Here is a 217,361-nt window from a genome sequence, read left to right on the forward strand (position 1 = left end):
AACAAAACGCTTCCGGGCTGCCTCGCGCCGCCCGCCATGGTGACGCGGGGTGGAGCAGCCCGGTAGCTCGTCAGGCTCATAACCTGAAGGTCGTAGGTTCAAATCCTACCCCCGCAACCACCACCTTGGAATCAAGCACAACACAAGGCCGCCCTTCGGGGCGGCCTTTGTCGTTTAGGGCTTCAGTGCAGTCCCTGAGCCCGATGCCCGAGCGCGTGGCGTGCGGTTTGCAAGCAAGGCCGGTTTGCGATCGTCGTCGGGCATGGTGCCCTTGAGAGTGAAATACAGCGATCAGTACCTCGCTACATCGAGCAGCACGCGAACTGGTGCTCGGCGCTTCTCCATGAGGCACGGGAGCCAGAACGGCATGCGGCTCTTGCGGAGTCGCCGGCGATGCAGGCGACGCTCAGCAACGTGCTTTGCCAATGTCGCCTACCAAGGCGCGACGCGATGAGCATTTCGATCAAGGAGCAGGCGGAACTCGGCTAGATCCATCCGCCTGAGAGTCCTTCTGGGCGACAGGTTCGATCTGGCACGACTAGTAGGCCAGGTCGCATCCGGAACTTTGGAATGCCGGGCGAATATATCCTTGCCGGATCGTGCTTGGCGCGAAGCCGCGAAGCAAAGCCTTCCAGTGCGCGCGAGCTTCCGGCGCATTTTCGAACGCGAGGGGGCGGGCAATCGCCGCTATCAGCCGACAAGCCCGCGCCGATAACGGCAGTCTAGAGAAATCTATCTATGGGATCGCCCTCTGGGCGGGGCGGGGTGGCAGCCTTGTGCCAGGCCCCGAAAACCTTCTCGTCTGAAGAAGGATGGTGCGGTCGAGAAGACTCGAACTTCCACGGGCTTTCGCCCACAACGACCTCAACGTTGCGCGTCTACCAATTCCGCCACGACCGCTAAATCATCGGGCCGCCGTGGCTGCCCGGGTGGGGTAGGAGCGCGCCATTAGCAAAGGGAGTCGGGGGCTGCAAGCGATGAGTCGGCGATATTGCAGACTATTTTTGCACGGCGATGAAACCGCCGATGTCAGCCGGGCTTCCAGCCGATCTCGGCGATCCGCGCGCTCTTGGGAACGTCGGTCACGGCTTCGTTGACCTCGACCGTCTCGCCGGGCGCCAGGACGCGCTTGGGCGGGGCGACTTCGTAGGAATAGACGATCTTCTCGCGCCCGTCGCGCAGCACGATCAGGATCGTCGGGACCGTACGGCGCGTCTGGCCGACATTGGTGACGGTGCCGCTGGCGCTGAAGAACTCGGCGCCGTTGGGCATCGTGCGGCGATCCTGGCGGTTGGCCGGGAAGTTGAGCACGAGGTCGGGCTGGGCCTCGGCGAAGGTTGCGCGCGCGAGCGGCATCCAGTCGGGCAGGCCGTAGCGCGCGACGACTGCGACCGCGCCCGTGGCGACCACGGCGAACAGCGCGGCGGCCATGGTCCACATGCGCAGGCGGTTGCGTCGCGGCTTGAAGGGCGGCTCGAAGTCGAAACTCGAGCGTGCCTCGTCGAAGTAGCGATCGCCGCTGTCGTCGGCGTAGACGCGGGCGCTCTCGTCGGCGATCGGGCCGAGCGGTGGCTCGGGTTCGGAAACGGCTTCGGGCGTCGGCCAGTTCAACCCTTCGTGCGTGTCGTCGCTTGGTTTGTCCGCGACGGGTGTTACCGTGGGCGAATCTACCGCGGCCGGCGGCGGTGCTGTGACGGTCGGGGCCGCTACGGGAACGACGGGCGGCGGAGGAGGAGGCGGTGCAGCGGGCGCCGGTGACGCCGGCGGCGGAGCAGCAGGTTGGGGGGCAGCGGGTTGAGGGGCCGGGGACTGGGCCGTGGCGCTCGCGACGAGCGCTTCGGCCGAAGGACCATCCTGGAACCAGCTGTGTCGGCACTTGGCGCAGCGTACGGTGCGCCCGTCCACACCGATCGCACTGTCCGGAACGACGTAGCGGGTCGAACATGCGGGACAGGCGATAATCATGACGCCATTGTTAAACATGCCGAGGCCCTGTGCGACAAGACTTGCGCGGTGGATGGAACGCCGCATTGGCCTTTTTTCCACATGCATAGGTCTGTATAGCCACGATCAGAGACCAGAGACCCGACCGAAGACCCGATCGAAACCGCACAATGAACCAGGCCGCCGACGGCGAAATCGTCCATTTCGACAATGTCGGCCTGCGTTACGGCACGGACCGGGAAGTGCTGAGCGACGTGTCGTTCACGCTCTATCCGGGCAGCTTCTATTTTCTCACGGGGGCGAGCGGCGCGGGCAAGACTTCGCTGCTCAAGCTGCTTTACCTGGCGCAGCGGCCGTCGCGCGGAATGATCCGCATGTTCGGCGCCGATGCGATCACCCTGCCGCGCGATCGCCTGCCGGCGCTACGGCGGCGGCTCGGCGTCGTCTTCCAGGACTTCCGCCTCGTTCCGCACCTCTCGGCCGTGGACAACGTCTCGCTGCCGCTGCGCGTCGCGGGCATTCCCGAGCGCGACATCGCCAAGCCGGTGGCCGACATGCTCGAATGGGTCGGCCTCGGCGATCGCATGCAGGCGCGTCCCGCAACGCTGTCGGGCGGCGAGCAGCAGCGCGTGGCCATCGCCCGCGCGGTGATCGGCCGGCCCGACCTGCTCGTCGCCGATGAGCCGACGGGCAACGTCGATCCCGACATGGCGATCAAGCTGCTGCGCCTGTTCGAGGCGCTGAACCGTCTGGGCACGACGGTTGTTGTGGCGACGCACGACGTCCATCTGCTCAAGAAGGTGCCCGACTCGCTGATCATGCGGCTCGACAAGGGGCGCTTGTCCGATCCGACCGGGGCGCTACGCTATCCACCGAAGCGCGCCACCGGCGCGGGCGGCGAGGACGAGGCGTGAACGAAAGCGGCGGCGGAGCGCGAGCCCTGGCCTGGCGGCGGCTGTCCGGCGTCGGCGAGCACGAACTCGTCCCGCAGGCGCGCCTGTCGGGGCCGATGCCCTGGGTGATCGCGATCATGGTGGCACTGACCGTCATCGCCGCGGCCGCCGGACTCGCCTTGCGCAACGCGGCTTCGGCCACCACCGCCGAACTCCGCGGCGGGGTCACCGTCCAGATCGTCGAGGCATCGCCCGAGAAGCGCACGAAACAGGCGCAAGCGGTCGTGCGGCGCCTTGGGCGGATGCCCGAGGTGGAGAGCGTGCGGCTCGTCCCGCAGGACGAGCTCGACGGGCTGATCGAGCCCTGGCTCGGCGGCAAGGCGGGCCATGACGACGACGATTACGAGAGTGCGGACGAGGCGGCGATCCCGGTGCCCGCGCTGATCGATGCGCGGATCACCGGTGAGGTCACCGATGCGCGCCTCGCCGCGATCCAGGCGGCACTGCGCGGCGAGGCTCCGGCGGCGCGGGTCGATGCCCAGTCGCGCTGGCTCAAGCCTGTGCTCGATGCGATCGAATCGCTGCAGTGGCTGGCGATCGCGCTGGTTGCACTGCTCGCGCTCGCGCTCGCCGCGGCGGTGCTGCTGGCCGTGCGTTCGGCACTTGGTGCCAACCGCGATACGATCGAGATCGTCCATCTGCTCGGCGCGACCGATCGTCAGGTCGCGCGCGTATTCCAGCGCACCACGGGCATTGATGCCGCGGGTGGGGGCCTGCTTGGCATGGTGTTGGCGTTGGTCGTTTTGCTGTTCCTCGCGCGGCGCTTCGCCTCGCTCGGCGCGGGCATGGTCGATTACGGCGCGCTCGACTGGCTCGACTGGATCACGCTCGGCTTCGTGCCGCTTGTGGCGATCATGCTGGCGATGCTGACCGCGCGCCTCACGGTCCTGCGCACTTTGCGCAAGATGCTCTAAGACGCCGCAATGATCCGCCGAATCCTGTCCTTCGTGGTGCTCGTCTGGCTGCTGGGCTTCGTCTGGTTCGCCGTCGCACTGTCGGGCCCGGTCGAGGGCGGCAAGAGCGACGCCGTGGTCGTGCTCACCGGGGGCGGTGGGCGGATCGATCGCGGGCTCGAGGCGCTGCAGAAGGGCTGGGCCCGGCGCATGCTGGTCTCGGGCGTCGATCGCGAGGTCAAGCCGCGCGAATTCGCGCACGAGTACAAGGTGTCGCCGGCTTTGATGGCTTGCTGCGTGACCCTGGGCTTCCAGTCGGTCGACACGCGTTCGAACGCGAGCGAGACCGCGGACTGGATCGCCTCGCACAAGTTCCGTTCGGTCCGGCTCGTCACGACCGACTGGCACATGCGCCGCGCGGCGATGGAGCTTAGCGCGCAGCTGCCCGGCCATATCGAACTGATCCGCGACGCGGTGCCTTCGCAGCCTACGTTCCGCACGCTGTTTCTCGAATACAACAAGCTGCTCGCGCGGAGCGTGCAGCGCCTGGCGGGGATGTGACGATGGCAGTGACCGATCGGGCGAGCCTGGGCGACGTGCTGCGCAGCCTGGTGTTCTACGTCGTCTTCTATCTCGGCACGGCCGGCTATGTGCTCGGCTCGCTTGCCGCCTTGGCCTTCGGGCGGCGCGCCTTCATTACGGCGGTCGATGGCTGGTCGGGCTTCCATCGGCTTTGCGCGCGGTACCTTCTCGGCATCCGCGTGGTTCTTGAAGGCGAACTGCCGACCGAGGGGGCGCTCATCGCGCTCAAGCACGAAAGCTTCTTCGAGGCGATCGACCTGCCGCATATGCTTCATCGCCCGGCGGTGATCGCCAAGGCGGAACTCCTGCGGATCCCGCTCTGGGGCCTGGCGGGATCGACCTACGGCCTGATCGGGGTCGAACGCGACCAGGGCGCCAAGGCGCTGCGCACGATGCTCACCGCCGCGCGCAAGCTGGTGGCCGAAGGGCGGGTGCTGGCGATCTTCCCCGAAGGTACCCGCGTGCGCCACGGCACCCGGCCCGAACTGCAGTCGGGCTTCGCCGGGCTCTACAAGCTGCTGGCCATGCCGGTTGTACCGGTCGCGGTGAACAGCGGTCCGCTCTATCACCGCCGTTGGAAGCGTCCGGGGACGATCACCTTGCGCGTCGGCGAGACGATCCCGACGGGCTTGCCGCGCGACGAGATCGAAGCGCGCGTGCGCGACGCGATCAACGCGCTGAATCCCTAGCTACGCGTGACCGTCACCGACTGGTGGTTCATTTCGGCAGGGCCGTAGCTCGTGAGGAACGAGACGTCGGCGGCGTCGCGGCCGACGCCGATCTTCGCCATCTCGGTCGCCTGCGCCATGCCGGTCGGGTCGACCAGATACCAGGCGCCGCCGAGGAACACCTCGGGCACGGCATGGAAGTCCTGGGGCTCGACGCCGAGCGCATAGACGCTGGCGAAGCGCGCAGGAATCGCGCTGGCCCGGACGAGCGAGATCAGCAGATGCGCGAAGTCACGGCAGACGCCCTGGCGCATGACGAAGCTTTCGAGCGCGGTGGTCGACGAATTGCTGGTGCCGGGCTGGTAGGTGCAATGGCTCTGCACCCATTCGCACATCGCTGCCACCCGCGAGCCGCCGGTCAGTCCGCCGAACTGGGCGTCGACGAAGTTCTGGAACTGGTCCGACGGACAGTAGCGAGAAGGCAGCATGTATTGCACCGTTTCGCCGGGAAGCTGGTGCGGTGGGACCACGGCCAGGCTGTGCAATTCCCCGCTGAGGCGGTGGATCGCGACCGTGGAGGTGTAGCGAACCCGCAATTCGCCCTGTAGCCGCAGCCAGATCCGATCGCCGATCGTGTCGTGACCGGGCACGCGCGCAAAATGCTCGACCGGGCTGATCTCGATATGGGCGTTCTGGATGGTCTGTTCGGGGATCACCGCAGCCTCGACCTGAAGCAGAACATCGGTTCGTTCCAGGAAATCGTAGGCGAGTTCGGCCTCGATGCTGAGTGTTGCGACGCGTTGTCCCATTCCCGCGCAGAAGAACCGAAACGCGAAAAGGTTGCAATGTTTCAGTTTCGGGACTCAGGACTTGCCGTGATCGCTCCGACCGAAATCGGCGCGCGCGTCGTCCTGGCCCTCGGCGATGATCGAGCGGCGGACGGCGCGGGTGCGGGTGAAATGATCGAACAGCGCCTGGCCGTCACCGACGCGAATGGCCTTTTGCAACCCGGTCAGATCCTCGGTGAAACGCTGGAGCATTTCGAGCACCGCGTCCTTGTTCGACAGGAACACGTCGCGCCACATCGTCGGGTCAGACGCGGCGATGCGGGTGAAGTCGCGGAAGCCGCCGGCCGAATACTTGATGACCTCGCTCTGCGTCACCGCCTCGAGGTCCGAGGCCGTGCCGACGATCGTATAGGCGATCAGGTGCGGCAGGTGGCTGGTCACGGCCAGCACCAGGTCGTGATGCTGCGCGTCCATGATCTCGACATTGGCGCCGAGCGCTTCCCAGAACTCGACGAGGCCGGTCAGCAGCAGCAGATTGCTCGGCTCGGGCGGGGTGACGATGCACCAGCGGTTCTGGAACAGCGTCGCGAAGCCTGCGTCGGGACCAGAGTTCTCGGTGCCGGCGACGGGGTGTGCGGGAATGATCGTGTGGCCGGGCAGGGCTTCGCTGAGCGCCTTGGCCACGGCCTGCTTGCTCGAGCCGACGTCGCTGATCAGCGCGGTCGGTGGGATGGCATCGGCGCAGGCGCGCGCGGCTTCGCCCATCGCGCTCGGCGGCACGCAGAAGATTACCAGCTCGGCCTCACGCACGGCATCGGCGGCGGTTTCGCAGACCTGATCGACGAGACCGCGTTCGGTCGCGCGGGCGCGCGTCTCGGGCAGGTGATCGTAGCCCGTGGTCCGCGCGTCGGGCAGATATTCGCGCACCGCCAGGCCGATCGAGCCGCCCTGGAGGCCGAGGCCGATGATGGCGATGCGCTGGAAGCTCATTTCGCGGCTTCCGCCATCTCGCGCAAGCCGGCGGCGATCGCATCCATCTGCTCGGCCGTGCCGATGGTGATACGCAGGCCATGGGGGAGGCCCTGGCCCGGCAGCCAGCGGGTGATGGTGCCGCGTTCAGCGAGGCCATTGTAGGCGGCCTCGCCGGTCAGCTTGCCGGCGAACAGCAGCAGGACGAAATTCGCCTCGCTTGGCACCGCGCGGATGCCGTGGTTGTTCATGGCTTCGATCGCCGCGACGAAGCGCGCTCGCTCGGCGGCGTTGTGCTCGCGCGAGTGTATGACGAAGTCCTGGTCCTCGACGGCGGCGAGCGCAGTGGCCTGCGCGCTGTTGCTCAGGTTGAACGGCCCGCGGATGCGGTTGAGCACGTCGATCACCGCCGGTGCCGCGGTGCCCCAACCGACGCGTTCGCCGGCCAGGCCATAACCCTTGGAGAAGGTGCGCGTGACCAGCACGTTGTCATGGGCCTCCGCCAGCGCGAGCCCACCGTCGTCGTCTTCGGGTGCGACATACTCGGCATAGGCCTGGTCGATCACCAGTAGTACGTCGCCGGGCAGGCCGGCGTGCAGCCGTGCCAGCTCTTCCCGCGGGGTGAACGAGCCGGTGGGATTATTGGGATTGGCGAGAAATACCACGCGGGTCTTGTCGCTGACCAGCGCGAGCAGCGCATCGACGTCTGTTCCGTAGTCGAGGTCGGGCGCGATCACTGGAGTTGCGCCGCAACGCCGCGCAACGATCTCGTAGAGCGAGAAGCCATAACGGACGTAGAGGATTTCGTCTCCCGGGCCAGCATAGGCGGAGGCCGCCACGCTCAGCAGTTCGCCCGAGCCGGTGCCGCAGATGATCCGCGCGGGATCGACCCCATGGACCTTGCCGATCGCCGCGCGCAGCGCGTTGCTGTCGGGATCGGGGTAGAGCGAGGGCACCACCGCCTGCGCGCGCGCAGCCAAAGCCTTGGGGCTGGTGCCCAGCGGGTTCTCGTTGGCCGAAAGCTTGATCAGCGGACGCCCGTCCTTGCCGGCGCTCTTGCCGGGGACATAGGCGTGGATCTCGGCGATCCAGGGTTTGGGCTGCGGACCGGTCATGCCGCGGGCTTTAGGGCGGCTTTGGCGCAAAGCACAAGCGCCGCGTTTTCGGGACCTTCACAGAGCGGGCAAAATGATGCTTTCTGTCGCCGGGACGCGACAGCTTGGGGGGACGAGCATGCGGACGGATGGACTGTTCTGGCGCGCGTTGAACGCGGCGCGCGCGGCCAATCTCGAAGACGAAGGCCAGGCACCGGCGATCGCGGGATCGGCCGGGCTCACCCGGCGCCGGATGCTCGGCGCCATGGCGGCGAGCGCCGCGCTGCCCATGGTCGGCTGCGCGCCGCTGCCCACCGCGAGTTCGTCGAGCCGCGTGGCGATCGTCGGTGGCGGCCTGGCCGGGCTGATCGCACTGCGCGACCTGCGCAAGGCCGGGGTCGAGGCGACGCTCTACGAGGCGCGCAGCCGGCTCGGCGGCCGTGTTTCGACCTATCACGGCGGCCCGGTGCCCGCCGACGACGGCGGCCAGTTCATCAACGGCGATCATGACGACGTCTTGGCGCTGGCCCGGGAGCACCGGCTCGAACTGATCGACCGCGTGCCCTTGGCGGGCCGGACCCTGCTGGTCGATTCCTACTGCCGGGTGCTCACTGAGGAGCAGCTAGTCGAGGACCTGCGACCGCTGGCCACGGCGATCGCCGCCGATGCCGCCGCGATCGATGCCGACGACGGCGCCCTGGCCGCGCTCGATGCGATCTCGGTCAGCCAGTATCTCGATCGGCATCACAACCTCGTCAAACCCTATGTCCGCGCGCTGATGGAAGCGACGATGCGCACCGAGTTCGGGCAGGATCCGAGCCAAGCCTCGGCGGTCCAGCTGATCTGGAACCTGCCGCAGGTCTCCGGTCGCCAGCTCCGCGTGATCGGATCGAGCGACGAGCGCTTCGTGCTCAAGGGCGGGTCGGGCACTCTGATCGAGGCGCTCGCACCAGACTTGATGGCCCATGTCCATACGGCGCATGTGCTGGAAGCGGTGCGGCCTTCGGGCGCGGGCGCGCGGTTGCGCTTCGCCAACGGCAAGGTGGTCGAGGCAGAACGCGTGATCGTCACCGTCCCTGCGCCGTTGCTCCGCACGATCGATTTCGGCGGGATGCTGCCGCCCCTGTGGCAGAGCTACGCAGCCGAGATCGACAACGGCCGCAACGAGAAGCTCAACGCCGCCTATCACGGCAAGCCCTGGGAGGGCTCGATGGGCCGCGCCGGCGACGTCTGGCCATTAGCCGGCGGCTTTGCCGAGGGCTGGGACGCGACCACCGTGGCGGGCGACACCGGGCTGATGACCTTCTTTATGGGCGGCGCGCAGTGCGCGGCTTCCACCAGGTACGACGCCGCCAGCCTGCGCCGCGATTTCGAGACCGTTGTCGCTTCCGCTGTGCCCGGCTTGACCCAGGCCGCGACCACCTGGCAGCGCCGCACCAACTGGACCAACGACCGCTTTGCGCGCGGGTCCTACGCCTGCTTCCGGCCGGGCCAACTGACCCGCTATGCCGGGCTGTTCTGGCTCGAAGAGGGCGGCAAGGCGGTGCAGAGCCCCGTCGTCGGCCCGCTGATCTTCGCCGGCGAGCACCTGTCCGATGCCTGGCCGGGCTTCATGAACGGCGGCGCGCAGACCGGGCGGCTGGCGGCCCAGGCGGTGCTCGGCAGCTGACGTCATTGACAGCAGCCGGGGCGTCCCCCAAGTCCGCACATCCTATGGCTACCGCCGCCGTCATCGCTGCCAGCGAAGTGCTGGAACTGACCGAACCGCTGCCGCTCGATTGCGGCCAGCAGCTCGAAGGCGTGCGCATCGCCTACGAGGCCTATGGCACGCTGTCGCCGGCCAAGGACAACGTCGTGCTGATCCAGCACGCGACGACCGGCGACCAGCACGTCGCCAGCCCGCATCCCAAGACCGGCAAGCCCGGCTGGTGGGATCGCATGGTCGGGCCGGGCAAGCCGATCGATACCGACCGCTTCTACGTGCTCTGCGCCAATGTCCTGGGCTCGTGCATGGGCTCGACCGGCCCGGGCAGCCTCGCGCCCGACGGGCGGCCCTATGCGATGCGCTTTCCGGTCATCACGATCCGCGACATGGTCCGCGCGCAGGTGGCCCTGCTCGATACGCTGGGGATCGAGCGGCTCTATTGCGTGGTCGGCGGCTCGATGGGCGGCATGCAGTCACTGAGCCTCGCCGCCAACTGGCCGCACCTGCCCGAGCGCGTCATGGTCATCGCCGCGACCGCAACGATGCCCGCGCAGAACATCGCCTTCCAGGAGGTCGGCCGCCAAGCGATCACCGCGGATCCCAACTGGCAGGCGGGCGACTACTACGGCACGGGCAAGGCGCCCGACGCGGGCCTCGCGGTTGCTCGCATGGCCGCGCACATCACCTATCTGTCCGAAGCCAGCCTGACCGAGAAGTTCGGCCGCCGCCTGCAGGACCGCCAGTCGAAGACCTTCGGCTTCGACGCCGATTTCCAGGTGGAAAGCTATCTGCGCCACCAGGGCGCGAGCTTCACCAACCGCTTCGACGCGAACTCGTACCTCTACATCACGCGCGCGATGAGCTATTTCGACCTCGCCGAAGAGCACGGCGGCCTGCTCGCCGACGCCTTCCGCGCGAGCGAGGCGCGCTTCTGCGTGATCAGCTTCGATACCGACTGGCTCTATCCGACCGAACTTTCGCGCAAGCTGGTCCATGCGCTCAACGCCTCGGGCGCGCCGGTCAGTTTCGTCGAGCTGTCGGCACCCTTTGGCCACGACAGCTTCCTGCTCGACGTGCCCGCGCTCGATCGCGTGATCGCCGGGTTCCTCAGCCGATGAGAGCGCTTCCTGCGGGCTATGTCCTGATCGATGCGCCGGACCGGATCGATGCCGTTGCTGCCCATGCCTATCTGACGCGGTCCTATTGGGCCGAAGGCATCCCGCTCGAGACCGTCGAACGTTCGATCGCGGGTTCGCTGTGCGTCGCGATCCAGCACGAGGGGCGCCAGGTCGCCTTCGCGCGCATCGTCAGCGACTATGCGACCTTCGCTTACCTCGCCGACGTCCACGTGATCGAGGACCATCGTGGGCAGGGGCTCTCGCATGTGATGGTCGAGCATTTCCTCGCGCATCCGCGGCTGCAGGGGCTGCGGCGTTGGGCGCTGTTCACGCTCGATGCCCACGGGCTCTACGAACAATACGACTTTTCGCGCTACCCCCATCCCGAGAGGGTGATGACGCGCGACGATCCGGACGTGTACCGATGACAGAACTGCGTACCGACCTTGCGCTGATCGCGCAGAACGTCGCCCAGGGTACGCGCGTGCTCGACGTCGGCTGCGGCGACGGCACTCTGCTACAGGTGCTGCGCGACGAGCGGCAGTGTCAGGTCAACGGCATGGAGATCGATCCGGGCGACGTCGCCGAATGCGTCGGCAAGGGGCTGTCGGTGATCCAGGGCGACGCCGACAAGGACCTGGCCTTCTATCCCGACGGCGCCTTCGACTACGCGATCCTCAGCCAGACTCTGCAGACGACGATGCGGCCCGACCAGGTGATGGAGGAACTGCTGCGCATCGGCCGGCGTGCCTTCGTCTCGTTCCCCAACTTCGCGCACTGGCGCGTGCGGCTGTCGCTGCTGTGGCGCGGGCGCATGCCCGTCACGCGGCTGCTGCCCGTGGCCTGGTACGAGACGCCGAACATCCACCACCTGACCGTCGCGGACTTCCGCGCTTTCGTCGAGGAGCGCGGGATCAAGGTGGAACAGGCCTGGTACCTGTCGGGCGACCGGCTGCGCGGCACCAGCGTCGCCAACTTCCGCGCCGAACACGCGATCTTCCTGTTGTCACGCTCATGAAAAAACCTCCCCGAGCGGGCTCGGGGAGGTTCTGAAACCCGGTAATCGGTCGGCTCAACCGATGTTGAGGCCGTGGTAGACCGCCAGCTTGTTGCCGTCGGGGTCGCGCAGGTAGGCGCCGAACTTGCCGCCGGTCTGCGGCTTGGGCTCGGGCTTGCCTTCGCAGGTGCCGCCGTTGGCCATGCCGGCTTCGTACCAGGCCGAGACCTGCTCGTCGCTGTCCGCGGCAAACAGGATCGTGCCGCCGTTGGCATGGGTCGCCGGCTGACCGTCGCGTGCCGGGCCGACTGCGAAGTTCGGGCCGCCGGGGATCTTGTACATGATGATCGGATATTCGGCGGGCATCGACGAGGGCGGCAGGCCGAGCGCGCCGAAGGTCGCATCGTAGAAGGCGCGCGACTTGTCGAGGTCGTTGGTGCCGAGGCGGAGATTGAGCAGGTTCATGAGTTCGTTTCCTTACTGGCCGAGCGGGTACATCGCGCAGAGCTTGTTGCCGTCGGGATCGCGCAGATAGGCGAGGTGGAGCTTGGCGAAGCCGAGGTCGCGCGGGCCGGGGGCGTCCTCGCAGGTGGTGCCGCCGTTGGCGACACCGGCAGCGTGCCAGGCATCGGCCTGTTCGGCGCTGGCCATCCCGAAGCCTATCGTGCCGCCGTTGGCGAAGGTCGCGGCCTCGCCGTTGATCGGCTTGGTCACCATGAAGTTGGCGCCGTTGTGCATATAGGCGAGGCGCGTGCCCATATCCGCGCCGGGATTGCCGCCGATCGCGCCGAACAGCGCGTCGTAGAAGGTCTTCGATTTCTGGAGGTCGTTGCTGCCGACCACCACGTGCGTGAACATGGTACGTCTCCCGGTTGTTGTCGTGCGGTGCGGTTTCTATCGGCGCGGGGGCCGCGGTCAATCGCTCATTGCCGCCCGTCGCATAGCGCGTTCAGGCGAGGGCAAAGTGGCCTATCCTAGAGCACGCCTTCGTTGATTCGCCCGTTGTATAGTCAGGCCGGGAAGGACCCCGCCATGCCGCGCCGCATCTTGCTTTCGACCGTTTCGCTCGCCGCCCTGGCGCTCGCCCCTTTGCCTGCCTTCGCGCGCGACGATGCCTCCCGAGACGTTACTGGCGACGTGGCCAAGCAGCTTTCCGATCCCGGCAACCAGGTCGCCGCGACCGTGGCACTGACCGCGCTCAGCGAGGCGCTGCTCGATGTCAGGATCGAGCCGCTGCGCCGTGCGCTCGGTGCGATGGGCAGCGACATGGCCGATGACCTGCCGCCCGATGCGCGCCTGCGCGATCTCGCCGGTCCCGGTGCACGCGACCTGCCGGGCGACATCGGCCGGACCGTGCCCAAGACGATGGGCGCGGCTGCTGGCATGGCCGGCGCCGTCGGTGAAATGCTGCCCGAATTGCAGGCCGCGATCGACCGGATGAAGAACGCGCTGCCCAAGCCATAGCGGCTCCCACTTTTCCACCCCAATTCGCCGCCGTTCGGGCTTTCCCCGGGTGGACGCCGCGCAACCGCTTGGGCATTACGACCGGCATGTGGCAGCTCCATCAATTCCCGCTGTGCCCGTTCAGCCGCAAGGTTCGCCTGCTGATGAGCGAGAAGGGCATCGGCTACGAACTCTGGCGCGAGAGCCCCTGGGAAGGTCGCGACGAATTCCTCGCGATGAACCCGGCCGGGCGCACGCCCGTGCTGCACGATCCCGCGCGCGGCGTGACCTTGTCGGACAGCCGCGCGATCTGCGAGTATTTCGAGGAAACCGTCGATCGCAACCCGATGATCAACGGCACCGCGGTCAACCGTGCCGAGATCCGCCGGTTGGTCGCGCTGTTCGACGAGAATTTCTACGGCGACGTCACCGCGCCGCTGCTGCACGAGCGGATGAAGAAGCGGCTGGTCTATCGACTGTCACCCGATTCGAAGATGCTGCGCGAGGCGATGAAGCTGGCGCACGAGCATCTCTACTACATCGACTACCTGATCGATAATCGCCCCTGGCTCGCGGGCGCGACGATGAGCCTGGCCGATCTCGCCGCGGCGGCGCAGATCTCGGTGGCCGACTATCTCGGCGGCATCGACTGGTCGGCGCACGAGCAGACGCGCGGCTGGTATTCGGTGTTCAAGAGCCGGCCGAGCTTCCGGCCGCTGCTGTCCGAGCGGATGGAAGTGATCCAGCCGCCGAGCCATTACGCCGACGTGAACGCGTAAAGTCCGTCAGATCCCCCCCCTTGCGGGGAGGGTTTCTCTGATCAGCCGGCCTTGGCCTTCGCGCCGAAACGGCCGAAGCGGCGGTACTGGACCAGCCAGCGATCGAGGAACAGGCCGAGCGGGCGCGGCGTCACGCCGAGCGCGCGCAGCCCCGGCATGGCGCCGTTGGCGACGTTGCCGGCCTTGAGCAGCGCGTACTGGTCGCTGGTGATCGGCGCGCCGGGCAGGAAGCCGAACGTGGCGATTGCCGAGCCGACGAAGTCGGGCAGTTCGATCAGCCAACGCTCGCGGCCCTGGGCCGCGGCGATGCGCTGGTTGAGCTCGAGCACGCTCAGCACTTCGGGGCCGGCGATCTCGTAGGTCTTGCCGCCGTGCTTGCCCGGATTGGCGAGGGCGGAGGCGACGGCCTCGGCCGCATCGTCGACGAACAGCGGCTGCAGCTGCGCTTCGGGGGCGAAGACCGGCATCGCCGGGAGCGTGGCGATCAGCCGCGCGAACATGTTCACGAAGTTGTCGTCGGGGCCGAACAGGATCGACGGGCGCAGGATCGTCGCCGTCGGGAAGGCTGCGAGCACGGCGGCTTCGCCCTCGGCCTTGGTCCGCGCATAGTCGATCTTCGAATCGGCCTGGGCGCCGATCGCCGAGACATGGACGAAAGCGCCGACGCCGGCGGCCTTGGCCGCCGCCGCGATCTTGCCCGCGCCGCGGCCCTGGACCGCGTCGAGATCGCCGGCGAAGGCGCCGACGAGATTGACCACCGCGTCCGAGCCGTCGACGACAGCCGCGACGCCCTCGGGGCGCGTCACGTCGAGGCGGACGAACTGGACCTGGCCGAGGTTGGCCTGGGTCTTCGAGCGGAAGGCGCGTTCGGGATGGCGGCTGGCCACGCGCAGACGCGCGCCGCGCGCGAGCAGTTCCTGCACCAGGTGCTTGCCGAAGAAGCCGCTGCCGCCGAGCACGGTTACCAGCTTGCCGCGCAGTTCCTTGCCGTCGCTTGCCATTTCGTTCGATTCCAAAGGGTCTATCCGTTGGCGTCCCTTTGCACGCAGCCGCGCGGCCGCGCAACTGTCGGTGCAATGTCCGGGGCGATCGGCCGCGTTCCAGACTCGGCGTCTCGCCAAACCGCCATGGCCGTGGCAAGGCCCGCGCCGGCCGATGAATCAGACCTATCCCCCCGCGCTGCGCCGCAATCTCATCACGCTGTTCGCGCTGTCGGGCGCGTTCATGACGCAGCTCGATGCGACGATCGCCAATGTCGCGCTGCCGCACATGCAGGCCTCGACCTCGGCCTCGCGTGAGCAGGTCACCTGGGTGCTGACCTCCTACATCGTCATGGCGGCGACCTTCACGCCGCTGTCGGGCTGGCTGGCCGGGCGGATTGGCCGCAAGCGCGTGTTCCTCGGCTCGATCGCGGGCTTCACGATCGCTTCGGTGCTTTGCGGCGCGGCGGTGAACCTCGACCAGCTGATCGCCTTCCGCCTGCTCCAGGGCATCATGGGCGCCTCGCTGCTGCCGATGAGCCAGGCGATCCTGCTCGACATCAACCCGCCCGAGAAGCACGGCTCGGCCATGGCGATCTGGGGCATGGGCGCGATCCTGGGGCCGATCGTCGGCCCGCTCGCGGGCGGCTGGTTGACCGACAATTTCAGCTGGCGCTGGATCTTCTTCATCAACGTTCCCGTGGGCATCGCAGCCTTCGTCGGGCTCGTCGGCATCCTCGACGAGACGCGCGACAAGGTGGCCAAGCAGCTCGACCTGGCGGGCTTCGCGCTGCTCGGGCTCGCGGTCGCCTCGTTCCAGCTGATGCTCGATCGCGGGCAATTGCTCGACTGGTTCGCCTCGACCGAGATCTGGATCGAGGCGACGATCGCCGCGGGCGCACTCTACCTGTTCGTCGTCCATTCGCTGACGACCGCGCGGCCCTTCGTCGATCTGAGCATGTTCAAAGATCGCAACTACGTGATCGGCAACCTGCTGGGCTTCTTCCTCGGCGGGCTGATGTACGGCGTGATCGCGCTGACCGCGCCGATGCTGGCCGAACTGATGAACTATCCGATCGAGCTCGTCGGCCTGGTCACCGCGCCGCGCGGGATCGGCACCTTGATCGCCATGCCGATCGCCGGACGGCTCAGCGGCAAGGTCGATGCGCGGATCATGCTGTTCATCGGCCTCGCCTTCTGCGGCTGGTCGATGGCGCTGCTCTCGGGCGCCAGCCTGGAGATGGACAGCGAGCTCGTGATCGTCTCGGGGGTGATCCAGGGCTTCGGCGCGGGGCTGATGTTCGTGCCGATCACGATCACCGTCTTCGCCACCCTCGCGCCGCGGCTGCGCAACGAGGGCGCGGCGTTCAACTCGCTGATCCGCAACCTCGGCGCGGCGGTGTGGATCTCGGCGCTGCAGATCCTGACGATCCGCAACGAGGCGACGGTCCATTCGCGGCTGGTCGAGACCGTGCGGCCCGACAGCCCGGCCATGGCCCTGCGCGCGCCCGAGTTCGATTTCGGCGTCACCGAGTCGATCGCGATGCTCGATCGCGAGATCTCGCGGCAGGCGCTGATGGTGTCCTACATCGATTCGTTCTGGCTGATCTTCCTCGCCTGCCTGGTCGTGGCGCCGCTGGTGGTGATGCTCAAGAAGCCGCGCCAGGGCTGACGGCGGAGGTTCGGAGAGGGCTGACGGCGTCGGGCCGCGCGTGTAAGCCCGCCGCATGAGCGGCCTCTACCTCGCCTTCATCTGCGTCCTCGTGGCGGGCCTCGGCGCGCGCGACCAGGCGACCGTTGCCGCGCTGTCGGCGAACCAGGGCTCGCGTCCGGGTGTGCTGCTGACGGGCATCGCGGTGAGCCTGGCGACCGCGGCCTTCGCCGCCTGGGCGGCGTCGTTCACGATCCCGCTGCTCGTGCCCAAGGCGCGGCTGGTCATGGCGGCGATCGCTTTGATCCTCGCCGCGGGCGAATCGCTCTGGCCTTTCGCGACGAAGCGGATGGAGGAGCCGACGGCCTCGCTCGGCGCACTGGCGATTGTCCTGCTCGCGCACCAGCTGACCGATGCCGCGCGGTTCCTGATCTTCGCGATCGGCGTCGCCTTCGCGGCGCCGGTACCCGCCGGGATTGGCGGCGCGGCAGGCGCTTCGGTGATGCTGGCGGCGGGATGGCTGCTGCCCGAGATATTCGCCGATCGCCGCGTGCGCACCGCGCGCCGGGTCATGGGTGTGGTGCTTCTGCTCGCGGCGCTGGTCGTGTTCTTTCAGGCGATGACGTCCTGAGCTAAGCTCGGCGTCATGGCCGAGATCGAGATCATCGCCGACGCATCCGACGTCGAAATCGCCACCTGGCTGCTCGAGCGGCTCGAAGCCGCGCTGACGCTCGATCCGGGCGAGATCGCGATCTCGGTGCCGGGCGGCTCGACGCCGTTCCCGATCCTCGCCGAGCTCGCGCATGCGCCGCTCGACTGGAGCCGCATCGCCGTCTGGCCCGGCGACGACCGGATGGTCGAGGAAAGCCACGCGGCGAGCAACGTCGGCCGCATCCGAGCACTGCTCGAACCCGCGGGTGCGCGGATCGTGCCCTTGGCCGAGAATGCCGAGCCGCCGCATTTCGCGCTGGTCTGGCTGGGCATGGGCGGCGACGGCCACGTCGCCTCGCTGTTTCCCAACACCGACCCGCGTGCCGACGATCCCGCGCGGCTGCGCCGCCTGACCCCCGATCCGCTGCCGCCCGAGGCGCCGTTCGACCGGCTGAGCCTGACCTTGCCGGCCCTGCTCGATTCGGACCGCCTGCTCTTCGTCATCCGCGGCGCCGACAAGCGCGCGCTGTTCGAGGAAGCTGGGGCCGGGGGCAACGACCTGCCCGTCGCGCGTCTGCTGGCGGCGGCGCGGCAGCCGGTGACATGCTTCACCTGATCCCCCGTTTGCTGCCGGCGTCGCTGCACCGCACCGCCTATCGCCTGGCCCATGCCTTGCGCCGCCTGTGGTGGCGGCTGCGTCGGCCGCGGATCTACGGTTGCCGTGTACTTGCGCTCGATGACCTGGGGCGGGTGCTGCTGGTGCGGCATTCCTATGGCTCGACCAAGTGGATGGCCCCCGGCGGCGGCCTGCGCCGCGGCGAGGATTCCTTGCATGCGGCGGTGCGTGAGCTTGGCGAGGAAGTGGGGTGTCGGCTCGAAGGCGCCTGGCTGCTGGCCGTCGTCGAGGAACCGCTGAGCGGTGCGACCAATGTCGTCCACCTCGTCGCCGGCAGGCTTGCCGGCACGCCGAAGCCTGATGGCCGCGAGATCGTCGAGGCCGCCTGCTTCGCGCCCGACGCGCTGCCTGCGTCGATGCCGGAGCTGTTGCGGCGGGAACTGCCGGGTTGGTTGGATAAGATCCAATCCTCCCCGGCACGGGGAGGTGGCAGCCCGCAGGGCTGACGGAGGGGGCCCTCGGCAAACGCTGCGCCAACCGAGAGCCCCCTCCACCACGCGCTGCGCGCGCGGTCCCCCTCCCCGTATCGGGGAGGATCACAACAGCGACAACTGTCCGTCGGGCCGCTCCTCCGCCGGCTCCTTCTCCCCCTCCATCGCCGACAGCGTAAGCCCCATCAGCCGCACCGGCTGGGGCAGCGGCAGCACCTCGTCGAGCAGAGCGTGGGCGATCCGCGTGAATTCGCGCCGGTCCGGCACCGGCTGCGCCAGCGACTTGGCGCGGGTGTGACTGGTGAAGTCCGAATGCTTGAGCTTGAGCGTCACGGTCCGCCCTTTGGCCTCGGCGCGCTCGATACGGTCCCAGATGATCTCGACGATGTTGTCGAGCGCCTCGCGCAGCATCGGACCCGACGACAGGTCGCGGTCGAAAGTGCGTTCGGCGCCGAGCGACTTGCGCGGCCGGTTGGCCTTGACCCGACGCAGGTCGATGCCGCGTGCTGCGCGGTAGAGATAGTCGGCGAAGGAGCCGAAATTGGCGCGCAGGAAGGCGATGTCCTTGGCGGCAAGGTCGGCGCCGGTCTCGATGCCCAACTTCGCCATCTTCTCGGCGCCGCGCGGGCCGACGCCGTGGAAGCGCCGCACGGGCAGGCCGGCGACGAAACGCACGCCGTCTCCGGGCCTGATCACGCAGATGCCATCGGGCTTGTTCTGGTCGCTGGCCAGCTTGGCGAGGAACTTGTTGTAGGAGACCCCCGCGCTGGCGGTCAGTCCGCCGGTTTCCTCGCGGATGCGCGCGCGGATCAGTTCGGCGATGCGCGTGGCCGAGCCGATGCCCTTGAGATCGTCGGTGACGTCGAGATAGGCCTCGTCGAGCGCCAGCGGTTCGACGTGCGGCGTGTAGTCGTGGAAGATCGCGCGGATCTGCTGCGACACCGTGCGATAAACGTCGAAGCGCGCCTTGCGGAAGATCAGGCTCGGGCAGAGCCGCGCGGCGGTCACCGAGGGCATGGCCGAACGTACCCCGAATTTCCGCGCTTCGTAGCTCGCGGCCATGACCACGCCGCGCGCCGCCGATCCGCCCACGGCCACCGGCTGGCCGCGCAGCGACGGATCGTCGCGCTGTTCGCAGCTCGCATAGAAGGCGTCCATGTCGACGTGGATGATCTTGCGCAGGCCTGGCGCAAGCTCCTCGTCGTCTTGGTCTTCGTCGGGACTCATGGTGCCAAGGTAGCGATCATGGCCCCACTCGCGAGGTTTTTTGCAGGCCTCGCCCTAGCCATCGCGCTCCCCATCGGCCACATAGCCCCGGCATGTCCTCCCCCAGCACCCAACCCTTCGCCATGGGCGAGCGCGAGTTCGTCGCGATGATGGCCTCGCTGCAGGCGCTGCAGGCGCTGGCGATCGACGCGATGCTGCCCGCGCTCGGCGTGATGTCGCACGATCTCGGCGTCGACAGCGCGAACCAGCGCCAGCTCGTCATCGGCATCTTTCTGATCGCCTCGGGGCTCGGTTCGCTGTTTCCCGGCGCGTTGGCCGATCGCTTCGGCCGGCGACCGGTGCTCTTCGTCTGCGTCGGCGGCTATGTCCTGTTCAGCCTGGCCGCGGCGCTCGCGCCCACGTTCAACGCGCTGCTCGCCATGCGCGCCTGCGCCGGCGTGTTGTCCTCGGGCATGATCGTGGTCAGTTCGGCGACGATCCGCGACCGTTTCTCGGGCGACAAGATGGCGCGCACCCAGTCGCTGGTCAGCGTCATCTTCATGATCGTGCCGATGGCCGCGCCGACCCTGGGGCAGGGCCTGCTCGAACTGTTCGGCAACTGGCGCTGGGTCTTCGGGATCATGGCCGGCCTCGGCGCCGCGGTCTTCACCTGGGCCTGGCTGCGGCTGCCCGAGACGCTCCATCCCGAGTTCCGCCAGGCGATCGACGTGCGCGCGATCGCGGGCAACATGCGGGTGGCCTTCACCACGCGCGCGGCGATCGGCTACGTCTTCGCACTGGCGCTGATCCAGGGCGCGCTGTTCGGCTACATCAATAGCTCGCAGCAGCTCGTTGCCGAGCATTTCGGCGCGGGCCATCTGTTCCCGCTGGTCTTCGGTGGCATGGCGATTGCCATGGCCATGGCCAACCTGACCAATTCGCGCATCGTCATGCGCTTCGGCGCGCGGCGCGTCTCGCACGCCGCCGTCATCGCCTATATCCTCCTCGGTGCGACCCAGCTATTCTTCGCCTCTGGGGAGGGTGAGACCATCTGGCAGTTCATCCCGATCATGACGCTGAATCTCTGCGTCATGGGCTTCATCTCGGCGAACTTCTCGGCGATCGCGCTGCAGCCCTTCGCGCGGATCGCCGGCGCGGCCGCCTCGCTCCAGGTGTTCCTGCGCATGGTCATCGGCTCGGTGCTCGGCGCGCTGATCGGCCAGGCCTATGACGGCTCGGCGCGGCCTTTGGCCCTGGCGCTGGTGACCGCGGGTGTGGGGTGCCTGCTGCTGGTGATGTACAGCGAACGCGGCAAGCTGTTTCGCCGCCTGCACGGGCAGGTCGAGCAGGCCTGATGCAGACGGTCTACGACCTCGCGGTGATCGGCGGCGGGGTCAACGGCGCGGGCATCGCCCGCGATGCCGCCGGGCGCGGCGCCAAGGTGCTGCTGCTCGAGGCGAACGACCTGGCCAGCGGCACGTCCTCGGCCTCGACCAAGCTGATCCACGGCGGCCTGCGCTATCTCGAGCATCGCGAGTTCGGCCTGGTGCGCGAGGCACTGGCCGAGCGCGAGGCGCTGTGGAAGATCGCGCCGCACATCATCCACCCGATGCGCTTCGTGCTGCCCTATGTCGAAGGGCTGCGGCCCAAGTGGCTGCTGCGGCTCGGGCTGTTCCTCTACGACCATATCGGCGGCCGCAGGAAGCTGCCGGCGACGCGGACGATCGATCTGCACCGCCATCCGGCCGGGGCGCAGCTCAAGGCCGGCTTCGCCACGGGTTTCGAATACTCGGACGGCTGGGTCGACGACGCGCGGCTGGTCGTGCTCAACGCGCTCGACGCGCGCGAGCACGAGGCCGAGGTGCTGACCGGGGTGCCCGTGCTCGCCGCGTTCCGCGAGGAGAACGGCTGGGATCTCAAGACCCAGGTCGGCCATTTCCATGCGCGCTCGCTGGTCAATGCCGGCGGTCCGGCCGTGCTTGACGTGCTGCGCCTGGCGGGCGAGCGGCCCGACTATGCGATGCGACTGGTGCGCGGTTCGCACATCGTCGTGCCCGCGCTGTTCGATCACCCCTACGCCTATTTCTTCCAGCTCCCCGACGGGCGCATCTTCTTCGCGATCCCCTACGAGCGCGACTTCACCCTGATCGGCACGACCGATGCCGATCATACCGGGCCGCTCGATGCGGTGAAGGCGAGCACCGAGGAGATCGAATATCTCTGCGAGGGGGTGAACCGCTATTTCATGCAGCAGATCACCCCGGCCGACGTTGTCTGGTCCTATGCCGGGGTGCGGCCGCTGATCAACGACGGTTCGCGCAAGCCCGAGGCGGCGACGCGTGGCTATCGGCTGGAATTTTCGGATCCCGAGGAAGGCGCGCCGCTGCTCAGCGTCTACGGCGGCAAGATCACCACCTATCGTCATCTCGCCGAGGAGGCGGTCGATCGGCTGGCGCCGCGGCTGGGCGGACTGCCCGGTCGTGCCTGGACCAAGACCGCGCCGCTGCCCGGGGGCGATTTCACGATCAAGGGGCTGCCCAAGCTCAAGGCGCGGCTGGCGGCCGACTATCCGTTCCTGGATGAAGTCGACGTCGACCGGATCGCCCGCGCCTATGGCACGCGCGCACCGCGCTGGCTGGGTGAGGCGAAGGGTTGGGACGACCTGGGCCAGGCCTTCGGTGCCGGCCTCAGCGCGGCCGAGGTCGACTACGTGCGCCACGTCGAATTCGCGAGCACCGCCGAGGATATCCTCTGGCGGCGCAGCAAGCTGGGGCTAAGGCTGAACGGCAAGCAGAAGGCAGCGCTCGAAGACTACATCCTCGCGCACCCGCACTGAGATCAGTGGACCTTGGCGGCTTCCTTGGTGTCGATGATCTCGAGCGTCGCGCCGAATTCGTCGAGGCCGTGGACCGCGCGCAGTTCGAGCTTGAAGTCGCGCACCTGGGCGGCGGTCTTGAGATGATCGATCGGATAGCGCGCGACGATGAATTCGTCGGCGAAGTCGACCACGTAGAGGCAGCGACCGCTCGTCGCGTCGCGCAGCTTGCTCACGTTGAAGCCGTCGGCCGGATACCAGGCGCCCTTGTTCCAGCTGGTGATCGACTTCTGGCAATAGCGGCACTCGGCCGAGAACGAGCCGTCGGACTCCTTGTGTTTCCGACCGGCGGGAACGTGGGTGCGAGTGTACCAGCATTGGGCGAGAGCGGGCATAGGTGCGAACCTGTAGCTAAGTGGTCATATCCCTGTCGCAACCGCATCCCCCATGCAGCGATTGCTTCAAGCCCTAGAACGGTCGCGGATTCGATTTGTTAAGGGGCGCGGCGGCGCGGTTAACCAAATGTCGTAAGGGCTGCGAGTTCGCGTCGCGAGAGTGACGGTTTTCCGCCATTCGTGGCCGGCAGGAGCGCTTCGACGAAGCCGCGCAGGACGAAGCCGAGCTTGGCGGCGGACGAGGTCGAGATGCGCGTATCGAAGGCCGTTTCGCCCCGGCGCAAGGCTTCGCGGAGGATCGCGCCATAGATACCCGCGGCCGCCAGCACGGCCCAGCGCTGCCGGAACTTCAGCCGCCGCGCGCCGATCCGGGCCGAGGCCGCATAGCGTGTTTCGAGCGCGCCGAGACGTCGCACGATGCCCGCCAGGGCAGGGCGATGGCGTGGATTCATTAACGTTTCGGCGGTGATCCCGGCTTCGTCGAGCCAGTCCGACGGCAGGTAGCAGCGGCCGGCCGCATGATCCTCGGCGACGTCGCGCGCGATGTTGGCGAGCTGGAAGGCCAAGCCGAGGTCGCAGGCGCGATCGAGCGTGTCCTCGTCGCTGGCGGGCACGCCCATGACCGCGGCCATCATCACCCCCACCGCGCCGGCGACGTGATAGCAGTAGCGCAGCATGTCGGCCTCGGTCCGCGGCCGCCAGCCGTCCGCGTCGAGCGCGAAACCGGCGATCACGTCCTGCGCCATCGCCGGGGTGAGATCGCATTCGCGCGAAAGCTGGCCCAGCGCGTCGAAGGCGGGATCGCCGGTCGGCTCACCGGCGAAAGCCAGGTCGGTCCGCACGCGGATCGTCGCCAGCCGCGCGGCGGCGTCCACCTGGTCGCCGAGTGCGCCGCCGTGGTCCTGCGCATCGGCGAGGTCGTCGCAGGCGCGGCACCAGGCATAGAGCAACCAGACCCGCTCGCGCGTCTCGCGGTCGAACAGGCGGCTGGCCGCGGCGAAGCTCTTGGATCCGCGCGCGATCGACTGCTCGGCATGGGCGAGGAGCGCCTGCCTATCCACCTGGCGCGATCACAGCTCGCTCGCCTTCATCGAGAAAATCGCCTGGACCGGCTCGTGCGCGGCCATGCGGTCGAGCAGCAGGTCGAGTTCGTGCTCGGCCAGGATGATGCCCTGGTGCATCGGCCGGACGAAGCCGACCTCGGCCATGTGGCGGTTGAAGGCGAGCAGGTGGTCGTAGAAGCCGAAGGCATTGAGCACGCCCACGGGCTTGGCGTGATAGCCGAGCTGCGCCCAGGACACGGCTTCCCACAGCTCGTCCATCGTGCCGACGCCGCCGGGGATCGTCAGGAAACCGTCCGAGAGCTCGGTGAAGGCCAGCTTGCGCGAATGCATGCCGTCGACGACATGGAGTTCGGTGCAATCGTGGTTGGCCACCTCGGCGCCGGCCAGAGCCTGCGGGATCACGCCGATGACTTCGCCGCCGGCATCGAGCGCGCCCGAGGCGACCGCGCCCATCAGGCCGAGCCGGCCGCCGCCATAGACCACGCCGATGCCGCGTGTCGCCAGGGTGCGGCCGACATGCCGCGCGAGTTCGATATAACGCGGGTCGGCCGGCGTGGCCGAGCCGCAATAGACCGCAAGGCGTTTCATCGCAGGTCCTCCACCATCAGTCTGGCCGTCGCCTTGGCGCTGCCGACGACGCCGGGAATGCCCGCGCCCGGGTGCGTGCCGGCGCCCACCAGATACATGTTCTTGATCTTGTCGTCGCGGTTGTGGCCGCGGAACCAGGCGCTCTGCGTCAGGATCGGCTCGAGGCTGAAGGCGCTGCCCTGATAGGCGTTGAGGTCGAGCGCGAAGTCGCGCGGCGCATAATGGAACTTGGTGACGATGCGATCGTGGATGTCGGGAATCAGCCGCCGGCCGACCTCGTCGAGCACGCGCTTCTCGATCATCGGACCGACCGTATCCCAGTCGATCGGCAGCTTGCCCTGGTTGGCCACGGGGATCAGCGCATAGAAGGTGCTCTTGCCCGGCGGCGCCAGCGAGGGATCGGTCACGGTCGGGTGATGCAGGTAGATCGAGAAATCCTGCGGCAGCACGCCGTGGTCGAAGATGTCCTCGAGCAGACCCTTGTAGCGCGGACCGAACAGGATCGTGTGGTGCGGGATGCCCGGCCAGGTGCCCTCTACGCCGAAGTGGACGACGAACAGGCTGGGGCTGAACCGCTTGGTCGCGAGCTTGCGCGCCATCTGCGGCCCGCGCGCGGTGCCGGCCAGCAGGTCACGATAGGTGTGCATGATGTCGGCGTTGGAAGCGACCGCGTCGAAGCGTTCGCGCCAGCCCGAGCAGGTCTCGACCTCGGTCGCGCGGTCGCCCAGGGTGTGGACGTGGAGCACGGGATCGTGCAGCCGCAGCACGCCGCCGAGCCGCTCGAAATGCTTGACCATCGCGGCGATCAGCTTGTTGGTGCCGCCCCTGGCCCACCACACGCCGCCGTCCTTCTCGAGCTTGTGGATCAGCGCGTAGATCGAGCTCGTGGTCATCGGATTGCCGCCGACGAGCAGAGTGTGGAAGGAGAAGGCTTCGCGCAGCTTCTCGTTCTTGATGTAGCTCGAGACCATCGAATAGACCGAGCGCCAGGCCTGGTGCTTGAGCATGGCCGGCGCCGCGCGCAGCATTGCGGTGAAATCGAGGAAGGGCACCGAGCCGAGCCGGAGATAGCCTTCCTCGTAGACCGCGGTCGCATATTCGAGGAACTCGGCATAGCCGGCCAGGTCCTCGGGCGAGAGCCGAGCGATCTCCTTGTTCAGCGCGGCATCGTCGTTCGAATAGTCGAAGTTGACCCCGTCGGGCCAGTTGAGCCGGTAGAACGGCATGACCGGCATCAGCTCGACGTCCTCGGCCATGTCGCGGCCCGAAAGCTGCCACAGCTCGCGCAGGCAGGCGGGATCGGTGATGACCGTGGGGCCGGCGTCGAAAGTGAAGCCCTCGCGCTCCCAGACGTAGGCACGGCCGCCGGGCTTGTCGCGCGCCTCGACCACCGTGGTCTCGATCCCCGAGGACTGGAGCCGGATCGCGAGCGCGAGCCCGCCGAAACCCGCACCGATGACGCAGGCGCGCTTCATGCCGTCGCTCCCAGATCGGCCAGCGGGCGACCGCCACCCATCAGGCTCGACATTGCGCCGAGCACCGGCACGGGCGGCTTGCCCGCGAGGATTCGCAGCATGTCAGACGGCGTCGAGCGGCCGGCGTAGAAGCGTTCGATCAGCGGCTGGGGCAGGCGATAGAAGCGTTCCAGCATGCGAAAGCGGTTTTGCGGCTCGCCGGCGCCGAACAGCATTCGCGTGAGCATTCGGTGGAAACTCCCCTGCCGCCAATGCGCCCGCGCATAGCCATAGCTCGCCGAAGCCAAGGCCGCACCCGAAACCTGCGGCAGGCCCGCAATATAAACCGCGAAGCGCACGGCGTCGGGCAGCGAATAGGAGGTCAGCGGATGGACCAGCGCCGCGCGAACCCCGGCGCGCGCGGGTTCGCCGCCGTCATTCGGCCAGAACCGCGCGAAGTCGCCACGCGCGATCACGGGTAGCACGCCGCGATCGTCGCGCAGCACTTCGGCCACGGTCCAGCCGCGCGCGGCGACATAGGCCTGCAGTCTCGCTGCCATCTGCGCAGGATCGAGCCTGGGGTCATCGGTATAATAGGTGTCCTCGACGAAGAGATCGGTTTCGGAAAAGGGCAGGAGGTAGACGAAGCGATAGCCATCGACCTGTTCGACCGCGGCATCCATCACCACGGGTCGCGCCAGGCCGTGCGGACGATCGAGCCGTAGGAGCTGGCCGAAGAAACGCTGCCAGCCGCCGGCCATATGGGGCAGGCCTGTGGCGCCGCGGGCGTCGATTACGCCGCCGGCGCGCAAGGTCCCTCCGTCCGCGAGCCGGACGAAGTCCTGCCCGGCTTCGGTCACCTGAGTGTCGGTGCGGAGGCTCGCGGCGGGAAGCGCGGCGCGCAGCTCGCGGTCGAGATTTTCGCTGACGATCGAGCGATAGCCGGTGTCCAGCACGCGCGAATGAGCGGGGAAGCGAACTTCGTAGCCGTCCCAGCGCGCGGCGACGAGCGGGTCGACGAGCCAGCCGTGTTCGGGCGCGACATCGCTCGCGAAGAAGGACCAGACGTGCTCGCCGCCGAAGCGGGGACCGCTTTCGATCAGGAGGAGGCGGAGTTCGGGCCGGAGCCGAGCCAGCGCCAAGGCGATCAGCCCGCCGGCGAGCCCTCCGCCCAGGATGGCGATGTCACAGTCACGCTCGCTCATCGGGCCAAGCGTTTAGCGCAAGACGGCCTAGGCGCAACCCGCCACCGTGCAATCTTGGATCTCGCCGGGGACGGTCGCGCGCTGGCAGGCCGTCCCCGGTAGGATCGCTCAGTTGCGACGCTTGCGGCTCTTGGGCTTGTCCATGCCGCCACTCTGCAGGCAGCTGTCGGTCACCGTCGCCGAGCAGCGCGGATAGTCCTTGGCCTCTGCCGGGGCGCTGGCTGCGGTGCCGGCATCGGGCATGCCCGCGCCTTGAGTCATCGACGAGGCTGCGGGCTGCTGCGCATCGGTCGCCGAGGCATTGGCGCTCGGGCCGCTCGTCGCCGCGGATGCCGCGGCGTCGGGGGTGCCAGTGGCGGCATCGGCCGAGCCCGGGCTGACCGTGGTTGGGCCGGCAGTGGTCTGGCTCTGGCCGGTCGCGCTGGGCATCGTCGTGCCTGCGGGCTCGCCCGAGCCGGGGGTCTTGGGGGTCTGCGCGCTCGCGGCCGAAGCCTCGCCACCGGCCTTGGCGGCGCTGTCCTGCGCCTGGGCAAGCGCGAGAGCCGGGAGCGCGAACGCCAAGGCTGCGCCGGCCATGAGAATGGGATTGCGGATTGCCTTCATCGGTCCTGTCCTTTCGCTTCGGCCGACCTGCGATCGACCGCAATGGTGAAACGCGCCGCCGCGGCGCTGCTCCCATGCGTTTCCGCGCGCTGCCGCTTTCCAAGGGCGGTTGGCCGCGATAGTTGGGGCCATGTCCGGCCATTCCTCAATCGCGCCCGCCCAGATCAGACCGGCCACTCCGGCTGACGCCGAAGCCGTCGCGGCAATCTATGCCCATCACGTCCTCCACGGCACCGCGACGTTCGAGATCGAACCGCCCGAGGCCGCCGAGATCGCCGCGCGCATGGCCAAGGTACGTGCAGCAGGCCTGCCCTGGCTGATCGCACAGGACGCGGACGGAGTGGTGCTCGGCTATGCCTATGCGGGCGCCTTCCATGCCCGCGCCGCCTATGGCCGGACCTGCGAGGATGCGATCTACATTGCGCACGACCGGCTGGGGCAGGGGGTCGGCAAGGCGCTGCTCGCGGCTTTGCTCGAGGCTTGCGCGGCAGCCGGGCAGCGCCAGATGATCGCGCTGATCGCTGGGACCGAGCCGGCCTCGATCGCGCTCCACCTGCGGGCCGGTTTCGTCGAGGCGGGGCGGCTGGCGAGCGTCGGCCGCAAGCACGGCCGCTGGCTCGACGTGGTCTACATGCAGCGCGCCCTGGGCGTGGGCGACACGACGGCGCCGGAGAACGAGCCGGCCTGATCGCGCTGTCCCGTCGCGAACCTTCCCGAGTCTCGCGCGTTAGGCGGGGAACGTTCACACCAGACATTGCGAGATCCATGCGCCGCATCCTCCTGCCTGCCATCGCATTCGCCGCTTCCGCCGTACCGGCCTTGGCCCAGGATGTAGCCGCGCCTGCCGACCCGGCGCAGGCCGAAACCCCTGCCCAGGCCGACGCCGTCCTCGAATCGAGCGTGTTCGACGGCGATTTCCTCGTGGTCGCGGCGGGCGCGGTGTCGATGCCCAGCTACGAGGGTTCGGACAATCGCTCGATCACGCCCGCGGGCGGCGTCTTCGGGCGGATCGCCGGCGTCGGCATCAATCCGCGCGCGGCGGGCCTGGCGCTCGATTTCATTCCCGATCAGAAGGGCGAGCGGCTCAGCTTCAACCTCGGCCCCGTCGCGCGCTATCGCGCCAACCGCACGGGTTCGATCAAGGATCCGGTGGTCGCGCAGCTCGGCAAGCTCGATGGCGTTATCGAGGGCGGCGTTGCGGCAGGGTTCTCGCTCAAGGGTGTGCTCACCGCCTTCGACCGGATCTCGGTCGGTGCCGACGTGCGCTGGGACATCTCGGGCAAGGGCGGCGGCCGCGTGATCGCGCCGGGCATGACCTATTTCACCCCCGTCTCGAAGGGTCAGGTGATCGGCGCGCGCGTCGGTGCCGAATTCGTCGACCGGAAATATGCGCAGTACAACTACGGCATCGACGCCGCGGGCAGTGCCGCGAGCGGGCTGCCGCAATACCAGGGACGCGGCGGCTTCAAGGAATGGAATGTCGGCGCCTTCACCGCGATCGACCTCTCGGGCAATTTCCTCGACGGCGGCTTCGCGCTGGGTGTCGGCGCGCAGTATTCGCGGCTCCAGGGTAGTGCGGCCGAGACGCCGATCACCGCGATCCGCGGCAAGCGCGGCCAGTTCTTCGTCGGTGGTGGGCTCGCCTATACCTTCTGAGAAACCTGAAGTTCGCTTGAGGTTGTGTCAGAGGCCCCGGATTTCGGTCATTCCCGAAGCATAGGGCTCGATCAGATCGCGCGCACGGTCCCAACCACCGTTGAGCCAGACGTGCTGCGCGGCGGGATCGGCGGGAAGGATCGCGGGCATCGTCTCGCGGCCGATTTCGCGCAGCGCGGCATTGGCCGAACAGGTGACCAGCGCGAAGCTCGGCACCTCGCTGTCCTTCCACACGGCGGCGAAGGCGAACAGCGGCTGGTCGGCGCAGGCGATCCAGTGCTGGCGGCGCTTGCCTTCGTGGGTCACGCCCCCCTTATGCTCGATTGGGCCCCATTCCATGAAGCCGGTGGCAGGCACCAGGCAGCGGAATTCGCTGTTCCTGAGGTTGCCGATCCAGAACGGGCTGTCGAGATTGCGCAAGGTCGCGATGGCGCGCGAGGGATCGCCCGCTGAGGCCGGCGGCGGCACGCCCCACAGGCGCGGGATCATCCGCCGGGTGCGGCTGCCTTCCGGCCGCGGTCCGGCGACGAACTCGCGTCCCGTCGTCACCACCGGCGCGAATCGTCCCGGCGAGACATGGCCGCCGGCCCAGGGATCGGCCCCCGCGCTCGCCTGGAAATGCGCGGCGATCGCAGCGGCAGGCGCGTCGAGACGGTAGAGCAGGGTCATGGGGACGCTGGACTAGCACGTGCGCCTGGCCTATTGTCCAGCCCATCCCCGGGGAGCCAAGCGGCTGAGAGGTGGGCGTCGCGCCCCACGACCCGTCGAACCTGAACCCGTTAGCACGGGCGGAGGGAAGGGTTGTCGCTCGACATTGAGGCGCACCCATTCTCCGTCCTTAGGAAGTGGAGCGCATATGGCCGACATCAATTCCCGCCTCGAGATCGGCGTCACCACAGGGCCGATTCGCGGTTCGAAGAAGATCTATGTCGGCCCGCGCCGCGTCGCCATGCGCGAGATCCACCTCGAGCCGACGTCGGGTGAGCCGCCGGTGCGCGTCTACGATACCTCGGGTCCTTACACCGATCCCGATGCGACGATCGACATCGCCGCCGGCCTCGCGCCGCTGCGCCGCCAGTGGCAGCTCGATCGCGGCGACGTCGAGGAATATGCCGCGCGCGAGACCAAGCCCGAGGACAACGGCCTCAAGGGGCCCGACCGCTCGGGCGGTGTCGCGCAGTTCCCCAACGTCGCCAAGCGCGTGCTGCGCGCCAAGCCCGGTGCCAACCTCAGCCAGATGCACTATGCCCGCCGCGGCATCATCACGCCCGAGATGGAATATGTCGCCGAGCGCGAGAACCTCGGCCGCGCCCGCCTCGCCGAATACAAGCGCGACGGCGAGAGCTTCGGCGCCTCGATCCCCGACTACGTGACTCCCGAATTCGTCCGCGACGAAGTGGCCCGCGGCCGCGCGATCATTCCGTCGAACGTCAACCACCCCGAGTGCGAGCCGATGGCGATCGGCCGCAACTTCCTGGTCAAGATCAACGCCAACATCGGCAATTCGGCGGTGGCCTCGGACGTCGCCAGCGAAGTCGACAAGATGGTCTGGTCGATCCGCTGGGGCGCCGACACGGTCATGGACCTGTCGACCGGCCGCAACATCCACGACACCCGCGAGTGGATCCTGCGCAACAGCCCCGTGCCGATCGGCACCGTGCCGATCTACCAGGCACTCGAGAAGGTCGGCGGCATTGCCGAGGACCTGACCTGGGAGATCTTCCGCGACACCCTGATCGAACAGGCCGAGCAGGGCGTCGACTACTTCACGATCCACGCCGGCGTCCGCCTGCCCTACGTGCCGCTCGCCGCCAAGCGCATGACCGGCATCGTCAGCCGCGGCGGCTCGATCATGGCCAAGTGGTGCCTGGCGCATCACAAGGAATCGTTCCTCTACGATCGCTTCGACGAGATCACCGAGATCATGAAGGCCTACGACGTCGCCTATTCGCTCGGCGACGGCCTGCGCCCGGGCTCGATCTACGACGCCAACGACGAGGCGCAGTTCGCCGAGCTCTACACGCTGGGCGAACTGACCAAGCGCGCCTGGGAACAGGACGTCCAGGTCATGATCGAAGGCCCCGGCCACGTGCCGATGCACAAGATCAAGGAGAACATGGAAAAGCAGCTCGAGTCCTGCGGCGAGGCACCGTTCTACACGCTCGGGCCGCTGACCACCGACATCGCGCCGGGCTATGACCACATCACCAGCGGCATCGGCGCCGCCCAGATCGGCTGGTACGGCACGGCGATGCTCTGCTACGTCACACCCAAGGAGCACCTGGGCCTGCCCGACCGCGACGACGTCAAGGTCGGCGTGGTCACCTACAAGCTGGCCGCCCACGCGGCGGACCTCGCCAAGGGCCACCCGGCCGCGCAGGTCCGCGACGACGCGCTCAGCAAGGCGCGCTTCGAATTCCGCTGGCGCGACCAGTTCAACCTGTCGCTCGATCCCGACACGGCCGAGAAGTACCACGACCAGACCTTGCCGGCCGAAGGCGCCAAGTCGGCGCACTTCTGCTCGATGTGCGGGCCGAAGTTCTGCTCGATGAAGATCACGCAGGAAGTGCGCGAATTCGCGCGGCTGCAGAACCAGCCGTCGAGCGGCTTCGTCGCCGCCGAGGACGCCGAAAAGGGCATGGCGGAAATGAGCAAGGTCTACGACGAGACCGGCCGCGAGCTCTACATGGGCGCGGGCGACCGCGAGCACGACTGACCCGAATTCCTCCCCGAGCTTGCTCGGGGAGGGGGCCACCCGCAGGGTGGTGGAGGGGCACAGGCGGTTGTAGAGGAAGGGGTGAACGCGGGGGCCATCGCCCCCGCACCCCCGGTACCTGGAATTCCGATGCGTTTGCTTGCCACTCTCCCGCTGATTCTGCTCGCCGCCTGCAATGGTCACGGCGGTTCGCATGACGCGACCAGCCCGGCCGACGGCTCCAAGGCCACCAACTACACCGGCGTCGGCGCCGACGAGACCTTGCACTTCACCGGCACCGAGCCGTTCTGGGGGGGTACGGTCACGGGTACCACGCTGACCTACGAAACCCCCGAGCAGCCCAAGGGCATTGCGGTCACGGTGCATCGCTTCGCGGGCAACAACGGCCTCGCCTTCTCGGGCGCGATTGCCGGCAAGCCCTTCGACATGGCGGTCACGGAGAGTGCCTGCAGCGACGGCATGTCCGACCGCAGCTATCCGCTCTCGGTCACGCTCCAACTCGGCACCGAGGCGCGTCAGGGCTGCGCCTGGACCGACAAGCGCAAGTTCACCGGCCCGGCGAAGCCGTAAGCGCTGGTTGCGGATCCTCCCCTGCAAGGGGAGGTGGCATCCCGTAGGGATGACGGAGGGGTGTCCCCGTCTCCGAGAGCGTGACACCCCTCCACCACCCGCTGCGCGGGCGGTCCCCCTCCCCTTGCAGGGGAGGATCGGGCGTGTCCCCAAACCCTCACCGCTTGCGCACGAACTCCGCGCGCAGGACCAGGCCCTTGATCCCCTCGAACTTGCAGTCGATCTCCTGCGCGTCGCCGGTCAGTCGGATCGACTTGATCAATGTCCCCTGCTTGAGCGTGCGCCCCGCGCCCTTGACCTCGAGGTCCTTGATCAGCGTCACCTGGTCGCCGTCGGCAAGCAGATTGCCCACGGCATCGCGCACCTCGACCCGATCGGCCGCGTCCTGTTTGGCCGCGAACTCGGAAGCCGGCATCCACTCGCCGCTGTCCTCGTCGAACACGTAGTCTTCGTCGTCGCCGGCCATCGCCCTGTCTCCTGTCAGCCGTGCCATTGACAGCCGCGCGCCGCTTTGGCCAGCCTGCGGGAATGAAACACTTCCTGCTGACCTACCACCTCGCCCCCGACTACCTCGAACGCCGCCCGGAGTTCCGCGCCGAGCACCTGGCCCTGGCGCAGGCCGCCGTCGCGCGCGGCGAACTCCTGCTCGGCGGCGCACTCGATCCGGCCGACCGCGCCGTGCTGCTGTTCGCTGCCGAGGACGCCACCGCCGCTGAGCGCTTCGCTGCGAGCGATCCCTATGTGATTGAGGGGCTGGTCGAGCGGTGGGAAGTGCGGACTTGGACGACTGTGGTGGGGAAAGGGGCGTCGATGCCAATTACCGGTCGTACCTGACCAATAAGCGCCAGTTATGCTCAATTGTTGGTTTATACGGAATTCTAAGATATGAGCGCAGTGGGCTGCCGGGGCAGTCGGACTTTGGACGTCCGCGCCCCGGCAGGCCGGTCCCTGCCTCTTCGGCAGATCAATCCCTGATGGAAGGGGATTGAATTCAAAGATCGTATGGCGCCATGGCGAGCACGACGTTGGAAATTTTTCGGGCTTCTTGAACTGTTAGATCAAACGGTAGACCCTGAATAAATATTGTAAGGTCAGCGCGCAGTGGGATCGGCAAGATGTTGCTCGAAACCAATGGGGAATGTGCCGGACGAGGACTTGTCTCTGGCCGAATCACTTCAGCATCATCTGCCACTTTTAATGAGACCGACTGCTTGCTGATCTTCGTCTTGGCGCGCTCTTTGGATTGAATTGACGGGCGGAAGGCCAGCGGATTCGCTGAATACGAGTCGAAATCATCAATGGCAGCCTTGACCCTGCTTTTGTATGTCGTGAGACTCTGGGGGGTATATTTCTTGCCATGTAAATTTTGGAATCGAGTTACGACTTGGTCTAAATCCAGTGCAGTAATATCTGCAGCTTCATCCGGATCCAATACTCCAAGAATTTGGCTGGATGCGGCTTTACGTGCGGACGCTGTGGCTTTCGCCATGAGGCCCTTTGCCGCCAGGTAATCTAAAAATTCCAACAGCGCGTCGCGCGATCGATCGGCCATTTTGCATCTCCAGTGATGGAGGGTGTGTCTGATTCAATGGATGTTGTCAAGATCAATGTCAATCCGGACATTGATTGTGTCTATTGAGATGGCGGGCCGGTTTGGTGGTGTAGCTGTCTGCGACCTCTCGTGTAGCGGCTCGGCTTTCCACGAGATGAAGTCGGGAGCGCGAGGGCGATGGCCCTCGCACCTAAATAACTTTCCTACATCCCTCGACCTGTGCCTTATCCTGCCCGATGACGCACCAAGCCCCCATCGTCGCGGGCGAGCCGTTCGCCGCCGCGCCCGTCGTCCCTTCCGCTCACCCGGCCAACCCCTATGCGCCCGATCGCTGGTGCAAGGCGCGGATGGCCGATTTCCTGCGCGCGCTCGCGGGGACGCACAATGTCGCCGAGGCGGCGCGGGTCGTGGGGATGAGCCGGCAGTCGGCCTATCGCCTGCGCGCGCGGCTCAAGGGGCAGCCGTTCGACATCGCCTGGGAGACGGCGTTCCAGCATAGCTACGACGCGCTCCACCAGGCCGCGCTCGAACGCGCGCTGCACGGGGTCGAAGTGCCGGTGTTCCACAAAGGCGAGCAGGTCGGCACCTATCGCCGCTACGACGAGCGGCTGACCTGCTTCCTGCTGGCGCGGCGCAACTCGCTCGGCGCGCAAGTGCTCGGGCGCTATACCGCCGCGGCCGAGTTCTGGTCCGAACGGTGGGACCGGCTGCTCGAGCAGGTCGAGCATGGCCCGGCGGTCTGGCCGCAGGCCGACGGCACGCCGCACGATGCCGACAGCCTCGAAATGCTTGATGAGAACGCCGCCTCCGCGCTCGCCCAGCGCCATTCGCCCGATCCGCTACCGAGCGGCCGCGGTGTATGACGATCGGCGGACGGAACGCGGGCGAGTTGGAAAAGTGTCACCCGGTCGGCCCAGAGACGATCCGCGCATTTCCGCGGCTTTCGGACGGACTGGCGCGGGTGACAGGGTGTCACTTGTGTCACCCTGCCGCCAGCCGCGGCGTCGCCGTGTGATCGTGCGCGAGCAGCGCCGCCAGTGGCAGGCCGCCGCCTTCCTTCCAGGCGCGCTCGTGGAAGAAGAACACCACCGCGTTGACCAGCGGTTCGACGAGAGCGATGCCGCCGGCCAGCGCGAGCGAGCCGGTGAAGGCATAGGCGACGCCGAAGCCGACCATCAGGTGGAGCGAGAGGAAGCTGGCGGTCTTGGTCAGGTCGCGGGTCATGGGTCTGGTCCTGTCGGAGGCGTCTTGCCGATCGGATGTATTGCGAATGATTTGCAAGTTCCAGCGAGGCCTGCCGTTGACAGTGATCGCCAAGAACGATTGCGAGAACGATCATTGAGTTTCGATCGCACTCGCTTGAGACCTCGTGAACCGCGGATTTCCGGGGCAGACAGCCCCGCGCGGCTCGGCTAGGGCGCCGGCGATGCTGCACGATCCCTGGTTCATCCTCGCCGCCGTCGTTTCCGTCACGCTGGTGGGGCTGGCCAAGGGCGGTTTCGCCGGGCTCGGCGCGCTGGGCACGCCGGTCATGGCCCTGGCGATCTCGCCGGTCGCCGCGGCGGGAATCCTGCTGCCGATCCTGATCGTCCAGGACGTGGTCTCGGTCTGGTCGTTCCGCCATTCGTGGGATCGTTGGATCGTCGCCTGGATGCTGCCCGGGGCGCTGCTCGGCGTGGCGCTCGGCTGGGGCTTCGCCGAGGTGCTGCCGGTCTCGGCCGTGCTGACCGCGCTCGGCGCGATCACCCTGGTGTTCGGTGTCTGGCGGCTGTGGACCGAGCGCGGCGGGCGCGACGTGGCGGCGAGCAATTCGCCGGGCTGGGTGGGTTCGCTGTTCGGCGTGGCGATGGGCTTCACCAGCCAGGTCGCGCATGCCGGGGCACCGCCGTTCCAGATCTGGGTCGGCCCGCGCCGGCTGCCGCACCTGACCTATGTCGGCACCAGCTCGGTAACCTTCGCCGTGCTCAACTGGGCCAAGGTGCCCGCCTATATCGCGCTGGGCGAGTTCACCACCGAGAACCTGACCGCTTCGGCGATGCTGGTGCCCGTGGCGATCGCCTCGACCCTGGCCGGGGTCTGGCTGGTGCGGCGGATCGATCCGGCACGGTTCTATGGCTTGATGTACGGGCTGATGGTGCTGCTGGGCGGCAAGCTGCTGTGGGACGGCCTGGGCGCGCTGGTCTGAGCGAAACGAAAAGGGCGGGAGGCCGAGGTCGCCCGCCCTTCGCGTGTCGAATGATCGGATGCCTCAGCGCATCGCGACGGCGGCCGTGCTCCGCTTGACGTCGCTCAGGGCGATGTCGACGGCGGTGCCGTTGTAATGGCCATGCACGCGTTGCTGGCCGACGACGAGGCGGAACGACTTGCCGGCGTCGTCCTTGCCGGTGATGACGGTGCGGCCGTTCACGAGCGCGGTCGTGTAGTTGTAGCTGACACCGTCGCGCTCGAAGGCGACTTCGTCGGCCTGGGCTGCGGCGGGGAGCAGGACCGCGCCGGTTGCAAGTGCGAAGAGCTTCGCGGTCTTGAGGTTGAGGAACATGGCATACATCCTTTGTTGGAGAGGATAATGCCTCGGGCATCCGTATGTTGTGCGGCCAGAATGACATTGTTGCGCTGCGGTGCAATTGTATTGTGCGTTGCAGCAATTGCAGTTTTCTCAAGCATCGGGCGCAGCGCGTGTGTAGGCTTCGTGCCGGTCGGCCGCAGGTGGAGACGATGACGGACACGCAACCCGTGCTGCTTTCGGGCGGCAATCCACAGATCGCCAAGGGCGAGGGCGACGCGGTGGTGCAAAGCTACATCGCGGCGATGCCCGGCTGGAAGCGCGAACTCGGCGAGCGGCTCGACGCCGCGATCGCGCGTGCGGTTCCCGGCGTGCGCAAGGCGGTGAAGTGGAACTCGCCGTTCTATGGCGCGCCCGATGCCGAGGGCTGGTTTCTGTCCTATCACTGCTTCGCGAAATACGTGAAGGTCACCTTCTTTCGCGGCACGTCGCTCGATCCGGTGCCGGCGGGCAAGTCCAAGCATCCCGAGGTCCGCTACCTCGATATCCGCGAGGGCGAATTCGACGAAGCGGGCTTCGCCGACTGGGTGCGCCAGGCGAGCGCGCTGCCGGGCGAGGTGCTGTGAGCGAGGGCCAGGACCCGCTACTGCTGCGCCGCCTGCTGCGGGCAAAGGATCGCATGGACGCATTGTCGCACGAGGATTGGCCGGTGGCCCGGCTCGCTTCGGTCAGCGGCGTGTCCGAGGCGCATTTCGCGCGCTCGTTCCGCCAGGCCTTCGGCGTGCCGCCGCACCGCTACCTGCTGACGCGGCGGATCGAGCGCGCGAAGGCGCTGCTGCGCGATACCGACATGGCCGTGACCGCGATCGCCTTCGAGACCGGCTGGAACAGCCTCGGCACCTTCGGTCGCACCTTCCGTGACGTCACCGGCGAGAGTCCGGGCGAATTCCGCATGCGGGAGGCGGCAATCGCGCAAAGGCTGGGGCAGGTTCCGGCCTGCTATCTCTCGGCCGCGCATCGGCCCGATCTCACAATCGCAGTTTCGGAGAAGCGCCGGCTCAAGGCCGAGGATAGGAGCGACGGGACACAGGCGATGGAGGTCCCATGAGCGAAGCAATCCAGGTTATCGGTCTCTACGTGCGCGATCAGGACGAGGCGTACGATTTCTACGTCGGCAAGCTGGGCTTCGCGGTCCACACCGACCAGCGCAACGGCGACTATCGCTGGCTGACGGTCCAGCACCCGCAGCAGCCCGATTTCCAGCTCGGCCTGTTCCGCCCGCAGGCGCCGATGCACGATCCGGCGACCGCGCAGGCGCTCCATGAACTCGTCGCCAAGGGGGCCATGCCGCCGCTGGTCATGGCGGTCGACGATTGCCAGGCGACCTACGAGCGGCTGACCGCGGCCGGGGTCGAGTTCACCCAGGAACCGATCGCGCGCTATGGCAACGTCGATGCCAATTTCCGCGATCCCTCGGGCAACGGCTGGAAGATCATCGAGGCAGGCGCATGAGCGAAGACAATCCATCGGCGCGGATCGACGCCAAGCTCGCAGGTCTGGGAGACTGGCGCGGCGAGGCGCTGGCGCGGATGCGCAAGCTGATCCGCGCGGCCGATCCCGAGGTGGTCGAGACGGTCAAATGGGTGAAGCCCTCGAACCCTTCGGGCGTGCCCTGCTGGGAGCATGCGGGGATCATCTGCACGGGCGAGGTCTACAAGGCCTACGTCAAGCTGACCTTCGCCCAGGGCGCGGCGCTCGACGATCCGCAGGGTCTGTTCAACGCTGGCCTCGGCGGCGGCACGCGCCGCGCGATCGACATTCGCGAGGGGGAGGCGGTCGACGCGGGAGCGTTTCAGGCACTTGTGCGCGAGGCCGTCGCGCTTAACGTCGGCAAGACGAAGAAACCCAAGCGCGGCTAGCCGATCGTCGCGGGTTCGGGCTCGATTTCGATCGCGGCGGGCTGGGCTTCGGGCCGAGCGCTTGCGGCCGCCGCGTCGCGAGCCTCGGCGGCTTCGTCGAGCGGCGTCGTCCCGGGCCGGATCGCCAGCGCAGCGGGCTCCGGCACCACTGCGACCGGCTCGGGTTCGGACACGGCTGTGAGCGCGATTTCGCGCTCGATCGTGCGCCGCTTCCAGCTCGGCGTGCGATCGGCATAGGCGTAGGTCGGAGCGAAAACGGGAATGTCGGGGTTACGGCTCTCGGTGAAGATCGGATCGGGCTCGGCCTGTCGCCACGACGGCTCGGGCAGGGCCACCATTTCGGGATCGGCGGCGAAGCCCATGATCACGCCGAGCACGGGGCCGCCGACGAGCACGGACAGGATCAGCTTGCGAGCGTGCATGACACGTCTCCAAATGGTCCCGCCGGCAAGGGAACGCCGGGCCGCGGCGAGGGGTTCCGGCTTTCCACCGACCATCGATCCCGCCTAGGGTGCGGCCGGTCGAAGGAGGACGCGAATGGCGCAGGGCAAGATCCACGTGGGTGTTGGTGGCTGGACCTACGAGCCGTGGCGCGGCGGGGCCTTTTATCCTGAGAAATGGCCCCAGGCGAAGGAACTCGACTATGCCGGTCAGCACCTGACCGGGATCGAGATCAACGGCACCTTCTATGGCCGGCAGAAGCCCGCGAGCTTCGTCAAGTGGCGCGATGCCGTTCCCGAGGGCTTCGTCTTCACCGCCAAGGCCAACCGCTTCTGCACCAACCGCAAGGTCCTGGCCGAGGCCGTCGACAGCATCGCCAAGTTCGTCGAGCAGGGCATCACCGAACTCGGCGCCAAGCTCGGCCCGATCCTCTGGCAACTCGCCGCGACCAAGAAGTTCGATCCCGAGGACATGGCCGCCTTCCTCAAGCTGCTGCCCGCCGAGCAGGACGGGATCAAGCTGCGCCACGCGATCGAGCCGCGGCACGAGAGCTTCGACGATCCTGCTTTCTTCGCGCTCTGCCGCGAGGCCGGGGTCGCCGTGGTCTATGCCGAGGCGGAGAAGTACCCGCGCTTCGCCGAACAGACCTCGGACTTCACCTATGCTCGCATCCAGTGCGCGGTGGAGGAGGAGCCGCTCGGCTATTCCGAGGCCGAACTCGACCGGCTCGCCGATCTGGCGCGCGGCTGGGCCGAGGGCGGGCGCGACGTGTTCCTGTTCTTCATCTCGGGTGCCAAGGTGCGCAATCCGGCCGCGGCCATGGCGCTGATCGCGCGCTTGGCGTCATGACCGAAGGCGAGGTGGTCGAGGCAGGGCAGGATGCGCTGGTCGATCCGGGCTTCGTGCATCTGCCCGCGCCGGGGCTGCGCGATCGGTTGGGGTGGTCGGCGGCGGACTGGGCGACCTTCGCGCAGTCGTGGGGTCGGCTGGGCCCCGATCTCTATATGGCCGATGGCGGCCGCTATCGGCGGCGGCGCCATGCAGCCTTTGCCGTTCGCGGCAGCGAGATTTCGCGCAAGCCGCACCAGCCGCATTTCCAGAGCCGCGACTACAACCCACTGAACGGCGACGTGCAGCGCTGGTTCGATCCGATCGAACTGGAGATCGCCGAGGGCGCCGTTTTCCAGGCGATCTTCCGCGACCTCTCGCCGTTGTTCGCGCATCTCGACGGGCGTGGGCCGGAGGCGGACTGGCATTGCGAGGCACATCAGTTCCGCATCGAGACTGCGGCGGGCGAGATCGGCCGGCCGACGCCGGAGGGGATGCACCGCGACGGGGTCGACTGGGTGCTGGTGCTGCTGGTCGATCGCCACAACGTCGCCGAAGGTACGACTGAGATCGGCGATCTGGCGGGGAAGACGCTCGGCCGCTTCACCTTGGCGGCGGCGGGAGATGCGGTCCTGCTCGACGATCGCAAGATCCGGCATGGCGTCACCCCGATCCGCGCGCTGTCCGACGCAGGACCCGCCTGGCGCGACGTTCTCGTCGTCACCTGGCGCGGCGCGTAAGGTGCTGGCGATCGCCGCGTTCCGCCGCGGAGGGCCTTGCCTCGCTCCCGGCCCGGCCGCATAGCGCCGGGCATGGACGAAAGGACCTTGCGGCAGATGAAGATGCTTGGTGGCGATCTCGTGGCACTCTGGGGCGAAGCGGCCTCGGTGGTCTGGCTGCGCACGCAGCGGATTGCACAGGGCGGGCCCGAGGGCATGGCCGAGGCCAGCCTGATGGTGGCCGAGAAGATCGCCGCGCAGCAGGACCTGCTCGTCAAGCTGACCACGGGCGAACTCGGCAAGACACCGCTCGCGGTGGCGGCCAACGCCACGCGCTACGTGCTCAAGGGCGTGCGCGCCAATCGCAAGCGACTGTCGCGCGGCTGACGCACGCGCTGTTACTTACATCGGGAACCGAACAATCCCCGCATCGAAGCCATTTGCCTAGCCAGGCTCGGGCCGGCTAGCTTCGGCGCTCTTCGAAGGGGCAGTGCGGGGTAAGCGAATGCGCGTGGGATCGTGGCTGGCGGCGCTGGCCCTGCCGCTAGCGGGGCTGGCCCCGGCCGAGGCTCATGCCGAGTGGTTGCAGGCATCGAGCGCGCATTTCGTCGTCTACGCCGACGACAGCCAGCGCGACATCCGCACCTTCTCGCAGCAGCTCGAACGCTATCATTCGGCCATGGCCTATCTGACCGGCAGTCAGGAGGTGCCGCCGCCGAGCCCGTCGAATCGGGTCACCGTCTTCATCGTGAAGAACGTGGCCGAAGTGCGCCGGCTTCATGGCGGCGACAACAAGTTCATCGGTGGCTTCTATCGCCCGAGTGCGGGCGCTTCGCTGGCGATCGTGCCGCGGGTCGCGACGGGAACGACCAATCTGCAGTTTTCGATGATCTCGCTGCTGCACGAGTATGCGCACCATTTCATGATCTCGACGAGCGGGTTTCCGATGCCGCGCTGGTATTCGGAAGGCGGCGCGGAATTCTTTGCCTCGGCGGGCTTCCCATCCGACGGAGCCGTCGAGATCGGCAAGCCTGCGATGCATCGCGCGGCCGAGCTGTTGTTGCCGGGCTTCGCGCGTGACGTGAAGGTGTCCGAATTGCTCGATCCGCCGAAAGCGCGGCCGCAGGACCGCGCGCGATACGATGCGTTCTACGGCAAGAGCTGGCTACTGTTCCACTATCTGACATTCACCGACAAGCGCGATGGCCAACTCGCCCGCTACCTCAAGGGCATGGAGCAGGGGCAATCGTCGCGCGACGCCGCGCTGGCTGCCTTCGGCGATCTCGAACAGCTTGAGCGCGATCTCGACGACTACCTGCACACGTCGCGCATGATGAAGTTCAAGCTTGCGCCGAAAATGCTGACGATAGGCGAAATAGCCGTGCGATCGCTCAGCCCGGGCGAGGCGGCGATGATGCCGATCCGCGTTCGATCGAGCCGCGGTGTCACCGAAGAGGAGGCAAAGGCGCTCTTGCCCGAGGCGCGGGCGATCGCAGCGCGTTTTCCCGAGGATCCCGTGGTCCTGACCGCTCTGGCCGAAGCCGAGCACGATGCCGGCAATGACCGCGAGTCGATCGTCGCCGCCGATGCCGCGATCGCCCGGGATCCGGCGCTGACCAACGCCTATGTTCAAAAGGGACTGTCGTTGTTTCGCCTGGCTGCCGACGCGCCCGATCGCGCCGCCGCCTATGCCAAGGCGCGCGTGGCCTTCGCGACGCTCAATCGGCGCGAGAACGATCATCCGCTACCGCTGATCTACTACTATCGCAGCTACGTCGAGCAGGGCCTGCCGCCCAACGACCTGGCGATACAGGGGCTGGCGCGCGCTGTGCAAATGGCGCCGTTCGACCTGGGGCTGCGGATGAGGCTCGGCGTCGCGTTGCTCCAGCGGCACGACGTCGTCCAGGCCAAGCGCGCCATCGGGCCCGTCGCCTACAATCCGCATGGCGGCGGTCTGGCGGCCTCGGCGCAGCGCGTGCTGGCGCGGATCGAGGCGGATCCCAAATGGGACGCGCGCGACGTCAATGCCGTGGCTGCCGGCGCGGAAGACGACGAAGACTAGGCTGGCGTCGATCCCCCGCGCCTCAGCGCGGCCGCGTGCGCCGGGCGAAGTGCAGCACGAGCGCGACCACCGCAAGCACGATCAGCAGGTGGATCAGCGCGCCGGTGATCTTGAACGCGAGCGCACCGAGCAGCCAGAGGACGACGAGAACGACGGCGATGGCACCCCACATGGGCGGAACTCCTATCCAGGCGCCGGAAGGCGCGGTTTGGAGGGAAACGTGCGGGCGCGGGCGCTGTTCCGGCAACGGGTTGCGACTCACTGTTGATTGGAACATAATGCGAACATTCTTGCCGCTTGGGTGGCGTTTGTTCGAGTAGTGCAATGTTGAATGGCAATCCCCTGCACCTGATGGCCAAGCCGCCGGCCGTGCCTTGCGGTCAGATGGCGCGACTGCCGTGGATGCCGGAGAAGCGCTCCCGCGAGAGACTGCATTGGACCGTCCTGCCTGAACCCGATGCGCAGGAATGGCCGCTCGAAACGATCCTTCGGGTGCTTGCGGGGTTCGATGCGGCGCCCTTCGTCCTGGTGTTCGATCGCGCCAAGGGGCGGCGCGGCGGGACCGTCGAAATCGTCTGCCGTCGCGTACCGCGGCTCGCAAATCTGCTCGTCCGTACGCTTCTCGCGGACTTCGCGAAGGCCGGGATCGAACGCCAGCGCAAGGCCAGGCCGCACGTCACGCTCGACTATGCCTGGCAGGGCGAGGATTTCGATACGGCCATTCAGCCAATCGTCTGGGAGGTGGACCGGCTGCTGCTGATCGAGAGCGTCAGGGACAAGGGGCCACATCGGCTGCATGGCGAATGGCCGCTGGTGCCGCGTCAGGGCACGCTGTTCCCCTTGCGCTCGTGCGATCGCGCGGCGGGCGGGCTGGTCGCCGCGCTCTAGACCTTCTCGGGCTTGCCGAAGGCCTTGCGCAGTTCCTGCTTGGCGCTTTCCAGCACGCGCTTCTGGCCTGGGTCGAGATCCTTGCCCGCGCGGTTGATGTAGAAGGTCAGCATCGACATGGCCGAGCGCAGCGGCGTCGCGCGGCGGCGGTGGCTGGCTTCCGCGGACTTCTTGAGCGAGGCGGCGATCGACTTGGGATCGCTGCGTGTGAACACGTCACTTTCGAGGTCGAGCGCATTCGAACTGCGGGTCACGTCCTGCGACCATTTGCTGGTGGCCATCGGCCTCTCCTGGTCCGCCTGGTTGCGCCCCGATGCGGGCTTGCGGATCACCTCGGGCAAACGCGCGTGAACCGCGAAGCGTTCCACACCGGCGTTCCCTGCCGTCGTTCCGCCGGGACTGGCGCGATGCCTCGCGGCCTGCCAAGTGCCTTGGATCATGACCGAACCCGAGCTCATCGACCTGTTCACCGGCGATCACACCGGCCTGGCCGTCCCTGCCCATGCCGAAGCGCTTCACGCGGCGGGTGCGGACTTTCTGACGCGTGCCTTCCGCGCTTTCGGCGCAATCGACGGCGACAATGCCGTCGCGCGCGTCGTCGAGCTCGTGCCCTGCGCGGGCGGCAGTACCGGTGACAAGCTGTTCCTGACGGTCGAATACGCGCGGCCCGAACCGGGCCTCGACACCCGCCTGTTCGTCAAGTTCTCGCGCGATTTCGTCGACGAGCGGCGCGATCGGCAGCGCTGGGAGATGCAGTCCGAAGTTCCGTTCGAGATGCTGACCCGCCGTCCCGGCTTCCCGATCCGCGTTCCGCGCGCCTATTTCGCCGACTTCGACGGAAAGACCGGCACCGGCCTGATCGTCACCGAGCGGATCGCATACGGCGAGAATACCGGGGAGGGCGCGATCGAGCCGCATCGGCGCAAGTGCCTCGATCACCTGACGATGGACGATCCGCTGCCCTACTACCGCGAAGTCGTCACCGCGCTGGCGCGGCTCTGCGCGGCGCACAAGGCGGGACGGCTGGCCCCCGACATCGATGCGGTCTTTCCGTTCGATCCGGTTACCGGCTCGGCCGATCCGATCCGCTACGACGCGGCTGGCCTCCAGGCCGAGCTCGATCACTGCTTCGCCTTCGCCGAACGCGCGCCGCAGCTGCTGCCGCCCGAGGTGCGCAGCGCCGAATTCCACGCCCAGATGGCGCGCGACGCGCATCGCATCCGCGAGCACGAGGCCGCGCTCCAGCGCTACCTCACGGGCAACCGCGATCTCGTTGCGCTGTGTCACTGGAACGCGCACATCGACAATTGCTTCTTCTGGCGCGACCAAGCCGGCGATCTCCACACGGGCCTGATCGACTGGGGGCGCGTCGGTCAGATCACTTTCGGCTCGATCCTCTGGGGCGGGCTCAGCGCTGCGCATCACGACATCTGGGATCACCACATCGACGAACTGCTCGCGCTGTTCGCCAGCGAGTATCACGCCCACGGCGGGCCGCTGGTGACCAAGGAGGAAGTCGAATTCCACCTGACCCTGCACATGGCGACGATGGGCGTGTCGCGCGTGCTGGCCTTCCCCGAGGTGATCCTGTTCCGCCTGCCCGAATGCGTCGAGGCCGAAGGCCCGCAGGATGCGATGTTCCTGCCGGTCGATCCCGCGCGCAATTCGCTGCACATCTACACGGTGTTCCTCAAGTTCTGGCGCCGCCAGGACTTCGGCGCCGCGCTCGATCGGCTGCTCGCGCGCGGCTAGCCCGCTGGTACCCAGCCCTCGGGCGCGAGCTCGAAGCCGGCGAAGTCGAAGCCCGGTGAGACCACGCAGCTCACCAGCACCCAGCCGTCGACGGGTGCGGCGGCCTGCCACTGGCCGGGCGGGACCAGTGCCTGCGGTTCCTCGCCCGCGAGCACGTCGCCGCCCAAGGTGATCTGCCGCACCGGACCGTTCGCGTCGGGCGCGATCGAGAGCGTCAGCGGCCCGCCGGCATGCCACAGCCAGATCTCGGCGGCATCGACGCGGTGCCAGTGCGAGCGCTCGCCGGCGTCGAGCAGGAAATGGATCGCCGTGGCGCTCGCGCGGGTGCCGGGCGCGGCCTCGGCACGCCAGGTCTCGCGGTACCAGCCGCCCTCGGGATGGGGTTCGAGCCCCAGTTTCGCGATGATCGCCGCCGCGCTGCCGTCCATGCGGCGATAGTGGCAGCATCGTGCGAAAAGGCCATGGCCCAACGACGAACGATTGGGGCGGCTAACGATCTGGCCCGACCGCGACGGTTCGTCCAAATCGGTCAATTGCCAGCCCGCCGCCCGGTTCTAGACTGCCCGCAAAATCGGGAGAGTAGAAGCATGACATCGACGCAACAGGCGCCCTTCGCAGGGGCGAATGCGCTGATCTTCGGCGGCGCCAAGGGCATCGGCCGCTGCGTCGCGCTCGAATGGGCACGGCGCGGTGCCAGGCTGGCCGTGGCCGACATCGACGAGGATGCCGCCAAGGCGACCGCGGCCGAAATCGAGGCTGCCGGCGGCAAGGCCGTGGGCATCGGTGCGAACATCATGTCCGAGGAATCGATCGCTGCCGCCATTGGTGCTGCCGAGGCGGCGCTCGGCGAGATCGACATCCTGATGAACAACGTCGGCGGCATCCTCAACGGCCATCCCGAGGACGTGCCGATGCGCGAATGGCAGCGGATCATGGAGCTCAACTACCTGGGTTCGGCACGCGCGACGACGCAGATGCTGCCTAAGTTCCTCGCGTGCGGGAAGGGCTACATCGTGAATACTGCCTCGTTCGCCGGACTCTATCCCTATGCCGCGAGCCGCGTGCCCTATGCCGCGTCGAAGGCGGCGGTGATCGCGATGACCGAATCGCTGGCGATCTATTGCGAGCCGCTGGGCGTGCGCGTTTCGTGCCTGATCCCCGGCCCCGTCGCGACCGGCGTGATGGACACGATGACCTCGTGGACCGAGAACTGCCCGATGCGCGGCCCCGGCAAGGAGACGACGCTGATGCTGCCCGAAGCCGTGGCCATGGTGCTCGCCGACGGCATGCGCGACGGCCGCATCCTGATCCCTTCGGACGACGTCGCCTTCGACGTGGTCAAGCGCTGGGCGCAGTCGCCGGACCAGTTCATCCGCGACAAGATCGCCGAGTTCGAGAGCGGCGACCGCGGCAATCCGATCGTGCCCGAGGCGATCCTCGCAGCGATGGGAGCGAAGAAGTGACCGTGAATCGTTTGGGCATGGAAATGCTGACGGTGCTGAGCATGCCGCCGGCCGACTACGTTCGCCTTGCGGGCAAGCTCGGCTGCGCCACGGTCTCGATGGGGCTCTCGGGCCTGCCGCTCGATCGCTATGGCATCACCGAGGCGCTCTATCCGGCCTGGTCGCTGCGCGACGATCCGGCGCTGCGGCGCGAGACGCTGGCGGCACTGCGCGACACTGGCGTGAAGGTCGGCCTCGCCGAAGGCTTCAGCGCCTCCGCGGCCGAGGACGTCAGCCGCTTCGTGCAGGACCTCGACCTCTTCGCCGAGCTCAGGGCCGAACGGCTCAACGCGATCTGCCTCGAGGACGACATGGCGATGGCTGTCGACCAGCTCGGCAAGCTCGCCGACCTGGCGCGCGAGCGCGACATGGTCTTTACGATCGAGTTCTTCCCCTGCGAGGGGATCAACTCGTTCGAGCGGACCTTGCAGGTGATCGACGGCATCGGCCGTGACCGCGCCAAGGTGCTGCTCGACACGATGCACTTCTTCCGTACGGGCGGAACCCTGGAGAAGCTGCACGCGGCGGGAACCGACGCGGTCGGCTACGTCCAGCTCGCCGATGCGCCGAACACGCCGCCCGACGAGCACTATTTCCGCGACGCCATGTTCGCGCGACTGGTGCCGGGCGAGGGGGAGCTGGCGCTGCGCGAGCTGATCGCCGCGTTGCCGGCAGACCTGCCGATCAGCGTCGAAGTGCCGCGGCTCGCCGACCTGCGCGCCGAGGGCCCGCGCGCCTATGCCGAGCGCGTGATCGCCGCGGCGCGGGGGCTGGGGGCCTAGGAGACCTCGACGCCCTTCCAGAAGGCCACGCGGCCACGAATGGCGTCGGCCTTGGGCTTGGTCTCGGGATAGTACCAGGCCGCGTCCTTGTTGGTCTGGCCGTCGACCTCGAGCGAGTAGTAGCTGGCAATGCCCTTCCACGGGCAGGTCGTGTGCGTATCGCTCGGGCGCAGCACCGATTGGTCGACGGCTTCGGGCGGGAAATAGTGGTTGCCCTCGACGACGACCGTGTCGTCGCTCCGCGCGATCACTGCGCCGTTCCAGCGAGCCTCGACCATCGGCGAATCCTCCTCGCGTCTATCGCGCGGCCTGCAGTACCATCTCCGCGCCTTTCTCGGCGATCATCATCGTCGGCGCATTGGTATTGCCTGAAGTGATCCGCGGCATGATCGAGGCGTCGATCACGCGCAGGCGCTCGACACCCTGCACGCGCAGCTCGGCGTCGACCACCGAACCCATCGCCGCGGTGCCGACCGGGTGGAAGATCGTCGTGCCGATCGCGCCGGCGGCGCGTTGGAGATCTTCCTCGCTGTCGTGCCCCGGCCCCGGGCGGATCTCGTCGGGCCTGTAGCGCGCCATCGCGGGCTGGTGGGCGATCTCGCGGGTGATGCGGATCGCCTGGGCGGCGACGCGCCGGTCTTCCTCGGTATCGAGGTAGTTGGGGCGGATGCTCGGCGCCGCAGCGGGATCGGCGCTGGTGATCGCCGTGCGGCCGCGGCTCTCAGGGCGCAGGTTGCAGACCGAGGCGGTGAAGGCGGGGAAGGGGTCGAGCCCGCCGCCGAAAGCTTCCAGGCTCAGCGGCTGGACGTGGTATTCGAGATTGGCCGTGGCATAGCGATCGTGGCTTTTGACGAACATGCCGAGCTGGCTGGGCGCCATGGCCATCGGTCCCGAACGTCGCAGGACGTATTCGAGCCCGATCAGGCCTTTGCCGAACAGGTTCGCCGCGCGCTGGTTCAAGGTCGAAACGCCCGAGACGCGATAGGCGCAACGTAACTGCAGGTGATCCTGCAGATTGCCGCCAACCGCGGGCAGATCGCGCAGAGGTTCGATCCCGAGATCGCGAAGCCGCTGTGCGTCGCCCAGGCCCGAGCGTTCGAGCACGGCCGGAGAGCCGATCGCACCCGCAGCGAGTATCACTTCGCCCTCGGCCCGCGCGACATGGCTCTGCGCGCCCAGGCGATAGGCCAGGCCGACCGCGCGCCCGTCCTCGAACAGCACCTTGTCGACCAGCGCACCGGTCACGACCTTGAGATTGGCGCGGCTGCGCACGGGCTTGAGGAAGGCGTCCGATGCGCTCCAGCGCCAGCCCTTGCGCTGGGTCACCTGGAAGAACGAGGACCCCTCGTTGTCGCCGCGGTTGAAGTCCTCGATCGCAGGCAGGCCCCATTGCTCGGCCGCGCGCTGGAAGGCTTCGAGGATGTCCCAGCGCAGCCGCTGCTTCTCGACCCGGATTTCGCCGCCGCCGCCGTGGAACTCGGACGGACCGTCGTAGTGGTCCTCGGCGCGCTTGAAATAGGGCAGGACCTCGTCCCAGCCCCAGCCGGGATTGCCCGCTTGGCGCCAGCCGTCGTAGTCCGCGCTCTGCCCGCGCATGTAGATCATGCCGTTGATCGACGAGGAACCGCCGAGCACGCGCCCGCGCGGATACTTGAGGCAGCGCCCACCCAGGCCCTGCTCGGCCTCGGTCTGGTAGAGCCAGTCGGTGCGCGGATTGCCGATGCAGTAGAGATAGCCGACCGGCACCTTGATCCAGATGTAGTCGTCCTTGCCGCCGGCTTCGAGCAGCAGCACGCGGTTGCGCGGATCGGCCGACAGCCGGTTGGCGAGCACGCAGCCGGCGCTGCCGCCACCGGTGATGATATAGTCGAAGGCGTCCATGTCTCGCGCCGGGCATTCCCGCATCGCGGCGGCGGGGCAAGCGTTTTGTTGGCCTTGCCGGCGAAGACTAGGACCTATGCCAGGTCGGGAAGACGCGCCCGCCGGAAGGTCAGGTTGAAGCGCAGGTCGCCGGTCTCGGCATGATGCGCGGCGCGCAGCGTGTCGATGCCGTGGAAGGTCAGCCGTGCCGGGCCGCCCCAGACCACGACGTCGCCGTGGAACAGGTCGTGCCGTCGCGGCCGGTCGCTGCGCTCTCGACCACCCCAGAGAAACCGCGCGGGCACGCCGAGCGACACCGACACGATCGGCGCGTCGTGTCGCGCTTCGTCGCGGTCCTGGTGCAGCGACAGGCGCGAGCCGGGCGCATAGCGGTTGATCAGGCAGGCGTCGGGTTCGAAGTTCCGAAAGCCGGCGGTTTCGGCGGCGCGCCGGGCCAGGTCGCGGAAGCATGGCGGCATGGCAGGCCAGCGGCGGCCTGACAGCGGATCGTCCTCGGTATAGCGATAGCCGCGCCGGTCGCTGACCCAGCCGGCGGCGCCGCAATTGGTCATAGCCACCGACATGGTGCCGCCGCTGCGCGTCTCGAGGTGGCGGAACGGTGCTGCCTGAGCGGTCCGTGCGATCTCGGCGAGCAGCGCGGACGCCTCGCCGAGTGCGAAGCCGCCGAGCAGCCAGGCGCCTGGATCGAGCGCCAGCTTAGTGCGGTCGTCGGCGAACAGGTCAGGCAGCATCGTGGAAGATGATCCCGAGTGCGTGCCGCTGGCCCGACCGCAAGGTGCTGACGCCATGGCGTAGCGCCACGCGATAGACGCCGCGGTTGCCTGCGACCGGGCGCTGGTTGACCGCGAAGACCACGGCGTCACCCTGCGCCAATGGCACGACCTCGGCGCGCGACTGCATGCGCGGACGCTGTTCGGTCAGGACGAATTCGCCGCCGGTGAAGTCGCGCGCCGGGTCCGAGAGCAGCACGGCGACCTGCAGCGGAAAGACGTGCTCGCCGTAGAGGTCCTGATGCAGGCAGTTGTAGTCGCCGGGGCCGTAGCGCAGCAGTAGCGGCGTCGGCCGGCGCTGCCCGGCTTCGTGGCAACGCGTGAGGAATTCGGCGTGTTCGGCGGGAAAGCGGGCCGGCAATCCCATGCGCTCGTGCCAGTGGTTGGCGATCGGCGCGAGCCGTGGATAGAGCGCCGCGCGCAGATCCGCGATCATCACGGGCAGCGGATAGGCGAAGTAGCGATATTCGCCGCGCCCGAAACCGTGCCGCGCCATGTGCACCTGGCTGCGGAAGTGCTCGGGCGCGTCGTAGAGCGCGGACAAGGCCGCGCAGTCGGCGGGCGACAAAAGTCCGGGCAGGAGCGCCCGGCCATGCGCATCGAGGTCGCGGGCGAGGGAGGTGGTTTCGGGGGCAAGTGTCGTGGCGTTCATCGGGCGGTGAATAGCCATCCTGGCCTCGTAGCGCTTCCCGCGCCTTGCGCTCGAACCGTGCCGGACCTTTCGGTCGCGAAGCATTTTCCTACATGCCCGGCTTCTGACAGGATCGCGGCCTGATCGAGGACGAGGGGCTTCCGAAAAGCTGTTCCGTACCGTGTCATCCGGGATGCCTCTGTCCAATGAGCTGATTTGGCTGAAATTTCTCGATGATCAGCAAGGTGACAGGGTGTCACTTGTGTCACCCTCGACCGATAGCGCAGCAGGAGGATATATGGAACATATCATAAACAAAAAGCTCGTCTTCGACGCTGTGCGTGTCATGCTCGGGCGCGGGTTCAGCCAGGACGAGATCGATAGCCTCGATCGCGCGCTCGACGTGGCGCTGGCGCTTCCATCCGCGTCGTCTTCGCGCCGGCTCGGTGCGCTGTCCGAGCGTTTCGAGAGCGGCGACCGCGGCCCGGGCGCGGTATCGAGCGGCCAGGGCGATCCCGGCGGCGTGTCCTACGGTATCTGGCAGCTGTCGAGCCGCGCCGGCACGGCCGCGGCTTTCGTTGCGGGCGAGGGCGCGCGCTGGCGGACGGATTTCCGCGGTGCGGCGCCGGGTACACCGGCCTTCTCGGCGGCCTGGCGGGCCATAGCCGTGCGCGAGCCCGCGGCTTTCACCGAGGCGCAACACGCGTTCATTGCGCGCACGCATTACGGGCCGGCCGTCGTCGCGGTGCGTCAGCGCAGTGGGCTCGATCTCGATACGCGGCACGCGGCGGTGCGTGACGCGACCTGGTCGGTCGCCGTCCAGCATGGCGGCGCGGCGAAGATACTGGCGGATGCGGTGGCGCGTGCGGATGCGGCGCTGGCGCGCGCGGAGCCCGGTTACGATCGCTCGCTGGTCGAGGCGATCTATGCCGAGCGCGGCGCCTATGTCCTGCGCGTCGCGGCGCGGGCGGGCGGGGCGCAAAGGCGCCTGCTCGAGGCGGTCACGCGCAATCGCTATCCGGCCGAACTGGCCGCGGCGCTGGCCCTGTTCGCGTCGTCCACCACTGCGTGAAGGGGCGTATTGCGCGGAGCGGCGTCGCCGATAGTCTGCCACCGATCCAACAGAAGGACAGCCATGACCGATCCCCGCGCCTTCATCCAGACGATGATCGCCCTCGCATCCGCCAGCCTCGGCCTCGTTGCCGCGCTCGCCTGGAACGAGGCGATCAAGGCGACGCTCGCCCAGCTCGGCCTCGGCGACGATCTCGCCGGGCTCTATTCCTACGCGATCCTGGCGACGGTGATCGCGGTGGTCGTGCTCTCGCTGCTCGGCAAGGCCGCGGCGAAGCTCGGCGGCGCGGCCGCCTTCGAGCGCGAGGCCGAAGGTTGATGCGCGGCACTGCCCTTTCGCTCGCCCTCGCGTTGATCGCGACCGGCGCTCAGGCGGCGCCCAGCCCCGAACAGGTGGCCGAAGCCGCGCTTCGCGCCGCGCCGGTCTGGGACGGGCACAACGACGTCCCGGAGCAGTTGCGCGATCGCTACAAGAACGTGATCGCGGGCTTCGACTTCCGCGACACCACTAACACCGCCGATCCCGCCAAGGGCGAGATCATGATGCACACCGACCTCGCACGGCTGCGCAAGGGGCATGTCGGTGCGCAGTTCTGGTCGGTCTACGTCTCGGCGCTGCTGCCCGAGCCGCAGGCGGTCCAGGCGACGCTCGAGCAGATCGACGTCACCAAGCGGCTGATCGCGCGCTATCCGAACGACATGGCTCTGTGCCTGACCGCGGCCGATGTCGAGAAGGCGATGAAGGCGGGCAAGATCGCCTCGCTGATGGGCATGGAGGGCGGATCGTCGATCGGCGGCTCGCTGGCCGTGCTGCGCCAGATGTACGCACTCGGCGCGCGCTACATGACGCTCACCCATTTCCGTAACCTCGCCTGGGCGGACAGTGCGACCGATGCGCCCAAGCATGATGGCCTGACCGATTTCGGTCGCGACGTGGTGCGTGAGATGCAGCGGATCGGCATGATCGTCGATCTCAGCCACGTCAGCGAGGCGACGATGATGGACACGCTCGACGTCGCCAAAGCGCCGGTGATGTTCAGCCATTCGGGCGCGCGCGCGGTGGCATCGCACCCGCGCAACGTGCCCGATGGCGTGCTCGATCGGCTCAAGGCCAATGGCGGCATCGTCATGGTCGTGACCCTGCCGGGCTATGTCAGCGACGAGGTGCGCGGCTGGGGCAACCGGCGCACGGCCGAGAAGGCCCGGCTCGACGAGTTCTACGTCAACGATCCGGCGGCGGCCAAGGCGGGGCTCGAGGCCTGGACCAAGGCCAACCCCGCGCCGCGGTCGACCCTCGCGCAACTGGCCGACCACATCGACCACATCGTCAAGCGCGCGGGGATCGACCATGTCGGCCTCGGTGGTGACTTCGACGGCATGGGCACGACGACGCAGGGCATGGAGGACGTCGCCGGCTATCCGGCGCTGTTCGCCGAACTGGCCAAGCGTGGCTATTCGCAGGCCGATCTCGGCAAGATCGCCAGCGGCAACATGCTCCGCGTGCTCAAGGCGACGGAGGCCTATGCCGCCGCCCACCGCGCCGATCCGCCGATCGAATCGCCGACGACGTTCTAGTCCAGCGCGGCGAGCGTGAGCCCGTCACGCTCGCCGCCGAAGAAGGCATCGAGCGCGCGGGCATAGCGCGCGCCGCCGCCGGCGGCTTCGAACAGGGTCATGGCGCTGCGGAACTTCACCGCGTCGACCGGTCCGAGGATCGCCTCGGCGTTCTTGCGGCCGGCCCAGCCGAGCATCGTGTCGGTGCAGTCGGCCAGCCGCGAGCCGAGCAGCGGGTGCGCGAGATAGGCTTCGGCTTCGGCGCGATCGGCCAGGGCAAAGCGCTGCGCCATCTCGCTGCGACCGAGCCCGGCGATCTGCGGGAAGACGAACCACATCCAGTGGCTCTGCTTGTCGCCGGCGCGCAGCTCGGCCAGCGCTTGCGGATATATCGCCTGCTGGGCGGTAACGAACCGCTCGAGCGATTCGGGACGACGTGTGCCGCCGCGCTTGCCGCGCAGCGACTTGAGATTGAGAAATGGCATGGGCGACCCGGCAGAAAAGGCCCCGCCTCCGTCCTTTTGGCGGACGGATGACGGGGCCCTCGATGAGACTAGTTGGACGTCGGCGGCGCCTGGTTGGTGATGCCGTCGCCGGGCCTATCCTGCGGCGCGTTCATCGCGCCGGTCATCCACACTGCCGAGAGTGCGACGATCACCAGCAGCAGGCTGATCAGCAGGACATAGCGGACGATGTTGGGCGTCGATCCGCCGCGTGCGTCTTCGGTGTTGATGTGAATTTCGTCACCGTGCCGTTCCATCTCGCTTCTCCTCGTACTTCCGTCCCGGAGAGCCGGGCTCTAGGAAACGCGCGAGCAGCGAGAGGAGTTCCGGGAGGGGGAAACCACCTCCCGGTTTATGGGCGTGGATCAGTCGCGCAGCAGTTCGTTGATGCCCGTCTTGGAACGCGTCTGTGCGTCGACGGTCTTGACGATCACGGCGCAGTAGAGCGACGGACCGGGAGTGCCGTCGGGCAGGGGCTTGCCGGGCAGCGAACCGGGGACGACCACCGAATAGGGCGGAACCTTGCCGATGTGGACCTCGCCCGTGGCGCGGTCGACGATCTTGGTCGAGGCGCCGAGGAACACGCCCATCGAGATCACCGCACCCTCGCCGACGATCACGCCTTCGGCCACTTCCGAACGCGCGCCGATGAAGGCGTTGTCCTCGATGACCACCGGGTTGGCCTGCAGCGGCTCGAGCACGCCGCCGATGCCGGCGCCGCCCGAAATGTGCACGCCCTTGCCGATCTGCGCGCAGGAACCGACGGTCGCCCAGGTGTCGACCATCGTGCCCTCACCGACATAGGCGCCGATGTTGACGAAGCTCGGCATCAGCACGACACCCTTCGAGATATGCGCGCCGCGGCGGGCGACGGCGCCCGGGACCACGCGGAAGCCAGCTTCCTTGAAGCGCTGCTCGCCCCAGCCTTCGAACTTCAGCGGCACCTTGTCGAAGGCGTCGACGCCGGCGGCGCCATAGGGGATCGGGCCGTTGTCGTTGAGGCGGAACGACAGCAACACGGCCTTCTTCAGCCACTGGTTGACCTTCCAGCTGCCCTGGCCGTCGGGCTCGGCAACGCGGGCCTTGCCCGAATCGAGCAGATCCAGCGCCTCGTCGACGACCTTGCGCACGTCGCTGCTGGCAGGCGTGACGGTGTCGCGCGCTTCCCAGGCGGCTTCGATCGCGGTTTCGAGTTCGGACATGCTCTCAGGCTCCATGACGGTGGGCGCGCGGTGCGCCGTGTTTCAGGCTGTGCCGCCTATCGCCTGCCGCGCGCCGCGGCAAGGCCGCGTGGCGATCGGGGGGAATATCACCGCATCGGCGCTGGCCCTAGCTCGGGCGCGATGGCATGGTTTCCGCGATGGCGAGGGCGCAGCATATGGACGGCGAGGTCAGGCAGACTGGAGGCAAGGGCTTCCAACGGCTGCAGCGCATTGGCGCGGGCCTGTTCGTTGTCGCGCTGTTCGCGGGGATCGTCCTGCCGATCTACACCGACGAGATCGGTTGGCGTCTGCAAGAACGCGCCGCCTACGACGGCGTCGACAAGCTGTTCAGCCAGCTCTGTGGTCCGAATACCCTGGCACAGCCGCCGTTCTGGATGATGCCGGCCCGCTACTATTCGGCGGCCTTCAATGCGTTGTTTGACAGCCCCATCTACGTTCGCATCTCTGGCATCGTCTATGCCTTGGCCTGGACGGCGATGGTGCTGGCGCTGGTCGGGCGCGCCGCGCGTGACGGAAGCGAACGCTCCGCGCTGGCGACGCTCACGATCGGGTTTCTGAGCATCGGCACGATGCCGCTGCTGCTGGTGGTGAGCCGGCCCGAGCAGCCGATCATGCTGGCCTATACTGCGGCGATCCTGCTGGTTCTGAGCGGTGCCAAGTCGAGCGTGGAGCTTTCGACCGGGGCTGCCTGGCGACGCTCGCTCGCCGTGCTGGCGTTGGCGTTGGTGGCGATGAGCTATCACGTCAAGGGCGTCGCCGCGGCGCCGTTGTTCCTGGTCTGCCTGTTGCTGGTCGCCAAGGGGCGCAAGGCGATCGTGCCGCGGCTCGTATCCGCGGGGCTGCTGGTCGGGGCGGGCGTCTGGGCCGGGCGGTACTGGATCGATCGCTTTCTCTGCCCGGGTGACACGGCCGCGCGCGAAGCCTTTCAGGCGAGCGCCGGCGCGTCGATTGCCGCGGCGAACGATTCCTCGCAGATACTGCCGTTGCTGACCAAGGCCTTCGGCAATATCAGCCTGTTCCTCTATCCGGGAACGGTGGCACCGCGGGTCTTGCCCATGGCCAACTGGCTGCCGGCGAACCAGATCAGCCTCGACGATTCCTTCACCTGGTTTCTGATCATCGTCGCGCTCTGGACCGTCGCGATGATCGTCACGGTCTGGTGCCTGTTGCGCGCGGTGCGGCGTGCCTGGCGTGAGCGCCGATTCGAAGACCGTTTCCTGCTGTCGGGCGCCTTGCTCGCGATGTTCCTCGGCTGGAGCGCGATCGGCTTCACCGGTGCCTACGAGGCGACCTTCACCGTGCCGATGCTCGCGCTTGGCGTAGCTCTGGCGTTGTCGATGCACGATGGCGGACCGAAATTCGCCAAGGGCCTGAGCTGGGCGGCCGCCGGCGTAGGCCTGGTCGGCATGATCAGCATCGCCCTCGTCACGCGGATCTACGGCGCGCCGCTGCTCGCGACTACCCGGACGCCCGGTTATGTCTCCGGGCAGCCGTTCTCGATCACGCCCTTCGGTTACGAGAGCTTGCGGCGCGATACCCTTGCCGTCGCACGCAAGTGCGGCATTGCCGATCCTGCCGCGAAGCAGGCGTTGCTCGTCGACGATCTGACATACTTCCCGATGATGCACAGCCGGCTGCCCGACCATCGTGGCGGCCTGTTGCCGCCGGTCAGAGTGACGCGCGATCCGGTCGAATACCTGCGCTCGATCGGGTCCGACGGGATCGTCTCGTGGTGTGCCGCATTGCCGCCGGCGATGCAGGCCCGGGCCAAGCGCGAGGGGCAGATGTGCTGCCTGGCGCCGGCCGATTTCTGATCGATCAGAGCTCGGGCCGCATCAGTTCGCGCACGAAGCCGATGAGACCCGTCTGGCGCGCGCGGCTCAGGCGTTCGGCGGCGAGGATCTGCACCACCTTGTCGAAGCATTCGTCGATGTCGTCGTTGACCACGACGTAGTCGTAGCCGTCCCAGTGGCTGATCTCGGCCTGGGCACGGGCCATGCGGCCGGCGATGACCTCGGCGCTGTCGGTGCCGCGCGCGGTCAGGCGGCGGCGCAGCTCGTCGAGGCTGGGTGGCAGCAGGAACACGCGGACGACGTCGGTCTCGGACTTCTGGTAGAGCTGCTGCGTGCCCTGCCAGTCGATGTCGAACAGGAAGTCGCGACCTTCCTTGAGCCCGGCCTTGATCTGCGACTTGGGGGTTCCATAGGAATGGCCGAAGACGTGGGCCCATTCCATGAAGTGCCCGTCCTCGACCATCTGGTCGAACTGTTCCTGGGTCTTGAAGATGTAGTCCTTGCCGTCGACCTCGCCGGGGCGCGGCTGGCGCGTCGTCACCGAAACCGACATGCCGATGCGCTCGTCATGCGCGAGCAGCTTGCGCGAGATCGTCGTCTTGCCCGCGCCCGAGGGCGAGGACAGGATGAACATCAAGCCGCGCCGATGCAGCGTGTCGTCGTGGGTTTCGGGAATCTGGTCCATGCCCGCTGATGCCGATAGCGGGCGGGCAAATCAAGCCGCGGCTTAGGCCTTGTCGGCGTGATCCCCGGCGTCGGCCTGATCCTCGACCGCCCGTTCGCCTGCGGCTTCCGCCTTGCGCTTCCGGCCGTGGTCGTAGAGCGTCTTGGCCAGCAGGCCACCGCCGACCAACAGAGCGCCCGGGACCGAACGCGTGGCGATGCGCGCGACGGCGGTGCCGAGCAGCGTCTGCGTCATCGACTTGCCCTTGACGATGTTCTTGGCCTTGTCGGGCGGATATTTCACGCCGAGCAGCGTGCGTTCCACGACGTGACGCAACAGCCGGCCGCCGCCGCGCAGGGCGACGTCGGCAATGATGAGGTTGGTCATCGGATTGGGGCTAGGGCCCTTTTCGAGGGCGCTGCCGGCCTTCTGCGCCGTGCTGGCCACGGCCTTGCCGACTTTCTTCACGCTCGATTTCGCGCCGCTACCGGCCATCGCACCCTCGCTTTGCGGGGCAGCAGCCCCTACTTCTTGCGGCCGAAATCGACCGAGACGACGTTCGATCCGTCGTCGGAAGGGGTAACGCGCGGCGCGGACTCGCGTTCCAGCGAGTCGTTCTCGGCATCGTCGTGCGGCTCGGGCTCCATCTGCGAGCCAACCGCCTGGAATTGCAGGCCGAAATCGACCGCAGGATCGACAAAGGCGGTAATCGCACCGAAAGGGATGACCAGCTTCGCGGGCACCTGGTTGAAGCTGAGCCCGACCGAGAACAGCGTCTCCTCGACCGTCAGTTCCCAGAACTTGTTCTGGAGGACGATGGTCATCTCGTCGGGGAAGCGCTCCTTGAGATGCGCCGGGATCGACACGCCGGGGGCGCCGGTCTTGAAGGTGATGTAGAAGTGGTGATTGCCGGGTAGCACGCCGCCACCGGCCTCGACTTGGCCGAGAACGCGGCCGACCACCGCGCGCAGGGCTTCCTGCACGATCTCGTCGTAGGGGATCAGGCTGTCGGGCACGTTTTCGGTCATCGCCATCCAAGTGGCCTTCCCGGCGTCACGGGTCAAGCCCTGCATGGAGCCCCGGACCGAGGGTTTGCATTGATTCCCACGCTCTCGTCACTATAGGCCGGCGCCTATGGCAACAGCGCGCACCGCCCGGATCAGTCGCAAGACTCACGAGACCGACATCCAGGTCGAGATCAATCTCGACGGGACCGGCGCCTACGACGTATCGACCGGCATCGGCTTCCTCGATCACATGATCGAGCAGTTCTCGCGCCATTCGCTGATCGACATCACCTGCAAGATCGTCGGCGATCTGCACGTCGATCAGCACCACACTACCGAGGACAGCGCGATCGCGATCGGCCAGTGCATCAGCGAGGCGTTGGGCGACAAGGCCGGGATCGGCCGCTACGGCCAGGCCTATTCGCCGATGGACGAGGCGCTGGCACGCGTCGCGCTCGACATCTCGGGCCGGCCCTGGCTCGTGTGGAAGGCGTCGTTCACCCAGCCGCGGCTGGGCGAGATGGACACCGAGCTGTTCGAGCACTGGTTCCAGTCGATCGCGCAGGCCGTGGGCATCACCTTGCACATCGAATGCCTCTATGGCCAGAACAACCACCACATCATCGAGGGCATCTACAAGGGCTTCGCGCGCGCGATGCGCCAGGCGGTCGAGCCCGATCTGCGCAAGGGCGGGGCGATCCCTTCGACCAAGGGCATCCTCGGTAAGGGCGGCCTCGATGGCTGAGGTCCTTGCTCTCGTCGACTACGGCGCGGGCAACCTGCATTCGGTGGCGAACGCGCTCAAGGCAGCCGGTGCAGAGGGCGTCAAGGTCACCGCCGATCCCGACGTCGTGCGCGCTGCCGATCGTATCGTCCTGCCCGGTGTCGGCTCGTTCCGCGCCTGTGTCGAAGGCCTTCGCGCGATCCCGCATCTGGTCGAATCGATGACCGAGCGCGTCCAGGTCGGCGGGGCGCCGTTCCTGGGCATCTGCGTCGGCATGCAGCTCCTCGCCACGCGCGGGGTCGAGCATGGCGTGACAGAGGGGCTCAACTGGATCGAGGGCGAGGTGCGGCGCATCGAGGTCACCGATCCGGTGATCAAGATCCCGCACATGGGCTGGAACGACGTCGCCGTACCGCCGCACGCGCAAGGCCTGGTCGAGCCGGGCGAAGCCTATTTCCTGCACTCGTATCACTTCGTGCCCGACAGCGGCCGCGACATTGCCGCGATGACCGATCACGGCGGCGGCGTGGTCGCTGCGGTGGCGCGCGACAACGTTGTCGGCGTCCAGTTCCATCCCGAGAAGAGCCAGGCCTTCGGCCTCGCGCTCCTTTCGCGTTTCCTCGAATGGAAGCCTTGAGACCATGATCGTTTTTCCCGCCATCGATCTCAAGCAGGGCCAGGTCGTGCGCTTGGCCGAAGGCGACATGGCGCGCGCCACGGTCTATGGCGACAATCCCGCCGCACAGGCCGCCTTGTTCGCCGAACAGGGCTCGCAGTATCTCCACGTCGTCGACCTCGACGGCTCCTTCGCGGGCCGGGCGGAGAACAAGGGTGCGGTCGAGGCGATCCTCGAGGCCTTCGACGGTCACGTCCAGCTCGGTGGCGGCATTCGTACGCGCGACGCGGTCGAGGGCTGGTTCGACCTCGGCGTGTCGCGCATCGTCATGGGCACCGCGGCGCTCAAGGATCCCGAATTCGTCAAGGATATGGCCAAGGCCTATCCGGGCGGCATCGTCGTCGCCGTCGACGCGCGCGACGGCATGGTCGCGACCGAAGGCTGGGCCGAAGTCTCCGACGTCTCGATCGTCGACATGGCGCGCCGCTTCGAGGACGCCGGCGTCGCCAGCCTGCTTTTCACCGACATCGGCCGTGACGGCCTGCTCAAGGGCTGCAACATCGATGCGACGGTCGATCTCGCGCGCCGCACCGACCTGCCGGTGATCGCCTCGGGCGGCGTCAAGGGCCTCGACGACATCCGTCTGCTCGCGGTCCACGCCAATGACGGCATCGAGGGCGTGATCACCGGCCGCGCGCTCTACGACGGCCGGCTCGATCTGGCGGCGGCGATCGCCATGGCCAACAAGCAATGACCGTCCGTGTCCGCGTCATCCCCTGTCTCGACGTGCGCGATGGGCGCGTGGTGAAGGGCGTGAACTTCGTCGACCTGCGCGATGCCGGCGATCCGGTCGAGCAGGCGAAGACCTATGACGCGGCCGGTGCGGACGAGCTCTGCTTCCTCGACATTTCGGCGAGCCACGAAGGCCGCGGCACCTTGCTCGACGTCGTGCGGCGCACCGCGGAGGTCTGCTTCATGCCGCTGACCGTTGGCGGCGGCGTACGTTCGGCCGACGATGCGCGTGCCTTGCTGCTCGCGGGGGCGGACAAGGTGGCGGTCAATTCGGCCGCGGTCTCGCGGCCCGAAGTCGTCTCGGACATCGCCGAGAAGTTCGGCAGCCAGTGCATCGTCGCCTCGGTCGATGCGCGGCGCAAGGACGGGCGCTGGGAGATCTTCACCCACGGCGGCCGCAAGGAAACCGGGATCGACGCCATCGCCCATGCGGTGCAGCTCGCCGAACTCGGCGCGGGCGAACTGCTCGTCACCTCGATGGACGGCGACGGCACCAAGGCCGGCTACGATCTCGAACTCACCCGCGCGATCGCCGATGCGGTGTCGGTGCCGGTGATCGCCAGCGGCGGCGTCGGCACGCTCGACCATCTCGTCGAGGGTGTGACCCAGGGCCATGCCAGCGCGGTGCTGGCGGCCTCGATCTTCCACTTCGGTCAGCACACGGTCGCCGAAGCCCATGCCGCCCTGCGCGCCGCCGGTCTGCCCGCACGCGGCTGAAACTGTCGGTCGGGCTTACACCTGCCCAACCCCCTGGCTGCACGTTAACCACTAGAAGTCGCAGTTTTCTGCGAGTTTTTGCGGCTGGCCCGAAGTTTGCGTTAACGTCTGGGTGGGTATGATCCGAACCTTGGGTGCCTCGTCCGCCGTCAGTCTGCTGCTGGCCGGACCGGCCTATGCGGCGGGATCGGTCCAATTGCCCGACCCTTCGGGCATCACCCTGTTCTCGCTCGGCATCGCCGGCCTGCTGATCGGTCGGCACTTCGCGGGCAAGCGTCGCGACTGAAGCCGGCTTGACCGGGCCGCGCCGCCGCCGCATGGCTCCCACATGGCCGCAGATGACACCCTGACCCGCCTCGAAACCGTGATCGCCGCGCGTCGCGATGCCGATCCCGATTCGAGTTACGTCGCCAAGCTCAATGCCAAGGGCCTCAAGAAGATCGCGCAGAAGCTGGGCGAGGAGGCGACCGAGACGGTCATCGCCGCGCTGGTCGAGGATCGCGAGGCCCTGGTGGGCGAGGCGGCCGACCTGCTGTTCCATCTCGTCGTCCTGCTGGGCGCCAAGCAGGTGCCGCTCGCCGATGTGCTGGCCGAGCTCGAGCGCCGCGAAGGCACTTCGGGCATCGCCGAGAAAGCCGCGCGTACTTCCTGAGGAGCCTCCATGCCGATCGATCCGCGTCTGCCCTACGACGAGAACAACATCTTTGCGAAGATCCTGCGCGGGGAGATTCCCTGCAAGAAGGTCTACGAGGACGATCACGCGCTCGCCTTCCACGACATCAATCCGCAAGCGCCGGTCCATGTCCTGGTGATCCCCAAGGGGGCCTACGTGTCCTGGGATGACTTCACCTTGAAGGCCTCCGACGGCGAGATCGCCGGCTTCACCCGGGCGATCGGTACGGTCACGCGCGAGCTCGAGCTCGACCAGCCCGGCTACCGGTTGATGGTGAACATGGGCGGTCACGGCCATCAGGAGGTTCCGCATCTCCACGTCCACATCTTCGGCGGCCGCCAGTTCCGGGTGATGATCGGGGATTGATCGCCGCTTCGGCGGGCCGATCCACCGACCAATCGTGCCTGATTTGCTTCGGGGCGACCGCCATGGGTTGCCCTCGGAGTCACCCGGCGGCTAAACGGTTCGTCGCATGACGTCGCTCCCCGAACCGACCAGTGGCCGTTTCGACGGGCCTGTGCATCGCTTTGCGGTGCGCGCCTACTTCGAGGACACCGATCTTTCGGGCGTCGTCTATCACGCCAACTACCTGCGCTGGTTCGAGCGTGCGCGCTCGGACATGCTGCGCCTGCTGGGCATCGACCAGCGCGCCGCGCACGAGGCGGGCGAGGGCGCCTATGCCGTCGCCGACCTGTCGATCCGCTATCTGTCGCCCGCCCGGCTCGACGATGCCGTGGTGATCGAGACGCGCGCCGAAGAACTGCGCAAGGCCTCCTGCCGCATGCACCAGCTCGCCTGGCGCGGTGACCTGCTGCTCAGCGAAGCGCGGCTCCGCGTCGCCTTCGTCAGCCCCTCGGGCCGGCCGCGCGCGCAACCTTCGGCCTGGCTCGACGCTTTTGCCTCCATCCTTTTCGCCCCCGAACCCGCTTCCAAAGGATCCCAATGACGCTCCTTTCCCTCCTCGCCGCCGCGAGCACCACGGCCACCGACGCCGCGGCCGGCGCGCCGACGCATCTAAACCCGGTCAAGCTGTTCCTCGATGCCGACATCGTCGTGCAGGTGGTGATGATCGGCCTGATCCTCGCTTCCGTGTGGGTCTGGATGATCATCGTCGGCTTTTCGCTGCGCATGGGCAGCGTGCGCCGGCGCTCGGCCGCCTATGAGGAGGATTTCTGGAAGGCGCGCGATTTTGAGGCCTTCCAGAACGAACGCGGCCGCGGCGACGTGCCTTCGGCCAAGGTCGCCGCTGCGGGTTTCGCGGAGTGGAAGCGTTCGGCCACGGGCAAGGTGCTCGACCGCGAAGGGGCGCGGCAACGGCTGACCCTGGCGATTGATTCCGCCGTCGCGCAGGAAGCGGACAATCTCGCCAACCGGCTGAACTTCCTCGCCACGGTCGGCTCGGTCGCGCCCTTTGTCGGTCTGTTCGGTACGGTCTGGGGCATCATGAATTCGTTCTTCCAGATCGGCCAGCAGCAGAACTCGTCGCTCGCAGTCGTCGCGCCGGGCATTTCCGAAGCGCTGTTTGCCACCGCGATCGGCCTCTTCGCGGCGATCCCGGCGGTCATCGCCTACAACCGCTTCTCGCACCGCGTGAACGGCTTCGAGGCGAGCCTGCAGCGTTTCGGCGATCGCTTCCACGCGAGCCTCAGCCGCCAGCTGGAGGGCTGAGCCATGGCGATGGGCTTTGCAGGAGGCGGCGGTAGTCGGCGCCGTCGGGGACGCGGCGGACGCACCGCGATGTCGGAAATCAACGTCACGCCGCTGGTCGACGTGATGCTGGTGCTGCTGATCATCTTCATGGTCACCGCGCCGCTGCTCAAGGCGGGCGTGCCGGTCGAGCTTCCCGAGAGCCGCGCCAAGGCGCTGTCCGAGGAGAAGGAGCAGATCACCGTGACCGTCGCGCGCGACGGCCAGGTCTACATCGACGACGATCCCGTGGCGCCGGGCGAACTCGGCGACCGGCTCGAGGCCGTGCCGCCCGCACCCGACGGCAAGCCGCCGCTGGTGACCCTGCGTGCCGACAAGGCGATCGACTGGGGCCGGGCCATGGCGGTCATGGGCGAGCTCAATCGCGCTGGCTTCACCTCGATCTCGCTGGTCACCACGGCCACCGGCACCGAACCCGCGGTAATCCGCGGTTCAGACGAGCCCCAATAGCGGTTCGACGATGGCAGCGGTCGCCCTTCGCAACGAGGAACGCATTGGTCTCGCCGCCGCCGTGGTGCTGCACGTCGGCATCGTGGCGGCACTGCTGTGGCAGCCGCGCGGCGCGCCGGCGGTCATGCCGCCCGAGCGGATCGAGGTGACGCTCAGCGATCAAGTCGCGCTCACGTCGACTTCGCCCGAACCCGCGGCGGAGGCGGCGCCGGACGTCGCGCCCGACATCGGCGAGCCGGCCCCGGCCGAAGCGGAACCGGCGCCAGCACCGCCCGAACCCAAGCCGGAGCCGCCCAAACCGCAGCCCAAGCCGGTTCCGCCGCCGCCCGCGCCGCGTCCCGCCCCAGCGCCGCGGCCGGTGCCCAAACCGACGATGCGGCCGCAGCCGCCCAAGCCCGTGGCCAAGCCGACCGTCCGGCCGCAACCACGCCCCTCTGCGGCACCCGCACGGCCAACGCCGAAGCCCAGCGCGGCGCCGGCGCGCCCGGCCGCTCGGCCTGCCGCCCGTCCCGCGGCCCAGCCCAACGCGGCCCCGGCGCGTCCGTCCACGCGGCCTGCAGGTGCGAGCCGCGTCGGCGACGACTTCCTCAAGGGCGTGCCCGGCGCGCAGAACGCAGCGCGATCGAACAGCCCGCCGGCCCAGGCCGCTGGGCCGGCGGTGCAGGCCTCGCTGCTCGGCGCGATTTCGCGCGCGCTGCGGCCGCACTGGCAGGGCAAGGTGCCCGAAGGCGCCGATTCCGAGAAGCTGATCACCGTGCTGCGCTGGAACCTCAACCGCGACGGCACGCTCGCCGGCCGGCCCGAGGTCGTGCGCCAGGAAGGCATTACCGATGCCAACCGCCCGCAGGCTGCGCGTCATGCCGAACAGGCGATCCGCGCGGTCCAACTCGCGGCGCCGTTCGATCTGCCCGACGAATATTACAACACCTGGAAGCGGGTCACGATCCGCTTCGACAAGAGGCTCTCGCAATGACCATCCGCAACCTTCTTCTCGCCGCCACCGCGCTCGCGCTCGGCGGTCCGGCCTGGGCGCAATCGGCTCCGACGATCACACCGCAGCCCGTCGTACCCACGGCTCCCGCGCCGGCACCGGCCGTCGACGATGATGGCGGCCTCAGTGGCACCGTCTCGGACGAAGCCGCCTGGCAGGATCTCGGCATCGCCATCACCGCCTTCGCCACCGATCAGGACCTGCCGACGCAGACCAATGCCGGCACCACGGCTTCGCTCGGCCGCGCGCTGTCCGACGTGATCTCGGGCGATCTGCGCAACAACGGCCTGTTCAAGCCCTCGGGCCCCTCCGGCCTGCCGCAGCCCGCCTATCCGCAGGTCCAGTCGCCCGACTATCCGGTGTGGTCGGCGCGCAGCGCGGAAATGCTCGTCCAGGGCTACGTCCGCCAGAACACCGACGGCACCCTGACGATCGGCTGCTATCTCTACGACGTCCAGCTCAAGCAGCAGCTCGTGAAGGGCGGCTGGCAGGTCGGCCCCGCCGACTGGCGCCGCGCCGCGCACAAGTGCTCGGACATGGTCTATTCGCGCCTCTCGGGCGAGAGCCCGTTCTTCGATTCGAAGATCGCCTACATTGCCGAGACCGGCCCGAAGAACCGCCGCATGAAGCGGCTCGCGATCATGGATTCGGACGGCGCCAACCACCGCTACCTGACCAGCGGCCAGGCGACCGCGCTGACTCCGCGCTATTCGCCCGACTACAAGCAGATCCTCTACCTGTCGTACCTCAACGGCAATCCGCGAATCTACGTCTACGACCTGTCGACCAACCAGCAGCGGCTGATCACGGCGAACTCCTATCCGACCTTCGCGCCGCGCTGGTCGCCCGACGGCAAGTGGATCCTCTATTCGATGGCCATCGCCGGCAACACCGACATCTACAAGATCTCGTCGGCCGGCGGCGGCACCCCGGTCAAGCTGACCGACAGCCCCGGCCTCGACGTCGGCGGCTCGTTCTCGCCCGATGGCAGCAAGATCGTGTTCGAGAGCGATCGCTCGGGCAGTCAGCAGGTCTATGTGATGAACGCCGATGGTTCGGACCAGAAGCGCATCTCGTTCTTCGGCGGCCGCGCCGCGACGCCCGAGTGGAGCCCGCGCGGCGATCAGATCGCTTTCACCCACATCGCCGGCAACCTGCGCGTCGGCGTGATGAGCCCCGGTGGCGGCTCGATGCGGCACCTGACCGACAGCTGGCAGGACGAGGCGCCGACCTGGGCGCCGAACGGACGCATCATCCAGTTCTTCCGCACCGAGAAAAACTCGGGCAAGACGTCAATCTGGCAGGTGGATCTAACTGGTCGCAACGAGCGGAGGCTTCAGACCCCCGCCGACGCGTCCGATCCGGCCTGGGGTCCAATCCAGCCCTGAAGCGTTTTGGCGCCGAAGGGCACCAACCTGTCGTTCATGTGTTCCACTCTACACACATGGGCGTCTTGATGCTTTTGCATTCTGAGAAGGAGAACGCGATGATTGGGCGTACGAAAACCGGTGCCGCCGTCTGTCTGCTGGCCGGGTCCCTCGCCATGGCCGCCTGTGCCAGCAAGGCCCCCAAGCAACTTCCGCCCGAGCCGACCGGCGTCGCCACCCAGACCGACGATGGCGCGAACCGCATCATCCCCGGTAGCCAGGCGGATTTCGTCCAGCAGATGGCGGGTCAGGACACGATCTACTTCGACACCGACAAGTACAACATCGACAGCGTCGATGCGGCCGCGCTGCAGACCCAGGCACAGTGGCTGATGAAGTATCCGGCCAAGCGCGCGACGGTCGAAGGCCATGCCGACGAACGCGGCACGCGCGACTACAACCTCGCGCTGGGCGAGCGTCGCGCCAATTCGGCGAAGAACTATCTGGTCAGCCTCGGCGTCGATGCGTCGCGCGTGACGACGGTCAGCTACGGCAAGGAGCGCCCGATCGCTCTGGGTTCGGACGAGGAAAGCTGGGCCAAGAACCGCCGCGCGGTCACGGTCACGATCGACTGACGATCTTTCAGGCTTGTAGGCTTAGGAAGCCCTCCTCCTCGCGGGGGAGGGCTTTTCTGCGTCAGCGCAGGAAGGACAGCAGCGTCGAAGGCGTGGGCAGGGCCGCTGCCGATACCTGGAACGGGCTTGAAACCGCGGTCGAATCCTCGAGCATGATGGGTTCGCGAACCGCGCTCGAGCCGAGCAGAACGTAAGCCGCCATCATGAAGATGGAGAACGCTGCCGACAGGGCGAGTTGCTTGCTCATGACGATACCTCGGTTACTCAGGATGATTATAGTAAGGTAGGTTATCAGATATTGCAATGCAGCAATTAGACCCGGCCGCGTTAATCTTTCCTGAATCCGGGTCAAGCCTTGCACTGCCCCCGGCAGGACGCCTATCTCGGCCCGATGACCCGCGCACGCCGATCCAATGACTGGGGCTTTCCCCGCTGGCGAGGCTATGAAGCCGGGCGCGAGGCGGCGCAGATCCGCTTGTGCGATCGCGCGGGATGCACCGATCCCGGCGACTGCCCGGCGCCGAAATCACCCAACAGCCCCGATCGCTGGTATTTCTGCCAGAAGCATGCGGCCGAATACAATTCGGGCTGGGACTACTTCGCCGGCCTGACCGCCGAAGAGGCCGCAGCGCGCGAGAGCGAGGAAAAGCGCGACAATTCCGGCTATCGCGAATCGGCGCACAACGCCTGGGCGGGGCCTGGTGACGGCAGCCGCAGTCGCGACGAACTGCGCGCGCTCGAGGTCCTGGGGCTCGATCCCGACGCCGATTTCGATGCGGTGCGGAAGGCCTGGCGCAGCAAGGCCAAGGAAGTGCACCCCGACGTGCGCCCGAACGATGCCGAGGCGGCGAAGGCCTTCCAGGCGCTCCAGCTCGCCTACGAGGTCCTCCGCGCCGCCGAGGAGCGGCGCGAATGGAAGGGTTCCGAGGGCTAGCTCAGGCCGCCCCGCCCGGTGCCGTGGTGACCGGGACCGTTTCCTCGATGTCCTTCGCGCTTTCGCTCGGTTCGCGGCCCTTGCCGAGCAGCAGCAGCAGGCAGGCCCCGATCAGCACGCCGAAGCCGGCGATGATCAGATAGAGGTTGTAGCCGCCGGTCTTCTCCATCGTGATCCCCAGCAGCAGCGCGCCCGAGGCGGTCGAGAACGAGGTGCAGAAGGTCAGCAGGCCCATGACCGAGCTGTAGACCTCCACGCCGAAATGGCGGGCGACGAGGAAGCCGATGATGTCGCCCTCGGCGCCGAATGAGAAGCCGATGCAGAACACGGCGAAGGTCAGGACCGCGGGTGCGTCCCAGCTCGAGGCGATGATGAACAGGCCGACGCTGGGCAGGCCCAGGGTCACGAAGGACACCAGGTCGGCGCGGAAGCGATCGAGCGAGACACCCGCCACGAAGCGGCCGGCGAGCATGCCGATCGACATTGCCGCGAGCATCACGCCGGCGCCTTCGCCGCTGATGCCGTTGGCCAGCATGAGCAGTTTCAGCTGCACGAGCATGATCGTCGCGGGCAGGTTGCACAGCAGCATCGCCCCGACCAGGCACCAGAAGGCGGGCTTGCGGAAGATCACCGGATAGTCGTCGCGCGCGCGGCGCTTCTTCGGGGCCGGGGTAGCGGCAGCCGCGGCCGGCGCGGTCCGCCGCTCGGGCGGGATCAGCAGGAACACGATGACCCCGGCGATCGCCCCGAAAATGGCCAGCGCCTGATAGCTCGCCTGCCAGCCGTGCGCCTCGACGTAATGGTTGAGCACGGGGCCCATGATCACGCCCGACACGGCCGGGCCGGAAGCGGCGATCGCCAGCGCCAGCCCGCGCGCCTTCTCGACGTGCTGGACCACGAGGCGGGTATAGACCGTCGAGGTCGTGGTCACGCAGAGCAGGCTCTGGATGAAGAAGATCACGACGTAGGTCGAAAGCGCGCCGTCCATCAGGCTGTAGGCGAGATAGGCCAGCGGCAGGGTGACCATGCCGATCAGCGCGGTGAAGCGCACGCCGAGCACGTCGGCGAGTCGGCCGATTATCGGGAAGGCGAGCGAGGTGAACAGCGCGATCGAGCCGACCTTGGCGAAATCGGCGGGCGACCAGTGATTGCCCGCGATCAGCGACGGGGCGAGCGCGGTGGTGACCGGACCGGCCATCGACATGCCGGTCGCGAGGCCGAGTGTCGCCGCGAGCAGGGGGCGCCAGGCGGCGCGCAATTCGCCTAGGTAGCTGATGGTTCTCTCCCGCCTTTGAACTGTTGTTCAGCGGTTCCTACGCGCGGCTTGCGCGCAGGGTCAAGCGTTCCACCAGCGGGAAACGATAGTCTTTCATTTTTGTGTGAGCGGCGCGCTCGATGCGCGGCCAAGTCCCTCTCCCACCGGGAGAGGGAAGTGCGCTTACTTGGGCGAAAGCACCATCAGCATCTGACGGCCTTCCATGCGCGGATAGGCCTCGACCTTGGCGATTTCCGCGACATCGTCCTGAACGCGCTTGAGCAGGTTCATGCCGAGCTGCTGGTGCGAGAACTCGCGGCCGCGGAAGCGCAGCGTGACCTTCACCTTGTCGCCGTCCTCGATGAAGCGCTGCACGTTGCGCATCTTCACGTCGTAGTCGTGGTCGTCGATGTTCGGACGCATCTTGATCTCTTTGATCTCCTGCGTCTTCTGCGACTTGCGCGCGAGGTTGGCCTTCTTCTGCGCCTCGTAGCGGAACTTGCCGACATCGAGGAACTTGCAGACCGGCGGATCGGCATTGGGCGAAACTTCAACCAGGTCCAGGCCTACCTCGGCCGCCTGCTCGATAGCTTCACGCGTGTACATGACGCCCAGATTCTCGCCGGCCTCGTCGATGACGCGGACCTTGTCGCTTTGAATCATGTTGTTGTAGCGCGGCCCGCTCTTGACGGGCGGGGTCATCATGCGCCGGGGTGGGGGTGCTATAGTCAATTCTCCTGAAACGTCTGCGCGGCGTCCTTAGATCGAATCGCGCAAGCAAGGAAAGTGGGAATTATCGGCCGTTGTGCAACCCGTGCCAATCAGGCCGCGGCGCGCCACAGCGGATATTGCAGCAGTCGGCCGCGTGCCGGGAGCACCGCGTCGATCGCAAGCGCCGGTTGCATGGCCGCGAGGATCGCCGGGTCGGCCGCGTTCATGCCACCCGTGAGCGCGCCGAAAGCGGGCAGGATCAGCCGCTGTTCGCTCATCACGGCGCAGGGCCGGGCGATGCGTCGGCCGCGCGTCGAGACCATCAGGCGCGGATGGAAATGGCCCGAGAGCTCGGGCCGGGATTCGCCGGCCTGGGCCTTGTGGCGCAGCACGAGTCCGCCCGAGACGATCTCGTCCGCAAGCGCCCCTCCGGCGATCTCTTCGGCTCCCGCGTCGTGATTGCCCGTGATCCACACCCAGTCGAGCGCGCGAGTCAGCGCCGCGAGCATGCCTGCGGCATGCGGCTCCAGGCGCAAGCTGCCTTTGCCGTCGTGGAAATTGTCGCCGAGCGCATAGACGCGCCGCGCTTCGGTCTCGCGCACCGCCGAGGCCAGCCGTTCGAGGGTCTCGCGGCTGTCGTAGGGCGGCAGGAGCTGGCCGTGGCTGGCGAAGAAGCTCGCTTTCTCGAGATGCAGGTCGGCGACGAGCAGCGCCCGCTCGCGCGGCCAGAACAGCGCGCGGCCATCGACCAGCCGCATCTCTTCACCGGCGAACGAAAAGGGAACCATGCGCTGCCCTTGCCGGACCGCCCCGGTTTTGGCAAGCGGTCCCGATGACCGACTGGACCCCCTATACCGCCCGCGCCCGTGACTGGTTCCAGGAACTGCGCGATTCGATCTGCGCCGAGTTCGAGGCGATCGAGCGCGAGGCCGGCAGCGATGCGGCTTTCGACTACACCCCGTGGCAGCGCGCCGCGGTCGAGGGCGGGGAAGCGGGCGAGACCGGTGGCGGCACGCGCGGCCTGATGAAGGGCAAGGTCTTCGAGAAGGTCGGGGTCAACATCTCGACCGTCGTCGGCGATCTCGCGACCGACTTCGCCGGCACGATCAACGGCGCTTCGGCGGAAAAGCCGGCCTTCTCGGCCACCGGCATCAGCCTCGTCGCGCACATGGCCAATCCGCACGTTCCCGCGGTGCACATGAACACGCGCTTCCTGACGACGACCAAGGCCTGGTTCGGGGGCGGCGCCGACCTCAATCCGCCGATCCCCTACGACGAGGACACCGCCGAATTCCACGCCGCGTTCAAGGCCGCCTGCGACGCGCACGGCGAGGGCTACTACGATCGCTACAAGCAGTGGGCCGACGACTATTTCTACATCCCGCACCGCAAGGTGCATCGCGGCGTCGGCGGCATCTTCTACGATCACCTCGAATGCGCCGACACCGACGCCTGGGAAGCGAACTTCGCTTTCACCAAGGCCGTCGGGCAGGCCTTCCTCGCGGTGTTCCCGCGGCTCGTGCGGCGGCGCATGGGTATGGACTTCACGTCCGCGGACAAGCTCCAGCAGCTCGAATGGCGCGGCCGCTATGCCGAATTCAACCTTGTCTACGATCGCGGCACGCTGTTCGGCCTCAAGACCGGTGGCAACATCGACGCGATCCTGATGAGCCTGCCGCCCGAGGCCGTCTGGAGCTGAATTTCTGCGAAAAAGTCCAGTTCCCGAGGGCCATGGTTAAGGGAGAATTATCCATTTTCCCCTAGCGCGCTGCTGACAAAAACCAGCAGTGGCGGGCGCGTTGGACTTCCAGATTTTTCATGATCCCAGCGGCCGTCGTGCCGTGCGCGTCCGTGCGGCCGCCTGGGGCATCGGTATCATCCTGGCGATCGCCGCAACGGTGTTGCTGGCCGAAGTGCTGTTCATGGAGCGCCACGTCGCGCCGGCCTTCGCCAGCGCCCATGCCGCCGAACGACCGAAGCCGGTAGCCTCCGGCCCCGTCGTCACCGATTCCGCGCCGGGGGCCTGGCTTCCGGCATCGCAGGTTTCCACCTCCGCCGCGGCCGAGCGCTTCGGTTTCTACATGCCCTGGGACGAGGCCGGCCGCGCCTCGCTCGCCGCCCACGTCGGCCAGCTCGATTGGGTCGCCGCGGGTCTCGCCAGCTTCCACGGGCGCGATCACGCCTGGCGCTATGAGAGCGACGCGCATCTGCGCGAAGTGCTCGACGGTCAGAGCCAGGCCAAACTCCTCCTGATGATCCAGAACGTCGACGAAGCCGGCACCTGGGACGGCCGTAACAGCGCGCGCCTTTTCGCCGATCCGGTGGCGCGTGGCCGTTTCATCGCCAAGGTCGAGCACACGCTCGCGGCCGAACGCGCGGCTGGCGTGGTGCTCGACATCGAAGACCTGCCCGCCGACGCGCATCCGGCCTATCTCGCCTTCCTCAAGGACATCCACGACCGCTTCGCCCCGCGCGGCCTGATCGTGACGATCGCCGCGCCGGTCGCCGATCCCGCTTGGGACCTTTCCGCCTATGCCGCGGTCACCGACCGCATCTTCCTCATGGCCTACGACGAGCACTGGCCGGGCGGCGAGCCCGGGCCGATCGCGTCGCAGCCGTGGTTCGCACAGCACCTCGCCGCGGCCGTTCAGGCGATCGGCCGCGACAAGGCGATCGTCGCACTCGGCAACTACGCCTACGACTGGGGCAAGGGCCGGGCCGAAGGCATAACCGTTGCCCAGGCCTGGGAAAAGGCCGTGGCGGCGGGCGTCCGTCCGCGCTTCGATCCGCGCACGGGGAACAGCCATTTCGCCTATGAGGAGCGCGGCGTGCGCCACCAGGTGTGGATGCTCGACGCGATCAGCACCTGGAACCAGCTTCAGGTCTCGCAGCGGCTCGGTGCCGGCGGCGTCGCGCTCTGGCGCCTGGGCAGCGAGGACCCGGGCTTCTGGACCGCGCTGGCGACGCCGCGTGGCGGTCAGCCGGCCTTCGACCACCTGCCGACGCAGGACAACGTCGAACTCATCGGCAACGGCGAGGTCCTGCGTCTCGCCAGCGCCGCACAGCCCGGCCGTCGCGAGGGCGTGCCCGGCACCGACGGCCTGATCCGCCAGGCCAGCTATACCGCGCTGCCGACCACCAACCTCGTCCAGCGTGCCGGCCATCATCGTCGCCTTGTCGCGCTGACCTTCGACGACGGCCCCGATGCCAAGTGGACGCCGCAGATCCTCGACGTGCTCAAGCGCGAGAAGGCGACCGCGACCTTCTTCGTCACCGGCGCCAATGCTCTGGGTGAGCCCGACCTGCTGCGTCGGATCATCGCCGAGGGTTCCGAACTCGGCAACCATTCGACCACTCACGCCGATCTCGATCGCCTGCCCGAATCGGCGATCCAGCTCGAGCTCAACACCACGCAGCGGCTGGTGGAGAGTTATACCGGCCGCTCGATGCGGCTGTTCCGTGCGCCCTATCTGGGGGACGCCGATCCCAACACGCCCGAAGAGCTGCGCGCCGCGCGCGTTGCTGCCGACATGGGCTATCTCTCGGTCGGTCTGAATGTCGATCCGCTCGATTGGTCCGAGACCGACGCGCGTTCGATCGTCGCCAAGACCGTCGCGCAGGTCGAATCTGGCAATGCCCAGCGTTCGACCCAGATCGTCCTGCTGCACGACAGCGGCGGCGATCGCACCGCCACGGTCGAGGCGCTGCCCGAGATCATCCGCCAGCTGCGCGCGCGCGGCTATGAGTTCGTCACGGTCTCGCGTCTCGCCGGGCTCGAGCGCGATGCCGTCATGCCGCCGCTCCAGGGCACGCAGCAGGTGGTCGCGCAAGGTGCCGGCGGTCTGTTCGCCGGCCTCTCGGGCGGGGCCAAGGCGCTGGTCGTCCTGTTTCTCACGGCGATCGCGCTCGGCATAACCCGCTCGCTGGTGCTGACCGTGCTCGCCTGCCGCAACGCGCGCACATATCGCGCGCCCGATCCGGCGCCGCATCTCGTACCCAGCTTCGTCTCGGTGCTGATCCCAGCCTACAACGAGGAAATGGTCATCGAGGCCTCGGTGCGGCGCATTCTCGCCAGCACCGGCCCGCGCATCGAGGTCATCGTCATCGACGACGGCTCGGCCGACCGGACCTCGGAAATCGTCGACCATGCCTTCGCGATCGATCCGCGCGTGACGCTGCTGACGATCCCGAACGGCGGCAAGGCGAATGCGCTCAACCAGGGGCTCAGGATCGCCAAGGGTGACGTCGTCATCGCGCTCGACGCCGATACCCAGTTCGAACCCGATACGATCGCCAAGCTCGTCCGCTGGTTCGCCGATCCGGCGATCGGCGCGGTCGCGGGCAATGCCAAGATCGGCAACCGGATCAATCTCGTCACGCGCTGGCAGGCGATCGAATATATCACCGCGCAGGGGCTCGAACGCCGCGCGCTGTCGGCGCTCGATGCGATCACCGTCGTGCCCGGCGCCGTCGGTGCCTGGCGCCGCGCCGCGCTCGACGCGGTCGGCGGCTATCCGGCCGACACCCTGGCCGAAGACCAGGACCTGACGATCGCGATCCAGCGCGAGGGCTGGAAGGTGGCCTGCGACGTCGATGCGATCGCCTGGACCGAGGCGCCCGAGACCTTCCGTTCGCTGTTCAAGCAGCGCTATCGCTGGGCCTACGGCACGCTCCAGTGCCTGTGGAAGCATCGCGCCGCGTTGATGACCGGCCAGCCGCGCGGCCTTGCCCGCTTCGGCATGCCGCAGGCCTGGCTGTTCCAGATCCTGTTCAGCCTGATCTCGCCGATCATCGACCTGGCGCTGGTCGCCAGCCTGATCGACACGGGCTTGCGCCTGATCAACCACGGCTTCCCGACGATGCAGGGCGATCTGCTGACGATCCTCGGCTTCTGGCTCGCCTTCACCGCGATCGATCTCACCTGCGGCTGGATCGCCTACCGCCTCGACGGCCGCGAGGAGGGCTTCCCGGCGCTGCGCCTGCTGATGCAGCGGTTCGGCTATCGCCAACTGCTCTACGCCGTCGTGCTCAAGGCCGTCTTCGCCGCGCTCAGCGGTCCGAAGGTGGGCTGGGGCAAGCTCGAACGCAGCGGCCAGGTCTCGCTGGAAACGGCCGCGCCCGAGATCGCATCCGTCGGTCCGGAGCGGATGCAGGCCCCGGTCGAGGTTCTGCCGATCGCCGCCTGAAGCCCGTCAGCGCCGCAGTTCGTCGTCGCCATAGAACGACTCGAAGATCGCCCTCGACCCGCGGGGTGGGGCGCTTGTGCGCGCGACGATCGTCGGGGCGCTAATAGTTATTTGCACAGATACCTAATAAGTATCGGAAATTATGGGCTTGCTCCCGCCGGCTAACTATAGCCATTATGGACATACCAGCAGCAAGTCGCAATTTGAGCCTTTGCCATGTCAAAGCTCCAGGACGTACAGGCCTTTATAGACCTCTCGCGCGGCGTTCGAACGCCCCATGATCTGCATTGCCTGATGCAGGACATCACGCGCGAGATGGATTTCGATCACTTCGCGCTCGTGCATCACGTCGACCTGCGGCCGATGGGGACCATGGTCGAACACGTCGTGACCGAGGACTTCGTCGCGCTCAGCGACTATCCGCAGGCCTGGGTCGATCAATACATCAACGACGACATCGTCAGCAACGATCCGATCCTGCTGGCGGCGCAGCGTTCGGCGGTGGGCTTCGGCTGGGATCAGGTCGGCGAGTTCATCACGGTCACCGCGGCGCACCGCGAACTGACCGAGCGCACGCGCCAGGCCGGGATCGTCGACGGCTTCACCGTGCCGGCCAACGTGCCGGGCGAGCTCAACGGTTCGTGCAACTTCGCGGTGGGGCCGGGGCACGACGTGCCGCGCGCGAATTTCCCGATGGCGCAGCTCGTCGGCTCCTTCGCCTTCCAGGCTGCGCGGACGCTGGTCACGGCCATGCGCCGTCTGCCCGATCGGATGCCGGTCAAGCTGACCCAGCGCCAGCTCGAATGCATCGCGCTGGTCGCGCGCGGCAAGTCCGACTGGGAGATCGCCAAGATCCTCGGCCTCTCGCAATCGACCGTCACCACCTACATCCAGACCGCGCGCGAGCGTTACGACGTGTCGACGCGGATCCAGGTGGTGCTGCGCGCGCTCTATGACGGCTCGCTGCCGTTCAGCGAGCTGTTCTAGGGTCAATACCTTAGATCTAAGACATGCCGACCGCGCGCGTTTGAGCGATCTTGATCCCACGCAAATTGTGGGAAATCGCTTAAATGATTCAGCATCTTACGCGATCCGATCGCGCGGCCAATGCACACCTCTTCCGAACCATGCACGAAGACCGCAAGCAGGTCTTCGTCGATACGCTGAACTGGGACATCCCGCATGACGGCGTCCAGGAAGCCGATCAGTACGACAACGATCTCGCCGACTACCTGATCCTGCGCGATGTCGCCTCGGGCGACCATCTCGGTTCGGTCCGGCTGCTGCCGACCACGGGCTCACACATGCTGGCCGACGTGTTCCCGTTCCTCTGCGAGGGGACGCTGCCGCGCGGTCCGAGCGTGCGCGAGATCACGCGGCTGGTGGTGTCGCCGTCGGTGCCCGTGCGCGACCGGCTGATGGTCCGCAACATGCTGGGGCGGGCGATGATCGAGTTCGGGCTAGAGATGGGGGTCACCAAGTACACCGCGGTCTGCGACTTCGGTTTCCTGACCCAGCTGCTGAGCTCGGGCTGGCACATCAAGCCGCTGGGCATGCCGCAAATCGTGGCCGGTTCGCTGATCGGCGCGCTGCAGATCCGGCTCGACCGGCATTCGCTCGCGCTGACCAACGAGGCCTGGCGCCATGACATGCCCGTGCTGCGCATGATCGAGCACGCGCCGGCGCTCGTCGCCTGACCCTTTCGACCGGAGATACGACCATGACCCATGATCTCGCCAACGTTCCGGCTCTCGTCGCCCAGCTTCGCCGCGACGGCTATCTGATCCTCAACGAAATCGCCTGTCCCGCGACGATCGACGCGATCGGCGACGAACTCGCGCCGCATTTCGATGCCGTGCCCTATTGCCAGGGTCCGTTCTACGGCGCCGAAACCAAGCGCCTTGGCCGCGTCCTCGCCCGCTCGCGCTCGGCGCAGGGGCTGGTGCTGCACGATCTGGTCTACGACATAGTCAACTCGATCCTGCAGCCCAACTGCCATTCGCTCCAGCTCAACCTGACCCAGGCGATCGAGATCTTCCCCGGCGCGCCGGCGCAGGGGCCGCATCGCGATCACGACATGTGGTGGACTCCCAAGGGCGAGACCGAATACATAATCAACGTGATGTGGGCGCTCGATGATTTCACCGAGCGCAATGGCGCCACCCGCGTCTGGCCGGGATCGAACCACAAGGATCAGAGCGAACCGCTGCTGCCCGACGAGGACGCGATCTCGGCGGTCATGCCCAAGGGCTCGGCCTGCATCTTCCTGGGCTCGACCATGCATTCGGGCGGCGAGAACCACGCGTCGCAATCGCGCCGCGGCCTGATCATCAGCTATTGCCTGGGCTGGCTCAAGCCCTGGGAGAACCAGTGGCTGGCCTATCCGCCCGAAGTCGCCAAGATCTTCGCGCCCGAGGTGGCAGCGCTGGTGGGCTATCGTCAGCACCTGCCCAGCCTCAACAACTTCGAAGGTCAGTGTCCGTCGCTGCTGCTGGGCGATGGCCATGTCGAACCTTTCGTCGACGCGCTGCTGCCCGAACAGGCCGCCATGGCAGAGCAATACCGGGAAATGCGGCTCGGCCAGTTCGCCGAGGCGTGAGGACCAGACAATGCGGAACGGCGCGGAGCTCAATCCCATGAAGAACCCCGATTTCGAACCGATTACGCTGCCGGCGTCGTGCCCCAGCGCGATCCACGAGCGCGGCGCCTGCACTTGCAGTTCGGGCGCATCCCCTGCGCTGCTGGTCGAGCAGCCGGGCGGCGAACTGCTCGCGCCCAATCTCGCGAAGCTGGCGAAGGTGCTCTACGCCTCGCGAGCGAAGCGGCGGAAGTTCCTGACGGCCGAACTGCTATCCGAACCGGCCTGGGACATCCTGCTCGATCTTTACATCAACCACGCCGAAGGCCGCAGCCTGCGCACGACCAGCGTGTGCCTGGCCTCGAACTCGCCGCCGACCACGGCGCTGCGGTGGATCGGCGTGCTCGAGCTGAAGCGGTTGATCGCGCGCGAGGGCAGCGCCCAGGATCAGCGCGCCAAGGACGTGCGTCTGACCGAGCGCGGTGTCGAGGCGGTCGAGCAGTGCCTGATGCAATACTGGGTGGGCCTGGTCGAGTTCATGAACGAGGCGCTGCCTGCGCGCGCGATCCCGATGCCGCTCGAACCGATGTGATGCCGGAGGCGGCGGGGCGTTCGACCCGCCGCCATACGCTCGGGTGCAGGCTTAGCGCCGGAGATTGGCCTCGATCACCGCGTTGCACGTCGCCATCATCGAATGGGCGGGGCCCTGCGTGCCGAAGACGTGACAGGTCGCGATCGCGCCTTCGATGATGAGGATCAGCCCGTCGGCAAGACCTTCGGGATCGTTCACGGGCAGGGCCTTTGTCAGGCCCAGGAAGATCTCGCGCATCTCCGCCTTGCATTCCTGGAGAACCTCGCGCCCCGGATGACCCGGTTCGGGCAGTTCCACCGCGACATTGCTCATCAGGCAGCCGCGGAAATCGGGCCGGTTGATCTTGTCGCCATAGTGGCACAGCAGCGCGTCGAGCCGCGCGCGCGGATCGTCGCCGGCATTCGCCAGCGCCAGCTCGATCGCCTCGCGTCCCTCGCGCCCGCTTTCGCGCAGGCAGGCCGCGACCAGATCGTCTTTCGACTTGAAGGCGCGGTAGAGACTCGGCTTGGTCACGCCGGCTTCGCAGACGATCTCGTCCACGCCAACCGCGCGCACACCGCGCTGATAGAAAAGATCGCGAGCCGTATCGAAAATCTTTGAAGCCGCGGTTTTCCGGGCATTTTCCGTTTCAAGCTCGCCGCATGCGTCAGCATTTTTAGCCATATCGCAGACAGTCCATCCTCGTCGTCATCTTGACTTAATGTAACAGAACGGTACGTATCAGGCAAGAGACGTACCGGTCAGTAACGCTGACCTCCAAGCAAGTGGCGGTTTCCATGTACCTTTCCGACATTAAGGCCGATTCGCACAACGAGTCGACGGAGACCATCCCCTGGTATCGGCAACGCAAGGCCGCCTACTATCTCCTTCCCCTGGTAGGCGTGATCTTGCTCTATGCCGTGACGCGGTGGTGGAGCGGTAGCAGCGAGGCCGCTCCGCCGCCGCCAGCCGTGGTCACCGTGGCCACACCGCTGTCGCGCACGGTCACCGACTGGGACGACTATGTCGGCCGCTTCGAGGCGAGCCAGGCGGTCGAGGTGCGTCCGCGCGTCTCGGGCCAACTCGTCGGCATCCATTTCAAGGACGGCGACGTCGTCCAGAAGGGCCAGTTGCTCTTCACGATCGACCCGCGGCCGTTCACCGCCGCGCTTGCCGAGGTTCGCGCCCAGGCTGCCGCGGCCTCGACCGCCTTGACGCTCGCGCGCAGCGAGCTGGCTCGCGCCAGCCGGCTGATCGCCGACCAGGCGGTTAGCGCCGAGGAGATCGATACTCTGCGCGCCCGCGTGCAGTCGGCCCAGGCTTCGCTCGCCGCCGCCCAGGCGCAGGTTCGTAGCCGCCAGCTCAATGTCGAGTTCACCCAGATCCGCGCGCCGGTGACCGGCCGCGTGTCCGATCGCCGTGCCGACATCGGCAATCTCGTTGCCGGTGATTCCGCCGCCAATGCGACCGTGCTGACGACGATCAATGCGCTCGACCCGATCTACTTCGCCTTCGACGGTTCCGAAGCGCTCTACCTCAAGCAGCGCCGCGCGCAGCAGCAAGGTGGCGCTCAGGCGCAGGAGGTCGAGATCAAGCTGCAGGACGAAGCCGGCTACACCTGGAAGGGTCGCGTCGACTTCACCGACAACGCGATCGAGAACGGTTCGGGCACGATCCGCGGTCGCGCGGTGATCGCCAATCCCGAATATTTCCTGGTCCCCGGCATGTTCGGCAACATGCGCATGAACGGCGGCGCGCCGCACCAGGCGCTGCTCGTGCCCGATGGCGCGGTGGTCACCGACCAGGCCCGCAAGGTGGTCTATGTCGTCGCCAAGGACGGCACGGTCGTGGTGCGCCCGGTCGAGGTCGGCGCCCTGGCCGACGGGCTGCGCGTGATCCGCTCGGGCCTGCAGCCGACCGAGCGCGTGGTCATCACCGGCACCCAGTTCGCCCAGCCCGGGCAGAAGGTGAAGCCGGTCGCGGGCCAGATCACCCCGACCAAGGCCGTGGCCGCGCCGCCGCGCGTTCCTGCCGCCTCGCAGGCGACACTCCTGCCGGTCAACTGAAGCACCCATAGCGGGCCGGTTCCGGCCCGAAGTGCGCCTGCGATCCGCGGCGCGAACGGTACACGTACAAGGACGAGAGCGTCATGCGCCTGAGCCATGTCTTCATCCAGCGCCCCATTTTTGCCGGGGTGATCGCGGTGATCATCACCATCGTCGGCGCGCTGGCCTTCTTCGGCCTGCCGATCGCGCAATATCCCGACGTCGTGCCGCCGACCGTGACGGTCAGCGCGACCTACCCGGGCGCCTCGTCCGAGACGATCGCCGACACGGTCGCCGCGCCGCTCGAGCAGGAGATCAACGGCGTCGACAACATGCTCTACCTGTCGAGCCAGTCGACCGGCGACGGCCGCCTGACGATCACCGCGACCTTCAAGCAGGGTGTCGACCTCGACGAGGCGCAGGTGCTCGTGCAGAACCGCGTTGCCCTGGCCGAGCCGCGTCTGCCCGAGGAGGTCCGCCGCCAGGGTGTCGTGACGCGCAAGTCGACGCCCGACTTCCTGCTGGTCGCCAATCTGACCTCGCCCGACAATTCGCTCGATACCGCCTATCTGTCCAACTACGCGCTGACCCAGCTGCGCGATCGCATCGCCCGCCTCGACGGCGTGGGCGACGTGCAGATCTTCGGCGCGCGCAACTATGCGATGCGCGTGTGGATCGATCCGGGCCGGGCTGCCGCGCGCGACATGACCGCGGGCGAGATCGTCGCTGCGCTGCGCAATCAGAACGTCCAGGTCGCGGCCGGTTCCATCGGTCGCCCGCCCGAGGCGACGGGTTCGGCTTACGAGATCAACCTCGAGACGCAGGGCCGCTTCACCACGCCCGAGCAGTTCTCCAACATCGTCATCAAGACCGATGCCCAGGGGCGCCTGACGCGCCTGTCCGACGTCGCCCGGGTCGAGCTCGGTGCCGAGGACTACGGCATCAACTTCTACTTCTCGGGCCAGCCTTCGGTCGGCATCGGCGTGTTCCAGCGTCCGGGCACCAATGCGCTCGCGGCCGCCGAGGCGGTGAAGGCCGAACTGGCGGAGGCGTCCAAGACCTTCCCGCCGGGCCTCAAGCACGACGTGTTCTACAACCCGACCGAGTTCATCAGCGAATCGATCAACGCGGTCCAGCACACGCTGTTCGAGGCCGTGGTCCTGGTCGTCATCGTGATCCTGGTGTTCCTCCAGTCGTGGCGCGCGGCGGTGATCCCGGTGATCGCCATCCCGGTCTCGCTGATCGGCACTTTCGCGGTGCTCGCGGGGGTCGGCTATTCGCTCAACAACCTCTCGCTGTTCGGGCTCGTGCTCGCCATCGGCATCGTCGTCGACGACGCGATCGTCGTGGTCGAGAACGTCGAGCGCAATCTCGAGCACGGGCTGTCCCCGCGCGAAGCCTCGCACCGGTCGATGGACGAGGTCTCGACCGCGCTCGTCGCGATCGTGCTCGTGCTCTGCGCCGTGTTCATCCCGACCATGTTCCTGACCGGCCTGACCGGCGAATTCTATCGCCAGTTCGCGGTGACGATCTCGAGCGCGACGATCATCTCGCTGATCCTCTCGCTGACCCTGTCGCCTGCTTTGGCCGCGCTGCTGCTGCGCCCGAAGGAAGAGCACGAGCCCGAGGGGCGCTGGGCGCGCATGGCCTATTGGGGTGGCAAGCGCTTCAACGCTGCCTTCGATCGCCTGTCGGACTGGTATGCGCGCACCACGCGCCGCATGCTGACGGTTCGCAAGACCATGCTGCTGGCCTATGGCGCGCTGCTGGTTCTGACGGGTCTCGTCTTCTCGGCAACGCCAGTCGGCTTCGTGCCGCAGCAGGACCAGGGCTATGTCCTGGCCGCGACCTTCATGCCCGCCGGCACCTCGCTGACGCAGACCGACAAGGTCCTGCGCGAGACGTCGGCCAAGATGATGAAGATCCCCGGCGTCAAGGGGGCGGTCATGCTCGCGGGGTTCCACGGCCCGACCGGGACCATGGCGCCCAACGCCGCCGCGGCCTTCCTCGTCTTCGACAAGTTCTCCGAACGCGGCAAGCACGGCCAGACCGAAGCCTTCATCATGGGCGAGGCGCGCAAGATCGCCGCCAGCGTTGATGCCGGCCGCGTCTTCGTGATCCCGCCGCCGCTGATCCGCGGCATCGGCACCGGTGGCGGCTTCAAGCTCGAAGTCCAGGACCGTTCGGGTCACGGCTATGCCGAGCTCAACAAGATCGTCTGGGGTGTGATCGGCGAGGCGAACAAGGATCCGAACCTCGCCATGGTCCACACCAAGTTCGAGGCCTCGGCCCCGCGCATCTTCGCCGACGTCGATCGCGCCAAGGCCGACATGATCGGCGTGCCGCCGGCACGCGTGTTCGAGACCCTGGGCGTCTATCTCGGCTCGGCCTACGTCAACGACTTCAACCTGCTCGGCCGCACCTATCGTGTGATCGCCCAGGCCGACCTGCCGTTCCGCGACGACGTCGGCGACATCGCCCAGCTCAAGACCCGCTCGAACTCGGGCGCCATGGTGCCGATCGGCGCGGTCGCGACCTTGCAGGACAAGACCGGCCCCTATCGTGCGACGCGCTACAACCTCTATCCGGCGATCGACATCGAGGGCGATACCGCACCCGGCCACTCCTCGGGCCAGGCGCTGGCGGCGATGGAGCGGCTGACCCAGAACCTGCCGGCTGGTGTCACCACCGAGTGGACCGAGGTCGCCTTCCAGCAGAAGGCCGCGGGCAATGCCGCGATCCTGGTCTTCGCCGCGGCGACCTTGTTCGTCTTCCTCGTGCTCGCCGCGCAGTTCGAGAGCCTGATGCTGCCGCTGGCGATCATCCTGATCGTGCCGATGACGCTGCTCGCGGCGATGGTCGGCGTGAACCTGAGGGGGATGGACAACAACATCCTCACCCAGATCGGTCTCGTCGTGCTGATCGGCCTTGCCGCCAAGAACGCGATCCTGATCGTCGAATTCGCCAAGCAGGCCGAGGAGCAGGACGGGCTCAATCCGGTCGAGGCGGTGATCCGGGCCGCGCAGGATCGTCTGCGGCCGATCCTGATGACCTCTTTCGCCTTCATCCTCGGCGTCGTGCCGCTGGTGATCGCGGGCGGACCGGGCGCCGAACTGCGCCAGGCGCTGGGCACCGCGGTGTTCTCGGGCATGCTCGGCGTGACCTTCTTCGGTCTCGTCTTCACGCCGACCTTCTACGTCGCGACGCGGACCTTGGCGGAGGCGATGAAGCGTCGCCGCGAAGCGCGCCGCGACGGCGATCGGACCATTCAACTCGAGCCTGCGGAGTAATCGTGATGCAGCGCTTTCGTAATCTCCTTGCAGTGACCGTCGGCAGCCTCGCGCTGGCCGCCTGCGCCGCCGGTCCCGACTATCATCGCCCCGTCGCTTCGGCTTCGGCCGAGCAGGGCTTCATCGGCGCCCAGTCGGCCGCGGTCACCGCAGAGGCGCCGCAGGGCGACTGGTGGCGTCTCTATCAGGATCCCGTGCTCGACGGCCTCGTCGCCGACGCGCTGAAGGCCAACACCGACCTGCGCGTGGCCCTGGCCAATATCGAGCGCGCCCGTGCCCTGCTGCGCGAGAGCCGCTCGGACCTGCTGCCGCAGACTGCGGTGTCGACCGGTGCGAACTATCGCCGGCTGCCCGCGCAACAGACCGCACCGGGGCTCCAGCGCGAGGACTGGAACATTGATGCCGGGCTGTCGGTGTCCTACGAGGTCGACCTTGCCGGCCGCGTACGCCGCGGCATCGAGGCCGCGCGCGGCGATAGCGAGGCGGCGCAGGCCGCGGCCGACGTCGTCCGCGTCGCCGTGGTTGCCGAGACCACGCGCGCCTATGCCGACGCCTCCTCGGCGGCCGAGCGCATCACCGTGGCCGAGCGCACGCTCGAACTGCTCGACAAGACCGCCACGCTCACCACCAAGCGCTTCGAAGCCGGCCGCACCAGCCGGCTCGACGTTTCGCGCGTCGAGGCGCTGCTCAACCAGCAGCGCGCGACGATCCCCCCGCTTCGCGCCCAGCGCGATGCAGCTCTCTTCCGGTTGGCTTTCCTGACCGGAAGGGCCCCGGCCGAACTCCCCCCCTCGGTCGGGATGCGCGCGGCCACGCTCCGCCTAGAACGCCCCATTCCGGTGGGAGACGGCCGCGCGCTATTGGCTCGTAGACCCGACGTGCGCGAGGCTGAGCGCAAGCTCGCGGCCGAAACCGCGCGCGTCGGCGTGGCCACGGCAGAGCTCTATCCGCGCATCACGCTCGGTGCCTCGGTCGGTTCGACGGGCAATTCGCTCGGCGACATGTTCGGCGCGGGACCGTTTCGTTGGCTGGCCGGGCCGCTACTGTCCTGGGCCTTCCCCAACATGGAGGGCGGCCGCGCCCGGGTCGCGCAGGCAGAAGCCTCGACCAAGGCGGCGCTGGCGACGTTCGACGGCACCGTCCTGCGTGCGCTGCAGGAGACCGAGACCGCGCTGTCGGCCTATTCGCACTCGCTCGAACGCCAGGTCGCGCTCAAGCAGGCCTCGGAGCAGGCGCGGATCGCCGCGAACATAAGCCGCGCGCAATTGCGCGAGGGCAGGGTGGACTTCCTCGTCGTGCTCGACTCCGAGCGTACCTTGGCGACGGCCGAAGCCGATCTCGCCAATGCCGACGCACAGGTGGCCGAGACGCAGATCGCCCTGTTCCGGGCGCTTGGCGGCGGCTGGCAGAGCTAGCCGGGGAAGGCTTTTGGGTGACTACCTAATACGTGGGTATGATAGGCGACCCGGGCGGTTTCCGGCAAACGGGTGGTGATCAGCGAGATCGGACGTTGCCCCCCAACGTTCGACCAGGGGACGCGGGTTATCCCCCCTTCTTCCCACCTGCGTCCCCGCCTTCGCTGATCGTGCGACCCCTTCGGTGATCTTGCGACCAAGGTCTAAGCCCTGTCGCGTATCGTCAAGCGACGGCCGATAGGCGTTCTGTTATCGGGACGGTGTGCCGAAACAAGATTCCATCCGCGCCTGGAACATCGATTTCGCGAACGGGCTGGCTACGTGTGGCGGGGTCGTAATCCGCTTCAGCCGCTGCATCGAGAACGGCACGCGCGTCGCTTTCGTCGAAGGTGCCAACGATAGTCTCGAGCGGCAGTGCGAGCTTGCCGGTGAAGCGCTCGCGGCCATCGAGCGGACGCACCGGCGGACCGGCACCTGGTAACCTCCGGGCGATAGATCGCCGGAGCGCTCGGCAAGCCGCGCCGCCTATGCCATTTCTCCCGTCATAGACAGGGAGAGGATTCGACAATGGTGGCCATTCCGCTCGCCCACATCAGCTGGGCGATCGCCGACAACGCCGATCGCAAGGCCTGCGATCGCTTCTTCATCGACACCTTCGGCGCCGAGATAGCCTACGAGATGCTGATCACGCCCGAGGCCGAGGCGATGGGGCTCGACCGCGAGGAGAGCCTCATGATGATCGGCGACACGATGATCATTCCGATCGCGCCGGCAGGCGCGGGGGCGAAGGAGGGCGCTCCCATCGGCGACATGCTGCGCCGTAGCGCCGCGCCGATGCGTTGGCTGGGCCTGGCGCTCAAGACCGCCGACCTGCCTTCGGCCGATGCCTGGCTCTCCGCGAAGGGCTTCAAGCTGCACTACGATCCGGGGATGGAAGCGCACTACTTCCTGATCGCGCGCTGGCAGGTGCTTGGCGTGCGGATCGAGATCATCAAGCAGGATCTGCCCGACGACCCACGCCGCGATCCCGCATGGACGCCGGCGAAATGGCGCGACGAACATCCGCTCGGCATCGAGGGGCTGCAGTCGATCGGTGTTTCGGCGCCCTCGCTCGATGCCGCGCGCGCGCTCTTCGCCGATCGTCTGGAATGGCCCGAGCTGGGATCGCGCAGCCTGCCGGGCGACCGGGCCTACTGCGCCGCGTTCCACATGGGCGATACGGTGATCGAGGCGATGGTGGGCCAAGGCGAGGATTCGCCCGTCGCGCAGCACGCGCGCGACGTGCAGGGCGTCTATTGCATGACCTTCAAGGTGAAGTCGGCGCAGGCCGCGGCCGACTATCTGCGCGGGAAGGGTCTGAGCCTGGTCGGCGACGTCGAAGATCGCTTCGCCGTCGCGCCGGAACAGGCGCAGGGCCGCTTGATCTATCTGACGGGCAATGACGTACCGGGCTATCCGCCGCTGGGTTCACGCATGCGCGAACCGGCGCATTTTCCTGCGCTCGGCGTGATCTGAGCAAGGCCCAGGACAAACAAAAAGGGGCGCCGGCAAAGCCGACGCCCCTTCCGTGACGATCTGTATTGGGATCAGAACGCGGCGGTCAGCGAAACCAGCACGGTGCTGCCGGCGATCGACGAACCGTCCTTCGTCGACGAGAAGTTCGGCTGCAGGTAGGCCGACTCGGCGTTGCTGATGTCGGTGTCGATCCACGACACGCCCAGGGTCAGCGGACCCCAGGCGGCTTCGCCACCCAGCGACCAGTCGAGGTACTTGCCCGTCGGTGCGACCGAGGTGCCGTTCGGGCCAAGGCCGGGGTTGCCGTCCGAGTAGCCGATGTGCGCCTTCAGCTTGAACGGGGTTTCGGGGATCGCATAGGCCGCATCGCCCCAGATGTAGAGGTTGTCGTCCTTGGCGCCGGCGGTGGTCGGCACGCCCGTGCCGTAAGCGGCACCCGAAGCGTACCAACGGCCGAGCGCTTCCTGCTTCGGCGCATAGGCAACGCCGGCGAGCAGCGAGACCGGACCCTGGGTCGTGCTGAGCTTGACGTAGGGCTCGGCGAAGTCGGTCTTATCGGCGCCGCCCGGATACATGTACCAGGTCAGACCGACGTCGAGCGTCGCACCGCCCAGGTCCATCGCGTAGCCGCCGATCAGGTCGAGTTCGGTGTTCGAACCGCCGAAGGTGCCCCAGCCCGAAAGGTTCGAGGCCCAGGTGCCGACGTAGAGGCCGCTCTCGTGGGTGACGGTGATGCCGCCCTGGATCGCCATGGCCTTGTCGGTCTGCGAGACGCCGCGGAAGCGATAGTCGCTGGCGAGCGTGACGCTACCGGTGACCTTGATGGCGCTTTCGGCTTCGGCGTCCTGTGCAAACGCGGGATTGGCAACAACCAGAGTGGCCGTGGCAAGAGCGGCTGCGATAATCTTTTTCATTGGAACATTCCCTCACGTTGAAGAATGCTCCTCCTGCGTTCCGTCACCTTCGCTCGTTTCGCGCCGCAGGGGCGCAGTGGCGACGTATGTCGGAACGAGGACAGAAATAGGACCGGCGGCCGCGACCATGCAAGTTCGCAGTTGCAGCAAAACTAAATTAGGTGAGTAGTGTGGCGGACTAGCCACATGCCCCGATCGGGGTAAGGCTTGGCGTAGCTATCTCTTTTTGCGAGATTATTTAGCCTCTGCGAGCATCTGGGCGGCTTCCGCGCTCGTCCAGTCGTGGCCGCCGACATAGCGCCATAGTTCCTTGCCCGCCGCGTCGTAGTAGATCGTCGTGGGCAGCGTGGTCACCTCGTAATGCGCCGCGAGATCGTTCTTGGGGTCGAGCCAGGGTTCGAGGTGAGTCGCGCCCTTGCCGGTCAGGAACGACGCGACATTGTTCGCCGTGGTCGGCATGTCCTGCGAGACCGTCAGCACCTTGAGCTCGGCCCCGCGCGTCTCGGCGAGCTTGTCCAGCATGGGCAGTTCGACCACACAGGGCGCGCACCAGGTCGCCCAGAGATTCACCAGCAGCGGCTTGCCCTTGAACGAGGCCAGCTTGGTCTGCTTGCCCGACTGATCGGTGAGCGTGAAGTCGGGCATGTCGCTGCCCTTGTGGCTGCGGTCGATCGTGCCCGAGAGCGTCTCGCCGCCAGCCGGCTTCTCGTCGCCCGCGGCGGCTCCTGCGCTTGCCGAAGCCTGCGGTTGCGCCTTTTCGCCGCTCTCCCTATTGCAGCCCGCGATTGCGACGGTGAGACCGAGGACGGCGATTTTGAGCGAACGGGAAGACAGCAAGGCAGGCTCCAACACCATGTGGGGCGGACGGTTCGCCGAAGGACCGTCGGCGATCATGCGCGAGATAAATGCCTCGATCCCCTTCGACAAGGCACTGTGGCGCCAGGACATCGCCGCCTCGAAGGCGCATGTCGCGATGCTGGGTCAGCAAGGCATCGTCACCGCCGAGGACGCAAAGACGATCGCCGGCGGGCTCGATCAGGTCGCGGCCGAGTACGAAGTCAACGGCGTCCCCGAGAACTGGGACCTCGAAGACATCCACATGACTACCGAGAGCCGGCTGGCCGAACTGATCGGGCCGACCGCGGGGCGCCTGCACACGGCGCGCAGCCGCAACGACCAGGTCGCGACCGATTTCCGCCTCTGGGTGCGCGATGCGATGGACCAGGCCGAAGCCGGCCTGTTCGAACTGCAGAAGGCGCTGGTCATGCGCGCTGGCGAGCATGCCGATTCGATCATGCCCGGCTTCACCCACCTGCAGACCGCGCAGCCGGTGACCTTGGGCCATCACCTGATGGCCTACTACGAGATGACTTCGCGCGATCGCTCGCGCTTCGCCGATGCGCGGGCGCGGATGAACCGTTGCCCGCTCGGCTCCGCGGCGCTGGCCGGCACGGGCTTTCCGATCGACCGCGCGGCGACGGCCGCGGCGCTCGGCTTCGACGGGCCGACCAACAACAGCCTCGATTCGGTGTCGGACCGCGACTTCGCGCTCGACTACCTGATGGCCGCGGCCCAGTGCTCGCTGCACCTGTCGCGGCTGGCCGAGGAGTTCATCATCTGGGCGAGCCAGCCCTTCGGCTTCGTGGCGCTGCCCGACAACCTGTCGACCGGCTCGTCGATCATGCCGCAGAAGAAGAACCCCGATGCGGCCGAGCTCGTGCGCGGCCATTCGGGGCGGATCGTCGGCTGCCTGACCGCGCTGATGATCACGATGAAGGGCCTGCCGCTGGCCTATTCGAAGGACATGCAGGACGACAAGCCGCCGGTGTTCGAGGCCGCGAGCCTGCTCGCGCTGTCGATCGCGGCGATGACGGGCATGGTCGCCGAAACCCGCTTCCGCACCGAGCGCATGCGCGGGGCGGCCGAACTCGGCTATGCCACGGCCACCGACCTGGCCGACTGGCTCGTGCGCCAGGCGAACATCCCGTTCCGCGAGGCGCACCACATCACCGGTGCTGCCGTGAAGCTCGCCGAGAGCCGCGGAGTCGCGCTCGATCAACTGCCTTTGGCCGATCTCCAGGCGATCGATCCGCGCGTCACCGATGCGGTCTATGCGGCGCTGTCGGTCGAGGCTTCGGTCGCCGCCCGCGCCAGCCATGGCGGAACCGCGCCGGACGAGGTAAGGAAGCGCGTTGCCGAGGCGCGTATCGCGCTCGGCCTGGAGTGAACTGATGCGTGTCGTAGCAGCTCTTGTGCTGGTTCTGGCTCTGTCGGCCTGCGGTGTGCGCCGTGATCTCAAACCGGCCGCGGGCAAGGCGCTGCCGCCCGCACCCTATGGCCGCGAGGAACCGCGTTCGGCCAATGCGCTGCTCAAACCGCACGTCCAGGCCGCACCGACCCGCCAGGTCGAACTGCGCCAGCGCTCCGAGGAACGCGCCGACGATCCGTTCGATCTGCCGCCTTCCGACTGACATTCGGCCCCGACGGGCTAGCTCGAGACTTCACACATGGACCATTTTGACCTGAAGAATGGCGTGCTCCACGCCGAGGACGTGCCGCTGCCGGCGATCGCCGCGGCGGTGGGCACGCCCGTCTACGTCTATTCGCGCGCGACCCTGACGCGCCACGCGCGCGTCTTCCGCGATGCGCTCGGCGTGCTGCCGAGCAAGCACATCGCTTTCGCGGTCAAGTCCAACCCCAACCTGGCCGTGCTCAAGCTGCTGGCCAAGGAAGGCTACGGCGCCGACGTCGTCTCGGGCGGCGAGATGGAGCGCGCGCTGGCCGCGGGCATGGCGCCCGAAGGCATCGTCTTCTCGGGCGTGGGCAAGACTCAGGCCGAACTGGTCCGCGGGCTCGAAGCCGGGATCGGCCAGTTCAACCTCGAGAGCGAGGAAGAGGGCGTGGAACTCGCCGCGCTGGCGGCTGAGCGCGGACTGCGCGCGCCGGCGGTGCTGCGCGTCAATCCCGACGTCGATGCGCAGACCCACGGCAAGATCTCGACCGGCAAGGCCGAGAACAAGTTCGGCGTGCCCTATGACAAGGCCGCGGCGATCTTCGGTCGCCTGGCTGCGCTGCCCGGTCTCGATCTGCGCGGTCTGGCCGTGCACATCGGCAGCCAGCTGTCGAACCTCGACCCGATGGAAGCGGCCTTCGCGCGGCTCGGCGATCTGATGCACACGATCCGCGGCGCGGGCCACACGGTCTCGCACATGGACCTCGGCGGCGGCGTCGGCGTGCCCTACAAGGCGGGCGACGTCTTCCCGAGCCCCGAGGACTATGCGGCGATGGTCGCGCGCGTGACGGGCAACTGGGGCGTCACCCTGATGTTCGAGCCGGGCCGCATCATCACCGGCAATTCGGGCGTGCTGCTGACCAAGGTCGTGCGCGTGAAGCCCGGCGTGACCTCGCCCTTCGTGATCGTCGACGCGGCGATGAACGACCTTGCGCGGCCTGCCCTCTACGACGCCTGGCACGATTTCCTTGCGGTCGAACCCAATGGCGAGCGTATGACCGCGCACATCGTCGGCCCGATCTGCGAGAGCTCGGACACCTTCGCCATGAGCCGCGACATCGACGTCGTCTCGCCCGGTGACCTCGCGGTGTTCCGCACCGCCGGTGCCTATGGCGCGACGATGGCCAACACCTACAACAGCCGTCCGCTGGTGGCCGAGGTCATGGTCGACGGCGACAAGTGGGCGATCGTCGCCGAACGTATCGATCCCGCGGCGATCCTGGCCGCCGAACGCGTGCCGGACTGGCTCGAATGATCCCCTCGCTCCCCCTGTTCCACCGCGTGGCCGGCCAGCCGGTGATCGTGCTGGGCGAGGGGGAGGCGGCTGAGGCCAAGCGCCGGCTGGTCGAGCGCGCGGGCGGCGTGGTCGTCGGCGCCGACGATCGCGCGGCGCGGCTGGCCTTCGTTGCCAGCGAGGAGCCCGATGCGGTGGCGGCCGAGCTGCGCGCGCGCGGCGTGCTGGTCAACGTGGTCGATCGGCCCGAGCTCTGCGATTTCACCACGCCTTCTGTGCTCGACCGTTCGCCGGTGTTGATCGCGATCGGCACGGGCGGTGTCTCGGCGGGCTTCGCCAAGGCGCTGCGCCTGCGGCTCGAAGCCGTGCTGCCGCAAGGGCTGGGCCGCCTAGCCGAGAAGCTCGGCGCCGCGCGCGGGGCGATGCGCAAGCGCTGGCCCGATGCCGGCGATCGCCGCCGCGCGCTCGACGATGCGCTGGCCGAGGGCGGCGCGGTCGGGCTGCTGGCCGAGGATGCGGCCGATCGTGTGACACCCTGGCTCGAAGGCGCCGTGACCAACAGCGGCGGCGTGGTCGAGATCCGCCTGCGCAGCGACGATCCCGAGGACCTGACCCTGCGCGAGGCGCGGCTGCTCGGCTCGGCCGACGTGCTGGCTTACGAACGCGGCATCGCCGCGGTGGTGCTCGACCGCGCGCGCGCCGATGCGGTGCGGGTGGTGTTGGAGCTGGGGGAAGAGGCGCCCGAAGCGACCGGGCTGGTCGTGGTGCTGCGCTAATCCTCCCCAGAATGGGGAGGGGGACCATGCGCAGCATGGTGGAGGGGGCCATCGGCCGCCCGCAGCGTTTGTCGAGAGCCCCCTCCACCACGCCGCTGCGCGTCGCGGTCCCCCTCCCCGTTCCGGGGAGGATGAATGCTAGCCCTTCGCCGCCGCGATCATCACATGCATTTCGGCGCGGGCGAGCGGCTTGGCGCGGTCGTCCTGCCAGGCTTCGGCGCTGACGTTGACCAGCCGGCGGCCCTCGCGGATCACGCGGCCCACGGCATAGGTCCGTTTCTGAACGCCGCCACGCATGAACTGGACCGAGACGTTGACCGGCTTGAGCCGGTGCATGTCGATGCCCAGCGCCGAGCGCACGGCGGTGACCGCCGCCATTTCGAGCAGGCCGCTGAGCGCGCCGCCGTGCCAGAAGCCCGGCCGCCCGGCGACGCGCGGGCCATAGTCGCAACCGAGCACGGGCACATCGCCGTCCATGTGGTCGATCGTGCAGCCGAGGCCGAGCGCATAGGGCGGCAGGATGATCGTCGTCATGCCGGCGTCTCCCCGCCGACCAGGATGAAGCTCCCGACGACGTGCGCGACGGGATCGTCGATGCTCTCGTCATAGGCGACGCCGCGGACGAAGGCGAAGCTGCGGGTGATCTTGTAGCACTCGCCGCGGCCGATCACGGTCGCGCCGGGGCGGGCCGGGCGCATGTAGTCGACGCGCAGGTCGACGGTCACCTGCGGCAGGAAGGAGCCGCGCTTCTTCCACACGGCGATGCCCGTGGCATTGTCCATCAGGCTGATGATCGGGCCCGAGGCGAGCACGCCGCTGTCGGCATCGGCGACGATGTCGGCGTGCCAGGGCAGCGCGATCTCGACCCAGTCGGGCCCTTCCGCGTGGCGCTTCATGTCGAGCCAGGCGCTGTGGCCCATGATCTTCATCGCGTCCGCGACCGTAGCGAAATCGAACGGTGCGCCGGGCTCGAAGTTCGAGGATGCCGAGGAGGTCATGGCCTTCGCTCTGCTGGCGCGGAGAGGCGATTACAATGTTTTAATTTAGGTCTGCGGCCCCGCTTGGACACATTCCGGCCGGCGGGGCGATGGGGCTCCGCATGCACAGGGGTCTGCCATGAACCTTCCCAAGATCGACATTTCGTCGCTTCCCGATCTCGACCAGCTCACCGGCCTGTTCGGCAGCCTGGTCGATGCTGCCAAGGTGCAGTCGTCGGACGACACGATCGTCATCCTGATGACCTTCCTCTACGAACTGAACCCCACCCGCGGGCTGTTCTGAGGAAGGCGGGGTGATCGTTCATCCCGATCTGCGCGCGCTGCGGAGCGACGATGCTCCGCAGCGCCAGACGCAGGAGGAGCTCTACCGGGCGGTAGGCGCCTGGCGCGAGACGTCCGAGGTCGCCGCCGTTCTGGCCGGTCTTGCGCGCTATGCCGAGGGAGCCTCGCTGGCCGACTGTGCCGCGCTCGCCGCGCTGTTCGACGAGGCTAGCGACCTGGCGCTGCCGCTGACGCGCGCCTTCGCCGCGGCTGCCGCACAAGGCTTGGCCGCGGCGCCGCTCGGCTATCTGCCGCTGCGCCATTTCAGCGACGGGGTGATCTCCACCCTGCTGCTCGGTCATGCCGGATCGGTGACCCTGTCGCTCGTCGCGGTCGACGGCGCCGGCCTGGCCGCGCGGCCGAGCCCGATCGCGGTCGATTTCCGTCCGAGCGACGTGACCGAACGCGTGCTGGCGGGGGCGGCCGAGGCCGAGCTGATCTCCTGTCGGTCGCTCGGCGATCGTCTGGCGGAGCTGTCGCGCGCACCGCTGGCGCTGTTGCCGGGGCAGGTGATCCGCCGTGACGGCGCCCGAACCGCGATGCTGCTTGGCGAGGTCACGTGTTGTCTCGTTACCCTGCGGCTCCAGCGCCGCCGCGCCGACGACGGGCCGACGCGCGAATATGCGCTGGCCGACGGGCGGCTGCTTCACCAGGCCGCGAGCAATCCGCGCGATAGCCGGCTCGAACTGACCATGGCGCTGCTCGGTCGTATGGGCCGTGCCGATGCCGCGCCGCATATCGCCAACTTGGCGCGCGCGGGCGGCAGCACAGCCATGCGCTGGCAGGCGCTGCGCGAATGCCTGGCGCTCGACACGGCCGAGGGTTTCGCGGCGCTGACCGCGGTCGCGACTTCGCCCGAGGATCCGCTGGCCCCGATTGCCGGAACGCTGCGCGCGCAGCTCGTCGAAACCTATCCCCAGCTCGGAGCGCTCGAACCATGCCCCGCGTGATCGAAGCGGTGGATGCCACCACCGCCAGCCTGCCCGAATGCATCGATGCGCTGATGTCGCGCGGCTTCGAGCCGACTGATGAAGATAGCCTCCAACATGCCGCCGGCCTGCTGCGCCGGCTGGGCAACGATCGGACCTTCCTCGGCGACCTGCTCGTCGCGGAACTCGCGCAAGGCCTGCGCAGCGATGACGGCATGGCCTCCTACGGCCCGCAGGTGGTCATGCTCTCGCCCGCCGGCGCGGCGCCCGACTTCTTCCTGCGCGCCAACATCTGGCCCTCGGCCGACGAACATACGATGCGCGCGAGCGGCGGCGAGACCTTCGTCTACGGCGTGCCGCACGATCACAATTTCGACTTCCTGACGCTCGGCTACTTCGGCCCCGGCTATTGGAGCGACTATTACGAATACGACTATGCCGCGGTCGACGGCTGGCGCGGCGAGGCGGTCGACCTGCGCTTCGTCGAGCGCACGCGGCTCGCCGAAGGCAAGATCATGCACTACCGCGCGCACCGCGACATCCACGCGCAGCTCGCCGCCGATGCGCTCTCGGTATCGATAAATGTCGTCCACACGGGGGCGGCGCAGGGCTGGTTCGATCAGTACCGTTTCGATCTCGACGCCAAGCGCATCACCGGCGTGCTCAACAACGGTGCGAGCGAGGCCTTCGTGCGAATCGCCGTCGGCCTGGGCAGTGAGGAAGCCAAGGATCTGGCGCTGCGCTTCGGCCAAACCCATCCGAGCGACCGCATGCGGCTCGCCGCCTGGAGCGCGCTGGCCTCGGTCGAGGCCGATCGCGATTCGGTCTGGCGGACGGCGGAGACCTGCGGCAGCCGCCTCGTCGCCGCCGAGGCACGGCGCGAGCGGGGCGCTATCGCGGCTTAGGAGGGATCGCCGGGGGCGGCGCTCAGGTCTGCCGCGATCTGCTGTTCGGCCGCGCTCGCTTCCGCGACGAGCATGCGCAGGGCTTCGGCCGTATCCTCGAGAAGACGCGAACTGATCGGTTTCTCACCGTTGGCAAAGCGGCGAAGCGCGCGTTCGTCTATGCCGAGGCGCCGCGAGGCGGCGGTGATACCCCCGAACACCTGGAGGCAATGGGCGAAGAGGTCCTGTCGGTCGTGCATGATGAAACCTTCGTGATGCTGGGGCTGATGGCCAGCCCTCGCGCTTAGAGAATTCCCCCGGCCAGCGCGTCGATCGCGGCCTGGAGGATCACCGCAGCAGCGGCGGAATCGATTCGTGTCGCGCGCTTGGCGCGGCTCATGTCCTGCTCGATCAGTCCGCGCTCGGCGCCGACGGTGGACCAGCGCTCGTCCCACAGCAGGATCGGCAACTCCAGCACCGCCAGGTTGCGGGCATAGGCGCGGCTCGCCTGGCTGCGCGGGCCTTCGCTGCCGTCCATGTTGAGCGGCAGGCCGATGACTACGCCCTTGACCGAGCGCTCGCGAATCAGCTCCGCCAGTAGCGCTTTGTCCGCGCCGAACTTGCCGCGCTTGAGCGTTTTGCCCGGCGAGGCGAAGCGCCAGCCGGCGTCGGCGAAGGCCGTGCCGATCGTCTGCGTGCCGAGGTCGAGCCCGATCAGCGCGCCGCCTCCGGGCAAGGCATCGCGGAACTCGGGGGTTATCGTAGTGATCACTGCGCCGACGCCTTGGACGCAGCCTTGGCCGCGACGCGGCGCGCGACGTCGGCGCGCAGGTTCGCCCAGAACAAGGGGATGTCGTAGACGTGATAGTTGTTGCCGGGGCCGACATAGGGACCGAGGTCGGGTGGCGAGCCGATGTAGAGCAGGCCGTCGCTGCCGCAGCGCGCGGGAACCATCGTGGGCACCAGCCGGCCGGCCTTCTTCTCGAGATCGGGGATCAGGGTACCGAGATTTGCCTTGGCATCGGCGGCTCCGCCCGCGGTCCCCGTCAGCGGATTGCTGCAGAGGAAGGCGCTGTCGCCGACCGGCTTGCCGTCGAGCCCCGGATGCTGGTGATAGGATTCGAGCAGCAGCTTGGTGTCGGCCGGCTCGGCGAAGCTCATCCACGAGACCACGCAGCCGGCGTCCTCCGGCTTGGCGCAGGCGGGCAGGCCCATCGCCGGCAGGTCGTGATCGAGCGAGATCGGCCAACCGATCGCATAGACTGCGGCGATTCTCGCCGCCAAAGGCGTGCCGGCCACGCGGTCGCGCAGCAGGCGCTTGAGGTGCAGCGCGCCCTGGCTGTGCCCGGCGAGGACGATCGGCTCGTCCTTGTCGACGCCGGCAATGAACGTGTCGAAGGCGAGCAGCACGTCGGCATAGGCGGCGTCGAGCGCCTGGCCGGCCTGCGGATCGTCGGTCAGGAAGGCGCCGAAGGCCGCCTGACGATAGCGCGGCGCCCAGAGATCGGCACTGGCGTTGAACGGACTGGCCATGCCGCGCACGAAGGTCTCGGCCAGCTCACGCGCCTTGGTATCGTCGAGCGGGGCGTTCCAGTGCGCCTTTTCGAGATAGGACGTCGGGTGGATGAAGAACACCGCGGCGTGCAGCGGCTGTGCCTCGGGCTTCTGCCCGGGCGGTAGCCAGCGCGCGGGATCCTGCGCGCCCAGGCCGGGGCGGGCGATCCACATCTTCGGATCGTCGTAGACGTTCGCGGCCAGCGCGGCTTGCGGTGTGAACTTCGCGGTCGGCACGAAGGCCAGCTTGGTCAGGCTGTCGGACCACAGCACCAGCGCCACCGCGCCGCCGAGCAGCAGGACCACGAAAGCGGCCATGACGTAGAGAAACTTGCGTGCCATCGTCGGTTATTCAGCCCCTTCGGCTTCGAGGCGGGCGGCGCCGCGCTCGAGCCAGATCTTGATCATCGCCACCATCGGATCGGCCAGGATAAGGCCGATGATGCCGAACAGCACGCCCATGACGAGCTGCGCGCCGAGCACCAGGGCCGGCGCCAGGTCGACCGTGCGGCGCGCCACCATCGGCACGATGACATTGCCGTCGACCGTCTGCACCACGACATAGACGACGATGCAGTAGATGCCCATGTTCACGCCTCCCGAGAAGCCCACGAGGATCATCAGCAGGCCCGAAAGCGGCGCGCCGATGTTGGGCAGGAAGGCGAGGAGGCCGGTCAGCAGGCCGAGCAGCGCGGCCATCGGCACGCCATAGGCGGTCAGCAGCAGCCAGGTGCAGACGCCCTCGAGCCCCATGCCGAGCAGGCGCCCGGCCATCAGCCGGCGCAGCGAGCGGCCCATGAGCTGCGCCGTGCCCTCGAAATAGTCGCGGCGGTCGGCGGGCATCATCCAGGCGACGCCGCGGCGGTAAAGCTGCGGCTCGACCGCGAAATAGATGCCCAGCACGATGATCAGGATCGTCGTGCCGACCGCGCCGATCAGCCCGCCGACCGCGGCGGTGAGCTGGCCGACGCCGCCGATCGCCTTCTCGACGAAGCCCTGGACGTCGCGCGCCTCGATCGCGAAGCCGCGCTCGGACAGCCAGTGGATCACGCGCAGCGCCTGGGCCTCGACCGTGGCGGGCAGGGCGGCGGCCTGGGCGGCGATCTGGCTGCCGGCGAAATAGGCGGTCCAGACGAGGAAGGCGCCGACCACCACCAGAACGATCGCCACGCGCCAGCCGCGCCGGATCGGCAGGACCTTTTCGAGCAGCCGCGCGCCGCCGTCGACCATCGCGGCGAAGACCATGCCGGCGAAGATGATCAGCAGCGGCTGGGCCAGCAGCACGACCAGCGCGAACAGCGCGGCCATGCCGATCCAGACGAAGGCGCGCTTGGCTTCCTCGCGCAGCAGCGGATCGGCGATGTCGGTCGGCCCGACGCGCTGCGAGCGCGGTCGCTTGCGCTTGGGCGGGGCCGCCTTGACCACCGTGCTCGTGACGAGATCGGCTTTGGGCGGCTCCGCGTCGGTCACGGCTTGTCCGTCGCAGCGGCCTTGGGTTCGACCGCGGGGCGCAGTGTCGACCAGGCCCGATCCCCGCGCAGCGAGGACCACCAGGACAGCGGGTTCCAGCTTTCGCTGCCGTCGAGCGAGAAGGTGATGAATTCGGCGCGGCCGCCGATGTTCGACAGCGGCACGGGGCCGCCGAGGCCGTTCTCTTCGATCGGGGCGCGGCTGTCGGCCGAATGGTCGCGGTTGTCGCCCATCAGGAAGACGTGGCCTGCGGGCACGGTTATCTCGGGCATGTGATCGAGCGTCTGATCGACGTGATCGATGATCTTGTAGGTCGCGCCGTTGGGCAGCGTCTCGCGCAGGGTCGGCAGTTCGCAATAGTCGATGCCCGACTGTTCGCGGACCTTGAGGCCGGGGAAGGTCATCTCGTCGCAGGGCTGGTTGATATCGACCTTGACCAAGGTCGGCGGCTCGATCTCCTGCGAGATGGGCTTGCCGTTGAGCACGATCTGGCCGTTGACCACGGCGATGCGATCGCCGGGGAGGGCGACCACGCGCTTGATCAGGTCTTCCTTGCGGTTCTTGGGCACGACGATGACGATGTCGCCATATTCGGGCGTGCCGCCCATCACGCGCCAGGTGCCGCGCGGGAGCAGGTGGAACGACATCGACGACCAGTTCCAGCCGAACGGATACTTGCTGACCACCAGCCGGTCGCCGACCAGCAGGTTGGGCATCATCGAGATCGAGGGGATGTAGAACGGCTTGGCGATCAGGCTGTGGAAGCCGAGCACCGCCAGCAGCATCAGCGCGAGCCCGCGCAGTTCGCCGAACCAATCGACCCTATCCGACTTCGGCTGGTCGGACTTGGGCGGGCTCGCCGGCGGCATTTGCGACGCGGCGGCTTGGCGATCTTCGGCTTCCATGCGCTCCAGTTCTTCGATGTTCTTGTCCGGCTCTTCGTTCATGGCCGGTTCTCTTCGAGCTTGCGGGCCTCGATCACGACGAAGGCCTGGGCCCAGGGGTGATCGTCGGTCAGCGTCAGGTGGACCACGGCTTCGTGTCCCGCCGGGGTCAGCGCGGCGAGTCGCGCCGCGGCGCCGCCGGTGAGTGCCAGGGTCGGCGCGCCGTTCTTGGCGTTGACCACGCCGATGTCCTTGAGGAACACGCCTTCGGCGATGCCCGTGCCGACGGCCTTGGCGAAGGCTTCCTTGGCGGCGAATCGCTTGGCCAGGGTGCCGGCGCGGGTGAACGGGCGTTCGCTGGCCCGCGCGCGTTCAATGTCGGTGAAAGCGCGCTGCTCGAACCGATCGCCGAAGCGGTCGAGCGATTTCTGGATACGCTCGATGCTGCAGAGGTCGGAACCGATCGCGACGATCATCGGGCATCGTCCATCAACTGGCGCATGCGCCGGATGCTTTGCTCGAGGCCGCAGAAGATCGCCTCGCCGATCAGGTAGTGGCCGATGTTGAGTTCCGCCAACTGCGGAATCGCCGCGATCGGTTGGACGTTCTCGTAGGTCAGGCCATGCCCGGCGTGCGGTTCGATGCCGTTCTTGGCGGCGAGCGCGGCCATGTCGGCGATACGCCGGAGCTCGACCGCGCGGGCTTCGCCCCCACCTTCTTCCAGGCAGGCATGGGCATATTCGCCCGTGTGCAGTTCGACCACCGGCGCGCCGAGCCGCATCGCGGCTTCGATCTGGCGCGCGTCGGGGGCGATGAACAGGCTGACGCTAATCCCGGCATCGAGCAGCCGTCCGACGACCGGGGCGAGGTGATTGTGCATGCCCGCGGCGTCGAGCCCACCTTCGGTCGTGCGCTCCTCGCGGCGCTCGGGGACGATGCAGGCGGCGTGCGGCTTGTGGCGCAGCGCGATCGCCAGCATTTCCTCGGTCGCGGCCATTTCCAGGTTCAGCGGCAGGCCCGTGGCGTCCTGGATCCGCGCGAGATCATCATCGCGGATGTGGCGGCGATCCTCGCGCAGGTGCGCGGTGATGCCGTCGCCGCCGACCGCGGCGACGATCTCCGCCGCGCGCACCGGATCGGGATGATCACCGCCGCGCGCGTTACGGATCGTCGCGACGTGATCGATGTTCACGCCGAGGCGAAGTTTCGCGGGGCGGATCAGTTCGCTCATCGTCTTCGCTGCCTTATGCTTCCGCGCGGCTGCCGGGCTTGATTGCGGGCGTTGCCGCAAGCTCGGGCGGCAGTTCGTCGGCGGCATAGGTCGGGAAGTTGATCGCGATCAGCGGATAGAAGGGCACGCCCAGGTCCACGCTGCCGGCCGAACGGTCGATCAGCGCTGCCGCGGCGATCACTTCGCCGCCGGCTGCCTCGATGGCCTTGATCGCCTCGCGCGAGGACAGGCCCGTCGTCACCACGTCTTCCACCATCAGCACCTTGTCGCCGGGATTGAGCGCAAAGCCACGGCGCAGCTCGAAAGTTCCCGTAGGACGTTCGACGAACATCGCCTCGACGCCGAGTGCGCGGCCCATTTCGTGGCCGATGATGACGCCGCCCATGGCGGGCGAGACAACCTTGTTGATCTCCTTGCGCAGCTCGCGCGGGATCCGGCCGGCGACGGCGATGGCCAGCCGCGAGGCACGGTCCGGGTCCATCAGGACGCGCGCGCACTGGAGGTAATGGGCGCTGTGACGGCCCGACGAGAGCAGGAAATGGCCCTCCAAGAGCGCCTTGCTGGCGCGGAACTCGGCGAGAACCTCTTCGTCCTGCATGGGTGGTGTCGTCCTTCTATATATAGAGTGTCGCGAGAGCCGCGGCACGCGTGATTGCGGTGGCGCGCCGCGTAACGGCGCAGCAGGTTGGGTAAAAATTCCCCTAGAAGCGCTTGAGGCTGCCCGCAAGCGCGCGTATAGGCCGCGCCGAATGGGGTTCCTTCCCCATGGCTCCCGACAGGCGAGAGGGGGGCAATTCTCTCGCCGGTGATCGAAAGCGAAAGCAAGAACACGATGAAATTCGGCGAACACGCACGGGCCGCGAGCCGCAAGATTCAGGCTCTCGGACTCACCCTTGTCCTGTCGGCCGCGCCGCAGGCTGTCCTCGCGGCGGCGCCCGCCGCGGCGGCTTCGGCGGCCGCTCCTGCGGCTGGCTCCTACGTTCCGATGAAGCCCACCGAGGGCGTCGGCATGCCGGTCGACGGCGCGATCCACCTGCAGGACCAGTACTCGCCGCTCGGCGAATACGGCCACTGGATCCACAACGACGTGCTGATGCCGATCATCACGATCATCACGATCGTGGTGCTCGCGCTGCTGATCTGGGTGATGATCCGCTTCAACCGCAAGGCCAACCCGGTTGCCTCGAAGACCAGCCACAACACGCTGATCGAAGTGATCTGGACGCTGGTCCCGGTTCTCGTGCTCGTCGGCATCGCGGTTCCCTCGATCGACCTTCTCGCCAAGCAGTTCAAGCCGGCCCCGGCCAAGGCGCTGACGATCAAGGCCACCGGCAACCAGTGGTTCTGGACCTACACCTACCCCGACAACGGCGGCTTCGAAGTCGTCTCGAACATGCTGAACATCCCCGGCGCGCCGGTGATCAACAACGGCGTGCGCGAAGTCGGTTCGCAGCCCTGGGATGGTCCTTCGCACCTCGAAGTCGACAACCGCCTGGTCGTGCCGGTGGGTGAGCCGATCCGCATGCAGGTCACCGCTGCCGACGTGATCCACGCCTTCGCCGTGCCTTCGCTGTGGTTCAAGATCGACGGCGTGCCCGGCCGCATCAACGAGAAGGTGCTCTTCGTCGAGAAGCCCGGCGTCTACTACGGCCAGTGCTCCGAGCTTTGCGGCGCGCGTCACGGTTACATGCCGATCGCGCTCGAGGCTCTGCCGCGCGACAAGTTCAACGCCTGGGTGCTGACCCAGTCGGGCGGCGTGATCGACGGTCAGCCGGCACCTGCCGCGGCCGCCGCTCCGGCCGAAGCCGCCGCTGCCCCGGCTGCTGCCGCTTCCGCCGCTCCGGCCGCCGCTGCCTCCGAGGCCGCACCTGCCGCCGCCGCTACCGCTTCCGCATCGCCGGCCCCCAAGGCCTGAGCTTTCCGATAGGGTTATCCGATTATGGCTACCACCGCCCCTGAGGCCTTCCAGGCGCACGGCGATCATCACGATCACGACCACGCGCACGACCATCCGGGCTTTTTCGCCCGCTGGTTCATGTCCACCAACCACAAGGACATCGGTACGATGTACCTGATCTTCGCGATCGTCGCGGGGATCATCGGTGGTGCGATTTCGGGCATGATGCGCATCGAGCTGGCAGAGCCCGGCATCCAGTATCTCGGGACTTTCGCCAGCATGCTCGGCGAAAAGAACCCCTCGTTCGACCAGTCGCTCCACCTGTGGAACGTGCTGATCACCGCCCACGGCCTGATCATGGTGTTCTTCATGGTCATGCCGGCGATGATCGGCGGCTTCGGTAACTGGTTCGTGCCGCTGATGATCGGCGCGCCGGACATGGCCTTCCCGCGCATGAACAACATCTCGTTCTGGCTGACCGTCGCGGGCTTCATCTCGCTGATGATCTCGCCGTTCGTGCCGGGCGGCACGGGTAACGGCGCCGGCACAGGCTGGACCGTCTACGCCCCGCTGTCGACCAGCGGTTCGGCAGGCCCGGCCGTCGACTTCGCGATCTTCTCGCTCCACCTTTCGGGCGCTGGCTCGATCCTCGGCGCGACCAACTTCATCACCACCATCTTCAACATGCGCGCGCCGGGCATGACCCTGCACAAGATGCCGCTGTTCGTCTGGTCGGTGCTGGTCACCGCCTTCCTGCTGCTGCTGGCCCTTCCGGTCCTCGCTGCGGCGATCACCATGCTCATCACCGACCGCAACTTCGGCACCACCTTCTTCGATCCGTCGGGCGGTGGCGATCCGGTCCTCTACCAGCACCTGTTCTGGTTCTTCGGCCACCCCGAAGTGTACATCATGATTCTGCCGGGCTTCGGCATCATCAGCCAGATCGTCTCGACCTTCTCGAAGAAGCCGGTGTTCGGCTACCTCGGCATGGCCTACGCCATGGTCGCGATCGGCGTCGTCGGCTTCATCGTGTGGGCGCACCACATGTACACCACCGGCATGTCGGTTAACACGAAGATGTACTTCACCGCGGCGACCATGGTCATCGCCGTTCCCACCGGTATCAAGATCTTCTCGTGGATCGCGACGATGTGGGGCGGTTCGCTGAGCTTCAAGTCGCCGATGGTCTGGTCGATCGGTCAGATCTTCCTGTTCACGGTCGGTGGCGTGACCGGCGTGGTCCTCGCCAACGGCGGCGTCGACGACGTGCTGCACGACACCTACTACGTGGTGGCGCACTTCCACTACGTGCTGTCGATGGGCGCGGTCTTCGCGCTCTTCGCCGGGTTCTACTACTGGTTCCCGAAGATGAGCGGCCGCATGCACAGCGAGTTCCTCGCGCACCTGCACTTCTGGGTGTTCTTCGCGGGCGTGAACGTGCTGTTCTTCCCGATGCACTTCCTGGGCCTGCAGGGCATGCCGCGTCGTTATCCCGACTATGCGGAAGCCTATGCCCACTGGAACCACGTGGCTTCGGCCTGGGGTTACTCGATCATGGCCGCGGGCATGCTGATCTTCTTCGTGAACATCATCTACTCGCTGCTGGCCGGCAAGAAGGCCGCAGACAACTACTGGGGCGAGGGCGCCACGACGCTCGAGTGGACTCTGTCGAGCCCGCCGCCGTTCCACCAGTTCGAGACGCTGCCCGTCATCGACGACAAGGCACACCACTAAGCCGCTTCCCGCGAGGGACGCGACACGAAGGGGCCGGCGGAGCGATCCGCCGGCCCTTTTGCTTTTCGCCATTCGGCGCAGATCGCGCGGTTTGGCTTTGCTCCGCGCCGATACCGGGCCTATAGGCGCCGCCATGACCACCACCACCGCGCAAGCTCTGCCCGCCGAGTGGCGCGATTTCTTCGCGCTGACCAAGCCGCGGGTGATGAGCCTCGTGATCTTCACCGGCCTCTGCGGCCTGCTCGCCGCGCCCGACCACATCAACCCGGTGCTCGGCTTCACCGCGATCCTCTGCATCGCCGTGGGCGCGGGCGGCGCCGCCGCGCTCAACCAGTGGTGGGAAGCCGACATCGACGCCGGCATGAAGCGCACCGCCGCGCGGCCGCTGCCCGCGGGCCGCATGGACCGCACTTCGGCGCGCGACTTCGGAATCGGCCTGTCGGTTGGCTCGGTCCTGCTGATGGGCCTGGCGATCGGCTGGCTGGCCGCGGCGATCCTGGCGCTGTCGATCGTCTACTACGCGGTGATCTACACGATCTGGCTCAAGCCGCGCACGCCGCAGAACATCGTCATCGGTGGTGGCGCCGGCGCCTTCCCGCCGCTGATCGGTTGGGTCGCGGCGACGGGCGACATCACCGCGATGCCGGTGCTGCTCTTCGCGATCATCTTCTTCTGGACCCCGCCGCATTTCTGGGCGCTCGCGCTGTTCGTGAAGACCGACTACGCCAAGGTCGGCATTCCGATGATGCCCGTGGTCGCGGGCGAGACTTCGACTCGCCGCCAGATCCTGGCCTATGCCGTGCTGTTGCTGCCGCTGTCGGCACTGCCGTGGTTCATCGGCGGCACGGGGGCGGTCTACGGCGTCTCGGCGCTGGTCCTGTCCACCGGGTTCCTGCTGCTGTCGCTGCGCGTCGGCCTGCGCCAGCGCGCCTCTGAGGACGATACGATGAAGCCCGAGAAGCAGTTGTTCGGCTATTCGATCGTCTATCTCTTCGCGCTGTTCGCGGCGCTTGTCGCGGACCACTGGCTGGTCCAGGGAGCCATCGCATGAACCAAGTCGATCGTAACCCCGATCCCGAAGCCGAACGGATGCGTATCATCCGCGGCCGCAACCGCGTGTTCGGCGTGCTGCTGATCGGCTTCGCGGTGCTGATTTTCGCGATCTCGATCGCCAAGATGGCCTGAAGCCGATGGCCGTGGATCAAGCCGTCCTGCAGCGCCGCAACCGCCGGGTCGGCATGACCATGGCGGGCGTCGTACTCGCGATGCTCGGCCTGGGCTACGCCTCGGTGCCGCTCTACCGCATGTTCTGCCAGGTCACGGGCTTCGGCGGCACGACGATGCGCGTCAGCGAGGCGCAGGCGGCGACCGTGGTCTCGACCAACAAGGACATCCGCATCCGCTTCGACGCCAATGTCGAACGCGGCATGCCCTGGCAGTTCAAGCCGGTCCAGGCGGTCGATACGGTCGCGGTCGGCGTGCGCGACATGGCGATCTACACGGCCAAGAACACGTCCAACCATACGATCACCGGCACGGCCAGCTTCAACGTCGAGCCCGAGCAGGCGGGGCGCTATTTCAGCAAGATCCAGTGCTTCTGTTTCACCGAGCAGACCTTGAAGCCCGGCGAGGAAGTGCGCATGCCGGTGATCTACTATGTCGACCCCAAGATCCTCGACGATCCGGACAACAAGGACGTCGACGAGATCACCTTGAGCTACACTTTCCACGTGACCGCGGAAGAGAAGGCGACGGATGCCGGTGCGAAGGCACTGGACCGCGCCGGAACGGGCGGTTAAGGGCCTTCCGAAATCCATCACGGGCGGTCTAGGCCGCTCCAGCGACGCAACAGGGACCAGAGGCATCATGGCCGGAACCAAGAACCACGATTATCACATCCTGCCGCCCGACATCTGGCCGCTGGTTGGCTCCATGTCGGCCGTCACCATGACGAGCGGCGGCGTCTTCTTCATGCACGGTAACCCGATCGGGAAGTACATCCTGCTGCTGGGCCTCTTCGGCGTGCTGCTGACGATGTACTCGTGGTGGTCGAACGTGGTGAAGGAAGCGCACGAGGGGCACCACACCCCGGTCGTGCAGCTGCACCTGCGCTACGGCATGATCCTGTTCATCGCCTCCGAGGTGATGTTCTTCGTCGGCTGGTTCTGGGCCTTCTTCGACTTCTCGCTGTTCCCCTCGGAACTGGCCGAGGTGGTCGGTGGCCAATGGCCGCCCAAGGCGGTCGAAGCGGTCATGGATCCGTTCGACCTGCCGCTGCTCAACACGCTGATCCTGCTGTGCTCGGGCACCACGGTCACCTGGGCGCACCACTGCCTGATCAACGGCGACCGCGACGGCCTGAAGAAGGGTCTTTGGCTGACGATCCTGCTGGGCCTACTGTTCACCTCGATCCAGGTCTACGAATACGCCCACGCGCCGTTCCCCTTCGCGGGCAACACCTATGGCTCGGCCTTCTACATGGCGACCGGGTTCCACGGCTTCCACGTCGCGATCGGCACGATCTTCCTGATCGTCTGCCTCAAGCGCACCTACAACGGCGACTTCACCCCCAAGCAGCACTTCGGCTTCGAAGCGGCGGCCTGGTACTGGCACTTCGTCGACGTGGTGTGGCTGTTCCTCTTCGTCGCGATCTACGTCTGGGGTGGCTGGGGCTACCCGACGCACTGATCTGATGACGGACGAAAATCCGAACACCGAAGGGCAGCCGGGACTCGTTCCGGCTGCCCTTTTCGGTCTCTGCCCGCGCTGCGGCGCGCGCACGCTGTTTGCCGGTCTGGCGAAGTTCGCCGATCGCTGCCCGGCCTGCGGGCTGGACTTCACCACGTTCAACGTCGGCGACGGGCCGGCGGCCTTCCTCACGCTGATCATCGGCGCGCTGATCACGGCGCTGGCGATCGGGCTCGAACTCACCGCGCATCCGCCGTTCTGGCTGCACGCGCTGCTGTGGATCCCGCTGACCGGTGCCGCCGTGGTCTGGGGGCTGCGCGCCGGCAAGGGCGCGCTGCTGGCCGCGGAATACCAGCGTCGTGCGGGCGACGGCCAAGCCAAGGACGAATGATGCGCCGACTTCCTATTTTCGCGACGCTGCTCGTCCTGGCGGCGGTCGGCGTGATGATCCGCCTCGGCTTCTGGCAGCTCGACCGGCTGCACCAGAAGGAAGCGCTGCTCACGCGCTATGCTGCGGCGCAGGGCATGTCGGCGGAAGTGCCGTTCCCCCGCGACGAGCGCGCGGCCGAACCGTTGCTCTACCGGCATGCGCGAATCGATTGCCCGAAGGTGGGCGCGGTCAGCGTGATCGCCGGGCACAATGCCAAGGGCGAGACCGGCATGGCGCATGTCGCCGATTGCCTGCTCGCGGACGGCGGCACGACGCGCGTGGTGCTGGGCTGGTCGCGCGATCCCAAGCCGGCGCTCTGGCAGGGCGGGGCGGTAGGCGGCGTGATTGCGCCCGGGCCGCGCTTGGTCGCCGATCCGCCGCTTGCCGGGCTGGAGGCGAACGCGAGGCCCGATCCCGGCGATTTGCCCAACAACCACCTGGCCTATGCCGTGCAGTGGTTCCTCTTCGCGGCTACCGCCCTGGTGATCTATGGTCTCGCGATCCGCAAGCGGCTGCGCGCGGCATAGCGGATTGCTTGCCCTTTGCCGCGCGGCTCGCTAACCGCCGGCTCCCATGGACTACGTCAGCACCCGGGGCAGCGCGCCCTCGCTCGATTTCGCCGGCGCTACGCTTGCCGGTCTCGCATCGGATGGCGGGCTCTACGTGCCGCGCGCGTGGCCGAGCTTCACTTCGGCCGAGATCGCCGCGATGGCGGGCCTGCCCTATGCCGAGCTCGCGCAGCGGATCATGCAGCCCTTCGTCGGCGACAGCCTGACCCCTGAGAAGCTGCTCGAGCTGACCACCGCCGCCTATGGCCGCTTCGCGCACAAGGCGGTGACGCCGCTCGAACAGTTCGACGAACAGCACTGGCTGCTCGAGCTGTTCCACGGCCCAACCCTGGCCTTCAAGGACGTCGCGCTGCAGCTGCTCGGCCTGCTGTTCGAGGAATTCCTCGGCCGCGGTACGCAGAATCTGACGATCGTCGGTGCCACCTCGGGCGACACCGGCTCGGCGGCGATCGACGCGGTCGCCGGCCGCGCCAAGGTCGACATCTTCATGCTCCACCCCAAGGGCCGGGTCAGCGACGTCCAGCGCCGCCAGATGACCACGGTCCTCGCGCCCAACGTCCACAACATCGCGATCGAAGGCACCTTCGACGATGCCCAGGCGATGGTGAAGCGCATGTTCAACGATGCGGCGATGACCAGCCACTTCAACATCGGCGCGGTCAACTCGATCAACTGGGCGCGCCTGATGGCGCAGGTGGTCTACTACTTCGCCGCCGGGCTCCAGCTCGGCGCGCCGCACCGCCCGGTCGCCTTCTCGGTGCCGACGGGCAATTTCGGCGACGTCTTCGCCGGCTACGTCGCGGCCAAGATGGGCTTGCCGATCGCCAAGCTGATCGTCGCGACCAACGTCAACGACATCCTCCACCGTGCGCTGTCGACCGGCGACTATTCGCAGGGCACGGTCACGCCGACTGCGGCGCCGTCGATGGACATCCAGGTCTCGTCGAACTTCGAGCGCCTGCTGTTCGACGTCGGCGGCCGCGACGGCCTTGCGCTCGCCGCGCAGATGCACGGCTTCGAGGCGAGCAAGGCGATGCAGCTGACCAACGCCCAGCGCGAAGGCGCGGCTTCGCTGTTCACCAGCTACCGCGCCGACACCGACGACATGAGCCAGGCGATTCGCTGGGCCTGGGAGAACTGCGCAGAGCTGATCGATCCGCACACCGCGATCGGTCTCCACGCCGCGCGCGTCGCCGATCTGCCGCGCGACGTGCCGATCGTCACCCTGGCGACCGCGCACCCGGCCAAGTTCCCCGACGCCGTCGAGCGCGCCACGGGCCAGCGTCCCGATCTGCCCGCGCGCGTGGGCGACCTGTTCGACCGCGAGGAACGCTGCGTCGACCTGCCCGGCGACTATGACGCGATCGCCGAATATGTCGCGGCGCATGCCGTGCCGCGTAGTTGAATGAGGGGCGCTGATGGCCGAGCTCGCGCCTGACCCGCTGATCCTGGCGGGCGAGGGCTGGCAGGATTACGGCCTCGTCGATTCGGGCCACGGCCGCAAGCTGGAGCGCTATGGCGCCTATCGCTTCGTCCGGCCCGAGCCGCAGGCGCTGTGGACGCCGAAGCTGGCCGAGTGGCAGGCGCACGGCGAATTCGTCCCCGGCTCGGACGAGGACGGCGGCGGCCGCTGGCAGTTCGACAAGCCCGTCCCGCGCGAGGGCTGGGAACTCGGTGTCGGCCAAGGGGCCGGCGCTGTCCGCTTCACCGCGCAGTGCACGCCGTTCCGCCATCTCGGCTTCTTCCCCGACATGGCGCCGGTCTGGTCGTGGATGGGCGAGCAGCTCGCGGGAAAGCCCGACGCCTCCACCTTGAACCTGTTCGGCTATACCGGCGTCGGCACGCTCTCGCTGTCCGAGCATGGCGCGGTGACCCACGTCGACGCTTCGAAGAAGTCGGTCGCCCAGGCGCGCGCCAATGCCGCGCTGTCGGGCATGGAGCAGCGTCCGGTGCGCTGGATCATCGATGATGCCGCCAAATTCACCGCGCGCGAAGTGCGCCGCGGCAAGCGCTACGACGGCATCATCCTCGATCCGCCCAAGTTCGGCCGCGGCCCCGAGGGCGAGGTCTGGCGGCTCGAGGAGCACCTGCCGGGGCTCGTCGCCGATTGCCGCAAGCTGCTCGATGCCGACAGCCGCTTCCTGTTCCTGACGGTCTATGCCGTGCGCATGTCGTCGCTGGCGATCGGTGGGCTGCTGGCCGAGCTGTTCGCCGACCTGCCCGGCACGATCGAACACGGCGATCTCGCGGTACGCGAGGACGGGCAGGGACGCCTGCTGCCCACCGCGATCTTCGCGCGGTGGCGGCGGGGGTAAATCCTCCCCGGTACGGGGAGGGGGACCGCCAGCGAAGCTGGTGGTGGAGGGGGCTGTCGGTTGGCGCAGCCTTTGCGGAGAACCCCCTCCGTCAGCCGTTTCACGGCTGCCACCTCCCCGTACCGGGGAGGATTTGGTTTCAGCGCCGTCCGCGCGGCTTGCGGAACTTGAGCACGAACTGGTCGGTCTTGCCGCGCACGCCGGTCTCGAACACCTTCTGCGTGTGATCGTCGGCCTCGTGGCGCAGCAGGGGGCTGCGCGCTTCGAGCTTGAAGCCCGCCGCCTCGACCTCGCGGATCACCGCGGCGTCCTCGATGCGGTGGAGCGTGTTGGTCTGGGTCGCACCCGATCCCGCCGCGCCCTGATGATCGCTGACGAGGTAGACGCCGCCGGGCTTGAGCGCGGCGAAGGCGGCGGCATTGACCGCGGCCGCCTGATCCGAATCGCCAACCTTCGTGTTCTTGAAGTCGTGATAGTTCTGCGTGGTCCAGACGAGGTCGACGGGTTCGGGGGCGGCGACCTGGCCCGCCTGGACCAGTTGCAGGCTGACGTTGGGATGGGTCTTGGCCCAGGCTTCGACGGCAGCCGAGACGCGGGTGGCGTTGGTGTAGACATAGCCGCGCTCGCCCACGGCGGCGCTGAGCAGGCGCGTGAAATAACCGCCGCCGGGCGAGAGCTCAACGACCTTCCAGCCGGGACGGACGCCGGCGAAGGCCAGCATTTCGGCGGGCTTGCGATCGGCGTCGCGCGCGGTGTCGGCCTCGGGACGCTCGGGATTGGCCACGGCTGCGGCCAGGCCGGACGGTGCCCGTGCCGGCGCGGCGATGGCCGAGGCGCCAGCCAGCATCAGCGCGGCAGCGCCGAGCCCGAGAATCCCTTTGTTCATTGGTGCGCACTCCTGTCGATCGAGAAGCGGCAGGCTATCAAATTGCTGCGCCTGCACAATCCGCCGAATCGTGCATGGACTGGACAGTTCGGCGGTGAAGTGCCATCGGGCGCGCCTCCCATTCACAGGACAGAACCTTGGCCGACAGCCTGATCCTTGAAGTCGCCGATTTCGAAGTGGACGTGCTCACCGGGATCTATTCCGAGGAGACGGGCAAGCCGCAGCCGCTGCGGATCACGATCCAGGCCGCGATGAAGCCGATCGAGCGCTATTCACCCGACACGCCGCTGACCGCCAGCAAGAACTACATGGACCTCAAGTTCGCGGCCTCCGACGCGCTGCCGCCGGGCCTGCACTTCAAGTTGATCGAGGCCGTGGCCGATCACATCTGCGACACGCTGTTCCTCCAGGACGCGCGGATCGAGGCGGTGACCGTGAAGATCATCAAGCTGGCGATCGCCGAGGCGGGCGAGAAGATCGGCATCACCCTGACGCGGGCGCGCCGCTGATGGCGCTGCTGCGCGTCGGTGGGCTTCCGCAGGAGCCGCTGGCGGCCGCGGCGCGGTTTTACGGCGAGGATATCGACGCGATTCGCCAAGCGCTGGCCGAGGTGCCTGATCACCTCGTCCTGGCTTTCGATCCGGCCGACTATACGCACAAGGCCTGGCGGCTTGCCGCGGTCCAGCAGCTCGCGCGCGACCATGCGCCCCGGCGCGTGAATGCCGTGGCCAGCGACGACGAAAAGGCCATCGCCGCGGCGCTGACCTATCTCGGCACGGCCGATGGCGTGACGGGACAATACCTTCCGCTTGATGGAAACGGCGCGGCAGCGTTACTATCTCGGAACGGATGACCAAGCCCGCGCCTCTCATCGACCAGTTCGCCCGGCGGATAACCTATCTGCGCCTGTCGGTGACCGATCGTTGCGACCTGCGCTGCGCCTATTGCATGCCCGAGCGGCAGACCTTCCTGCCCAAGGCCGAAGTGCTGAGCCTCGAGGAGCTCTACAAGCTCTCGCTCGGCTTCATTGATCGCGGCATCACCAAGCTGCGCCTGACCGGGGGTGAGCCGCTGGTGCGGCGTGACGTGATCGACCTGATCCAAGCGCTGGGCCGGAAGGTCGGAGACGGGCTCGATGAGCTGACCCTGACGACCAACGGCACGCGGCTTGCGGAGTTTGCCGATCCGATCGCCGCCGCCGGGGTGAAGCGGATCAACGTCTCGCTCGACACGCTCGACCGCGCGACCTTTGCCAAGCTCGCGCGGCGCGATTCGCTGCCGCAGGTGCTCGAAGGCCTCGAAGCGGCCAAGGCGGCGGGTCTCAAGGTCAAGCTCAACACCGTGGCGCTCAAGGGCGTCAACGAGGACACGATTCCCGACCTGATCGCCTGGGCGCACGGCCAGGGGTTCGAACTGACCCTGATCGAGGTCATGCCGCTGGGCGAGGTCGAAGAAGATCGCTTCGATCACTACCTGCCGCTGTCGGCGGTACGGGAAAAGCTCGAGGCGCGCTGGACCTTGAACGCCAGCGGTCATCGTACCGGCGGGCCGGCACGCTATTTCGACGTGGCGGAAACCGGCGGGCGCCTGGGGCTGATCACGCCGCTGACCAACAACTTCTGTGACGGCTGCAACCGCATCCGCGTGACCACGACGGGCCAACTCTACGCCTGCCTCGGCGGCAACGAGCGGGTCGACCTGCGCGAGGCGCTGCGTTCGGCCGATCCCGAAGCGGCGCTGGAAGAGGCGCTCGACCTGGCGATGAAGATCAAGCCGGCGCGGCACAACTTCGCGATCGACCGGCGCGGCAGCGCTCCGGCACTCGCGCGCCACATGTCGATGACCGGCGGCTAGGACCCGTGGCAAAGCTTGTATTCCTCGGGCGGCTCGAAGACGTGGCCGGCGGTGCCGAGCGCGAGGTTCCGGGCGGCCCGCTCGCCGGGGTCTTGGTCACGCTCGAATCGGATCTCGCCGCGGCGCTCTCTGCCGATCGCATTCGCCTGGCGCTCAACGGCACGCTCGTCAGCGATCGCAATGCGATCGTGCTGGGCGATGGCGACGAACTCGCCTTTCTGCCCCCGGTCAGTGGCGGCTGACATGCCCTCAAGTGTTCTTGCCGACGTCCGCCTGTTGACCGAATCGTTCGACGCCGGCGCCGAGCTCGCGCGCTTCACCGCCGCGCAGGTCGAAGCCGGCGGCATCGCCAGCTTCCTCGGCCAGGTCCGCGCCGGCGGCGGGGTCGAGGCGCTCGAACTGCGGCACTACGGCCCGCTGACCCTGCCGGGCATGGAGGCGCTGGCGGCCGAGGCGCAGCGGCGCTGGACGCTCGAAGGCCTGCTGATGATCCACCGCAGCGGCGAAATGGTGCCCGGCGATCCGATCGTGCTCGTCGCCGCGGCTGCGCGTCATCGTCGCGACGCCTTCGCCGCGGCCGAATTCGCGATGGACCATCTCAAGAGCGAATCGTGGTTCTGGAAGCGCGAGAAGGTCGGCGGGCAATGGTCGTGGATCGAGCCGCGGCCCGTCGATTTCGAGGACAAGCGTCGCTGGGACGCGGCAGGCTAGCCCTCAGCCGCGCATCCGGCCGCGCAGGCTCGCCAGAACCTCGTCCTCTTCGCCAATCATCGCGGTGACCTGATCGCGCGCGGCGGCGATCGTATCGACCGTCTGGCGATTGCCCGTCTCGGCCGCGGCGATCGATTCGGCGGCGAACAGCTGGTCGAGCTCGGCCAGCGCCTCCATCGCGTCGCTGCGCGCCGATTCGAGATCGGACAGCGCCACGGTCGCTACCGACCAACCTTCGCTGCCTGGCGCGCCGCTGCCGCCGGCGGCGACCAGCCGCTGGGCATTGCCGCGTCGGGCGCCGAAACGCTGGTGTGCGGCGCGCGCCTGGTCGACGAGTTGGGTGAGCCGGGTCGTGAGTTGCGGGCTTGCCGGGGCGGGCGCAGGCGGCGGCGCCTCGGGCGTTACCGGCCGCGCGCTGCCCGTCATGCGTTCTGCCGAACGGCGCTCGAGCGAAGGGTAGTCGGTCGCCGCGGCGCAGGCCGTCAGCGCGGCGATCAGGACGAGCGGCAGAAACGATGCAGGCTTGCTACGCATGCCGGTGCCATAGCACGGTGCCGACGTATCGCGAGCCGCAATCCGATCTGGGCCGTCAGATGCATCGAGCCAGATGCATCGAGCCAGATGCATCGAGCCAGATGCATCGAGGGAGTCATCGTGGTTGACACCCTCGGACCCTTCGACTATCGGCACCGCTCTTTCCGGCTCCTGTCGTCAGACGGGTCACCGGCGCATTGCCTAGGTCGCATGTCGCGGTTGGGGCGGTAAGACAGATAGACAGGTAAGGGCACCATGTTCGCAGTAGTGCGCACGGGCGGCAAGCAGTATCGCGTAGCCGCCGGAGACAAGATCGCGGTCGAGAAGCTGGCGGGTGAAGCCGGCGACAAGATCACCCTGGGCGACGTTCTGCTCGCCGGCAACGACGGCGAGATCGCCGACGCTGCCAAGGTCGTGGTTTCGGCCGAGATCATTGCGCAGGCGAAGTCCGAGAAGGTCATCGTCTTCAAAAAGCGCCGCCGGCACAACTATCGCCGTAAGAACGGCCACCGCCAGCAGCTGACGCTGCTGCGCATCCTCACCGTCGGTGGTGAGGAAAAGAAGGCCGCCAAGAAGGCTGCCGCGCCCAAGGCTGAAGCCGCGCCTGCGGCCGAATAAGTTCGGAGTAGATCGAGATGGCACATAAGAAAGCAGGCGGTTCGTCGCGCAACGGTCGCGATTCGGCCGGTCGTCGCCTCGGCGTGAAGAAGTTCGGCGGTCAGGAAGTGATCGGCGGCAACATCATTATCCGTCAGCGCGGCACGCGCGTGTACCCGGGTGCCAACGTCGGCATCGGCAAGGACCACACGCTGTTCTCGCTCGTCGAAGGTCGCGTTCGCTTCCACGACGGCAAGCTCGGCCGCAAGTACGTCTCGGTAGACGTGGCGCAAGCCGCAGAATAATCGGATGGTCGATACAGGGCTGTCCGTGATGGATGGCCCCCACCGGATCTTCGAATCTGGTTGAATCAAGGGAGAGGGGCCCACCCGTCTCCCTTTTTTCGTTTCTCCCTTGGAACGCATTCGTCGGCCCTGCGCTTATGGCGCGCGACCTGACGAAAACCGTAACCCGCCTGTCACGAGCGCCGACTAGAGGCCGCTCGCGGGGGGGCGTCCGAGTGGAGTTGATGCCATGTTCATTCGCAGCGAAAGGCTGTTTCTGCGGCCTGGCTGGCCCGAGGAGTGGGAGGACCTGCTGACCCTCATCGACGATGAGGAAGTGGTCCGCAATCTCGCCCGCGCGCCCTGGCCCTATACGGCCGAGGACGCCAAGGCCTTCGCCGCACGTCCCCAGGACCGGCTGCTGCCCAATTTCTTCATCACCCTTCCCGGCGGGGACGGCGCGCGTCTGATCGGCAGCGTCGGGCTCAGCCTGGTCGAGGGCGAGGTCAATCTGGGTTACTGGATCGGCCGGCCGTTCTGGGGGCAGGGCTATGCGACCGAGGCCGCGCGGGCGATGCTGAGCCTGGCCAAGTCGCTCGGCCACCAGCGCTTGGTCGCGGGCCACTTCGTCGATAATCCCGCCTCGGGCCGGGTGCTGCGCAAGCTGGGCTTCTGCCCGACGGGCGAGATCCGCAATCGCTTCAGCCTGGGCCGTGGCGGCGAGGCGCCGGCCGAACTGCACGCCTTGACGCTCGGCGATCGCAGCGACTGCGACGACGACGTGACCGCGATGCGTGCGGCCTGAACGAACCCCGCTCACCCTGAGCTTGTCGAAGGGTGTTGGCGCGAGGTCGGCGTAAAGTACTTCGACAAGCTCAGCACGAGCGGATTTGGTTCAGGCTTCTGTGCGCGTTGCTCTAGGCGGCGGCCTTCGGCTCGGCGAGGTCCGCCGCCGCGTTCGCGATCAGCGCGCGATCGTCGTGGTTCCAGGGGTGGAAGCCCGGCAGGAAATAGCCGAGCCAGGCCGGCAGGATTCGCCGCAGCACGCCCGGTGACCAGAACAGATAGGCCAGCAGCCGCCAGCGCACGCGCGGGCCGGTGATGCCGTCCTGCGCCAATAGCTGCAGCGTGTCGCGGATGCGGTTGCGTACGAAGTCGTTGGTGACGGCGAGCATGACCAGCGACTTGAGCTTCCAGCGCTTCCAGCGGCTCCAGCCCTTGGTCGCGTGGAGGAAGGTGTCGTAGGCGACGCCCTTGTGCTCGATCTCCTCGATCGCGTGCCAGCGCCACAAGGCCGCCGATTCGGCGTGGGCACCTTCGAAATATTCGGGGCGCAGCAGGAACTCGTGCGCCATCATCGCGGTGAAGTGCTCGAGCGCGATCGTCGCCGCCAGGTTGAAGATCACCGGTCGGCTGCGCGCGATGTCGATCCACTCGGCGACGTGCGCGTCGATTGCCGAGAGGTCGTAGCCGGCTTCGACCGCGGCGCGGTTGAAGGCGATGTGCTCGCGCGAGTGGTTGACCTCCTGCGCGACGAAAGCGCGGATTTCCTCGGCAAGCCGGGGCGGCGTGCCTTCGCGGAAGGCCTTGACCGATTCGATGAAGAAGGCCTCGCCGCGCGGGAAGGTGGCTGAGAGCGAGTGGAGCCAGGCCGTGGCGATCGGATCGCCGTTGAGCCACCAGCGCGGCTTGCTTGCACGCGCAAAGCGGCGGTCGCGCACGGTGATGGCAAGATCCGCCGGCGCGGGAGTGACCGCCTCTTCCAGCGGAGGAAACTTGCCGAGGGCGTTCATCGCGATCTCCTTGCCATTAACTGACATAAATGTCAATAAACTGGCCGTTATCCGTGCTCTAGAGGCCTTTGCGCGCCAGGCCAAGCGCGAGCCAAAATATCGCGAATGCGGCGCAGTAGCCTGCCGAAAACATTTTCTTTCGTGCTCTTCATGCCGCGCTCCCGTAAGGGCCCCGAAAATGATATGATCGTGAAATCTTCCTCGGTCGTTGCTTCAAACCAGGGCATGACATTCGATGGCAGTTCGCAAGCGCCTTCCGCAGCATGAAAGCCGCATAGCGGCGCTCGACGCGGCGCGTGCGCTGTTGATCGAAAGCGGCCCGCAGGCGGTGACGCTCAAGGCCGTCGCCGCCCGTATGGGCCGGACCCATGCCAACCTGCTCCACCATTTCGGCACCGCGGCGCAGCTCCAGCGCTCGCTCGCCAGCCATCTCGCCGGCGCGATCTGCGGCACGATCGCCGAGGCGGTTCTGGCCAACCGTGCGGGCCTGGCTTCGGCGCGTGACGTCGTCGACCTGACCTTCGATGCTTTCGCCCGCGAAGGCGGCGGCGCGCTCGCTTCGTGGATGGCGCTCAACGGCAACGAGGATGCGCTCGATCCGATCGTCGAGGCGATCCACGACATGGTCGACGAACTCGACGCTTCGGGCGCCGGCATCCGCCGGGAAGTCACCCTGACCCTGGTGCTGCTCGCGCTCGGCGATGCCCAGATGGGCGGGGCGCTGACCAATTCGCTGGGCCTGCCCGCGCACACCGCGCGCGACATGGCCGAACGCGTGCTGACCGACGCGGCCGAGCGCGCGGCTTCGATGCTGCCCGGCTAGGCGGGGTTCGCCAGTCCGGCCTTGAGCCAGGCCGGAGCTGCCGTCTGGTCGATGTCCTCGATGCGCAGATGGTCGATCGCCAGGCCGAACTCGGGATAGGCCACGCGCTGCCGTGCCGGATCGGACTTGGCTAAGGGCACGACGATGAGCCGGCGGTTGACCTTCTGGCGCCAGTTCATCCGCGCCGTATTCTCCTGGCCGACATAGCAGCCCTTGGCGAAGCTGACGCCATGGAGCTCGACGGCATTGCATTCGAGCCAGAGCGTCGCGTCGCTGCCCAGTTCGGCGCGGCCCTCGCACACGCCAAGCGCGAGGCGGTGCGCGCGCCATTCCTCGTCGGCGCCCTCGTCGTCGGCCTCGACCGGTGCGATCCAGCGCTCGCCGAGCGCGTGGAGGCGCGGATCGGCGGCGGCGCCGTCGCCCTCGTGCGGGCGCCAATGGACCGCCACGCCCTCGTCGCGGGCGATGCCGATGCGGCGGCGCAGGCGATAGAGCGAGAGCCGCTTGACCAGCGCGTCGGCCGCCTCGGCCTCGCAGTCGAGCAGGAGGTCCTGGCCCGAGGGCCAGACGATGAAATCGAACAGCGCCTTGCCCTGCGGCGTCAGCAGCCCGGCCCAGACGGGTAGCAGACCCGCGACGTCGTTGGTGACGAGGCCCTGGAGGAACTCGGCGACGTCTTCCTCGGCATCTTGCGGTGAAACACGGACGATGGCGCGGGAGAACAGGCGGGTGGCGGTCATGCTCGCAAAGTGGCGATCCTCGCCGCGCTTGGCAATCCGTTCGCGAGAGCGCCAGCATGACAGTCACAGGCAAGCCTCGCGGCGCGGCGCTTCGCGCTCTAAGGGGCTCTGGTGAAACCCGAATCCGCCTTCTCGCTGCGCCAGCCGGCGATCGCCTTCATCTTCGTCACCGGCGTGCTCGACGTCATGGCGATGGGGCTGGTCATTCCCGTGCTGCCGCCGCTGATCGAGGAGTTCGCCGGATCGCGCTCGGGCGCGGGTCTGTGGAACGGCGTGCTGACCGCGCTTTGGGCGGGGATGCAGTTCCTCTGCTCGCCGGTGATCGGTTCGCTGTCCGACCGTTTCGGCCGGCGGCCGGTGATCCTGATCTCGACCGCGGGGCTGGCGATCGACTGGGTGCTGATGGCGCTCGCGCCCAACCTGTGGTGGCTGGCGCTGGGCCGGATCATCGGCGGCATCACCTCGTCGAGCTTCACGGCGATCTACGCCTATATGGCCGACGTCACCACGCCCGACCAGCGCGCCCGCGCCTATGGCCTGGTCGGTGCGGCCTTCAGCCTGGGCTTCGTCGCCGGGCCGGCGCTGGGCGGCGTGCTCGGCGCCTGGGGGCCGCGCGTGCCGTTCTGGGTGGCGGCGGGGCTATCGGCCTTCGCCTTCCTCTACGGCTGGCTGATCCTGCCCGAATCGCTGCTGCAGGACCGCCGCATGGCCTTCGCCTGGTCGCGCGCCAATCCGCTGGGTTCGCTACGCCTGCTGCGCTCGCATCGCGAACTGTCGGGCCTCGCCGTGGTGACCCTGCTGCTCCATTTCGCGCACCACGTCTTCTCGGTGGTCTACGTGCTCTATGCCTATCACCGTTACGGGCTGGGCGCCTTCGAGGTCGGGCTGATGCTGGCGCTGGCCGGCGTGCTCGACATGATCGTCCAGGGCCTGGTGGTGGGACGCGTGGTCAAGCGCTTCGGTGACCGCAAGACGATGGTGATCGGCCTGATCGGCGGTACCCTGGGCCTCGTCGCCGTCGGCCTCGCGCCGACCGCCGAGCTGTTCGTCGCGGCGCTGTTCCCCAATGCGCTGTGGGGCCTGGCCATGCCGACCCTGCTGTCCTTGATGACGCAGCGCGTCGCCGAAAACGAGCAGGGCCAGCTCCAGGGTGCGAACAACAGCGTCGCATCGATCGCGGGCATCTTCTCGCCGATCTTCTTCGGCTGGGTCTACAGCGAGTCGGTGTCGCTGCCCGGCATCGCCTTCCTGATCGCTGCGGTGATTCTGGCGGTCGGCGCGACGATTGCCTTCCTTGCCACACGCGGGCCTGCGGATGGGCCTGCCGACGGGCATGCCAATTCCTGAAAAGTGTGGCAGGGGCCCGCGCATGGCCACCGCTTCCGACTCGCAGCTCACGATCCGCCGTCCCGATGACTGGCACGTCCACCTCCGCGATGGCGAGGTGCTGAAAGGCGTCCTGCCGCACACCGCGAAGCAGTTCGCGCGCGCGATCGTCATGCCGAACCTGTCGCCGCCGGTAACCACGGCCGCGGGTGTCCTCGCCTATCGTGGGCGGATCGAGGCGGCCGTGCCCGAAGGCATGAGCTTCACCCCGCTGATGACCGCCTATCTGACCGATTCGACCGACCCGGCCGACATCGTCGCAGGCTATGCCGACGGCGTCTTCGTCGCCGCCAAGCTCTATCCGGCGCATGCGACCACGGGCTCGGCGCACGGCGTGACCGACGTCGCCAACATCCGCGGCGTGCTCGAGGCCATGGAGAAGATCGGCATGCCGCTGCTGATCCACGGCGAGGTGACCGACCACGATGTTGACATCTTCGATCGCGAGGCCGTGTTCATCGAGCGCACCCTGGCACCGCTGGTGCGCGACCTGCCGGGCCTGAAGGTGGTGTTCGAGCACATTACCACGGCCGAGGCGGCGGACTTCGTCGATGCCAGCGGTCCGAACATCGGCGCGACGATCACGCCGCAGCACCTGCACATCAACCGCAATGCGATGCTCGTCGGTGGCATCCGCCCGCACGCCTATTGCCTGCCCGTCGCCAAGCGCGAGAAGCACCGGCTGGCGCTGCGCAAGGCGGCGACGTCGGGCAGCGCCAAGTATTTCCTCGGCACCGACAGCGCGCCGCATGCGGTGGGCGCCAAGGAAAGCGCCTGCGGTTGCGCCGGCATCTTCAATGCGCCCTATGCGCTCGAAAGCTATGTGACCGTGTTCGACGAAGAGAACGCGCTGCAGCACTTCGAGGCTTTCGCCTCGGAAAACGGCCCGAAGTTCTATGGTCTTCCGCTCAACGAGGAACGCATCACGCTAGAGCGCGGCGAAGTCGCGGTGCCCGAGCGGGTCGATGCCAACGGCACGCCGATCGTGCCGTTCCATGCGGGAACGACGCTAGGCTGGCGCCTGGCCTGACGCGCGCCGCCGCGCCAGCAGGTCCCAGACGAACACCGCGGCGGCCGTCCAGATCAGCAGGAAGCAGACGAGCTGCACCGGGCGCAACGGCTCGTGGAAGACGAAGAGGCCGAGCAGGAAGACGATCGTCGGCGCCAGATACTGGATGAAGCCGAGGGTCGAATAGTCCATGCGCTTGGTCGCCGTGGCGAACATCAGCAGCGGTACGGCGGTGATCACGCCGGCAAGCGGCAGCAGCAGGTCGGTGCGCGCATCCTGACCGAAGGCCGTGCCGTGGGCTTGCGTCTGCCAGACCACGATGCCGATGGCCGGCACGAGCAGCACGATCGTCTCGATCGTCAGCCCGGGCAGCGAGCCTACCGGGGTGAAGCGGCGGGCGAGGCCATAGCCCGAGAAGCTGACTGCCAGCGCGAGCGAGATACCCAACATCTCGCGCGCATCCCAGGCGAGCAGCGATACGCCCGCGGCGGCGATCGCCACGGCCGTCCACTGGCGGCGGTTGAGCCGCTCGCCGAGGAAAAGCGTGCCGGCGAGCACGTTCATCAGCGGGTTGATGTAGTAGCCGAGGCTCGTCGCGAAGACGTGACCGTCCTGGATCGCGGTGATGTAGAGCAGCCAGTTGCCGCCGATCAGCAGGGCGCTGACCAGCAGCATGCCCAGCGTACGAGGATTGCCCAGTGCGGCGAGGACTTCGGCACCCTGTCGCCGGATCGCGACGATGGCCAGGCAGACGGGCAGGGTGAAGATCAGGCGCCAGCCGACGAATTCCAACGGCGGCACGCTGTGCACGAGCCGCAGGTAGAGCGGCAGCAGCCCCCAGACCAGGTAGGCGCCGATCGCATGCGGAAGCCCGCTGGGGCTGTCGGAGGGGGAGTCTTTGGAGGGCAATCGCGGTTCCTGCGGCGGCCCTAGACCCCGGAATCCTGCGGGGCAAGCTTCGGCTGGTCGACCACCGGTGCTCGGCTCGCCGCAATCTGACCGATCCTGACTCGGGTGTTGTCCTTCGTTCAGGGTTCTGGGTGTTTAACTGAACGCAGACGCACTGAACGCGACTCAAGTTTGAATATCGAGCCCAGGAGACCCGTCATGATCAAGCTTCATCACACCGCCCTGATCGGCCTCGCGAGCGCCGGTATGATCGCCGCCGCTGCCCCGGCCACCGCGGCGACCGCCTTCGACGTTCCCGCGCAGGTTTCGACGATGACCGGCACCGCCGATCTCGAAGCGAACCAGTATCGCGACCGCAACTGGCGCGATGGCCGCGGTTATCGCAACTACAACAACAACGGCTATTACAACGGCCCGAGCTGGCGCGGCCGCGATGGTCGCTACTACTGCCGCCGCAATGACGGCACCACCGGCCTGCTGATCGGCGGCGCGGTGGGTGGCCTGATCGGCAACAGCGTTGCCGGCCGCGGCGGCGACCGCACGCTCGGCACCATCCTCGGCGTTGCCGGCGGTGCCCTGCTCGGCCGCGAGGTCGACCGTGGCGGTTCTTCGCGCCGCTGCCGCTAAGCGCCGCTTAAAGCGAAAAGCCGCTTTTCGAAGAGCGTCCCCGAGCGATCGGGGGCGCTCTTTCGCGTAAGGATAACGTGAAATTAGGGGCTTGGCGCTAAGCGCCGTCGCGATGGTTCGCATCGCTGCCCTGCTGTCCGGCGCTGGCGCCGCCTTGCTGCTCGCCGGTTGCGGCGGAGCTGCGAAAGACGCGTCACGCGCGAAGATCGATGATCCGGCGGTGATCGACGCCCTGGCCGATCCGATCATGACCGACCCCGAACTGGCCTCGCAGAACGACGCCCATGCGGCGATCTCGGTGACCGGTGCGGTCAGCGCCGCGCTGCCGCCGATCGAGGCGGACGACGATGCGATCGATGCCGCCAAGGACGAGGCTGCGCGACTGGTCGGCGGCATGCCTGCGGCCGCACCCGATCCCGCCGCGGCGAATCTCGAGCCTTTCCGCGAATCCGTGACCGCCGCGCAGATGGCGGTTGCCGCGCGCGTGCCGGGTTCCGATTGTGCTGCGCGGGTGAGCTACACCGCGCGCTGGGCGACGGCTCTGCCCGAGCCGCTGTCGGTCTATCCGCGGGGGGCGGTGGACGAGGCGGCGGGCAGCGATGCCGGTTGTCGCCTGCGCGTCGTCCATTTTCGCACGCCCGTGGCGGTCGATGACGTGCTGGGGTTCTACCATGCCCGTCTGCGAGCGGCTGGCTTCGCGGTCCAGCATCAGGCCGACGGCGCCGATCACCTGTTGCGCGGCAACAAGGGGGGAACGGGCTATGTCGTGTACCTGCGCGCGGGCGAGGACGGCCTGACGATGGCTGACGTGGTGGCGGGCGGCTGAACGAACGCTCTACCACCTGCCCAATACACCTCCGTCATCCCCGCGAAGGCGGGGATCCATCACCCGAGCGCTCCGATCAAACGGTCGTGCGGTGTGAGAGCCCCGGAGATGGATCCCCGCCTTCGCGGGGATGACGGGGAGTGGTGTAGGAAAGATGGGAATGGCGTGAGAGAGGGCGTGGCATAGCGCCACCGCCGCCTCAGCTATCCTTGAGCCCAACCCCGATCAGCGCGCGCGGCTGTTCCATCTCGGCCGAGCTCACCGGATAGGCGCAATAGTCGGCCGCGTAGTAGCCGGTGGCGCGGTGGTTGCCCGAAATGCCGATGCCGCCGAAGGGGGCCGCCAGCGGCGCGCCGATCGTCGGGCGGTTCCAGTTGACGATGCCTGCGCGGACATTGGCCCAGAAGCGATTGTAGTCGTTCGGCGAGCCGCCGATCAGCGAGGCTGACAGGCCGAACCGCGTGGCATTGGCCTCGGTGATCGCCTGGTCGAAGTCGTCGACGCGGATCACCTGGAGGATCGGGCCGAACAGTTCGACGTCGGGGCGCTCCTTCATGCCGGTCACGTCGATGATCGCGGGCGACAGGAACGGCTTGCCGTCGTTCGACCGGACCAGGTGCTTGATCGGTCGCCCGCCGTTGCTCAGCAGGTAGAGGAAGCTTTCGGTCAGGCCGTCGGCGACAGCGCCGTCGATCACCGGGCCCATGAACGGCGCGGGATCGTCGAACGGTGCGCCGACGATGATGCGATCGGCCAGGTCCTTCACCGCGCCGATCAGGGCATCGTAGAGCGAGGACTTCACGATCAGCCGGCGCGCGGCGGTGCAGCGCTGGCCGGCACTGGTGAAGGCCGATTGCACGATCAGCGCGGCGGCGTCGGTCACCAGCGGCGTGTCCCAGGCGACGATCGGGTTGTTGCCGCCCATTTCGAGCGTGACGATCTTGTCGGGCCGCGCCGCCAGCTTGCGGTTGATCGCGATGCCCGTGTGCGCCGAGCCGGTGAACAGTACGCCGTTGACGCCATCGTGCAGCGCTAGCGCCTGGCCGGTGTCGGGGCCGCCGATCAGCAGTTGGACCACGCCCGCGGGGATGCCCGCGCGGTGGAAGCACTGGACCAGCGCCTCGGCCGTGGCGGGGGCCTTCTCGCTGGGCTTGAACACCACGGCATTGCCCGCGATCAGCGCGGGAATGATGTGCCCCGTGGGCAGGTGCGCGGGGAAGTTGAACGGGCTGAGCACGGCCATCACGCCGTGCGGCTTGTGGCGCACGGCCGAGGCGCCCTGGAGCGCGCTGTCGAGCTTGCGCTGGGCCGAACGCTCGGCATAGGCGCGGATCGAGATCTCGACGCGCGCGACGACGTTCTCGACCTCGGCCTGGGCTTCCCAATTGGGCTTGCCGGTTTCGCGCGCGATGATTGTGGAAAGCTTTTCGGCGTCCTTGCGCACTTCGTTGGCGAAACGGCGCAGCAGCTCCATGCGCGTCGCCAGCGGCTGCGCAGCCCAGGCGGGCCACGAGCGCTTGGCCTGGGAGACCGCGTCGTCCACGTCCCCGATCTTGCCGCGCCAGAGTTCCGCGCCCGTCGCGGGCTCGTAGGAAATGATCTCGGTCTGGCTCACGATCTCGGGTCGGCCTCCTGAGGGTGAAACGGGGATTAACGGCAAAGGTGCCGGGTTTGAAGACCGTTACGCGCGGTTGTGCCCAGCCGGTTGCGGCGGTTCGCCCAGCGCATCGCCGAGCCGGCGGATCGCCGCGACTTTGTCCGCCAGCGGCGACCAGTCGTCGTTTTCGGCGATCGCCGCCCAGACGCGCTCGACCTCGTCGATCACCAGCGTTGGCGGCGCATCGTCCTGCCAGAGCGGGTGATCGGCCGCATCCGTCGCGGCATAGGTGCGCAACAGATCGCCGAACTCGTCCGCCGGTGCGTCGCGACCGTTGCGATGGGTGAAGAACAGCGCGTCGGGCGCCTGGCCGCTCTCGACCATGTGCTTTTCGGCGGCGGTGATCAGCTTCATCTCGGTGTCGAGGCATTGCGGCGTCACGCCCAGCCGCCAGCAGAAGCGGCGCGCCATGGCTTGCTGGTAGAGCCCGCCGAAGCGTTCGAGCGCGAAGACCAGCGGCTCGGTTTCGGCCAGCAGGCGCAGCGATACCGCGAGTTGCTGGCAGTTCCACAGGATCGCCTCGGGCTGGCGGCCGAAGGCGTAGAGCCCCGAATGGTCGAAATAGGCGGCGGTGAAGCGTGGATCCCACTGCGGCAGCCAGCGCCAGGGGCCGTAGTCGAAGCTCTCGCCCGAGACGTTCATGTTGTCCGAATTGAGTACGCCGTGGACGAAGCCCGCGACCATGTAGGAGGCGGCGAGATCGGCCATGCGCTCGACCACCTGGTGGAGCAGGCGGATTGCCGGCTCGTCGCGACCGGGGGCGTCCTCGGGCGGGGGCGGGCCGGGGAACTGCGCCAGGCAATAGTCGACCAGCGCGGCCATGTGCTCGGCGTCCTCGTAGGCGCGCAGGCGCTGGAAGGTGCCGATGCGGATGTGCCCGTGGCTCAGCCGCAGCAGCACGGCCGAACGCGTCGGCGAGGGCTCGTCACCGCGCCACAGCTCCTCGCCGGTCTCGATCACCGAGAAGGTCTTGCTGGTATAGACGCCGAGCGCTTCGAGCATCTCGGTCGCCATGATCTCGCGCACCGCGCCCTTCAGGGTCAGCCGCCCGTCGCCGTCGCGGCTGTAGGGCGTGACGCCCGAACCCTTGGTGCCGAGGTCGAGCAGGCGATCCGCGGAATCGCGCATCTGCGCGAAGAGGAAGCCGCGGCCGTCGCCGATGTCGGGGTTGTAGTGGCGGAACTGGTGCCCGTGATAGCGCAGCGCCAGCGGGCGTTCGAGATTGCCGGCCAGCGGCTGGAAGCGGCCGAAATGATCGATCCACTGATCGTCGCTCAGGCTCTCCAGGCCCACTGCCGGCGCCCAGCGGTGGTTGCGGAAGCGCAAGCTATGCTGCGGGAAGCCCGCGGCCATGACCGGATCGCTCAGCCAGGGTGCCAGGGTCGAGATGGGGGTATCGGGCCGATAGTCGCCGGCTTGCGGTTCGCTTCGCATCAGGCGATAGTGGGGGGAGGAGGCCCGCCACGCAAGCGGGGTGGGACTGTCATGACCGAATTCGCGGATTGCTATTGGACGAGCCGAGACGGGCTCAAGCTGCATTATCGCGACTATTCGGGGCCCGCTGAACGCCCTGCGCTGCTCTGCCTGCCGGGCCTGACGCGCAATGCGCGCGATTTCGAGAACCTGGCCGCGCGCCTAGCCGGGCAATGGCGCGTGATCGCGCCCGACATGCGCGGCCGCGGCGACAGCGCCTATGCCAAGGATTCGGCGACCTACAATCCGTTCCAGTACGTCGACGACGTCAATCACCTGCTCGATGAGGCCGGTGTCGATCGCTATGTCGCGATCGGCACGTCGCTGGGCGGGCTGATGACGATGATCCTGGCGATGAACGCGCCCGAGCGGATCGCCGGCGCGGTGATCAACGACGTCGGCCCCGTGCTCGAGCCCGCCGGGCTGGCGCGGATCGGCGCCTATGTCGGGCAGGGGCGCAGCTTCCCGACCTGGATGCACGCCGCGCGCGCGATCGAGGAAACGCAGGCGGGTTCCTATCCCGGCTACGGCATCGACGATTGGCTGGCCGTGGCCAAGCGGCTGATGGTGCTCTCGTCGAACGGGCGTATCGTCTTCGACTACGACATGAAGATCGCCGAGCCTTTCGCGCGGATCGAAGCCGGGCCGCAGCCCGATCTGTGGCCGGGGATCGAGGCGCTGGCGGGCAAGCCGGTGTTGCTGCTGCGCGGTGCGCTGTCCGACCTGCTGTCGGCGCAGACGCTCGAGCAGATGCGCGCGGCCCTGCCGGGCGCGGAAACGGTGACGATCGCGCAGGTTGGCCACGCGCCGACGCTCGACGAGCCCGAGGCGGTCGCCGCGATCGAACGGCTGCTGACGCGCTGCGCCTGAGCCGTTGTTGCGCCTGCTCCATCTCCATTCGAGCTTCGGCACCGGCGGCAAGGAACTGCGCGCGGCCAAGCTGATGAATGCTTTCGGCAAGGGCGTGACGCATACCGTGGTCTCGGCCGTGCCCGATGCCATGGGGGCCGCCGCGGCGATCGACCGCCAGATCCCGGTCGCCTATCCCAAGGACTTCCCGCCGCTCGCCGGCCTGCTGCGGCCGGGCCGGCTCCAGCGCATTGCCCAGGCGATGAAGGGCTTCGACCTGATCCTCACCTACAATTGGGGGGCGATGGACGCGGTCATGGCGCATACGCTGTTCCGCGATCTCCATGGCCTGCCGCCGCTGGTGCACCACGAGGACGGCTTCAACGAGGATGAGGCGGTCCAGCGCAAGCGCTCGCGCAACTGGTATCGCCGGATCGGCCTGGGCCGGGCCTCGGCGCTGGTCGTGCCGTCGCAGCGGCTCGAGACGATCGCGCTGAGCGAATGGCACCAGCCCGAGGGCCGCGTCGTGCGCATCGCCAATGGTATCGACACGGCCGCCTATGCGAAAAAGCCCAAGCCCGATGCGCTGCCGCGCGTGATCAAGCGGCCGGGCGAGAAATGGCTGGGGACGCTGGCCGGGCTGCGCGCGGTCAAGAACCTGCCGCGACTGGTCCGCGCCTTCGCCGACCTGCCCGACGAATGGCAGCTGGTGATCCTGGGTGAAGGGCCCGAGCGCGAGGTGATCCGCGCCGAGGCGCTGCGGCTGAACGTCGCGCACCGGGTCCACCTGCCGGGGTTCGTCGCCGATCCGGCCAAGGCGGTCGGGCTGTTCGACCTTTTCGCGCTGTCGTCGGACAGCGAGCAGTTCCCGATCTCGGTGGTCGAGGCGATGGCCGCGGGGCTCTCGGTGGTCTCGACCGACGTCGGCGACGTGGCGGGCATGCTGGTCGAGGACAATCGCGTTTTCGTGACGCCTGTGGGTGACGAACCCGCGCTGGCAGCCTCGCTGACCAGGCTGGCCAGCGACGAGGCGCTGCGCCGCGGGATCGGCGAGGCCAACCGTGCCCGCGCGCGCGCCGAATACGACGAGAAGGCGATGGTCGCGACCTATCGCGGCGTCTATGCCCGCGCGCTGGGCCGCGCGAGCTTCCCCTGAGCCCCGTTCAGGCGGGCTTCACCGTCCACAGGCCAGCGCGGTTAGGCGTTGAAATGGCAACGCCATCCGCTAAACAGCCCCCCACCGTTCCATAGCTGCAGAAAGCGCCCCTCTTGGCCCTGCCTCCCCAGAACCGAAGCGACAAACTTGCCCAGCGCGATGCCGCGCAGCAGGACGTCTTCATGCGCGAGGTCGACGAGGCCGTGCGCCAGGACGAGATGCTCGGCCTGTTCCAGCGCTACGGCAAGCCGGTCATCGGCGTTGTCGTGATCGGTCTGCTGGCCTTCGCCGGCTATCTCTGGTGGGACAACAGCAGCAAGCAGGCTGCGGGCGAAGTCGGCGAGCAGTTCACCGTCGCGCTCGACAAGCTCGATGCGCGCAACCTGCCGGCAGCCGAAAAGGAACTGGCCACCGTCGAGCAGAAGGGCGGTGACGGCAGCGCCACGGCGGCGAAGCTGCTGCGCGCGGGCATTGCGCTCGAGCAGAACAAGTCGGCCGATGCCGCGAAGCTCTACGCCGAGGTCTCGGCCGATGCGAAGGCCCCGCAGCCGTTCCGCGATCTCGCGACGATCCGCGAGGTTGCGATCAAGTTCGACCAGATGCCGCCGCAGCAGGTGGTCGACCGGCTCAAGCCCTTGGCGACGCCGGGCAACCCCTGGTTCGGCAATGCCGGCGAACTCGTCGGCATCGCTTACATGAAGCAGAACCGCAACGATCTGGCCGGCCCGCTTTTCGCCGCGATTTCGCGCGACAAGGAAGTGCCCGAGAGCCTCAAGCGCCGCACCCGGCAGCTTGCCGGCCTGCTCGGCGTCGATGCGATTGACGACGTGGCCAAGGCCGCAGGCGGCGACGCGCCCGAAGGCGCTGCGGCGCAATAACCCGCGATTTGTAGAGGATGCCTGAATGAAGTCTTCGAATCTGCGCCGCTCGCTCGCCCTGCCGCTGGTAATCGGTCTGGCGCTCGGCCTGTCGGGCTGCGGCGTGTTCGGCGGCGGCAAGAGCGGGCCGAAGACGCCCACCGTGGGCAACCGCGTGCCGATCCTTTCGCGCATCGAATCGGGCGCCAAGGTCGATCCCGCGCTGGCATCGGTGCAGGTGATCCTGCCCCCCGAAGAGAGCAACGCCGAATGGCCCCAGGCCGGCGGCACGGCGAGCAAGGCCTATGGCCATCTCGCTCTGGCGCAGGCTCCGGGCCGCTCGTGGTCGGCGAACATCGCCGGCTCGTCGGGCAAGCAGCGTCTCGCCGCCTCGCCGGTGATCGGTGACGGCCGGCTCTACGTGATGGACACCGACGGCCTCGTCAGCGCGTTCAACGCCGGCACCGGCGCGCGCGTCTGGACCAAGAGCTTCTCGATCCAGGGCGACGGTTCGAACTCGGTGTTCGGCGGCGGCGTGTCCTATGACAACGGCCGTGTCTACGTGACCACGGGCGTCGGCGAAGTCGCCGCGCTCGAAGCCGCGACGGGCAACCAGCTGTGGAAGGTCAAGCCCGCCGGCCCGCTGCGCGGTTCGCCCACGGTCGGGTTCAACTCGGTCTACGTGATGACCCAGAACAACGAGCTCCACGCGCTCAACGCCGAGGACGGCAAGGTGCTGTGGAGCGAGAGCGGTTCGCAGGGCCAGGCCGGCGTGTTCGGCGTCGCCGCTCCCGCCGCAGGCCAGGGCACGGTCATCGCCGGCTATTCGACCGGCGAACTCGTTGCCTATCGCTACGAGAACGGCCGCACCCTGTGGTCGGACGCACTCGCGCGTACCTCGATTTCGACCCAGGTCGGCATCCTCACCGACGTCGACGCCGATCCGATCATCGACCGCGGCCGCGTCTTCGCGCTGGGCCAGGGCGGGCGCATGGCCGCCTATGAGCTGACCACCGGCCAGCGCATCTGGGAGCTCAACCTCGCCGGCATCTCGACCCCGGCGGTCGCGGGCGACTGGGTGTTCACCCTGACCGACGACGCCAAGCTGCTGTGCATCGCGCGGTCGAGCGGCAAGGTGCGCTGGATGACCCAGCTGATGCGCTTCGAGAACGAGAAGAAGCGCAAGAATCCCGTGTTCTGGACGGGTCCGGTGCTCGCGGGCAACCGCCTGTGGATCGCCAATTCGCGCGGTGAGTTGTCTTCGGCCTCGGTGACCGACGGCAGCGTCACCGAATTCACCAAGGTCGGCGCAGCGGTGTCGCTGGCGCCGGTGGTGGCCGGCGGCGTGCTCTACGTGCTCGACGACGGCGGCCGGATCAACGCGTTCAAGTGATGCGGATCCTCCCCGGGTCGGGGAGGATGGCTTTTACACCTACCTTAACCAATTGCCGCTAATCCCGCCTGCATGAGCGAGCGGCAGCAGGCCCCGGCGACACGGCCGGTCAGCGACGTCTCGGCGGGCGTCGGCCTGTCGGGCCTGTTCGGCCTGTTCCTGTGGATCGCGATATGTCGGAACTGGCCGGCGATCGCCGATTTCTTCGCCTTTCCCGGGCCGCGTGCGCCGATGTCGGGCGCCTATGCGGCGCTACTGACGCTGGTCTTCACCGGTACACCGATGATCCTGTGGTCGGTCCTCGTCGACAAGGTGCATCGCCGCGCTTCGACCGGTCTCGACTGGACCAAGCCGCGTCGTCTGTCCGACACGGTCGACGTTTCGATCACCAAGCTCGCCGGGCTCTGGGCGACCTGGGCGATCATCGGCTTCGTCTACTGCGTGGCGCGCTGGTACTGGCGCGACAACTACCTCTTCGCGATGGAAGTGATCGGCGTCGCCGCCGTGCCGATGTTCGTGCTGTCGGTGCCCTATGTGCTCTGGCTCGATCGCGTGCAGGTCGAGCCGCGCGATGGTGCCTGGCACTTCGGCGCCATGCTGATCGGGCGTGAGCCTTGCGACTTCGCCGAGGTCAAGCGCCACCTCCTGGCCTGGACGGTCAAGGGCTTCTTCTGCGCCTTCATGATCTCGATCCTGCCCGGCGGCTTCCGCGGTATCGTCGAGGCTGACCTCGCGACCATTCCGGCCGATCCGGTGCGGCTGTCGTGGTCGCTGATCGAGCTGCTGTTCCTGATCGACGTGCAGATCGGCACGGTCGGCTATCTGCTGACCTTCAAGCCGCTCGACGCGCAGATCCGCAGCGCCAATCCCTATCTCGCCGGCTGGGTGGCCGCGCTGATGTGCTACCCCCCGTTCATCCTGATGGGCGAGGGCGGGCCGCTGTCCTATCACGAGAACGCCGCCGACTGGGGCATCTGGCTGCAGGGGCACACGGCGCTGCTCTGGGTATGGGGCGCGGTGCTGGTGTTCCTGACCGCGGTCTATGCCTGGGCGACGGTCGCCTTCGGCATGCGCTTCTCGAACCTGACCTATCGCGGCGTTCTGACCAACGGCCCCTACCGCTTCACGCGGCACCCGGCCTATCTGTCGAAGAACCTGTTCTGGTGGCTATCGACCCTGCCGTTCTTCGCGACGACGGGTGCCCTGACCGACGTGGTCCGCAACACCACGATCATGGCCCTCGTCAGCGCGGTCTACTTCTGGCGCGCCAAGACCGAGGAGAAGCATCTTCTCGCCGAAGATCCCAAATACCGCGCCTATCACGCCTGGATGAGCGAGAACGCACTGATCACGCGCAGCTTCACCCGTCTCGGCCGCAAGCTGCGCCAGCGCGGCATGCCGCAGCAGATGCAGCCGGCGGAATGACATCCTCCCCGGTACGGGGAGGGGGACCGCTCGCGAAGCGAGTGGTGGAGGGGGCTATCGGCTGACGCAGCGTTGATCGGAGAACCCCCTCCGTCAGCGCTTCGCGCTGCCACCTCCCCGCGCCGGGGAGGATTGGATCAGAGCTCTTCTTCGCTGCTGACTTCGTAGGCCTTCATCGCCCGGTCGGTCAGGCCGAAGGCGATGCGTTCGCGCTTCCATTCGACCATGTGCGGCTGCTCGAAGTGCAGCGCCAGCGCCTCGCGCGTGGTCCAGGCCTCGTTGACGCGGATCAGGCCCGGTTCGAGCAGGTCCTCGGCATAGGCATAGGCGAGGCAGCCGGGCTCGGCCCGCGTCGCCTGCGTCACGCGGACCATCGCCTCGCGCGCGGCGGCGAGCTGGTCCACCGGCAGGCGGAAGGTGCCGACCACGACGATCATCGTCAGAAGCGCTCTTCGTAGATGCGGCTGAGATCGCCGCCCCATTCGCCGTTGAACTTGTCGAGCAGGCGCTGTGCCGGGACCTTGCCCGAGGCGACGATCTCTTCGAGCGGGGCGATGTAGCTGGTCTCGTTGTCGCCCGCGGCGTTGAGTCGGTTGCGCGCCGAGAGGCCCGAACGCGCGATCGCCACGGCCTCGGCCGCGATGTCGCGCAGCTTGCCGCCGCCGGGAATCGGCGCGTCGAGGCCGAGCTTGGGCACGGCGTTGCGCAGCGCCTCGCGGCCTTCCATGTCCCAGCCCTTGACGAGGTCCCAGGCGGCGTCGAGCGCGGTCTGGTCGTAGAGCAGGCCGACCCAGAGCGCGGGCAGCGCGCAGATGCGGCTCCACGGTCCGCCGTCGGCACCGCGCATCTCGAGGAAGGACTTGAGCCGGACTTCGGGGAAGGCGGTCGACAGGTGATCGACCCAGTCGCTCATCAGCGGCTTCTCGCCGGGCAGGACCGAAAGCTCGCCCTTGAGGAAGTCGCGGAACGACAGCCCCGAGGCGTCGATGTACTTGCCGTCGCGGAAGACGAAATACATCGGCACGTCGAGCATGTAGTCGACGTAGCGCTCGTAGCCGAATCCTTCGTCGAACACGAAGGGCAGCATGCCCGTGCGGTGCGGATCGGTGTCCGACCAGATGTGGCTGCGGTACGAAAGGAAGCCGTTGGGCTTGCCCTCGGTGAAGGGCGAATTGGCGAAGAGCGCGGTCGCCAGCGGCTGCAGCGCCAGGCCGACGCGGAACTTCTGCGCCATGTCCGCCTCGCTCGCATAGTCGAGGTTCACCTGGATCGTGCAGGTGCGCAGCATCATGTCCAGGCCGAGGCTGCCGACGCGCGGCATGTGCCGCAGCATGATGTCGTAGCGGCCCTTGGGCATGATCGGCAGTTCGGCGCGCGTCTTGTCGGGCCACATGCCGAGGCCGAGGAAACTCGTGCCCGTGCGCTCGCCGATCGCCTTGACCTGTTCGAGATGGCGGCCGGTTTCGGCGCAGGTCTGGTGCAGGTTCTCGAGCGGCGCGCCCGACAGTTCGAGCTGGCCTGCGGGCTCAAGGCTGACCGTGCCGTCGGCACCGGCCATGGCGATGACCTTGCCGCCTTCCTCGATCGGCTCCCAGCCGAATTCCCTGAGCGACAGCAGCAGGTCGCGGATGCCGCCGGGCTCGTCGTAGGACGGCGCGTGGTGGTCCTTGCGATCGTAGACCAGCTTCTCGTGCTCGGTGCCGATCCGCCAGCGTTCGGCGGGCTTTTCGCCCTTGGCCATCGGCTCGACGAGCTGGCTGACGTGCTCGATCACCGGATCGTTGCGATTTGAAACTTGCCGCGTGCTCATGGCGTGCCGTTAGGTGAGGGCGGTATCCAGCGCCAGCATTAATTCTGGCCCTCGCTGCCCCAATCTCCGACAGTCCCCATCCACAGCGCGGTGGCGGCGATCGTCGCGGTTTCGCCGCGCAGGATGCGCGGGCCCAAGGTGATCGCGCGGGCCTGAGGCAGGGCGCGGATGGCGGCGCGCTCGGCCTCGTCGAAGCCGCCCTCGGGACCGACCAGCAGCGCGGCCGGGCCTTGGTGCGCGGCGAAGGCGGCGGCGGCGGGCTCGCCCCCCGTCTCGTCGGCGAAGAACAGCATTCGGTCCTCGGGCCAGTCGCGCAGCAGGGCGTCGAGCTTCACCGGCGCGGCCAGTTCGGGCAGCGCGGTCCGCGCGCATTGCTCGGCCGCTTCGGTGACGATCGTCCGCGCGCGTTCGGCGTTGAGCGCGTCGGCGACGCAGCGCCGCGTGATCAGCGGCTGGATCCGCCGCACGCCGAGCTCGGTCGCCTTTTCGAGCACGAGGTCGAAATTGGGCTTCTTGAGCAGCGCCGCGCAGAGCGTGAAGTCGGGCACCTGCTCGCGCTCGCGCAGCAAGGTCTCGGGCACCAGGACCACGTCGCGCTTGCCGGCCGAGGCCACGCGCGCGGCCCATTCGCCGGTCGCATCGTCGCAGAGGATCACCGCGTCGCCCTCGGCCACGCGCATCACGCGCGACAGGTAGTGCGCGGGCTGGCCGTCGATCGCCACGGCGGCGCCCTCGCTCAGCGGGCCGGGAACGAACAGGCGGGGGGCGCTCTTGGGCGGCCAGGCGGGGGTGGCGGGCATGGCGCTGCGATAGCTTGCCGACGGAGCCGACGGAAGGCCGCGCGGCCATCGGGAAATACCGAAAGCAGAGAGGAATCTTTCGGAAACCGTGAAACGTAGCAAAGCGCAAATGCCTCTGTGCGAAAGTTCACATCCTGGGGGTGTGGCGGCGCACAGAGGCTGGCGGCGGCAGTCCCCATAACACGGTCATCCGATGGACGGATGACGTGAGGGGATGGGCGATGAGCATGGTTTTCGCGCTGGTGCTGCTGGGATGTGCGGACGACGGTACCGCCTGCGAGCGTCTGGCGACGCAGCCCGAGCGTTACGCCACGCGCGCGCTGTGCGAGGCGGGCCAAGACGCCGCGCTGCAGAGCGACGCCGCGATGAGCGCCGATTTCCCGACCGTCGTCTCGCGCTGCCTGCGCAGCGATGCCGCCTCTGCCGGCGGTGGGCGCGGGCCGGGAAAGCGCTGAAGCCTAGGCGCCGATCCGCTTCAGCGCCTCGCGCCGGCTGAGCCCCGACAGGCGGCTCTCGTTGGCCTTGACGTAACGCCGTACCTCGTCGGGATCGATCCGCGCATATTGCCGCAGTGCCCAGCCGATCGCCTTGCGCAGGAAGAACTCCTTCGATTCGAGCGAAGGCTCGATTGCCGCATAGAGCAGGTCGAGGTCGGTCTTTTCCTTGGCGTGGAGCTGGCAGATGATCGCGCTGCGGCGCTTCCACATGTCGTCGTCGTGCGCCCAGGCGCGCATCGCCGCGGTCATCGCCGCGCGGTCGTTCTGCAGCAGCGGCCAGAAGCGGGGGCCGGCGATGTTGTCGACATGGTCCCACCAGGCGCCGGTGACCGCCATCTCCTCGTACATCGGCAGGGCTTCGGTGGTCTGGAAGCCCCGCGCGGCGCGCAGGCCGGTCAGTTCGATCGCGGCATAGCGCTGCTCGCGGAATTGGGCCGAGCGCCAGATCGCCAGGACATCGGCCTGCCAGGCCGCGGCATCGGACCAGGCAAGGCCGGCGAACACCGCCTTGCATGTCTGTCTCAACGGCACCGAGGACACGCCGAGATAGGGCATCGCCGATTTCATATAGGCCTGCATTGCCGGCGCGCGTTCGGGCTCGGCGACGGCGCGCAGTTCGGCGAGGACGGTGCGGGCGAGACTCGTGGTCATGGCTTTCGTTAGCCTTGGTCGCTGCCTCGGGCTATGGCCGCGCGCATGGCCGCCGACACGCTTCCCGATATCGTCCCCGACACCGAGCATCGTGGGCTCGTCGCGGCGCTACCGCCGACCTTGCGCAACTATGCTCTGCTCGCACGGTTCGACCGGCCGATCGGCTGGTGGCTGCTGTTCTGGCCCTGTGCCTGGGGCGTGCTGCTGGCGGGCGGTGAAGCGCGCTGGGACCTGGTCCTGTGGCTGCTCGCCGGTGCCATCGCCATGCGCGGCGCGGGCTGCGTCTACAACGACGTGGTCGACGCCGATCTCGACCGGCAGGTGGCGCGCACCGCCTCGCGGCCCGTGGCCAGCGGCGCGGTGAGCAAGAAGGCGGCCTGGGCCTGGCTGCTGCTGCTCTGCCTGATCGGCCTGGTCGTCCTGCTGCAGCTGCGCTGGCAGGCGCAGCTCGTCGCGCTCGGCTCGATCGCGCCGGTGGCCGCCTATCCGTTCATGAAACGCATCACCTGGTGGCCGCAGGCCTGGCTCGGCCTCGTGTTCTCCTGGGGGGCGCTGGTCGGCTGGACCGAGCTCAGGGACGACAACTGGATGGTGCTTGCCGCGCTCTATGCCGGTTCGATCGCTTGGGTCATCGGCTACGACACGATCTATGCGCTGCAGGACCGCGAGGACGATGCGCTCGTCGGCATCCGCTCGAGCGCGCGCGCGATGGGCGCGCATGTCCGCGGCGGCGTGTCGATCTTCTATGCCTTCGCCGTCGCGCTGTGGGGCCTCGCCTTCTGGCTGCTGCGCCCCGACTGGCTGTCGCTGGTCGCGCTCGCACCCGCCGCGGCGCATCTCGCCTGGCAGGTGCTCACGCTCGATACCGACGACGGCGCCAACCCGCTCGCGCGCTTCCGCTCGAACCGCTTCGCCGGCCTGCTCGTGGCGCTGGCCTGCTGGGTCGTCGGCAACGCCTGAGCGGGTCTATTCGTAGCAGACCAGCTCGAACTCGATCCCGTCCCAGTCGAAGAAGTAGAAGCGCCGGCCCGGCTCGTAGTCGTCGTGCCCGAAGGGTTCTAGCCCCGCTTCGATCACCACGGCCTCCGCCGCGGCGAGATCGTCGACGACCAGACCGACGTGGTTGAGCGGCTGGCCCTTGCGAAAGCGCGGGGCGTCCTTCTCCCGGCTGCCGAAATGGCCTGAATAGAGCGCGATGTAGGAGCTGTCGTCGCCGACGTGCAGCGACCAGCCATCCATCGACGCCGGACCGCGCCAGCGCACCTGCCAGTCGCAGAGCTGCTCGAGCAGTTCGGCGCTGCGCTGCGGATCGGAGACGGTCAGGTTGGCATGTTCGATATGGCCTTTGGGCATGCGTTTCCTCCTGTGTTTTGGGGGATGGAGAATCGATCGCTTGTCCATGGTGCAACCTCAAGCTAACTTGAGGTCAAGTCGGAAAGGCCTTTTGCGCGTGGACCGCAACGATCTCATTCCCATCGGCATGCTGGCCAAGCGCACCGGCCTCGCGGTTTCGGCGATCCGCTTCTACGAGAGCAAGGGCCTGCTGACCTCGCTGCGCACCGCGGGCAATCAGCGCCGGTTCCTGCGCTCGGACATCCGCCGGCTCAGCTTCATCCTGATTGCGCAGCGGCTGGGCCTCGGGCTCGGCGAGATCGAGGAGGCGCTGTCGACCCTGCCGCAAGGGCGCACGCCCACCCTGTCCGACTGGCAGCGGATCAGCCGCTCGCTGCGCGGCGAACTCGACGCACGGATCAACCTGCTGACGCGCACCCGCGCCAAGCTCGACGAATGCATCGGCTGCGGCTGCCTGAGCCTCGATCGCTGCCGGCTCTACAACAAGGACGATCGTGCCGGCGTGGCCGGTGCGGCCGGGCCGAGGTTCGTGCTGGACTAGATACCGAGCGCTTTGCGCAACTCGGCATTGATCCGCGATTGCCAGCCTTTGCCAGTGGCACGGAACTTCTCGATCACTTCGGGATCGAGGCGCAGGGTCACCTGTTTCTTGGGGTTCTCGCTGGGGGGACGGCCAGGCCCAGGATGAGTCCATGTCCCCTGCGCTTCGCGAAGAACCTTTCCACCTGTGGAAACCCGAGCATAACGAAAGTGCGCTTCGGTCCACTCTGGAGAATCATCGGGATCAACCCAAGACTCGTCGATACCTTGCTTGTTCTCGCTCATTGGCTTTTCTCATCGAAATGATCCGACGTTTGCCGTCCCGGATCGTCCAACTCATTGCGATCAATCGCTGATCCAAAAGGCCGAAGGAATTGTATCGTACTTCGCCGTAGTCAAAACGATCGTCGATCCAGGTGTATTCCGTTCCATCGAAAATTTCGGCGGCACGGGCAAAATCCAGCCCTCGCTTGAGTAAGGTCAGTTGCCGTTTGGGCTCGTCAAAACTTATCTCCACGGCAGCGCTCCTAGTGGAACCAAGCCAGGCCAGTGCCTTTTGAGCCGAACTATTCCAGCGCCGTTGGAATATATGTAGCTACATTATTCTGGGGGTCAACCTACTCCGCTGCCGCGAGCAGATCTGTCGCCGCGGTCAGGTCGACGCTGACCAGGCGCGAGACGCCCTTTTCGACCATGGTCACGCCGAACAGGCGATGCATGCGGCTCATCGTCACGGCGTTGTGCGTGACGATCAGGTAGCGCGTGTCGGTCTCGGCGGTCATGGCTTCGAGCAGGTCGCAGAAGCGTTCGATATTGGCGTCGTCGAGCGGCGCGTCGACCTCGTCGAGCACGCAGATCGGCGCGGGGTTGGTCAGGAACAGCGCGAAGATCAGCGCGACCGCGGTCAGCGCCTGCTCGCCGCCCGATAGTAGGGTCAGCGACTGCAACCGCTTGCCCGGCGGCTGGGCGTAGATCTCGAGCCCGGCTTCGAGCGGGTCGTCGGAATCGACCAGTGCGAGATGCGCCTGGCCGCCTTCGAACAGGCGGGTGAACAGCCGGCGGAAGTGCGCGTCGACCGCCTCGAAGGCGGCGCGCAGGCGCTCGCGGCCCTCGCGGTTGAGGCTGCCGATCGAGCCGCGCAGGCGGTTGACCGCCTCGGTCAGTTCGGCCTGTTCGGCGATGCTCGTCGAGTGGCGGCCCTCGGCCTCGGCGAGTTCGTCGGCGGCGACGAGGTTGACCGGGCCGATGCGTTCGCGATCGGCAGTCAAGCGGTCCATCGTCGTCGATTCCGCACCGGCCTCGGCGACGTCGGCCGAATCGAATTCAAAGCGGCCGGGCAGCAGCGGCGGCGGGCACTGGAAGCGCTCGCCCGAGATGCGGCCCATTTCGACGCGGCGCTGCTCCTCGTTCTCGGCGCGAGCCGTGGCGCCGGCGCGCTCCTCGCGCGCGGTGGCGAGCGTCTCGCCGATCGCGCTCAGCGTCTCGTCGGCGGCGCGGCCGGCCTGGGTGGCCTGCGCGAGGACCGCTTCGGCGGCGGCGAGTTCGCTGGCCAGCCTCTCGCGCACCTCGTCTCCGGCCTCGATCTCGCGCACGAGTGCGGCGGGTTTGGCGGCGATGACGGCGCGTTCTTCCTCGATTTCCTCGAGCCTGCGCGCCATCTCGGCAAGGCGACCGGCGGCGTCGCCCGCGCGCGCCTGCCAGTTCTTCATGTCGGTGCGCTGCGCCGTCGCGCGCTCCTTGGCCACGGCGAGCGCCTGGTCGTGCGCGGACAAGGTCGCCATCGCCGCCTGCAGCGTCGCGCGTGCGGCCTGGTTCCGGGCCTGTGCGGCGGCGAGCGCGGCGCGACCGGCTTCGGGATCGGGCAGGCCGGCGCGGTGCGCCTCGGCCTCCGCGCGCTCGCCCTCGGCGCCCCGGCGCTGTTCGGCTAGGTCGGCCTCGGCGGCTTCGAGCTCGGCGCGTCGGGCGGTAAGGCGCGCGCGCGCATCCTCGGCCTGGTCGACCGCGCGCAAGGCGCCGCGCTCGGCCTCGGCGGCGCTGGCGACCGCGCGTTCGGAGGCGATCACACCCGTCTGCAGATGCGAGAGCTCGGCCTGGACCTGCCCCTGGACTGCTTCGGCCTCGGCCGCGAGCGCGCGCTTGCCGGGCAGTTCGGCGTCGAGCTGCGCGAAGCGGTTCTCGGCTTCGAGCCGCGCGGCTTCGGCGGCGCCTTCGCCATAGGCGACGAAGCCGTCCCAGCGGCGCAGGCGGCCGCCACGCGTCACCAGCCATTCGCCGGGCTTCAGCGGGCGGAGGTCGTCCGCCTCGGCGACGTGGACCAGCGCGAGGCGCGCGGCCAGTTCGGGCGGGCACTCGCGGACGTGCTCGGCGAGGCCGCCGGCAACGGGGCTGGGCGCGGCGGCGCCGGTCCAGAAACGTCCTTCCTCGTCCGCCGGCGCGGGGCCCAGGGCGGTACGCGCGTCGCGGCCGAGCACGGCGGCGACCGCGCGCTCGTAGCCGGGCGCGGCGCGCACGCGGTCGATCGCCTGGGGCAGGCCGTGCTTGGCCTTGGCCTGCTTCTCGCGCGCCTCGCGGTCGCGCAACAGTGCGCCGTGTTCGCGCTCGACGCCGGCGAGTTCGGCCTTGGCCGCGGCCAGCGCCGAAGCGGCGGCGTCGCGCGCGGCCTGGAGTTCGGCCTTGCGCGCCTGCTGGGCCTCGACCGCGGCGCGGGCTTCGGCGAGCGCGGAGGTGGCGGCATCGCGGCGCGCGGTCGCTTCCCGCACGGCGATCTCGGGGTCGCCTTGCTGGGCCAGCGCCTCGCGTTGCGCCTGCTGGCGCGTGATCTCCTGATCGAGCCGCGCGAGCCGCGCCGCGGCCGCGTTGACTTCGGCCTCGGCGACGCGCCATTCGGCCTCGACCCCGGCCTGTTCGGCGGTGGCCTGGGCCAGCGCCAGCTCGGCCTGCTGCGAGGCCTGCTCGGCGCCTGACAGGGCGTTGGCCAGCGCCGGGCGCTGCTTCTCGTCCACGGCCAGCTTGGCCTCGCCCGCGGTCAACTCGCGTTCGAGCGTGGCGAGCGCCTGGGCGGCGTCCTGGGTCAGCCGATCGGCATCGACGCGATCCTGTTCGAGCCGCGCGCGCTGGCGATCGAGATCGGCGAGGCGCTGTTCGGCGCTTTCGAGCTGGCTGGTCAGCGCGGCCATGCGGTGGCCGTGCGCGGTGGCATCGTCGCGTCGATCGGCCAGGGTGTCGCGCGCCTCGGCCAGCGCATGCGCGGCGGCGGCCTGGGCGTCCTGCGCGGCCTTCACCGCGCCCTGGGCCTGGGCGACGCGTGCCTCGGCCGCCTGGGCTTCGGCGCGCGCGGCATCGGCGGCTTCGGCAGCGTCGCGCCAGCGCGCGAAGATCAGCCGCGCCTCGGCCAGTTTGATCTTGTCCGAAAGCTGCTTGTAGCGCTCGGCCGCGCGCGCCTGGCGGCGCAGTGATGCGATCTGGGTGTCGAGACCGGCCATCAGGTCTTCGAGCCGGGCGAGGTTGGCCTCGGTGGCGCGCAGCTTCTGCTCGGCGTCCTTGCGGCGGACGTGGAGACCCGAGATGCCCGCCGCCTCTTCGAGCATCATCCGGCGCTCGGCGGGCTTGGCGGCGATCACCGCGGCGATGCGGCCCTGGCTGACCAGCGCCGGCGAATGGGCGCCGGTCGCGGCATCGGCGAAGATCAGCGCAACGTCCTTGGCGCGGACGTCGCGGCCGTTGAGGCGATAGGCCGAACCCGCGCCGCGTTCGATGCGGCGCACGACTTCGAGGTCCTCGCGCTCGGCATCTTCGGCGAACAGGATGACTTCGGCGAAGTCGCGCGGCGGGCGCTGCGCCGTGCCGGCGAAGATCACGTCCTCCATGCCGCCGCCGCGCAGCGACTTGGCCGAGCTTTCGCCCATGACCCAGCGGATCGCTTCGAGCAGGTTGGACTTGCCGCAGCCGTTGGGACCGACGACGCCGGTCAGCCCGCTCTCGATGCGCAGTTCGGCAGGCTCGACGAAGCTCTTGAAGCCAGAGAGCTTGAGCCGCTTGATGCGCATCGGGAGCCTAGGCGCTCATGGTCAGCGCCAGGATCAACGTGCGCCGCGCTGTTCGAGCTGGGGCTTGATCTCGGCCCAGGTGTTGCCGGTGACCTTGTCGCCGTTGATCATGAAGGTCGGCGTGCCGGTGATCTCGTACTTGGTGCTGGCGTCCTGCGTCTGCTGCGCGAGCTCGGTCGCCTTCTTGGTGTCGGCGAGGCAGGTCGAGGCCTGATCGACCGCCACGCCGCGCGCGGTGATGAAGGCGTCCATGCCCGAGGCCTTGGCCAGGCTGACGAAGCTGGCAGGCGGCTGCTGCGCCTGGATCGCCTGCATCTGCGCGTCGCCGGCCTTCTGCAGGTTCTCGAACATCGTCGGCTGCCAGGCCCAGAACTGCTCGGCCAGGCCGGGCACCGCCTCGGGCGCGGCGCAGGTCACGAGCAGCGCGGCGGGCATGTCGAGCGCATTGAGCATGAACAGGCGCAGTTCGTAGGACACGCGGCCGCTGGCGACGAACTTGTCGCGCAGTTCGGCGCTGCTCTTCTCCGAGAATTCGGCGCAGTGCGAGCACGACAGCGCGCCGAACTCGACGAGCTTGATCGGCGCTTCGGGATTGCCGAGCAGATAGCCGCCTTCGGGTGTCTTGGTGACGACGTCGGTCCAGGCCTTGCCCGCCGGCGGCGCGACGTTGGCCACCGGCTCACCCTTGGCGGCACTGCCGCCTTCGCTGCCCTTCGAGCAGGCGGCCAGGCCGAGCGCCAGCGGCGCGACGGCGAGAGCGAGGGCAAGACGGCGAAGCGGGAAGCGAGTCATGAAGAAACCTCGTCGATGAAGGGGAAAGGCTAGCGGAAGCGCCGGGGGCTTAGAAGGCGATGCGGCTTTCGCGGGCCGACATCTCCACAGGTGTATCCTCAGAAACGCGCCTGGAGCTGGGTGCTCAGGCTCTGCCAGTCGTGCGTGCCGGCGAGCAGCACGCCGTTGAGCATGAAGCTGGGCGTGCCGGTGACGCCGTCGTTCTGCGCCTGGGTGGTCTGCGCGACGAGCCGCTTGGTCATCGCCGGGTCGGCGAGGCAGCGGTCGAGCGTGGGCCGGTCGTAGCCGCGCTGTGCCATCAGCCCGTAGAAGCCGAGGTCGCCGGCGATCGCGCGCATGCGCGCGACGGTATCGCCGTTGTTCCAGCGCGCGCGCTGCGCCTCGCTGGCGCTGTTCACTCGCGCCATCCAGGTATCCTGGCTGCGCATGATCAGGCTGTGATTGATATAGAACCGCGAAGGGGTGCCGCAATTGGTCAGCAGGGCCGCGGTCATGTCGATCGCATCGCGGACCAGATGGCGGACCTCGACCTGGACCTTGCCGGGCTGCACATAGGCGAGTTGCAGCGGCATCTCGGCATCGCGCTGGAAATGCGCGCAGTGCGGGCAGGTGTAGCTGACGTACTCGACCAGCTTCACCGCCGCGGCGGGATTGCCGAGCAGATGGCTACCCGCGGGCGAGACCGAGACCGCGGCCAGCCAGTTGCCACGCGGCGCCGGGGCGGCGGGCTTGGTCGCGCCGATCGAGAGCGTTGCCGCGACGGCCAGGACGGCGAGGCGAAAGAAGCGCATCGTCAGTTCGGTTCCTTCTTCTGCGTACCCAGGCTGCGGGCCAGCGATTCGAGCACGGCGCGCAGTTCGGGATCGCCGATGTCGCGCAGCGATTCGCCGAGCTCGATCGGAATCGGCTTGAGCGAGGGCGGCGCGGCGGGTTTTTCAGCAGGCGGCGGCTTAACCTCGCCTTGCCGCAGCTTGACCTTGGAGACGGCCTTGTAGCCGAAGAAGCGGTTCACCCGCTCCATGATCTCGGGAATGACGTGCTGGATCAGCGGCGCGTGCGCGGGCACGACGACGAGCTGGAGAATGCCGTCGCTCTTCTCGCCGGGTGGGAAACGGATCGCCTCGGGCGTGCAGACGCGCGCGTGGTGCGGGCCGACGATCTCGGGCCAGCGGGTGACGACGCTCGACTGGACGAAACCGAAGCGGCGGAAGGCGGTGCGGCCGATCTCGGGCATCAGGTCGGAGATCGCGCGCGCCTGGCCGCCGCGCGGGCGCTCGTAGCGCTTGATCACGGCCTTCGGCCCGGCCTTGGCCCCAGCGCTCTTGGGCGCTGCTTTCGGTTTCTCTGGGCGGTCCCGTTCCATTGTGTTCGGCCCAATGCCATAGCGCGGCGATGGACGCCAGATCGCAGGACATCGCCGGGCACCTCCTCGGTTGGTACGACCGCCACGCCCGCGTACTGCCTTGGCGTGCGCCGCCGGGTTCGCCGGCGCCGCGCAACGACCAGGACTTTCCCTACCGCGTCTGGCTGTCCGAGGTCATGCTCCAGCAGACCACGGTCGCGGCGGTGAAGGACTATTTCGCCAAGTTCACCGCCCGCTGGCCCAGCGTGACCGATCTCGCCGCGGCCGAGGATGCCGAGGTCATGGCCGCCTGGGCCGGGCTCGGCTACTATGCCCGCGCGCGCAACCTGCTGGCCTGCGCGCGCGCCGTGGCCGAGCGCGGCGGCACTTTCCCCGACAGCGAGGACGAACTGCGCAAGCTGCCGGGGCTCGGCGCCTATACCGCCGCGGCTGTCGCGGCGATCGCCTTCGGGCGGCGCGCGGTGGTGGTCGACGCCAATGTCGAGCGCGTGGTCGCGCGGCTCTTCGCGATCGACACGCCGCTGCCCGGTGGCCGCACCGAGATCCGCGCCGCGACCGACCGCATCACGCCCGATGCCCGCGCCGGCGACTTCGCCCAGGCCATGATGGACCTCGGCGCGACGGTCTGCACCACGCGCAATCCGCGCTGCCTGCTCTGCCCGCTGTCGGGCGATTGCACCGGCTATCGCGGCGGCGCGCCCGAACGCTTCCCGGTCAAGGCGCCCAAGGCGGCCAAGCCGCACCGCCAGGGCCGCGCCTTCTGGATCGTGCGAAATGGAAAGGTCTGGCTGGTCCAGCGTCCGGGCAAGGGCATGCTCGGCGGCATGCGTGCGCTGCCAGACGACGGCTGGTCGGCGCGCGGCGACGGCAACGGCGAGGGACCGATCGCTGGTCCTTGGGCTTCCGGCGGCGCCGTCCAGCACGGTTTCACCCATTTTACTCTCGACCTGCACTTGGCGCTTTATTCGGGAAACGAAGTGGTTAGCTTGCCGCCCGAAGCGGGAGAATGCCAAGGAGAGTGGTGGCCGCTGGACCGGCTCGACGAAGCCGGCCTGCCAACGCTCTTCGCCAAGGCGGCGCGACTCGCGCTGACCGCGATGGGAGAAGTCGATTGATCAGCGAGACCACCTTGCGCGCCGAGCTGGGCCGGCGCGAACTTCTGCGCCTCGGCGCATTCGCCGGAATCGGCGCAGCGCTCATGCCGCGGTTGGCCTGGGCGGCCGAGCAGCCGATCCTGGCGCCGAAGGTGGCCGAGGTCATCGCGCGCTGGGTCGGACCGGGCAAGTTCCCGGGCATGGTCGCGGCGCTGGGCATGCCGGGCCGCGAGACGCTTTACGTATCGCGCGGGACCGACAGCTTCACCGACCTCGATGCCCAGGGCGGCAACAGCCTCTATCGCATCTATTCGATGACCAAGCCGGTCACCGGCATGGCGGCAATGATTCTGATCGACGAGGGCAAGCTCAAGCTCGACCAGCCGCTGGCCGATATCCTGCCCAAGTTCGCGCAGATGCGCGTGCAGAAGACCTACGACGGGGCGATCACCGACGACGCGCTCGAGCCGGCGAAGACGCCGATCACGATCCGTCACCTGATGACCCACACGTCGGGGCTCAGCTATTCGATCATCCAGAAGGGCCCGATCAAGGCGCTGCTCGAGGAAAAGGGCGTGATCGCCGGGCAGATCAGCCGGATGAAGATCCCGGGTTTCGATCGCGGCGCCCCGGTGCGCAGCCTCGAACTCTTCGCCGATCGTCTGGCCGAGGTGCCGCTGGTCTACCAGCCGGGCACCAAGTGGAGCTACAGCGTCGGGCTCGACCTGCTCGGCCGCGTGATCGAGGTCGTATCGGGGCAGTCGTTCGACGCCTTCCTCCAGCAGCGGCTGTTCGAGCCGCTGGGCATGACCAGCACCTTCTTCCAGGTTCCGGCAGGCGAGGCGAAGCGGCTGACCACCAATTTCGGCGCGATGGGCTCGACGCTGATGCCGATCGATCCGGGCGACAGCTCGGTCTATCTCGACAAGCCGGCCTTCCCCTTCGGCGGCGCGGGGCTGGTCTCGAGCCCGCGCGACTACGATCGCTTCCTGCACATGCTGGCGAACCACGGCGAACTCGACGGGCATCGCGTGCTCAGCGAAGCAACGGTGCGCACGGCGACGAGCAACCTGCTGCCCGCGGGCGTTTCCGGGCCGGCGATGATGACCTCGGCCAGTGCTTTCGGTGCGGGCGGTCGCGTCGGGCTGGGTGCCGAGGAAGGCATCTTCGGCTGGGCCGGCGCGGCGGGCACGGTCGGCACGGTCGACATGCGCGGCGGCGTGCGCTCGGGCATCTACGTCCAGTTCATGCCGCCCAATGCCAACAGCCTGCTCAGCGAATACCAGAAGGCGCTGCACGAGGACGTGATGGCGCTGGTGGCGAAACCCGCGTGACCACCGGCGGAAATCCACTGGGCATTGCCTTTGCCGGCGGCCGGACCGACCGCGCCGATCACATCCGCAGCGATCCCGCGCGGCTTGCCGCGCAGTACACGCCGTCGGCGCGATTGCTGCGGCTGAGCGGGCTCGATCCGGTGATTTCGGGTGAAGGCCGTCTCGAATGGGGCAGTCTCGCCGATGCGGCCGACGATGCCGAACTGGTCTTTTTAGGCCTGCGCGACGGCCGTGCCTGCTTCGCGCCGGTGCCCGCCGCGGGCAGCACCGCGCCGGCCAATCCCGCGCTGTGGCAGGCGCTGGCCACGCTCGACGGCGACGAGATGGCGACCTACGGCGGCGCGCGGGCGATGGTCGACTGGCACGCGCGTCACCGCTTCTGCGCGCGGTGCGGCCAGCCGACCGTGCTCGCCAAGGGCGGCTGGCAGCGCAATTGCACGTCGGAGACCTGCCGTGCCGAACATTTTCCGCGCGTCGATCCGGTGACGATCATGCTGGTCGAGCACGACGATCGGCTACTGCTCGGCCGCCAGCCGCGCTTTCCGGCGGGCAACTATTCGGCGCTCGCCGGTTTCATCGAGCCCGGCGAGGCGATCGAGGAGGCCGTCGCGCGCGAAGTGCTCGAGGAAGCCGGCGTGGTCGTGCGCGACGTGTCCTATGTCGGGAGCCAGCCCTGGCCGTTCCCTTCGTCGTTGATGATCGGCTGCCATGCCCATACCGACGATCCCGCGCTGACGATCGACTATACCGAACTCGAGGACGCGCGCTGGTTCACCCGCGCCGAGGTGGAGGACGCGGTCGCCGCGATCGACCGCGGCGAGGGCGGCAAGGCCTTTCGCTCGCCGCCGCGCACCGCCGTGGCCAATGCCCTGCTGCGCTGGTGGGTAGAGCGCGGATGACGACCTCGGTCACGATCGACATCTTCTCCGACGTCATGTGCCCGTGGTGCGTGATCGGTTACAAGCAGCTCGAACAGGCGCTGGCGACGCTCGATGGCGAGATCGCCGCCGAAGTCCGCTGGCATGCCTTCGAGCTCAACCCCGACATGCCGCCCGAGGGCGAGGAACTGGCCGCGCACATGCTGCGCAAGTACGGCCGCGCGCCCGATGCCGCCTCGACCGCGCAGATGGTGGGACTCGCCGAGCAGGCCGGTTACGACATGCGCTACCTCGGCCCCGAGCCCGAACCCGAGCGGCGGCTGTTCAACACCTTCCTCGCGCACAAGCTGTTGCGCTGGGCATTGGTTACCGCCGGGCCCGAGGCGCAGACGCGGCTCAAGCTCGCGCTGTTCGACGCCTATTTCCAGCAGCGGCGCGACGTTTCGGACCGCGCGGTGCTGCTCGCCGTCGTCGCCCAGGTCGGGCTCGACGGTGCTGCGGCCGATGCGGCGCTCGACGATCCGGCACTGGCGCAAGAGGTGCGCGCTGAGCAGCAGGAAGCCCGTGCCGCCGAGATCAACGCGGTACCGGCAATGATCATCGAGGGACGCTATCTGATCCCCGGCGCGCAGGGGGCGGAGACCTATGTCGAGCTGCTGCGCAAGGTCGCGGCGCGCGCCGGGTCAAACCCAACTTAGTCAGACCAGGCCTAGCTTCGCCAGTTCGCCGACCAGCTTGGCCGGCAGCACGTCGCCTTCGCTGATGTCGCCGTCGAGATCAGCGGGGGCGTCTTCGTCCGAGAGATAGCGCCAGCCCTGGTGCGCGCGCTTGGGCTTGGGATGGACCGCGATCAGCCGCGGTTCCATGCGGATCCAGTGGCGGCCGTCCTCGCGCTGCTCGAAGCCGATCAGCGGCGAGCGGCCTATGATCGTGTGCTGGTGGATCCAGAACAGCGAGCCGCCGGCCATCTCCTCGATCCGCTTGGGCAGATAGCGTGTCGAGGTGCGCGCCTCATCCTGGCTTTCGAGCCAGGCGCGCAGGGTCGCCGGGCTCTCGGCGCCGAAGGCGATCTTGGTCATGTGCAGCGGCATCAGGCCGCGAGCCCCGAGAGCACCGCGAGGCCGAGGAACGAGAAGAAGCCCATCACGTCGGTCGCCATGGTGACGAAAACCGCCGAGGAGACCGCGGGATCCACGTTGGCGCGATCGAGCGTCACGGGGACGAGGATCCCGGCGAGGCCGGCGATCAGGTTGTTGATCACCATGGCCGAACCGATCACCAGGCCGAGCAGCGGATTGCCGAAGAGCAGCGCCGTGCCGCTGCCGATCAGCACGCCCAGGGTCATGCCGTTGGCCAGCGCGATGCGCAGCTCGCGGCCGATCATGCGCCAGGTGTTCGAACTGGTGATCTGGTTGGTCGCGAGCGCGCGGACGACCACCGCGAGCGTCTGGGTGCCGGCATTGCCGCCCATGCCCGAGACGATCGGCATCAGCACGGCCAGCAGCGCGAACTTGGCGATCGCGCCCTGGAACAGCCCGACCACCGAGGCGGCGAGCATGGCGGTGAACAGGTTGACCAGCAGCCAGGTCAGGCGGGTCTTGACGGTCAGTCGGATCGGCTCGTTGATGTCGCCGTCGCCCGCACCCGACAGGCGCAGGATGTCCTCGCTGGCCTCTTCCTGGATGATGTGGACGACGTCGTCGACGGTGATCTGGCCGACCAGGCGCCCGTCGTCGTCGACCACCGCGGCCGAGATCAGCGCATATTTCTGGAAGCGCAGCGCGACCTCTTCCTGGTCCATCGCCACCGGGATCAGAGTCTGGTCGCGCTTCATCACGTCGGTGAGCAGGACACCGCGCGGGCTGCGCAGGATCCACGAGAGCAGGCAGGTGCCGACGGGGTGGTGGCGCGCGTCGACGATGAACACTTCCCAGAACTCGGTGGCGAGCTGGCGGTCGTCGCGCAGGAAGTCGATGAGGTCGCCCACGGTCATGTGCTCGGGCACCGCGACGAAATCGCGGCTCATCAGGCGGCCGGCGGTTTCCTCGGGATAGGCCAGCGCGGTCTCGATCGCCGCGCGGTCCTCTGGCTCCATCTCGGCGAGGACGGCCTGCTGGTCCTCCTCGTCGAGATCCTCGATCATCGCGACCGCGTCGTCGGTGTCGAGCTGCTCGGCGATGTCGGCGATGATGCCGGCGGGCAGTTCCTCGAGCAGCAGCTCGCGGACGTGGTCGTTGAGCTCGGCGATCACGTCGACGCTCATCTGGTCGTTGATCGCGCGCGCCAGCGGCAGGCGCTCGTCGGGCTCGATCAGCTCGAACAGGTCGGCGATGTCGGCCGGGTGCAGCGGCTCGACCATGTCGTAGACCGCGTCGGTCTCGCCCGCTTCGAGCGCATCCTGGACGCGGCGGACGAAGTCGGACTTCAGCCGGTTGTCCTCGTCGAGGCTCTCGCTTTCCTGCAAGGCTTCGGGCGCCGCGTCCGACGTGTCGGCAGCGACGTCCTCGAGCAGGTCATGATCGCGGTCCTCGGGACTCATCGGGGCAGGGTCTAGCCACGAGAGAGGCAAAAGCAACCGGGCAAGGCTCAACTATCAAGCGCCTAGGTGACTTTGTCGCGATTGCCCCTATATCCCGCGCAAACCTGAGGAGATTCCCATGGCCGACGAATACCTGAATTTCGAACTCTCGACCGGCGACGTGAAGATCAAGCTGCGTCCCGACCTGGCCCCCGGCCACGTCGAGCGGATCAAGGAGCTGGTCAACGAAGGCTTCTACGACGGCATCAAGTTCCACCGCGTGATCCCCGGCTTCATGGCGCAGGGCGGCTGCCCCAACGGCACGGGCATGGGCGGTTCGGACAAGCCCGACCTCCAGGCCGAGTTCAACGACGAGCCGCACGTCCGCGGCGTCTGCTCGATGGCGCGCACCAGCGCACCGCATTCGGCGAACAGCCAGTTCTTCATCTGCTTCGACGACGCACGCTTCCTCGACAAGCAGTACACCGTATGGGGTCAGGTGGTCGAAGGCATGGAAAACGTCGACGCGCTGCCCAAGGGCGAGCCGCCGCGCGATCCGGGCAACATCGTCAAGGCGACGATCACGTCCGAGTAATCAGTGGCCGAGTGATCAGTCGATGACGACGTCCACCGGTGGCAGGCCATCGAGCCTGCGCTGGTGGACGGTCTCGAAGGCCCGTTCGATCACGGCGGTATAGCCTGCGGTATCGAACAAAGGCTGGGTCAGGCGATTGTCCGCCAGCCTCTCGCGCACCGCCGCCAACCGCGCCCGATCGGCGGCGAGATCGGCGATCAGCGCTTCATAATCCGCGACATTGTCGGTGACGAGATCGGGCAGGCCCACGGCGTGGAGCAGGCTCGCGCCGACGCGTGCGGCGAACTGGCCGCCGGCCATGGTCACGACCGGGACCCCGGCCCACAGCGCATCGCTGGCGGTGGTGTGGGCATTGACCGCGAAGGTGTCGACGAACAGGTCGGCCAGGCGCAGCCGCGCGAGGTGTTCGGCCTGGGGCAGGCCATCGGCAAAGATCACCCGATCGGGATCGATGCCGCGCAGCGCGGCCTCCTTGCGCAGGTTGACCTTGGCGCTCTCCTTCGAGCCCAGCAGCCACAGCACGCTTCCCTCGGTACGATCGAGCAGGCGCATCCAGATGTCGAACACGTTCGGGCAGATCTTGTAGGTGTGGTTGAAGCAGCAGAAGACGAACCCGTCTTCGGGCAGCCCGAAATCGGCCCGCGTCGCGCCGGTCTCGGCAATGGCGCGCTGATCGTCGTTGGGCTGGTAGCTGCCCGGCAGGTAGATGACCTTCTCGCTGTAGAAATCCCGCGACGCCGGGGGAATGACCACGGGATCGGCGATGATGTAGTCGATGTCGTCGACGCCCATTGAGCCCGGATAGCCCAGATAGTTGATCTGGACGGGCGCCAGTCGGCCGGAGAACAGGCGCGAACGCGCCTGGCCCGTGTAACCCTTGAGGTCGATGGCGATGTCGAGCCCGTGGCTTCGGGTAAGCTCGACGACGTCCTGATCGGCCATGCTGCGGATGTCGACGAGGCGGTCGACCTGGCCCTGCAACTGGTCGCGGACTTCCGCGTCGACGATCTCGCCATAGCTGTAGGCGGTGATCTCGAAGCGCTCTCGGTCGTGCGTACGGAGCAGCCCGGCCATCAGGAACATCGTGGCGTGACTGTGGAAGTCGGCGGAGAAATAGCCGATGCGGATGCGACCGTCGCTCGCCGGGTTCGGTGCCGCGGCCGGAGCCTGCTGGCGCACCAGGCTGCGGGCCCACAGCCGCGAATAGGCAAGTTGCTGCGCGCCATCGTCGAAGAAGGGCAGCATGATGAAGGGCGGAGGCACCAAGCCATCCACGGTCTCGCTCGCCGGCGCGGGCATGTCGCGGTTCGCCGAAAAATCGCAGACATGCATCTGCGCGAAGGCCTTCTGGCGCTGGGCCAGGGCATCGTCGGGGGTGAACGACAGCAGCAGGTCGAGCACCTGGATCACGCCGTCGTAGTCGTTGATGTCTAGCAGCACCGTGGCGATGTTGTGCAGCGCCTTGGGCGATCCCGGCTGCAGCGCCAGCGCCTGCTTGTAGCATTGCACCGCGCGTTCGGGGTCGCCCAGGCCTTTCGCTGCCAGGCCGAGGTTGTTGTAGGATTCGGCATAGCCGGGGTTCAACGTCAGGGCCTGCTGATAGCAGTTCACCGCCTCGGTCAGCGCGTTCTGTTCCTGGAAGGCCAGGCCGAGGTTGTTGAACGCCTCGAAATAGTCGGGCTTGAGCGTGATCGCGCGTTCGTAGCAGGCGACGGCCTGGGGCAGGGCGTGCTGGCGGCGCAGCACGTTGCCGAGGTTGTAATGGGCCGATGCCTTGTCGGGGTTCAGCGCGATCGCGCGGCGATAGGCGGCGATGGCTTCGTCGAACTTGCCTTGCGGTTCCAGCGCGGCACCGAGATTGCTGTGCAGGTCGGCGTGGCGGCCGTCGACGTCGATCGCGGCGCGGAACGCGGCCTCGGCCCCGGGAAAGTCGCCGAGTGCGACGCAGGCGGCGCCGAGAATGTTGTAGAGTTCGAGCGAGGGGCGATGGCGCGCGGTGAGCGCCTGGGCATCGCGCACCAGTTCGGCGAGCTTGCCGGCTTCGTAGAGCGACATCAGCCGGGCGATCTCCGCCTGCGGCAGCGGCGCAAGACGGCCGATATTCAGCGCATCTGGATTCAGGGCAAAGGCAAGATCGGCCATAAACTCACGCCAGCTATCCGTCGGCACAAGACGCGCCGACCCGCGGGCGGAGGTAAACGAGCGTTAAGTATACGTGGTAACTTCGGGCCTAGGTATAATTCCCTATCCTGGCTTTTTCAGAGCCCGGCCTTGACGATCCATTCGTGGAAGATCTTGACCGGACGCGCCTCGAGGTCGCGCGGACGGCAGATGAACCAGTAGGAATAGGGGCTCTCGACGTCGATATTGAACAGCCGGGCCAGGCGCTCGTCCTGGCGCCGGTTGAAGTGATCGTCGTGCATGATCGCGATGCCCAGGCCCTGCGCCGCGGCTTCGAGGATCAGCTGGCCCGAATCGAAATGGTCGATCGCCGCGGGCTGCAGCCGCGGCATGCCGATGGCCGCCTTCCAGGCGTCGAAACTGTCGGGCAGGTCGTGGTGGATCAGGAAGGTCTGGCGCGCCAGCTTGGCCGGATCGGGGGTCTTGCCCATCTCGGCGGCGATCTGGTGCGAGGTGATCGCATAGACCTTGTTGTGATCGAGCTGCACGGCATGAAACGAGGGATCGGGCTCCTTCGCCATGATGATCGCGGCGTCGAGCGTATCGCCGACGCGCGTGTCCGAATGGGGGCTCGTGTCGATGTCGATGTGCAGGCGCGGGTGCAGCTTGCGCAGTTCGGGCAGCTTGGGGAACAGCCGCTGGCCGCCGAACAGCGAAGGCACGCCCAGGTGGAGGCGCAGCACGCGGCCCGGATCGACCTGCGCCTCGACAGCCTCGGCCAGTTCCTCGAGCTTGGGGCTGACCGCGTTGTAGAAGGCCATGCCCTCGTCGGTCAGCTTCATCGCCTGGTGCTGGCGGGTGAACAGCCGCTTGCCGGTGAAGTCCTCGAGCGCCGCCACGCGGCGCGACAGTGCCGAGGGCGACAGGCCGAGCTCGGACGAGGCCGCCTTGGCCGAGCCGAGCCGGACCACGCGCACGAAGGCCTCGAGTGCGCGCAGCGGGGGGAGGCGGCGAACGGCCATGTCAGTCCTCCTCGGTCTCGGCTGCGCGCGGCGGGTGCAGTCGCAGCCGGGTGACGTGCTTTTCGTTGCCGGCGATCACTTCGATCCGCCAGCCGCTGTCGTGATCGACCACGGTGCCGACCGGGGGCACCTGGCCCGCGAGCACGAAAGTCAGGCCGCCGAGCGTGTCGACGGCTTCCTCGACCTCGGCCAGTCGCGGGTCGATCGTGTCGGCCACGTCGTCGAGCTCGGCGCGAGCGTCGGCTTCCCACATGCCGTCCTCGATCGGCACGATCAGCGCCTCGGGGGCGTCGTCGTGCTCGTCCTCGATGTCGCCGATGATCTCCTCGACCAGGTCCTCGATGGTGATGATGCCGTCGGTGCCCGAATATTCGTCGATGACGATCGCCAAGTGCGTGCGGCTCGTGCGCATGTCGGCCAGCACGTCGAGCGCGCCGCGCGCCTGCGGCACGAACAGCGGCTGGCGCATCAAGGTGGTCCAATCCTCGGGCGGGGTGCCTTTGGCGAGATAGGGGAAGACGTCCTTGATCAGGACCATGCCGACCACTTCGTCGAGCGTTTCGCCGTAGACCGGCAGGCGGCTGTGGCCGTGCTCGGCGAAAGCTTCGACCACCTCGTCCCAGCTCGCCGAGGCGCGGATCGCGATGATCTCGCCGCGCGGAATCGCGACGTCGTCGGCGTCGTGCTCGCTGAAATGGAGGAGGTTGCGCAGCATCTGGCGCTCGGTGGGCGAAAGATCGCCCTTCGCAGTCTGTGCGTCGCCGGTATCGTCTTCGTGCTCGTCGATCGCCTCCTCGAGCTGGGCGCGGAGCGATTGCTCGTTGTCGCCCTTGTCGAAGAAGCGCCGGATCGAGCGCCAAAGCGAGTAGCTACTGTCCGGATCTCCGGATCCGGCGTCTGCTATGCGGCCCTGCTCGGCCATTCCCTGTTCAAGCCCCTGTTGCGTCGTTTGCATCCCCATATGGGTCCGCAATGCCCATCAGGGCAAGCGCTTTGATTTCCAGCGCCTCCATCGCGGCGGCATCCGCGGGCGAAATCTCGTGATCGAGGCCAGCCAGGTGCAGCAGTCCGTGGACGATCAGATGGGCCGTGTGATCCTCGAAGGCGACGCCATTCTCCTCGGCCTCGCGCTTGCAGGTTTCGCAAGCGAGGCTGATGTCGCCGAGCAGTTCGGGCGGGCCATCGGCGGCGAGATCGATCAATTCGTCGCGTTCGAGCATCGGAAAGGACAGCACGTTGGTCGGCTTGTCCTTGGCGCGCCATTCGCGGTTGAGCGTGTGGACTTCGGCATCCGAGGTGAACAGCAGGCTGGCGGTCAGCCGCGGGTTGTCGAGCTCGGGCGCGACTTCGCAGGCGGCCTCGGCCGCGCGTTCGGCCAGGTCCGCCCAGTCGAAGGCAGGCGGCCAGGGGGCTTCGATGTCGAGATCCAGGTCCATAATTTTCTTCCTGAGATCCTCCCTGTTTTTCTCCGCAGGAGACAAATGGGGAGGGAGACCGCCAGGCCCGCAGGGGCTGGTGGTGGAGGGGGTCTTGCGCGACTTACCCCTCCACCACCCGCTTTGCGGGCGGTCCCCCTCCCCATTTGCGCTTCGCGAAAACGGGGAGGATCTGAACTTAAGCGTTCGGCCCTTCGTAGGCCTCGACGATGCGTCCGACGATCGGGTGGCGGACCACGTCGGCCGTGCTGAAGCGCACGACGCCGATGCCGTCGACCCCTTCGAGCCGGCGCACTGCGTCGGCCAGGCCGCTCTGGGCATCGCCGCCGGGGATGTCGACCTGCCGCGGATCGCCGCAGATCACCATGCGGCTGTTCTGGCCGAAGCGCGTGAGGAACATCTTCATCTGCGCCTGGGTGGTGTTCTGCGCCTCGTCGAGGATGACGAAGGCATCGGCCAGGGTGCGGCCGCGCATGAAGGCGATCGGCGCGATCTCGATCTCGCCCGAGGCCATGCGCCGCTCGACCTGTTCGGGCGGCATGCAGTCGTAGAGCGCGTCGTAGATCGGGCGGAGATAGGGATCGACCTTCTCCTTCATGTCGCCGGGCAGGAAGCCCAGCCGCTCGCCTGCCTCGACCGCGGGGCGCGACAGGATCAGCCGCTGGACCGATCCGGTCATCAGCTGCTGCACGGCCTGGGCGACCGCGAGATAGGTCTTGCCGGTACCGGCGGGACCCAGCGCGAAGATCACGTCCTTGGAATTCAGCGCCTTCATGTAGTCGATCTGCACGCCCGAGCGCGGCACGATCGTCTTCTTGCGCGTACGGATCATGATCGGCGGCGCGTCGTGGCTGCCGGTGATGATGCCTTCGAGGGTCGGCTCGCTCGACATGGCGATCAGCGATTCCACCGCGCCCGAGTCGAGCTCGTGTCCCTGTTCGAGCCTTTGGTACATGCCCTTGAGCACGTCGCGTGCGCGGGCCACCGCATCGTCCGGGCCTTCGATCTGCACGCGATCACCGCGAGCCGCGATATAGACGCCGAGCCGGTTTTCGATCTGCACGAGATTGGCGTCGTACTGGCCGAACACGGCTCCGAGCAGGGTCTGCTCGTCGAACTGTACCTCGATCCGGGCTCTGCGGGGTGTCTCCGGACGACGAAGTTGCGCCAGATCACTGTCGGCGCGGGCGGGCTTTCGGGCCATGCGCTCCTTTCGATGCGAGGCCGGAGCGGCCTCATGAGTCGAAAGATAATCCTGCCATGTTGCAGTGCAAGGACGCATGCGTCCCGGCGTGGTGGAAAACTGGCCGAATTCGGGATCAGACAGCGGTTAATGCGACGAGCCGCGCGCTCAGCGAATTGGCGCCGGCCTCGATCAGGTCGACCGTGACGATGTCGCCGATCGCCGCCTCGCCGACAAAGTGCGCCGATTGCAGCCAGGGGGTCTTGCCCAGCCACTGGCCCGGCAGCTTGCCCTTGCGCTCGACCAGCACCTCGCAGCGGCGGCCGACCGTGGCCTGGTTGAAGGCGACCTGGCTGCGGTTGAGCGCGTCCTGCAGCCGCTGCAGCCTGTTGTCCATCACGTCTGCCGGAACCTGACCGTCCATCGTTGCCGCGGGAGTGCCCGGGCGCGGGCTGTACTTGAAGCTGAAGCACTGCGCGTAACCGACCGCTTCGACCAGCGCGAGCGTCTCGGCGAACTCGGCCTCGGTCTCGCCGGGGAAGCCGACGATGAAGTCGCCCGACAGCGCGATGTCGGGGCGCACCGCGCGCACCTTGTCGAGCACCTTGAGGTAGCTTTCGGCGGTGTGGCTGCGGTTCATCGCCTTGAGCACGCGATCACTGCCCGCCTGGACCGGCAGGTGCAGGAACGGCATCAGCTTGGGATTGTCGCGGTGCGCGGCGATCAGCGCGTCGGTCATGTCGTTGGGATGGCTGGTGGTGTAGCGGATGCGGCGCAAATCCGGCAGCTTCGCCAGGTGTAAAGCCAGGCCTTCTAGTCCGACCGCGCGGCCCGAAAAATCCTCGCCGGTCCAGGCGTTTACGTTCTGCCCCAACAGGGTGATCTCGCGCGCGCCGGCCGCCACCAGCCGCTCGGCCTCCGCGATCAGGTCCTTGAACGGCCGCGATATTTCGGCCCCACGGGTGTAAGGAACCACGCAATAGGTGCAGAACTTGTCGCAGCCTTCCTGCACCGTCAGGAAGGCGCTGGGGCCGGACTTGCGCCGGGCCGGCAGGGCGTCGAACTTGGTCTCGGCCGGCATGTCGGTATCGGTCACCCGCCGCCCCGCCTGAGCCTCGGCGATCATCTCGGGCAGGCGGTGATAGGCCTGCGGCCCGACCACCATCTTGACCGCCGGCGCGCGGGTCATGATCTCCTCGCCCTCGGCCTGAGCGACGCACCCGGCCACTGCGATCAGCGGGCTCGACCCGTCCTTGCGGCGCAGCCGGCCGATGTCCGAATAGACCTTCTCCGCCGCCTTCTCGCGAATGTGGCAGGTGTTGAGCACGACCAGATCGGCGTCGTTACCCTCGGCCGCCGGCGACAGGCCCTGGCTCGCGAGCAGCTCGGCCATGCGCTCGCCGTCATAGACGTTCATCTGGCAGCCGAAGCTCTTGACGCGATAGGTCTGGGGGGCGGGAGTGGAGGCCATGGCGCGCGCCGATAGCCGAAAACGGTGCGCGTTTACAGGCCCGTGTTCGGCCCGGTCAGGAGCCGTAGACGATCAGCTTGACCTTGGTGCCCGGCTGCAGGGTGGCGTTGGCCTCGAGCCCGTTGAGCACGAGGAAGCGTTCGAGCTGGTAGTCGGCAAAGGCCATCCGTGCCGCCAGCACGCGCGCGGTGTCGCCGCGCTGGACCGTGACGACGTCGATCACCCGCCGCCGCACCGCCGCGGCTTCGCTCGCCGACATCGGCGCCAGCGAGTTCAGCGTCTCGCGGAACGGCCCGATCCCGGCGCCGGCCGGGACGATCGTGACGAAGTGATAGGCGGTGTCCGCGTCCCAGCGATAGGCGGTGACGGTCACGTCGACCTGGGTGCGGTTGGCGCTGGCGCGGGTCGTGGCATAGGCGACGGGCATGCCGTTGATCGTCGAGGTCTGAGTCGCGGGCAGGTTGAGCGCGCCGCTGCCGCTCGACAGCGAGCGGAAGACCTGGCCGACATAGCCGTCGAGGCTGCCCGAGAGCCGCCCCGTGCCGAACTGCGCCTGGCCGCCGCTGCCGGCGATCGTGACCGCGCTGGTACCGTTCTCGATCGTGTAGCCTTGCGGCGCGGTGAATTTGAAGCGCAGCCCCGGATGGCGGAACTGACGGCCGTCGACGATGCCCTGGCGCGGGTCGTCGCCATAGGTCATGCCGTCGATCGCCGCGAAGAAGCGGTCGCGGCTTTGCGGGGAGGGGATGCCTGCGGGACGCTGCTGCGCGGCGAGCGCGCGGGTGCGCTGGACGCGATCGGCGGAGAGCGGGTGGGTGCGGCTCCACGAAGGGGTCTGCGATTGCTGGCGCCCCGCGACCTGCGCGTCGAGGCTTTCGGCCGCGCCCATCGCCGAGAGCATGCGCGGCGCGGCATAGGGATCGTAGCCGGCGGCGGACATGTAGCGGACGCCGAGGCTGTCCGATTCGTTCTCCTGACCGCGCGAATAGCCGAGCAACAGCCCCTGGCCGACCTGGCCTGCGACCTGGCCGACGACGTCGGAGCCGGTCAAGACCTGGGCGATTGCCGCACCGATGCCGGTGATCGTCGAGCGCGTCTGGCGCTTCTGCCCGTGCCGCGCGGCGACATGGCCCATCTCGTGGCCCAGAACGAAGGCCAGTTCGTCCTCGCTGTTCATCAGCGCGAGCAGCTCGCGCGTGACGTAGACGTAGCCGCCGGGCACGGCGAAGGCGTTGCGCACCGGCGAGTTGAGTACGGTGACGCGGTAATTGCTCGCCAGGTTCGTCTGCGGTGCGAGGCGGCGGCCGACGCCGGCGACGTAGTCGGCCAGCGGGCCGGTCAGTTCGCCGCCGAATTGCTCGACCATCTGCGGGTGTTGTTGCTGCGCCTGCTGGACGTCCGAGGCCGAGAGCGCCCGCGGCGCGGATTGCGCAAGCGCAGGGGAAGTCAGCGCCGGGGTGGCCAGCGACAGCAGCGAAGCCGATAGCGCCGCGAGCAACCTGATCTTCATGCCGTCCTCCCCTGATCTCCGACGCCTTATGGCATCACGTGCGGATCGCTCAAAGGTTCCCTTGAACGGCCAAACCCGCTAGTCGCGCCCGATGTCCGAAACCAAGACCCTCTACGCCGCTTTCGCCGGCCACATCGCTGACGTTCTCGACCGGCTCGAAGCCGCAGGCGAACTGCCCGCCGGGCTCAACCGCGCCGCGATCACGGTCGAGCCGCCGCGCGACGCCTCGCACGGCGATCTCGCGACCAATGCCGCGATGGTCCTGGCCAAGCCTGCGGGCAAGAACCCGCGCCAGTTGGCCGAAGCGCTCGTCGCCGAGCTCGCCAAGCTGCCCGAGGTGACCAGCGCCGAGATCGCCGGCCCCGGCTTCATCAATCTGCGCCTCGTGCCCGAGGCCTGGCTCGCCGAACTGCGCGCGATCGCCGCGCTCGGCGACGACTACGGCCGCTCGAACCTCGGCGGCGGCACGACGGTGAACATCGAATACGTCTCGGCCAACCCGACCGGGCCGATGCACATGGGCCACTGCCGCGGCGCCGTGGTCGGCGATGCCCTGGCCAGCCTGCTCGAATATTCGGGCCACAAGGTCATCCGCGAATACTACGTCAACGACGCTGGCGCGCAGGTCGACGTGCTCGCGCGCTCTGCGCACGTCCGCTACCGCGAGGCGCTCGGCGAGGCCGTCGGCGAGATCCCCGAGGGTCTCTATCCGGGCGAATACCTCGTCCCGGTCGGCCAGCAGCTGGCGCAGGAGTTCGGCGACAAGTACGTCGGCGCGCCCGAGAGCGAGTGGCTGGTGCTGTTCCGCGAGAAGGCGGTCGCCGCCATGCTGGTGATGATCAAGCAGGACCTCGGCCTGCTTGGCATCCATCACGACCTGTTCTCGTCCGAGGCCGAACTCCAGGCCGCGGGCAAGCCCGAGGAAGCCGAGAAGTGGCTGCGTGCTCAGGATCTCGTCTACGATGGCGTGCTCGAGGCGCCCAAGGGCAAGACTCCCGAAGACTGGGAGCCCGTGGCCCTGCCGCTGTTCCGCTCCACCAAGTTCGGCGACGATCAGGATCGCCCGATCAAGAAGTCGAACGGCGCCTGGACCTATTTCGGTGCCGACCTCGCCTATCACTACCAGAAGGCCCAGACCGCCGACGCGCTCGTCGACATCTGGGGCGCGGACCACGCGGGCACGGTCAAGCGGATCAAGGCTGCCGTGGCCGCGATGACCGGCGCTGACGGCAAGGCTACCCCGTTCGAGGTCAAGCTCGTGCAGATGGTCCAGCTGCTGCGCAACGGCGAGCCGGTGAAGATGTCCAAGCGTTCGGGCAACTTCGTCACGCTCGCCGACGTGGTCGAGGAAGTCGGCAAGGACGTCGTCCGCTTCACCATGCTGACACGCAAGCCCGAGGCGCAGATGGACTTCGACTTCGCCAAGGTGGTCGAGGCGTCGAAGGACAATCCGGTATTCTATCTCCAGTACGCCAACGCCCGCGTCCACTCGACCTTGCGCAAGGGCGCGGCCGAGGGCTTCGCGCCGTCGGATGCAGACCTGTCGCTGCTCGGCGAGGAGGAACTCGAGCTGGTCAAGCTCGCCGCGCAGTTCCCGCGGCTGGTCGAAGCGGCCGCCGTGGCGCGCGAGCCGCACCGCGTCGCCTTCTTCCTGGGCGACCTCGCCGCCGCGTTCCATTCGTACTGGAACGTCGGCAACGACCGCCCGGAAAAGCGGTTCATCGTGGCACAGAATGGCCAAGTGACTGGCGCGAGGCTTTTCCTTGCGAGCCAAATCGGGCAGCTAGTCCGTAATGGACTGGCGCTGCTGGGCGTCGAGGCGGTGGAGGAGATGTAGCCATGGCCGACGGAAAGAGCCACGATCACAGCGATATCGGCGAGCATCCCGAGGCGGATCCGCTGGTCCTGCCGGCGAATGCCGAGTGGGCCGAGGACGAAGGCGAAGCGCCGGCCGAGACCGCGCGCCTCGAATTCGGCGACGACGATGTCCGGCTGCCCTGGCTCGAGACCGACGGCGACGACGAGGAAGAGTTCAAGGGCTACAACAATGGCCAGCTCTTCACCCTGATCGCGCTGGGCCTGCTCGCGGTCGCCGTGATCGGCGGCGGCATCTGGTGGGCACTCAGCCATCGCAAGGACGAGGTTCTGGTCGCCGACGGCAGCGTCATCGCCGCGCCCAAGCAGCCCTACAAGGAAAAGCCCAAGGACGCCGGCGGCAAGACCTTCGCAGGCACCGGCGACACCGCTTTCGCGGTGTCCGAAGGCCAGACCCGGCCGGCGCGGCTCGGCGAGAGCGCCGCCCCCAAGACCGCGGTGGTCGAACCCGCGGCCAAGCCGAGCGCCGGCGCCTCGCCTGCCGCACCGGCGCCTGCGGGCATCGGCGTGCAGATCGCCGCCTATACCTCGCGCGCGCAGGCCGATGCCGGCTGGACTCGTCTTTCGGGCCAGTACGAAGTGCTGTCGGGCCTCAATCACCGCGTGGTCGAGGGCAGCGCCGACATCGGCACCGTCTATCGCCTGCAGGTGCTCGCGGGCGACGTCTCGGGCGCCCATGCGCTTTGCGGCCGGCTCAAGGCGGCGGGGCTCGCTTGCCAGGTGAAGAACTGAGCTGCCACCCTCATCCAAGCTGCGCTAACTCCTGACGGAGCAAGCTCCGCTATCCTTCTCCCGCCAGCGGGAGAAGGGGCGCGTTTCCTGCCCTCTCCCGCTGGCGGGAGAGGCGCGAGACTTGGTCGCGCAGCGGCCTAGTCGCAGCGGTGAGGGTGGCCAGCCCGCTATCCACACCGCTGAACCGGGTAAAACTTGCGAAAATAGCGGCGAATTGCGATTTTCCCGCGATGACCCCGGCTATCTTCGGCATCGCTGGCCACAGCCTATCGCCTGACGAGCGCGCGTTCTTCCGCGACGCCGATCCTGCCGGCTACATCCTGTTCGGCCGCAACATCGCCAGCCGCGACCAGGTCCGCGCGCTGACCGACGAGTTGCGCGCGATCCACGGGCGCGCGCGGACCTTCGTCTGCATCGATCAGGAAGGCGGCCGCGTGGCGCGGATGAAGCCGCCGGAATGGCTGGCCTTCCCACCGGGCGGGGCCTTCGATGCGCTTTACGACGTGGCCCCGGCCAGCGCGATCGAGGCGGCGCGGGTCAACGCCCATGCGCTCGGGCTCGACCTCGCCGAAGTCGGCATCTCGGTTGACTGCCATCCGCCGCTCGACGTCCGCCAGTCGGGCGCGCACGACGTGATCGGCGATCGCGCCTTCGGCAGCGAGCCGATGCGTGTCGCCGCACTGGGCCGCGCCACGCTCGACGGTCTTGCTGCGGCGGGGGTGGCGGGCTGCATCAAGCACATGCCCGGCCACGGCCGCGCCATGGCCGACAGCCACAAGGAACTGCCCACGGTCACCGTCGGCGAGGACGAGCTCGAGAGCGATCTCGCGCCGTTCCGCGCCCTGGCCGACGCGCCGATCGGCATGACCGGGCATATCCGCTTCACCGCCTGGGATGCCGAGAACCCGGCGACGCAATCGCCTTTCGTGATCGCGGAGATCATCCGCAAGCGCATCGGCTTCGACGGCCTGCTGCTGACCGACGATCTCGACATGGAGGCGCTGTCGGGCTCGGTGCCCGAGCGCGCGGCCAGGGCCATCGCCGCGGGCTGCGACATCGCGCTCAACTGCTGGGCGAAGATGGACGACATGATCGGCATCGCCAGGCTGCTGCCCACCCTATCCGACGATGCGGCGGCGCGGTTCGACCGTGTGCTCGCCGCGACCGATCCGGTACGCGGCGAACTGGCGCGCCAGGGCGAACTCCTGGCCAAGCGCGACGCCTTGCTCGCGCTCGCGGGCGAAAGCGCCTGATGGGGGAGGCCGACCTCGCACCCACCCTGTTCCAGGGCGAGGACTGGGGCGCTCCCGCCGCGGCGCCGAGCGAGGATGCGGCCCTCTACCTCGAGCTCGACGGCTGGGAAGGTCCGCTCGACCTGCTGCTCGATCTCGCGCGGCGCCAGAAGGTCGATCTGCGGCAGATCTCGATCCTGGCGCTGGTCGAGCAATATCTGCTCTACATCGAGCAGGCCGAGCAGCTGCGGCTCGAGCTCGCCGCCGACTATCTCGTGATGGCGGCCTGGCTGGCCTATCTCAAGTCGGCGCTGCTGCTGCCCAAGGAGGAGCAGGAGGATCCGAGCCCCGAGGAAATGGCGCTGCGCCTGCAATTGCGGCTGCAGCGGCTGGCGGCGATGCGCGAGGCCTCGGCGCGGCTCATGGCGCGCGACCGGCTAGGGCGCGACGTGTTCCAGCGCGGTGCGCCCGAAGGCCTGCGCGTCGATCGCAAGAATGCCTGGCAGTGTGAGTGGTTCGACCTGATCCAGGCCTATGGCCAGGTCAAGGCGCGCACCGCGCCCGTGGTCCACGTCGTGCGTGACCGTATGGTCATGACGCTTGACAGCGCCTTGTCGCGCGTGTCGTCGATGCTCGGCATATCGCTCGACTGGATGGAACTGCGCGATTTCCTGCCGCCGCACGCCGATCCGCGGCTCAAGCGCTCGGCGTTGGCTTCGAGCTTCGTCGCCTGTCTCGAACTGGCCAAGCAGGGCAAGGCCGAGATGACGCAGGACGTGACCTTCGGCCCGCTGCACATGCGGCGCGCGGGATGACTTCGGAAAGCGAACGGCCCGACGATCTGGTCCGCGCCGTCGAGGCGACCTTGTTTGCCGCCACCGATCCGATGACGGTCGATGCGATCTCGACCCATCTCGGCGGCGCTTCGGTGCGCGAGGCGCTGGCCGAACTGCGCCGACACTACGATGGCCGCGGCATCCAGCTCGTCGAGCGCGGCGGCCGCTGGCTGTTCCAGACCGCGCCCGATCTCGCGCACCTGCTGCGCCGCGAAAAGGAAGAGGTGCGCCGGCTGTCGCGCGCCGCCACCGAAGTGCTCGCGATCGTTGCCTATCACGAACCCGTCAGCCGCGCCGAGATCGAGGCGATCCGCGGTGTCCAGACCGCCAAGGGCACGCTCGACGTCCTGCTCGAAGCGGGCTGGGTGCGCGTTGCGGGGCGCCGCGAGGTGCCCGGACGGCCGGTGATCTATGCGACGACGCCGGCTTTCCTCGCGCATTTCGGCCTGCAATCGCGCCGCGATCTGCCGGGAATCGACGAACTGCGCGCCGCTGGCCTGCTCGATCCGATCGACGAGGCGATGCTGGCGATGGAGACGGTCGGGGAAACCGCGGCGGAGCGGGCGGGGGAAGGCACCGAGGAAACCGCGACGGATTCGGTCACGGCATTGTCACAGGACGCCGATACGGGGCCTGACGGGCTGGCAACCGACGAGGAAAGCGCCTAGATAGGATAGCGTTAGGCGCATGCCGCCTGCGAAACTTCGGAGTCGATAATGGGTTTTGGGTCTCTCTGGCACTGGGTCATCGTGCTGCTCGTCGTGCTCGTCCTGTTCGGACGCGGCCGCGTTTCCGAGATCATGGGTGATTTCGGCAAAGGCATCAAAAGCTTCAAGCAGGGCCTGAACGACGAAGACAGCAAGCCCGCCGCGCCGCCGGCCGCGCAGATTCCCCCTCAGGTGATTCCTGCGCAGCCCGTGCCGCCGCAGCAGGCCACGCTGAACGGCGAAACGGTGGTCGACACCAACTCGACCAACCGCTGAACCGCGCGGACTAACGCGTCATGTTCGACGTCGGCGCGTCCGAACTTCTGCTGATCGTCATCGTCGCGATCGTCGTCATCGGCCCCAAGGACCTGCCGCGCGCGCTACGCATGGCAGGCCAGTGGATCGCCAAGATCCGACGTGTGTCGGGCCATTTCCGTTCGGGCATCGAGACGATGATCCGCGAGGCCGAACTCGCCGAGATGGAAGAGAAGTGGCGCAAGCAGAACGAAGAGATCATGAAGGCGCATCCGACGCCGGCCGAAGGCACGGTTGCCGCCGCCTCGGCCGAGGCCGGTCTGCCGCCGCCGGCAGAAAACGCGCCCGCAGAACATCAGAAATCGGAGACGGCCGAGCCGCAGCTCCCGCTTTCCTCGTCGTGAGCCGCGCATCGTGTTGAAGATCAAGGAAATCGACGAATCGCAGGCGCCGCTGCTTGATCACCTGCTCGAGCTGCGCACGCGGTTGATGCGCTGCATCCTGGCGCTCGGCGTGGCCTTCGCGGTCTGCATGTATTTCGCCAAGCCGATCCTCGGCTTCCTGATCCGGCCGCTGGCCGAGGCCGGGCAGGGCAAGCTGATCTACACCAAGCTCTACGAGGCATTCTTCGTCGAGCTCAAGGTCGCGCTGTTCGCGGCCTTCTGCGTCAGCTTTCCGATCATCGCCAACCAGCTCTGGGCCTTCATCGCCCCGGGGCTCTATGCGAAGGAAAAGAAGGCCTTCCTGCCTTTCCTGATCGCCACGCCGCTGCTTTTCATGAGCGGCGCAGCGCTGGCCTACTATGTCGTCATGCCGACCGCGTTCCGCTGGTTCCTCGGCTTCGAGGGCAAGGCGGGCGGTCTCGACATCGAAGCACTGCCGGCCACCGGCGACTATCTGTCGCTGGTCATGCAGTTCATCCTGGCCTTCGGCGTCAGCTTCCTGCTGCCGGTGCTGCTGCTGCTGCTCAACCGCGCGGGCATCGTCAGCCGGACCCAGCTCGCAGGAGCGCGCCGCTACGTCATCGTCGGCATGACGATCCTCGCGGCGGTGATCACCCCGCCCGACGTCGTCTCGCAGCTCATGCTGCTGATCCCGCTTCTGTTCCTGTTCGAGGGCTCGCTGCTGATCATGCGCTTCAGCGAGCGCCGCGCGGCGCTCGATGCGGCGACCGATCTCGAGCCGATCGGCGCCGACGCACCGCTGCCCTAACGACCTTCGCCGGGTTCCTGCGGGGCGGTCTCGCCGTCCTTCGCCTGATAGACCAGCCGCCCGTTCACCCAGGTTTGCAGCACCTGGGTCGCGCGTAGTTCGGCGGGTGTCGCCAGCAGCGGATCACGATCGAGCAGCAGGAAATCGGCGCGCTGGCCCTTGGCGAGGCGACCGATGCGGCCCTCGGCGAAACCCGCCCAGGCCGCGCCTGCAGTCCAGGCCGCGAGCGCGCTCTCGCGCGTCAGCCGCTCCTGCGCCTGCCAGCCGCCATAGGGCTCGCCGTCGGCGCGCTGGCGCGTCACGGCGATGGAAAGCGCGGCGAAGGGTGCGGGTGTCGCGCCCGGTGCGCCCGAGCCGAACGCGAGCGAAGCGCCCGCGCCGGCGAGCGACTTCCAGGCATAGGCGCCGGTCACGCGCGCCGGACCAAGCCGCGCTTCGGCCACAGTCGAGCCGATCTCGACCTGCTGCGGCTGCATCGAGGCTGCGACGCCCTTGCCGGTGAGGCCCGGCAGGTCGTTGAGGTCGATCGCCTCGACATTCTCGATCCGCCAGCGCCGATCGCCCTTGTAGGTCTCGGACAGTTCGGCCAGCGAATCGATCACCGCCTGGACGGCCTTGTCGCCGCTGGCCTCGACCGCGACCTGGAACTTGTCCATCGATGCGCGGCTCATCAGGTTCTTGAGCTGGGTCTCGCTGAGCCGCAGCCCGACCTTGCTGGTCGGGGCATCGGCATAAGGCGCCTTGAGCGTGGCGGCGCGGCTCATCAGCGCGCCGTCGAGCGTCAGCTTCACCCCGTTCAACCGCAGGCGATCGTCGTAGAGCCAGGGCGTCGGCCCTGGGCCGCCGATCAGGATCATCGCGTCGATGCCCTCTGCATAGGCCACGATCCGCATCTGCAAGGCACCTGCATCGCCTGCGCGACGGTAGGATTGCCAGTCCTCGATCGTGGTGCCCATGTCGGTGACGGTGGTGATCCCGCGCGCGAGCAGCGCCTGCTGCGCCTTGAGCAGCGCCTGGTCGCGATCCTCGGGGCGTGGCTTCGCGTCGGGCTTCGTATCGGTCAGCAGCGAGAGGCCCAGCGGCATCAGCTGGACGTGCGAATCGATGAAGCCCGGGATCACCGTGCGGCCCTTGCCGTCGACCTTGTAATCGACCTTGCCGGGGCGTTTGTCCGAACGCTGCAGCACCTGTTCGATCCGCCCGTCGTCGCCAAGCAGCAGGCCGGTGAAGCGCTCGACCTTGCCGTCGCGGTCGAGCGACATGCCGTTGACGTTGTCGATCAGCGTGTCGGCCTGGGCTGGGGTTGGGGCGGCGAGAACGAGAGCGAGGGAGAAGGCGAGCGCGGTAACCGAAGGCTTCACTTGCGCCCCTTCCGCGGCAATCGGCGGATGATCGCGCTGGTGTCCTCGCGGCCGCCGCCCAGCGCCTGGACGTCGGCGAAGAACTGGTCGACCAGCGCGGTGACGGGCAGCGAGACGCCGAGGCCGCGGCCTTCCTCCATCACCAGCCCGAGGTCCTTGCGCATCCAGTCGATCGCCAGGCCGAAGTCGAACTCGTCGCGGCTCATCGTGTCCCAGCGGTTGTCCATCTGCCACGACTGCGCGGCGCCGCCCGAAATCGCCTCGTAGACCTTGCCCATGTCGAGGTGCGAGGCCTGGGCGAAGCGCACGGCTTCGGCCAGCGAGCTGACGATGCCGGCGATGCAGATCTGGTTGGCCATCTTGGCGGTCTGGCCCGCGCCGGCCTTGCCGACATGGACGATGCGTGCCGAATAGGCTTCCATCACCGGGCGCGCCTGGTCGATCGCGTCGGTGCGGCCGCCGCACATCAGGGTGAGCGTACCCTTCTCGGCGCCGATCTGCGAGCCGGTCATCGGCGCATCGATGCAATGGACCTGGAGGTCGCGCGCCTCGACCGCGATCTGGCGGGCGATCCGCGCCGAGACTGTCGTGTGATCGGCAAAGACGCCGCCGCGACGCAGCGCGCGGAACACGCCCTGGGGGCCGAGCACGACGTCGGCGACGTCGTCGTCGTTGCCGACGCAGGTGATCACCATGTCGGCGCCTTCGGCCGCATCGGCCGGCGTTGAGGCGACGCGCGCGGCCAGGCCGGGATTGGCGGCCAGCCACTTGTCGAGCCGGCCGGGCGAGCGGTTGTAGACGGTCAATTCGTGCCCGGCCTTGCCGATGTGGCGGGCGATCGCTCCACCCATCACGCCGAGGCCGAGGAAGGAGACTTTTCGTTTCTCGCTCATGGGGTCCTGTCTAGCGGCTTTTGCCGGAATGCAAACAGCCGAGCGCCGCTCTAGCTCCGAACCATGACAGTCCTTCCCATTTTCCCCGCTTTCCGGTAGCGCCCCGCCATGAACGAAGCCGCTCTCAAGCCCGTTGCAGGCCACAATGCCCTGCTCACTGCCGACGACGTACGTGCGGCGGCGCGGCGAATTGCCGGCGCGGTCGTTCGCACGCCGACCTTCCACAGCAAGACCTTGAGCGCGATCACCGGCGCCGAGATCTACCTCAAGTTCGAGAACCACCAGTTCACCGCCGCCTACAAGGAACGCGGCGCGCTCAATGCCTTGCTGCAACTGACCGAGGAGCAGCGCGCCCGCGGTGTCATCGCCGCATCGGCCGGCAACCACGCGCAGGGCCTGTCCTATCACGGCACGCGGCTGGGCATGCCCGTCACGATCGTCATGCCGCGCACGACGCCGGTGGTGAAGGTGATGCAGACCGAGGCCGTCGGCGGTACCGTGGTGCTCGAAGGCGAGAGCTTCGACGAGGCCCTGATCCATGCCCGCAAGCTCGAGGCCGAGCTGGGCCTGACCTTCGTGCCGCCGTTCGACGATCCGCAGGTCGCCGCGGGGCAGGGAACCGTTGCGCTCGAGATGCTCGAGGACGTGCCCGATCTCGAAGTCCTGGCGATCCCCGTCGGCGGCGGTGGCCTGGCATCGGGCATGGGTGTGGTCGCGCGCGACATCAACCCCGACATCCAGCTGATCGGCGTCGAGGCCGAACTCTATCCGTCGATGTTCAACCTGCTCAAGGGCGCGACGCGGCCGGTCGGCGGCGACACTCTGGCCGAAGGCATCGCGGTGTTCGAGCCGGGAAAGATGACCTCGGTGGTGCTCGGCGAACTGCTCGATGAATTCCTGCTGGTCAGCGAGCATCAGATCGAAGGCGCGCTGGCGCTGCTGCTGCAGATCGAGAAGACCGTGGTCGAAGGCGCCGGCGCCGCCGGTCTCGCCTCGGTGCTCGCCTATCCCGAGCATTTCCGCGGGCGCAAGGTCGGTATCGTCCTCTCGGGCGGCAACATCGACACGCGGCTGCTGGCCAACGTCCTGCTGCGCGATCTCGCGCGGTCGGGTCGTCTCGCGCGGCTGCGGCTGGTGCTGCAAGATCGTCCGGGCTCGCTGATGCGCGTCAGCCAGGTGTTCTATCGCTACAACGTCAACATCGTCGAAATTGTCCACCAGCGCGTGTTCACGCACCTGCCGGCCAAGGGACTCGTGACCGAGATCGAGTGCGAGGCGCGTGATAGTGAACAGCTTAACGCGCTGGTCGAGGCGCTGCGTGCCGAAGGCTTCGAAGTCGGCCAGATGGAGCTGAACTGAGCCGGGTGTCCGGCGAGGCGTTGAGCGGGCATTTTTCGAGCGGGAACCGGTGCTTGCTCGCCGGTTTACCTGTCATGTGGCAAGTGCCTCGCTCCGAGACACTTGTGTAAAGAAATGCCCGCCGACCACAAAATATGGTTAAAAGACTTTGAACTCCCCCATGCCCGATGCATAGTTCGGGAAGGCAGTGCGGATCGGCGTGCTGACCAGGTAGAGGACCTCTGACGCCCGTGACGGCACCCGTTCGCTTTCCCCGGTTCTTCGTCACCAGCCCGGCGCCGTGCCCCTATCTTCCGGGCCGTAGCGAGCGCAAGGTGTTCACGGAGCTCAAGGGGCCGCATTCGGATGCGCTCAACGACGCGCTCGGCCGCATCGGTTTCCGCCGCAGCCAGACGGTCGCCTATCGCCCTTCGTGCCTCGATTGCCAGGCCTGCGTCTCGGTTCGCGTGGTGGCAGAGGAATTCGCCGCCTCGTCGACCCAGAAGCGCAACCTCAAGCGCAACGGCGATCTGATCGCCACCCTGTGCCGCCCCTGGTCGACCAGCGAGCAGTTCGAATTGCTCCAGCGCTATCTCGGTGCGCGCCATCCCGGCGGCGGCATGGCGACGATGGACGAGGTCGACTATGCCGACATGGTCGAGCACACGCCCGTCACCTCCTACGTCATCGAATATCGCGAGCCTTCGGCCGACGGTGTGACGCCGGGCAAGCTGGTCGGCGCCTGCCTGACCGACAAGCAGGGCGACGGCCTGTCGATGATCTACTCGTTCTACGAGCCCGAGCACACGACGCGCGAGGGCCTCGGCAACTACATCATCCTCGACCATATCGAACGCGCCAAGGACATGGGCCTGCCCTTCGTCTACCTCGGCTACTGGGTCGAAGGTTCGGCGCGGATGCAGTACAAGGTGCGCTATCGCCCGATGGAACGCCTCGGCCGCAACGGCTGGGAACGCATTTCGGCCGAGGAGCAGGACCGCCTGATCCACGGCGCCGCCAACACGCGCCGCGACGAAGCGCCGGCGCTCGAAGGCAGCAACAAGGACGGCATGCCCGGCGGCCAGGAACAGTACCGACTCGCCTGAGATTTCGGCGGTTCGCGGGAAGAGCAAATCGGCCTCCCGACACTCTGCATATCAGAAAAATCACCGGCCCGATTGCCCGCGCGGGGCATCTGTCGAGGCGTGACACCGCTTTCTTCGACCATTGTCGGGGGGCGCTTCGACCATCGGCCAAATGGCGTGCCGCGGTGGCTTTAACTATGTTTCGAAACATAGGAACAAGGACATCGGAGGCCGCCATGGCTCGCAGCAATCCGGAAGCACGACTCCTTATCGAAAGCCGCATGGCAGAGGCGATGCAAGGCAACGCCGGCGCCTGTTTCGATCTCGGCATCGCCCTCGCCTCGGGCAAATGCTCGCGCGACGATCTGCTCGAAGCGCACAAGTGGTTCACCCTGGCCTCGCTGCGCGGCTACGGCCCGGCAACCAGGAGCCGCAACGCGGTGGCTTGGCAGATGACCAGCGCCGACCAGGCGATCGCCCACCGCCGCGCGCGCACCGCGCAGCTCTCCGCCCAGCTGTTTTCCTGAGCCTGCCGGCCCTAGGGTGAGAGGGCTACTCGCCCCGCACCGTCATCGCCAGGAAGCTCTGGATCCAGCCGGCGGCCTTCGCCCGGTCGTTCGGCTCGCGCAGGCTTGCCGCCGCGCGATCGACCTGGGCGTCGTCGAGGCCGTTGCCACGGCGGGTTTCGGCTAGCGCCGTCGCATAGTCGGGTTCGAACTCGGGGTGAAGCTGGAGCGAGATCGCCGGCTGGTCGCGATAGGCGAGCATGCCGAAGCGCGAGAAGGCGCTGGCGGCGATCACCTCGGCGCCTAGGGGAAGTCCCACGACCTGATCCTGGTGCGAGGCGGGCAGGGTGATCGTCTTCGCGCCGTCGAGCCAGGGCTCGTCTCTCAGAACCTCATAGCGGTGCGCACCCTGTCCCCAGCCCTTGGGTGACTGGACAACCTTGCCGCCGAAGGCGTGCGCCATGATCTGGTGGCCGAAGCAGATGCCGACGAGCGCGGCCTTGCCGCGTGCCTGCTGGAGGAAGGCGGTGAGTTGGCCGATCCACGGCAGGTCCTCGTAGGCGCCGCTTGCCGAACCCGTGAGCAGATAGGCGGGGCAAGCCTCGACCCGATCGGGCCACTGGCCGGCCTGCAGGTCGTAGACCGCATAGTCGTAGGCCGCTTCGCCGAGCAGTTTCTCGAACATCGCCGGATAGCCACCGAATCCTTCCAGCCCTGCGGGCGGTTGGCCGGTCTGGAGGATGCCGAGCTTCATGCGTGGTTTCCCGTGGGGTAAAGAAAAGGGCGCCCGGATCGCTCCGGACGCCCTCCTCGGTGACCGTTAAACCTCGATCAGAGGCTGTAGTACATGTCGAATTCGACGGCCGACGGCGTGGTTTCCCAGCGCATCACTTCGGGCCACTTCAGTTCGATGTAGGCATCGATCTGGTCCTTGGTGAAGACGCCGCCCTGGATCAGGAAGTCGTGGTCGGCTTCGAGCGATTCCAGCGCTTCGCGCAGCGAGCCGCAGACGGTCGGAACCTGGGCGAGCTCTGCCGGCGGCAGGTCGTACAGGTTCTTGTCCATGGCGTCGCCCGGGTGGATCTTGTTCTTGATGCCGTCCAGGCCGGCCATCAGCAGGGCTGCATAGCACAGGTAGGGGTTGGCCATCGCGTCGGGGAAGCGGAATTCCACGCGCTTCGCCTTGGCACCCGAGCCGTAGGGGATGCGGCACGAGGCCGAACGGTTGCGGGCCGAGTAGGCGAGCAGAACGGGGGCTTCATAGCCCGGCACCAGGCGCTTGTAGCTGTTGGTGGTCGGGTTGGTGAAGGCGTTCAGCGCCTTGGCGTGCTTGATGACGCCGCCGATGAAGTACAGGCACATGTCCGACAGACCGGCATAGCCGTTACCGGCGAACAGCGGGTTGCCCTTTTCCCAGATCGAGATGTGGGTGTGCATGCCCGAACCGTTGTCGGTCTTGATCGGCTTCGGCATGAAGGTTGCCGTTTTGCCATAGGCCTGAGCGACCTGCTGCACGACGTACTTGTAGACCTGCATGCGGTCGGCGGTCTGGACGAGCGTACCGAAGGTCAGGCCGAGCTCGTGCTGAGCCGAGGCGACCTCGTGGTGGTGCTTGTCGCAGGGGAGGCCCATCTCGATCATGGTCGAGACCATCTCGCCGCGGATGTCGACGCACGAGTCGACCGGCGCGACGGGGAAGTAGCCGCCCTTGGCGCGCGGACGGTGGGCGAGGTTGCCGCCGTCGTAGTCGCGGTTCGAGTTGGTCGGCAGCTCGATGTCGTCGATCTTGAAGCCGTTGCCGTCGTAGCCGTCGTAGAACTTGACGTCGTCGAACAGGAAGAACTCGGCCTCGGGGCCGACGTAGACGGTGTCGCCCACGCCCGACGACTTGACGAAGGCTTCGGCGCGCTTGGCGGTCGAGCGCGGGTCACGCGCATAGAGCTCGCCCGACGAAGGTTCGACGATGTCGCAGACCACGATCAGCATCGGCGTGGCCGAGAACGGATCGATATAGACGGCGTCGAGGTCGGGCTTGAGGATCATGTCCGACTCGTTGATGGCCTTCCAGCCTTCGATCGACGAACCGTCGAACATCAGGCCGTCTTCCAGCTCATCCTCGCCGATGAGGCCGGCGACCATGGTCAGGTGCTGCCACTTGCCCTTGGGATCGGTGAAACGCAGATCGACCCACTCGATCTCTTCTTCCTTGATCCGCTTGAGGATGTCGCTTGCCTTGCTCATTCTTCGCCTTTCACGTTGCTCCGGCTGGAGCCCTGTTAGAAGTCAGTTGATACGGGAGTGCGACAGTCCGGCCGAATGGCGAACGGCCTGCCGCAAACGGGATTAGATCGCGTCTTCGTTACGCTCGCCGGTGCGGATGCGCACGGCGCTTTCGATCGGGATCACGAAGATCTTGCCATCGCCGATGCGGCCGGTCTGAGCGGCTGCGGCGATCGCTTCGACCACGCGGTCGGCCAGCGTGTCGGGCACGACGACCTCGAGCTTCACCTTCGGCAGGAAGTCGACGACGTATTCGGCGCCGCGATAGAGCTCGGTGTGGCCCTTCTGGCGGCCGAAGCCCTTCGCCTCGGTAACCGTGATGCCGGACACGCCGACTTCGTGAAGGGCTTCCTTCACCTCGTCCAGCTTGAACGGCTTGATGATCGCTTCGATTTTCTTCACGGCTTAGAAACCCCCGCGCATTGAACCGGCACCGCCTCTTCCGAACGGAAGATCGAGCGGCCCGGCCGTCCAAGTGCCCCGTTTACGATCTATCAAGAATCGTGCCAGAGCTATGGGGGCCGTTTAAGCAAAGGCGGAGGCGCGGGGAAGAGCGGAATCGCGCGATTCGACCGAGATCATGCGAAATCACGACATTTTTGCACGCCCGACCGCGCAATTCGGTGATTAAATTTCGGGCATGTCTGCCTATAAATTGAGCAATCATTCGATTGGTCGGTCGGCATGCACGATCAGGCGCCCCGAACGCCGGCTGGCGTCGGGCGGATCGGCTGGCGCGATCGCTGTGGCTAGAGGGCGAGACCCGCGGTTTCGGGCAGCCCGGCCATCAGGTTCAGGTTCTGCACGGCCGCGCCGCTCGCCCCCTTGCCGAGGTTGTCGAGCACGGCGACCAGCCGCGCCTGGCTGCCGTCCTTGGCGCCGAAGACGTAGAGGTCGAGCCGATCGCTGGGCGCCATCGAACGGCGCAGCAGCAGTTCGTCGGGCGTGTCGGCGTGGACGCGGACGACCGCGCTGCCGGCGTAGAAATCGGCGAGGCAGTCGCGCAGCCCGTCGGTCGGCGCCGAGCGCGGCATCATGCCCAGATGCAGCGGCACTTCGACGACCATGCCGCGATGCGCGGGGATCACCGCCGGCGCGAAGACCGGCGCATGGGCGATTCCTGCGAGCTTGGTCATCTCGGGGACGTGCTTGTGGCCGAGCGCCAGGCCATAGTCGCGGAAGGCGATGTCGGTATCGTCCTCGAACCGGCCGATCAGCGCCTTGCCGCCGCCCGAATAGCCCGAGACGGCGTGACAGACATAGGGCCAGTCCGAGGGCAGCAGGCCCTGGCGGATCAGCGGCGCGAGCAGGGCGATGAAGCCGGTCGGATAGCAGCCCGGATTGCTGACGCGCATCGCCGATGCGACCGTGTCGCGGCCGACGACTTCGGGGAAGCCATAAGTCCAGCCCTGCGCGACGCGGTGCGCCGAAGAGGCGTCGATCACGCGAGTGCGGTCGTTGTCGATCATCGCCACGGCGGCCTTGGCGGCATCGTCGGGCAGGCAGAGGATGACGAAGTCGGCGGCGTTCAGCGCCTCGGCGCGCGCGGCGTCGTCCTTGCGGCGTTCCTCGGGCAGCGTGATCAGGCTGAATTCGCCGCGACCGGCCAGCCGCTCGGCGATTTCCAGGCCGGTGGTGCCCACCGCGCCGTCGATGAACACGCTGTTGGTCATCAGGCCCTGGGTCATTAGGCGGCGCCTTCCAGATCGGCGAGCGGAACGTAGCCGACCGGCCCGTCCTCGCCATGTTGCCCCCAGGCCCAGCCGCCGGCGATGTCGAGCACGTCGAATACGCTGCCGCCGGGCAGGGCGCAGATCACTTCGGCTTCGGGCTTGCCCGCGGCGCGCAGCGCGGTGCCCGCTGCGGCGACCGTGTGCGGCATCGGCACGGCATAGTGCGGCACGAAGTAGCGCCCGGCGAGCTTGATATGCGCAAGGTCGCCACGCACGGGCAGATGGCCCGCCTCAGCGGTCACGCTGGGACCCGAAAGCGAGAGCATGCCGGTGGGGAGATCAATACGCGTATGGCCGTCGAGTGCTGACAAATGCTGGCTTCCCGGAAAATCGAAGATCGGCGCGCTTATATCGGTCATGGCATCGACGCAAGTTCGAGGGCGATTCGCCGGATCGGCATGGCGATATGCGCTGCGCCCCGCGACCGAATCGGTCAAGTCCGCGTTGGCTGCGCCTGCTAGGGCCTGGCGCTTGAAAAGGATGGGAAGACGATGACCAGAGCCATGCGCCTACGCCAGCCGGCGAGCCTCGACAATTTTCGGACGGAGACGGTCGAAGTGCCGCCGCCCGGGGCCGGCGAGATCAAGGTCCGCGTGCGTGCCGCCGCGCTCAACTTCCGCGACGGTCTGGTGATCGGCGGCTTCTTTCCCGTCGCCGACGGGCTGATCCCGCTGTCCGACGGCGCCGGGGAGGTGATCGCCGTGGGTGCGGGCGTGAGCGAGTTCGCGCCCGGCGACCACGTCGTCAGCACCTTTCACCCGAACTGGCTCGACGGGCATATCGACAAGAGCGCGATGACCAACAGCCCCGGCGGCCCGGCCGACGGCTTCGCCTGCGAGGAGACGACACGGCCCGCGACGCATTTCACGCGCGCGCCGGCGGGCTTCTCCTTTGCCGAGAGCGCTTCGCTGACCTGCGCCGGCGTCACGGCCTGGCGCGCGGTGGTCACCGACGGCCGGGTCAAGCCCGGCGCGACCGTGCTGGTCCAGGGGACGGGCGGCGTCTCGCTGTTCGCGCTGCAGTTCGCCAAGGCCGCGGGCGCCACGGTGATCGCGACCTCGAGCAGCGCGGAGAAGCTCGAACGCTTGAAGGTGCTCGGCGCGGATCATGTGATCGACTATCGCGCAAACGAGAAGTGGGGCGAGGCCGTGCTGGCGCTGACCGGTGGGCTCGGCGTCGACCACGTCATCGAGGTCGGCGGTCCGAACACGATCGCCCAGTCCTTCGTCGCCGCGCGCACCGGCGCGCATATCGCGATCATCGGCGCGGTCGGCGGGTTCCAGATCGACACGATGCCCTTCGCCGTGGTCCAGGCCAAGCGGCTGAACCTGCAGGCGGTCACCGTCGGCAGTCGCCGCGATCAGATCGACATGGTTCGCGGGATCGAGGCTGCTGGCATCCGCCCGGTGATCGACAGCATCTTTCCGCTGGCGGATCTGGCCGGGGCCTTCGGCCACCTGCAATCGGGGACGCACTTCGGCAAGATCTGCGTCGAGATCTAAGGACGCGCCTCAGGTCTTCTTCGTGGATGGCAGAGGCGCGTCGACCGTGCAGCGCAGGCCGCTCTCGGCGAAGATCAGTTCGACCTCGCCGTCGAGTTCCCCCGCGAGGCCGCGCTCGATGAGCCGTGAGCCGAAGCCGCGCCGCGCGGGCGGTACGACCGGCGGGCCATCGCTCTCGTGCCATTCGATGTGCAGGCGTTCCGCTCCATCGCTTGCGTTGCTGCGCGACCATGTGACGGTGACCGTGCCGCGATCGTTCGACCAGGCGCCGTATTTGACCGCATTGGTCGAGAGTTCGTGCATCGCCAGGGTCAAGGTCAGCGCGGTCTTCGGGGGAAGCAGGATTTCGGGGCCGATCAGTTCGATGCGGCTCTCGCCGGGCTGATAGGGCGCGACGGCCTGGGCGACGGCGGCGCGCAGGCTGGCGCCGGTGCCGCGTTCGCCGGTGAGCATGTCGTTGGCCTGGGCGAGGGCGATCAGCCGCGCGGAGAAGCGATCCTGCGCATCGGGGATGTCGTCGCAATGGCGGAAAGTCTGCCGCGCGATCGACTGCACCATCGCCAGGTTGTTCTTCATGCGATGGTTGAGTTCGTGCACGACCAGCCGGACGTGCTCGTCGGCACGGTGGCGTTCGGTGGTCTCGGCGACGATGCAGAGCACCCCGCCGATTGCGCCGTCGTCATCGGGCACGGCCGAATAGGAGATGTCGAAATAGACGGTCTCGCCGTAGCCGTGGCGTTCGAGGTAGAATGGACGGTCCTTGGCCGAGAAGGTTTCGCCCGTCTCGTAGACGCCGCGCAGCAGCGGTTCGAGATCGTCCCACAGTTCTGCCCAGTTCTCACGCGCCGGTCGGCCCAGCGCGCGCGGGTGCTTGTCGCCGATCGTCGGCGCATAGGAATCGTTGTAGAGCGCGACGAATTCGGGCCCCCAGAACAGCACGATCTCGGCATGGGCGCGCAGCAGCATGCCGACGGTGGTCTTGAGGCTGGTGGACCAGGTTTCGGGCGGGCCGATCGGGGAGGCCTGCCAGTCGCGCGAGAGGATCAGGCTCGCGACGCTGTCCATCTCCGACCTATCCTCGCCTTCGCCTGACATCGCCGCACCTCAGTCCCGACCGTGATGGCAGCAATGCGGCAGCGGCTCAATTGTTTCGGCGCAGCATCGGGATCGCGATTCCCAGCAGGATCAGCACCATGCCGGCGAGATGATAGGCGTGGAGCGCTTCGCCGAGGAGCAGTGCGGCCAGCGCCGCACCGATCAGCGGCTGCAGGCTGATGACCTGGCCGGTATCGGCGGCGCCGATCTCCGCCACGGCGCGGTTGAACATCTGATAGCCGATCAGCGAGGGAAAGGCCGCGACGTAGACGATCGCGCCGATCACCGCGGGCGACCACTTGATCGTCTCGTGCTGCCATTCGAGCAGCGCGCCGGGCAGCATGGCGGCGACGCCGATCATGAAGGTCAGCGCCAGGAAAGCCAGCGGGTGGATCGGCGGGCGCCGGCGCAGCATCGAGGTGTAGAAACCCCAGGCGGTGACCGCGATCAGCACCAGCAGATCGCCGCGCCCGAACTGGAGCGCGAGCAGCAGCGCCGGATCGGCCTCGAAGATGATCGTCGCCACGCCGACCGCGGCGAGCGCGACGCCAACAAGCTGCGCCGGGCGGGGGATGCTGCGGAACAACAGGAAGTCGAACAGGAAGACCAGCGCGGGGATCGCGGCCTGGATCAGCAAGGCATTGCTCGCGGTCGTCTCGCGCAGGCCCGAATAGAGCAGTCCGTTGAACGCGCCGATGCCCGCCGCGCCGAGCAGCAGGATCATCGGCCAGTTCGCCTTGATCACCGCGCGCTCGGCGCGGATGTGGTGCCAGGCGAAAGGCAGCAGCAGCAGTACCCCGCCCGACCAGCGGAACAGCGCGAGCGTGAGCGGCGGAATGTCCTCGCGGATCGCGCGGCCGACGATCGAATTGCCGGCCCACAGCAGCAGCACGATCAGCAGCATCGCGTAGACGCGCGAGCGCGGCATGGTCGGGCTGGTCACGGCGGCAGCGTCAGCCGTAGCGCGCCTGGAGCAGCTTCCACGAAGCGCGCAGGCCCAGCGCATCGCCACCCTTGGGACGGCCGGGCTTGCTCGCCGGGCGCCAGGCGAAGGTGTCGAAATGGGCCCAGTCGATGCCGTCGGGGACGAAGCGATCGAGGAACAGCGCGGCCACGCTCGCGCCGGCGAAGGCGTTGGGCGAGGAGTTGTTGAGGTCGGCCACGTCGGACTTCAGGTATTCGCGGTAGCCGTTCCACAGCGGCAGGCGCCAGGCGGGATCGTCGCAGGCCTCGCCGGCCTGGAGCAGAGCTTCGGCGGTCGCGTCCTCGCGGGTGAACAGCGCGGGCAGGTCGGGGCCGAGCGCCGAGCGCGCGGCGCCGGTCAGGGTCGCGAAGTCGAGGATGAACTCGGGCTTGTCCTCGCCCGCGCGGGTGAGCGCGTCGCCGAGGATCAGACGGCCTTCGGCGTCGGTATTGCCGATCTCGACCGAGATGCCGGCGCGTGAGCGCAGCACGTCGCCAGGGCGGAAGGCGTTGCCCGCGATCGCGTTCTCGACCGCGGGAACGAGCAGGTGCAGCCGCACCTTGAGCCCGCTCTCCATGATCAGCCGGGCGAGGGCGAGCGCATGCGCGGCGCCGCCCATGTCCTTCTTCATCAGCAGCATGCCCGACGAGGGTTTGATGTCGAGCCCGCCCGAATCGAAGCAGACGCCCTTGCCGACCACGGCGATCCGCGGGTGCTGGGGATCGCCCCATTCGAGCTCGATCAGCCGCGGGGCCTTGGCGCGCTCGGCGGCGCGGCCAACCGCGTGGATCATCGGATATTCGCGTTCGAGCACGTCGCCGCGGGTGACGCGCAGTTCGGCGTTGAAGGTCTTGGCCAGCGATTCGGCCTGGGCCTCGAGCTCGGCCGGGCCCATGTCCTCGGCGGGGGTGTTGACCAGGTCGCGGACCAGCGCGGTCGCCGCGGCCTCGGCCAGGGCAGGATCGATCGCCTTGACCTCCTTGGTCAGCAGCACGCGTGGGCCTTCCTTGGGCTTGTCCGCCTTGTAGCGATCGAAGCGATACTGGCCCGTGGCCCAGCCGAGCAGCGCCGCGCCGGGCTCGGCATCTGCCAGGCGATAGGTTCCGGCGGGCAGGATTTCGGCGAGTTTGGCCAGGCACCAGGACGAGAGCCTGGCCGGATCGGCGACCCCGGCGACGACGAACCAGGCGTCGCCATCAGGCACGATCGCGTGGGCATAGCCATCGCCCTCGAACTTCTGCGCTGCCAAGGTCGCGCGCTGCGGTGCGGAGAGCGTCTTGGTGAAGTCGGCGAGGCGCTTCTTGTCGACGAGATGGATCGGCGTGGCCGGCTGCCCGCGGTCGGGCTGGATCAAAGAGTGCTTGTCGGACATTGTGCTGCAGAGCTTTGCCGAATGGCGCCCGCCGTTGCGAGAGGAAAAAGCACGAATGACGATCTCCCGAACCGCTCTGTTGTCTGCCGTCGCGCTGGGAATGCTCGTCGCGGGCTGCTCGAAGGAGAGGCAGGAGACCCCGGCGGCGCTGGCCAGCAAGGGGGCAGTCGTGCCCACGGTCGCGGCGCCGAGCGAGGCCGGCGCGGCTCGGCCGGGCGGTGCGCGCGAGGTCAAGCTGAGCAATCCGCTCTACGAATTCGCCTATTCCTACCCGGCTGCCGCCGGGGCCATCGCCGATCTCAAGAAGCAGCTCGACGACGAACTCGAGAAGGCGCAGGCCGAACTGGCCAGCAATGCCGAGGGGCAGAAGGCCGAGAGCAAGAAGGAAGGCTTTCCGTTCAACCCGCTGGGCAATTGGGTCGAATGGAAGGTGGTTACCGATCTGCCCGGCTGGCTCAGCCTGTCCGCCGACATCAGCGACTATCAGGGCGGTGCGCACCCGAACCACGGCTTCGACGCGCTGGTCTGGGACCGTCAGGCGAACCAGCGGCGCAAGCCGATCGACATGTTCACCTCGAAGGCGGCGCTGACCCAGGCGATCCGTCAGGACTTCTGCGCCGCGCTCGATCGCGAACGTGCCAAGAAGCGCGGCGGCGAGCCCATCGGCGATGCGATCCCCGAGTTCTCCAAGTGCATCGACCCCGCCGAGTCGACGATCATCCTCGGTTCCTCGAACCGCAAGGCCTTCGATCGCATCGGCGTGCTGATCGCGCCTTACGAGGCGGGCCCCTATGCCGAGGGCAACTACGAGGTGACCCTGCCGGTCACCCCTGCGGTGCTCGCGGCGGTGAAGCCCGAATTCCGCTCGACCTTCGTGGCGAAACGCTGATCGCCCGGGGCGATCTCGGCCCCTCGCAATTCGGGGCCGTTGTCGCTACATGCGCGGGATGACTCAGTATCAGATCGTCACTGCCGACGAGACCGTCCTGCGCGACGGCACGATCAAGCTGCACGGGCCCGAGGCCTTCGAAGGCATGCGCAAGGCCGGCCGCCTCGCCGCCGAGATCCTCGACGCGCTGGCGCCGATGGTCCAGCCCGGCGTCTCGACCGAAGAGATCGACGACGTCGTGCGCCAGATGACGCTCGACGGCGGCGCCGCGCCAGCGACGCTCGGCTATCGCGGCTATGCGCATTCGTGCTGCGTCTCGATCAACCACGTCGTCTGCCACGGCATTCCGTCGGACAAGACGCTCAAGGACGGCGACATCGTCAACATCGACGTGACCCCGCTGCTCGACGGCTGGCACGGCGATTCGAGCCGCATGTTCCTCGTCGGCGACGTCTCGCTGAAGGCCAAGCGGCTGGTCGACGTGACGCACGAGTGCCTGATGCTCGGCATCGAGCAGGCCAAGCCCGGCAACCGCGTCGGCGACATCGGCGCGGCGATCCAGCGTTATGCCGAAGCGAACCGCTATGGCGTGGTCCGCGAGTTCTGCGGCCACGGCCTCGGCCGCCTGTTCCACGACGCGCCCGAGATCATCCACGCCGCGCGCGCGGGCACCGGGCCCGAGCTCAAGCCCGGCATGTTCTTCACGATCGAGCCGATGATCAACCTCGGCAAGCCGCCGGTGAAGCTGCTCGAAGACGGCTGGACGGCGGTGACGCGCGACCGCTCGCTCTCGGCGCAGTTCGAGCATTCGATCGGCATCACCGAGACGGGCTGCGAGATTTTCACCCTGAGCCCGAAGGGGCTGCACAAGCCGCCCTATAGCTGATTACCCGCGCGCCCCGCGGATCGCCGCGCCGGCGGCAAATGGCGCGATCGCGAGCAGCACGAGGCTGACCGCGCCGGTCAGGGCCAGCCCGCTGTCGCCGCCGACGGCGAGGCTGCCCGCGCCGAAGATCAACAGCGGCACGGCGAGCGGGATCACGAGGAGGCCGGCCAGCGCGGTGCCGCCGCGCAAGCCCGCGGTCAGCGCCGCGACGGTGACGCCGAGCGCGGCGAGGCCCGGGGTCCCGACCAGCAGGCCGATCTCGACCTTGCGCAGGCTCTCGCCGTCGAGCCCCAGCAGTGCCGCGGCGATCAGGCTTGTCAGCATCAGCGGCGGGCCGAAGCTCAGCCAGTGCGCGAGGATGCGCACGGCGACGATCGATTCCTCGGAAATCCCGCGCAGCGCCCACTGGTCGAACATGCCGAGCTCGATGTCGGGTTCGATCAGCCGGTCGAGCGGCAGGATCGCGGCGAGCAGCGCCGCCACCCAGATCACCCCGCCGCCGGTGCGCGCGAGGAGCTGCGCGTCGGGGCCGACCGCGAAGGGGAACAGCATCGCCACGGCGAGGAAGAACAGCACGGGCAGCACGGGGCCGCCGCGCCGGCCGAGCAGCAGCAGCGAAAGGTCGCGGCGGAGCAGGGCGGCGAGCTGGCTCATGCCGGATGATCGCGCAGGTCGATGGTCTTCGCGCCGGGCATGACCACCGGCTGGTGCGAGGCGATGATCACCGTGCCGCCCTCGGCGCGGCGTTCGGCGATCAGTGCCTCGACCAGCGCCACGCCGTCGCGGTCGAGGCCGTTGAGCGGCTCGTCGAGCAGCCAGTGGTCGGCGCGCTGGCCGATGACGCGGGCGAGCGCGGCGCGCTTCTTCTGCCCGGTCGACAGATAGCGCACGGGCACGTCGAGCAGGTGCGAAAGGCCGAGGCGTTCGAGCGGGCGATCGAGCGGGGCGGCGTGTCCGTCGAGCCGCTGCCAGAAGGCCAGCGCCTGGCCCAGCGGCAGGTGCGGATCGAGCGCCGGGCGCTCGTCCTGCAGCGCGAAGCTGCCCTGCCAGGTGATCGATCCCATCGCGCTCGAGCCCATGTCATAGGCGACGAAAGGGCGGAGCAGGCCGGCGAGCATGCGGATCAGGCTGGTCTTGCCGATGCCGTTGGGTCCGGTCAGGTGCAGAGCCTCGCCGGGTTCGAGCCAGAGGTCGAGCGGACCGAACAGCAAGCGGTCGCCCCGGCGGCAATAGAGTTCCCAGGCGACGAGGCAGGCGGCTTGCATCGGCGCTGGCGATAGGGGAATGGTCGCGCCCTGCCAAGGAGAGCGCTGATGACCATCCCCCGCCTGACCGACGAACAGCGTGCTGCCGCGCTGGCGGAACTGACCGGTTGGGAGCTGCGCGAAGACGGCCTCGCGATCGTGCGCAAGCTCAAGTTCGCCGATTTCGCCGAGGCTTTCGGCTTCATGACGCGCGTCGCGATCGAGGCCGAGAAGGCCGATCACCACCCCGAATGGTTCAACGTCTACAACCGCGTCGAGATCACCCTGACCACCCACGACGCCGACGGCCTCAGCCAGCGCGACGTCAAGCTGGCGCGGCTGATCGACGGATTCGTCTAACTTCCCACGATCCGCTTGCCGCGCTGGCGGGCGAGGCCCGGCGCCCATTTGGCCACGAAGGCCAACTTGCGCGCGGTCTTGCCGACCAGGGTGTGCAGCTGCTTGCCGTGGACCGCGGCCCAGGCGGCTTCGGCGACGACTTCCACGGGCGTGAATTCGAGTCCCGCCGCGACCACGGCGTCGCGCTTGGCGCGGTTGGTCGTGGCATTGGCCGGTCCCGCGAGGAGCGGCGTATCGATGAAGCTGGGCATCAGCGAGCGGACCATGATGCCATCGGCCTCCCATTCGCAGTCGAGCGCTTCGGTCACCGCGCGGACCGCGAACTTGGTCGCCGAATAGACCGACAGCCCGCCCGTGCCGTAGAGCGCGGCGGCACTGGCGGTGTTGAGTAGGCACGAACCGGGCGCGGTGCGCTTGAGGTGGGCATGGGCGGCGCGGGCGCCGTGCAGCACGCCGCGGAAGTTGACCGCGATCAGCCGATCGATCTCCTCGTCCGAATGATCAAGCAGCGGGCCGCCATAGGCGATCCCGGCATTGTTGAAGACCACGTCGATGCGCCCGGCCAGATCGGCGAAGGTGGCCAGCGTCGCGTCCCATTGTGTCCGGTCGCGGACGTCTAGCGGATGGGCCGATCCTGCACCGGCGGGCAGGCCGGCCAGCGTTTCGGCCATGCCCGCCGCGTCGACGTCGCCGAGGCCGACGCGCCAGCCGCGTGCGGCGAAGAGCCGCGCCACCGCCCGGCCGATGCCTGAGGCGCCGCCGGTGATGAAGATCGCCTTGGTCATCCTCGCCCCCTTTTTTGGGCCGCTAGAGGGCCAGCCTCATAGCGCCGGGTTGTTGTAGACGTGCCAGGTGAAGATCGCCGCAGCGCCGCGGTGCGGGCGCCAGGTCTCGGCCAGTTCGCGCGTCAGCTTCTCGCTGGGGCGCTCGTCGAGGCCGAGTAGCTTGTGCAGTCCCGCCTGGACCGCGAGATCGCCCGCGGGCCAGATGTCGGGCCGGCCCTCGGCGAAGAGCAGGTAGATCTCGGCCGACCAGCGACCGATGCCCTTGATCTGGACGAGCTGGGCGATCGCCTCCTCGTCGTCGGCGGGCAGGTTCTCGAGATCGAGCTGGCCGCTGGTGACCAGTTCGCAGAGCGAGCGTGCATAGCCCTGCTTCTGGCGCGAAAGCCCGCAGGCACGCAGCGAATCGAAGTCGGCGGCGAGCAGGGCTTCGGCCGCCATGTCCTCGCCGAGCAGGGCTTCGAGCTTGGCCCAGACCGAGGCGGCGGCGGCGACGCTGACCTGCTGGCCGACAATTGTGCGAAGTAGTGTCGCATAACCTGTTGCGCGAATCCGCGGTTCGGGATAGCCGGCGATCCGCAGGGCCCGGGCGATGGCGGGTTCGCGTGCGGCGATCGCATCCAGTCCTTCGCGTAGCACTTCAGCTTGCAAGCCCATCGTGTTTTCGTCCTCCGGCCCGTTCATTTGCCGACAACCTCGCCATGCCATAGGGTGCTAAAGCCAGCTTGCCAAAGGCCTTGGCAGCGATTAGTCGCCCGGCCGGAATCCATCACCGATATAGAATGTATCAAAGGGGAATTAGGGACATGCCGCAGATTACTGTCGTCGACCAGGCCGGTGCGGAACGCGGCGTCGAGGCCCCTCTGGGTCGCACGCTGATGGAAGTCATCCGCGACAACGGCTTCGACGAGCTCCTCGCGCTCTGCGGCGGTTGCTGCTCGTGCGCCACCTGCCACGTCCACATCGACCCCGCCTTCATGGACAAGATCCCGGCGATGTCCGAGGACGAGAATGATCTGCTCGACAGCTCGGACCACCGCAACGAGTATTCGCGCCTGTCGTGCCAGGTGCCGGTGACCGACGCGCTCGAAGGCCTCAAGGTCACGATCGCTCAGGAAGACTGATTGCTGATCTCATCCGCGCCGGGGCCGGGTCGGCTCGGGGTGTGGATGATGAAGAACGGTCGGGCCGCGCGAGGGCATTGATCCCGCGCGCCCGCCGCTCTACCTCGTCACGCATGACTGCACCCAAAGCTCAGCCCTCTTCGCTCGATCTCATCGGCAATACGCCGCTCGTCCTGCTCAAGGGGCCGAGCGAGGCGGCCGGTTGCGAGATCTGGGGCAAGTGCGAATTCGCCAATCCCGGCGCCTCGGTGAAGGACCGCGCGGCGCTGTGGATCGTGCGCGATGCCGAGGCCAAGGGCACGCTGAAGCCGGGCGGCACGATCGTCGAGGGCACGGCCGGCAATACCGGCATCGGCCTCGCGCTCGTCGCCAATGCCCTGGGCTACAAGACGGTCATCGTCATGCCCGAGACCCAGTCGCGCGAGAAGATGGACACCTTGCGCGCGCTCGGCGCCGAGCTGGTGCTGGTCCCCGCCGCGCCATTCTCGAATCCCGGCCATTTCGTCCACACCTCGCGCCGCCTGGCCGAGGAGACCGAAGGCGCGATCTGGGCCAACCAGTTCGACAACATCGCCAACCGCAAGGCGCACATCGAGAGCACCGCGCCCGAGATCTGGGAGCAGCTCGAGGGCCGTATCGACGGCTTCACCTGCGCCGCGGGAACCGGCGGGACGATCGCCGGCGTCGGCCTGGGGCTGAAGGAGTTCGACGACAAGATCACGATCGCGCTGACCGATCCGCACGGCGCCGCGCTCTATTCGTACTACGCCGAAGGCGAGCTCAAGGCCGAAGGCTCCTCGGTCGCCGAGGGCATCGGCCAGGGGCGCATCACCGCCAACCTCGAAGGCGCGCCGATCGACACCCAGTTCCGCATCTCCGACGAGGAAGGCCTCGAATGGGTCGCGCGGCTGCTCAAGGAGGAAGGGCTGTGCCTCGGCCTGTCCTCGGGCATCAACGTCGCGGGGGCTGTGGCGTTGGGTAAGCAGCTCAAGGCGCAGGGGAAACAGAACCCGCGCGTGGCCACGATCCTGTGCGATACGGGCTTCCGGTACCTGTCCTCGCTGTACAATCGCGAATGGCTCGAATCGAAGAAGCTTCCGGTCTTCCCCTGGCTCGCTTGATCCGTCTCGCCTGATCGACTAAACAGAGCGTAATGGCGCAAAAAATCCAGTCGAATCTGGTGGAGCCGGTCGCAACGCCCCAGCCCAACGTGCCTTCGCTGGCACGCGTGCTGCGTGCCCAGGCCGTCCACCGATTGCAGATCGGCCTGTTCGGGCTTGCTGCCATGTTGCTGCTCGTCGGCCTCGCCAACATCATCATGGATCGCGCACGCATGGCCGAAGAGGCCGAGGCGCCGCCCTACATCGTGCCGCCGAGCCCGGTCGCCAAGGCTGCGAGCGATCCGCTCGCCGACATCGGCGTCGTGCCCGCCGCCGATCCCACTGCGGCTGCCGCCAAGAAGTAACCCGCGGGCGTCCCGCGGCGCTGCGACTCCGATCCGGGAAATTACGGGAAGGGCTGCGTTCGGCGCAGCGCGAGGTCGCCGCACGCTCGGGGACGGCCCGGCGTAAAATCACCCTCTTCTGGCACGATCTCGCGGTTTTCTGCGCTTTTCAGCGCTGGCCCCGTATTTTCCCGTAACGCCCGGCCGGGACTAGACATTGGTCGAAGGGCGGAAAATGACGGGATTTCGGGATGAATCGAAAATTCTTTTATTTACAATGATATAAAGTAGAACAAAAAGAGACTGGATAAAGGTTCCCGGGTATCTCGACCGGTTTGAAGCAGAATTTTCCGCCTTTTCCCGGAAAATCCCCGAAAAGCCCTTTTCTGAATCCCCCTCTAACGGTAAGAGGAAATCCTATCGGAACGGATGAACCCGCCGCGTCGCCACGACGCGGTCAGCCGGTCGCAAAACGCGCGGCCAGTGGTGGAGAAGTCGTGCCGGTTTTTAGGGCAACCCTCACGGGGACTTAGGGGCAGATGGCGTCGCAGCCATACAACTACAACGGCACCGGCTTTTCGCTCTTGCGCGACAAGGGCCGGTTCGTGTTGCCCCCGCAGTTCCGCAAGACGGTCAAGGATTCGAGCGGCGACAAGGCGATCCTCTGCCTCGACAAGCACGATCGCTGGCCCTGTCTGATCGGCTTCGGCCTCTCGCGCAAGGATGGCTTCGAGGTGCAGCTCGATCGCGAGGAAGACCTCGCCGCCAAGCGTGGCCATGATTTCGACCGCGAACTGCGCGGTCTCCAGCTCAACGGCTTCGCCCAGCTGCCCTTCGACGACAGCGGCCGTTTCGTCCTGCCCGAATACCTGGCCGAACTCGCCAGCGTCGACGACCAGCTCTATTTCCAGGGCGCGGGCCAGTTCTTCGTGATCTTCAGCCCCAAGCAGCTCTCGACGATGGGGCAGGGCTGGGAAGGCGCGCAGGCCGCCTGCCGCCAGCTCGCCGCCGAGGCGTTGGGCAAGGCCAAGGCGAAGGGAGCTGCGGCATGAGCGGTCCCGGCCTCCCGCACATTCCCGTCCTGCTCGATGAAGTCGTCGCCGCGCTCGCGCCGGCGCCCGGCTCGGTCATCGTCGACGCGACCTTCGGCGCCGGCGGCTATACCCGTGCGCTGCTCGCCGCGGGCGCGACGGTCCACGCCTTCGACCGCGATCCCGATGCGATCGCCGCCGGCCGTCTCTGGCCCGAGACGCAGGAGAACCCGCCGCGGCTGGTGCTCCACCCGCGCCGCTTCTCCGAAATGGTCGCCGCGCTCAACGAGGCGGGGATATCGCGGGTCGACGGCGTTGCCATGGATGTCGGCATGTCGTCCATGCAACTGGATCAGCCGGCGCGCGGATTCGCCTTCGCGGTCGACGGTCCACTCGACATGCGGATGGAGCAAGAAGGCCTGAGCGCCGCCGATTTCTTGAACGACGCCCCCGAGGGCGAAATTGCCGACGTCCTGTTCCAGTTTGGTGAAGAGCGACAGTCGCGCCGGGTGGCGCGCGCGATCGTCGCGGCGCGGCCGCTGTCGACCACCGGCGAACTGGCCAATGTCGTGCGCAAGGCGCTGGGCTACAGCCCCAACTACAAGGGCAGCTCGGGCCCGTCGAAGGACCCCGCGACGCGCAGCTTCCAGGCAATCCGTATCCACGTGAACGCCGAGCTCGACCAGCTGAGCGACGGGCTGTTCGCTGCCGAGGCGCTGCTCAAGGAGGGCGGCCGGCTCGCCATCGTCAGCTTCCACAGCCTCGAAGATCGGATCGTGAAGCAATTCCTGCGTGACGCCAGCGGTGCCGTGGCCTCGACCTCGCGGCACCTGCCCGCCGTCGCCGCCAAGGTGCCGGCGACCTTCGCGCAGATCGCGAAGGCGGCGCGGCCGTCGGACGCCGAAGTGACGCGCAACCCCCGCGCCCGCTCGGCGACGCTCCGCGCCGCCACCCGCACCGACAGTCCTGCACGCGAGAGGAGAGCGGCATGAACCTGACCCGCGACCGCGTCCGTTCGATCGGCTGGGCCGTGATCCTCACGGTCTGCGCCGCGCTGACCCTGGTGCTCACCTTCCGCGTCAATGCGATCAAGAGCCAGGTCCGCCTGGCCGAGCGCCAGATCGTCGCGCTCAAGCAGGAGAAGCTCGCGCTCGAGACCGAGTTCGAGACGCGCGCCAACCAGCAGCAGCTGCGCGCGGTCAACGACGTCGAATTCGGCTACGAGGCGCCCAAGGCCGGCCAGTACATCGAGGGCGAGCGTCAGCTCGCCGTGCTCGGCAAGGAGCGCGGGCCCAATGCGCCGTCGCCGATCCGCGTCGCGCATGCCGACCTCGCCGACGAGGATGAAGGTTCGGCCTTCCCGGCCATGGTCTCGCCGCTCAGCGGCAAGGCGATCGCCGCCGAAATGCCCGCGGGCGGCACGCGCAAGCCGGCCGAGGCGTCGGACCTCAAGGACCGCCTCGCGCGGATCGAACTGCGTTCGACGCGCAAGCCCGTGAAAACCTCGGTGAGAGACGAGGCCAGCGTCGAATGACCGCGGTTGCCGTCACCACGATCAGCACCGGCCGTCGCCAACTGGTGAACGTGCGCCAGCGCTCGCTGGTCGTGGCGAAGTGGCGCATGCTCTGGGTGCTGACCCTGTTCGGCATGATCGCGCTTTGCGCGCTCGTGCGTATCGCCTTCCTCGGCGTGTTCGAGCCGTCGCGCGGACCCGCGACCATGGCCGACGCGCTGCTGCCCAGCCGCGGCGAGATCGTCGATCGCAACGGCGTGCCGCTGGCGCGCGCGTTCAACGCCTATGCGCTGTGGTACAATCCCAAGGCGCTGGGCGAGGGCGGCTCGCCACTGGTCAAGTCGCCCGCCGAAGTCGCCGCCGCGCTGGTGCGCCTGTTCCCCGACATGGACCAGGCCAAGCTGACCGCGCGGCTGGCCTCGGGCGAGCCCGGCTACCTGCGCCGCCGCATCCTGCCCGAGGACGCCAACAAGATCCACGCGATCGGCGAGCCCGCGCTTGAGTTCCCGCGCGAGAACCAGCGGTTCTATCCGCAGGGCTCGATGGCCGCGCACATCCTCGGCTTCGTCGGCGCCGACGGCAAGGGCCAGGTCGGCATGGAGCAGGTGTTCAATGACAAGCTGACCGATCCCGCCACGCGCGGCACGCCGCAGATGCTGTCGATCGACCTGCGCGTCCAGGGTGCACTCGAGGACGAGCTCGGCCGCGGCATGCGCGAGACCAATGCCAAGGGCGCCGCGGGCATCATCCTCGACGTCGACACCGGCGAAGTCGTCGCGCTGGCCTCGTTGCCCTCGTTCAACCCCAACCTGATCGACGAGGCCTCCACTCCCAACATCTTCAACCGCGTGACCAACCAGGTCTACGAGCTCGGCTCGACCTTCAAGCCGATCACCGTCGCCTCGGCGATCGACGCGGGCACGGTCACGTCGATGGCGCGTCGCTATCCGGCCGCGCCGTTCCAGATCGGCGGTTTCACCATCCGCGACAGCCACGCGATGGGCGCCTCGCTCAACGTGCCCGAGGCGCTGATCCATTCGTCGAACGTGGTCACCGCCCACGTCGCCGACGAATTGGGGCCGGCACGGCTCAACGCGACGATGCGCGCGCTGGGCATGAACGAGCGCCCCTACATCGAGCTGCCCGCGCGCGGCTTCCCGCTCTGGCCGCGCGGCGAGGCCCGTGACGGCGGCTGGTCGCTGATCACGACGATGACCGTATCCTACGGCCACGGCATTGCCGTCACGCCGCTACACCTCGCCTCGGCCTATGCCGCGCTGGTCAACGGTGGCATCTGGCGCCCGGCGACCTTGCAGAAGCTGACCCCGGCGCAGGTGCCGGCGGGGCGCCGCGTGTTCAAGGCGTCGACCAGCGCGCGGATGCGCCAGCTGCTGCGGATGATCGTCGAGGACGGCACCGGCCGCAAGGCCGACGCGCCGGGCTTCCGCGTCGGCGGCAAGACCGGCTCGGCCGAAAAGCCCGGCGCCGGCGGCTATCGCAAGACCTCGCTGGTCGCGACCTTTGCCTCGGCCTTCCCGATGGATCGCCCGCGCTTCGTCGTCATCGCCATGCTCGACGAGCCGCAGGGCACCCAGGCCAGCTCGTTCCAGCGCACCGCCGCTTGGAACGCCGCGCCGATCGTCGGCCGCGTCGTCCCGCGCATCGGCCCGCTGGTCGGCGTGATGCCCGACGAGACGCGCGACATCGACATTTCCGAGCTGTCCCCGCTGATCCCCGCGGGAGCCGAGGAATGAGGCTCGACGCGCTCGCCCAGGCTGCCGGGATCGCGCTGCCTGCGAGCGGTGACGCTCAGGTCACGGGCTTCGCGATCGACAACCGCAAGGTCGCCCCGGGCACGGTGTTCGGCGCGTTCCAGGGCGCCAAGGTCAACGGCGAGGATTTCATTCCCGCCGCGGTGGCCGCGGGCGCCGTCGCCGTCGTCGCGCGGCCCGAGGCCCGGGTCGAGGGCGCCGTCCACATTTCCGCTTCCGAGCCGCGCCGTGCGTTCGCGCACCTCGCGGCTCGGTTCTTCTCGCCGGTGCCCGAGACCGTCGTTGCGGTCACCGGTACCAATGGCAAGACCTCCTGCGTTGAGATGACGCGCCAGCTCTGGCGCATGGCCGGGCACCGCGCGGCCTCGATCGGTACCCTGGGCGTGACCACCCCCGACGAGACCGTCTCGACCGGGCTGACCACGCCCGACATCGTCACTTTCCTCGCAAACATGACCGGCCTCGCGCGCGAGGGCGTGACCCACGTCGCCTACGAGGCGTCGAGCCACGGCCTGTCGCAGTTCCGCAACGAGGGGCTCAAGGTCGCCGCGGGCGCCTTCACCAATCTCAGCCGCGACCATCTCGACTACCACGCCGACATGGCCGACTACTTCGCGGCCAAGATGCGGCTGTTCGACGAGGTTATCGTGGACGGCGGCACGGCGGTGATCTGGGCCGACGATGCCTGGTCCACCCAGGCGATTGAACATGCACAGGCGCGCGGGCTTACCCGGTTCACCGTGGGGGTGAACGGCGAGGCGATCCGGCTGGCCTCGCGCCAGCCGGGTCAGCTCGGCCAGGTGCTCGAAATCGAGCACGCGGGCACGGCCTATACCGTCAAGCTGCCGCTGATCGGTGCCTATCAGGCGGCCAATGCGCTGGTCTCGGCCGGGCTGGTGATCGCCACGGGCGGCGATCCGAAGCAGACCTTCGACGCGCTGTCGCGGCTCCAGCCCGTGCGCGGCCGGCTCGAGCGCGCGGCGATCACCCGCGCCGGCGCGCCGGTCTATGTCGACTATGCCCATACGCCCGACGCGCTCGAAGCCGCGATCGCCGCGCTGCGGCCGCATGTGACGGGCCGGCTGATCGTCGTGTTCGGCGCCGGCGGCGACCGCGACCAGGGCAAGCGCCCCGAGATGGGCCGCGTCGCCGCGAGCCAGGCCGAGGTCGTAATCGTCACCGACGACAACCCCCGCGGCGAGAATCCGGGGGTAATCCGGTCCCAGGTCCTTGCCGGTGCGCGCGGCGCACGCGAAATTGGCGACCGACGCGCGGCGATTGCCGCCGCCGTCGCCGAGGCGGGGGCGCAGGACATCGTGCTCGTGGCCGGCAAAGGGCACGAGCAGGGGCAGATCATCGGCAGTGGCGATGCCACGCGCGTGCTGCCGTTCGACGACGTTTCGGTTGCAAGGGAGTGCGCGGGCGCTCCCGAAAGGGAACAATGATGGCTGCGGTTGCACGAATTCTCGAATGGCCTGTTGAGATTGCCGACGACCTGCCGCTCGCGCTGTGGGATGCGATCGCCATCGCGCGCGCCGTCAAGGGCGTCGCCAATGCCGACTTCCAGGTCTCGGGCGTCGAGATCGACAGCCGCGACGTGATGCCGGGTGACCTGTTCTTCGCGCTGAAGGGCGAAAGCATGGACGGCCACCGCTTCCTCGAAGCCGCTTTCGCCAAGGGCGCCGCCGCTGCCGTGGTCGATCGCCCGGTCGACTATCCGCACATCCTGGTCAACGACACCACCGCGGCGCTCGAAGCCCTGGCCAAGGCCGCCCGCGCGCGCAGTTCGGCCAAGGTCATCGGCGTCACCGGCTCGGTCGGCAAGACCGGGGTCAAGGAGGCGATCTTCGCTGCGCTCGACCGCTCGAGCCGCGGCGCCGCGCACCGCTCGGTCAAGAGCTACAACAACCACGTCGGCGTGCCGCTGAGCCTCGCGCGCATGCCCTCGCGCAGCCGCTTCGGCATCTTCGAGATGGGCATGAACCATTCGGGCGAGATCGCCGCGCTGACGCGCCAGGTGCGCCCGCACGTCGCGGTCGTCACGACGATCGCGCCCGCGCATATCGAGATGCTGGGCAGCGAAGAGGCGATCGCCGACGCCAAGGGCGAGATCTTCGAGGGGCTGGAAGAGGGCGGCGTCGCCGTCATCCCGGCCGACAGCCCGCACTACGAACGGCTCAAGGCCAAGGCCGAAGCCTGCGGCGCCAAGGTCATCGGCTTCGGTCGCGCCGCCCATGCCCAGGTCCGCCTGCTCGACACGATCGCGGCGGCCAACGGCGGTTCGCTGGTCACTGCCGATCTTGGCGATCGCCGCCTCTGCTACACAATCGCCGAACCCGGCGAGCACTGGGTGATGAACTCGCTCGCGGTCATGGCCGCAGTGCGCGCCGCCGGTGGCGATCTCGGCGCGGCCGGTGTCGCGCTGGCCGATATGCCCGGCCTCGCCGGTCGCGGCGCTCGTCTGGAGATCGCCGCGCAGGATGGTGGCCCAGATGGTCGGGGCAAGGCGCTGCTGATCGACGAGAGCTACAACGCCAATCCGGCGTCTATGCGCGCGACCCTGGCGCAGCTCGGCAAGACCGTGGCGCGTCGCCGCATCGCCGTGCTCGGTTCGATGAAGGAGCTGGGCGAACACGGCCCGGCCTTCCACGCCGCGCTGGCCGAGCCGCTGGCCGAGGCCCATGTCGACTATGCGGTCCTCGTCGGCGACGAGATGCGCGCCCTGGCCGATGAATTGGGGAAATCGGAAAATGCCGCGCTTGGCAAGGCCATCGCCTTCGCCCATTGCCAGAACCCGGCCGAGGCAGGCCAGGCGCTTGCGGATTTCGGCGTGGAGAGCGGTGACGCGATCCTCGTCAAGGGCTCGAATTCGGTCGGGCTCGGCGCGCTGGTGAAGGCTCTCGCTGCCAAGGACGCCTGATGCTTTACCTCCTCGCCGAGTATTTCCACTTCGAGGGTCTGGCGAACCTCATCCGCTACCAGACGTTCCGCGCGGGCGCGGCGATGATGACGGCGCTGGTGATCGGTCTGATCATCGGCCCGCGCTTCATCAACATGCTGCGCGTGCGCCAGGGCAAGGGGCAGCCGATCCGCGAGGACGGCCCGCAGACCCATCTGGCCAAGCGCGGCACGCCGACGATGGGCGGGCTGATGATCCTGATCTCGCTCGTCGTCTCGATGCTGCTGTGGATGGACCTCAACAATCCCTTCGTCTGGGCCTGCCTGGCCGTGACGATCGGCTTCGGCGCGATCGGCTTCCTTGACGATTACGACAAGGTCACCAAGCGCAGCCACAAGGGCGTTTCGGGCAAGATCCGGCTGTTCCTCGAATTCTGCGTCGCCGGTGTCGCGGCCTACATCATCGTCAGCCAGGTCAACACGAACCTTTACGTGCCGTTCCTGTCGAACCGCTATATACCGCTGGGGCCCTTCTACTACGTCTTCGCGGCGGTGGTCATGGTCGGTGCTGGCAATGCGGTGAACCTGACGGACGGCCTGGACGGCCTGGCGACCATGCCGGTGATCATCGCCGCGGGCACTTTCGCGATCATCGCCTATCTCGCGGGCCGCGCCGACTATGCGGTCTACCTCGGCATTCCCCACGTCCCGCGCGCGGGTGAACTGGCGATCCTGTGCACGGGCATCATGGGCGCGGGTCTGGCCTTCCTCTGGTTCAACGCGCCGCCGGCCGCGGTGTTCATGGGCGATACCGGCAGCCTGGCTCTCGGCGGCGCGCTCGGCGCGATCGCCGTCGCCGCGCATCACGAGATCGTGCTCGGCATCGTCGGCGGGCTCTTCGTGCTCGAGGCGGCCTCGGTCATCATCCAGGTGTTCTGGTTCAAGCGAACCGGCCGGCGCGTGTTTCGCATGGCGCCGATCCACCACCATTTCGAGCAGAAGGGCTGGGCTGAATCGACCGTCGTGATCCGCTTCTGGATCGTCTCGATCATCCTCGCCGTCATCGGCCTGTCCACGCTCAAGCTTAGGTGATCGCCGAAAGATGATCACCTCTGACGCCTTCGCCGGAAAACGTTTCGCCGTCCTCGGTCTCGCCCGCTCGGGCCTGACCGCGGTCGAGACGCTGCTCGCCAGCGGGGCACAGGTCACCGCCTGGGACAGCCGCGAGGAACCGCGCCAGGGCCTGGCCGAGCGCGGCGTCGAACTGGCCGATCCGGTGCAGATTGACCTAACGGGCTTCGCCGGGGTCGTCGTTTCGCCGGGCGTACCGCTCAACCGCCACCCGATCGCCGAAGCCGCCGCGGCCGCCGGCGTGCCGGTGATCGGCGACATCGAGCTCTTCGCCCAGGCCCGCCACAGTCTGCCCGCGCATCGCGTCGTCGGCATCACCGGCACCAATGGCAAGTCGACCACTACGGCGCTGGTCCACCACCTGCTCGAAAGCGCGGGCATCCCGGCGCGCATGGGCGGCAACATCGGCCTGCCGATCCTTGGGCAAGCGCCGCTTCCTTCGGGCGGCGTCTACGTTCTCGAACTGTCGTCCTACCAGATCGACCTGACCCAGAGCCTCGATTGCGAGGCGGCGGCGCTGCTCAACATCACCCCCGATCATCTCGACCGCTATGCCGACTTCGCCGGCTATGCCGCGTCGAAGGCACGGCTTTTCGCGATGCAGCGGGTCGATCACGACGCCGTGTTCGGCGTCGGCGATCCCGAGACCGCGGCGATCGCGCAGTGGGAAGCGAGCCGCCGTGCCGCCGGCCGGGTCCACCGCGTCACCGGCGAGGACCTGCTGGCCCTGCAGCCGGACTGGCCGTCGCTCCAGGGCCCGCACAACCTGCAGAACGCCGCTGCCGCGGTTGCGATCGTCGAGGCGCTGGGGCTGACGCGCGAACAGTGGCAGGCGGCGCTGCCGACCTTCCGCGGGCTGCCGCATCGCATGGAGCGCGTCGCCGAGTCCAAGGGCGTGGTCTTCATCAACGACAGCAAGGCGACCAATCCGGCCTCGACCGCGCCCGCGCTCGGCGCTTTCCCGCCGGTGGCGGGCGATCATCGCCGCATCCACTGGATCGTCGGCGGCCTGCCCAAGGGCGACGATCTCGACGAGTGCGCGCCCTATTTCGGCAATGTCGCCGCCGCCTATACGATCGGCGACGCCGGCCCGCGCTTCGCCGAAATCCTCAGCCCGCACATGCCCGTGCGCCGCAGCGAGATGATGTGCGAGGCGATCCGCGAGGCGATCGAGGCCGCGGATCCCGGTGACGTGATCATGCTCTCGCCGGCCTGCGCCTCGTTCGACCAGTTCCGCGACTACGAAGCGCGGGGCGACACCTTCCGCCAGCTCGTCGAGGCGCTGACCGGTCCCGATGCCGAACAGGTGGCCTGCTGATGGCGACGCATCCGCCTCTCGTCCCCGGCCTCAATGCTTCGGCGCAGGGCCGCCAGCGCTATCGCCGCAACCGCCGCGGCGAGTTCGCTATCTGGTGGCGCGAGATCGACCGTGTGCTGCTGACCCTGATCCTCGCGGTCATGGCGATCGGCACGGCCGCGGTTGCCGCTTCCTCGCCGGCCTCGGCTCGGCGCCTTTCGACCGCGGCGCTCAAGCTCGACGATCTGCACTTCTTCATCATCCACCTGCGCTGGCAGGCGATCGGCCTGGCGGTGATGTTCGGCGCCTCGTGCCTGCCCAAGGATATGGCGCGTCGGATCGGCATCCTGCTCGGCGCGGCGATGCTCGTCGGGCTCGCGCTTGTCCCCGTGATCGGCAGCGAAGTGAATGGCGCGAAGCGTTGGCTCAATCTCGGCGTGTCGCTGCAGCCGTCGGAATTCCTCAAGCCCGCCTTTGCGATCGGCCTCGCCTGGATCCTGTCCTGGCGTTCGCGTGATCCCAACATCCCGGTGCTCGGCATCAGCGTCGGCATCATGGCGCTGGTCGGCGGACTGCTGATGCTGCAGCCGGACTTCGGTTCGACGATCCTCTTCGCCGGGGTCTGGTTCGTGCTGGTGCTGCTTTCGGGCATGTCGATCCGGCTGATCGCCGGGGTTGGCGCCGCCGGTGTCGCGCTGATGGTCGCGACCTACGTGTTGTACGACAATGCCCGCCATCGCATCGACGCCTTCCTCGGCGGCGGTACCGCCTATGACCAGGTCGATCTCGCGCAGCGCACCCTGCTGTCGGGCGGCTGGACCGGCAGCGGCCTGTGGCTCGGCACGCGCAAGCTGTCGCTGCCCGAAGCGCACACCGACTACATCTTCTCGGTGATCGGCGAGGAATTCGGCCTCTGGGTCTGCGCGGTGATCGTCATGCTCTACCTCGCCATCATCGTCCGCGTGCTGCTGCGCCTGGTGGAGGAAGAAGACCTCTTCACCGTGCTCGCCGCGACGGGGCTCACCGCCCAGCTCGGCGGCCAGGCCTTCATCAACATCCTCGTCAATCTCCAGCTCTTCCCCTCGAAGGGCATGACCCTGCCGCTGATCTCCTACGGCGGCTCGTCGACCGTCGCGCTGTGCCTCGGCGTCGGCTTCCTGCTCGCGATCACGCGGCGTAATCCTTTCATCACGCGCGAGGGGCTTTCCCTCCGCGAACCCGGAGCGAAGAAATGAGTGCCCAGAAGCCGGGCGGGGTCAGCCGCCATTACGTGCTCGCCGCGGGCGGCACCGGAGGGCACCTCATTCCCGCCTTCGCGCTGGCGACCGAGCTCGAGCGTCGCGGTCACCACGTCGCGCTGATCACCGATGCGCGCGGCGCGGCGATCCCGGGCAAGCCGGCTTCGCTGCCCGCGCACGTTCTCCCCGCCGGCCGGATCGAGGGCAAGAACCCGCTGAGCTGGATCAAGGGCGCCAAGGCGATCCTCGAAGGCCGCTCGATGGCGCTGCGCCTGTTCGAGAGCTTCGAGCCTTCGGCCGTGGTCGGCTTCGGCGGCTATCCGGCGCTGCCCGCGCTGCTCGCCGCAACCAGCGCCAAGATCCCGACCGTGATCCACGAGCAGAACGCCGTGCTTGGCCGCGTCAACCGCTTCCTCGCGAGCCGGGTGAACGCGATTGCCACGGCCTATCGCGAGGTCGACCGGCTTTCGCCCAGCCATGCCGAGAAGGTCCACCTCGTCGGCAACCCCGTGCGCGACGAGGTTCTGGCGCTGCGCGACCAGCCGTTCCCGGCCTTCACCGCCGACGGTCTGCTGCGCGTGCTCGTCACCGGCGGCAGCCAGGGCGCGCGCGTCCTGTCCGAAGTCGTGCCCGATGGCCTGTCAATGCTCCAGCCCGCGCTGCGCGCGCGGCTGCAGGTCACCCAGCAGTGCCGTCCCGAGGACATCGAGGCCGTGCGTGCACGCTATGCCGGCCACGGCATCCCGGCCGAGCTCGGCACCTATTTCGAGGACATGGCGACGCGCCTGGCCGACGCGCACCTGTTCATCGGTCGCGCCGGCGCCTCGACCATTGCCGAGCTGACCGCGGTCGGCCGTCCGGCGATCCTGGTGCCGCTGCCGATCGCGACCGACGATCACCAGGCCGCCAACGCGCGCGAGATGGCCGCATCGGGCGGCGCCCGCTCGATCCGCCAGGAGAAGTTCACCGGCGCCGAACTGGCCAAGCAGATCCAAGCCATGGCCCAGCATCCCGAAACCCTGGCCAATGCCGCGCATGCCGCGTGGAATTGCGGCTATCCCAACGCCGCTTCGGATCTTGCCGACCTCGTCGAGGGCTTCGGCGGTTCGCCGCTGATGGACGTGATCCGCGTCGCCGGTCAGGCCCAGGCCCAGGGCAAGGAAGCCCTCGCACTGGAGACGGCGGAATGAAGGGCGTCGGCACCGAGATCGGCACGATCCACTTCGTCGGCATCGGCGGCATCGGCATGTCGGGCATTGCCGAGGTGATGAACAACCTGGGCTACACCGTGCAGGGCTCCGACATCGCCGAGGGCTATGTCGTCGAAGGCCTGCGCAAGCGCGGCATCAAGGTGCTGATCGGCCATGCGGCCGAGAACATCGGCGACGCCGCGGTCGTGGTCACCTCGACCGCGGTCAAGCGCGACAATCCCGAAGTCGTCGCCGCGCTCGAGAACCGCATCCCCGTGGTCCGCCGCGCCGAGATGCTGGCCGAGCTGATGCGGCTCAAGAACACCGTCGCCGTGGCCGGCACTCACGGCAAGACCACGACGACCTCGATGATCGCCTGCCTGCTCGACGCGGGCGGGGTGGACCCGACCGTGATCAACGGCGGTATCATCAACTCCTACGGTTCGAACGCGCGTCTCGGCGCCTCCGACTGGATGGTGGTCGAGGCCGACGAGAGCGACGGCTCGTTCCTGCGCCTCGACGGCACGATCGCGGTCGTCACCAACATCGATCCCGAGCATCTCGACCACTACGGCTCGTTCGACAAGGTGAAGAGCTCCTTCGTCGAATTCATCGAGAACGTCCCGTTCTACGGCGCCGCCGTGCTCTGCATCGACCACCCCGAGGTCCAGGCGGTGATCCCCAAGGTGCGCGATCGCCGCGTCATCACCTATGGCTTCTCGGCCCAGGCCGACGTGCGCGGCGAGAACGTCACCCCGGTACCCGGCGGCAACCGCTTCGACGCGGCCTTGCGCCAGCGCGACGGCTCGTTCCGCCGGATCGAGGGCATCGAACTGCCGATGCCGGGTCGCCACAACGTCCAGAACGCGCTCGCCGCGGTCGCGGTCGCGGCCGAGATGGGCTGTTCGGACGAGGTCATCTGCAACGGCTTCGGCAGCTTCGGCGGCGTCAAGCGCCGCTTCACCAAGGTGGGCGAGGTCGCCGGTGCGACGATCATCGACGACTACGGCCACCATCCGGTCGAGATCAAGGCGGTGCTCGCCGCTGCGCGCGAGGGCGTGAAGGGCCGGGTCATCGCCGTGGTCCAGCCGCACCGCTTCACCCGCCTGCGCGACCACATGGAAGACTTCCAGGCCGCCTTCAACGATGCCGACGTGGTCTATGCCGCGCCCGTCTATGCCGCGGGCGAGCAGCCGATCGAGGGCGTCGATTCCGCGGCCATGGTCGCAGGAATGAAGGAACGCGGGCATCGTTCGGCGCAGGTGATCGCCGGTGCCGATGCCTTGGCCGATGTCCTGGCGACGAGCCTGCAGGACGGCGACATGGTCGTCTGCCTCGGCGCGGGCGACATCACCAAGTGGGCCGCGGGCCTGGCCGATGCCGTGGGCCAGCGGAGGGGGGCATGATGGCGGATGCGCTGCCCAAGGTTGCGGGCAAGCTGACTGCCGACGCTCCGCTCGCCCCGCTGGTCTGGTTCAAGTCGGGCGGTGCCGCCGAATGGCTGTTCGAGCCCAAGGACCTGGCCGACCTGCAGCAGTTCCTGCACGATCTCGATCCCGCGACGCCGGTCATGGCGCTCGGGCTCGGCTCGAACATGATCGTCCGCGACGGCGGCGTGCCGGGCGTGGTCGTGCGGCTGGGCAAGGCCTTCGCCAAGGTCGAGAATCTGGGCGAGCACACGCTGAACTGCGGCGGTGGTGCCAGCGGCATCCTCGTCTCCTCGACCGCGCGCGATGCGGGCGTGGCCGGCCTCGAATTCCTGCGCTCGATCCCCGGCACGGTCGGCGGCTTCGTGCGGATGAACGGCGGCGCCTATGGCGGCGAGGTCAAGGACGTGCTGATCGATTGCGACGTCGTGCTGCGCTCGGGCGAGCTCAGGACGCTGGCGGTCGCCGAGCTCGGCTATACCTATCGCCATTCGGAACTGCCCGAAGGCGCGATCGTCGTCGCCGCGCGCTTCCGCGGCCAGCCGGGCGAGCCCGCGGCGATCCAGGCCGAGATGGACCGCATCTCCGCCAGCCGCGAAGCCTCGCAGCCGCTGCGTTCGAAGACCGGCGGCTCGACCTTCAAGAACCCCGAAGGCCACAAGGCCTGGGAACTGGTCGACAAGGCCGGCTGCCGCGGCTTCACCCTGGGCGGGGCGCAGGTCAGCGAGAAGCACACCAACTTCCTGATCAACACGGGTGACGCCACCAGCGCCGACATCGAGGCGCTCGGCGATGAAGTGCGCCGTCGGGTGAAGGCGCAGTCCGGCGTGGAGTTGGAGTGGGAAATCCAGCGGGTTGGCAAGCCATGAGCTCGCGCCTCGACAAGCAGGTCCAGCAGATCGTCGCCTACGTCCGGGACTACGGCCGCGTCGCGCTGCACGTCTACGGCGATGAGGACGGGCCGCCGTTCACCTATTCGATCGGTTTCCCGGTCAGCCTCGATCATCCCGAGGTCATCATCGTCGGGCTGACCGAAGAGCTGATGAAATACATGATCGACGAGCTGTGGACGCAGATCTCCGAAAAGGGCCTGCGCCTGGCGGACGGCATGCGGATCAGCAACCTGCTCGAAGGCTTCGACTGCGTCGCGCGCGAGATCGTCGATCGTGACGTGATCGAGACCTACTTCTGCGCCGGGATCAACTACCACCAGACGCAGCGCGGCCGGGACATCGAGCGCGCGTTCCAGATCGTCTGGCCCGATTCCGCGATGGGCCTGTTTCCCTGGGATCCGGACTGTCCCGAAGACGTGATCGAATACCAGCCTGCTCTCTATCCTACGAGTTTGAATTCATGACCCTCCCCAAGCTCCACGTCGCGGTTCTCATGGGCGGCTGGTCCAACGAGCGCCCGGTCTCGCTGATGAGCGGCGAGGGCGTGGCCGAAGCGCTTGAGTCCAAGGGGCACAAGGTCACGCGCATTGACATGGGCCGCGACGTTGCGCTCAAGCTGGCCGAGGCCAAGCCCGACGTCGTGTTCAACGCGCTCCACGGCACGCCCGGCGAGGACGGCACCGTCCAGGGCATGATGGACCTGATGGGGCTGACCTATACCCATTCGGGCCTCGCCACCTCGGTCGTCGCGATCGACAAGGAACTGACCAAGCAGGCGCTGGTGCCGCACGGCGTGCCGATGCCCGGCGGGCGCATCGTCGAGACCGCCGAGCTTTACGAGCGCGACCCGCTGCCGCGGCCCTATGTGCTCAAGCCGGTGAACGAGGGCTCCTCGGTCGGCGTCGCCATCGTCACCGATGCGGGCAACTACGGCAATCCGATCGCCCGCGACGCGAAGGGCCCCTGGCAGGAGTTCGACCGCCTGCTCGCCGAGCCCTTCATTCGCGGGCTCGAGCTGACCACGGCGGTGCTCGGCGACAAGGCTCTGCTCGTCACCGAGCTGCGTCCCAAGTCGGGCTTCTACGACTTCGAGTCCAAGTATACCGACGGCATGACCGACCACATCTGCCCGGCCGAGATCCCCGACGAGATCGCCGAGGCTTGCAAGGCGATCGCGCTTCAGGCGCACCGCCTGCTCGGCTGCCGCGGCACCAGCCGTTCGGACTTCCGCTGGGACGATGAGCGCGGCGTCGAAGGCCTGTTCCTGCTCGAGGTCAACACCCAGCCGGGCATGACCGCGCTGAGCCTCGTGCCCGAACAGGCGCGTCATCTGGGAATGGACTATCCCGATCTGGTCGAGGCGATCATCGCCGAGGCGCTTGCGGATGCGAAGGCCCGGGGGGGCGAGGGGGCCGAATGACCACGCAGACGCTCAAGCGTAAGGCGCCCACGGCGCGCAAGGTGGCGGCCCGGCAGGGCACCGCACAGAAGGTGCGTGCGGCCAAGGCGACGACGGGATCGGCCTATGACGGTTTCCTGTCGTGGCTGCCGTTCAGCGAGGAGCAGCTTCACCGCATACTGCTGGCGATGATCCTCGGCGGCGCGGCCGTGCTCGCCTGGGTGGTCGCGGGCTTTGCCGGGCTTCCGGCCATGGCCGGGCAGCAACTGGCCATGATCGCCGGCGATGCCGGTTTCGAGGTGCGCCGCGTCGACGTGCGCGGGGTCAAGAACCTCAACGAGCTCAAGATATACGAACGCGTGCTGGCCGAGCGCAACCGCGCGATGCCGCTGGTCGACATCGACGCGCTGCGCCAGGAGCTGATCCAGCTCTCCTGGGTTAAGGACGCGCGCGTCTCGCGCCAGCTGCCCGATACCCTGGTGATCGACGTGGTCGAACGCGTGCCGCACGCCGTGCTCAAGAAGCCCGGCAATCGCCTGGCGCTGATCGACAGCGAGGGCAACGAGCTCGAGACCGTCAGCGCCGCGCGCGCCAAGGGGCTGCTCATGGTCGGCGGGCCGGGCGCGAGCAAGCAGGTCGTCGCGCTCTCGGCGCTGCTCGAAGCCGCGCCGGCGCTGCAGCCGCAGGTGCGCGAGGCCGAATGGATCGGCAACCGTCGCTGGAACCTCAAGTTCAAGACCGGCCAGGTCCTCGCGCTGCCTGAGGGCGGCCAGGCTTCGGCCAAGGCGCTGATGGCCTTCGCGCGGCTCGATGGCACCAACCGCCTGCTCGGCGGCAAGGTCGCCGCATTCGACATGCGCGCGCCCGATCGCATCTACCTGCGCGTGCCCGACCGCGCCAAGGACGAGGCCGACGCCAAGGTCGCGGCCGCGGTCGCCAAGACCGCCGCCGTCGACAAGCCGAAACAGGACAAGCCCAAAGCCGCCAAGGAGGAGAGCGAATAATGGCCTCGCCCCGCATCAGCCGCGTCTTCGGCGCGGTCAACATGGGTTCGTTCCGCATCTCGGCAATGATCGCCGGCATCTCGGACACCGGCGAGATGATCGTGCTCGGTTCGGGCCACCGTGCCAGCCAGGGCATCAAGCGCGGCTATGTCACCGACATGACCGCGGCCACTTACGCGGTGCGCGACGCGATCGAGCGCGCCGAGCGCATGGCCAATACCAGCGTCTCCTCGGTCTGGATCGGCTGCTCGGGCGCAGGGCTCGCCAGCCAGGTCGCGCAGGTCGAGGTCGACATCGGCGGGCGCCGCATCGAGCAGGACGACATCGACCACCTGCTGATCGCCGGCCGTGACGTGATCCAGCCCGACGGCCGCATGGTGCTCCATGCCCAGCCAGCGCACTACACGCTCGATGGCGCGCACGGCGTTGCCAATCCCAAGGGGCTCCACGCCGAACGCCTCGGCGTCGACATCCACGTCATGCTCGCCGACGGCGCGCCGATCCGCAATCTGACCGAGGCCGTGCAGAACGCGCATCTCGAGGTCGAAGGCCTGGTCGGCTCGCCGATCGCCGCGGGGCACGCCTGTCTCTCGCCCGAGGAGCGCGATCTCGGCGTCGCGCTGGTCGAAATGGGCGCCGACGTGACCAATGTCTCGGTCTATTTCTCGGGCATGCTCGTGGGCATGGCGGCGATCCCGATCGGCTCGGGCGATGTCACCGACGCGATCGCCTCTTGCTTCGGTATCCGTCGTTTCCAGGCCGAGCGGCTGAAATGCGTCAACGGTTCGGCGATCGCCAGCCCGACCGATCACCGCGAGATGATCCCGGTCAACGCGCCCGGCGAAGAGGCCTCGGGCCCGCTCGCGCGTCATGCCGACGACAAGAACCGCATCCCGCGCGCCGAACTGGTCTCGGTCATCACCACCCAGGTCGGGCGGCTGATGGAAGAGGTGTCCAAGGCCTTGAAAGGCCTGGGCTTTAACAGCCAGCGCGGTCAGCAGGTCGTGCTCACCGGCGGCGGTGCCGAACTCGTCGGCCTGGCCGACTATGCCCAGGCCGCGCTCGGCAAGCCCGTGCGCATCGGCAAGGCGCCGCAGCTCACCGGCCTCGCCGAGACCCATCTCAAGCCCGGTTTCGCGACGCTCGCCGGGCTGGTACTCTATGCCGCCGCGGATCCGGTTGATATCCGCTCGATCGGTCCCAGCTATCAGCCGACATTGCGCTATGGCGGGCTCGGACTGGCGAGCCGTGTCTATCGCGCGGTGAAGGAATATTTCTGACCGGCGATTCCGGGCCTATGGGCTGTGGACAAAGGTTAAAGCCGCTTTGATTCGCCGAGTCGAAGCGTGCAATTTGGAGGCTCAGGGATTTCCTCCCGTGCGAGCCCGCCAGGAGCAGTGAAATGAGCATCAATATCGGACCGCCGGCTATCGAAGAGCTTCGGCCTCGGATCACCGTCATCGGTGTCGGCGGCGCCGGCGGCAACGCGATTGCCAACATGATCAACGCCGAGATCGAGGGTGTCGACTTCGTCGTCGCCAACACCGACGCGCAGGCGCTGAACAACTCGATCACCGAGCATCGCATCCAGCTCGGCACCGAGATCACCAAGGGCCTGGGCGCCGGCGCCCGACCCGAAGTGGGCAAGGCCGCGGCGGAAGAGAGCCTGCCCGACATCGATCGCGCGCTCGAAGGCGTGCACATGTGCTTCATCGCCGCGGGCATGGGCGGCGGCACGGGCACCGGCGCTGCGCCGGTCATCGCCAAGGCCGCGCGCGACAAGGGCGTGCTGACCGTCGGCGTCGTCACCAAGCCGTTCCTGTTCGAAGGCACGCGCCGCATGCGCTCGGCCGAGGCGGGCATCGAGGAACTGCAGCGCCACGTCGACACGCTGATCGTCATTCCCAACCAGAACCTGTTCCTGGTGGCCAAGGCCGAGACGACCTTCAAGGAAGCCTTCACCCTGGCGGACGAAGTGCTCCAGCAGGGCGTGCGCTCGATCACCGACCTCATGGTCATGCCGGGCCTGATCAACCTCGACTTCGCCGACGTCCGCTCGGTCATGGGCGAGATGGGCAAGGCGATGATGGGCACGGGCGAGGGCAGCGGCGAGAACCGCGCGCTCGAAGCCGCCGAACGCGCCATCGCCAACCCGCTGCTCGATGGCGTGTCGATGCAGGGCGCCAAGGGCGTGATCATCTCGATCATCGGCGGCGACGACATGAAGCTGCTCGAGGTCGACGAGGCCGCGAACCACATCCGCGAGCTGGTCGATCCCAACGCCAACATCATCTGGGGCTCGGCGTTCAATCCCGATCTTCAGGGCAAGATCCGCGTCTCGGTGGTCGCCACCGGCATCGAGCAGAGCGCCGAAATGGCCGAGATCGCGGCGCGTCCGCTCAATCTCTCGCCTGCGCGCGGCCCGATCCGTCCGGCCATCGCGACGCCGGCTGCGCCCGCGATCCCGGTCGAGCCCGTCGCCAAGCCGGCGCCCGAGCCCGTTCCCGAGCCGCAGATCATCCCGGTCGCAGCGCCGGCCCCGGTTCCGGTTGCGTTCGAAGAGCCCGCGCCGAGCCTCGATCTGGCCGACGAGGGCGATGCCTTCGAACTGACCGACGAGGATGCCGACGAGGTCGAGGACAGCTCGGCGAGCTATGCCAGCCTCAGCGGTCTGAAATCGACGCGTCACGAGCCGCTCGAACTCGGTCTCGACCAGAGCGACGAACTCGAAGAGCCCGCGGCTAGCCAGGACGAACTCCTGCTCAACGCGACCCAGCTCGAGAAGGAAGATGCTCCGGTCTCGCCGCTGGTTACGCGTCGCAAGGCGCCGATCGCGCCCGGCGCAGGTGCTGGCGCTGCGGCGCCCGGCGGTGGTCGTGGTCCCGTGGCCGGCAACACGCTGTTCGAGCGTATGGCCAACCTGTCGCGCGGCGTGAAGTCCACCCCGGCGAGCGACGAGGGCGACGAGGACGAGGATGACGGCACCGCCATCAGCATCCCGCGCTTCCTCGGCCGCCAGAACAACCAGTAGGCTCGGGGCAATAGGGTCGTCTCGCCGCTCATTTGCCCGGGGTTCATCTCGGACCATGCATTGCAGATCGGGAATGGCGACTAGGATCATCAGGCTGGCCGCTCTGACATCGGCCCTGGCGCTCGCTGTGGCGGGCGCCCAGGTCGGTGCCCAGGGCGTGCCGCAGCGTTCGACCACGCCGGGCGGCGTGCTGCCCCGCGCGACCGGACTGCCGCAGGTGTCGCAGCCCGTGGTGCAGGCGATCCCGAGCAGCGACGGCATGACGCTCAACGACGCGCTCGGCCGTCTGGCGCGCGATCCGCGCGATGTCGGCGCGCTGATCGACGCGGGCAATGCCGCGCTGGTCATGGGCGACGTCGATGCCGCGACGGGTTTCTTCCGTCGCGCCGATCAGGTCGCGCCGGGCAATCCGCGGGTCAAGGCGGGGCTGGCCGGGGCGATGGTGCGCAACGGCGATCCCTTCGGCGCGATTCCGCTGTTCGATCAGGCCGAGGCGGCGGGTGCGCTCGACAGCTCGCTCGCGGCCGACCGCGGTCTCGCCTACGACCTCGTCGGCGACAATGCCACGGCGCAGCGTTACTATCGCCAGTCGCTGGCGCGCATGCCCAGCGAGGAAGGTACGCGGCGCATGGCGCTGAGCCAGGCCATCGCCGGCGACAAGCAGGGCGCCGAAACCACGCTTGCGCCGCTGCTCCAGGCGCGCAACCTGGCGGCTTGGCGCACGCGCGCCTTTGCCCTGGCCATCGTCGGCCAGACCGAGGAGGCGGTGAGCGTCGCCAATTCGGTGCTGCCGGCCGAGCTCGCTTCGGGAATTGCCCCCTATCTGCGGTACATGCCGCGGCTGACCCGTGCGCAGCAGGCGGCCGCCGCGAACTTCGGCGCTTTCCCGCGCGCCTCCGAAATCGGTCGTGACGATCCGCGCGTGGCGCAATATGCGCCGAAGGCGCCGGCGATCGCCGCGGTCGACGCGGCGCTGACCCCCAAGGGGCAGCCGCTGGGGCGCAAGGTTCGTTCGCGCGACCGCAATCGCAACAGCCGCAGCACGCAGGTGGCCGCGGCGCCGCCCGATCTGCAGCCGACTCGCGAGGTCGCGGCTGCTGCCGCTGCGGTTCCAGCGCCGACGCGCGTTGCTGCCGCCGCTCCGACCCGGGCTGCGCGCACGCCTAGCTCGGCGCCGGCGCCTGCTCCGGCGCGTCCCACACCGACCCCGACGCCCGTTCCGCAGGCTGTGCGCACGCCGACGCCAGCACCCGCGCCGATGTCGACGCCGCCGCGTACGGCTGCGGTTGCCGGGGTGCTGCCGGTGGCGCCGGGCTTCAATCTCGTGCCGAGCACGCCGCCGTCGGTGCCGCCAGCTGCATCGTCCCCGACTCCGTTGCCTGCTGCAGCCGCTCCCACGCCGGCCCCCGCGGCAGTGATCGCACAGATTCCGACAACGGTGCCGGCGCCTGTTCCTGCACCAACGCCGGCTCCCGCTGCGCCGCCACCGGTGCGCAGCCTGTCCGACGCCTTCGCCGATTTCGCCCGGCCGAGCATCGACGTGACGCCGACGGCCGGCGCGGTCGACCTGCGCCGGATCAAGCCGGCGCGGCCCGAGCCGAAGAAACCGCCCGAGCCGCCCAAGCCCAGCCACCCGAGCCGCATCTGGGTTCAGGTCGCCACGGGCCGTGACAAGGCCGCGCTCGGCTTCGACTGGCGACGCATGATCCGCGAGAATGCCGAGGTGTTCCGCGGCAAGGCGGCGATGATCAGCGCCTGGGGGCAGACCAACCGCTTGCTCACCGGACCGTTCCAGAGCGAAGCCGCGGCGAACGCCTTCATTGGACAGTTGCGCCGAGCCGATGTAGAGGGCGCCTTCGTCTGGACCAGCCCCGCGGGGCAGGTCGTCGATGCCTTGCCGATGGCGACGACAACGCCGCCGCGGCGTTGATGGACGGCGACGGCGATCCCTGCACCGCGGCGCCAAAGGTTAATTTGTCCACACTTTGTGCACAGAGTTGTGGAGTTTTGCGCAGGCGAGATCGGCGGTTCCATTGTGCGCCGGGCAGGGACCGAAGCATCCAACCGGCATGACGATAAGGGTTGCACGCAAGCTATGCGAACGGATCAGGACATCATGAACCGGGACGAAGACGCCGCACCGGTCGACATGCTCGCCTCGCTGTTCGAAGCGCGCGGCTGGCAGTACGAATTCGTCAGCGAAGACGAGATCACCGGCGAGGTGCAGGGCGCCTGGGCGAACTATCAGCTCCAGGCGATCTGGCGGCCCGAGGATCACGTCCTGCAGATCCTCTGCCTGCCCGACATCCGCATGACCGACGAGAAGCGCGCGGCGGTCTACGAGGTTCTGACCCTGATCAACGAGCAGCTCTGGCTCGGCCATTTCGACGTCTGGTCGAACGGCGGCGTGCTGCTCTACCGTCATGGCCTGATGCTCGGTGACGAGGGGCTGCTGAGCCCGAGCCAGGCACAGGTCGCGATCGAGACCGCGATCGAGGAATGCGATCGCTTCTACCCGGTGTTCCAGTTCATCCTCTGGGGCGACAAGACCCCGGCCGAGGCGCTGGCATCGGCCATGGTCGACGCGGTCGGCGAGGCTTAGGCCGGTTTGATCCTCCCCGGAACGGGGAGGGGGACCGCTCGCGTAGCGAGTGGTGGAGGGGGCTCTCGACGATCACCTCCTTGCGATGTAGCGCCGGTCCGATATCCCCCTCCACCACGCTTCGCGTGGTCCCCCTCCCCGTTCCGGGGAGGATGAATGCCGGAGATCACAGATGCTCGACACAATCCTCATCATCGGCTGCGGCAACATGGGCGGCGCCATGCTCGCGGGCTGGCTCGCCAGCGGCATCGCGCCTTCGCGCTTCACCGTGGTCGACCCCGTGCTGGCCGAGGCGCCGCAGGGCGTGACCCTGCTGCGCGACCTGCCGCAGGGCGCGCGTTTCGATCTGGTGATGCTCGGGATCAAGCCGCAGATGCTCGCCGATCTGGCGCCGACGATCGCCCCCTTCGTCGGAGCGGAAACGACTCTGCTGTCGATCCTCGCGGGTGCCGAAGTGGCGACGCTGGCCAGACTGTTCCCCGAGGCCGGCGGCCGTGTGCGGATCATGCCGAACCTGTCGGCGGCGATCGGCAAGTCGCCGATCGCGCTGGCCACGCAGGATCTCGACGCGGATCGGCAGGCCGCGGTCACCGCGCTGATGGACCCGCTGGGTACGCCCGAATGGCTGCCCGAGGAGCAGTTCGACATCGTCACCGCGCTCGCGGGCTCGGGGCCGGCCTTCGTCTATCGTTTCATCGACGCGCTGGCCGCGGGGGCGACCGCGCTGGGGCTCGATGCGGGCCAGGCGCAGCGACTGGCGCTGGCCACGGTCGAGGGGGCCTCGCTGCTCGCGGCCGCTTCCGAGCATTCGCCCGGCGAACTCGCGCGCCGCGTCGCCAGCCCGGGCGGTACCACCCAGGCGGGGCTCGACGTGCTCGATGCCGATGGTGCCCTGGCGAAGCTCGCGCAGGCGACGCTCAAGGCCGCGGCCGATCGCAATGCCGAGATGGCCAAGGCGATCTGCGGCTGAGTTGCACCGTTCCGGCAACAAAATGTTACAAATTCGGCAGGACCGGTTTTTCTTGAATGTTTACCCGTAGAGGCCGATATTCTTGAGTACCGGCAATCCGCATCGGGCGGGCCGGAAAAGGAGTTTGCAATGGCCAATTGGAACGACCCCCAGCTCGATAGAACGGGCTTCGGAGCGTCTCCGAGCCTGGGTGGGGCAACCCGCGGCGCGACCTACGATCAGGGTCTGCGCAAGCACATGCTTTCGATTTACAACTACATGGCTTCGGGCGTTTTGCTTTCGGGTATCGTCGCGCTGTTGTTCGCGCGCTCGGGCCTGGCGCTGCAGGTCATGCAGACGCCGCTGCGCTGGGTTATCGCCTTGGCGCCGCTCGGTTTCGTCTTCGCGATGAGCTTCGGCATCAACAAGATGAAGACCTCGACCCTGCAGGTGCTGTTCTGGCTCTTCGCAGTGGCCATGGGTCTGTCGATGTCGGCGATCTTCCTGGTCTATACCGGTCCCTCGATCGCGACCGCGTTCTTCGCGGCGGCGGCAGCCTTCGCCGGTCTCAGCCTCGTGGGTTACACCACCAAGAAGAGCCTGAGTGGCCTCGGCACCTTCATGACGATGGGCCTGATCGGCCTGCTGGTCGCGATGGTCATCAACATGATCTGGCCGATGCCGGGTCTGACCGCGGCGATCCCGTTCCTCGGCGTGCTGATCTTCGCGGGCCTCACGGCTTACGATACCCAGCGTCTGAAGCAGGAATATGCCTATCTCGCGGGTACCGACTTCGCGGGCAAGGCGGTCGTCATGGGCGCGCTGTCGCTGTACCTCGACTTCGTCAACATGTTCCAGTTCCTGCTCAGCATTCTCGGCAACCGCGACTAAGCCTCGCGCGCGCTGGGCGCGGCCTTTCCGCATAGGGGGGCGCATCAGTGAACGGAAAATATCATGCCCGGTGCGCCATTTGGTCGCACCGGGCATTTTCTTTGCGCGCCCGGGACGCTACGAAGGTGTCCCGATGCGGGAGTGGACGCGAGTGAACCTTTTGAAAATTCGGCAATACATTGCAGCGGGCGTGTGCCTCGCCGGTATCGCGGCCCTGTCGGCCTGCGGCCCCAAGACCCCCGTCGCTTCCGCGCCGCCGCCGGCGCCGGTCATGGTCGTGCCGCCGCAGCCGATGCCGCCGCGCGGCGCCTCGCCGAACCTCGTGCCGCCGCCGATCGACGCCTTCGGCGTGCGCCGTACGGTCAATGCCGGGATCTCGACCGCACAGACCACCTGGAACCTGCGCTCGGCCTACAACGTCGCCGCGCTCAACTGCCTCGAGCCGAAGCACGGTCAGATCGTGGTCAACTACCGCGAGTTCCTCAAGGTCCAGGCCAAGAAGCTCACCGCGGTCAACAAGCTCGTCGATCAGGAGTTCAAGGCTAAGCACGGCACGCGCTTCATCCCGCCGCGCGAGGCCTACATGACCCAGGTCTACAACTACTTCGCGCTGCCGCCGACGCTGTCGTCGTTCTGCGACGCGGCCCTGGCGATGAGCACCGAGGCGGCGACCGTGAAGTCGGCCGATCTCGACGGCTTCGCCGCGCGCAGCCTGCCTTCGCTCGAACGCGTGTTCCTCGAATTCTACCGCAGCTACGACCAGTACCGCACCGACCTGGGGGCGTGGCAGGCCAAGTATACGGCGTCGCAGCCGATCGCGGTCGCGGTTCCTGGCGCGCCGCAGGTGCAGGCCCAATAAGCACGAGGCGGGTAACTTCGCCCGTCTGCAACTTTGCTCTTTCAAGGGCGGTACCTCTTCGCTAAGGGGACCGCTCCGCGGATGGCCTCGGCCGCCCGCGATCGCACTGGAACGGGGCCGTAGCTCAGCTGGGAGAGCGCGTCGTTCGCAATGACGAGGTCAGGGGTTCGATCCCCCTCGGCTCCACCAGTGGCGATAGAGCTCGACCCTCCGCGCAGCATCCTTCGACAAGCTCAGGATGAGCGGGGTGGGTCTATTCCCCTAGACCCGCTCAGCCTGAGCTTGTCGAAGGCCCCGCGCGACAATCGCGCCACAATCGGCTAGCGTGACCCAATGCATTTTCTCGACCAAGCCAAGATCTTCATCCGCTCGGGCGCCGGCGGCCCCGGTGCGGTCGCCTTTCGGCGCGAGAAGTACGTCGAATACGGCGGGCCTAACGGCGGCAACGGCGGCAAGGGCGGCGACATCATTTTCGAAGCCGTGCCCGGCCTCAACACCCTGATCGACTTCCGCTACAAGCAGCACTTCAAGGCGCCGCGCGGCGGTGGCGGCGCGGGTTCGAACCGTACGGGCGCGGGCGGTGAGGATCTGGTGATCAAGGTGCCGATCGGCACCCAGGTGCTCGACGACGACCAGGAGACCGTGCTCGCCGACATGACCGAGCCGGGCCAGCGCGTCGTCCTGCTCGAAGGCGGCATCGGCGGTCGCGGCAACGCCAGCTACAAGACCTCGACCAACCGCGCGCCGCGCCAGCACCAGCCGGGCATGCCGGCCGAGGAAATGTACGTCTGGTTGCGGCTCAAGCTGCTCGCCGATGCGGGCCTCGTCGGGCTGCCCAATGCCGGCAAGTCGACCTTCATCAACCAGATCTCGAACACCAAGGCCAAGGTCGGCGACTATGCCTTCACCACCTTGCGTCCGCAGCTCGGCGTGGTCGCACATCGCAACCGCGAGTTCGTGCTCGCCGACATCCCCGGCCTGATCGCCGGCGCCGCCGACGGCGCGGGCATCGGCGACCGTTTCCTCGGCCACATCGAACGCTGCCGTGTGCTGATCCACCTGATCGACATCAACGGCACCGATCCGGCCGAGGCGCTGCAGGTCATCGAGGAAGAGCTCGAAGCCTACGGCAACGGGCTCGAGGACAAGCCGCGGCTGATCGCGCTCAACAAGATCGACACGGTCGATGCCGAGCTGGTCAAGGCCTTCACCGCCGAACTCAAGGCGGCGGGCGCCAAGCGGGTGTTCCCGATCTCTGGCGCGAGCGGCAAGGGCATGGGCAAGTTGCTCGATGCTGTGATCGGCCATCTGCCCGCCGCGACCGCGACCGAACGCCCCGACGGCGAGCGGGAAGAGGCCGACGACAAGCCCTGGTCGCCGATCTGAAAATCTCGATCTGACAGGCCGAGTCCCCGGTGCGACGAAACCGGTTCTAATTGTGACGATCCCTCGCTAAGTCCCGCGCCATGTCGATTGCCCGCCTTTCCGATCTAGCCGACAAGACGGCCTGCCCGCGCCTCGTGGTGAAGGTCGGCTCGTCGCTGCTCGTCGGCCGCGAGGGGCTGCGCCGCGCCTGGGTCGAAGGCCTGGTTGCCGAGATCGCCGCGGCGCGGGCGAGGGGCCAGGACGTCATCGTCGTCTCCTCGGGCGCGATCGCGCTGGGCGCTGCGACCCTGGGGCTGGAGAAGGGTGGACGCGGCAGCCTTGCCGACGCCCAGGCCGCGGCTGCGGTGGGTCAGATCGCACTGTCGGGGCTCTGGGCCGAACTGCTCGGCCGTCACGGCCTCACCGCCGCGCAGCTGCTGCTGACGCTCGAGGATCTCGAGGATCGCCGTCGCTACCTCAACGCCACGGCCACGCTGACGCGGTTGCTCGACGCCGGCGCCGTGCCGGTGATCAACGAGAACGATTCCGTCGCGACGCAGGAAATCCGCTTCGGCGACAACGATCGCCTGGCGGCGCGCGTCGCCCAGGCCGCTCGCGCCAGCGCGGTGCTGCTGCTGTCCGACGTCGACGGGCTCTACGATCGCAATCCCAAGGAACCCGGCGCCAAGCTGCTGCCCGAGGTCCACGGCGTCACTTCCGAGATCCATGCGATGGCCACCGGCGATTCCGCCTCGGGGCTCGGTTCGGGCGGCATGACCTCGAAGCTGCAGGCGGCCGAGATCGCCGAACTCGCGGGCATTTCGCTGGCGATTGCCAATGGCACCTACGACACGCCGATCGCGCGCGCCGTGGATCAGGGCATCGGCACCTTGTTCACGCCGCGGCGCAAGGCCGGCGCGCGCAAGGCCTGGCTCGGCGGGCGGCTGCGGCTGCGCGGTTCGCTGACGGTCGATGCCGGCGCCGCCCAGGCGCTGGGCAAGGGTTCGAGCCTGCTCGCCAAGGGCGTGACCCAAGTCGAAGGCGTGTTTCAGCGCGGTGACGCCATCGCCATCCGCGACGGCGAGGGGCGGACGCTGGCGCACGGCCTGTCCGAATACGACGCGATCGAATGCAGCCGGCTGATCGGCACCCATTCGAGCGAGCAGGAGACGATCCTCGGCTATTCGCCGCGCTCGTCGGTCGTGCACCGGGATCAGCTGATCCTGCTATGACTATCGCCGTCACCGGTGGCACGGGTTTCGTTGGCCAGGCATTGATCGAGCAGGCGCGGGCGCAGGGCGTCGTCGTCCAGGCGCTGGCGCGCAAGCCGCAGGAGCGACGCAACGGCGTCGACTGGATTAAGGGTGATCTCGGCGATCGCCGCGCGCTGGCCAAGCTGGTCGAGGGTGTCGAGGCGGTGATCCACGTCGCCGGCCTCACCACCGCGCACAGCCCGGCCGAGTTCGAGGAAGCCAATGTGGCGGGGACGCTCGCGGTGATCGAGGCTGCGCATGCGGCGGGCGTGCAGCGGCTGATCTTCGTCTCGTCGCTGTCGGCGCGCGAACCCGGGCTTTCGGCCTACGGCGCCTCGAAGGCGCGCGCCGAGCGCGTGGTCAAGGCCTCGGGTCTCGACTGGACGATCGTGCGCCCGCCGACCGTCTACGGCCCGCGCGACAAGGACGTGTTCGAGCTGTTCCGTTCGGCCAAGTGGGGGGTGATCCCGACGCCGAAGGAAGGGCGCTCGTCGTTGATCCACGTCGACGACCTCGCGCGGCTGCTGCTGGCGCTGGTGCCCGGCGGCGAGGGCGTCTCGCACATGAATTTCGAGCCCGATGACGGCAAGCGCGGCGGTTGGAGCCATTACGAACTCGCGCGGATGATCGGCTGGTCCGTCGGCCGCCGGCCCAAGGTGCTCGGCCTGTCGAAGCGGACGATGGAATGGGCGGCCAAGGCCGACCGCATGCTGCGCGGGGCCAAGGCCAAGCTCACGCTCGACCGCGTCGGCTACATGACCCATCCCGACTGGGTGGTCAGCCTCGGTGCGCGCGTCCCCGCCGCGCTCTGGCGCCCGCGCGTGGAGACGCGCGAGGGCATGAAAGCCACCGCGCAGTGGTATCGCAAGGAAGGCTGGCTCTAGCCGGCTTCGGCCGTGGAAGCGCTTTTGCTCAGCGTGTGCCGAAGCCGAAGCGGCGGAAGGTCGCCTTGCCTTCGTTCGACAGCAGGTAGCGACGGAAGGCCTCGCCCTCGGGATTGGTCGACTTGGCCAGCACGGCGACCGGATAGGCGATCAGCGCATGGCTGTTGGCGGGGAAGCGGCCGACGACCTTGACCGTGCGATCGGCCAGCGCGTCGGTGGTATAGACGATCCCCAGCGGCGCCTCGCCGCGGCCGACCAGCGCCAGCGCGGCGCGCACGTTCTCGGCGCGGGCGATCCGGTCCTGGACCGAGGGCCAGACGCCGAGCCGGGTCAGCGCGTCCTTGCCGTACTTGCCCGCGGGCACAGAGTCGGGGTCGGCCATGGCCAGCCGGCCGTTGCCGAGCGCGCGCGCCAGCGGGAAGCGCGAGGCCACGGTCAGCCGCAGGGTGCTCGTGGTCGGCGCGACCAGCACGAGGTTGTTGAACAGGAACGAGACGCGCGTGTTCGGCTTCACCAGCCGCTTGTTCGCGACATAGTCCATCCATTCCTCGTCGGCCGAGATGAACAGGTCGGCCGGCGCGCCCGCCTCGATCTGGCGAGCGAGCGCCGAGGAGCCGGCGAAGGAGATCACCGGTCGCGGATGGCCTTTGCGTGCCCAGCCGTCGGCCGCGGCGTTCAACGATTCCTGGAGGCTCGCGGCGGCGAGCACCAGCGGTCCGCGCGTTTGCGCCTGGGCCGGTACGATCGCCGCGAACAGCAGAGCAAGAAAGGCCAGCAGGCGCGGCATCGGTATCTCCGGTCATCTATATACGTTCGGATATAATAAGCGGAGCGAACACGGCGACGCAAGCTGTCGCGCGATATTGAACAGTCGCTCAGCAGGCCATAGGCTGGGGCAAACCAGATGGGAGATGGATATGGGACTGCGGGCTGCGGCCGAGGCGATGCGCGGCAAGATCGCGGTGGTTGTGGGCGGCGCGGCCGGCCACATCGGCCGCGGGGTGACGCTGGGGCTGATCGACGAAGGCGTCGAGGTGATCTGCTGCGACAACGATCGCGAGGGGCTGGCGGCGATCATGCCGGAGGTCGAGGCGCTCGGCGGCAAGATCACCGCGCTTTACGCCGACGTGACCGATCCGGCCTCGCTCGACGCGTTCTACGATGCGGTCGCGGCGCGGACCGATCATATCGACATCCTGATCAACGTGCCCGGCGGCGTCGCGCGTTCGCTGTTCGACAAGACCACGCGCGAGAGCCACGCGCGCGATATCCGGCTCAACTACGGCTATGTCGTCGACTCCTGCCACCGTGCGCTGCCGCTGCTGCGCCAGAGCGGAAACGGCGGCGCGATCGTCAATTTCACCACGATCGAGGCGCATCGCGGTGCCGCGACTTTCGCGGTCTATGCCGGCGCCAAGGCCGCGACGACCAATTTTAGCCGCGCGCTCGCGGTCGAGCTCGGCAAGGACATGATCCGCGTCAACTGCCTGGCCAGCGACACCAGCCTCGCCCGCGCCTCGAACGCCGCGCTCGCGCCCGAGGACTTTGCGCGCCTGGCTGAGCTCGGCCCTGATGCACTGGGCCAGTCGATCGAGTTCTACGTGCCGCAGAAACGCCCGCCGACGGTCGAGGAAGTGGTCGACGGCGTGGTGTTCCTGGTCAGCGACCTCTCGCGCACGATCACCGGCACGACGCTCCACGTCGACGGCGGCACCTGGGCGGCCTTCGGCTTCCTCGACTGGCCCGAGGGCGACAGCTTCATGCCCGCCCCGCTCGGCGGCACGCTCAAGCGGCTGGCCGGGTAATTATTCGGCGCGCTCCTGCGAGGGAGGCAATCGGATATGACTTCGCCAACCCATATCGTCACCCCGGGCTTGACCCGGGGCCCCGCTAACTTTTCAGCGCTGCGGAAAAAGCGGGATCCCGGGTCGAGCCCGGGATGACGGGAAGCGGGAATGCAAGTCCGTTACCGATGCGTTCGTGTCATATGCGGTCCCCCTCCCCTTGCAGGAGAGGATCGGGGACTAGGCGGCTGTCGCGCTAGCCGCTTCGCGCGCCCAGCGGACGATGGCC

244 protein-coding genes, 3 tRNA genes, 1 pseudogene and 1 riboswitch (1 of these 249 running past the window's edge) are annotated in these 217,361 nt (G+C 67.9%); of the genes and pseudogenes, 153 read left to right on the forward strand and 95 right to left on the reverse strand.

The genetic code is table 11. The annotated features are described in order from the left end of the window. Positions 1-43 precede the first annotated feature (43 nt). Positions 44-120, forward strand: a tRNA-Met gene (locus OLX23_RS14385). Positions 121-813: 693 nt separating this feature from the next. On the opposite strand, the gene OLX23_RS14390 is transcribed toward OLX23_RS14385, so the two are convergent. The 3 genes and pseudogenes from OLX23_RS14390 to OLX23_RS25765 form a co-directional block, all read right to left on the reverse strand. Beyond that, positions 814-900 (reverse strand) — tRNA-Leu (locus OLX23_RS14390). Between the two features lie 129 nt (positions 901-1,029). Then, a complete protein-coding gene (locus OLX23_RS25760) occupies positions 1,030-1,611 on the reverse strand; it encodes a thioredoxin (protein WP_319641333.1) in 582 nt (193 codons plus the stop codon). A 258-nt stretch (positions 1,612-1,869) separates the two neighbouring features. Continuing rightward, positions 1,870-2,052 (reverse strand): annotated as a pseudogene (locus OLX23_RS25765) (MJ0042-type zinc finger domain-containing protein); the annotation flags it as partial. 62 nt (positions 2,053-2,114) lie between these two features. Here OLX23_RS25765 and ftsE point away from each other — a divergent pair. The 4 genes from ftsE (at position 2,115) to OLX23_RS14415 (ending at position 5,061) form a co-directional block, all read left to right on the forward strand. Further along, positions 2,115-2,858, forward strand: a complete 744-nt coding sequence (gene ftsE / locus OLX23_RS14400) for a cell division ATP-binding protein FtsE (protein ID WP_264445711.1) — start codon at positions 2,115-2,117, stop codon at positions 2,856-2,858. A 95-nt stretch (positions 2,859-2,953) separates the two neighbouring features. Further along, complete coding sequence (locus tag OLX23_RS14405; RefSeq protein WP_264446253.1) at positions 2,954-3,811, forward strand: FtsX-like permease family protein; 858 nt, start codon at positions 2,954-2,956, stop codon at positions 3,809-3,811. 9 nt (positions 3,812-3,820) lie between these two features. Continuing rightward, positions 3,821-4,351, forward strand: coding sequence for a YdcF family protein (locus OLX23_RS14410; RefSeq protein ID WP_264445712.1), 531 nt, complete (start codon positions 3,821-3,823; stop codon positions 4,349-4,351). A 2-nt stretch (positions 4,352-4,353) separates the two neighbouring features. Next, a complete protein-coding gene (locus tag OLX23_RS14415) occupies positions 4,354-5,061 on the forward strand; it encodes a lysophospholipid acyltransferase family protein (RefSeq protein ID WP_264445713.1) in 708 nt (235 codons plus the stop codon). Here the strand turns inward: OLX23_RS14415 and OLX23_RS14420 are convergent. From OLX23_RS14420 to OLX23_RS14430, 3 genes are read right to left on the reverse strand one after another with little or no spacing between them, the layout of a single operon-like run. Continuing rightward, positions 5,058-5,849: a transglutaminase-like domain-containing protein gene (locus OLX23_RS14420; protein ID WP_264445714.1), complete on the reverse strand. Its 792-nt coding sequence runs from the start codon at positions 5,847-5,849 to the stop codon at positions 5,058-5,060. The two genes, OLX23_RS14415 and OLX23_RS14420, sit on opposite strands and share 4 nt — an antisense overlap. Before the next feature lie 54 nt (positions 5,850-5,903). Further along, positions 5,904-6,818, reverse strand: a complete 915-nt coding sequence (locus tag OLX23_RS14425; RefSeq protein ID WP_264445715.1) for a prephenate/arogenate dehydrogenase family protein — start codon at positions 6,816-6,818, stop codon at positions 5,904-5,906. Further along, a complete protein-coding gene (locus tag OLX23_RS14430) occupies positions 6,815-7,912 on the reverse strand; it encodes a pyridoxal phosphate-dependent aminotransferase (protein WP_264445716.1) in 1,098 nt (365 codons plus the stop codon). Before OLX23_RS14430 ends, OLX23_RS14425 begins: the two co-directional genes overlap by 4 nt. 118 nt (positions 7,913-8,030) lie before the next feature. Between OLX23_RS14430 and OLX23_RS14435 the strand changes: the two genes are divergently transcribed. The 4 genes from OLX23_RS14435 to metW are packed head-to-tail and all read left to right on the forward strand — an operon-like array spanning position 8,031 to position 11,732. Next, positions 8,031-9,560, forward strand: coding sequence for a flavin monoamine oxidase family protein (locus OLX23_RS14435; protein WP_264445717.1), 1,530 nt, complete (start codon positions 8,031-8,033; stop codon positions 9,558-9,560). A 44-nt stretch (positions 9,561-9,604) separates the two neighbouring features. Continuing rightward, positions 9,605-10,714, forward strand: a complete 1,110-nt coding sequence (gene metX / locus OLX23_RS14440) for a homoserine O-acetyltransferase MetX (protein WP_264445718.1) — start codon at positions 9,605-9,607, stop codon at positions 10,712-10,714. Next, positions 10,711-11,142 (forward strand): GNAT family N-acetyltransferase, encoded by a 432-nt coding sequence (locus OLX23_RS14445; RefSeq protein ID WP_264445719.1) that lies wholly within the window; start codon positions 10,711-10,713, stop codon positions 11,140-11,142. Before metX ends, OLX23_RS14445 begins: the two co-directional genes overlap by 4 nt. Beyond that, entirely contained in the window at positions 11,139-11,732 is a 594-nt protein-coding gene (gene metW / locus OLX23_RS14450) for a methionine biosynthesis protein MetW (protein ID WP_264445720.1), read from the forward strand. Before OLX23_RS14445 ends, metW begins: the two co-directional genes overlap by 4 nt. 54 nt (positions 11,733-11,786) lie before the next feature. Here the strand turns inward: metW and OLX23_RS14455 are convergent, their stop codons facing one another. Together OLX23_RS14455 and OLX23_RS14460 are read right to left on the reverse strand one after the other, a co-directional pair. Further along, positions 11,787-12,176 (reverse strand): VOC family protein, encoded by a 390-nt coding sequence (locus OLX23_RS14455; RefSeq protein ID WP_264445721.1) that lies wholly within the window; start codon positions 12,174-12,176, stop codon positions 11,787-11,789. A gap of 12 nt (positions 12,177-12,188) precedes the next feature. After that, positions 12,189-12,569 (reverse strand): VOC family protein, encoded by a 381-nt coding sequence (locus tag OLX23_RS14460; RefSeq protein ID WP_264445722.1) that lies wholly within the window; start codon positions 12,567-12,569, stop codon positions 12,189-12,191. 174 nt (positions 12,570-12,743) lie between these two features. Here OLX23_RS14460 and OLX23_RS14465 point away from each other — a divergent pair, with 174 nt between their 5' ends. Continuing rightward, positions 12,744-13,175 (forward strand): hypothetical protein, encoded by a 432-nt coding sequence (locus OLX23_RS14465; protein ID WP_264445723.1) that lies wholly within the window; start codon positions 12,744-12,746, stop codon positions 13,173-13,175. An 86-nt stretch (positions 13,176-13,261) separates the two neighbouring features. After that, positions 13,262-13,933, forward strand: a complete 672-nt coding sequence (locus tag OLX23_RS14470; protein WP_264445724.1) for a glutathione S-transferase family protein — start codon at positions 13,262-13,264, stop codon at positions 13,931-13,933. 41 nt (positions 13,934-13,974) lie between these two features. Here OLX23_RS14470 and OLX23_RS14475 read toward each other — a convergent pair whose 3' ends face one another. Then, on the reverse strand, positions 13,975-14,934 hold the full coding sequence (locus OLX23_RS14475; protein WP_264445725.1) for a complex I NDUFA9 subunit family protein: 960 nt from the start codon (positions 14,932-14,934) through the stop codon (positions 13,975-13,977). A gap of 154 nt (positions 14,935-15,088) precedes the next feature. Here OLX23_RS14475 and OLX23_RS14480 point away from each other — a divergent pair, with 154 nt between their 5' ends. The 4 genes from OLX23_RS14480 to OLX23_RS14495 are packed head-to-tail and all read left to right on the forward strand — an operon-like array spanning position 15,089 to position 18,337. Then, the gene (locus OLX23_RS14480) at positions 15,089-16,585 is read left to right on the forward strand and encodes a DHA2 family efflux MFS transporter permease subunit (protein WP_264445726.1); all 1,497 of its coding nucleotides are present in this window, start codon (positions 15,089-15,091) and stop codon (positions 16,583-16,585) included. Positions 16,586-16,640: 55 nt separating this feature from the next. Beyond that, positions 16,641-17,195 carry a hypothetical protein gene (locus OLX23_RS14485; RefSeq protein WP_264445727.1) on the forward strand — a complete coding sequence of 185 codons (555 nt, stop codon included), beginning with the start codon at positions 16,641-16,643 and terminating at the stop codon, positions 17,193-17,195. 15 nt (positions 17,196-17,210) lie between these two features. After that, positions 17,211-17,831 carry a 6-phosphogluconolactonase gene (locus tag OLX23_RS14490; protein WP_264445728.1) on the forward strand — a complete coding sequence of 207 codons (621 nt, stop codon included), beginning with the start codon at positions 17,211-17,213 and terminating at the stop codon, positions 17,829-17,831. Further along, positions 17,819-18,337 (forward strand): NUDIX domain-containing protein, encoded by a 519-nt coding sequence (locus tag OLX23_RS14495; protein ID WP_264445729.1) that lies wholly within the window; start codon positions 17,819-17,821, stop codon positions 18,335-18,337. Before OLX23_RS14490 ends, OLX23_RS14495 begins: the two co-directional genes overlap by 13 nt. Before the next feature lie 90 nt (positions 18,338-18,427). On the opposite strand, the gene dinB is transcribed toward OLX23_RS14495, so the two are convergent. Further along, positions 18,428-19,549, reverse strand: coding sequence for a DNA polymerase IV (gene dinB / locus OLX23_RS14500; RefSeq protein WP_264445730.1), 1,122 nt, complete (start codon positions 19,547-19,549; stop codon positions 18,428-18,430). A 92-nt stretch (positions 19,550-19,641) separates the two neighbouring features. Between dinB and OLX23_RS14505 the strand changes: the two genes are divergently transcribed. Beyond that, the gene (locus OLX23_RS14505) at positions 19,642-20,883 is read left to right on the forward strand and encodes a multidrug effflux MFS transporter (protein WP_264445731.1); all 1,242 of its coding nucleotides are present in this window, start codon (positions 19,642-19,644) and stop codon (positions 20,881-20,883) included. Next, complete coding sequence (gene glpD / locus OLX23_RS14510; protein ID WP_264445732.1) at positions 20,883-22,364, forward strand: glycerol-3-phosphate dehydrogenase; 1,482 nt, start codon at positions 20,883-20,885, stop codon at positions 22,362-22,364. The genes OLX23_RS14505 and glpD overlap by 1 nt, the downstream gene beginning before the upstream one ends. A gap of 2 nt (positions 22,365-22,366) precedes the next feature. On the opposite strand, the gene OLX23_RS14515 is transcribed toward glpD, so the two are convergent. The 6 genes from OLX23_RS14515 to OLX23_RS14540 form a co-directional block, all read right to left on the reverse strand. After that, a complete protein-coding gene (locus tag OLX23_RS14515) occupies positions 22,367-22,738 on the reverse strand; it encodes a hypothetical protein (protein WP_264445733.1) in 372 nt (123 codons plus the stop codon). 119 nt (positions 22,739-22,857) lie between these two features. Beyond that, positions 22,858-23,799, reverse strand: a complete 942-nt coding sequence (locus OLX23_RS14520) for a phytoene/squalene synthase family protein (protein ID WP_264445734.1) — start codon at positions 23,797-23,799, stop codon at positions 22,858-22,860. A gap of 9 nt (positions 23,800-23,808) precedes the next feature. After that, positions 23,809-24,390: a TIGR00730 family Rossman fold protein gene (locus tag OLX23_RS14525; protein WP_264445735.1), complete on the reverse strand. Its 582-nt coding sequence runs from the start codon at positions 24,388-24,390 to the stop codon at positions 23,809-23,811. After that, on the reverse strand, positions 24,387-25,865 hold the full coding sequence (locus OLX23_RS14530) for a phytoene desaturase (RefSeq protein WP_264445736.1): 1,479 nt from the start codon (positions 25,863-25,865) through the stop codon (positions 24,387-24,389). The genes OLX23_RS14525 and OLX23_RS14530 overlap by 4 nt, the downstream gene beginning before the upstream one ends. Continuing rightward, positions 25,862-27,049 (reverse strand): lycopene beta-cyclase CrtY, encoded by a 1,188-nt coding sequence (gene crtY, locus OLX23_RS14535; protein WP_264445737.1) that lies wholly within the window; start codon positions 27,047-27,049, stop codon positions 25,862-25,864. Before crtY ends, OLX23_RS14530 begins: the two co-directional genes overlap by 4 nt. A gap of 108 nt (positions 27,050-27,157) precedes the next feature. Further along, complete coding sequence (locus tag OLX23_RS14540) at positions 27,158-27,652, reverse strand: hypothetical protein (RefSeq protein WP_264445738.1); 495 nt, start codon at positions 27,650-27,652, stop codon at positions 27,158-27,160. A 130-nt stretch (positions 27,653-27,782) separates the two neighbouring features. Between OLX23_RS14540 and OLX23_RS14545 the strand changes: the two genes are divergently transcribed. Beyond that, on the forward strand, positions 27,783-28,340 hold the full coding sequence (locus tag OLX23_RS14545; protein ID WP_264445739.1) for a GNAT family N-acetyltransferase: 558 nt from the start codon (positions 27,783-27,785) through the stop codon (positions 28,338-28,340). A gap of 77 nt (positions 28,341-28,417) precedes the next feature. Then, complete coding sequence (locus OLX23_RS14550; RefSeq protein ID WP_264445740.1) at positions 28,418-29,308, forward strand: MipA/OmpV family protein; 891 nt, start codon at positions 28,418-28,420, stop codon at positions 29,306-29,308. Between the two features lie 27 nt (positions 29,309-29,335). On the opposite strand, the gene OLX23_RS14555 is transcribed toward OLX23_RS14550, so the two are convergent. Next, complete coding sequence (locus OLX23_RS14555; RefSeq protein ID WP_264445741.1) at positions 29,336-29,977, reverse strand: SOS response-associated peptidase; 642 nt, start codon at positions 29,975-29,977, stop codon at positions 29,336-29,338. Between the two features lie 39 nt (positions 29,978-30,016). Further along, a riboswitch (TPP riboswitch) is annotated at positions 30,017-30,123 on the forward strand. A gap of 41 nt (positions 30,124-30,164) precedes the next feature. On the opposite strand from OLX23_RS14555, the gene thiC reads away from it, so the two are divergent. Next, positions 30,165-32,024, forward strand: a complete 1,860-nt coding sequence (thiC, locus tag OLX23_RS14560; RefSeq protein ID WP_264445742.1) for a phosphomethylpyrimidine synthase ThiC — start codon at positions 30,165-30,167, stop codon at positions 32,022-32,024. Between the two features lie 129 nt (positions 32,025-32,153). Further along, a complete protein-coding gene (locus tag OLX23_RS14565; protein ID WP_264445743.1) occupies positions 32,154-32,594 on the forward strand; it encodes a hypothetical protein in 441 nt (146 codons plus the stop codon). Positions 32,595-32,751: 157 nt separating this feature from the next. Here the strand turns inward: OLX23_RS14565 and OLX23_RS14570 are convergent, their stop codons facing one another. Beyond that, a complete protein-coding gene (locus OLX23_RS14570; RefSeq protein ID WP_264445744.1) occupies positions 32,752-33,060 on the reverse strand; it encodes an alkylphosphonate utilization protein in 309 nt (102 codons plus the stop codon). 62 nt (positions 33,061-33,122) lie between these two features. On the opposite strand from OLX23_RS14570, the gene OLX23_RS14575 reads away from it, so the two are divergent. After that, positions 33,123-33,428, forward strand: a complete 306-nt coding sequence (locus tag OLX23_RS14575) for a YciI-like protein (protein ID WP_264445745.1) — start codon at positions 33,123-33,125, stop codon at positions 33,426-33,428. Between the two features lie 157 nt (positions 33,429-33,585). On the opposite strand, the gene OLX23_RS14580 is transcribed toward OLX23_RS14575, so the two are convergent. Further along, entirely contained in the window at positions 33,586-34,146 is a 561-nt protein-coding gene (locus OLX23_RS14580; protein WP_264445746.1) for a hypothetical protein, read from the reverse strand. Between the two features lie 236 nt (positions 34,147-34,382). On the opposite strand from OLX23_RS14580, the gene OLX23_RS14585 reads away from it, so the two are divergent. Beyond that, the gene (locus tag OLX23_RS14585) at positions 34,383-35,009 is read left to right on the forward strand and encodes a hypothetical protein (protein WP_264445747.1); all 627 of its coding nucleotides are present in this window, start codon (positions 34,383-34,385) and stop codon (positions 35,007-35,009) included. A 118-nt stretch (positions 35,010-35,127) separates the two neighbouring features. Here OLX23_RS14585 and OLX23_RS14590 read toward each other — a convergent pair whose 3' ends face one another. Continuing rightward, on the reverse strand, positions 35,128-35,370 hold the full coding sequence (locus OLX23_RS14590; protein ID WP_264445748.1) for a DUF2061 domain-containing protein: 243 nt from the start codon (positions 35,368-35,370) through the stop codon (positions 35,128-35,130). A 202-nt stretch (positions 35,371-35,572) separates the two neighbouring features. On the opposite strand from OLX23_RS14590, the gene OLX23_RS14595 reads away from it, so the two are divergent. Next, entirely contained in the window at positions 35,573-36,331 is a 759-nt protein-coding gene (locus tag OLX23_RS14595) for a sulfite exporter TauE/SafE family protein (RefSeq protein WP_264445749.1), read from the forward strand. A gap of 63 nt (positions 36,332-36,394) precedes the next feature. Here the strand turns inward: OLX23_RS14595 and OLX23_RS14600 are convergent, their stop codons facing one another. Then, positions 36,395-36,685 (reverse strand): hypothetical protein, encoded by a 291-nt coding sequence (locus OLX23_RS14600; RefSeq protein ID WP_264445750.1) that lies wholly within the window; start codon positions 36,683-36,685, stop codon positions 36,395-36,397. Between the two features lie 176 nt (positions 36,686-36,861). On the opposite strand from OLX23_RS14600, the gene OLX23_RS14605 reads away from it, so the two are divergent. The 4 genes from OLX23_RS14605 to OLX23_RS14620 are packed head-to-tail and all read left to right on the forward strand — an operon-like array spanning position 36,862 to position 38,568. Beyond that, positions 36,862-37,275, forward strand: a complete 414-nt coding sequence (locus OLX23_RS14605) for a DUF1801 domain-containing protein (RefSeq protein ID WP_264445751.1) — start codon at positions 36,862-36,864, stop codon at positions 37,273-37,275. Further along, positions 37,272-37,757, forward strand: coding sequence for a helix-turn-helix transcriptional regulator (locus tag OLX23_RS14610; RefSeq protein ID WP_264445752.1), 486 nt, complete (start codon positions 37,272-37,274; stop codon positions 37,755-37,757). Before OLX23_RS14605 ends, OLX23_RS14610 begins: the two co-directional genes overlap by 4 nt. After that, positions 37,754-38,161, forward strand: coding sequence for a VOC family protein (locus OLX23_RS14615; protein WP_264445753.1), 408 nt, complete (start codon positions 37,754-37,756; stop codon positions 38,159-38,161). The genes OLX23_RS14610 and OLX23_RS14615 overlap by 4 nt, the downstream gene beginning before the upstream one ends. Then, positions 38,158-38,568 (forward strand): DUF1801 domain-containing protein, encoded by a 411-nt coding sequence (locus OLX23_RS14620; RefSeq protein WP_264445754.1) that lies wholly within the window; start codon positions 38,158-38,160, stop codon positions 38,566-38,568. Before OLX23_RS14615 ends, OLX23_RS14620 begins: the two co-directional genes overlap by 4 nt. Here the strand turns inward: OLX23_RS14620 and OLX23_RS14625 are convergent. Continuing rightward, positions 38,565-38,990: a hypothetical protein gene (locus OLX23_RS14625; protein ID WP_264445755.1), complete on the reverse strand. Its 426-nt coding sequence runs from the start codon at positions 38,988-38,990 to the stop codon at positions 38,565-38,567. The genes OLX23_RS14620 and OLX23_RS14625 overlap by 4 nt on opposite strands. Positions 38,991-39,105: 115 nt before the next feature. Here OLX23_RS14625 and OLX23_RS14630 point away from each other — a divergent pair, with 115 nt between their 5' ends. The 4 genes from OLX23_RS14630 (at position 39,106) to OLX23_RS14645 (ending at position 42,618) form a co-directional block, all read left to right on the forward strand. Further along, complete coding sequence (locus tag OLX23_RS14630) at positions 39,106-39,858, forward strand: DUF72 domain-containing protein (protein WP_264445756.1); 753 nt, start codon at positions 39,106-39,108, stop codon at positions 39,856-39,858. Then, on the forward strand, positions 39,855-40,577 hold the full coding sequence (locus OLX23_RS14635; protein WP_264445757.1) for a 2OG-Fe dioxygenase family protein: 723 nt from the start codon (positions 39,855-39,857) through the stop codon (positions 40,575-40,577). Before OLX23_RS14630 ends, OLX23_RS14635 begins: the two co-directional genes overlap by 4 nt. Before the next feature lie 72 nt (positions 40,578-40,649). Beyond that, a complete protein-coding gene (locus tag OLX23_RS14640) occupies positions 40,650-40,943 on the forward strand; it encodes a hypothetical protein (protein ID WP_264445758.1) in 294 nt (97 codons plus the stop codon). 118 nt (positions 40,944-41,061) lie between these two features. Then, positions 41,062-42,618 (forward strand): hypothetical protein, encoded by a 1,557-nt coding sequence (locus OLX23_RS14645; RefSeq protein ID WP_264445759.1) that lies wholly within the window; start codon positions 41,062-41,064, stop codon positions 42,616-42,618. A 22-nt stretch (positions 42,619-42,640) separates the two neighbouring features. On the opposite strand, the gene OLX23_RS14650 is transcribed toward OLX23_RS14645, so the two are convergent. Beyond that, positions 42,641-42,790 carry a lmo0937 family membrane protein gene (locus OLX23_RS14650; protein WP_264445760.1) on the reverse strand — a complete coding sequence of 50 codons (150 nt, stop codon included), beginning with the start codon at positions 42,788-42,790 and terminating at the stop codon, positions 42,641-42,643. 152 nt (positions 42,791-42,942) lie between these two features. Between OLX23_RS14650 and OLX23_RS14655 the strand changes: the two genes are divergently transcribed. After that, complete coding sequence (locus OLX23_RS14655) at positions 42,943-43,506, forward strand: 2'-5' RNA ligase family protein (protein ID WP_264445761.1); 564 nt, start codon at positions 42,943-42,945, stop codon at positions 43,504-43,506. On the opposite strand, the gene OLX23_RS14660 is transcribed toward OLX23_RS14655, so the two are convergent. After that, a complete protein-coding gene (locus OLX23_RS14660; RefSeq protein WP_264445762.1) occupies positions 43,503-43,874 on the reverse strand; it encodes a DUF3175 domain-containing protein in 372 nt (123 codons plus the stop codon). The genes OLX23_RS14655 and OLX23_RS14660 overlap by 4 nt on opposite strands. A 70-nt stretch (positions 43,875-43,944) precedes the next feature. Between OLX23_RS14660 and OLX23_RS14665 the strand changes: the two genes are divergently transcribed. After that, positions 43,945-45,258: a hypothetical protein gene (locus tag OLX23_RS14665; RefSeq protein WP_264445763.1), complete on the forward strand. Its 1,314-nt coding sequence runs from the start codon at positions 43,945-43,947 to the stop codon at positions 45,256-45,258. On the opposite strand, the gene OLX23_RS14670 is transcribed toward OLX23_RS14665, so the two are convergent. Continuing rightward, positions 45,255-45,686, reverse strand: a complete 432-nt coding sequence (locus OLX23_RS14670; protein ID WP_264445764.1) for a cupin domain-containing protein — start codon at positions 45,684-45,686, stop codon at positions 45,255-45,257. The genes OLX23_RS14665 and OLX23_RS14670 overlap by 4 nt on opposite strands. 159 nt (positions 45,687-45,845) lie before the next feature. Between OLX23_RS14670 and OLX23_RS14675 the strand changes: the two genes are divergently transcribed. Both OLX23_RS14675 and OLX23_RS14680 read left to right on the forward strand, forming a co-directional pair. After that, complete coding sequence (locus tag OLX23_RS14675) at positions 45,846-46,721, forward strand: SDR family NAD(P)-dependent oxidoreductase (protein WP_264445765.1); 876 nt, start codon at positions 45,846-45,848, stop codon at positions 46,719-46,721. After that, complete coding sequence (locus OLX23_RS14680; RefSeq protein ID WP_264445766.1) at positions 46,718-47,542, forward strand: sugar phosphate isomerase/epimerase family protein; 825 nt, start codon at positions 46,718-46,720, stop codon at positions 47,540-47,542. The genes OLX23_RS14675 and OLX23_RS14680 overlap by 4 nt, the downstream gene beginning before the upstream one ends. Here the strand turns inward: OLX23_RS14680 and OLX23_RS14685 are convergent. The 4 genes from OLX23_RS14685 to OLX23_RS14700 form a co-directional block, all read right to left on the reverse strand. Further along, entirely contained in the window at positions 47,539-47,820 is a 282-nt protein-coding gene (locus tag OLX23_RS14685; RefSeq protein WP_264445767.1) for a DUF427 domain-containing protein, read from the reverse strand. The genes OLX23_RS14680 and OLX23_RS14685 overlap by 4 nt on opposite strands. Before the next feature lie 19 nt (positions 47,821-47,839). Further along, positions 47,840-49,423 (reverse strand): GMC family oxidoreductase, encoded by a 1,584-nt coding sequence (locus OLX23_RS14690; RefSeq protein WP_264445768.1) that lies wholly within the window; start codon positions 49,421-49,423, stop codon positions 47,840-47,842. Between the two features lie 74 nt (positions 49,424-49,497). Further along, entirely contained in the window at positions 49,498-50,154 is a 657-nt protein-coding gene (alkB, locus tag OLX23_RS14695; RefSeq protein WP_264445769.1) for a DNA oxidative demethylase AlkB, read from the reverse strand. After that, positions 50,144-50,845 (reverse strand): 2OG-Fe(II) oxygenase, encoded by a 702-nt coding sequence (locus OLX23_RS14700; protein ID WP_264446254.1) that lies wholly within the window; start codon positions 50,843-50,845, stop codon positions 50,144-50,146. Before OLX23_RS14700 ends, alkB begins: the two co-directional genes overlap by 11 nt. A 277-nt stretch (positions 50,846-51,122) precedes the next feature. Between OLX23_RS14700 and OLX23_RS14705 the strand changes: the two genes are divergently transcribed. The 3 genes from OLX23_RS14705 (at position 51,123) to OLX23_RS14715 (ending at position 53,470) form a co-directional block, all read left to right on the forward strand. Further along, entirely contained in the window at positions 51,123-51,896 is a 774-nt protein-coding gene (locus OLX23_RS14705) for a hypothetical protein (protein WP_264445770.1), read from the forward strand. 63 nt (positions 51,897-51,959) lie between these two features. Further along, entirely contained in the window at positions 51,960-52,214 is a 255-nt protein-coding gene (locus OLX23_RS14710; RefSeq protein ID WP_264445771.1) for a DUF5654 family protein, read from the forward strand. After that, positions 52,214-53,470: a dipeptidase gene (locus OLX23_RS14715; protein WP_264445772.1), complete on the forward strand. Its 1,257-nt coding sequence runs from the start codon at positions 52,214-52,216 to the stop codon at positions 53,468-53,470. The genes OLX23_RS14710 and OLX23_RS14715 overlap by 1 nt, the downstream gene beginning before the upstream one ends. Here OLX23_RS14715 and OLX23_RS14720 read toward each other — a convergent pair. The 3 genes from OLX23_RS14720 to dapD form a co-directional block, all read right to left on the reverse strand. Then, entirely contained in the window at positions 53,467-53,934 is a 468-nt protein-coding gene (locus tag OLX23_RS14720) for a DUF1810 domain-containing protein (protein ID WP_264445773.1), read from the reverse strand. The two genes, OLX23_RS14715 and OLX23_RS14720, sit on opposite strands and share 4 nt — an antisense overlap. A gap of 68 nt (positions 53,935-54,002) precedes the next feature. Beyond that, on the reverse strand, positions 54,003-54,209 hold the full coding sequence (locus tag OLX23_RS14725; protein WP_264445774.1) for a hypothetical protein: 207 nt from the start codon (positions 54,207-54,209) through the stop codon (positions 54,003-54,005). Between the two features lie 108 nt (positions 54,210-54,317). After that, a complete protein-coding gene (gene dapD / locus OLX23_RS14730; RefSeq protein ID WP_264445775.1) occupies positions 54,318-55,154 on the reverse strand; it encodes a 2,3,4,5-tetrahydropyridine-2,6-dicarboxylate N-succinyltransferase in 837 nt (278 codons plus the stop codon). A gap of 176 nt (positions 55,155-55,330) precedes the next feature. Between dapD and OLX23_RS14735 the strand changes: the two genes are divergently transcribed. Beyond that, positions 55,331-56,989 carry a hypothetical protein gene (locus OLX23_RS14735; protein ID WP_264445776.1) on the forward strand — a complete coding sequence of 553 codons (1,659 nt, stop codon included), beginning with the start codon at positions 55,331-55,333 and terminating at the stop codon, positions 56,987-56,989. 4 nt (positions 56,990-56,993) lie between these two features. On the opposite strand, the gene gmk is transcribed toward OLX23_RS14735, so the two are convergent. The 3 genes from gmk to OLX23_RS14750 are packed head-to-tail and all read right to left on the reverse strand — an operon-like array spanning position 56,994 to position 58,660. After that, a complete protein-coding gene (gene gmk, locus OLX23_RS14740; protein ID WP_264445777.1) occupies positions 56,994-57,653 on the reverse strand; it encodes a guanylate kinase in 660 nt (219 codons plus the stop codon). A gap of 42 nt (positions 57,654-57,695) precedes the next feature. Beyond that, the gene (locus tag OLX23_RS14745; RefSeq protein WP_264445778.1) at positions 57,696-58,127 is read right to left on the reverse strand and encodes a hypothetical protein; all 432 of its coding nucleotides are present in this window, start codon (positions 58,125-58,127) and stop codon (positions 57,696-57,698) included. A gap of 29 nt (positions 58,128-58,156) precedes the next feature. Beyond that, positions 58,157-58,660, reverse strand: coding sequence for an SspB family protein (locus OLX23_RS14750; RefSeq protein ID WP_264446255.1), 504 nt, complete (start codon positions 58,658-58,660; stop codon positions 58,157-58,159). Between the two features lie 106 nt (positions 58,661-58,766). On the opposite strand from OLX23_RS14750, the gene hisB reads away from it, so the two are divergent. From hisB to pal, 13 genes are all read left to right on the forward strand, one after another. After that, positions 58,767-59,384, forward strand: a complete 618-nt coding sequence (gene hisB / locus OLX23_RS14755; RefSeq protein ID WP_264445779.1) for an imidazoleglycerol-phosphate dehydratase HisB — start codon at positions 58,767-58,769, stop codon at positions 59,382-59,384. Further along, entirely contained in the window at positions 59,377-60,000 is a 624-nt protein-coding gene (gene hisH, locus OLX23_RS14760) for an imidazole glycerol phosphate synthase subunit HisH (protein ID WP_264445780.1), read from the forward strand. The genes hisB and hisH overlap by 8 nt, the downstream gene beginning before the upstream one ends. A 4-nt stretch (positions 60,001-60,004) precedes the next feature. Continuing rightward, positions 60,005-60,733, forward strand: a complete 729-nt coding sequence (hisA, locus tag OLX23_RS14765; RefSeq protein ID WP_264445781.1) for a 1-(5-phosphoribosyl)-5-[(5-phosphoribosylamino)methylideneamino]imidazole-4-carboxamide isomerase — start codon at positions 60,005-60,007, stop codon at positions 60,731-60,733. Next, a complete protein-coding gene (gene hisF, locus OLX23_RS14770) occupies positions 60,730-61,488 on the forward strand; it encodes an imidazole glycerol phosphate synthase subunit HisF (protein WP_264445782.1) in 759 nt (252 codons plus the stop codon). The genes hisA and hisF overlap by 4 nt, the downstream gene beginning before the upstream one ends. A 130-nt stretch (positions 61,489-61,618) precedes the next feature. Next, complete coding sequence (locus tag OLX23_RS14775) at positions 61,619-61,774, forward strand: PEP-CTERM sorting domain-containing protein (RefSeq protein WP_264445783.1); 156 nt, start codon at positions 61,619-61,621, stop codon at positions 61,772-61,774. Between the two features lie 42 nt (positions 61,775-61,816). Next, positions 61,817-62,140, forward strand: a complete 324-nt coding sequence (locus OLX23_RS14780) for a phosphoribosyl-ATP diphosphatase (protein ID WP_264445784.1) — start codon at positions 61,817-61,819, stop codon at positions 62,138-62,140. A 9-nt stretch (positions 62,141-62,149) separates the two neighbouring features. Beyond that, positions 62,150-62,527 carry a histidine triad nucleotide-binding protein gene (locus OLX23_RS14785; protein ID WP_264445785.1) on the forward strand — a complete coding sequence of 126 codons (378 nt, stop codon included), beginning with the start codon at positions 62,150-62,152 and terminating at the stop codon, positions 62,525-62,527. A 106-nt stretch (positions 62,528-62,633) separates the two neighbouring features. Beyond that, the gene (locus OLX23_RS14790; protein ID WP_264445786.1) at positions 62,634-63,107 is read left to right on the forward strand and encodes a YbgC/FadM family acyl-CoA thioesterase; all 474 of its coding nucleotides are present in this window, start codon (positions 62,634-62,636) and stop codon (positions 63,105-63,107) included. Further along, a complete protein-coding gene (tolQ, locus tag OLX23_RS14795; protein WP_264445787.1) occupies positions 63,104-63,829 on the forward strand; it encodes a protein TolQ in 726 nt (241 codons plus the stop codon). The genes OLX23_RS14790 and tolQ overlap by 4 nt, the downstream gene beginning before the upstream one ends. A gap of 3 nt (positions 63,830-63,832) precedes the next feature. Continuing rightward, complete coding sequence (locus OLX23_RS14800; RefSeq protein WP_264445788.1) at positions 63,833-64,318, forward strand: ExbD/TolR family protein; 486 nt, start codon at positions 63,833-63,835, stop codon at positions 64,316-64,318. Between the two features lie 10 nt (positions 64,319-64,328). Beyond that, positions 64,329-65,291, forward strand: coding sequence for a TonB C-terminal domain-containing protein (locus tag OLX23_RS14805; RefSeq protein WP_264445789.1), 963 nt, complete (start codon positions 64,329-64,331; stop codon positions 65,289-65,291). Next, positions 65,288-66,697, forward strand: a complete 1,410-nt coding sequence (tolB, locus tag OLX23_RS14810) for a Tol-Pal system beta propeller repeat protein TolB (RefSeq protein ID WP_264445790.1) — start codon at positions 65,288-65,290, stop codon at positions 66,695-66,697. The genes OLX23_RS14805 and tolB overlap by 4 nt, the downstream gene beginning before the upstream one ends. A gap of 98 nt (positions 66,698-66,795) precedes the next feature. Next, positions 66,796-67,311, forward strand: a complete 516-nt coding sequence (gene pal / locus OLX23_RS14815; protein WP_264445791.1) for a peptidoglycan-associated lipoprotein Pal — start codon at positions 66,796-66,798, stop codon at positions 67,309-67,311. A 61-nt stretch (positions 67,312-67,372) separates the two neighbouring features. Here the strand turns inward: pal and OLX23_RS14820 are convergent, their stop codons facing one another. Next, positions 67,373-67,558: a hypothetical protein gene (locus OLX23_RS14820; protein WP_264445792.1), complete on the reverse strand. Its 186-nt coding sequence runs from the start codon at positions 67,556-67,558 to the stop codon at positions 67,373-67,375. A gap of 144 nt (positions 67,559-67,702) precedes the next feature. On the opposite strand from OLX23_RS14820, the gene OLX23_RS14825 reads away from it, so the two are divergent. Further along, positions 67,703-68,245 (forward strand): J domain-containing protein, encoded by a 543-nt coding sequence (locus tag OLX23_RS14825; protein ID WP_264446256.1) that lies wholly within the window; start codon positions 67,703-67,705, stop codon positions 68,243-68,245. A gap of 1 nt (position 68,246) precedes the next feature. Here OLX23_RS14825 and OLX23_RS14830 read toward each other — a convergent pair whose 3' ends face one another. The 3 genes from OLX23_RS14830 to pdeM all read right to left on the reverse strand — a co-directional run bounded on the left by OLX23_RS14830 (position 68,247) and on the right by pdeM (position 70,999). Then, a complete protein-coding gene (locus OLX23_RS14830; RefSeq protein ID WP_264445793.1) occupies positions 68,247-69,503 on the reverse strand; it encodes an MFS transporter in 1,257 nt (418 codons plus the stop codon). Positions 69,504-69,683: 180 nt separating this feature from the next. Further along, entirely contained in the window at positions 69,684-70,205 is a 522-nt protein-coding gene (gene infC, locus OLX23_RS14835) for a translation initiation factor IF-3 (protein ID WP_264445794.1), read from the reverse strand. Positions 70,206-70,321: 116 nt separating this feature from the next. After that, positions 70,322-70,999: a ligase-associated DNA damage response endonuclease PdeM gene (gene pdeM, locus OLX23_RS14840; protein ID WP_264445795.1), complete on the reverse strand. Its 678-nt coding sequence runs from the start codon at positions 70,997-70,999 to the stop codon at positions 70,322-70,324. A 44-nt stretch (positions 71,000-71,043) separates the two neighbouring features. Here pdeM and hemF point away from each other — a divergent pair, with 44 nt between their 5' ends. The 6 genes from hemF (at position 71,044) to OLX23_RS14870 (ending at position 78,567) form a co-directional block, all read left to right on the forward strand. Then, positions 71,044-71,910, forward strand: coding sequence for an oxygen-dependent coproporphyrinogen oxidase (hemF, locus tag OLX23_RS14845; RefSeq protein ID WP_264445796.1), 867 nt, complete (start codon positions 71,044-71,046; stop codon positions 71,908-71,910). A gap of 100 nt (positions 71,911-72,010) precedes the next feature. Further along, positions 72,011-75,397: a glycosyltransferase gene (locus tag OLX23_RS14850; protein WP_264445797.1), complete on the forward strand. Its 3,387-nt coding sequence runs from the start codon at positions 72,011-72,013 to the stop codon at positions 75,395-75,397. Positions 75,398-75,613: 216 nt separating this feature from the next. After that, positions 75,614-76,384, forward strand: a complete 771-nt coding sequence (locus OLX23_RS14855) for a LuxR family transcriptional regulator (RefSeq protein ID WP_264445798.1) — start codon at positions 75,614-75,616, stop codon at positions 76,382-76,384. 83 nt (positions 76,385-76,467) lie between these two features. Next, entirely contained in the window at positions 76,468-77,094 is a 627-nt protein-coding gene (locus OLX23_RS14860; protein ID WP_264445799.1) for an acyl-homoserine-lactone synthase, read from the forward strand. A 23-nt stretch (positions 77,095-77,117) separates the two neighbouring features. Beyond that, the gene (locus OLX23_RS14865; RefSeq protein WP_264445800.1) at positions 77,118-77,996 is read left to right on the forward strand and encodes a phytanoyl-CoA dioxygenase family protein; all 879 of its coding nucleotides are present in this window, start codon (positions 77,118-77,120) and stop codon (positions 77,994-77,996) included. A 10-nt stretch (positions 77,997-78,006) separates the two neighbouring features. Next, positions 78,007-78,567: a hypothetical protein gene (locus OLX23_RS14870; protein ID WP_264445801.1), complete on the forward strand. Its 561-nt coding sequence runs from the start codon at positions 78,007-78,009 to the stop codon at positions 78,565-78,567. Between the two features lie 51 nt (positions 78,568-78,618). Here the strand turns inward: OLX23_RS14870 and OLX23_RS14875 are convergent, their stop codons facing one another. Then, positions 78,619-79,230, reverse strand: coding sequence for a TetR/AcrR family transcriptional regulator (locus OLX23_RS14875; protein ID WP_264445802.1), 612 nt, complete (start codon positions 79,228-79,230; stop codon positions 78,619-78,621). A gap of 113 nt (positions 79,231-79,343) precedes the next feature. Here OLX23_RS14875 and OLX23_RS14880 point away from each other — a divergent pair, with 113 nt between their 5' ends. From OLX23_RS14880 to OLX23_RS14900, 5 genes are all read left to right on the forward strand, one after another. After that, complete coding sequence (locus tag OLX23_RS14880) at positions 79,344-80,612, forward strand: efflux RND transporter periplasmic adaptor subunit (RefSeq protein ID WP_264445803.1); 1,269 nt, start codon at positions 79,344-79,346, stop codon at positions 80,610-80,612. An 83-nt stretch (positions 80,613-80,695) separates the two neighbouring features. Then, on the forward strand, positions 80,696-83,881 hold the full coding sequence (locus OLX23_RS14885) for an efflux RND transporter permease subunit (protein ID WP_264445804.1): 3,186 nt from the start codon (positions 80,696-80,698) through the stop codon (positions 83,879-83,881). A gap of 5 nt (positions 83,882-83,886) precedes the next feature. After that, positions 83,887-85,296, forward strand: coding sequence for an efflux transporter outer membrane subunit (locus OLX23_RS14890; RefSeq protein WP_264445805.1), 1,410 nt, complete (start codon positions 83,887-83,889; stop codon positions 85,294-85,296). Positions 85,297-85,558: 262 nt separating this feature from the next. Next, on the forward strand, positions 85,559-85,777 hold the full coding sequence (locus tag OLX23_RS14895; RefSeq protein WP_264445806.1) for a hypothetical protein: 219 nt from the start codon (positions 85,559-85,561) through the stop codon (positions 85,775-85,777). 86 nt (positions 85,778-85,863) lie between these two features. After that, positions 85,864-86,811, forward strand: a complete 948-nt coding sequence (locus OLX23_RS14900; protein ID WP_264445807.1) for a glyoxalase — start codon at positions 85,864-85,866, stop codon at positions 86,809-86,811. Between the two features lie 71 nt (positions 86,812-86,882). Here the strand turns inward: OLX23_RS14900 and OLX23_RS14905 are convergent, their stop codons facing one another. Together OLX23_RS14905 and OLX23_RS14910 are read right to left on the reverse strand one after the other, a co-directional pair. After that, positions 86,883-87,725, reverse strand: a complete 843-nt coding sequence (locus OLX23_RS14905) for a TorF family putative porin (protein WP_264445808.1) — start codon at positions 87,723-87,725, stop codon at positions 86,883-86,885. Positions 87,726-87,959: 234 nt separating this feature from the next. Further along, the gene (locus tag OLX23_RS14910) at positions 87,960-88,562 is read right to left on the reverse strand and encodes a TlpA family protein disulfide reductase (RefSeq protein WP_264445809.1); all 603 of its coding nucleotides are present in this window, start codon (positions 88,560-88,562) and stop codon (positions 87,960-87,962) included. 16 nt (positions 88,563-88,578) lie between these two features. Between OLX23_RS14910 and argH the strand changes: the two genes are divergently transcribed. The 4 genes from argH to OLX23_RS14930 are packed head-to-tail and all read left to right on the forward strand — an operon-like array spanning position 88,579 to position 92,247. Next, positions 88,579-89,952: an argininosuccinate lyase gene (gene argH / locus OLX23_RS14915; protein ID WP_264446257.1), complete on the forward strand. Its 1,374-nt coding sequence runs from the start codon at positions 88,579-88,581 to the stop codon at positions 89,950-89,952. A gap of 4 nt (positions 89,953-89,956) precedes the next feature. Next, the gene (locus OLX23_RS14920; RefSeq protein ID WP_264445810.1) at positions 89,957-90,196 is read left to right on the forward strand and encodes a hypothetical protein; all 240 of its coding nucleotides are present in this window, start codon (positions 89,957-89,959) and stop codon (positions 90,194-90,196) included. A gap of 36 nt (positions 90,197-90,232) precedes the next feature. Further along, positions 90,233-91,492 (forward strand): diaminopimelate decarboxylase, encoded by a 1,260-nt coding sequence (gene lysA, locus OLX23_RS14925; RefSeq protein WP_264445811.1) that lies wholly within the window; start codon positions 90,233-90,235, stop codon positions 91,490-91,492. Next, a complete protein-coding gene (locus OLX23_RS14930) occupies positions 91,489-92,247 on the forward strand; it encodes a bifunctional precorrin-2 dehydrogenase/sirohydrochlorin ferrochelatase (RefSeq protein WP_264445812.1) in 759 nt (252 codons plus the stop codon). The genes lysA and OLX23_RS14930 overlap by 4 nt, the downstream gene beginning before the upstream one ends. 138 nt (positions 92,248-92,385) lie before the next feature. On the opposite strand, the gene OLX23_RS14935 is transcribed toward OLX23_RS14930, so the two are convergent. Together OLX23_RS14935 and OLX23_RS14940 are read right to left on the reverse strand one after the other, a co-directional pair. Further along, on the reverse strand, positions 92,386-92,781 hold the full coding sequence (locus OLX23_RS14935) for a PaaI family thioesterase (protein ID WP_264445813.1): 396 nt from the start codon (positions 92,779-92,781) through the stop codon (positions 92,386-92,388). Beyond that, entirely contained in the window at positions 92,778-93,245 is a 468-nt protein-coding gene (locus tag OLX23_RS14940) for a PaaI family thioesterase (RefSeq protein ID WP_413629866.1), read from the reverse strand. Before OLX23_RS14940 ends, OLX23_RS14935 begins: the two co-directional genes overlap by 4 nt. Before the next feature lie 118 nt (positions 93,246-93,363). Between OLX23_RS14940 and OLX23_RS14945 the strand changes: the two genes are divergently transcribed. The 3 genes from OLX23_RS14945 to OLX23_RS14955 are packed head-to-tail and all read left to right on the forward strand — an operon-like array spanning position 93,364 to position 95,400. Continuing rightward, on the forward strand, positions 93,364-93,528 hold the full coding sequence (locus tag OLX23_RS14945; RefSeq protein WP_264445814.1) for a hypothetical protein: 165 nt from the start codon (positions 93,364-93,366) through the stop codon (positions 93,526-93,528). A gap of 10 nt (positions 93,529-93,538) precedes the next feature. After that, positions 93,539-94,516, forward strand: a complete 978-nt coding sequence (locus OLX23_RS14950; RefSeq protein WP_264445815.1) for a hypothetical protein — start codon at positions 93,539-93,541, stop codon at positions 94,514-94,516. Next, positions 94,504-95,400: a transposase gene (locus OLX23_RS14955; RefSeq protein WP_264445816.1), complete on the forward strand. Its 897-nt coding sequence runs from the start codon at positions 94,504-94,506 to the stop codon at positions 95,398-95,400. Before OLX23_RS14950 ends, OLX23_RS14955 begins: the two co-directional genes overlap by 13 nt. On the opposite strand, the gene OLX23_RS14960 is transcribed toward OLX23_RS14955, so the two are convergent. From OLX23_RS14960 to pyrE, 8 genes are all read right to left on the reverse strand, one after another. Further along, on the reverse strand, positions 95,397-95,639 hold the full coding sequence (locus OLX23_RS14960; protein ID WP_264445817.1) for a hypothetical protein: 243 nt from the start codon (positions 95,637-95,639) through the stop codon (positions 95,397-95,399). The genes OLX23_RS14955 and OLX23_RS14960 overlap by 4 nt on opposite strands. 44 nt (positions 95,640-95,683) lie before the next feature. After that, positions 95,684-96,151 carry a Holliday junction resolvase RuvX gene (gene ruvX / locus OLX23_RS14965; protein WP_264445818.1) on the reverse strand — a complete coding sequence of 156 codons (468 nt, stop codon included), beginning with the start codon at positions 96,149-96,151 and terminating at the stop codon, positions 95,684-95,686. After that, entirely contained in the window at positions 96,148-97,275 is a 1,128-nt protein-coding gene (locus tag OLX23_RS14970; protein WP_264445819.1) for a DUF3089 domain-containing protein, read from the reverse strand. The genes ruvX and OLX23_RS14970 overlap by 4 nt, the downstream gene beginning before the upstream one ends. A gap of 6 nt (positions 97,276-97,281) precedes the next feature. Then, positions 97,282-98,358: an AI-2E family transporter gene (locus OLX23_RS14975; protein WP_264446259.1), complete on the reverse strand. Its 1,077-nt coding sequence runs from the start codon at positions 98,356-98,358 to the stop codon at positions 97,282-97,284. A gap of 41 nt (positions 98,359-98,399) precedes the next feature. Then, positions 98,400-99,272 carry a signal peptidase I gene (gene lepB, locus OLX23_RS14980; RefSeq protein WP_264446260.1) on the reverse strand — a complete coding sequence of 291 codons (873 nt, stop codon included), beginning with the start codon at positions 99,270-99,272 and terminating at the stop codon, positions 98,400-98,402. A gap of 74 nt (positions 99,273-99,346) precedes the next feature. Next, a complete protein-coding gene (gene acpS / locus OLX23_RS14985; protein ID WP_264445820.1) occupies positions 99,347-99,763 on the reverse strand; it encodes a holo-ACP synthase in 417 nt (138 codons plus the stop codon). Further along, positions 99,760-100,518 (reverse strand): pyridoxine 5'-phosphate synthase, encoded by a 759-nt coding sequence (locus OLX23_RS14990; protein WP_264445821.1) that lies wholly within the window; start codon positions 100,516-100,518, stop codon positions 99,760-99,762. Before OLX23_RS14990 ends, acpS begins: the two co-directional genes overlap by 4 nt. A gap of 13 nt (positions 100,519-100,531) precedes the next feature. After that, positions 100,532-101,116, reverse strand: coding sequence for an orotate phosphoribosyltransferase (gene pyrE, locus OLX23_RS14995; RefSeq protein ID WP_264445822.1), 585 nt, complete (start codon positions 101,114-101,116; stop codon positions 100,532-100,534). A 234-nt stretch (positions 101,117-101,350) separates the two neighbouring features. Between pyrE and coxB the strand changes: the two genes are divergently transcribed. From coxB to OLX23_RS15045, 10 genes are all read left to right on the forward strand, one after another. Next, positions 101,351-102,433 carry a cytochrome c oxidase subunit II gene (coxB, locus tag OLX23_RS15000; RefSeq protein WP_264445823.1) on the forward strand — a complete coding sequence of 361 codons (1,083 nt, stop codon included), beginning with the start codon at positions 101,351-101,353 and terminating at the stop codon, positions 102,431-102,433. A 24-nt stretch (positions 102,434-102,457) separates the two neighbouring features. After that, complete coding sequence (gene ctaD / locus OLX23_RS15005) at positions 102,458-104,149, forward strand: cytochrome c oxidase subunit I (protein ID WP_264445824.1); 1,692 nt, start codon at positions 102,458-102,460, stop codon at positions 104,147-104,149. Positions 104,150-104,282: 133 nt separating this feature from the next. After that, positions 104,283-105,200 (forward strand): heme o synthase, encoded by a 918-nt coding sequence (locus OLX23_RS15010; RefSeq protein ID WP_264445825.1) that lies wholly within the window; start codon positions 104,283-104,285, stop codon positions 105,198-105,200. Further along, entirely contained in the window at positions 105,197-105,334 is a 138-nt protein-coding gene (locus OLX23_RS15015) for a hypothetical protein (RefSeq protein ID WP_264445826.1), read from the forward strand. The genes OLX23_RS15010 and OLX23_RS15015 overlap by 4 nt, the downstream gene beginning before the upstream one ends. 5 nt (positions 105,335-105,339) lie before the next feature. Next, positions 105,340-105,948, forward strand: coding sequence for a cytochrome c oxidase assembly protein (locus OLX23_RS15020; RefSeq protein ID WP_413629868.1), 609 nt, complete (start codon positions 105,340-105,342; stop codon positions 105,946-105,948). Positions 105,949-106,015: 67 nt separating this feature from the next. Continuing rightward, positions 106,016-106,837 (forward strand): cytochrome c oxidase subunit 3, encoded by an 822-nt coding sequence (locus OLX23_RS15025; RefSeq protein WP_264445828.1) that lies wholly within the window; start codon positions 106,016-106,018, stop codon positions 106,835-106,837. A 4-nt stretch (positions 106,838-106,841) separates the two neighbouring features. After that, on the forward strand, positions 106,842-107,228 hold the full coding sequence (locus OLX23_RS15030; RefSeq protein WP_264445829.1) for a DUF983 domain-containing protein: 387 nt from the start codon (positions 106,842-106,844) through the stop codon (positions 107,226-107,228). After that, on the forward strand, positions 107,228-107,794 hold the full coding sequence (locus tag OLX23_RS15035) for an SURF1 family protein (protein ID WP_264445830.1): 567 nt from the start codon (positions 107,228-107,230) through the stop codon (positions 107,792-107,794). The genes OLX23_RS15030 and OLX23_RS15035 overlap by 1 nt, the downstream gene beginning before the upstream one ends. 46 nt (positions 107,795-107,840) lie before the next feature. After that, positions 107,841-109,241, forward strand: coding sequence for a threonine synthase (gene thrC, locus OLX23_RS15040; RefSeq protein ID WP_264445831.1), 1,401 nt, complete (start codon positions 107,841-107,843; stop codon positions 109,239-109,241). Between the two features lie 13 nt (positions 109,242-109,254). Beyond that, positions 109,255-110,151: a class I SAM-dependent methyltransferase gene (locus tag OLX23_RS15045; RefSeq protein WP_264445832.1), complete on the forward strand. Its 897-nt coding sequence runs from the start codon at positions 109,255-109,257 to the stop codon at positions 110,149-110,151. Between the two features lie 139 nt (positions 110,152-110,290). On the opposite strand, the gene OLX23_RS15050 is transcribed toward OLX23_RS15045, so the two are convergent. Then, entirely contained in the window at positions 110,291-111,037 is a 747-nt protein-coding gene (locus OLX23_RS15050) for a class I SAM-dependent methyltransferase (RefSeq protein WP_264445833.1), read from the reverse strand. 137 nt (positions 111,038-111,174) lie between these two features. Between OLX23_RS15050 and OLX23_RS15055 the strand changes: the two genes are divergently transcribed. From OLX23_RS15055 to OLX23_RS15075, 5 genes are read left to right on the forward strand one after another with little or no spacing between them, the layout of a single operon-like run. Beyond that, a complete protein-coding gene (locus tag OLX23_RS15055) occupies positions 111,175-111,546 on the forward strand; it encodes a dihydroneopterin aldolase (RefSeq protein WP_264445834.1) in 372 nt (123 codons plus the stop codon). Further along, positions 111,546-111,890, forward strand: a complete 345-nt coding sequence (locus tag OLX23_RS15060; RefSeq protein ID WP_264445835.1) for a Rossmann fold domain-containing protein — start codon at positions 111,546-111,548, stop codon at positions 111,888-111,890. The genes OLX23_RS15055 and OLX23_RS15060 overlap by 1 nt, the downstream gene beginning before the upstream one ends. Continuing rightward, positions 111,887-112,891, forward strand: a complete 1,005-nt coding sequence (gene moaA, locus OLX23_RS15065) for a GTP 3',8-cyclase MoaA (protein ID WP_264445836.1) — start codon at positions 111,887-111,889, stop codon at positions 112,889-112,891. The genes OLX23_RS15060 and moaA overlap by 4 nt, the downstream gene beginning before the upstream one ends. Before the next feature lie 5 nt (positions 112,892-112,896). Next, positions 112,897-113,133: a MoaD/ThiS family protein gene (locus OLX23_RS15070; protein WP_264445837.1), complete on the forward strand. Its 237-nt coding sequence runs from the start codon at positions 112,897-112,899 to the stop codon at positions 113,131-113,133. A 1-nt stretch (position 113,134) separates the two neighbouring features. Then, entirely contained in the window at positions 113,135-113,602 is a 468-nt protein-coding gene (locus OLX23_RS15075; RefSeq protein WP_264445838.1) for a molybdenum cofactor biosynthesis protein MoaE, read from the forward strand. 3 nt (positions 113,603-113,605) lie between these two features. On the opposite strand, the gene OLX23_RS15080 is transcribed toward OLX23_RS15075, so the two are convergent. Then, positions 113,606-114,136, reverse strand: a complete 531-nt coding sequence (locus OLX23_RS15080) for a hypothetical protein (protein ID WP_264445839.1) — start codon at positions 114,134-114,136, stop codon at positions 113,606-113,608. A gap of 255 nt (positions 114,137-114,391) precedes the next feature. Between OLX23_RS15080 and rplU the strand changes: the two genes are divergently transcribed. The 3 genes from rplU (at position 114,392) to OLX23_RS15095 (ending at position 115,822) form a co-directional block, all read left to right on the forward strand. Beyond that, a complete protein-coding gene (rplU, locus tag OLX23_RS15085; RefSeq protein ID WP_264445840.1) occupies positions 114,392-114,754 on the forward strand; it encodes a 50S ribosomal protein L21 in 363 nt (120 codons plus the stop codon). A gap of 17 nt (positions 114,755-114,771) precedes the next feature. Then, the gene (gene rpmA, locus OLX23_RS15090) at positions 114,772-115,038 is read left to right on the forward strand and encodes a 50S ribosomal protein L27 (protein ID WP_264445841.1); all 267 of its coding nucleotides are present in this window, start codon (positions 114,772-114,774) and stop codon (positions 115,036-115,038) included. 229 nt (positions 115,039-115,267) lie between these two features. Beyond that, positions 115,268-115,822, forward strand: coding sequence for a GNAT family N-acetyltransferase (locus OLX23_RS15095; RefSeq protein WP_264445842.1), 555 nt, complete (start codon positions 115,268-115,270; stop codon positions 115,820-115,822). Positions 115,823-115,934: 112 nt separating this feature from the next. Here the strand turns inward: OLX23_RS15095 and OLX23_RS15100 are convergent, their stop codons facing one another. Next, the gene (locus OLX23_RS15100; RefSeq protein WP_264445843.1) at positions 115,935-116,810 is read right to left on the reverse strand and encodes a metal-dependent hydrolase; all 876 of its coding nucleotides are present in this window, start codon (positions 116,808-116,810) and stop codon (positions 115,935-115,937) included. 235 nt (positions 116,811-117,045) lie between these two features. On the opposite strand from OLX23_RS15100, the gene OLX23_RS15105 reads away from it, so the two are divergent. Further along, positions 117,046-117,633 carry a TetR family transcriptional regulator gene (locus OLX23_RS15105; protein ID WP_264445844.1) on the forward strand — a complete coding sequence of 196 codons (588 nt, stop codon included), beginning with the start codon at positions 117,046-117,048 and terminating at the stop codon, positions 117,631-117,633. Here OLX23_RS15105 and OLX23_RS15110 read toward each other — a convergent pair. Continuing rightward, entirely contained in the window at positions 117,630-118,373 is a 744-nt protein-coding gene (locus tag OLX23_RS15110; RefSeq protein ID WP_264445845.1) for a YgfZ/GcvT domain-containing protein, read from the reverse strand. The genes OLX23_RS15105 and OLX23_RS15110 overlap by 4 nt on opposite strands. 111 nt (positions 118,374-118,484) lie before the next feature. On the opposite strand from OLX23_RS15110, the gene OLX23_RS15115 reads away from it, so the two are divergent. Both OLX23_RS15115 and pyrC read left to right on the forward strand, forming a co-directional pair. Then, the gene (locus OLX23_RS15115; protein WP_264445846.1) at positions 118,485-119,720 is read left to right on the forward strand and encodes a TCR/Tet family MFS transporter; all 1,236 of its coding nucleotides are present in this window, start codon (positions 118,485-118,487) and stop codon (positions 119,718-119,720) included. Between the two features lie 22 nt (positions 119,721-119,742). Further along, on the forward strand, positions 119,743-120,789 hold the full coding sequence (pyrC, locus tag OLX23_RS15120; protein ID WP_264445847.1) for a dihydroorotase: 1,047 nt from the start codon (positions 119,743-119,745) through the stop codon (positions 120,787-120,789). Here pyrC and rarD read toward each other — a convergent pair. Beyond that, the gene (rarD, locus tag OLX23_RS15125; protein ID WP_264445848.1) at positions 120,769-121,677 is read right to left on the reverse strand and encodes an EamA family transporter RarD; all 909 of its coding nucleotides are present in this window, start codon (positions 121,675-121,677) and stop codon (positions 120,769-120,771) included. The genes pyrC and rarD overlap by 21 nt on opposite strands. Positions 121,678-121,875: 198 nt before the next feature. Between rarD and OLX23_RS15130 the strand changes: the two genes are divergently transcribed. Both OLX23_RS15130 and OLX23_RS15135 read left to right on the forward strand, forming a co-directional pair. Continuing rightward, positions 121,876-122,304, forward strand: coding sequence for a glycine zipper 2TM domain-containing protein (locus OLX23_RS15130; protein ID WP_264445849.1), 429 nt, complete (start codon positions 121,876-121,878; stop codon positions 122,302-122,304). Positions 122,305-122,416: 112 nt separating this feature from the next. Beyond that, the gene (locus OLX23_RS15135; RefSeq protein WP_264445850.1) at positions 122,417-123,130 is read left to right on the forward strand and encodes a hypothetical protein; all 714 of its coding nucleotides are present in this window, start codon (positions 122,417-122,419) and stop codon (positions 123,128-123,130) included. A gap of 199 nt (positions 123,131-123,329) precedes the next feature. On the opposite strand, the gene OLX23_RS15140 is transcribed toward OLX23_RS15135, so the two are convergent. Both OLX23_RS15140 and OLX23_RS15145 read right to left on the reverse strand, forming a co-directional pair. Then, positions 123,330-124,745 (reverse strand): succinylglutamate-semialdehyde dehydrogenase, encoded by a 1,416-nt coding sequence (locus tag OLX23_RS15140; RefSeq protein ID WP_264445851.1) that lies wholly within the window; start codon positions 124,743-124,745, stop codon positions 123,330-123,332. Between the two features lie 66 nt (positions 124,746-124,811). Continuing rightward, positions 124,812-126,221, reverse strand: a complete 1,410-nt coding sequence (locus OLX23_RS15145) for a protein adenylyltransferase SelO family protein (protein WP_264445852.1) — start codon at positions 126,219-126,221, stop codon at positions 124,812-124,814. Between the two features lie 51 nt (positions 126,222-126,272). Between OLX23_RS15145 and OLX23_RS15150 the strand changes: the two genes are divergently transcribed. The 5 genes from OLX23_RS15150 to OLX23_RS15170 all read left to right on the forward strand — a co-directional run bounded on the left by OLX23_RS15150 (position 126,273) and on the right by OLX23_RS15170 (position 131,940). After that, a complete protein-coding gene (locus OLX23_RS15150) occupies positions 126,273-127,130 on the forward strand; it encodes an alpha/beta fold hydrolase (protein ID WP_264445853.1) in 858 nt (285 codons plus the stop codon). Positions 127,131-127,137: 7 nt separating this feature from the next. Beyond that, positions 127,138-128,265, forward strand: coding sequence for a glycosyltransferase family 4 protein (locus OLX23_RS15155; protein WP_264445854.1), 1,128 nt, complete (start codon positions 127,138-127,140; stop codon positions 128,263-128,265). A 113-nt stretch (positions 128,266-128,378) separates the two neighbouring features. After that, positions 128,379-129,143 (forward strand): tetratricopeptide repeat protein, encoded by a 765-nt coding sequence (locus OLX23_RS15160; protein WP_264445855.1) that lies wholly within the window; start codon positions 128,379-128,381, stop codon positions 129,141-129,143. Between the two features lie 25 nt (positions 129,144-129,168). Next, positions 129,169-130,515: a PQQ-like beta-propeller repeat protein gene (locus OLX23_RS15165; RefSeq protein ID WP_264445856.1), complete on the forward strand. Its 1,347-nt coding sequence runs from the start codon at positions 129,169-129,171 to the stop codon at positions 130,513-130,515. A 72-nt stretch (positions 130,516-130,587) separates the two neighbouring features. Then, entirely contained in the window at positions 130,588-131,940 is a 1,353-nt protein-coding gene (locus OLX23_RS15170; protein ID WP_264445857.1) for a methyltransferase family protein, read from the forward strand. Between the two features lie 137 nt (positions 131,941-132,077). Here OLX23_RS15170 and OLX23_RS15175 read toward each other — a convergent pair whose 3' ends face one another. The 3 genes from OLX23_RS15175 to OLX23_RS15185 are packed head-to-tail and all read right to left on the reverse strand — an operon-like array spanning position 132,078 to position 134,550. Then, positions 132,078-132,377 carry a putative quinol monooxygenase gene (locus tag OLX23_RS15175; protein ID WP_264445858.1) on the reverse strand — a complete coding sequence of 100 codons (300 nt, stop codon included), beginning with the start codon at positions 132,375-132,377 and terminating at the stop codon, positions 132,078-132,080. Positions 132,378-132,379: 2 nt separating this feature from the next. Then, positions 132,380-133,750 (reverse strand): glutamate--cysteine ligase, encoded by a 1,371-nt coding sequence (locus OLX23_RS15180; RefSeq protein WP_264445859.1) that lies wholly within the window; start codon positions 133,748-133,750, stop codon positions 132,380-132,382. Positions 133,751-133,788: 38 nt separating this feature from the next. Continuing rightward, entirely contained in the window at positions 133,789-134,550 is a 762-nt protein-coding gene (locus OLX23_RS15185; protein WP_264445860.1) for a 16S rRNA (uracil(1498)-N(3))-methyltransferase, read from the reverse strand. 221 nt (positions 134,551-134,771) lie between these two features. Between OLX23_RS15185 and OLX23_RS15190 the strand changes: the two genes are divergently transcribed. Beyond that, positions 134,772-135,005, forward strand: a complete 234-nt coding sequence (locus OLX23_RS15190; RefSeq protein ID WP_264445861.1) for a hypothetical protein — start codon at positions 134,772-134,774, stop codon at positions 135,003-135,005. A 3-nt stretch (positions 135,006-135,008) separates the two neighbouring features. Here the strand turns inward: OLX23_RS15190 and OLX23_RS15195 are convergent, their stop codons facing one another. Beyond that, a complete protein-coding gene (locus OLX23_RS15195; RefSeq protein WP_264445862.1) occupies positions 135,009-135,698 on the reverse strand; it encodes a DNA alkylation repair protein in 690 nt (229 codons plus the stop codon). A gap of 45 nt (positions 135,699-135,743) precedes the next feature. On the opposite strand from OLX23_RS15195, the gene ubiA reads away from it, so the two are divergent. Continuing rightward, on the forward strand, positions 135,744-136,658 hold the full coding sequence (ubiA, locus tag OLX23_RS15200) for a 4-hydroxybenzoate octaprenyltransferase (protein WP_264445863.1): 915 nt from the start codon (positions 135,744-135,746) through the stop codon (positions 136,656-136,658). 6 nt (positions 136,659-136,664) lie between these two features. Here ubiA and OLX23_RS15205 read toward each other — a convergent pair whose 3' ends face one another. Further along, positions 136,665-137,051, reverse strand: coding sequence for a VOC family protein (locus OLX23_RS15205; RefSeq protein WP_264445864.1), 387 nt, complete (start codon positions 137,049-137,051; stop codon positions 136,665-136,667). Positions 137,052-137,148: 97 nt separating this feature from the next. On the opposite strand from OLX23_RS15205, the gene soxR reads away from it, so the two are divergent. After that, positions 137,149-137,592 carry a redox-sensitive transcriptional activator SoxR gene (gene soxR, locus OLX23_RS15210; RefSeq protein ID WP_264445865.1) on the forward strand — a complete coding sequence of 148 codons (444 nt, stop codon included), beginning with the start codon at positions 137,149-137,151 and terminating at the stop codon, positions 137,590-137,592. On the opposite strand, the gene OLX23_RS15215 is transcribed toward soxR, so the two are convergent. The 6 genes from OLX23_RS15215 to OLX23_RS15240 form a co-directional block, all read right to left on the reverse strand. Then, entirely contained in the window at positions 137,589-137,876 is a 288-nt protein-coding gene (locus OLX23_RS15215; protein WP_264445866.1) for a BrnA antitoxin family protein, read from the reverse strand. The genes soxR and OLX23_RS15215 overlap by 4 nt on opposite strands. Beyond that, on the reverse strand, positions 137,836-138,108 hold the full coding sequence (locus tag OLX23_RS15220; RefSeq protein WP_264445867.1) for a BrnT family toxin: 273 nt from the start codon (positions 138,106-138,108) through the stop codon (positions 137,836-137,838). Before OLX23_RS15220 ends, OLX23_RS15215 begins: the two co-directional genes overlap by 41 nt. Before the next feature lie 100 nt (positions 138,109-138,208). Then, positions 138,209-141,637, reverse strand: a complete 3,429-nt coding sequence (locus OLX23_RS15225; protein WP_264445868.1) for a chromosome segregation SMC family protein — start codon at positions 141,635-141,637, stop codon at positions 138,209-138,211. A 33-nt stretch (positions 141,638-141,670) separates the two neighbouring features. Next, positions 141,671-142,429, reverse strand: a complete 759-nt coding sequence (locus OLX23_RS15230; RefSeq protein WP_264445869.1) for a DsbA family protein — start codon at positions 142,427-142,429, stop codon at positions 141,671-141,673. Between the two features lie 98 nt (positions 142,430-142,527). Continuing rightward, positions 142,528-143,220 carry a DsbA family protein gene (locus OLX23_RS15235; RefSeq protein WP_264445870.1) on the reverse strand — a complete coding sequence of 231 codons (693 nt, stop codon included), beginning with the start codon at positions 143,218-143,220 and terminating at the stop codon, positions 142,528-142,530. Positions 143,221-143,222: 2 nt separating this feature from the next. After that, complete coding sequence (locus tag OLX23_RS15240; RefSeq protein ID WP_264445871.1) at positions 143,223-143,792, reverse strand: DUF721 domain-containing protein; 570 nt, start codon at positions 143,790-143,792, stop codon at positions 143,223-143,225. Between the two features lie 29 nt (positions 143,793-143,821). On the opposite strand from OLX23_RS15240, the gene OLX23_RS15245 reads away from it, so the two are divergent. Genes OLX23_RS15245 through OLX23_RS15260 form a run of 4 tightly spaced genes read left to right on the forward strand, consistent with a single transcriptional unit; the run spans position 143,822 to position 147,796 of the window. Next, positions 143,822-144,907 carry an A/G-specific adenine glycosylase gene (locus tag OLX23_RS15245; RefSeq protein WP_264445872.1) on the forward strand — a complete coding sequence of 362 codons (1,086 nt, stop codon included), beginning with the start codon at positions 143,822-143,824 and terminating at the stop codon, positions 144,905-144,907. Continuing rightward, complete coding sequence (locus OLX23_RS15250) at positions 144,904-146,220, forward strand: serine hydrolase domain-containing protein (protein ID WP_264445873.1); 1,317 nt, start codon at positions 144,904-144,906, stop codon at positions 146,218-146,220. Before OLX23_RS15245 ends, OLX23_RS15250 begins: the two co-directional genes overlap by 4 nt. After that, a complete protein-coding gene (gene nudC, locus OLX23_RS15255) occupies positions 146,217-147,119 on the forward strand; it encodes an NAD(+) diphosphatase (protein ID WP_264445874.1) in 903 nt (300 codons plus the stop codon). The genes OLX23_RS15250 and nudC overlap by 4 nt, the downstream gene beginning before the upstream one ends. Next, positions 147,116-147,796, forward strand: coding sequence for a DsbA family oxidoreductase (locus OLX23_RS15260; protein ID WP_264445875.1), 681 nt, complete (start codon positions 147,116-147,118; stop codon positions 147,794-147,796). The genes nudC and OLX23_RS15260 overlap by 4 nt, the downstream gene beginning before the upstream one ends. On the opposite strand, the gene OLX23_RS15265 is transcribed toward OLX23_RS15260, so the two are convergent. After that, positions 147,797-148,189: a DUF1489 family protein gene (locus OLX23_RS15265; RefSeq protein ID WP_264445876.1), complete on the reverse strand. Its 393-nt coding sequence runs from the start codon at positions 148,187-148,189 to the stop codon at positions 147,797-147,799. It abuts the gene before it with no gap. Beyond that, on the reverse strand, positions 148,189-149,637 hold the full coding sequence (mgtE, locus tag OLX23_RS15270) for a magnesium transporter (protein WP_264445877.1): 1,449 nt from the start codon (positions 149,635-149,637) through the stop codon (positions 148,189-148,191). The genes OLX23_RS15265 and mgtE overlap by 1 nt, the downstream gene beginning before the upstream one ends. Before the next feature lie 118 nt (positions 149,638-149,755). On the opposite strand from mgtE, the gene OLX23_RS15275 reads away from it, so the two are divergent. After that, positions 149,756-150,211, forward strand: coding sequence for a peptidylprolyl isomerase (locus OLX23_RS15275; protein ID WP_264445878.1), 456 nt, complete (start codon positions 149,756-149,758; stop codon positions 150,209-150,211). A gap of 15 nt (positions 150,212-150,226) precedes the next feature. On the opposite strand, the gene OLX23_RS15280 is transcribed toward OLX23_RS15275, so the two are convergent. From OLX23_RS15280 to OLX23_RS15310, 7 genes are all read right to left on the reverse strand, one after another. Beyond that, positions 150,227-152,353 (reverse strand): tetratricopeptide repeat protein, encoded by a 2,127-nt coding sequence (locus OLX23_RS15280; protein ID WP_264445879.1) that lies wholly within the window; start codon positions 152,351-152,353, stop codon positions 150,227-150,229. Positions 152,354-152,469: 116 nt separating this feature from the next. Then, the gene (locus tag OLX23_RS15285) at positions 152,470-153,354 is read right to left on the reverse strand and encodes a LysR substrate-binding domain-containing protein (RefSeq protein ID WP_264445880.1); all 885 of its coding nucleotides are present in this window, start codon (positions 153,352-153,354) and stop codon (positions 152,470-152,472) included. Position 153,355: 1 nt separating this feature from the next. Then, positions 153,356-154,276 carry a hemolysin family protein gene (locus OLX23_RS15290; RefSeq protein ID WP_264445881.1) on the reverse strand — a complete coding sequence of 307 codons (921 nt, stop codon included), beginning with the start codon at positions 154,274-154,276 and terminating at the stop codon, positions 153,356-153,358. 7 nt (positions 154,277-154,283) lie between these two features. After that, the gene (gene ybeY / locus OLX23_RS15295) at positions 154,284-154,790 is read right to left on the reverse strand and encodes an rRNA maturation RNase YbeY (protein ID WP_264445882.1); all 507 of its coding nucleotides are present in this window, start codon (positions 154,788-154,790) and stop codon (positions 154,284-154,286) included. Between the two features lie 178 nt (positions 154,791-154,968). Next, positions 154,969-155,994 (reverse strand): PhoH family protein, encoded by a 1,026-nt coding sequence (locus tag OLX23_RS15300; RefSeq protein WP_264445883.1) that lies wholly within the window; start codon positions 155,992-155,994, stop codon positions 154,969-154,971. Positions 155,995-156,109: 115 nt separating this feature from the next. After that, positions 156,110-157,444, reverse strand: coding sequence for a tRNA (N6-isopentenyl adenosine(37)-C2)-methylthiotransferase MiaB (gene miaB / locus OLX23_RS15305; protein ID WP_264445884.1), 1,335 nt, complete (start codon positions 157,442-157,444; stop codon positions 156,110-156,112). Between the two features lie 55 nt (positions 157,445-157,499). Further along, the gene (locus OLX23_RS15310; protein ID WP_264445885.1) at positions 157,500-158,954 is read right to left on the reverse strand and encodes a M48 family metalloprotease; all 1,455 of its coding nucleotides are present in this window, start codon (positions 158,952-158,954) and stop codon (positions 157,500-157,502) included. A 91-nt stretch (positions 158,955-159,045) separates the two neighbouring features. On the opposite strand from OLX23_RS15310, the gene argS reads away from it, so the two are divergent. The 8 genes from argS (at position 159,046) to tatC (ending at position 165,803) form a co-directional block, all read left to right on the forward strand. After that, positions 159,046-160,791, forward strand: coding sequence for an arginine--tRNA ligase (gene argS, locus OLX23_RS15315; protein ID WP_264445886.1), 1,746 nt, complete (start codon positions 159,046-159,048; stop codon positions 160,789-160,791). 2 nt (positions 160,792-160,793) lie between these two features. Beyond that, a complete protein-coding gene (locus OLX23_RS15320; RefSeq protein WP_264445887.1) occupies positions 160,794-161,561 on the forward strand; it encodes an SPOR domain-containing protein in 768 nt (255 codons plus the stop codon). 230 nt (positions 161,562-161,791) lie between these two features. Then, a complete protein-coding gene (nagZ, locus tag OLX23_RS15325; RefSeq protein WP_264445888.1) occupies positions 161,792-162,814 on the forward strand; it encodes a beta-N-acetylhexosaminidase in 1,023 nt (340 codons plus the stop codon). Beyond that, a complete protein-coding gene (locus tag OLX23_RS15330) occupies positions 162,814-163,608 on the forward strand; it encodes a segregation and condensation protein A (protein ID WP_264445889.1) in 795 nt (264 codons plus the stop codon). Before nagZ ends, OLX23_RS15330 begins: the two co-directional genes overlap by 1 nt. Continuing rightward, positions 163,605-164,297 (forward strand): SMC-Scp complex subunit ScpB, encoded by a 693-nt coding sequence (gene scpB / locus OLX23_RS15335; RefSeq protein WP_264445890.1) that lies wholly within the window; start codon positions 163,605-163,607, stop codon positions 164,295-164,297. Before OLX23_RS15330 ends, scpB begins: the two co-directional genes overlap by 4 nt. Positions 164,298-164,345: 48 nt before the next feature. Continuing rightward, entirely contained in the window at positions 164,346-164,612 is a 267-nt protein-coding gene (locus tag OLX23_RS15340) for a twin-arginine translocase TatA/TatE family subunit (RefSeq protein WP_264445891.1), read from the forward strand. Positions 164,613-164,632: 20 nt separating this feature from the next. After that, complete coding sequence (gene tatB, locus OLX23_RS15345; protein WP_264445892.1) at positions 164,633-164,995, forward strand: Sec-independent protein translocase protein TatB; 363 nt, start codon at positions 164,633-164,635, stop codon at positions 164,993-164,995. A 7-nt stretch (positions 164,996-165,002) separates the two neighbouring features. Further along, positions 165,003-165,803, forward strand: coding sequence for a twin-arginine translocase subunit TatC (gene tatC, locus OLX23_RS15350; RefSeq protein WP_264446261.1), 801 nt, complete (start codon positions 165,003-165,005; stop codon positions 165,801-165,803). Here the strand turns inward: tatC and OLX23_RS15355 are convergent. Beyond that, positions 165,800-167,164: an amidohydrolase gene (locus OLX23_RS15355; protein WP_264445893.1), complete on the reverse strand. Its 1,365-nt coding sequence runs from the start codon at positions 167,162-167,164 to the stop codon at positions 165,800-165,802. The two genes, tatC and OLX23_RS15355, sit on opposite strands and share 4 nt — an antisense overlap. After that, positions 167,161-168,057 carry an NAD(P)-dependent oxidoreductase gene (locus tag OLX23_RS15360; protein ID WP_264445894.1) on the reverse strand — a complete coding sequence of 299 codons (897 nt, stop codon included), beginning with the start codon at positions 168,055-168,057 and terminating at the stop codon, positions 167,161-167,163. Before OLX23_RS15360 ends, OLX23_RS15355 begins: the two co-directional genes overlap by 4 nt. 108 nt (positions 168,058-168,165) lie before the next feature. On the opposite strand from OLX23_RS15360, the gene OLX23_RS15365 reads away from it, so the two are divergent. From OLX23_RS15365 to OLX23_RS15375, 3 genes are all read left to right on the forward strand, one after another. After that, positions 168,166-169,416: a threonine ammonia-lyase gene (locus tag OLX23_RS15365; protein ID WP_264445895.1), complete on the forward strand. Its 1,251-nt coding sequence runs from the start codon at positions 168,166-168,168 to the stop codon at positions 169,414-169,416. 230 nt (positions 169,417-169,646) lie between these two features. Beyond that, the gene (locus OLX23_RS15370; protein WP_264445896.1) at positions 169,647-170,501 is read left to right on the forward strand and encodes an arginyltransferase; all 855 of its coding nucleotides are present in this window, start codon (positions 169,647-169,649) and stop codon (positions 170,499-170,501) included. 260 nt (positions 170,502-170,761) lie between these two features. Next, positions 170,762-171,007, forward strand: coding sequence for a hypothetical protein (locus OLX23_RS15375; RefSeq protein ID WP_264445897.1), 246 nt, complete (start codon positions 170,762-170,764; stop codon positions 171,005-171,007). Positions 171,008-171,032: 25 nt separating this feature from the next. Here the strand turns inward: OLX23_RS15375 and OLX23_RS15380 are convergent, their stop codons facing one another. The 5 genes from OLX23_RS15380 to OLX23_RS15400 form a co-directional block, all read right to left on the reverse strand. Further along, positions 171,033-171,740, reverse strand: a complete 708-nt coding sequence (locus tag OLX23_RS15380) for a glutamine amidotransferase-related protein (protein ID WP_264445898.1) — start codon at positions 171,738-171,740, stop codon at positions 171,033-171,035. Between the two features lie 77 nt (positions 171,741-171,817). After that, positions 171,818-173,227 (reverse strand): type I glutamate--ammonia ligase, encoded by a 1,410-nt coding sequence (gene glnA, locus OLX23_RS15385; protein ID WP_264445899.1) that lies wholly within the window; start codon positions 173,225-173,227, stop codon positions 171,818-171,820. A 102-nt stretch (positions 173,228-173,329) separates the two neighbouring features. Then, positions 173,330-173,668 (reverse strand): P-II family nitrogen regulator, encoded by a 339-nt coding sequence (locus tag OLX23_RS15390; RefSeq protein WP_264445900.1) that lies wholly within the window; start codon positions 173,666-173,668, stop codon positions 173,330-173,332. Positions 173,669-174,015: 347 nt separating this feature from the next. Then, the gene (argC, locus tag OLX23_RS15395; RefSeq protein WP_264446262.1) at positions 174,016-174,939 is read right to left on the reverse strand and encodes an N-acetyl-gamma-glutamyl-phosphate reductase; all 924 of its coding nucleotides are present in this window, start codon (positions 174,937-174,939) and stop codon (positions 174,016-174,018) included. Between the two features lie 14 nt (positions 174,940-174,953). Next, complete coding sequence (locus tag OLX23_RS15400) at positions 174,954-175,358, reverse strand: SH3 domain-containing protein (RefSeq protein WP_264445901.1); 405 nt, start codon at positions 175,356-175,358, stop codon at positions 174,954-174,956. Positions 175,359-175,490: 132 nt separating this feature from the next. Here OLX23_RS15400 and OLX23_RS15405 point away from each other — a divergent pair, with 132 nt between their 5' ends. Next, positions 175,491-176,501 (forward strand): zinc-dependent alcohol dehydrogenase family protein, encoded by a 1,011-nt coding sequence (locus OLX23_RS15405; RefSeq protein WP_264445902.1) that lies wholly within the window; start codon positions 175,491-175,493, stop codon positions 176,499-176,501. A 9-nt stretch (positions 176,502-176,510) separates the two neighbouring features. Here OLX23_RS15405 and OLX23_RS15410 read toward each other — a convergent pair whose 3' ends face one another. The 3 genes from OLX23_RS15410 to OLX23_RS15420 form a co-directional block, all read right to left on the reverse strand. Continuing rightward, on the reverse strand, positions 176,511-177,566 hold the full coding sequence (locus OLX23_RS15410) for a sensor histidine kinase (RefSeq protein ID WP_264445903.1): 1,056 nt from the start codon (positions 177,564-177,566) through the stop codon (positions 176,511-176,513). Between the two features lie 76 nt (positions 177,567-177,642). Beyond that, entirely contained in the window at positions 177,643-178,539 is an 897-nt protein-coding gene (locus OLX23_RS15415; RefSeq protein ID WP_264445904.1) for a DMT family transporter, read from the reverse strand. A gap of 10 nt (positions 178,540-178,549) precedes the next feature. Further along, complete coding sequence (locus OLX23_RS15420) at positions 178,550-179,932, reverse strand: leucyl aminopeptidase family protein (RefSeq protein WP_264445905.1); 1,383 nt, start codon at positions 179,930-179,932, stop codon at positions 178,550-178,552. Positions 179,933-179,987: 55 nt separating this feature from the next. On the opposite strand from OLX23_RS15420, the gene OLX23_RS15425 reads away from it, so the two are divergent. Next, positions 179,988-180,821, forward strand: coding sequence for a DUF4163 domain-containing protein (locus OLX23_RS15425; RefSeq protein ID WP_264445906.1), 834 nt, complete (start codon positions 179,988-179,990; stop codon positions 180,819-180,821). 58 nt (positions 180,822-180,879) lie between these two features. Next, complete coding sequence (map, locus tag OLX23_RS15430; RefSeq protein ID WP_264446263.1) at positions 180,880-181,707, forward strand: type I methionyl aminopeptidase; 828 nt, start codon at positions 180,880-180,882, stop codon at positions 181,705-181,707. On the opposite strand, the gene ccmB is transcribed toward map, so the two are convergent. Further along, positions 181,708-182,361 (reverse strand): heme exporter protein CcmB, encoded by a 654-nt coding sequence (ccmB, locus tag OLX23_RS15435; protein ID WP_264445907.1) that lies wholly within the window; start codon positions 182,359-182,361, stop codon positions 181,708-181,710. Then, positions 182,358-182,972 (reverse strand): heme ABC exporter ATP-binding protein CcmA, encoded by a 615-nt coding sequence (ccmA, locus tag OLX23_RS15440; protein ID WP_264445908.1) that lies wholly within the window; start codon positions 182,970-182,972, stop codon positions 182,358-182,360. Before ccmA ends, ccmB begins: the two co-directional genes overlap by 4 nt. 48 nt (positions 182,973-183,020) lie before the next feature. On the opposite strand from ccmA, the gene OLX23_RS15445 reads away from it, so the two are divergent. Next, a complete protein-coding gene (locus OLX23_RS15445; protein ID WP_264445909.1) occupies positions 183,021-183,311 on the forward strand; it encodes a 4a-hydroxytetrahydrobiopterin dehydratase in 291 nt (96 codons plus the stop codon). On the opposite strand, the gene OLX23_RS15450 is transcribed toward OLX23_RS15445, so the two are convergent. Both OLX23_RS15450 and OLX23_RS15455 read right to left on the reverse strand, forming a co-directional pair. Next, positions 183,308-184,096: an SDR family oxidoreductase gene (locus OLX23_RS15450; protein ID WP_264445910.1), complete on the reverse strand. Its 789-nt coding sequence runs from the start codon at positions 184,094-184,096 to the stop codon at positions 183,308-183,310. The genes OLX23_RS15445 and OLX23_RS15450 overlap by 4 nt on opposite strands. 36 nt (positions 184,097-184,132) lie before the next feature. Continuing rightward, complete coding sequence (locus tag OLX23_RS15455; protein ID WP_264445911.1) at positions 184,133-184,750, reverse strand: DNA-3-methyladenine glycosylase family protein; 618 nt, start codon at positions 184,748-184,750, stop codon at positions 184,133-184,135. A 149-nt stretch (positions 184,751-184,899) separates the two neighbouring features. Between OLX23_RS15455 and OLX23_RS15460 the strand changes: the two genes are divergently transcribed. From OLX23_RS15460 to OLX23_RS15600, 29 genes are all read left to right on the forward strand, one after another. Continuing rightward, entirely contained in the window at positions 184,900-185,217 is a 318-nt protein-coding gene (locus OLX23_RS15460) for a 2Fe-2S iron-sulfur cluster-binding protein (protein ID WP_264445912.1), read from the forward strand. Between the two features lie 113 nt (positions 185,218-185,330). After that, positions 185,331-186,338: a cysteine synthase A gene (locus OLX23_RS15465; RefSeq protein ID WP_264445913.1), complete on the forward strand. Its 1,008-nt coding sequence runs from the start codon at positions 185,331-185,333 to the stop codon at positions 186,336-186,338. 32 nt (positions 186,339-186,370) lie between these two features. Next, a complete protein-coding gene (locus tag OLX23_RS15470; protein ID WP_264445914.1) occupies positions 186,371-186,682 on the forward strand; it encodes a hypothetical protein in 312 nt (103 codons plus the stop codon). Positions 186,683-187,200: 518 nt separating this feature from the next. Continuing rightward, positions 187,201-187,713 carry a division/cell wall cluster transcriptional repressor MraZ gene (locus OLX23_RS15475; protein ID WP_264445915.1) on the forward strand — a complete coding sequence of 171 codons (513 nt, stop codon included), beginning with the start codon at positions 187,201-187,203 and terminating at the stop codon, positions 187,711-187,713. Next, complete coding sequence (gene rsmH / locus OLX23_RS15480; RefSeq protein ID WP_264445916.1) at positions 187,710-188,684, forward strand: 16S rRNA (cytosine(1402)-N(4))-methyltransferase RsmH; 975 nt, start codon at positions 187,710-187,712, stop codon at positions 188,682-188,684. Before OLX23_RS15475 ends, rsmH begins: the two co-directional genes overlap by 4 nt. Continuing rightward, complete coding sequence (locus tag OLX23_RS15485; RefSeq protein WP_264445917.1) at positions 188,681-189,226, forward strand: hypothetical protein; 546 nt, start codon at positions 188,681-188,683, stop codon at positions 189,224-189,226. Before rsmH ends, OLX23_RS15485 begins: the two co-directional genes overlap by 4 nt. After that, entirely contained in the window at positions 189,223-190,959 is a 1,737-nt protein-coding gene (locus OLX23_RS15490; protein WP_264445918.1) for a peptidoglycan D,D-transpeptidase FtsI family protein, read from the forward strand. Before OLX23_RS15485 ends, OLX23_RS15490 begins: the two co-directional genes overlap by 4 nt. Beyond that, positions 190,956-192,422: a UDP-N-acetylmuramoyl-L-alanyl-D-glutamate--2,6-diaminopimelate ligase gene (locus tag OLX23_RS15495; protein WP_264445919.1), complete on the forward strand. Its 1,467-nt coding sequence runs from the start codon at positions 190,956-190,958 to the stop codon at positions 192,420-192,422. The genes OLX23_RS15490 and OLX23_RS15495 overlap by 4 nt, the downstream gene beginning before the upstream one ends. Beyond that, the gene (locus OLX23_RS15500) at positions 192,422-193,897 is read left to right on the forward strand and encodes a UDP-N-acetylmuramoyl-tripeptide--D-alanyl-D-alanine ligase (RefSeq protein WP_264445920.1); all 1,476 of its coding nucleotides are present in this window, start codon (positions 192,422-192,424) and stop codon (positions 193,895-193,897) included. The genes OLX23_RS15495 and OLX23_RS15500 overlap by 1 nt, the downstream gene beginning before the upstream one ends. Further along, positions 193,897-194,967 (forward strand): phospho-N-acetylmuramoyl-pentapeptide-transferase, encoded by a 1,071-nt coding sequence (gene mraY, locus OLX23_RS15505; RefSeq protein WP_264445921.1) that lies wholly within the window; start codon positions 193,897-193,899, stop codon positions 194,965-194,967. The genes OLX23_RS15500 and mraY overlap by 1 nt, the downstream gene beginning before the upstream one ends. 10 nt (positions 194,968-194,977) lie before the next feature. Beyond that, entirely contained in the window at positions 194,978-196,324 is a 1,347-nt protein-coding gene (gene murD / locus OLX23_RS15510) for a UDP-N-acetylmuramoyl-L-alanine--D-glutamate ligase (RefSeq protein WP_264445922.1), read from the forward strand. Next, positions 196,324-197,538, forward strand: a complete 1,215-nt coding sequence (locus OLX23_RS15515) for an FtsW/RodA/SpoVE family cell cycle protein (RefSeq protein ID WP_264445923.1) — start codon at positions 196,324-196,326, stop codon at positions 197,536-197,538. Before murD ends, OLX23_RS15515 begins: the two co-directional genes overlap by 1 nt. After that, positions 197,535-198,731, forward strand: coding sequence for an undecaprenyldiphospho-muramoylpentapeptide beta-N-acetylglucosaminyltransferase (gene murG / locus OLX23_RS15520; protein WP_264445924.1), 1,197 nt, complete (start codon positions 197,535-197,537; stop codon positions 198,729-198,731). The genes OLX23_RS15515 and murG overlap by 4 nt, the downstream gene beginning before the upstream one ends. Continuing rightward, positions 198,728-200,137 (forward strand): UDP-N-acetylmuramate--L-alanine ligase, encoded by a 1,410-nt coding sequence (gene murC, locus OLX23_RS15525; protein WP_264445925.1) that lies wholly within the window; start codon positions 198,728-198,730, stop codon positions 200,135-200,137. The genes murG and murC overlap by 4 nt, the downstream gene beginning before the upstream one ends. Then, positions 200,134-201,027 (forward strand): UDP-N-acetylmuramate dehydrogenase, encoded by an 894-nt coding sequence (gene murB, locus OLX23_RS15530; RefSeq protein ID WP_413629883.1) that lies wholly within the window; start codon positions 200,134-200,136, stop codon positions 201,025-201,027. The genes murC and murB overlap by 4 nt, the downstream gene beginning before the upstream one ends. Continuing rightward, the gene (locus OLX23_RS15535; RefSeq protein ID WP_264445926.1) at positions 201,024-201,515 is read left to right on the forward strand and encodes a DUF4262 domain-containing protein; all 492 of its coding nucleotides are present in this window, start codon (positions 201,024-201,026) and stop codon (positions 201,513-201,515) included. Before murB ends, OLX23_RS15535 begins: the two co-directional genes overlap by 4 nt. Then, entirely contained in the window at positions 201,512-202,471 is a 960-nt protein-coding gene (locus tag OLX23_RS15540; protein ID WP_264445927.1) for a D-alanine--D-alanine ligase, read from the forward strand. The genes OLX23_RS15535 and OLX23_RS15540 overlap by 4 nt, the downstream gene beginning before the upstream one ends. Then, positions 202,468-203,454 (forward strand): cell division protein FtsQ/DivIB, encoded by a 987-nt coding sequence (locus OLX23_RS15545; RefSeq protein ID WP_264445928.1) that lies wholly within the window; start codon positions 202,468-202,470, stop codon positions 203,452-203,454. The genes OLX23_RS15540 and OLX23_RS15545 overlap by 4 nt, the downstream gene beginning before the upstream one ends. Continuing rightward, complete coding sequence (ftsA, locus tag OLX23_RS15550) at positions 203,454-204,734, forward strand: cell division protein FtsA (protein WP_264445929.1); 1,281 nt, start codon at positions 203,454-203,456, stop codon at positions 204,732-204,734. The genes OLX23_RS15545 and ftsA overlap by 1 nt, the downstream gene beginning before the upstream one ends. A gap of 122 nt (positions 204,735-204,856) precedes the next feature. Beyond that, positions 204,857-206,485 carry a cell division protein FtsZ gene (ftsZ, locus tag OLX23_RS15555; protein WP_264445930.1) on the forward strand — a complete coding sequence of 543 codons (1,629 nt, stop codon included), beginning with the start codon at positions 204,857-204,859 and terminating at the stop codon, positions 206,483-206,485. 73 nt (positions 206,486-206,558) lie between these two features. Next, a complete protein-coding gene (locus OLX23_RS15560) occupies positions 206,559-208,415 on the forward strand; it encodes an SPOR domain-containing protein (RefSeq protein ID WP_264445931.1) in 1,857 nt (618 codons plus the stop codon). 186 nt (positions 208,416-208,601) lie between these two features. Beyond that, complete coding sequence (locus tag OLX23_RS15565; protein ID WP_264445932.1) at positions 208,602-209,087, forward strand: YbjN domain-containing protein; 486 nt, start codon at positions 208,602-208,604, stop codon at positions 209,085-209,087. A 172-nt stretch (positions 209,088-209,259) separates the two neighbouring features. Then, positions 209,260-210,057, forward strand: coding sequence for a pyrroline-5-carboxylate reductase (proC, locus tag OLX23_RS15570; RefSeq protein ID WP_264445933.1), 798 nt, complete (start codon positions 209,260-209,262; stop codon positions 210,055-210,057). 129 nt (positions 210,058-210,186) lie between these two features. Continuing rightward, the gene (locus OLX23_RS15575) at positions 210,187-210,927 is read left to right on the forward strand and encodes a Bax inhibitor-1/YccA family protein (protein WP_264445934.1); all 741 of its coding nucleotides are present in this window, start codon (positions 210,187-210,189) and stop codon (positions 210,925-210,927) included. A 151-nt stretch (positions 210,928-211,078) separates the two neighbouring features. Beyond that, positions 211,079-211,786 carry a hypothetical protein gene (locus tag OLX23_RS15580; RefSeq protein ID WP_264445935.1) on the forward strand — a complete coding sequence of 236 codons (708 nt, stop codon included), beginning with the start codon at positions 211,079-211,081 and terminating at the stop codon, positions 211,784-211,786. A gap of 113 nt (positions 211,787-211,899) precedes the next feature. Continuing rightward, positions 211,900-211,975, forward strand: a tRNA-Ala gene (locus OLX23_RS15585). A 144-nt stretch (positions 211,976-212,119) separates the two neighbouring features. Beyond that, positions 212,120-213,172: a GTPase ObgE gene (gene obgE / locus OLX23_RS15590; protein ID WP_264445936.1), complete on the forward strand. Its 1,053-nt coding sequence runs from the start codon at positions 212,120-212,122 to the stop codon at positions 213,170-213,172. Between the two features lie 80 nt (positions 213,173-213,252). Then, positions 213,253-214,383, forward strand: a complete 1,131-nt coding sequence (gene proB / locus OLX23_RS15595; protein WP_264445937.1) for a glutamate 5-kinase — start codon at positions 213,253-213,255, stop codon at positions 214,381-214,383. Further along, positions 214,380-215,288, forward strand: a complete 909-nt coding sequence (locus OLX23_RS15600; protein ID WP_264445938.1) for an NAD-dependent epimerase/dehydratase family protein — start codon at positions 214,380-214,382, stop codon at positions 215,286-215,288. The genes proB and OLX23_RS15600 overlap by 4 nt, the downstream gene beginning before the upstream one ends. Positions 215,289-215,316: 28 nt before the next feature. Here OLX23_RS15600 and modA read toward each other — a convergent pair whose 3' ends face one another. Beyond that, positions 215,317-216,075 (reverse strand): molybdate ABC transporter substrate-binding protein, encoded by a 759-nt coding sequence (modA, locus tag OLX23_RS15605; protein ID WP_264445939.1) that lies wholly within the window; start codon positions 216,073-216,075, stop codon positions 215,317-215,319. A 130-nt stretch (positions 216,076-216,205) separates the two neighbouring features. Here modA and OLX23_RS15610 point away from each other — a divergent pair, with 130 nt between their 5' ends. Continuing rightward, positions 216,206-217,093 (forward strand): SDR family NAD(P)-dependent oxidoreductase, encoded by an 888-nt coding sequence (locus OLX23_RS15610; RefSeq protein ID WP_264445940.1) that lies wholly within the window; start codon positions 216,206-216,208, stop codon positions 217,091-217,093. 219 nt (positions 217,094-217,312) lie between these two features. On the opposite strand, the gene trxC is transcribed toward OLX23_RS15610, so the two are convergent. Continuing rightward, positions 217,313-217,361: the end of a thioredoxin TrxC gene (gene trxC / locus OLX23_RS15615; protein WP_264445941.1), read on the reverse strand. 401 nt of this gene lie beyond the right edge of the window; 49 of the gene's 450 nt are visible here — the last part of the coding sequence; its start codon lies beyond the right edge, outside the window — the gene reads right to left on this strand; its stop codon occupies positions 217,313-217,315.

The organism is Novosphingobium sp. JCM 18896 (assembly GCF_025938095.1).
Classification (GTDB): Bacteria; Pseudomonadota; Alphaproteobacteria; order Sphingomonadales; family Sphingomonadaceae; genus Novosphingobium.

Coding starts and splice junctions, on each gene's coding strand:
- OLX23_RS15020 (WP_413629868.1), top strand. CDS start 105,340: ATGGCCGTGGATCAAGCCGTCCTGCAGCGCCGCAACCGCCGGGTCGGC.
- OLX23_RS15280 (WP_264445879.1), bottom strand. CDS start 152,353: ATGGCCGATCTTGCCTTTGCCCTGAATCCAGATGCGCTGAATATCGGC.
- OLX23_RS14780 (WP_264445784.1), top strand. CDS start 61,817: ATGGCCGCAGATGACACCCTGACCCGCCTCGAAACCGTGATCGCCGCG.
- OLX23_RS15400 (WP_264445901.1), bottom strand. CDS start 175,358: ATGACCGATATAAGCGCGCCGATCTTCGATTTTCCGGGAAGCCAGCAT.
- ftsZ (WP_264445930.1), top strand. CDS start 204,857: ATGAGCATCAATATCGGACCGCCGGCTATCGAAGAGCTTCGGCCTCGG.
- OLX23_RS14465 (WP_264445723.1), top strand. CDS start 12,744: ATGCCGCGCCGCATCTTGCTTTCGACCGTTTCGCTCGCCGCCCTGGCG.
- OLX23_RS14670 (WP_264445764.1), bottom strand. CDS start 45,686: ATGGACGGCAGCGCGGCGGCGATCATCGCGAAACTGGGGCTCGAACCC.
- OLX23_RS14575 (WP_264445745.1), top strand. CDS start 33,123: ATGAAACACTTCCTGCTGACCTACCACCTCGCCCCCGACTACCTCGAA.
- murC (WP_264445925.1), top strand. CDS start 198,728: ATGAAGGGCGTCGGCACCGAGATCGGCACGATCCACTTCGTCGGCATC.
- OLX23_RS15185 (WP_264445860.1), bottom strand. CDS start 134,550: ATGCCCGCCACCCCCGCCTGGCCGCCCAAGAGCGCCCCCCGCCTGTTC.
- OLX23_RS15475 (WP_264445915.1), top strand. CDS start 187,201: ATGGCGTCGCAGCCATACAACTACAACGGCACCGGCTTTTCGCTCTTG.
- argC (WP_264446262.1), bottom strand. CDS start 174,939: ATGACCAACAGCGTGTTCATCGACGGCGCGGTGGGCACCACCGGCCTG.
- pyrE (WP_264445822.1), bottom strand. CDS start 101,116: ATGCAGGACGAAGAGGTTCTCGCCGAGTTCCGCGCCAGCAAGGCGCTC.
- hisF (WP_264445782.1), top strand. CDS start 60,730: ATGACCGTCCGTGTCCGCGTCATCCCCTGTCTCGACGTGCGCGATGGG.
- OLX23_RS14735 (WP_264445776.1), top strand. CDS start 55,331: ATGGACGGCGAGGTCAGGCAGACTGGAGGCAAGGGCTTCCAACGGCTG.
- argH (WP_264446257.1), top strand. CDS start 88,579: ATGTGGGGCGGACGGTTCGCCGAAGGACCGTCGGCGATCATGCGCGAG.
- OLX23_RS14530 (WP_264445736.1), bottom strand. CDS start 25,865: ATGAAGCGCGCCTGCGTCATCGGTGCGGGTTTCGGCGGGCTCGCGCTC.
- OLX23_RS14640 (WP_264445758.1), top strand. CDS start 40,650: ATGGACGAAAGGACCTTGCGGCAGATGAAGATGCTTGGTGGCGATCTC.
- OLX23_RS14940 (WP_413629866.1), bottom strand. CDS start 93,245: ATGACCTCCTCGGCATCCTCGAACTTCGAGCCCGGCGCACCGTTCGAT.
- OLX23_RS15330 (WP_264445889.1), top strand. CDS start 162,814: ATGGGGGAGGCCGACCTCGCACCCACCCTGTTCCAGGGCGAGGACTGG.
- rpmA (WP_264445841.1), top strand. CDS start 114,772: ATGGCACATAAGAAAGCAGGCGGTTCGTCGCGCAACGGTCGCGATTCG.
- OLX23_RS15290 (WP_264445881.1), bottom strand. CDS start 154,276: ATGGCCGAGCAGGGCCGCATAGCAGACGCCGGATCCGGAGATCCGGAC.
- OLX23_RS15060 (WP_264445835.1), top strand. CDS start 111,546: ATGGCGCTGCTGCGCGTCGGTGGGCTTCCGCAGGAGCCGCTGGCGGCC.
- OLX23_RS14605 (WP_264445751.1), top strand. CDS start 36,862: ATGACGGACACGCAACCCGTGCTGCTTTCGGGCGGCAATCCACAGATC.
- ctaD (WP_264445824.1), top strand. CDS start 102,458: ATGGCTACCACCGCCCCTGAGGCCTTCCAGGCGCACGGCGATCATCAC.
- pal (WP_264445791.1), top strand. CDS start 66,796: ATGATTGGGCGTACGAAAACCGGTGCCGCCGTCTGTCTGCTGGCCGGG.
- scpB (WP_264445890.1), top strand. CDS start 163,605: ATGACTTCGGAAAGCGAACGGCCCGACGATCTGGTCCGCGCCGTCGAG.
- OLX23_RS15235 (WP_264445870.1), bottom strand. CDS start 143,220: ATGCGCTTCTTTCGCCTCGCCGTCCTGGCCGTCGCGGCAACGCTCTCG.
- OLX23_RS14515 (WP_264445733.1), bottom strand. CDS start 22,738: ATGCCCGCTCTCGCCCAATGCTGGTACACTCGCACCCACGTTCCCGCC.
- OLX23_RS14580 (WP_264445746.1), bottom strand. CDS start 34,146: ATGGCCGATCGATCGCGCGACGCGCTGTTGGAATTTTTAGATTACCTG.
- OLX23_RS14625 (WP_264445755.1), bottom strand. CDS start 38,990: ATGCACGCTCGCAAGCTGATCCTGTCCGTGCTCGTCGGCGGCCCCGTG.
- OLX23_RS15600 (WP_264445938.1), top strand. CDS start 214,380: ATGACTATCGCCGTCACCGGTGGCACGGGTTTCGTTGGCCAGGCATTG.
- OLX23_RS15145 (WP_264445852.1), bottom strand. CDS start 126,221: ATGCGAAGCGAACCGCAAGCCGGCGACTATCGGCCCGATACCCCCATC.
- modA (WP_264445939.1), bottom strand. CDS start 216,075: ATGCCGCGCCTGCTGGCCTTTCTTGCTCTGCTGTTCGCGGCGATCGTA.
- gmk (WP_264445777.1), bottom strand. CDS start 57,653: ATGGACCAGATTCCCGAAACCCACGACGACACGCTGCATCGGCGCGGC.
- OLX23_RS15030 (WP_264445829.1), top strand. CDS start 106,842: ATGACGGACGAAAATCCGAACACCGAAGGGCAGCCGGGACTCGTTCCG.
- OLX23_RS15035 (WP_264445830.1), top strand. CDS start 107,228: ATGCGCCGACTTCCTATTTTCGCGACGCTGCTCGTCCTGGCGGCGGTC.
- OLX23_RS14435 (WP_264445717.1), top strand. CDS start 8,031: ATGCGGACGGATGGACTGTTCTGGCGCGCGTTGAACGCGGCGCGCGCG.
- hisA (WP_264445781.1), top strand. CDS start 60,005: ATGATCGTTTTTCCCGCCATCGATCTCAAGCAGGGCCAGGTCGTGCGC.
- OLX23_RS15495 (WP_264445919.1), top strand. CDS start 190,956: ATGAGGCTCGACGCGCTCGCCCAGGCTGCCGGGATCGCGCTGCCTGCG.
- OLX23_RS14650 (WP_264445760.1), bottom strand. CDS start 42,790: ATGTGGGGTGCCATCGCCGTCGTTCTCGTCGTCCTCTGGCTGCTCGGT.
- tolB (WP_264445790.1), top strand. CDS start 65,288: ATGACCATCCGCAACCTTCTTCTCGCCGCCACCGCGCTCGCGCTCGGC.
- OLX23_RS15045 (WP_264445832.1), top strand. CDS start 109,255: ATGGCCGAGCTCGCGCCTGACCCGCTGATCCTGGCGGGCGAGGGCTGG.
- OLX23_RS15170 (WP_264445857.1), top strand. CDS start 130,588: ATGAGCGAGCGGCAGCAGGCCCCGGCGACACGGCCGGTCAGCGACGTC.
- OLX23_RS14590 (WP_264445748.1), bottom strand. CDS start 35,370: ATGACCCGCGACCTGACCAAGACCGCCAGCTTCCTCTCGCTCCACCTG.
- OLX23_RS15420 (WP_264445905.1), bottom strand. CDS start 179,932: ATGTCCGACAAGCACTCTTTGATCCAGCCCGACCGCGGGCAGCCGGCC.
- metX (WP_264445718.1), top strand. CDS start 9,605: ATGGCTACCGCCGCCGTCATCGCTGCCAGCGAAGTGCTGGAACTGACC.
- OLX23_RS14410 (WP_264445712.1), top strand. CDS start 3,821: ATGATCCGCCGAATCCTGTCCTTCGTGGTGCTCGTCTGGCTGCTGGGC.
- OLX23_RS15165 (WP_264445856.1), top strand. CDS start 129,169: ATGAAGTCTTCGAATCTGCGCCGCTCGCTCGCCCTGCCGCTGGTAATC.
- OLX23_RS14420 (WP_264445714.1), bottom strand. CDS start 5,849: ATGGGACAACGCGTCGCAACACTCAGCATCGAGGCCGAACTCGCCTAC.
- OLX23_RS14675 (WP_264445765.1), top strand. CDS start 45,846: ATGACATCGACGCAACAGGCGCCCTTCGCAGGGGCGAATGCGCTGATC.
- pyrC (WP_264445847.1), top strand. CDS start 119,743: ATGGCCACCGCTTCCGACTCGCAGCTCACGATCCGCCGTCCCGATGAC.
- OLX23_RS15490 (WP_264445918.1), top strand. CDS start 189,223: ATGACCGCGGTTGCCGTCACCACGATCAGCACCGGCCGTCGCCAACTG.
- OLX23_RS15455 (WP_264445911.1), bottom strand. CDS start 184,750: ATGGGCTTGCAAGCTGAAGTGCTACGCGAAGGACTGGATGCGATCGCC.
- acpS (WP_264445820.1), bottom strand. CDS start 99,763: ATGATCGTCGCGATCGGTTCCGACCTCTGCAGCATCGAGCGTATCCAG.
- OLX23_RS15545 (WP_264445928.1), top strand. CDS start 202,468: ATGACCACGCAGACGCTCAAGCGTAAGGCGCCCACGGCGCGCAAGGTG.
- OLX23_RS14620 (WP_264445754.1), top strand. CDS start 38,158: ATGAGCGAAGACAATCCATCGGCGCGGATCGACGCCAAGCTCGCAGGT.
- OLX23_RS15515 (WP_264445923.1), top strand. CDS start 196,324: ATGGCGACGCATCCGCCTCTCGTCCCCGGCCTCAATGCTTCGGCGCAG.
- OLX23_RS15015 (WP_264445826.1), top strand. CDS start 105,197: ATGAACCAAGTCGATCGTAACCCCGATCCCGAAGCCGAACGGATGCGT.
- OLX23_RS14495 (WP_264445729.1), top strand. CDS start 17,819: ATGCTTCACCTGATCCCCCGTTTGCTGCCGGCGTCGCTGCACCGCACC.
- OLX23_RS14525 (WP_264445735.1), bottom strand. CDS start 24,390: ATGAAACGCCTTGCGGTCTATTGCGGCTCGGCCACGCCGGCCGACCCG.
- OLX23_RS14990 (WP_264445821.1), bottom strand. CDS start 100,518: ATGAGCGAACTGATCCGCCCCGCGAAACTTCGCCTCGGCGTGAACATC.
- mgtE (WP_264445877.1), bottom strand. CDS start 149,637: ATGAGTCCCGAGGACCGCGATCATGACCTGCTCGAGGACGTCGCTGCC.
- OLX23_RS14970 (WP_264445819.1), bottom strand. CDS start 97,275: ATGGCACGCAAGTTTCTCTACGTCATGGCCGCTTTCGTGGTCCTGCTG.
- lepB (WP_264446260.1), bottom strand. CDS start 99,272: ATGCCGCCGGCGAGCCCGCCCAAGTCCGACCAGCCGAAGTCGGATAGG.
- ubiA (WP_264445863.1), top strand. CDS start 135,744: ATGGCCGCCGACACGCTTCCCGATATCGTCCCCGACACCGAGCATCGT.
- OLX23_RS15360 (WP_264445894.1), bottom strand. CDS start 168,057: ATGAGCGAGAAACGAAAAGTCTCCTTCCTCGGCCTCGGCGTGATGGGT.
- glnA (WP_264445899.1), bottom strand. CDS start 173,227: ATGAGCAAGGCAAGCGACATCCTCAAGCGGATCAAGGAAGAAGAGATC.
- thrC (WP_264445831.1), top strand. CDS start 107,841: ATGGACTACGTCAGCACCCGGGGCAGCGCGCCCTCGCTCGATTTCGCC.
- OLX23_RS15205 (WP_264445864.1), bottom strand. CDS start 137,051: ATGCCCAAAGGCCATATCGAACATGCCAACCTGACCGTCTCCGATCCG.
- OLX23_RS15150 (WP_264445853.1), top strand. CDS start 126,273: ATGACCGAATTCGCGGATTGCTATTGGACGAGCCGAGACGGGCTCAAG.
- OLX23_RS15175 (WP_264445858.1), bottom strand. CDS start 132,377: ATGATCGTCGTGGTCGGCACCTTCCGCCTGCCGGTGGACCAGCTCGCC.
- OLX23_RS14565 (WP_264445743.1), top strand. CDS start 32,154: ATGCGTTTGCTTGCCACTCTCCCGCTGATTCTGCTCGCCGCCTGCAAT.
- OLX23_RS14710 (WP_264445771.1), top strand. CDS start 51,960: ATGACCGATCCCCGCGCCTTCATCCAGACGATGATCGCCCTCGCATCC.
- OLX23_RS14460 (WP_264445722.1), bottom strand. CDS start 12,569: ATGTTCACGCACGTGGTGGTCGGCAGCAACGACCTCCAGAAATCGAAG.
- OLX23_RS14555 (WP_264445741.1), bottom strand. CDS start 29,977: ATGACCCTGCTCTACCGTCTCGACGCGCCTGCCGCTGCGATCGCCGCG.
- ftsA (WP_264445929.1), top strand. CDS start 203,454: ATGGCCTCGCCCCGCATCAGCCGCGTCTTCGGCGCGGTCAACATGGGT.
- OLX23_RS15025 (WP_264445828.1), top strand. CDS start 106,016: ATGGCCGGAACCAAGAACCACGATTATCACATCCTGCCGCCCGACATC.
- OLX23_RS14880 (WP_264445803.1), top strand. CDS start 79,344: ATGTACCTTTCCGACATTAAGGCCGATTCGCACAACGAGTCGACGGAG.
- OLX23_RS15180 (WP_264445859.1), bottom strand. CDS start 133,750: ATGAGCACGCGGCAAGTTTCAAATCGCAACGATCCGGTGATCGAGCAC.
- OLX23_RS14720 (WP_264445773.1), bottom strand. CDS start 53,934: ATGCCATTTCTCAATCTCAAGTCGCTGCGCGGCAAGCGCGGCGGCACA.
- OLX23_RS15565 (WP_264445932.1), top strand. CDS start 208,602: ATGAACCGGGACGAAGACGCCGCACCGGTCGACATGCTCGCCTCGCTG.
- rsmH (WP_264445916.1), top strand. CDS start 187,710: ATGAGCGGTCCCGGCCTCCCGCACATTCCCGTCCTGCTCGATGAAGTC.
- metW (WP_264445720.1), top strand. CDS start 11,139: ATGACAGAACTGCGTACCGACCTTGCGCTGATCGCGCAGAACGTCGCC.
- proB (WP_264445937.1), top strand. CDS start 213,253: ATGTCGATTGCCCGCCTTTCCGATCTAGCCGACAAGACGGCCTGCCCG.
- OLX23_RS14800 (WP_264445788.1), top strand. CDS start 63,833: ATGGCGATGGGCTTTGCAGGAGGCGGCGGTAGTCGGCGCCGTCGGGGA.
- ybeY (WP_264445882.1), bottom strand. CDS start 154,790: ATGGACCTGGATCTCGACATCGAAGCCCCCTGGCCGCCTGCCTTCGAC.
- coxB (WP_264445823.1), top strand. CDS start 101,351: ATGAAATTCGGCGAACACGCACGGGCCGCGAGCCGCAAGATTCAGGCT.
- OLX23_RS14455 (WP_264445721.1), bottom strand. CDS start 12,176: ATGAACCTGCTCAATCTCCGCCTCGGCACCAACGACCTCGACAAGTCG.
- OLX23_RS15380 (WP_264445898.1), bottom strand. CDS start 171,740: ATGAAGCTCGGCATCCTCCAGACCGGCCAACCGCCCGCAGGGCTGGAA.
- OLX23_RS15010 (WP_264445825.1), top strand. CDS start 104,283: ATGACCACCACCACCGCGCAAGCTCTGCCCGCCGAGTGGCGCGATTTC.
- OLX23_RS15265 (WP_264445876.1), bottom strand. CDS start 148,189: ATGCCGCTGCACATGACCAAGATCGCCTTCGGCGCCGAGAGCCCGGCG.
- OLX23_RS14865 (WP_264445800.1), top strand. CDS start 77,118: ATGACCCATGATCTCGCCAACGTTCCGGCTCTCGTCGCCCAGCTTCGC.
- OLX23_RS14860 (WP_264445799.1), top strand. CDS start 76,468: ATGATTCAGCATCTTACGCGATCCGATCGCGCGGCCAATGCACACCTC.
- OLX23_RS15285 (WP_264445880.1), bottom strand. CDS start 153,354: ATGGCCGTTCGCCGCCTCCCCCCGCTGCGCGCACTCGAGGCCTTCGTG.
- infC (WP_264445794.1), bottom strand. CDS start 70,205: ATGATGACCCCGCCCGTCAAGAGCGGGCCGCGCTACAACAACATGATT.
- obgE (WP_264445936.1), top strand. CDS start 212,120: ATGCATTTTCTCGACCAAGCCAAGATCTTCATCCGCTCGGGCGCCGGC.
- OLX23_RS15500 (WP_264445920.1), top strand. CDS start 192,422: ATGGCTGCGGTTGCACGAATTCTCGAATGGCCTGTTGAGATTGCCGAC.
- OLX23_RS14540 (WP_264445738.1), bottom strand. CDS start 27,652: ATGAAGGCAATCCGCAATCCCATTCTCATGGCCGGCGCAGCCTTGGCG.
- proC (WP_264445933.1), top strand. CDS start 209,260: ATGCTCGACACAATCCTCATCATCGGCTGCGGCAACATGGGCGGCGCC.
- ftsE (WP_264445711.1), top strand. CDS start 2,115: ATGAACCAGGCCGCCGACGGCGAAATCGTCCATTTCGACAATGTCGGC.
- murB (WP_413629883.1), top strand. CDS start 200,134: ATGATGGCGGATGCGCTGCCCAAGGTTGCGGGCAAGCTGACTGCCGAC.
- pdeM (WP_264445795.1), bottom strand. CDS start 70,999: ATGGTTCCCTTTTCGTTCGCCGGTGAAGAGATGCGGCTGGTCGATGGC.
- OLX23_RS15310 (WP_264445885.1), bottom strand. CDS start 158,954: ATGAAGATCAGGTTGCTCGCGGCGCTATCGGCTTCGCTGCTGTCGCTG.
- OLX23_RS15535 (WP_264445926.1), top strand. CDS start 201,024: ATGAGCTCGCGCCTCGACAAGCAGGTCCAGCAGATCGTCGCCTACGTC.
- OLX23_RS15110 (WP_264445845.1), bottom strand. CDS start 118,373: ATGACCGCCACCCGCCTGTTCTCCCGCGCCATCGTCCGTGTTTCACCG.
- OLX23_RS14890 (WP_264445805.1), top strand. CDS start 83,887: ATGCAGCGCTTTCGTAATCTCCTTGCAGTGACCGTCGGCAGCCTCGCG.
- OLX23_RS15405 (WP_264445902.1), top strand. CDS start 175,491: ATGACCAGAGCCATGCGCCTACGCCAGCCGGCGAGCCTCGACAATTTT.
- OLX23_RS15275 (WP_264445878.1), top strand. CDS start 149,756: ATGGCCGACGAATACCTGAATTTCGAACTCTCGACCGGCGACGTGAAG.
- OLX23_RS15240 (WP_264445871.1), bottom strand. CDS start 143,792: ATGGAACGGGACCGCCCAGAGAAACCGAAAGCAGCGCCCAAGAGCGCT.
- hisH (WP_264445780.1), top strand. CDS start 59,377: ATGGCTGAGGTCCTTGCTCTCGTCGACTACGGCGCGGGCAACCTGCAT.
- murD (WP_264445922.1), top strand. CDS start 194,978: ATGATCACCTCTGACGCCTTCGCCGGAAAACGTTTCGCCGTCCTCGGT.
- OLX23_RS15260 (WP_264445875.1), top strand. CDS start 147,116: ATGACGACCTCGGTCACGATCGACATCTTCTCCGACGTCATGTGCCCG.
- OLX23_RS15245 (WP_264445872.1), top strand. CDS start 143,822: ATGGACGCCAGATCGCAGGACATCGCCGGGCACCTCCTCGGTTGGTAC.
- OLX23_RS14635 (WP_264445757.1), top strand. CDS start 39,855: ATGACCGAAGGCGAGGTGGTCGAGGCAGGGCAGGATGCGCTGGTCGAT.
- OLX23_RS14930 (WP_264445812.1), top strand. CDS start 91,489: ATGATCCCCTCGCTCCCCCTGTTCCACCGCGTGGCCGGCCAGCCGGTG.
- moaA (WP_264445836.1), top strand. CDS start 111,887: ATGACCAAGCCCGCGCCTCTCATCGACCAGTTCGCCCGGCGGATAACC.
- OLX23_RS14655 (WP_264445761.1), top strand. CDS start 42,943: ATGTTGAATGGCAATCCCCTGCACCTGATGGCCAAGCCGCCGGCCGTG.
- crtY (WP_264445737.1), bottom strand. CDS start 27,049: ATGAGCGAGCGTGACTGTGACATCGCCATCCTGGGCGGAGGGCTCGCC.
- OLX23_RS14585 (WP_264445747.1), top strand. CDS start 34,383: ATGACGCACCAAGCCCCCATCGTCGCGGGCGAGCCGTTCGCCGCCGCG.
- OLX23_RS14475 (WP_264445725.1), bottom strand. CDS start 14,934: ATGGCAAGCGACGGCAAGGAACTGCGCGGCAAGCTGGTAACCGTGCTC.
- murG (WP_264445924.1), top strand. CDS start 197,535: ATGAGTGCCCAGAAGCCGGGCGGGGTCAGCCGCCATTACGTGCTCGCC.
- OLX23_RS15105 (WP_264445844.1), top strand. CDS start 117,046: ATGGCAGTTCGCAAGCGCCTTCCGCAGCATGAAAGCCGCATAGCGGCG.
- OLX23_RS15410 (WP_264445903.1), bottom strand. CDS start 177,566: ATGGACAGCGTCGCGAGCCTGATCCTCTCGCGCGACTGGCAGGCCTCC.
- OLX23_RS14750 (WP_264446255.1), bottom strand. CDS start 58,660: ATGACCGAAAACGTGCCCGACAGCCTGATCCCCTACGACGAGATCGTG.
- tolQ (WP_264445787.1), top strand. CDS start 63,104: ATGACGCTCCTTTCCCTCCTCGCCGCCGCGAGCACCACGGCCACCGAC.
- OLX23_RS15100 (WP_264445843.1), bottom strand. CDS start 116,810: ATGAACGCCCTCGGCAAGTTTCCTCCGCTGGAAGAGGCGGTCACTCCC.
- OLX23_RS14685 (WP_264445767.1), bottom strand. CDS start 47,820: ATGGTCGAGGCTCGCTGGAACGGCGCAGTGATCGCGCGGAGCGACGAC.
- OLX23_RS14805 (WP_264445789.1), top strand. CDS start 64,329: ATGGCAGCGGTCGCCCTTCGCAACGAGGAACGCATTGGTCTCGCCGCC.
- OLX23_RS15225 (WP_264445868.1), bottom strand. CDS start 141,637: ATGCGCATCAAGCGGCTCAAGCTCTCTGGCTTCAAGAGCTTCGTCGAG.
- OLX23_RS15445 (WP_264445909.1), top strand. CDS start 183,021: ATGACCATCCCCCGCCTGACCGACGAACAGCGTGCTGCCGCGCTGGCG.
- OLX23_RS15540 (WP_264445927.1), top strand. CDS start 201,512: ATGACCCTCCCCAAGCTCCACGTCGCGGTTCTCATGGGCGGCTGGTCC.
- OLX23_RS14485 (WP_264445727.1), top strand. CDS start 16,641: ATGAGCGGCCTCTACCTCGCCTTCATCTGCGTCCTCGTGGCGGGCCTC.
- OLX23_RS15075 (WP_264445838.1), top strand. CDS start 113,135: ATGCCCTCAAGTGTTCTTGCCGACGTCCGCCTGTTGACCGAATCGTTC.
- OLX23_RS14595 (WP_264445749.1), top strand. CDS start 35,573: ATGCTGCACGATCCCTGGTTCATCCTCGCCGCCGTCGTTTCCGTCACG.
- hemF (WP_264445796.1), top strand. CDS start 71,044: ATGACCGACTGGACCCCCTATACCGCCCGCGCCCGTGACTGGTTCCAG.
- OLX23_RS15450 (WP_264445910.1), bottom strand. CDS start 184,096: ATGACCAAGGCGATCTTCATCACCGGCGGCGCCTCAGGCATCGGCCGG.
- thiC (WP_264445742.1), top strand. CDS start 30,165: ATGGCCGACATCAATTCCCGCCTCGAGATCGGCGTCACCACAGGGCCG.
- OLX23_RS15080 (WP_264445839.1), bottom strand. CDS start 114,136: ATGCGTAGCAAGCCTGCATCGTTTCTGCCGCTCGTCCTGATCGCCGCG.
- OLX23_RS15485 (WP_264445917.1), top strand. CDS start 188,681: ATGAACCTGACCCGCGACCGCGTCCGTTCGATCGGCTGGGCCGTGATC.
- OLX23_RS14945 (WP_264445814.1), top strand. CDS start 93,364: ATGAACCTTCCCAAGATCGACATTTCGTCGCTTCCCGATCTCGACCAG.
- OLX23_RS15375 (WP_264445897.1), top strand. CDS start 170,762: ATGGCAGAGGCGATGCAAGGCAACGCCGGCGCCTGTTTCGATCTCGGC.
- OLX23_RS15470 (WP_264445914.1), top strand. CDS start 186,371: ATGGCGCAAAAAATCCAGTCGAATCTGGTGGAGCCGGTCGCAACGCCC.
- OLX23_RS14855 (WP_264445798.1), top strand. CDS start 75,614: ATGTCAAAGCTCCAGGACGTACAGGCCTTTATAGACCTCTCGCGCGGC.
- OLX23_RS14480 (WP_264445726.1), top strand. CDS start 15,089: ATGAATCAGACCTATCCCCCCGCGCTGCGCCGCAATCTCATCACGCTG.
- argS (WP_264445886.1), top strand. CDS start 159,046: ATGTCCGAAACCAAGACCCTCTACGCCGCTTTCGCCGGCCACATCGCT.
- OLX23_RS14905 (WP_264445808.1), bottom strand. CDS start 87,725: ATGAAAAAGATTATCGCAGCCGCTCTTGCCACGGCCACTCTGGTTGTT.
- OLX23_RS15365 (WP_264445895.1), top strand. CDS start 168,166: ATGAACGAAGCCGCTCTCAAGCCCGTTGCAGGCCACAATGCCCTGCTC.
- OLX23_RS15195 (WP_264445862.1), bottom strand. CDS start 135,698: ATGACCACGAGTCTCGCCCGCACCGTCCTCGCCGAACTGCGCGCCGTC.
- OLX23_RS15465 (WP_264445913.1), top strand. CDS start 185,331: ATGACTGCACCCAAAGCTCAGCCCTCTTCGCTCGATCTCATCGGCAAT.
- OLX23_RS14545 (WP_264445739.1), top strand. CDS start 27,783: ATGTCCGGCCATTCCTCAATCGCGCCCGCCCAGATCAGACCGGCCACT.
- OLX23_RS14875 (WP_264445802.1), bottom strand. CDS start 79,230: ATGGCTAAAAATGCTGACGCATGCGGCGAGCTTGAAACGGAAAATGCC.
- ccmB (WP_264445907.1), bottom strand. CDS start 182,361: ATGAGCCAGCTCGCCGCCCTGCTCCGCCGCGACCTTTCGCTGCTGCTG.
- OLX23_RS14820 (WP_264445792.1), bottom strand. CDS start 67,558: ATGAGCAAGCAACTCGCCCTGTCGGCAGCGTTCTCCATCTTCATGATG.
- dinB (WP_264445730.1), bottom strand. CDS start 19,549: ATGAGTCCCGACGAAGACCAAGACGACGAGGAGCTTGCGCCAGGCCTG.
- hisB (WP_264445779.1), top strand. CDS start 58,767: ATGGCAACAGCGCGCACCGCCCGGATCAGTCGCAAGACTCACGAGACC.
- OLX23_RS15130 (WP_264445849.1), top strand. CDS start 121,876: ATGATCAAGCTTCATCACACCGCCCTGATCGGCCTCGCGAGCGCCGGT.
- tatB (WP_264445892.1), top strand. CDS start 164,633: ATGTTCGACGTCGGCGCGTCCGAACTTCTGCTGATCGTCATCGTCGCG.
- OLX23_RS15610 (WP_264445940.1), top strand. CDS start 216,206: ATGGGACTGCGGGCTGCGGCCGAGGCGATGCGCGGCAAGATCGCGGTG.
- OLX23_RS14885 (WP_264445804.1), top strand. CDS start 80,696: ATGCGCCTGAGCCATGTCTTCATCCAGCGCCCCATTTTTGCCGGGGTG.
- OLX23_RS14570 (WP_264445744.1), bottom strand. CDS start 33,060: ATGGCCGGCGACGACGAAGACTACGTGTTCGACGAGGACAGCGGCGAG.
- map (WP_264446263.1), top strand. CDS start 180,880: ATGACTCAGTATCAGATCGTCACTGCCGACGAGACCGTCCTGCGCGAC.
- OLX23_RS15425 (WP_264445906.1), top strand. CDS start 179,988: ATGACGATCTCCCGAACCGCTCTGTTGTCTGCCGTCGCGCTGGGAATG.
- OLX23_RS14725 (WP_264445774.1), bottom strand. CDS start 54,209: ATGGAACGGCACGGTGACGAAATTCACATCAACACCGAAGACGCACGC.
- OLX23_RS15560 (WP_264445931.1), top strand. CDS start 206,559: ATGGCGACTAGGATCATCAGGCTGGCCGCTCTGACATCGGCCCTGGCG.
- OLX23_RS14715 (WP_264445772.1), top strand. CDS start 52,214: ATGCGCGGCACTGCCCTTTCGCTCGCCCTCGCGTTGATCGCGACCGGC.
- OLX23_RS14870 (WP_264445801.1), top strand. CDS start 78,007: ATGCGGAACGGCGCGGAGCTCAATCCCATGAAGAACCCCGATTTCGAA.
- OLX23_RS14665 (WP_264445763.1), top strand. CDS start 43,945: ATGACCGAACCCGAGCTCATCGACCTGTTCACCGGCGATCACACCGGC.
- OLX23_RS14745 (WP_264445778.1), bottom strand. CDS start 58,127: ATGGCCGGTAGCGGCGCGAAATCGAGCGTGAAGAAAGTCGGCAAGGCC.
- dapD (WP_264445775.1), bottom strand. CDS start 55,154: ATGTCCGAACTCGAAACCGCGATCGAAGCCGCCTGGGAAGCGCGCGAC.
- ccmA (WP_264445908.1), bottom strand. CDS start 182,972: ATGCAAGCCGCCTGCCTCGTCGCCTGGGAACTCTATTGCCGCCGGGGC.
- OLX23_RS14785 (WP_264445785.1), top strand. CDS start 62,150: ATGCCGATCGATCCGCGTCTGCCCTACGACGAGAACAACATCTTTGCG.
- mraY (WP_264445921.1), top strand. CDS start 193,897: ATGCTTTACCTCCTCGCCGAGTATTTCCACTTCGAGGGTCTGGCGAAC.
- OLX23_RS14445 (WP_264445719.1), top strand. CDS start 10,711: ATGAGAGCGCTTCCTGCGGGCTATGTCCTGATCGATGCGCCGGACCGG.
- OLX23_RS15095 (WP_264445842.1), top strand. CDS start 115,268: ATGTTCATTCGCAGCGAAAGGCTGTTTCTGCGGCCTGGCTGGCCCGAG.
- OLX23_RS14490 (WP_264445728.1), top strand. CDS start 17,211: ATGGCCGAGATCGAGATCATCGCCGACGCATCCGACGTCGAAATCGCC.
- OLX23_RS14505 (WP_264445731.1), top strand. CDS start 19,642: ATGTCCTCCCCCAGCACCCAACCCTTCGCCATGGGCGAGCGCGAGTTC.
- OLX23_RS15050 (WP_264445833.1), bottom strand. CDS start 111,037: ATGAACAAAGGGATTCTCGGGCTCGGCGCTGCCGCGCTGATGCTGGCT.
- OLX23_RS14825 (WP_264446256.1), top strand. CDS start 67,703: ATGACCCGCGCACGCCGATCCAATGACTGGGGCTTTCCCCGCTGGCGA.
- OLX23_RS14405 (WP_264446253.1), top strand. CDS start 2,954: ATGCCCTGGGTGATCGCGATCATGGTGGCACTGACCGTCATCGCCGCG.
- OLX23_RS14615 (WP_264445753.1), top strand. CDS start 37,754: ATGAGCGAAGCAATCCAGGTTATCGGTCTCTACGTGCGCGATCAGGAC.
- nagZ (WP_264445888.1), top strand. CDS start 161,792: ATGACCCCGGCTATCTTCGGCATCGCTGGCCACAGCCTATCGCCTGAC.
- alkB (WP_264445769.1), bottom strand. CDS start 50,154: ATGCTGCCTGACCTGTTCGCCGACGACCGCACTAAGCTGGCGCTCGAT.
- OLX23_RS14955 (WP_264445816.1), top strand. CDS start 94,504: ATGCCCCGCGTGATCGAAGCGGTGGATGCCACCACCGCCAGCCTGCCC.
- OLX23_RS14550 (WP_264445740.1), top strand. CDS start 28,418: ATGCGCCGCATCCTCCTGCCTGCCATCGCATTCGCCGCTTCCGCCGTA.
- OLX23_RS14415 (WP_264445713.1), top strand. CDS start 4,354: ATGGCAGTGACCGATCGGGCGAGCCTGGGCGACGTGCTGCGCAGCCTG.
- lysA (WP_264445811.1), top strand. CDS start 90,233: ATGGACCATTTTGACCTGAAGAATGGCGTGCTCCACGCCGAGGACGTG.
- OLX23_RS14920 (WP_264445810.1), top strand. CDS start 89,957: ATGCGTGTCGTAGCAGCTCTTGTGCTGGTTCTGGCTCTGTCGGCCTGC.
- OLX23_RS15575 (WP_264445934.1), top strand. CDS start 210,187: ATGGCCAATTGGAACGACCCCCAGCTCGATAGAACGGGCTTCGGAGCG.
- OLX23_RS15230 (WP_264445869.1), bottom strand. CDS start 142,429: ATGACTCGCTTCCCGCTTCGCCGTCTTGCCCTCGCTCTCGCCGTCGCG.
- OLX23_RS15135 (WP_264445850.1), top strand. CDS start 122,417: ATGGTTCGCATCGCTGCCCTGCTGTCCGGCGCTGGCGCCGCCTTGCTG.
- OLX23_RS14935 (WP_264445813.1), bottom strand. CDS start 92,781: ATGACGACGATCATCCTGCCGCCCTATGCGCTCGGCCTCGGCTGCACG.
- miaB (WP_264445884.1), bottom strand. CDS start 157,444: ATGGCCTCCACTCCCGCCCCCCAGACCTATCGCGTCAAGAGCTTCGGC.
- OLX23_RS15460 (WP_264445912.1), top strand. CDS start 184,900: ATGCCGCAGATTACTGTCGTCGACCAGGCCGGTGCGGAACGCGGCGTC.
- OLX23_RS15340 (WP_264445891.1), top strand. CDS start 164,346: ATGGGTTTTGGGTCTCTCTGGCACTGGGTCATCGTGCTGCTCGTCGTG.
- OLX23_RS14470 (WP_264445724.1), top strand. CDS start 13,262: ATGTGGCAGCTCCATCAATTCCCGCTGTGCCCGTTCAGCCGCAAGGTT.
- rplU (WP_264445840.1), top strand. CDS start 114,392: ATGTTCGCAGTAGTGCGCACGGGCGGCAAGCAGTATCGCGTAGCCGCC.
- OLX23_RS15190 (WP_264445861.1), top strand. CDS start 134,772: ATGAGCATGGTTTTCGCGCTGGTGCTGCTGGGATGTGCGGACGACGGT.
- OLX23_RS14690 (WP_264445768.1), bottom strand. CDS start 49,423: ATGGACGCCTTCGACTATATCATCACCGGTGGCGGCAGCGCCGGCTGC.
- OLX23_RS14700 (WP_264446254.1), bottom strand. CDS start 50,845: ATGAACGCCACGACACTTGCCCCCGAAACCACCTCCCTCGCCCGCGAC.
- OLX23_RS14645 (WP_264445759.1), top strand. CDS start 41,062: ATGCGCGTGGGATCGTGGCTGGCGGCGCTGGCCCTGCCGCTAGCGGGG.
- OLX23_RS14900 (WP_264445807.1), top strand. CDS start 85,864: ATGGTGGCCATTCCGCTCGCCCACATCAGCTGGGCGATCGCCGACAAC.
- glpD (WP_264445732.1), top strand. CDS start 20,883: ATGCAGACGGTCTACGACCTCGCGGTGATCGGCGGCGGGGTCAACGGC.
- OLX23_RS14960 (WP_264445817.1), bottom strand. CDS start 95,639: ATGCACGACCGACAGGACCTCTTCGCCCATTGCCTCCAGGTGTTCGGG.
- OLX23_RS14790 (WP_264445786.1), top strand. CDS start 62,634: ATGACGTCGCTCCCCGAACCGACCAGTGGCCGTTTCGACGGGCCTGTG.
- OLX23_RS14430 (WP_264445716.1), bottom strand. CDS start 7,912: ATGACCGGTCCGCAGCCCAAACCCTGGATCGCCGAGATCCACGCCTAT.
- OLX23_RS15320 (WP_264445887.1), top strand. CDS start 160,794: ATGGCCGACGGAAAGAGCCACGATCACAGCGATATCGGCGAGCATCCC.
- OLX23_RS15215 (WP_264445866.1), bottom strand. CDS start 137,876: ATGAGCGAGAACAAGCAAGGTATCGACGAGTCTTGGGTTGATCCCGAT.
- OLX23_RS14425 (WP_264445715.1), bottom strand. CDS start 6,818: ATGAGCTTCCAGCGCATCGCCATCATCGGCCTCGGCCTCCAGGGCGGC.
- OLX23_RS14630 (WP_264445756.1), top strand. CDS start 39,106: ATGGCGCAGGGCAAGATCCACGTGGGTGTTGGTGGCTGGACCTACGAG.
- OLX23_RS14705 (WP_264445770.1), top strand. CDS start 51,123: ATGGAACATATCATAAACAAAAAGCTCGTCTTCGACGCTGTGCGTGTC.
- OLX23_RS14600 (WP_264445750.1), bottom strand. CDS start 36,685: ATGTTCCTCAACCTCAAGACCGCGAAGCTCTTCGCACTTGCAACCGGC.
- OLX23_RS15300 (WP_264445883.1), bottom strand. CDS start 155,994: ATGGCCCGAAAGCCCGCCCGCGCCGACAGTGATCTGGCGCAACTTCGT.